The organism is Streptomyces marispadix (genome assembly GCF_022524345.1).
In the GTDB taxonomy this organism is placed as follows: domain Bacteria; phylum Actinomycetota; class Actinomycetes; order Streptomycetales; family Streptomycetaceae; genus Streptomyces; species Streptomyces marispadix.
Genome location: NZ_JAKWJU010000002.1, coordinates 5,433,015 through 5,663,700 on the forward strand (window position 1 = coordinate 5,433,015; position 230,686 = coordinate 5,663,700).

The 230,686-nt window shown below is 71.3% G+C and carries 172 protein-coding genes and 8 pseudogenes (2 of these 180 only partly in view); 99 read left to right on the forward strand and 81 right to left on the reverse strand.

What is annotated here, in order from left to right:
- A protein-coding gene (locus tag MMA15_RS22690; RefSeq protein WP_241061944.1) for an aldo/keto reductase crosses the window boundary here: on the reverse strand, window positions 1-753 show its 5' portion. 216 nt of this gene lie to the left of the window's left edge; only the first 753 of its 969 coding nucleotides appear in the window; its start codon is at window positions 751-753; its stop codon lies off the left edge, out of view.
- A 508-nt stretch (window positions 754-1,261) separates the two neighbouring features.
- Here MMA15_RS22690 and MMA15_RS28310 point away from each other — a divergent pair.
- Window positions 1,262-3,112 (forward strand): LamG domain-containing protein, encoded by a 1,851-nt coding sequence (locus MMA15_RS28310; RefSeq protein WP_241061945.1) that lies wholly within the window; start codon window positions 1,262-1,264, stop codon window positions 3,110-3,112.
- Window positions 3,113-3,177: 65 nt separating this feature from the next.
- Here MMA15_RS28310 and MMA15_RS22700 read toward each other — a convergent pair whose 3' ends face one another.
- Window positions 3,178-6,129 carry an nSTAND1 domain-containing NTPase gene (locus tag MMA15_RS22700; protein ID WP_241061946.1) on the reverse strand — a complete coding sequence of 984 codons (2,952 nt, stop codon included), beginning with the start codon at window positions 6,127-6,129 and terminating at the stop codon, window positions 3,178-3,180.
- Between the two features lie 386 nt (window positions 6,130-6,515).
- Between MMA15_RS22700 and MMA15_RS22705 the strand changes: the two genes are divergently transcribed.
- Entirely contained in the window at window positions 6,516-7,502 is a 987-nt protein-coding gene (locus MMA15_RS22705) for a helix-turn-helix domain-containing protein (protein WP_241061947.1), read from the forward strand.
- A gap of 130 nt (window positions 7,503-7,632) precedes the next feature.
- Here MMA15_RS22705 and MMA15_RS22710 read toward each other — a convergent pair whose 3' ends face one another.
- The 8 genes from MMA15_RS22710 to MMA15_RS22745 form a co-directional block, all read right to left on the reverse strand.
- Window positions 7,633-9,612 (reverse strand): ABC transporter ATP-binding protein, encoded by a 1,980-nt coding sequence (locus MMA15_RS22710; protein WP_241061948.1) that lies wholly within the window; start codon window positions 9,610-9,612, stop codon window positions 7,633-7,635.
- A 14-nt stretch (window positions 9,613-9,626) separates the two neighbouring features.
- Window positions 9,627-12,230, reverse strand: a complete 2,604-nt coding sequence (locus tag MMA15_RS22715; protein WP_241061949.1) for a S9 family peptidase — start codon at window positions 12,228-12,230, stop codon at window positions 9,627-9,629.
- Window positions 12,220-13,023, reverse strand: coding sequence for a hypothetical protein (locus MMA15_RS22720; protein ID WP_241061950.1), 804 nt, complete (start codon window positions 13,021-13,023; stop codon window positions 12,220-12,222). The genes MMA15_RS22715 and MMA15_RS22720 overlap by 11 nt, the downstream gene beginning before the upstream one ends.
- A 6-nt stretch (window positions 13,024-13,029) precedes the next feature.
- Complete coding sequence (gene adfB, locus MMA15_RS22725) at window positions 13,030-13,374, reverse strand: actinodefensin-associated protein B (protein ID WP_241061951.1); 345 nt, start codon at window positions 13,372-13,374, stop codon at window positions 13,030-13,032.
- A gap of 5 nt (window positions 13,375-13,379) precedes the next feature.
- Window positions 13,380-14,639 (reverse strand): hypothetical protein, encoded by a 1,260-nt coding sequence (locus MMA15_RS22730; RefSeq protein WP_241061952.1) that lies wholly within the window; start codon window positions 14,637-14,639, stop codon window positions 13,380-13,382.
- A gap of 214 nt (window positions 14,640-14,853) precedes the next feature.
- On the reverse strand, window positions 14,854-15,252 hold the full coding sequence (locus tag MMA15_RS22735) for a lasso peptide biosynthesis protein (RefSeq protein WP_241061953.1): 399 nt from the start codon (window positions 15,250-15,252) through the stop codon (window positions 14,854-14,856).
- A gap of 128 nt (window positions 15,253-15,380) precedes the next feature.
- Window positions 15,381-15,557 (reverse strand): hypothetical protein, encoded by a 177-nt coding sequence (locus tag MMA15_RS22740; RefSeq protein WP_241061954.1) that lies wholly within the window; start codon window positions 15,555-15,557, stop codon window positions 15,381-15,383.
- A gap of 293 nt (window positions 15,558-15,850) precedes the next feature.
- Complete coding sequence (locus tag MMA15_RS22745) at window positions 15,851-16,828, reverse strand: pirin family protein (RefSeq protein WP_241061955.1); 978 nt, start codon at window positions 16,826-16,828, stop codon at window positions 15,851-15,853.
- Between the two features lie 160 nt (window positions 16,829-16,988).
- Here MMA15_RS22745 and MMA15_RS22750 point away from each other — a divergent pair, with 160 nt between their 5' ends.
- The 5 genes from MMA15_RS22750 (at window position 16,989) to MMA15_RS22770 (ending at window position 24,251) form a co-directional block, all read left to right on the forward strand.
- Window positions 16,989-18,722 (forward strand): FAD-dependent oxidoreductase, encoded by a 1,734-nt coding sequence (locus MMA15_RS22750; RefSeq protein WP_277400498.1) that lies wholly within the window; start codon window positions 16,989-16,991, stop codon window positions 18,720-18,722.
- Window positions 18,723-19,085: 363 nt separating this feature from the next.
- Window positions 19,086-20,375, forward strand: a complete 1,290-nt coding sequence (locus tag MMA15_RS22755) for an ATP-grasp domain-containing protein (protein WP_241061957.1) — start codon at window positions 19,086-19,088, stop codon at window positions 20,373-20,375.
- A gap of 11 nt (window positions 20,376-20,386) precedes the next feature.
- On the forward strand, window positions 20,387-22,411 hold the full coding sequence (locus tag MMA15_RS22760) for a CocE/NonD family hydrolase (protein WP_241063377.1): 2,025 nt from the start codon (window positions 20,387-20,389) through the stop codon (window positions 22,409-22,411).
- Between the two features lie 307 nt (window positions 22,412-22,718).
- Window positions 22,719-23,603, forward strand: coding sequence for a SigB/SigF/SigG family RNA polymerase sigma factor (locus MMA15_RS22765; RefSeq protein ID WP_241061958.1), 885 nt, complete (start codon window positions 22,719-22,721; stop codon window positions 23,601-23,603).
- Window positions 23,604-23,723: 120 nt separating this feature from the next.
- Window positions 23,724-24,251, forward strand: a complete 528-nt coding sequence (locus MMA15_RS22770) for a DUF6328 family protein (protein WP_241063379.1) — start codon at window positions 23,724-23,726, stop codon at window positions 24,249-24,251.
- A gap of 31 nt (window positions 24,252-24,282) precedes the next feature.
- On the opposite strand, the gene MMA15_RS22775 is transcribed toward MMA15_RS22770, so the two are convergent.
- Together MMA15_RS22775 and MMA15_RS22780 are read right to left on the reverse strand one after the other, a co-directional pair.
- Entirely contained in the window at window positions 24,283-25,038 is a 756-nt protein-coding gene (locus MMA15_RS22775; protein WP_241061959.1) for a methyltransferase, read from the reverse strand.
- A gap of 130 nt (window positions 25,039-25,168) precedes the next feature.
- On the reverse strand, window positions 25,169-25,363 hold the full coding sequence (locus MMA15_RS22780) for a YjzC family protein (RefSeq protein WP_241061960.1): 195 nt from the start codon (window positions 25,361-25,363) through the stop codon (window positions 25,169-25,171).
- Between the two features lie 350 nt (window positions 25,364-25,713).
- Between MMA15_RS22780 and MMA15_RS22785 the strand changes: the two genes are divergently transcribed.
- Together MMA15_RS22785 and MMA15_RS22790 are read left to right on the forward strand one after the other, a co-directional pair.
- Window positions 25,714-26,997 carry a carboxylate-amine ligase gene (locus tag MMA15_RS22785; protein ID WP_241061961.1) on the forward strand — a complete coding sequence of 428 codons (1,284 nt, stop codon included), beginning with the start codon at window positions 25,714-25,716 and terminating at the stop codon, window positions 26,995-26,997.
- Window positions 26,994-28,103 (forward strand): iron-containing redox enzyme family protein, encoded by a 1,110-nt coding sequence (locus MMA15_RS22790; protein WP_241061962.1) that lies wholly within the window; start codon window positions 26,994-26,996, stop codon window positions 28,101-28,103. Before MMA15_RS22785 ends, MMA15_RS22790 begins: the two co-directional genes overlap by 4 nt.
- Here MMA15_RS22790 and MMA15_RS28555 read toward each other — a convergent pair.
- Both MMA15_RS28555 and MMA15_RS22800 read right to left on the reverse strand, forming a co-directional pair.
- On the reverse strand, window positions 28,077-28,523 hold the full coding sequence (locus MMA15_RS28555; RefSeq protein ID WP_372498288.1) for a CDGSH iron-sulfur domain-containing protein: 447 nt from the start codon (window positions 28,521-28,523) through the stop codon (window positions 28,077-28,079). The two genes, MMA15_RS22790 and MMA15_RS28555, sit on opposite strands and share 27 nt — an antisense overlap.
- Before the next feature lie 449 nt (window positions 28,524-28,972).
- A complete protein-coding gene (locus MMA15_RS22800; RefSeq protein WP_241061963.1) occupies window positions 28,973-29,443 on the reverse strand; it encodes a hypothetical protein in 471 nt (156 codons plus the stop codon).
- 541 nt (window positions 29,444-29,984) lie between these two features.
- On the opposite strand from MMA15_RS22800, the gene MMA15_RS22805 reads away from it, so the two are divergent.
- Complete coding sequence (locus tag MMA15_RS22805) at window positions 29,985-30,710, forward strand: HAD family acid phosphatase (RefSeq protein ID WP_241061964.1); 726 nt, start codon at window positions 29,985-29,987, stop codon at window positions 30,708-30,710.
- A gap of 309 nt (window positions 30,711-31,019) precedes the next feature.
- On the opposite strand, the gene MMA15_RS22810 is transcribed toward MMA15_RS22805, so the two are convergent.
- From MMA15_RS22810 to MMA15_RS22820, 3 genes are all read right to left on the reverse strand, one after another.
- The gene (locus MMA15_RS22810) at window positions 31,020-31,436 is read right to left on the reverse strand and encodes a trypco2 family protein (RefSeq protein WP_241061965.1); all 417 of its coding nucleotides are present in this window, start codon (window positions 31,434-31,436) and stop codon (window positions 31,020-31,022) included.
- 34 nt (window positions 31,437-31,470) lie between these two features.
- Window positions 31,471-35,043: an NACHT domain-containing protein gene (locus tag MMA15_RS22815; RefSeq protein ID WP_241061966.1), complete on the reverse strand. Its 3,573-nt coding sequence runs from the start codon at window positions 35,041-35,043 to the stop codon at window positions 31,471-31,473.
- Window positions 35,044-35,317: 274 nt separating this feature from the next.
- The gene (locus MMA15_RS22820) at window positions 35,318-36,046 is read right to left on the reverse strand and encodes a DsbA family protein (protein WP_241061967.1); all 729 of its coding nucleotides are present in this window, start codon (window positions 36,044-36,046) and stop codon (window positions 35,318-35,320) included.
- Between the two features lie 280 nt (window positions 36,047-36,326).
- On the opposite strand from MMA15_RS22820, the gene MMA15_RS22825 reads away from it, so the two are divergent.
- Window positions 36,327-36,809, forward strand: a complete 483-nt coding sequence (locus MMA15_RS22825) for a MarR family winged helix-turn-helix transcriptional regulator (RefSeq protein ID WP_241061968.1) — start codon at window positions 36,327-36,329, stop codon at window positions 36,807-36,809.
- Between the two features lie 213 nt (window positions 36,810-37,022).
- On the opposite strand, the gene MMA15_RS22830 is transcribed toward MMA15_RS22825, so the two are convergent.
- The gene (locus MMA15_RS22830; RefSeq protein WP_241061969.1) at window positions 37,023-37,235 is read right to left on the reverse strand and encodes a hypothetical protein; all 213 of its coding nucleotides are present in this window, start codon (window positions 37,233-37,235) and stop codon (window positions 37,023-37,025) included.
- 219 nt (window positions 37,236-37,454) lie between these two features.
- On the opposite strand from MMA15_RS22830, the gene MMA15_RS22835 reads away from it, so the two are divergent.
- The 11 genes and pseudogenes from MMA15_RS22835 to MMA15_RS22885 all read left to right on the forward strand — a co-directional run bounded on the left by MMA15_RS22835 (window position 37,455) and on the right by MMA15_RS22885 (window position 52,692).
- Complete coding sequence (locus MMA15_RS22835; RefSeq protein WP_241061970.1) at window positions 37,455-37,829, forward strand: hypothetical protein; 375 nt, start codon at window positions 37,455-37,457, stop codon at window positions 37,827-37,829.
- Window positions 37,830-38,210: 381 nt separating this feature from the next.
- Entirely contained in the window at window positions 38,211-39,113 is a 903-nt protein-coding gene (locus MMA15_RS22840; protein ID WP_372498289.1) for a S1 family peptidase, read from the forward strand.
- 301 nt (window positions 39,114-39,414) lie between these two features.
- Window positions 39,415-42,596, forward strand: a pseudogene (locus MMA15_RS22845) (FAD-binding and (Fe-S)-binding domain-containing protein).
- 119 nt (window positions 42,597-42,715) lie between these two features.
- Window positions 42,716-43,873, forward strand: coding sequence for an enolase C-terminal domain-like protein (locus MMA15_RS22850; protein WP_372498369.1), 1,158 nt, complete (start codon window positions 42,716-42,718; stop codon window positions 43,871-43,873).
- A gap of 251 nt (window positions 43,874-44,124) precedes the next feature.
- A complete protein-coding gene (locus MMA15_RS22855) occupies window positions 44,125-45,909 on the forward strand; it encodes a glycoside hydrolase family 15 protein (protein ID WP_241063382.1) in 1,785 nt (594 codons plus the stop codon).
- A 70-nt stretch (window positions 45,910-45,979) separates the two neighbouring features.
- Entirely contained in the window at window positions 45,980-47,026 is a 1,047-nt protein-coding gene (locus tag MMA15_RS22860) for an SDR family oxidoreductase (RefSeq protein ID WP_241061972.1), read from the forward strand.
- Window positions 47,027-47,188: 162 nt separating this feature from the next.
- Window positions 47,189-48,625 (forward strand): ATP-binding protein, encoded by a 1,437-nt coding sequence (locus MMA15_RS22865; protein ID WP_241061973.1) that lies wholly within the window; start codon window positions 47,189-47,191, stop codon window positions 48,623-48,625.
- Window positions 48,626-48,830: 205 nt separating this feature from the next.
- Window positions 48,831-50,357 carry a molybdopterin-dependent oxidoreductase gene (locus MMA15_RS22870; protein ID WP_241061974.1) on the forward strand — a complete coding sequence of 509 codons (1,527 nt, stop codon included), beginning with the start codon at window positions 48,831-48,833 and terminating at the stop codon, window positions 50,355-50,357.
- Complete coding sequence (locus MMA15_RS22875) at window positions 50,354-50,869, forward strand: hypothetical protein (protein WP_241061975.1); 516 nt, start codon at window positions 50,354-50,356, stop codon at window positions 50,867-50,869. Before MMA15_RS22870 ends, MMA15_RS22875 begins: the two co-directional genes overlap by 4 nt.
- A 207-nt stretch (window positions 50,870-51,076) precedes the next feature.
- The gene (locus MMA15_RS22880; protein WP_241061976.1) at window positions 51,077-51,598 is read left to right on the forward strand and encodes a pyridoxamine 5'-phosphate oxidase family protein; all 522 of its coding nucleotides are present in this window, start codon (window positions 51,077-51,079) and stop codon (window positions 51,596-51,598) included.
- Entirely contained in the window at window positions 51,583-52,692 is a 1,110-nt protein-coding gene (locus MMA15_RS22885) for a serine hydrolase domain-containing protein (protein ID WP_241061977.1), read from the forward strand. The genes MMA15_RS22880 and MMA15_RS22885 overlap by 16 nt, the downstream gene beginning before the upstream one ends.
- Window positions 52,693-52,762: 70 nt before the next feature.
- Here the strand turns inward: MMA15_RS22885 and MMA15_RS22890 are convergent, their stop codons facing one another.
- Entirely contained in the window at window positions 52,763-54,958 is a 2,196-nt protein-coding gene (locus MMA15_RS22890) for a hypothetical protein (RefSeq protein WP_241061978.1), read from the reverse strand.
- 58 nt (window positions 54,959-55,016) lie between these two features.
- On the reverse strand, window positions 55,017-55,700 hold the full coding sequence (locus MMA15_RS22895; protein WP_241061979.1) for a hypothetical protein: 684 nt from the start codon (window positions 55,698-55,700) through the stop codon (window positions 55,017-55,019).
- 143 nt (window positions 55,701-55,843) lie between these two features.
- Here MMA15_RS22895 and MMA15_RS22900 point away from each other — a divergent pair, with 143 nt between their 5' ends.
- The 6 genes from MMA15_RS22900 to MMA15_RS22925 all read left to right on the forward strand — a co-directional run bounded on the left by MMA15_RS22900 (window position 55,844) and on the right by MMA15_RS22925 (window position 61,540).
- Entirely contained in the window at window positions 55,844-57,214 is a 1,371-nt protein-coding gene (locus tag MMA15_RS22900; protein WP_241061980.1) for an NsdA family TPR-like regulatory protein, read from the forward strand.
- A complete protein-coding gene (locus MMA15_RS22905; RefSeq protein WP_241061981.1) occupies window positions 57,211-57,741 on the forward strand; it encodes a GNAT family N-acetyltransferase in 531 nt (176 codons plus the stop codon). The genes MMA15_RS22900 and MMA15_RS22905 overlap by 4 nt, the downstream gene beginning before the upstream one ends.
- A gap of 21 nt (window positions 57,742-57,762) precedes the next feature.
- Entirely contained in the window at window positions 57,763-58,251 is a 489-nt protein-coding gene (locus MMA15_RS22910; protein ID WP_241061982.1) for a hypothetical protein, read from the forward strand.
- Window positions 58,252-58,596: 345 nt separating this feature from the next.
- On the forward strand, window positions 58,597-58,944 hold the full coding sequence (locus MMA15_RS22915) for a circadian clock KaiB family protein (RefSeq protein WP_241061983.1): 348 nt from the start codon (window positions 58,597-58,599) through the stop codon (window positions 58,942-58,944).
- Window positions 58,937-60,442, forward strand: a complete 1,506-nt coding sequence (gene kaiC / locus MMA15_RS22920) for a circadian clock protein KaiC (RefSeq protein WP_241061984.1) — start codon at window positions 58,937-58,939, stop codon at window positions 60,440-60,442. Before MMA15_RS22915 ends, kaiC begins: the two co-directional genes overlap by 8 nt.
- Window positions 60,443-60,457: 15 nt before the next feature.
- Entirely contained in the window at window positions 60,458-61,540 is a 1,083-nt protein-coding gene (locus tag MMA15_RS22925) for a SpoIIE family protein phosphatase (RefSeq protein WP_241061985.1), read from the forward strand.
- Between the two features lie 226 nt (window positions 61,541-61,766).
- On the opposite strand, the gene MMA15_RS22930 is transcribed toward MMA15_RS22925, so the two are convergent.
- On the reverse strand, window positions 61,767-62,015 hold the full coding sequence (locus tag MMA15_RS22930; RefSeq protein ID WP_241061986.1) for a hypothetical protein: 249 nt from the start codon (window positions 62,013-62,015) through the stop codon (window positions 61,767-61,769).
- Window positions 62,016-63,831: 1,816 nt separating this feature from the next.
- Here MMA15_RS22930 and MMA15_RS22935 point away from each other — a divergent pair.
- The 7 genes and pseudogenes from MMA15_RS22935 to MMA15_RS22965 all read left to right on the forward strand — a co-directional run bounded on the left by MMA15_RS22935 (window position 63,832) and on the right by MMA15_RS22965 (window position 81,311).
- Entirely contained in the window at window positions 63,832-71,289 is a 7,458-nt protein-coding gene (locus MMA15_RS22935; protein ID WP_241061987.1) for a type I polyketide synthase, read from the forward strand.
- Window positions 71,283-76,233 (forward strand): annotated as a pseudogene (locus tag MMA15_RS22940) (type I polyketide synthase). Before MMA15_RS22935 ends, MMA15_RS22940 begins: the two are co-directional and overlap by 7 nt.
- Before the next feature lie 85 nt (window positions 76,234-76,318).
- Window positions 76,319-76,573, forward strand: a complete 255-nt coding sequence (locus tag MMA15_RS22950; protein ID WP_241063385.1) for an acyl carrier protein — start codon at window positions 76,319-76,321, stop codon at window positions 76,571-76,573.
- Window positions 76,574-76,579: 6 nt separating this feature from the next.
- On the forward strand, window positions 76,580-77,467 hold the full coding sequence (locus tag MMA15_RS22955; protein WP_241061988.1) for an alpha/beta fold hydrolase: 888 nt from the start codon (window positions 76,580-76,582) through the stop codon (window positions 77,465-77,467).
- On the forward strand, window positions 77,464-78,669 hold the full coding sequence (locus MMA15_RS22960) for a glycosyltransferase (RefSeq protein WP_241061989.1): 1,206 nt from the start codon (window positions 77,464-77,466) through the stop codon (window positions 78,667-78,669). Before MMA15_RS22955 ends, MMA15_RS22960 begins: the two co-directional genes overlap by 4 nt.
- A gap of 177 nt (window positions 78,670-78,846) precedes the next feature.
- Entirely contained in the window at window positions 78,847-79,314 is a 468-nt protein-coding gene (locus tag MMA15_RS28030; protein WP_308290581.1) for an ABC transporter transmembrane domain-containing protein, read from the forward strand.
- Complete coding sequence (locus MMA15_RS22965; protein WP_277401337.1) at window positions 79,314-81,311, forward strand: ABC transporter ATP-binding protein; 1,998 nt, start codon at window positions 79,314-79,316, stop codon at window positions 81,309-81,311. The genes MMA15_RS28030 and MMA15_RS22965 overlap by 1 nt, the downstream gene beginning before the upstream one ends.
- 152 nt (window positions 81,312-81,463) lie before the next feature.
- Here MMA15_RS22965 and MMA15_RS22970 read toward each other — a convergent pair whose 3' ends face one another.
- A complete protein-coding gene (locus tag MMA15_RS22970) occupies window positions 81,464-82,264 on the reverse strand; it encodes an SGNH/GDSL hydrolase family protein (protein ID WP_372498290.1) in 801 nt (266 codons plus the stop codon).
- A 497-nt stretch (window positions 82,265-82,761) separates the two neighbouring features.
- Between MMA15_RS22970 and MMA15_RS22975 the strand changes: the two genes are divergently transcribed.
- The 7 genes from MMA15_RS22975 to argF all read left to right on the forward strand — a co-directional run bounded on the left by MMA15_RS22975 (window position 82,762) and on the right by argF (window position 89,728).
- Entirely contained in the window at window positions 82,762-84,090 is a 1,329-nt protein-coding gene (locus MMA15_RS22975; RefSeq protein ID WP_241061991.1) for an ATP-binding protein, read from the forward strand.
- Window positions 84,091-84,184: 94 nt separating this feature from the next.
- Complete coding sequence (locus tag MMA15_RS22980) at window positions 84,185-84,514, forward strand: nucleotide pyrophosphohydrolase (RefSeq protein ID WP_241063387.1); 330 nt, start codon at window positions 84,185-84,187, stop codon at window positions 84,512-84,514.
- 117 nt (window positions 84,515-84,631) lie between these two features.
- On the forward strand, window positions 84,632-85,090 hold the full coding sequence (locus MMA15_RS22985) for a DUF6099 family protein (protein ID WP_308290625.1): 459 nt from the start codon (window positions 84,632-84,634) through the stop codon (window positions 85,088-85,090).
- Window positions 85,091-85,291: 201 nt separating this feature from the next.
- Window positions 85,292-86,215, forward strand: coding sequence for an LLM class F420-dependent oxidoreductase (locus tag MMA15_RS22990; RefSeq protein WP_241061993.1), 924 nt, complete (start codon window positions 85,292-85,294; stop codon window positions 86,213-86,215).
- Entirely contained in the window at window positions 86,212-87,195 is a 984-nt protein-coding gene (mmuM, locus tag MMA15_RS22995; protein WP_241061994.1) for a homocysteine S-methyltransferase, read from the forward strand. The genes MMA15_RS22990 and mmuM overlap by 4 nt, the downstream gene beginning before the upstream one ends.
- Before the next feature lie 123 nt (window positions 87,196-87,318).
- Window positions 87,319-88,551, forward strand: a complete 1,233-nt coding sequence (locus tag MMA15_RS23000; RefSeq protein WP_241061995.1) for an arginine deiminase — start codon at window positions 87,319-87,321, stop codon at window positions 88,549-88,551.
- A 148-nt stretch (window positions 88,552-88,699) separates the two neighbouring features.
- Window positions 88,700-89,728, forward strand: a complete 1,029-nt coding sequence (gene argF / locus MMA15_RS23005; protein ID WP_241061996.1) for an ornithine carbamoyltransferase — start codon at window positions 88,700-88,702, stop codon at window positions 89,726-89,728.
- 61 nt (window positions 89,729-89,789) lie between these two features.
- Here argF and MMA15_RS23010 read toward each other — a convergent pair whose 3' ends face one another.
- Window positions 89,790-90,635 carry a sulfite exporter TauE/SafE family protein gene (locus tag MMA15_RS23010; RefSeq protein ID WP_241061997.1) on the reverse strand — a complete coding sequence of 282 codons (846 nt, stop codon included), beginning with the start codon at window positions 90,633-90,635 and terminating at the stop codon, window positions 89,790-89,792.
- A 223-nt stretch (window positions 90,636-90,858) separates the two neighbouring features.
- Here MMA15_RS23010 and MMA15_RS23015 point away from each other — a divergent pair, with 223 nt between their 5' ends.
- Both MMA15_RS23015 and MMA15_RS23020 read left to right on the forward strand, forming a co-directional pair.
- Window positions 90,859-91,686 (forward strand): enoyl-CoA hydratase family protein, encoded by an 828-nt coding sequence (locus tag MMA15_RS23015; protein WP_241061998.1) that lies wholly within the window; start codon window positions 90,859-90,861, stop codon window positions 91,684-91,686.
- A 37-nt stretch (window positions 91,687-91,723) separates the two neighbouring features.
- Window positions 91,724-94,022 (forward strand): annotated as a pseudogene (locus MMA15_RS23020) (bifunctional salicylyl-CoA 5-hydroxylase/oxidoreductase).
- A 54-nt stretch (window positions 94,023-94,076) separates the two neighbouring features.
- Here MMA15_RS23020 and MMA15_RS23025 read toward each other — a convergent pair.
- The 3 genes from MMA15_RS23025 to MMA15_RS23035 all read right to left on the reverse strand — a co-directional run bounded on the left by MMA15_RS23025 (window position 94,077) and on the right by MMA15_RS23035 (window position 97,141).
- Complete coding sequence (locus MMA15_RS23025) at window positions 94,077-94,307, reverse strand: DUF3099 domain-containing protein (protein WP_241061999.1); 231 nt, start codon at window positions 94,305-94,307, stop codon at window positions 94,077-94,079.
- Between the two features lie 183 nt (window positions 94,308-94,490).
- Complete coding sequence (locus MMA15_RS23030; RefSeq protein WP_241063389.1) at window positions 94,491-95,276, reverse strand: PaaX family transcriptional regulator; 786 nt, start codon at window positions 95,274-95,276, stop codon at window positions 94,491-94,493.
- A gap of 53 nt (window positions 95,277-95,329) precedes the next feature.
- A complete protein-coding gene (locus MMA15_RS23035; RefSeq protein ID WP_241062000.1) occupies window positions 95,330-97,141 on the reverse strand; it encodes an AMP-binding protein in 1,812 nt (603 codons plus the stop codon).
- 147 nt (window positions 97,142-97,288) lie between these two features.
- Here MMA15_RS23035 and MMA15_RS23040 point away from each other — a divergent pair, with 147 nt between their 5' ends.
- Window positions 97,289-98,425 carry an acyl-CoA dehydrogenase family protein gene (locus MMA15_RS23040; RefSeq protein ID WP_241062001.1) on the forward strand — a complete coding sequence of 379 codons (1,137 nt, stop codon included), beginning with the start codon at window positions 97,289-97,291 and terminating at the stop codon, window positions 98,423-98,425.
- Between the two features lie 107 nt (window positions 98,426-98,532).
- The gene (locus MMA15_RS23045) at window positions 98,533-98,925 is read left to right on the forward strand and encodes a RidA family protein (protein ID WP_241063391.1); all 393 of its coding nucleotides are present in this window, start codon (window positions 98,533-98,535) and stop codon (window positions 98,923-98,925) included.
- 308 nt (window positions 98,926-99,233) lie between these two features.
- Here MMA15_RS23045 and MMA15_RS23050 read toward each other — a convergent pair whose 3' ends face one another.
- A complete protein-coding gene (locus tag MMA15_RS23050; protein ID WP_241062002.1) occupies window positions 99,234-99,599 on the reverse strand; it encodes a PALP domain-containing protein in 366 nt (121 codons plus the stop codon).
- A gap of 145 nt (window positions 99,600-99,744) precedes the next feature.
- A complete protein-coding gene (locus MMA15_RS23055) occupies window positions 99,745-102,498 on the reverse strand; it encodes an ABC transporter substrate-binding protein (protein ID WP_241062003.1) in 2,754 nt (917 codons plus the stop codon).
- A gap of 277 nt (window positions 102,499-102,775) precedes the next feature.
- Here MMA15_RS23055 and bla point away from each other — a divergent pair, with 277 nt between their 5' ends.
- A complete protein-coding gene (gene bla, locus MMA15_RS23060) occupies window positions 102,776-103,714 on the forward strand; it encodes a class A beta-lactamase (protein ID WP_308290626.1) in 939 nt (312 codons plus the stop codon).
- Between the two features lie 46 nt (window positions 103,715-103,760).
- Here bla and MMA15_RS23065 read toward each other — a convergent pair whose 3' ends face one another.
- From MMA15_RS23065 to MMA15_RS23075, 3 genes are all read right to left on the reverse strand, one after another.
- On the reverse strand, window positions 103,761-104,765 hold the full coding sequence (locus tag MMA15_RS23065) for an isocitrate lyase/PEP mutase family protein (RefSeq protein WP_241062005.1): 1,005 nt from the start codon (window positions 104,763-104,765) through the stop codon (window positions 103,761-103,763).
- On the reverse strand, window positions 104,762-105,547 hold the full coding sequence (locus tag MMA15_RS23070; protein WP_241062006.1) for an ArsR/SmtB family transcription factor: 786 nt from the start codon (window positions 105,545-105,547) through the stop codon (window positions 104,762-104,764). The genes MMA15_RS23065 and MMA15_RS23070 overlap by 4 nt, the downstream gene beginning before the upstream one ends.
- 301 nt (window positions 105,548-105,848) lie before the next feature.
- Window positions 105,849-106,634 (reverse strand): crotonase/enoyl-CoA hydratase family protein, encoded by a 786-nt coding sequence (locus tag MMA15_RS23075; RefSeq protein WP_241062007.1) that lies wholly within the window; start codon window positions 106,632-106,634, stop codon window positions 105,849-105,851.
- Between the two features lie 100 nt (window positions 106,635-106,734).
- Between MMA15_RS23075 and MMA15_RS23080 the strand changes: the two genes are divergently transcribed.
- Entirely contained in the window at window positions 106,735-107,703 is a 969-nt protein-coding gene (locus tag MMA15_RS23080; protein WP_241062008.1) for a GlxA family transcriptional regulator, read from the forward strand.
- 49 nt (window positions 107,704-107,752) lie between these two features.
- On the opposite strand, the gene MMA15_RS23085 is transcribed toward MMA15_RS23080, so the two are convergent.
- Window positions 107,753-108,508: a cache domain-containing protein gene (locus MMA15_RS23085; protein ID WP_241063393.1), complete on the reverse strand. Its 756-nt coding sequence runs from the start codon at window positions 108,506-108,508 to the stop codon at window positions 107,753-107,755.
- Window positions 108,509-108,701: 193 nt separating this feature from the next.
- Window positions 108,702-109,520, reverse strand: a complete 819-nt coding sequence (locus MMA15_RS23090; protein WP_241062009.1) for a FadR/GntR family transcriptional regulator — start codon at window positions 109,518-109,520, stop codon at window positions 108,702-108,704.
- A gap of 135 nt (window positions 109,521-109,655) precedes the next feature.
- Between MMA15_RS23090 and MMA15_RS23095 the strand changes: the two genes are divergently transcribed.
- The 4 genes from MMA15_RS23095 (at window position 109,656) to MMA15_RS23110 (ending at window position 113,846) form a co-directional block, all read left to right on the forward strand.
- A complete protein-coding gene (locus MMA15_RS23095) occupies window positions 109,656-110,702 on the forward strand; it encodes an ABC transporter ATP-binding protein (protein WP_241063395.1) in 1,047 nt (348 codons plus the stop codon).
- 112 nt (window positions 110,703-110,814) lie between these two features.
- Window positions 110,815-112,005, forward strand: coding sequence for an ABC transporter substrate-binding protein (locus MMA15_RS23100; RefSeq protein WP_241063397.1), 1,191 nt, complete (start codon window positions 110,815-110,817; stop codon window positions 112,003-112,005).
- A 16-nt stretch (window positions 112,006-112,021) separates the two neighbouring features.
- A complete protein-coding gene (locus MMA15_RS23105; protein ID WP_241062010.1) occupies window positions 112,022-112,921 on the forward strand; it encodes an ABC transporter permease in 900 nt (299 codons plus the stop codon).
- Between the two features lie 109 nt (window positions 112,922-113,030).
- Window positions 113,031-113,846 (forward strand): ABC transporter permease, encoded by an 816-nt coding sequence (locus MMA15_RS23110; protein ID WP_241062011.1) that lies wholly within the window; start codon window positions 113,031-113,033, stop codon window positions 113,844-113,846.
- Between the two features lie 64 nt (window positions 113,847-113,910).
- Here the strand turns inward: MMA15_RS23110 and MMA15_RS23115 are convergent, their stop codons facing one another.
- The 5 genes from MMA15_RS23115 to MMA15_RS23135 all read right to left on the reverse strand — a co-directional run bounded on the left by MMA15_RS23115 (window position 113,911) and on the right by MMA15_RS23135 (window position 119,040).
- A complete protein-coding gene (locus MMA15_RS23115; protein WP_241062012.1) occupies window positions 113,911-114,699 on the reverse strand; it encodes a ferritin-like domain-containing protein in 789 nt (262 codons plus the stop codon).
- A gap of 293 nt (window positions 114,700-114,992) precedes the next feature.
- On the reverse strand, window positions 114,993-116,339 hold the full coding sequence (locus MMA15_RS23120; RefSeq protein ID WP_241062013.1) for a hypothetical protein: 1,347 nt from the start codon (window positions 116,337-116,339) through the stop codon (window positions 114,993-114,995).
- Window positions 116,340-116,695: 356 nt separating this feature from the next.
- Window positions 116,696-117,319 (reverse strand): hypothetical protein, encoded by a 624-nt coding sequence (locus tag MMA15_RS23125; protein ID WP_241062014.1) that lies wholly within the window; start codon window positions 117,317-117,319, stop codon window positions 116,696-116,698.
- Window positions 117,320-117,664: 345 nt separating this feature from the next.
- Window positions 117,665-118,132: a VOC family protein gene (locus tag MMA15_RS23130; protein ID WP_241062015.1), complete on the reverse strand. Its 468-nt coding sequence runs from the start codon at window positions 118,130-118,132 to the stop codon at window positions 117,665-117,667.
- Between the two features lie 5 nt (window positions 118,133-118,137).
- Window positions 118,138-119,040 (reverse strand): helix-turn-helix transcriptional regulator, encoded by a 903-nt coding sequence (locus MMA15_RS23135; RefSeq protein ID WP_241062016.1) that lies wholly within the window; start codon window positions 119,038-119,040, stop codon window positions 118,138-118,140.
- Between the two features lie 359 nt (window positions 119,041-119,399).
- On the opposite strand from MMA15_RS23135, the gene MMA15_RS23140 reads away from it, so the two are divergent.
- Both MMA15_RS23140 and MMA15_RS23145 read left to right on the forward strand, forming a co-directional pair.
- Window positions 119,400-120,305: an AraC family transcriptional regulator gene (locus MMA15_RS23140; protein ID WP_241062017.1), complete on the forward strand. Its 906-nt coding sequence runs from the start codon at window positions 119,400-119,402 to the stop codon at window positions 120,303-120,305.
- 157 nt (window positions 120,306-120,462) lie between these two features.
- Window positions 120,463-121,212 carry an SDR family oxidoreductase gene (locus MMA15_RS23145; protein WP_241062018.1) on the forward strand — a complete coding sequence of 250 codons (750 nt, stop codon included), beginning with the start codon at window positions 120,463-120,465 and terminating at the stop codon, window positions 121,210-121,212.
- 355 nt (window positions 121,213-121,567) lie between these two features.
- Here MMA15_RS23145 and MMA15_RS23150 read toward each other — a convergent pair whose 3' ends face one another.
- Window positions 121,568-121,783, reverse strand: a complete 216-nt coding sequence (locus tag MMA15_RS23150; protein WP_241062019.1) for a hypothetical protein — start codon at window positions 121,781-121,783, stop codon at window positions 121,568-121,570.
- Between the two features lie 364 nt (window positions 121,784-122,147).
- Window positions 122,148-123,677 (reverse strand): helix-turn-helix domain-containing protein, encoded by a 1,530-nt coding sequence (locus MMA15_RS23155; RefSeq protein ID WP_241062020.1) that lies wholly within the window; start codon window positions 123,675-123,677, stop codon window positions 122,148-122,150.
- Between the two features lie 300 nt (window positions 123,678-123,977).
- Here MMA15_RS23155 and MMA15_RS23160 point away from each other — a divergent pair, with 300 nt between their 5' ends.
- The 13 genes and pseudogenes from MMA15_RS23160 to MMA15_RS23220 all read left to right on the forward strand — a co-directional run bounded on the left by MMA15_RS23160 (window position 123,978) and on the right by MMA15_RS23220 (window position 142,538).
- Window positions 123,978-124,877, forward strand: coding sequence for a bifunctional helix-turn-helix transcriptional regulator/GNAT family N-acetyltransferase (locus MMA15_RS23160; RefSeq protein WP_241062021.1), 900 nt, complete (start codon window positions 123,978-123,980; stop codon window positions 124,875-124,877).
- A 348-nt stretch (window positions 124,878-125,225) separates the two neighbouring features.
- Window positions 125,226-128,054, forward strand: a complete 2,829-nt coding sequence (locus MMA15_RS23165; protein WP_241062022.1) for an aconitate hydratase — start codon at window positions 125,226-125,228, stop codon at window positions 128,052-128,054.
- A gap of 394 nt (window positions 128,055-128,448) precedes the next feature.
- On the forward strand, window positions 128,449-129,870 hold the full coding sequence (gene ngcE / locus MMA15_RS23170; protein ID WP_241062023.1) for an N-acetylglucosamine/diacetylchitobiose ABC transporter substrate-binding protein: 1,422 nt from the start codon (window positions 128,449-128,451) through the stop codon (window positions 129,868-129,870).
- Between the two features lie 48 nt (window positions 129,871-129,918).
- Complete coding sequence (locus tag MMA15_RS23175) at window positions 129,919-130,842, forward strand: carbohydrate ABC transporter permease (RefSeq protein WP_241062024.1); 924 nt, start codon at window positions 129,919-129,921, stop codon at window positions 130,840-130,842.
- Window positions 130,842-131,786: a carbohydrate ABC transporter permease gene (locus tag MMA15_RS23180; RefSeq protein ID WP_241062025.1), complete on the forward strand. Its 945-nt coding sequence runs from the start codon at window positions 130,842-130,844 to the stop codon at window positions 131,784-131,786. The genes MMA15_RS23175 and MMA15_RS23180 overlap by 1 nt, the downstream gene beginning before the upstream one ends.
- A gap of 189 nt (window positions 131,787-131,975) precedes the next feature.
- Window positions 131,976-133,241 carry an ROK family transcriptional regulator gene (locus MMA15_RS23185; protein WP_241063399.1) on the forward strand — a complete coding sequence of 422 codons (1,266 nt, stop codon included), beginning with the start codon at window positions 131,976-131,978 and terminating at the stop codon, window positions 133,239-133,241.
- Window positions 133,242-133,638: 397 nt separating this feature from the next.
- Window positions 133,639-134,727, forward strand: a complete 1,089-nt coding sequence (locus MMA15_RS23190) for a substrate-binding domain-containing protein (RefSeq protein WP_241062026.1) — start codon at window positions 133,639-133,641, stop codon at window positions 134,725-134,727.
- A gap of 141 nt (window positions 134,728-134,868) precedes the next feature.
- Window positions 134,869-135,636, forward strand: coding sequence for an ATP-binding cassette domain-containing protein (locus MMA15_RS23195; RefSeq protein WP_241063401.1), 768 nt, complete (start codon window positions 134,869-134,871; stop codon window positions 135,634-135,636).
- Window positions 135,633-136,943, forward strand: a complete 1,311-nt coding sequence (locus MMA15_RS23200) for a sugar ABC transporter permease (RefSeq protein ID WP_372498291.1) — start codon at window positions 135,633-135,635, stop codon at window positions 136,941-136,943. The genes MMA15_RS23195 and MMA15_RS23200 overlap by 4 nt, the downstream gene beginning before the upstream one ends.
- Before the next feature lie 416 nt (window positions 136,944-137,359).
- The gene (locus tag MMA15_RS23205; RefSeq protein ID WP_241062027.1) at window positions 137,360-138,205 is read left to right on the forward strand and encodes a MerR family transcriptional regulator; all 846 of its coding nucleotides are present in this window, start codon (window positions 137,360-137,362) and stop codon (window positions 138,203-138,205) included.
- A gap of 20 nt (window positions 138,206-138,225) precedes the next feature.
- Window positions 138,226-138,322 (forward strand): annotated as a pseudogene (locus MMA15_RS23210) (IS5/IS1182 family transposase); the annotation flags it as partial.
- 352 nt (window positions 138,323-138,674) lie between these two features.
- On the forward strand, window positions 138,675-140,624 hold the full coding sequence (gene dxs, locus MMA15_RS23215) for a 1-deoxy-D-xylulose-5-phosphate synthase (protein WP_241063405.1): 1,950 nt from the start codon (window positions 138,675-138,677) through the stop codon (window positions 140,622-140,624).
- 195 nt (window positions 140,625-140,819) lie between these two features.
- Window positions 140,820-142,538 (forward strand): ArnT family glycosyltransferase, encoded by a 1,719-nt coding sequence (locus tag MMA15_RS23220; protein WP_308290582.1) that lies wholly within the window; start codon window positions 140,820-140,822, stop codon window positions 142,536-142,538.
- Between the two features lie 204 nt (window positions 142,539-142,742).
- Here MMA15_RS23220 and MMA15_RS23225 read toward each other — a convergent pair whose 3' ends face one another.
- The 5 genes from MMA15_RS23225 to MMA15_RS23245 form a co-directional block, all read right to left on the reverse strand.
- Window positions 142,743-144,875, reverse strand: coding sequence for a 3-hydroxyacyl-CoA dehydrogenase NAD-binding domain-containing protein (locus tag MMA15_RS23225; protein WP_241062028.1), 2,133 nt, complete (start codon window positions 144,873-144,875; stop codon window positions 142,743-142,745).
- Window positions 144,872-146,092, reverse strand: coding sequence for a thiolase family protein (locus tag MMA15_RS23230; protein ID WP_241062029.1), 1,221 nt, complete (start codon window positions 146,090-146,092; stop codon window positions 144,872-144,874). Before MMA15_RS23230 ends, MMA15_RS23225 begins: the two co-directional genes overlap by 4 nt.
- Before the next feature lie 238 nt (window positions 146,093-146,330).
- The gene (locus MMA15_RS23235; protein ID WP_241062030.1) at window positions 146,331-147,608 is read right to left on the reverse strand and encodes a ribonuclease D; all 1,278 of its coding nucleotides are present in this window, start codon (window positions 147,606-147,608) and stop codon (window positions 146,331-146,333) included.
- Between the two features lie 266 nt (window positions 147,609-147,874).
- Window positions 147,875-148,549 (reverse strand): response regulator transcription factor, encoded by a 675-nt coding sequence (locus tag MMA15_RS23240; protein WP_028433019.1) that lies wholly within the window; start codon window positions 148,547-148,549, stop codon window positions 147,875-147,877.
- 360 nt (window positions 148,550-148,909) lie between these two features.
- Entirely contained in the window at window positions 148,910-149,578 is a 669-nt protein-coding gene (locus MMA15_RS23245; protein ID WP_241062031.1) for a DUF3000 domain-containing protein, read from the reverse strand.
- Window positions 149,579-149,868: 290 nt separating this feature from the next.
- Here MMA15_RS23245 and hemE point away from each other — a divergent pair, with 290 nt between their 5' ends.
- Window positions 149,869-150,942, forward strand: coding sequence for a uroporphyrinogen decarboxylase (gene hemE / locus MMA15_RS23250; protein ID WP_241062032.1), 1,074 nt, complete (start codon window positions 149,869-149,871; stop codon window positions 150,940-150,942).
- A gap of 88 nt (window positions 150,943-151,030) precedes the next feature.
- On the opposite strand, the gene MMA15_RS23255 is transcribed toward hemE, so the two are convergent.
- Complete coding sequence (locus MMA15_RS23255; RefSeq protein WP_241062033.1) at window positions 151,031-152,437, reverse strand: FAD-dependent oxidoreductase; 1,407 nt, start codon at window positions 152,435-152,437, stop codon at window positions 151,031-151,033.
- A 127-nt stretch (window positions 152,438-152,564) separates the two neighbouring features.
- Between MMA15_RS23255 and hemG the strand changes: the two genes are divergently transcribed.
- From hemG to MMA15_RS23275, 4 genes and pseudogenes are all read left to right on the forward strand, one after another.
- Window positions 152,565-154,118: a protoporphyrinogen oxidase gene (gene hemG, locus MMA15_RS23260; RefSeq protein WP_241062034.1), complete on the forward strand. Its 1,554-nt coding sequence runs from the start codon at window positions 152,565-152,567 to the stop codon at window positions 154,116-154,118.
- Window positions 154,119-154,122: 4 nt separating this feature from the next.
- A complete protein-coding gene (gene hemQ, locus MMA15_RS23265) occupies window positions 154,123-154,899 on the forward strand; it encodes a hydrogen peroxide-dependent heme synthase (protein ID WP_241062035.1) in 777 nt (258 codons plus the stop codon).
- Window positions 154,900-155,208: 309 nt separating this feature from the next.
- Window positions 155,209-156,318 (forward strand): annotated as a pseudogene (locus tag MMA15_RS23270) (terpene synthase family protein); the annotation flags it as partial.
- 295 nt (window positions 156,319-156,613) lie between these two features.
- Window positions 156,614-157,483 carry a terpene synthase family protein gene (locus MMA15_RS23275; RefSeq protein WP_241062037.1) on the forward strand — a complete coding sequence of 290 codons (870 nt, stop codon included), beginning with the start codon at window positions 156,614-156,616 and terminating at the stop codon, window positions 157,481-157,483.
- Between the two features lie 87 nt (window positions 157,484-157,570).
- Here the strand turns inward: MMA15_RS23275 and MMA15_RS23280 are convergent, their stop codons facing one another.
- The 3 genes and pseudogenes from MMA15_RS23280 to MMA15_RS23290 all read right to left on the reverse strand — a co-directional run bounded on the left by MMA15_RS23280 (window position 157,571) and on the right by MMA15_RS23290 (window position 161,784).
- Entirely contained in the window at window positions 157,571-159,232 is a 1,662-nt protein-coding gene (locus tag MMA15_RS23280; protein WP_241062038.1) for an alpha/beta hydrolase, read from the reverse strand.
- A 300-nt stretch (window positions 159,233-159,532) separates the two neighbouring features.
- A pseudogene (locus MMA15_RS23285) lies at window positions 159,533-160,907 on the reverse strand (MbnB/TglH/ChrH family RiPP precursor modification enzyme).
- A 196-nt stretch (window positions 160,908-161,103) separates the two neighbouring features.
- Window positions 161,104-161,784 carry an aminoacyl-tRNA hydrolase gene (locus MMA15_RS23290; RefSeq protein ID WP_241063409.1) on the reverse strand — a complete coding sequence of 227 codons (681 nt, stop codon included), beginning with the start codon at window positions 161,782-161,784 and terminating at the stop codon, window positions 161,104-161,106.
- Between the two features lie 161 nt (window positions 161,785-161,945).
- On the opposite strand from MMA15_RS23290, the gene MMA15_RS23295 reads away from it, so the two are divergent.
- Both MMA15_RS23295 and MMA15_RS23300 read left to right on the forward strand, forming a co-directional pair.
- Window positions 161,946-162,830: an ATP-binding cassette domain-containing protein gene (locus tag MMA15_RS23295; RefSeq protein WP_241062039.1), complete on the forward strand. Its 885-nt coding sequence runs from the start codon at window positions 161,946-161,948 to the stop codon at window positions 162,828-162,830.
- A complete protein-coding gene (locus MMA15_RS23300) occupies window positions 162,827-163,495 on the forward strand; it encodes an ABC transporter (protein WP_241062040.1) in 669 nt (222 codons plus the stop codon). The genes MMA15_RS23295 and MMA15_RS23300 overlap by 4 nt, the downstream gene beginning before the upstream one ends.
- A gap of 217 nt (window positions 163,496-163,712) precedes the next feature.
- Here the strand turns inward: MMA15_RS23300 and MMA15_RS23305 are convergent, their stop codons facing one another.
- Both MMA15_RS23305 and zapE read right to left on the reverse strand, forming a co-directional pair.
- Window positions 163,713-165,098, reverse strand: coding sequence for an alkaline phosphatase PhoX (locus tag MMA15_RS23305; protein WP_241062041.1), 1,386 nt, complete (start codon window positions 165,096-165,098; stop codon window positions 163,713-163,715).
- Window positions 165,099-165,305: 207 nt separating this feature from the next.
- Window positions 165,306-166,340 (reverse strand): cell division protein ZapE, encoded by a 1,035-nt coding sequence (gene zapE, locus MMA15_RS23310; RefSeq protein WP_372498292.1) that lies wholly within the window; start codon window positions 166,338-166,340, stop codon window positions 165,306-165,308.
- Between the two features lie 301 nt (window positions 166,341-166,641).
- Between zapE and MMA15_RS23315 the strand changes: the two genes are divergently transcribed.
- The 4 genes from MMA15_RS23315 to msrB all read left to right on the forward strand — a co-directional run bounded on the left by MMA15_RS23315 (window position 166,642) and on the right by msrB (window position 170,155).
- A complete protein-coding gene (locus tag MMA15_RS23315) occupies window positions 166,642-167,475 on the forward strand; it encodes a pyrimidine reductase family protein (protein WP_241062043.1) in 834 nt (277 codons plus the stop codon).
- Window positions 167,476-167,605: 130 nt separating this feature from the next.
- Entirely contained in the window at window positions 167,606-168,073 is a 468-nt protein-coding gene (locus tag MMA15_RS23320; RefSeq protein ID WP_241062044.1) for an indole-3-glycerol phosphate synthase, read from the forward strand.
- Between the two features lie 206 nt (window positions 168,074-168,279).
- The gene (gene murC, locus MMA15_RS23325) at window positions 168,280-169,689 is read left to right on the forward strand and encodes a UDP-N-acetylmuramate--L-alanine ligase (protein WP_241062045.1); all 1,410 of its coding nucleotides are present in this window, start codon (window positions 168,280-168,282) and stop codon (window positions 169,687-169,689) included.
- 58 nt (window positions 169,690-169,747) lie between these two features.
- A complete protein-coding gene (gene msrB, locus MMA15_RS23330) occupies window positions 169,748-170,155 on the forward strand; it encodes a peptide-methionine (R)-S-oxide reductase MsrB (RefSeq protein ID WP_241062046.1) in 408 nt (135 codons plus the stop codon).
- Window positions 170,156-170,261: 106 nt separating this feature from the next.
- Here msrB and rho read toward each other — a convergent pair.
- Window positions 170,262-171,503: pseudogene (gene rho, locus MMA15_RS23335) on the reverse strand (transcription termination factor Rho); the annotation flags it as partial.
- A gap of 643 nt (window positions 171,504-172,146) precedes the next feature.
- Here rho and MMA15_RS23340 point away from each other — a divergent pair.
- The 3 genes from MMA15_RS23340 to MMA15_RS23350 all read left to right on the forward strand — a co-directional run bounded on the left by MMA15_RS23340 (window position 172,147) and on the right by MMA15_RS23350 (window position 176,200).
- Window positions 172,147-173,718, forward strand: a complete 1,572-nt coding sequence (locus MMA15_RS23340; RefSeq protein ID WP_241062047.1) for an MFS transporter — start codon at window positions 172,147-172,149, stop codon at window positions 173,716-173,718.
- A 159-nt stretch (window positions 173,719-173,877) separates the two neighbouring features.
- Window positions 173,878-174,537 (forward strand): LysE family translocator, encoded by a 660-nt coding sequence (locus tag MMA15_RS23345; RefSeq protein WP_241062048.1) that lies wholly within the window; start codon window positions 173,878-173,880, stop codon window positions 174,535-174,537.
- Window positions 174,538-174,733: 196 nt separating this feature from the next.
- Window positions 174,734-176,200 (forward strand): FG-GAP and VCBS repeat-containing protein, encoded by a 1,467-nt coding sequence (locus tag MMA15_RS23350; RefSeq protein WP_241062049.1) that lies wholly within the window; start codon window positions 174,734-174,736, stop codon window positions 176,198-176,200.
- A gap of 254 nt (window positions 176,201-176,454) precedes the next feature.
- Here the strand turns inward: MMA15_RS23350 and MMA15_RS23355 are convergent, their stop codons facing one another.
- On the reverse strand, window positions 176,455-177,450 hold the full coding sequence (locus MMA15_RS23355) for an RICIN domain-containing protein (RefSeq protein ID WP_241062050.1): 996 nt from the start codon (window positions 177,448-177,450) through the stop codon (window positions 176,455-176,457).
- 438 nt (window positions 177,451-177,888) lie between these two features.
- Between MMA15_RS23355 and MMA15_RS23360 the strand changes: the two genes are divergently transcribed.
- Together MMA15_RS23360 and katG are read left to right on the forward strand one after the other, a co-directional pair.
- On the forward strand, window positions 177,889-178,293 hold the full coding sequence (locus tag MMA15_RS23360) for a Fur family transcriptional regulator (protein ID WP_277401350.1): 405 nt from the start codon (window positions 177,889-177,891) through the stop codon (window positions 178,291-178,293).
- Window positions 178,294-178,323: 30 nt separating this feature from the next.
- Window positions 178,324-180,557 (forward strand): annotated as a pseudogene (gene katG, locus MMA15_RS23365) (catalase/peroxidase HPI).
- 208 nt (window positions 180,558-180,765) lie between these two features.
- Here the strand turns inward: katG and MMA15_RS23370 are convergent.
- On the reverse strand, window positions 180,766-181,281 hold the full coding sequence (locus MMA15_RS23370; RefSeq protein WP_241062052.1) for a hypothetical protein: 516 nt from the start codon (window positions 181,279-181,281) through the stop codon (window positions 180,766-180,768).
- A gap of 285 nt (window positions 181,282-181,566) precedes the next feature.
- The gene (locus tag MMA15_RS23375; protein WP_241062053.1) at window positions 181,567-182,709 is read right to left on the reverse strand and encodes a NucA/NucB deoxyribonuclease domain-containing protein; all 1,143 of its coding nucleotides are present in this window, start codon (window positions 182,707-182,709) and stop codon (window positions 181,567-181,569) included.
- 391 nt (window positions 182,710-183,100) lie between these two features.
- Between MMA15_RS23375 and MMA15_RS23380 the strand changes: the two genes are divergently transcribed.
- Window positions 183,101-183,679 carry an FHA domain-containing protein gene (locus MMA15_RS23380; RefSeq protein WP_241062054.1) on the forward strand — a complete coding sequence of 193 codons (579 nt, stop codon included), beginning with the start codon at window positions 183,101-183,103 and terminating at the stop codon, window positions 183,677-183,679.
- Here MMA15_RS23380 and glgX read toward each other — a convergent pair.
- Window positions 183,627-185,930, reverse strand: coding sequence for a glycogen debranching protein GlgX (gene glgX / locus MMA15_RS23385; protein WP_241062055.1), 2,304 nt, complete (start codon window positions 185,928-185,930; stop codon window positions 183,627-183,629). The two genes, MMA15_RS23380 and glgX, sit on opposite strands and share 53 nt — an antisense overlap.
- 244 nt (window positions 185,931-186,174) lie before the next feature.
- Here glgX and MMA15_RS23390 point away from each other — a divergent pair, with 244 nt between their 5' ends.
- From MMA15_RS23390 to MMA15_RS23405, 5 genes are all read left to right on the forward strand, one after another.
- Complete coding sequence (locus tag MMA15_RS23390) at window positions 186,175-187,437, forward strand: DUF5919 domain-containing protein (RefSeq protein WP_241063411.1); 1,263 nt, start codon at window positions 186,175-186,177, stop codon at window positions 187,435-187,437.
- Window positions 187,438-187,486: 49 nt separating this feature from the next.
- Window positions 187,487-188,014, forward strand: a complete 528-nt coding sequence (locus MMA15_RS23395; RefSeq protein WP_241062056.1) for a DUF1697 domain-containing protein — start codon at window positions 187,487-187,489, stop codon at window positions 188,012-188,014.
- 398 nt (window positions 188,015-188,412) lie between these two features.
- Entirely contained in the window at window positions 188,413-189,648 is a 1,236-nt protein-coding gene (locus tag MMA15_RS23400; protein WP_241062057.1) for a S8 family peptidase, read from the forward strand.
- 215 nt (window positions 189,649-189,863) lie between these two features.
- The gene (locus MMA15_RS28560) at window positions 189,864-189,959 is read left to right on the forward strand and encodes a putative leader peptide (protein WP_372498293.1); all 96 of its coding nucleotides are present in this window, start codon (window positions 189,864-189,866) and stop codon (window positions 189,957-189,959) included.
- A 436-nt stretch (window positions 189,960-190,395) separates the two neighbouring features.
- Window positions 190,396-191,073 (forward strand): winged helix-turn-helix domain-containing protein, encoded by a 678-nt coding sequence (locus MMA15_RS23405; RefSeq protein ID WP_241062058.1) that lies wholly within the window; start codon window positions 190,396-190,398, stop codon window positions 191,071-191,073.
- A gap of 256 nt (window positions 191,074-191,329) precedes the next feature.
- On the opposite strand, the gene MMA15_RS23410 is transcribed toward MMA15_RS23405, so the two are convergent.
- The 14 genes from MMA15_RS23410 to MMA15_RS23475 all read right to left on the reverse strand — a co-directional run bounded on the left by MMA15_RS23410 (window position 191,330) and on the right by MMA15_RS23475 (window position 208,694).
- Window positions 191,330-192,130, reverse strand: coding sequence for a sirohydrochlorin chelatase (locus MMA15_RS23410; RefSeq protein ID WP_241062059.1), 801 nt, complete (start codon window positions 192,128-192,130; stop codon window positions 191,330-191,332).
- 165 nt (window positions 192,131-192,295) lie between these two features.
- A complete protein-coding gene (locus MMA15_RS23415) occupies window positions 192,296-193,666 on the reverse strand; it encodes a sulfate adenylyltransferase subunit 1 (protein ID WP_241062060.1) in 1,371 nt (456 codons plus the stop codon).
- 2 nt (window positions 193,667-193,668) lie between these two features.
- Complete coding sequence (cysD, locus tag MMA15_RS23420) at window positions 193,669-194,604, reverse strand: sulfate adenylyltransferase subunit CysD (protein WP_241062061.1); 936 nt, start codon at window positions 194,602-194,604, stop codon at window positions 193,669-193,671.
- Entirely contained in the window at window positions 194,601-195,224 is a 624-nt protein-coding gene (gene cysC, locus MMA15_RS23425; RefSeq protein WP_241062062.1) for an adenylyl-sulfate kinase, read from the reverse strand. The genes cysD and cysC overlap by 4 nt, the downstream gene beginning before the upstream one ends.
- A gap of 8 nt (window positions 195,225-195,232) precedes the next feature.
- Window positions 195,233-195,373 carry a hypothetical protein gene (locus tag MMA15_RS23430; protein ID WP_241062063.1) on the reverse strand — a complete coding sequence of 47 codons (141 nt, stop codon included), beginning with the start codon at window positions 195,371-195,373 and terminating at the stop codon, window positions 195,233-195,235.
- Window positions 195,370-196,080: a phosphoadenylyl-sulfate reductase gene (locus MMA15_RS23435; protein ID WP_241062064.1), complete on the reverse strand. Its 711-nt coding sequence runs from the start codon at window positions 196,078-196,080 to the stop codon at window positions 195,370-195,372. The genes MMA15_RS23430 and MMA15_RS23435 overlap by 4 nt, the downstream gene beginning before the upstream one ends.
- Complete coding sequence (locus MMA15_RS23440) at window positions 196,077-196,283, reverse strand: hypothetical protein (protein WP_241062065.1); 207 nt, start codon at window positions 196,281-196,283, stop codon at window positions 196,077-196,079. The genes MMA15_RS23435 and MMA15_RS23440 overlap by 4 nt, the downstream gene beginning before the upstream one ends.
- A 472-nt stretch (window positions 196,284-196,755) precedes the next feature.
- A complete protein-coding gene (locus MMA15_RS23445) occupies window positions 196,756-198,453 on the reverse strand; it encodes a nitrite/sulfite reductase (protein ID WP_241062066.1) in 1,698 nt (565 codons plus the stop codon).
- Between the two features lie 504 nt (window positions 198,454-198,957).
- Window positions 198,958-199,614, reverse strand: a complete 657-nt coding sequence (locus tag MMA15_RS23450; protein ID WP_241063413.1) for a GNAT family N-acetyltransferase — start codon at window positions 199,612-199,614, stop codon at window positions 198,958-198,960.
- Window positions 199,615-199,724: 110 nt separating this feature from the next.
- Window positions 199,725-201,731, reverse strand: coding sequence for a P-loop domain-containing protein (locus MMA15_RS23455; RefSeq protein ID WP_241062067.1), 2,007 nt, complete (start codon window positions 201,729-201,731; stop codon window positions 199,725-199,727).
- A gap of 96 nt (window positions 201,732-201,827) precedes the next feature.
- Window positions 201,828-203,066, reverse strand: a complete 1,239-nt coding sequence (locus tag MMA15_RS23460) for a hypothetical protein (protein ID WP_241062068.1) — start codon at window positions 203,064-203,066, stop codon at window positions 201,828-201,830.
- A complete protein-coding gene (locus tag MMA15_RS23465) occupies window positions 203,063-206,017 on the reverse strand; it encodes a DEAD/DEAH box helicase (protein ID WP_241062069.1) in 2,955 nt (984 codons plus the stop codon). Before MMA15_RS23465 ends, MMA15_RS23460 begins: the two co-directional genes overlap by 4 nt.
- Before the next feature lie 9 nt (window positions 206,018-206,026).
- Entirely contained in the window at window positions 206,027-207,853 is a 1,827-nt protein-coding gene (locus MMA15_RS23470; protein ID WP_241062070.1) for a phosphorylase family protein, read from the reverse strand.
- A gap of 247 nt (window positions 207,854-208,100) precedes the next feature.
- A complete protein-coding gene (locus MMA15_RS23475; protein WP_241062071.1) occupies window positions 208,101-208,694 on the reverse strand; it encodes a hypothetical protein in 594 nt (197 codons plus the stop codon).
- 570 nt (window positions 208,695-209,264) lie between these two features.
- Here MMA15_RS23475 and MMA15_RS23480 point away from each other — a divergent pair.
- On the forward strand, window positions 209,265-210,248 hold the full coding sequence (locus MMA15_RS23480; protein WP_241062072.1) for a carbohydrate kinase family protein: 984 nt from the start codon (window positions 209,265-209,267) through the stop codon (window positions 210,246-210,248).
- A 103-nt stretch (window positions 210,249-210,351) separates the two neighbouring features.
- Here the strand turns inward: MMA15_RS23480 and MMA15_RS23485 are convergent, their stop codons facing one another.
- The 5 genes from MMA15_RS23485 to MMA15_RS23505 form a co-directional block, all read right to left on the reverse strand.
- Window positions 210,352-211,053, reverse strand: a complete 702-nt coding sequence (locus MMA15_RS23485; protein ID WP_241062073.1) for a hypothetical protein — start codon at window positions 211,051-211,053, stop codon at window positions 210,352-210,354.
- Window positions 211,050-211,745 carry a hypothetical protein gene (locus tag MMA15_RS23490; protein WP_241062074.1) on the reverse strand — a complete coding sequence of 232 codons (696 nt, stop codon included), beginning with the start codon at window positions 211,743-211,745 and terminating at the stop codon, window positions 211,050-211,052. Before MMA15_RS23490 ends, MMA15_RS23485 begins: the two co-directional genes overlap by 4 nt.
- Window positions 211,746-211,747: 2 nt before the next feature.
- On the reverse strand, window positions 211,748-213,094 hold the full coding sequence (locus tag MMA15_RS23495; RefSeq protein WP_241062075.1) for a putative T7SS-secreted protein: 1,347 nt from the start codon (window positions 213,092-213,094) through the stop codon (window positions 211,748-211,750).
- Window positions 213,091-213,405 carry a hypothetical protein gene (locus MMA15_RS23500; protein ID WP_241062076.1) on the reverse strand — a complete coding sequence of 105 codons (315 nt, stop codon included), beginning with the start codon at window positions 213,403-213,405 and terminating at the stop codon, window positions 213,091-213,093. The genes MMA15_RS23495 and MMA15_RS23500 overlap by 4 nt, the downstream gene beginning before the upstream one ends.
- Window positions 213,406-213,576: 171 nt before the next feature.
- Window positions 213,577-215,307, reverse strand: a complete 1,731-nt coding sequence (locus MMA15_RS23505) for an acyl-CoA dehydrogenase family protein (protein ID WP_241062077.1) — start codon at window positions 215,305-215,307, stop codon at window positions 213,577-213,579.
- Between the two features lie 18 nt (window positions 215,308-215,325).
- On the opposite strand from MMA15_RS23505, the gene MMA15_RS23510 reads away from it, so the two are divergent.
- A complete protein-coding gene (locus tag MMA15_RS23510; protein ID WP_241062078.1) occupies window positions 215,326-216,456 on the forward strand; it encodes a YihY/virulence factor BrkB family protein in 1,131 nt (376 codons plus the stop codon).
- A gap of 178 nt (window positions 216,457-216,634) precedes the next feature.
- Here the strand turns inward: MMA15_RS23510 and MMA15_RS23515 are convergent, their stop codons facing one another.
- Together MMA15_RS23515 and MMA15_RS23520 are read right to left on the reverse strand one after the other, a co-directional pair.
- The gene (locus MMA15_RS23515) at window positions 216,635-217,273 is read right to left on the reverse strand and encodes an HAAS signaling domain-containing protein (protein WP_241062079.1); all 639 of its coding nucleotides are present in this window, start codon (window positions 217,271-217,273) and stop codon (window positions 216,635-216,637) included.
- Window positions 217,270-217,626 (reverse strand): PadR family transcriptional regulator, encoded by a 357-nt coding sequence (locus MMA15_RS23520; protein WP_241062080.1) that lies wholly within the window; start codon window positions 217,624-217,626, stop codon window positions 217,270-217,272. Before MMA15_RS23520 ends, MMA15_RS23515 begins: the two co-directional genes overlap by 4 nt.
- 407 nt (window positions 217,627-218,033) lie before the next feature.
- On the opposite strand from MMA15_RS23520, the gene rsgA reads away from it, so the two are divergent.
- From rsgA to MMA15_RS23550, 6 genes are all read left to right on the forward strand, one after another.
- Window positions 218,034-219,275, forward strand: a complete 1,242-nt coding sequence (rsgA, locus tag MMA15_RS23525) for a ribosome small subunit-dependent GTPase A (protein WP_241062081.1) — start codon at window positions 218,034-218,036, stop codon at window positions 219,273-219,275.
- Between the two features lie 235 nt (window positions 219,276-219,510).
- Entirely contained in the window at window positions 219,511-220,083 is a 573-nt protein-coding gene (locus MMA15_RS23530; RefSeq protein ID WP_241063414.1) for a hypothetical protein, read from the forward strand.
- A 96-nt stretch (window positions 220,084-220,179) separates the two neighbouring features.
- On the forward strand, window positions 220,180-220,560 hold the full coding sequence (locus MMA15_RS23535) for a hypothetical protein (protein ID WP_241062082.1): 381 nt from the start codon (window positions 220,180-220,182) through the stop codon (window positions 220,558-220,560).
- Entirely contained in the window at window positions 220,557-221,027 is a 471-nt protein-coding gene (locus tag MMA15_RS23540) for a MarR family winged helix-turn-helix transcriptional regulator (protein WP_241062083.1), read from the forward strand. The genes MMA15_RS23535 and MMA15_RS23540 overlap by 4 nt, the downstream gene beginning before the upstream one ends.
- Before the next feature lie 171 nt (window positions 221,028-221,198).
- On the forward strand, window positions 221,199-222,698 hold the full coding sequence (locus tag MMA15_RS23545; RefSeq protein ID WP_241062084.1) for an MFS transporter: 1,500 nt from the start codon (window positions 221,199-221,201) through the stop codon (window positions 222,696-222,698).
- On the forward strand, window positions 222,698-224,251 hold the full coding sequence (locus MMA15_RS23550) for an AlkA N-terminal domain-containing protein (RefSeq protein WP_241062085.1): 1,554 nt from the start codon (window positions 222,698-222,700) through the stop codon (window positions 224,249-224,251). Before MMA15_RS23545 ends, MMA15_RS23550 begins: the two co-directional genes overlap by 1 nt.
- 51 nt (window positions 224,252-224,302) lie before the next feature.
- On the opposite strand, the gene MMA15_RS23555 is transcribed toward MMA15_RS23550, so the two are convergent.
- Window positions 224,303-224,692 carry a PPOX class F420-dependent oxidoreductase gene (locus MMA15_RS23555; protein ID WP_241062086.1) on the reverse strand — a complete coding sequence of 130 codons (390 nt, stop codon included), beginning with the start codon at window positions 224,690-224,692 and terminating at the stop codon, window positions 224,303-224,305.
- A gap of 247 nt (window positions 224,693-224,939) precedes the next feature.
- On the opposite strand from MMA15_RS23555, the gene MMA15_RS23560 reads away from it, so the two are divergent.
- Window positions 224,940-226,928, forward strand: a complete 1,989-nt coding sequence (locus tag MMA15_RS23560; RefSeq protein ID WP_241062087.1) for a protein phosphatase 2C domain-containing protein — start codon at window positions 224,940-224,942, stop codon at window positions 226,926-226,928.
- Window positions 226,929-226,980: 52 nt separating this feature from the next.
- Here MMA15_RS23560 and MMA15_RS23565 read toward each other — a convergent pair whose 3' ends face one another.
- Window positions 226,981-228,168: a DUF2637 domain-containing protein gene (locus MMA15_RS23565; RefSeq protein WP_241062088.1), complete on the reverse strand. Its 1,188-nt coding sequence runs from the start codon at window positions 228,166-228,168 to the stop codon at window positions 226,981-226,983.
- Between the two features lie 171 nt (window positions 228,169-228,339).
- The gene (locus MMA15_RS23570) at window positions 228,340-229,200 is read right to left on the reverse strand and encodes a (2Fe-2S)-binding protein (RefSeq protein WP_241062089.1); all 861 of its coding nucleotides are present in this window, start codon (window positions 229,198-229,200) and stop codon (window positions 228,340-228,342) included.
- Window positions 229,201-229,433: 233 nt separating this feature from the next.
- On the opposite strand from MMA15_RS23570, the gene MMA15_RS23575 reads away from it, so the two are divergent.
- Window positions 229,434-230,354 carry a GntR family transcriptional regulator gene (locus MMA15_RS23575; protein ID WP_241062090.1) on the forward strand — a complete coding sequence of 307 codons (921 nt, stop codon included), beginning with the start codon at window positions 229,434-229,436 and terminating at the stop codon, window positions 230,352-230,354.
- Window positions 230,355-230,612: 258 nt separating this feature from the next.
- On the opposite strand, the gene MMA15_RS23580 is transcribed toward MMA15_RS23575, so the two are convergent.
- A protein-coding gene (locus MMA15_RS23580) for a hypothetical protein (protein WP_241063416.1) crosses the window boundary here: on the reverse strand, window positions 230,613-230,686 show its 3' end. It continues 658 nt past the right edge of the window; the window shows 74 of its 732 coding nt (coding positions 659-732); its start codon lies off the right edge, out of view; its stop codon occupies window positions 230,613-230,615.

A 230,686-nucleotide genomic window follows, 5' to 3' on the forward strand; every position in this document is an offset into this window, starting at 1 on the left:
GTCCCGTGCGAGGCGGCCCAGCGGCGAGTCGTCCGTGGCCTCGTGCACGAGACGGCCGTTGGCCAGTGCCTCCTTGACGATGACGGTCCGTCCCGCGTCGTGCGCCTCGGCGAGCGCGGGCCCCGCCGAGGGCTCCAGCACGTTGTAGGTGGCCTGGACGGTGGAGAAGAGCGGCACTCCCGCCACCTCGACCGCCAGCGCGGCACGGATCGCGGCCGGCTGCTCGGGGCCGGAGGTGGACACTCCGACGGCGACGCCCTCGGCGGCCAGTGCGGCGAGGGCGTCCTGGAGCGCGCGGTCGGTGAGCACGGGGCTCTGAGGCGTCACGGAGTGGACCTGATACAGGTCCAGGCGGTCACCCAACAGGCGGCGCGTCTCGGGCAGTTGGCGTTCGAACGTGGAGAGGCTGTGGTCCTTGACCTCGTGCACGGCGGCGTCGGCCTGCCAGCCCGCCGTATAGGTGTAGCCCCACTTGCTGCCGACCACGACGTCGTCGCGCCCGGGGCGGTCACGCAGCCAGGCGGCGAGGAACTCCTCCGCTCTCCCGTAGGAGCGTGCGACGTCGAAGTACCGCACTCCGCGGGCGTATGCCGCGTCGAGCACCGCATGGGCGCGGCTCTCCATCGCCTCGACGGTCCGCTCGGCGGGCAGGTCCGACTCCCGGCCGAGGTTGATGTAGGCGGGCCGCCCCAGCGCGGCCAGTCCGAGGCCGATACGGGCCGCCGCGGTGGCGGGGAGTCGTCGGAACGGCACGGTCGAGACCTCCGGTGAGCCAGTACTCCACTACGCGGCGTCACCGTACAGCGTCCCGTGCGCGGACGGCGCGGTCGTCAACTCGCGTACCGCCCCGGCCTTATTACTCACCTGGATGTCAATCTCGCCGACCGCGTTCGAAACGGGTCCGAGAAAGCCGGGCGGACGAAACGCCACCACTCGCCACCAACCTCCTCGGCCGCACGATCCGGCCGGTCACAGGGCTGCTCTGGCTATGGCGTTCGAGGCGTGATTGCGCTGGACTTGTGCTCGACCGCCCATGACATCGACACACAGCCCGGTGTCGAACCCGCGCCCCGAGCGCCATGTCGCGACCCCGTCATCCTGCGACCGGCGACGGAGACGCGGTGAACCGCCGGGAGTTGATCGGGGGAAGAGGATGAATTGCAGAGATCTGAGAGACCCTGAACTTCTCCGTCTCGTACGGGAAGGAGGTGATGCTTCCTTTCACGCGCTTCACGAGCTGGAGCAGAGGCACTTCCACGCGGTGCGCGCCTTCGCAGCCACCTGCGCCGCACACCCCACGGCGGCCGAGCAGTTGGCGTACCAGGCGTGGGAGGAGGCGCTACGGGAGCGGGTGGACGGCAGCGCCACCGGGGCCGTACGCCCCTGCGTCCTCTCCTCGGTGCTGCGCGCGGCCTCCGGCTGGACGCGCGGACACCAGCGCACGGAGCTGGACCCGCAGCTGACCGCGTGGATCGACGCCAACGGCCCGGTGATGCTGGGCAACACCGCGACGGCCTACTACCGGCGCCCCTCGTTCGTGGCGCTCGCCTTCGCCGGACTTCCCCACCACAGCCAGGCAGTTCTGTGGCACCAGGCCGTCGAGCGTGACGACGCCGCGTTCACCGGACGGCTGATCGGCTCGGGCCCCGGCGACGTCTACGTGCTCTCCGGCCGTGCGCAGGAGGACCTCTACAACTCCTACGCCAGGCTGCTGCGGGACGGCATGCATCAGGAGTGCCGCCGCTTCCATGTGCTGGTGCTCGCCTACGCGGACGCCGGGTCCCTCGACATAGCGTCGCAGCTCGCTCCGCATCTGGACCGCTGCCCGCGCTGCTCACAGGCCGTCGCCGACCTCTCCCGGGTACGGCGCGACTGCGGTGCGCTGGTGGCGCAGGCGCTGCTGCCCTGGGCCGGTGCCGAGTACGCCGCCCGCGAGATCGACGAGAGCGCACGGCCCGGCCTCATGCCAGACGAGGCAGCACCGGGCTTCACGTTCGCCTACGACCCGCCCGGACTGCCCGCTCCTCCCATGCCGGTCCCCGCCCTGCCGCCTCACGAGACTGCGCCCGTCCCCCTCCCGGGCGCATTCGCAGCGGCGAGCCCCCCGGTCACCGGCACGGCAGCGGGCAAGGGCCGCCATGCGGCGGCCGGTGCCGCGGGCGGCGCGAGCATGAAGGGCAGACGGCGCACCGATCTGGCCGTACGTGGTGCGGCGGTCGCCGGCGTCTGTGCCGTGGCCGCCGCTTTCGCGTTCGGTGTGGACTTCGGTTCGGACAAGGAGCCGCAGAGCAAGGAACAGGCGTCGCCGCAGCCCGCTGAGGCGTCGCCGTCGTCCTCCAAGTCCCCGTCGCCCAAGCCCTCCAGCACGAAGGCCAGGCCGACGGCGTCGAAGAGCGCGGGCAGGACCGAGTCGCCGAAGCCCCGGCCGCCGAAACCCGAACCGACCCGTTCCGAACGGCCGGCCGTCGCCTCCGCGGCGGTGGAGTGGCTCTTCGACGATGTCGACGGGGACGGGCTGACGGCCGACAGCTCGGGCAACAACCAGGTCGGCACCCTCTTCGGTGCCTCTCGCCCGACGCCTACCAAGAGCGGCGGGCTGGAGTTCGACGGCGAGCAGTTCGTGGCGTCGGACGGCGCCCTGGTCGACACCAGCGAGAGCTTCTCCGTGTCGGCGCGGGTCAAGCTGGACCGTACGGACGTCTCGCAGACGGTCGTGAGCCAGGACGGCGACGACGCCAGCGCGTTCATGCTCCGCTACGACGCCGAAGAGACCAGGTGGGAGATGCGGCTGCCGGAGGAGGACACCGGCGTCGCGGAGGGCGACGCGGACGCCGCCGTCTCCGCCTCCGGGGTCGAGGCGGGCGAGTGGACGCATCTGACGGGCATCTACGACGACACGGACGACCAGGTCCGCCTGTACGTCGACGGCCGGCGCGTCCAGACCGTCGGCCGCGAGGACGACTTCGACACCGAGGGCGACTTCGTCGTGGGCCGGGGACTGTCGAACAACCAGTTCTTCCAGGGGCTCGACGGCACCGTCGACGACGTACAGGCATTCGGCAGGGCCCTCACCTCGCCGGAGGTGGACTCCCTGGCGCGGAAGTCGCGTTGACCCCGGCCGGGGAGCCGCCCGCTGTGCGCCCGACGACGGGCGCACGCCGGGGCGGGCGGCGTCCCTCAGCGGCACGGAGGGTCGTAGGGAACGCCCGACAGCCGCTGCTGCCACGCCGATCTGGAGATCGCCTTGCGCCGCACGCCGCAGGCTTCCGCGATGACTCGGCGCCGGTCCGACGGCAGCAGCCGTACCTTCCCGTCGAACACACCGGTGACCAGGGCGCGTCCGTCCGCGGAGTAGCGGAGGGCGGCGACGGCCGTGGTGTAGCCGCTCAACGTGGCGGTGCCGCGCGGACGATGCGCGTCCCGTACGTCCCAGGTGCGCACCGTGCGGTCGTCGCTGCCGGAGGCGAGCCGCCGCCCGTCCGGGCTGAAGGCGACGGCGCCGACGACATCGCTGTGACCGGCCGGGGAGGCGAGCAGCCGCGGCTTCCGCGGATCGCCGACGTCCCACAGCCGTAACGGGCTGCCGCCCCCTCCGCCGGTGGCGAGCACGTCGTCGCGTGGGCTGAACGCTGCGGAGAAGACGCCGAGCCGGTGCGCTCGCAGCCGCGCCACCCGCTTCGGCTTGTCCGGATCGCGGGTGTCCCACAGCCGCAGGTCGCCGTCGTCGCCCCCGGTGGCCAGCAGCCTTCCGCCACCGCCGAACGCGGCGGAACGCACTGCGCCTTCGTGACCCCGCAGCACGGCCTCGCGCCCGGGGCGCCGCGGATCGCGGGTGTCCCACAGCCGCGCCGTACCGTCGTTGCTCGCGCTGACGAGGGTCCGGCCGTCGGGGGAGAACGCCAGGGAGCGGACGGCGCCGGTGTGCCCGCCGCTCTCCGAAAGCAGCCTCGGGTGCCGGGGGTCGGTCACGTCCCACATCCGCACGGTGCGGTCCGCGGTGGCCAGCACGTCGCCTCCGGGACGCATCGCCACCGCGTACACGCCGCCGTCGTGCTCGCCGACCGTGGAGAGCAGCTCGGGGTCGCGGGGGCGGTGTACGTCCCACAGCCGTACGGCGTGATCCGCACCGGCCGTGACGGCGGTGCCCCTGCCGGGACCGGCGGCCACCGCGAGGACCGCACCGCGGTGCCCGTCCCAGGACGGCATGAGCGTGCTCAGCAGCGTGTCGCGGGTGGCGCGCCCAGGCTCCAGCCGATAGGCGGCCAGGGCGACTTGGACGGCGAGGCCCGGCTTCTCACCGACGAGACCGGCCGCCTCGCCCGCGGCGCTCAGCGCGACGGCGCTGTTGCGCTGCCTGGCGGCCTCGTCGCCGACGCGCATCGCGTACACGGTCATGGCGGTGGTGAGCGCCAGCAGAACCGCGAGCGTCGCGACGAGCAGCCGCAGCCGGCGCGAACGTCGCTGCGCCGCCGCGGCCTCGGCTGCCTCCGCGGCCGAGGCCGCATCCAGGAACTCCCGTTCCCTCGCGGTGAGTCCGAGGCCCGAACCCGTCGCGTCACGGCCGAGAGCCAGCCGTGAACCCCGGTAGAGAAGATCGGGGTCGCGGCCCAGCGACTCCCACTCCTCGGCGGCCTCGGTGAGCTGCCGGTGGATCCGCAGCGATCTGCGGCTGCCGGTCAGCCAGCCCCGAAGCCGTGGCCAGACGCGGATGAGAGCCTCGTGGGCGAGCTCGACGCGGTCGCCGTCGAGAGTGATCAGCCGTGCCTCGGCGGCCCGTTCGAGCACGGTCGCGGTGTCCTCGTCCGCGTCCAGCTCGCCGCGGCTGATGCGGCGCCCGGTGTCCTCGGTGCCGTCGCCGAGCGCGGTGAGACGCAGGAAGAGCTGCCGGGCGACTGCCTGCTGCCGTGGATCGAGCGAGGCGTGGAACGCCTCCGCCGTCTGCGTCAGCGAGCCCTCGACCCCTCCGGCCGCGCGGAAGCCCGCGAGGGTGAGCTGATTGCCGCGGCGCCGCCGCCAGGTCTCCAGCAGCACGTGCGACAGCAACGGCAGTACCGCCGCCTGGCCTTGGGCGTGCGCGACCAGATGGCTGAGCAGACGCCCCTCCACGCGGCATCCCACGCGGGCCGCCGGGCGCACGATGGCACGGTGCAGCTCGTCGGCGTTCATGGGGCCGACGGTGAGCTGCGCGTCGCGAAGGGCCTCGACGAGTTCGGGTTCCTCGGCGCAGTGCGCGTAGAAGTCGGCCCGTACGCCCAGTACCACCCGGCACCGGCTCTTCGCGGTGGACGCGGCGAAGACCAGTGCCGAGACGAACCGGCGCCGCTCCTCCGCGGTGCGGCACACCGTGAAGATCTCCTCGAACTGGTCGACGACGAGGACGACTTCGGCGTCCGGCGGGCCCTCGGCGGTGATCCGCCGCACGGTGCGGTGCACATTGCGCGGCTCAGCGCCGAACTCCGCGCAGAGCGTCCCGGGCGTGTAACGGGAGGGACCGGCCAGGAGGATCGCCAGTTCCTCCAGAGGGTGCGGCCCCGGGGTGAACAGCAGCACTGTCCGCGACTGAGACCGCAGACGCGGCAGCAGACCGGCACGCAGCAGCGACGACTTGCCGGCGCCGGAGGCGCCGAAGACGGCCACGATCCGCTGTTTGTCGACGCGCCGGACCAGGTCCTCGACGAGTTCCTCCCGGCCGAAGAACCACTCGGCGTCGTCCGGCTGGAACGCCGACAGCCCGGCGTAGGGGGCGCGTTGACCCCCCGCCGCGCCCTCGCATCCGCTGTCGCCTTCGCCCGCCGATGCACCGCCCGTTGCGTCGCCGCCCTCGGACTCGGCGTTCGCGGCTGCCTCCGCCGCCGCCTCGGCGGCGAGTTCCGCCGCGACGTCGTGCCAGCGGCGCTCCCACTCCCCGGTGTCGCCGCCGCAGCCCTTCACGTACGCCAGCGTCACCTCAAGGGAGGGAAGACGCTTTCCGGCGGCGGCTCCCGACAGCGCGGCGATGGAGAAGTGGGCGCGGTTCGAGAGCGTGCGGTACGGCGGGTTACCCGCCTCCTGGCGCAGCCTGCGCAGGTCCGCTGCGAATCTCAGCAGCGCACCGTCTCCCGGCGCGAGCGGCCGTTCTCTCCGTGGCATTTCTCCCCCTGGCCCGTGAACGGTTCGTATGGGCGCGGCCCCCGGCCGTGGCCGCGGTACGGCGCGGGCCGTCTCCCCCGGAAACCGGCCCCCTGACATGGGACGCCGCCCGCGGCCCCTCGTTTCGGAAGGCACGCGAGGACCGCGAGTTGTAGCGCCGCACGGACACGATCGTCGACGAAGCGTTGCCTGATAGGTGTCCGACTGGCCGGTCGGTTCGCCAAGTCGCCGGATTTGCACCGTCGTTGTTCGGTTCATGTTGTTACGGGCGCCGGTTGTGAAAGTGAACAACGCGGCTCTGGTACGGCTGATGACGAAGGCCCGTCTTGCCGCCCGGCGTCTTGCCGCCCGGCCGAAGGCGGGCGCTCGGGAGATACGGGGGAGAGATGAACGGATCGGTGCTGAAGCTGGGACCGCTCGACGAGCTCAGGGTGTCGGTGGGGAGCCAGCCGCTGGCGACCGTCGTGTCACTGCTGGCGGACGCCCTGGGGACGGTGGCCCAGGGCGTGCCCGAACCGTGGAGGGCGGCGGCACGGCGTGCGTGCCCTCCGGCGGCGGCGAGGGCGCTGCGTCCCGCGTGCGAGAGCGGCAGGCTGTGGCTTCCGGACAGCCTCTCGCCGCAGCCGCTCGACACGGACGAAGTCCCCGTGCAGCTCGAGCGGATCGCGGCACTCGCTCCCGCCCGGCTCGCGGCGGACCTGATGCGGCGGTTCCCGTCCCGGATGCCCGCCGTATGGCAGCGGGTGCTCGACCGGCCCGGTCCGTTCGTACGCGGGTACGTGGAGGCGGCAGGGCGCATCTGGGCGTCGTTCACGCCGATGTGGCGGCGGACCCGGCATCTGCTGGAGGTGGAGGCCGAACGCGTCGGCATCGCCTCCGTCACCGGAACCCTGGAGGCGGTCCTCACCCGTCTGGGGCCGCGGATCGGCTACACCGCCGAGGGGCTGCTCCTGCCGGGCGGCCACCGCCCCCTCGCGGGCGGAAGGCCCGAACAGCGGCTGCTGATGGTGCCGTTGCTCTCCGGGGCCGACGCCTGCGCAGTCGGCATGGAAGGGGGTGGACCTGCCTGGATCGGCTATCCCGTGCCCGGACTACGGGAGTTGACGACGCTGGGGAAGCCCGCCGACGGGCGCGGGGCGGCCCCGCTGGAGACGGTTCTGGGCGCCGTGAGGGCACGAGTGCTGCGGCACGCGCACCACCGTCCCACGATGGGTGAGATCTCGGCGCTGCTGGGCTGCGCGCCCGGCGCGGTGACCCACCACTGCAAGCAGCTTGAGGCCGCCGGTCTCGTGCGGCGCCGACGCCAGGGACAACAGGTGCGTCTGCTGCTGACGCGGCGGGGAGAGAGCCTGCTCGGAGTGCTCGCGTCCTGAGCCCGGCGCGCCGGCAACGGAATCTGCGGCGGCCGCGGCTCGGAGGCCGCGGCCGCCGCGGGCGGGTTCTGGGCGCCTTCTGGCGGGTTGAGCCGGGCTTCTGCCGGGGCCCGCCCGGCTCTGCCCGGTTCTACGGCAGCGTCGCCACGGCCGCCGCACCCCCGGAGGTCTCCCCCCGAGGGGCCTCCCCGCCGGGGGCTTCACGGGCCCTGCGGTCGCCCCGCTCCTGGTAGGCGTCGGCCTGCAAGCGGAAGAGGCGGGCATAGGTCCCGTCGCTCGCCATCAGCTCCTCATGGCTGCCGTGCTCGGTCACCCTGCCGGAGTCCATGACGTAAATGCGGTCCGCGGCACGGACGTTGGAGAAGCGGTGCGAGATCACCAGCACCGTGCGGCCCGCGAACAGGCGCCGGATGTGCCGGAAGAGGTCGGCCTCCGCCTGCGGGTCGAGGGACGCGGTCGGCTCGTCCAGGATCACGAACGGAGCGTCCCGGTAGAAGGCCCGCGCCAGGGCCAGCCGCTGCCACTGTCCCAGCGACAGATCGGCGCCACCGGTGAACTCCTTGCTGAGGACCGTCTCATAGCCCCGCGGCAGCGCCGCCACGACACCGCCCGCGCCCGCGTCGGCCGCCGCGGCGGCCACCGCCTCCGGGTCGGCCGGTGAACCGGGGCGCCCGAAGGCGATGTTGTCGCGGACGGTCATCTTGAAGCGTACGAAGTCCTGGAAGACGACGGCACTGGCCGCGCGCAGCTCCGCGGGGCGGGGCACGCTCCGCCCGTCCCACAGCAGACGGCCGCCGTCCGGCTCGTACAGGCCCGCAAGCAGCTTCGCCAGCGTGGACTTGCCGGAGCCGTTGGCTCCGACGACGGCGATCACCTCACCGGCGCCCAGCTCCACCGACACCTCGCGCAGCGCGGGCCCGGCAGACCCGGGATAGCTGAACGTCAGCTTCTCGGCGCGCAGTTGACGGAAACCGGACGGATGACAGAACGCGGAAGAGGCATCGGGGCGCGTGCCGCCGGTGTCCGTGCCGTCCGCCGTGAAGACCCTGACGTCCTTCATATAGGCCGCCGAGGCGCCGATGTTGTTCAGCACGTAGCCGAGCATCTGGACCCGGGTCGCGAGCATGAGCAGAGCGCCGGTCGCGGCGAGAGCGGTGGGCAGTTGGACTCCGCCGCTGCGGACCGTCCACCACATCGCGGCCACCACCGACACGAACACCGCGTCCCCGAGGAGCCTGGCGACCGCCTTGCGCCGCGTGTGGCGGCTCTGCATGTCCGTGGTGGAGGCGATCTCCTCGGCGTAGCGGCCTTCCCACCTGTCCTGGAGCGTGTCTCCCAGCCCGAGGGCCCGGATCTCCTTGGCCGCGTCCTGGCCCGCGAGAAGCTGCTCCAGATACTCGCGCACCCGCCTGCCCTCGGCCAGGCGCCCGTGCAGCCGGTAGTCGGCGTTGCGTTCGTCGCGGGCGGCCTTCAGCACGGGCAGTACGGACAGTGCCGTGAAGGGCAGCAACCACCAGGCCATCACGGCGAACGCGGCGGAGACGGCGGCCATGCTCAGCAGGGCCTGTACGGCGCCGATCAGCGCCGTCACCACCACCACCGGCTGTGAACGGGACGCGAACACCGCCCTCTTGAGCCGGTCGTGGAAGGCGGGGTCCTCGAAGAGCGCGAGTTCCGAACGGGCGGCGCTGCGCAGCACCCCCGCCATGATGTGCCGGTCGACCTTCACCGTCAGCACCCGCTGCCATCCGGAGGAGACGGTACGCAGCACCCCGCCGGCGGAGGCCAGCACCACCAGCCCGCACAGCGAGGCGATCAGCCCGTCCTCGGCGCTGCGGCCCTTGCCGCCGACGGAGAACGCCGTGCCGAGGGTGTCCCGCAGCACCAGCACCAGTACGCCCATGCCGACGGCTGTAAGCAACTGCACCGCGACGACGCCGCACAGGCGCCTGCGGTCCGCCTGCCAGGCCGCGCGCACGATGAACGCACACGCCTGGATCAACTCGCGTGCCGTGACCCGGCGTTCGCTCTCGTCCGTGCCGTCCTCACGGGCCGCGGCGCTCGTATGACCGGCAGCGTCCGTACGGTTCTCCCGGGCGTCTCGCCTCATCGGTAAGTCCCTCCCTATCCGCCGACGTGTCCGCCGACCTGTCCGCCGACCGGTTCTCCGGTACGGGCGGCGGAGGCGGCGGCGCAGGTCCTCAGCCACGCCTCGTGCTCCGAGGTCACCGTCGTGAGGCTCTCCCGGTGACGGAAGGTGTGTCCCTCGCGGGGGAGGAGGACGAGGCGGGCCCGTCCGCCCGTCGCGACCACCGCCCGGTACAGCCCGACTGCCTGGTCCGGCGGCGTCGAGGGATTGGTGTCGTCGCAGCCGTGCACCAGCAGCACCGGCCGCGACAGTCGCCCGGCGAAGTCCAGGGCGCTGAACGCCCGGTACAGACCGGGGACTTGCCAGTAGCTTCGGCGCTCGTACTGGAAGCCCTCCGGGGTGAGCGTCCGGTTGTAGCAGCCGCTGTGGGCGACGGCACCGGCGAGATCCGGGCAGTGTGCCAGCGCGACGAGTGCGACCGTGGCGGCGAAGCTGTGCCCGCCCACGATCACGGGACCGGTACGCCCATGGGTACCGCGCAGCGCGGTCACCGCCTGCTCGACGCCGTGGACGATCTGCTGCCTCAGCTCCTCCGCGCGTGCGCCGTCGGGCCAGTGAAGGGGGAGGTCGAGCAGCGCGGCCGGTGCTCGCAGGTCCGTCAGATGCGGCACGGCCTCGGCGGACGCGCCGGTGCCGCTGTCCCCCGGTTCCGCACGGCGTACATGGAGCCACAGCAACTGCCCTGTCGTGACAGGGTCGTCGGCGCCTTCTGGGCCGGTGCCTGCCGGGTCGCCGCATTCCGGATCGGTGCCTTCGCGGCCGGTGCCTGCCCTGTCCGTGCGGTGGGGGAGCGGTGACAGCCGTGCGCTCACGCCGCCGCGGGCGGGGGGAAGGCCGAGCGCGGGCGGCTTCGGCGCCGTCGGTGCGGGGCCCGCTGCGATCAGCTTCTCCGGAACGGGAGCGTCCACCGTTTTCAACAGTCCGTCGTGCAGTTCATGGCAGCGGAATCGGCCGCCTCGGCAGACGACGAGACGGGGCGGACCGTCGCCGTCGGCGCTCGCGCGGGCGGACTCCAGCGCCGGCCCCCCTTCGCCGGGCGGGAGTTCGGGCGGGGGTTCCAGCACGGTGCGTGCCGAGCCCCGCGCCGGATCGACGACGAGGAAACCCGCGCGCCCCTCCCGTACGCACTGGACGACGACGCCGCCTTCGTACTCGGTGGCGAAGGGGCCGAGCCGTTCGAGTCCGTCCGGTAGGCGAAGGAGCCGGTCTGCGGGGGAATCCGTCCCGGGCCTCGCGGCGCTCGCGGCGGTCAGCAGTCCTGCACGGTGCCGACTGAGCACCACCGGTCCGCCGCTTACGGTCACACACGCCCACCATCGCGGCGGATCGTCGTCTCCGTGCGGCAGCGAAAGCCGGTGTGCGGCGGGCAGTTCGCCGGTGCGGGAAGCATCTGCGGCGGATACGGGTACGGGACTGACGCCCGGCGTGGGGACGGCCCGTGCGGCGGACGTCCTCGGTGAGAGCCCCGATGTGTCGGCTGCGTCGTCCCGTATGGGGGAAGTCACCTCTGCGGCAGGGGCGTTGCGCACCTCGACGACGGTCCCCTCCGCGCGTTCGGAGGCCGCCGCGAGGGTGTGGCCGAGGCCGTGCGCCCAGCGGGTGCTCGCCGGTACGGGCGTCCATTCCGCTTCGCCGTCGTCGGCCGGCAGCACGGCCCGCGACCAGCCGAGCCCGTCGCCGGAGCGGGGAGCCGGGACCGGTTCGCCGTGTGCGGCGGTGGCGTGCTCGACGAGCAGACGGCTGCCGTCGGGCGAGGGCGCGAGCCCGCCCACCAGCAGGGGCGGGGTGAGGGTGCGCAGCACGCCGGTCGCCGGGTGGAGCAGCGAGACGGACGCCCCCGCGATGCGCCGCAGTTCGCCGAGGCCCGGGAGGAAGGCGACATGGCGTGGGCCCTCCGCCTCGTACACCACCGGCGACCACTGATTCACCGCTGCTCCGTGCGGATCGTCCGCGTCGCGCGGGTCGTGCGGGTCGTTCAGGTCGTCCGCGCCGTCCATCGGGGGGCGGCCCCGCTCGGCGAAGGGCCGGGTCAGCAGGGCGAGTTCACCGTCCGCGCACCAGGCGAACGTGGGCAGCCCCGGGCGGCGGCACGACAGCGACAAGGCCGCCCGTACCTCCTCATAGACGGTCAGCCGCTCGTCGGCGTAGTCGGCGGTCCACGGATGCAGGGCTCCGTTCCGCTGTACGAGCCCCGCGAGAATCGGCAGCCGGGGGTGCCAGGCCAGCCCCGCGGCGAGCAGCGTGCGCACCGGCAGCTCCCATGGCCGTGCCCTACGGGCGCCGCCGACGGTGACGCGGGCATGCCGGGCGCGGGCCGGGGCGACGCCGCCGAGCACGGGGTCGACGATCAGGTCCCGCCAGTGCTCACTCGCCGGGTGGTACTCGTCCACGGACGGCTGCCGGGCGTGGCGCAGCACGGCCCACATGGTCAGGCCGGGGCCGAAGTGCACGGTCTCCCGGTCGAGTTCGCGAGGCTCGTCCGCGGTCGCGGAACTTGGCCGAACCGCAAGCGCCCCCGCCGCCCCCGGTGCTCCCGGTGTCGCCGTCGCCCCCGCCGCCGTGAGCGTGTCAGGCGGCATGCGGCACATCCCGTGCGGTGATCACGATGGTGTCGATCAGCGCCTTGACCGCACCGATGCCGGACACCGGAGTGCACACGGCCTCGCCGGAGCCGTCGACCGGCACGGCGGCGGGCACCGACATCTCGGCCATGTCCGGGGGCAGTTCGCTGCCGCCCTCGACGACGTTCGTCTCGACGCGTTCCCGGCGCGCGGGCTCCATCTCGCCGATGAGCTGCCTGAGCGCACGGCACGCGGGGCAGTTGGCCGACACATAGAGCCGTACACCGGCGACCGTGCTGTCGCATCCGGCCGCGGCCTCCGCGGCGGCCTCCTGCTCCGCCTTCGCCCTGCGGCGGTCGGCGACGAGCACTCCGGCGGCCGTGGCCGCGGCGGCCACCGCCGCGACCGTGCCGCGCAGCCGTGGCCGGGCGGGCAGCCGGGGAGCGAGCAGCGCCGCGGCGACGGCGGCTCCCGCCGCGTTGGCTCCCACGTGTGCACGGCCCACGGTCGCCAGCCGCGCCGCGCCGAAGCAGGCACAGCGCTCGCCGTGCAGGGACTGTGCGACGGCGGTCAGCGTGCCGTAGGCAGCAAGCGCGGCGGCCGGAGCCGCCCGGCCGGGAAGCAGCACGAGCCCGGCGGCGGCGGCGAGTTCGGCACCGCCTGCGAGCTTCGGACCGCGCGGAGCGCGCAGCGGCCCGGAACGGAACGGCCACGCCAGGCGGTCCGCCGGCGTGAGGAGCTTCGCCGCTCCGCCCGCGATCAGCGGTCCGGCGAGGGCGGCAAGCGCGGCCTGCGGAATTCGGGATGGCATGGGACCTCACTTCGCGACGTCGGTGACCTGGAGCCACCGGGAATCCATCAGGTCGCGGACCACCCGCAGTGCCTCGGGGTCGTCCGGATCGGGGCGTTCTCCGGCCAGCAGCCGCCCCAGCAGCGCGGCGTCACGCTCGTCGCACTCGGCGAGCGCGAGCGTCCTGCCGTGCAGCAGCACCGCACCGCCGTACGGAAGCCACGTCAGCCGTACGTCCGGGGCGAGCGCCAGGCCCTTCGCGGCGGCCGGAGGCGGCGACGAGGACGGAGACGACGGTGACGCTGACGGTGCCGGGGGCGACGGTGACGCCGAGGGCGACTGTGACGACGGATGAGAAGACGCAGGAGTCATCGGAGTCAGCCCTTCAGCCATCGGTCGATCCACAGCAGTCGCAGCAGCGGCAGCGCCTGGTCCGTGCGGCCGGGGCTCTGCCGCAGCAGACCCGTCACGGTGTCCGCCTCGATGAGCCCCATGTCGGCGAGTGCGCTCTCCCGTTCCAGCTCGGCGACGACCTTCGCGCTCTCCCGGTGCAGATACGCGGCGGCTGCCAGGCGCAGGTCGTAGGAGGACGAGGCACGGCGCAGCCCGCGCAGCCGGTGGCGGGCCACCGCACCCGTCAACGGCCTGTTGTTGCGGAAGACTCCGCGTGAGATGCGGCCCAGCCGCTCGGCGGGGACGGCCTCCATCGCCGCCAGCACCGTCGGATCGGTGGCCGGGAAGACCGTCCCGTCCCAGGCGACCCGCTCGGTCACGCCCGCGTCGGCCCGGCCCAGCAGCGGACCCAGGAAGTCCAGATGGTCCTTCCACACGGACAACGACGCCTGCTGGACGGTCTGTAGCGCCACACGTCCCTCGGCCGTCATGCCCGGCAGATCCCTGCGGCCCAGTGGAACCGGCGGGGGCGCGTCCGGCGGCTGAGCGTCCGCGGGCGCGTCCGGGGCGGGCTTGTCGCTGCGCACGACGCCCTGCTCCAGCAGCGCGGCGGCCTCCTCCAACCCGGAGAGCACACCGGAGAGATGGAACGGCTCGCATGTCAGCAGCCGCCAGTCGCGACGGCCCCTCGGTACGTCCGGGAGCTTCGCCGCCGTCAGGTCCTCCAGCAGCGCCGCCGAGACGAGCGGACGCCCGGCGGCCTCGGTGAGGGCCGCCGCGATCCTGCGCGGGAAGACCACGTCCGGCAGCGGGGGCGTCAGTCCGCCGAGGGGCACGCTGTGGTGGTCCAGCAGCCCGTACACGTCGAGCGGCACCCGCTGTACGTCGAGCCCCGGCACGGCGGCGAGTGCGGGCCGCTCGCCGGGCAGGCCCAACTCCGCGTGCATCAGCGGCGGCCGGTGTCCCGCGCTCAGCGCGGCCACGGCCACGAAGGCCGACGAAAGCCCTCCGCCGTAGGCGATCGCATAGCCGCCGGGGATGCCGTCCAGCACGTCGGCGACGGCGCTCAGCAGCCCAGGAGGCTCCTGCGGGAGCGCGGGCCGCCGCCTGGTGACTCCGGCGCCGTCGGCCCGTACGCTCACCGAGGCGCCCAGGGACAGGCGCCGCACCCCGGGCAGGGACGTGGCGTCCGGCGGCGGTGCCAGGCCGTGCACCAGCGCCAGCAGGGTGCCCGCGCCCGGCACGTCCCGGCCGGTGCCGTCCGTGAAGTCCCGCGCGTTCTCGCTCCATTCGAGGCGGCCGGGCGCCAGGCGGTAGAAGACGTCGCCCGCGCCGAGTCCGCCGCGGGTGAGGGTGAAGCCGCGTGTGAGCCGGCCTCCACCGTCACCCCGGTCACCCCGGTCCGCTGCCGCGGCGGCGTGCAGTGCACCGCGCCGTCCCCTTCGGCGGTCACGACGTTCAGCACAGTGCTTCCCTTCCGCCCGTACTCAGCACCTCGGTGTACTCCTCCCGTACCGGCAGCGACGTGGTCAGCACGGCACTGCCGCACTGCGTCCACGCGTAGAAGCCGCCGGGTGCGACCGTGGGCGCCGTCTCACGTCCCAGATGGAACGAGGCGGGAAAGCCAAGCGAACGAAGCCCGTGGGTGATGAACAACGCGTCCTCGACCGGGTCGAGAAAACCCATCAGCAGTCTTTCCGCGATCCGCAGCCGGGCGACCGCGAGCGGCGCGCCCCTCGCCGATCCACGGGTACTCCCTTGCAGCGGTGGCCAATTCAGCTCGTAGGTTCCGCCGTCGCGGCGCGACGATTCCACGAATTCCCGCGCGCTGCGCGCGGCCTTCCAGAGTCCCAGCATTTCCCTGCCCCCAATGCGTCCCCGTGAGAACCGGGAAGGGAATGCCCGGTCCCTCCCCGCCGGCGGACCCCGCCGGGGCGCACGGCGTACTGCCGTCGCCCCGGCGGGACCGGTTCACCTGCGGAGCGTCAGCCCTGCAAGTAGCAGTGGAACCACTCGCAGATCAGCCCGTGGCAGCACTGCGAGTCCCAGGCGCAGGACTCGTAGCGAGGCACACAGGCCTCCTCGACGGCGGTCGCCTCGGCGTGCAGATGCTGCTGCATTCCGTTTCCGGCGAGCCGCTCGGAAAGAGACGTCGCAGACATGACTTCCCCCAACTCGGGTTTCCGGACCGCCTGTTGGCCGTCCTCTTGACCCGACGACATCACACCCCCGACAGGCTGGACAAACATTTCAAGAATGCTGGAAGAACGAGGAAACGGCGGCCTGGAGGAGCGATGAATCGTTCGCTGAATGTGCGGCGGGCACACAAATGCCGGGACGTCGATCCCGGCTCGATCGAGCCGGTCTGACAGGGCCGAATGCCGCCCGCCCGAGACCCGGCCGGACATTCGACTGCCGGCCGGGGCGGCGGCGTCTGCCGCCGCGCTCCCGGAGTTCAGCCCCGGCGGCGCGGATTGCTGCGCGGTCTGAGCGTGGTGATCGGCGCGGCCGGGGCGGGCAGCCGGTCACCGTCGTAGCCTTCCACGCTGCCGAACCTGTCGGCGGAGCGCTGCCACTCCTCCCGTGCCTGAAGGATCTCCTCGTGGCTGCGGGCGACGAAGTTCCACCACATCACGATCTCCTCCTCGAACGGAGTGCCGCCGAGCAGAACCGCGCGGGCCGTCGCGTCGGTGGTGTTCGTGAGCGTCAGCGACGCGTTTCCCGGCCCCAGGTAGCCGAGTTGACGCGGGCGCAGCACGGTTCCGGCGGCCTCGACGTCGCCGAGATCGACCAGCAGGCCGTGCTCGAAGCCGGGGTCGACCGCAAGGGTGGTGGACGCCCCCGGCTCCAGGGTGACTTCGGCTCCGAGCAGCGGGCTGAAGACCGGCACGGGTGAGACCTCGCCCGCCAGCGCCCCGAGGAAGACCCTGGCTTCGCCGCCGTCGAGCGGCACCGGCCGCGGCACGTGGTGGTGGAAGTCCCGTGCGGTGTACCGGTGTTCACCGGGCAGGGCCACCCAGAGCTGCACACCGTGCAGAACGGCGGTGCGTTCCGTGGAGACCTCGGAGTGGCTGATTCCGAGGCCGCCGGTCATGAGGTTCAGCTCGCCGGGCCGTACGAGGGCATGCGTGCCGAGACTGTCGCGGTGCTCGATCTCGCCCTCGAAGAGCCAGCTCACCGTCTGAAGACCCGTGTGCGGATGCGGGGCGACGTCCATGCCGCCCGTCACGGACACGTCGTCGGGCCCGTAGTGGTCGGCGAAGCACCATGCGCCGATCAGGGTCCGGGCCCGCTGCGGCAGGGTGCGCCGCACCGTCATCGCTCTCGGACCGCCCAGTGGCACGTCCCGCGCGGTGAGGACCTCCATATGCGTGCGTGGCCCGCCGCCCGGAGCGCAGAGGATCTCCGACGGATCGGTCTCGGTGCTGCTCACCGTGCGAACCTCCCGTAGACGTCCGGGCCTTGGCGCCGCCGTGGCGCCGGGCCTGACCAGCCCTTGACCAGCCCTGGACCGGCTCTTCGATGATGGCAGACGGTGTCGTAAGGGCGCTGGGCCGCCGGGCCGAGGCGCCCGTCCGTCCGCCCGCGCCCGCATGTGTACGTACCGGCTCGCGCGCCGGAGACCGACCCGAGAGGCAGGGAACGTGACCGAGGTTGGATGCGACGTCCTCGTCGTGGGCGGCGGACTGGGAGGCGTGGCCGCGGCTCTCGCCGTGTGCCGTGCGGGCCGTACCGCCGTGCTCAGCGAACCGACCGCCTGGCTGGGAGGCCAGTCGACCAGCCAGGCCGTGCCGCCGGACGAGCACCCGTGGATCGAGCAGTTCGGCTGCACCGCCTCCTACCGGCAGTGGCGGGAAGGCGTCCGCGACTACTACCGGCGCAACTACCCGCTGACTCCGGCCGCACGCGCCGACCGCAGCCTCAACCCGGGCGCGGGACGGGTCAGCAAGCTCTGCCATGAACCGAGGGTCGCCCTCGCGGTCATCGAGGCGATGCTCGCCCCGTACCGGGCGTCGGGCAGGCTCACCGTGCTGCTGGGGTACGCGCCCGCCGCCGCGCACACCGACGGCGACGCCGTACGGGCGGTGGAGCTGCGGGAGACCGGCACCGTCACACCCGTCGCCTCCGTCACGCCCGCCACACCCGGCACACCCGGCACCGGCACCGGCACTGAGCCCGGCGTCTCCGTGACCGTCACCGCCGACTACGTACTCGACGCCACGGAGGGCGGGGACCTGCTGCCGCTGACCGGCACCGAGTACATCACCGGAGCCGAGAGCCATGAGCAGCACGGCGAGCCCTCCGCGCCCGCTGTCGCCGACCCCGCCGACATGCAGGGGATCACCGTCTGCTTCGCCCTCGACCACAGGGCGGGCGAGAACCACGTGATCGACCGACCCGACGGCTACGGCTTCTGGCGCGACTACCGCCCGGACTTCTGGCCGGGCCCGCTGCTGGGCTGGACGGCACCCGACCCCGCGACGCTGCTTCCCTTCGAGCGCACCTTCGACCCCAATCCCGCCGAGCCCGACGGCCCGCTCTCCCCCGACCAGTGCGAGGACCGCGGCGACAAGCCCCTGTGGCTCTTCCGCCGCATCGTGAGCCGCAACAACCATGCGGCGGGCGCCTTCGACTCCGACGTCACGCTCGTCAACTGGCCCATGAACGACTACTGGCTGGGCAACGTCGTCGAGGTGGACGAGGCGGAGGCGTCCCGCCACATCGAGCAGGCCGGACAGCTCTCGCTCAGCCTGCTGTACTGGATGCAGACGGAGGCCCCGCGTGCCGACGGCGGCACCGGCTTCCCCGGGCTGCGGCTGCGCCCCGACGTCACCGGCACCCGCGACGGTCTCGCCATGGCCCCCTACATACGCGAATCGCGCCGCATCGAGGCGGTCACGACCGTCACAGAGAACGACGTGTCGCTCGCGCTGCGCGGGGAGCGAGGAGCCACCCCGCACGAGGACTCCGTCGGCGTCGGCAGCTACCGCATCGATCTGCACCCCTCCACCGGCGGCCGGAACTACATCGATGTGGGCTGCCTGCCGTTCCGGATACCGCTGGGCGCGCTGCTGCCCGTGAGGATGCGCAATCTGCTGCCCGCGGCGAAGAACATCGGCACCACCCACATCACCACCGGCTGCTACCGGCTGCATCCCGTCGAGTGGAACGCCGGGGAGGCGGCCGGAGCCCTGGCCGCGCACTGTCTGACGCGGAACGTGGAGCCGCACCAGGTGCACGGCACTCCTGGGCTGCTGGCGGACTTCCAGGCCGAACTGGTGCGGCAGGGCTTCGAGTTGGCATGGCCCGAGGTGAAGGGGTACTGACGGTGACGTCGGGGGCGGCGAAGGCGAGTACGCCGAGGGTCCCCGCCAGGACGCCGGGAGCAGCGACAGGCCCCGACAGGCCCCGGCAAGCCCCGACGGGCAATGGCACGCCCTGCTCCCGGCTGATCCGCGATCTTCCCGGCGTCGGCGTCGTATCCGTCGCCGTCGCCGGTGCCGGAGGTGGCGGCCCCCGCCCCCGACCTGGCTGATCTCTGGCGCCGGGGGACACGTCGGCGCCGCCCGCCGCCCGCCAGCCGACTCCTTCCGGACCGTCCGTCCCCACCGGTCCCGCCGCGCACCGGCCGTCCGCCCCCGGACCGTACCGTCCGGACTAACGCACGCCCTCGCGGTTACCCGGAGGCCATGTCCGCAAGGCCGGTGAACGTTTTCGTACTCGGACTGGACGAGCGCAACCGTGAGCTTCTGCACGACCTGCCTCATCAGTCCGCGTACCGCTTCCATGGGCTGCTCGGCCGTGAGGAACTACAGAGCGGCGGCACGGTGCCGATGCGCGGACTGCTGGAGGAGGCCGAGAGCAGGCTGGCGGCGTTCGACGGGCCGATCGACGCGATCGTGGGCTACTGGGACTTTCCGGTGAGTTCGATGGTGCCGCTGCTGTGCGAACGCCACGGGCTGCCCTCGGCGTCGCTGGAGTCCGTCGTCAAGTGCGAGCACAAGTACTGGAGCAGGCTCGAACAGCGGAAGGTGTGCGACGCGCACCCCGCGTTCGCCCTCGTGGATCTCGAAGACCCGTCGCCGCCGCCGGCGCTGGACTTCCCGATGTGGCTCAAGCCGGTGAAGTCCCGCTCCTCCGAACTGGCCTTCCAGGTGGACGACGCGGAGCAGTTCGCGGAGGCCGCCGCCCGCATCCGGGACGGCGTACCGGGAGTGGGGAAGGCGTTCGACCAGGTGCTCTCGCTCCTCGACCTGCCCCCGGTGATCGAGGAGGCCGGAGGCCAGGCCGCTCTCGCGGAGGAGGAGGCCCACGGCCACGAGCTGACCGTGGAGGGCTACTGCCTCGACGGCACCGCCCATGTCTACGGAGTGGTCGACTCCGTGCTGTATCCGGGCACGTCGAGCTTCCTGCGCTACCAGTACCCGTCGTCGGTGCCCCCCGAGGTCGCCGAGCGGCTGATCGAGGTCTCCCGCCGCGTCGCTCTCCAAATGGGCCTGGACCACTCGACGTTCAACATCGAGTACTTCTGGGACCCCGAGCGGGACCGCATCGACATCGTGGAGGTCAACCCCAGGCTCTCCCAGTCGCACGCCCCGCTCTTCGAGTACGTCGACGGCCTGCCCAACCATCACTGCATGGTCAGCCTCGGGCTCGGCCGTGACCCCCGGCTGCCGTACCGGGAGGGCCCGTACCGCATCGCCGGCAAGTGGTTCCTGCGGCGCTTCTCCGACGCATACGTACGGAGCACCCCCGGCCCCGACGACATCGCCAGGGTCGAGCGGGAGGTGCCCGGAACCATCATCGACATCGTCGCCAAGGAGGGCGGGCGGCTGTCCGGACTGCCGATGCAGGACAGCTACAGCTACGAGCTGGCGGCCCTGTACATCGGGGCCGACGACGAGCAGGGGCTGGAAGAGAAGTACCGACGCTGCGTGGAACTGCTGCCGTTCGAACTCGACGATCAGGAGAGTGCGTGAAGACCCCGGGAATCAAGGAGGTCAGTGCCGGGCCGCAGGCCGTCAAGGAGGAGGAGCACGTCTGGATTCCCACGCGGGACGGAACCCGTCTCGCCGGGCGGATATGGCGTCCCGTCGCCTCCGACACGGACCCGGTACCGGCCATCCTGGAGCTGATCCCGTACCGCAAACGAGATCTGACCGCCCGCCGCGACTCGATCAACCACCCGTACATCGCCGGGCACGGCTACGCCTGTGTACGGGTGGACCTGCGGGGCAGCGGCGACTCCGAGGGCGTGCTCGACGACGAGTACCTTGAACAGGAGTTCAGGGACGGCGAGGACGTACTGGCATGGATGGCCGCCCAGCCGTGGTGCAACGGCCGCACCGGCATGATGGGCATCTCGTGGGGCGGCTTCAACGCCCTTCAGCTCGCTGCCCGCCGCCCCCCGGGCCTCGGCGCGATCGCGGCGCTCTGCTGTAGCGACGACCGCTACGCCGACGACGTGCACTACATGGGCGGGTGCCTGCTGACGGACAACCTGTCGTGGGCGTCGACGATGTTCGCCTACACCTCCTGCCCGCCCGACCCCCAGATCGTCGGCCCCGGCTGGCGGGAGATGTGGTACGAGCGGCTCGACGGAATGGAGCCCTGGCTGGCCGAGTGGCTGAACCACCAGCGCCGCGACGACTATTGGCGGCACGGCTCGGTCTGCGAGGACTACTCGGACGTCGAGTGCCCGGTGCTCGCCGTCAGCGGATGGGCCGACGGCTACTCCAACGCCGTCTTCCGGCTGATGGAGCGGCTGAAGGTGCCCCGCAGGGGACTGATCGGCCCCTGGTCGCACAAGTATCCCCACCTCGGCGTCCCGGGCCCCGCCATCGGCTTCCTCCAGGAACTCGTGCGCTGGTGGGACCACTGGCTCAAGGACGAGGACAACGGCGTGATGGACGGCCCGATGCTCTGCACGTGGATGCAGGAGAGCATGCCGCCGTCCACCGCCTACGACGAACGCCCCGGGCGCTGGGTGGGCGAGCCCGGCTGGCTCTCGCCGCATGTGTGCCGCGTCGGGCACCCGCTGGGGGAGCACCGCATCGGGCGGCCCGGCGAACTGCTGAACTCGCCTCCGCTGAGCGTCGAATCCCCGCTGTCGGTGGGCCAGTTCGCCGGCAAGTGGTGCTCGTACAACGCGCCTCCGGATCTGCCCTACGACCAGCGTGAGGAGGACGGCGGTTCGCTCGTCTTCGAGAGCGAGCCGCTGGCGGAACGCTGCGAGATCCTGGGCGGGCCGGTGCTGCGGGCGACGCTGGAGGTGGACCGGCCGCTGGCGATGCTGGCGGTGCGGCTCTCCGACGTGGCGCCGGACGGCCGCGCCACCAGGGCCACCTACGGGCTGCTCAACCTCACCCATCGCGACGGCCATGCCGAGCCCCGGCCGCTTGAGGCCGGCCGCCGCCGGCGGGTGCACGTCCAGCTCAACGGCGTGGCGCAGGCGTTCCCCGCCGGCCACCGCATCCGGATCGCGCTGTCCACGTCGTACTGGCCGCTGGCCTGGCCGCCGCCCGAGCCCGTACGGCTGACCGTGCACCCGGAGGAGAGCGAGCTGGAGCTTCCGATCCGCTCGATCGGCGAGCCCGACGACCTTCCGACGCCGCTCTTCGGCGAACCGGAGGGCGCGCCGCCGCTGTCGAGCACCGTGGTCATGCCGGGCGAACAGCGCTGGACGGTCTCGCGTGACCTCGTCGGCTACCGCTCGGCGCTGGAGGTCGTGAAGGACCTGGGCATCATGCACATGGAGGACATCGACCTGAACGTGACCCGGAACGCCCGCGAGCGCTACGTCTGGACCGGCGACGACTTCGGCTCGGTGCGCGGCGAGATCGACTGGGTCATGGGCTTCGCCCGCGGCGACTGGGACGTGCACACCAACACGCACACCGTGCTGACCTCCGACGCGTCGAACTTCTATCTGCACGCCACCATGGACGCATACGAGGACAACCACCGTGTGCGGTCGCGAAATTGGGACCTGACGATTCCACGGGACCACGTGTGAACCGCCGCTGCGACAAGTGATCGGGGCGGCCGGGCGTTACGAGGGTGCGAATTCCGCAGACCGCGTCCGGGATCTCGCATACGGGGTCCCGGATGCGGCCGCTCTCGCACGCGGATCGGTACGGCCTTGACACGTTTGGCCGTTGACAACTCGGGCATTCGGTGGGTCGAGTGCTTCGGCAAGAAGGCACAGCCGCGGGAGTGGGACGTGTGTGTCCGCTCGGGCCTTGGTTTTGGGGTCTGTTTCCGCTTGTGCCTCTCCTGCGGTGTTGCTGTTCGGCAGCCGTCGTTGGGGAGGTTGAGCGTTGATGGTGTCTTCTGTGGTTTCCGGTGGTGCGCGTCATTCGCATGATGATGCGCCGGATACTGCTGCTGAATTCCGTCGGATCGCGTCGTTGCCTGAGGGGCGTGAGAAGGAGGAGTTGCGGCAGGAGGTGGTGCGGGCGTGGATGCCGATGGCGGAGCGGTTGGCGTTGCGTTTCCGTAATCGGGGGGAGTCTTTGGAGGATCTGCGTCAGGTGGCGGCGTTGGGTCTGGTGAAGGCGGTGGGTCGTTTCGATCCGGGGCGGGGGTGTGCGTTTGAGAGTTTTGCGGTGCCGACGATCGTGGGGGAGGTCAAGCGGCATTTCCGGGATCATATGTGGGGGGTGCATGTGCCGCGGCGGGTGCAGGAGTTGCGGAATCGGGTGCGGTCGGCGCGGCGTGAGTTGGCTCTGGTGTCGGGTGAGCGTGGTCCGTCGGTGGGTGAGATCGCGGAGTTCTGCGGGTTGTCGGAGGAGGATGTGCTGGTGGGGTTGGAGGCGTTGGAGAGTTTCAGCACGTTGTCCTTGGATGCTGAGTTGCCGGGGTCGGATGACGGGTATTCGCTGGTGGATACGTTGGGGTGTGGTGAGCCGGGGTTTGACCGGGTGGTGTATCGGGAGTCGGTGGCGCCGAGGTTGCGGCGGTTGCCGGAGCGTGAGCGGCGGATTCTGTATTTGCGGTTCTTCTGCGATATGACGCAGACGAAGATCGCGGATCGGCTGGGGATTTCGCAGATGCATGTGTCGCGGTTGATCAGCCGTACGTGTGAGCGGCTTCAGCGGGAAGTCGATGCGGATCTCGCGCGGGAAGACAGCCAAGACAGCCAAGACAGCCAGGCCGGCCAGACCGGCGCCGAGCGGGAACACCACAGCAGGCTCGCCGCCGCATGACCCACCGCACCGGCCCCGGGGCCGCCGCGAACTGAGGCCGTGCACACGCCAGAGGACGCAGACGGAGGTACGGAGTTGGGAGCGACGGGCGAAACCGGACCTGCCGACGGCAGCGGCGGAGTGCGGCGCGTGGGGCCCGTCGAGAAGGACGGGCCGGTCGAGAGCGCGACCGAGCGTGTGAACCGCCAGTGGCAGGAGATCCTTCAGGAGACCCGGGTCGCCCAGACCGGCGTGCAGATCCTCTTCGGATTCCTGCTGAGCGTCGCGTTCACCCCGCGCTTCGCCGGTCTCGGCACCTTCGACCGCGGCGTCTACACGCTCACGGTCGTCGTGGGTGCCGGTGCGACGGCGGCGCTCATCGCTCCCGTCTCCATCCACCGTTTCCTGTCCGGGCAGCGCATGAAGGACGAAGTGGTCGAGAGCGCCGCCCGGTTGATGATGTGCGGCATGGTGCTGCTGGCCCTGACGGTCGGCTGCACCCTGCTGCTCATCCTCCACGTCGTACTGGGCGGCCTGCTGGCCGAGATCCTCGCCGGTGCCGTCATGGTGTGGTTCGTCTGCTGCTGGTACGTGCTGCCCGCACGGCTGCGCAGGCGTCATGCCCGTCGGGGAGCGGCCCGCGCCGCGAAGGACGCCCCACGGCGGTGACGGTCGGGCCCACGAGCAGGGGCCGGGCCGCTCAGCGTCCGGGAGCGGGCGCGGAAGCGGAGCCGGAAGCCCGGCCGGACGCGGGGGCGTCCGCACGGACGACGACCAGCTCCTCCTCGCGCTCGCCCGGAGCGATCAGCCCGCGCCGCTCCAGCCATCCCGCCCGTGCCCTCAGCAGCGGCCCGAACGGCTGCCTGCCGCGGGCCGTGACCGCGGCCTTCAGGCCGGCCTCGCGCAGCAGCGCCAGCGTCCGCTCCGTTCCGCACATGTCCGAGTGCACGACCAGCAACGTGCCGCCCTCGGCGAGTAGTTGCGGTGCCCGCAGGCAGAGCCGGTCGAGATGCTCGCGTCCGTCGTCGCCGCCGTCGCAGGCGCGGCTGCCGCCGCTGCCCCCTGCGCGCTCGCCGCCGGCCGTACGGCCCGTGACGGGACCGCGACCCGGGCCACGATGCCGTCGCGGTACCGGGCTGGGGACGTACGGCGGATTGGCCGTGACGAGGTCGAAGCGGCCCGACGGGTGGTCGAGGAAGTCGCCCCGGTGCACGGTGACGCGCAGTCCCCGCATGCGGGCGTTCAGGCGTGCCGCCATCGCCGCACGGGCCGAGAGGTCCACTGCATGCACTTCCGCGGCGCCCATGCGTGCGCCCGCGAGAGCGACCACGCCGGTGCCCGTGCACACGTCGAGCATGCGGGCGTCACGGGGGACCGTCGTGCCGCGCAGAGCCTCCAGCAGGAGTCTGGTGTCGCCCTGGGGTACGTACACCCCGGGCGGTCTCAGCAGCCACACGACCGCCGTGTTCCTCGGCGGACGGCCGTGAAACCGCGCCGAGGCTCAGCCGGGACCCGGCCGCCGGGGCCGGGAACGGGCCTGGCCGAGCCAGGGCCGGGACCGAACGTCCTGCGGCCCTTCTCCGCTGCTAGACGGCCTTTCCGGAGATCGGATGAGTCTCGGTGGTCAGCGTCCAGCAGCTCCCCGTGCAGCCCGCGGGCAGCGGCGGGAAGCGGTGGCCCCGTACATCGGTGCTCCAGCGGTGCCGGCTGCCGCAGTCGCAGCCGTAGATGCCGCTCTGTGGGACGACCTCTCCAGGGCGGAACGGTTTGTACTCACTCACAACGCCTGTCTACGGCGGGGCATCGCGCGCTGCCAGTCGTGGGCCCCCGAAGGAGCCGCGGGCCGGTGACCCGGGGGTGTGCGGGCACACGTTTGGCCCAGCCGCGGGCGGCTACCTCGACAGGGCAATCGATGGGCAACCGACAGCGCACTCGACGGGGCGTGCGCAGGCAATCCCCGCGTAAGCAGTCCGTGGCGGAGGCGCCGAGCTGCGGCAGCGGTACGGGACGTACTCGCACCGGACCCGGACCCGGAGCCGTACCTGGACCCGGACCCGGCTCTTCAGGCCCGCGCCTCGTGCTTCCGCGTCGCACGCGTCCGGCGGCGCCGTAGCCGTTCAAGGAGGAACCGATGGCGGATGGCTCCCCCGCTTCCCGGGCCGCCACGCTGCGCCCGGTGGCCTCCCCGGAGTCCCCGGCCTCCCCGGCAAGCGCGACCGGCGAGGCCCCGGCGCCGTCCGCGACGGGCGCCGCGCCCGGCCCCCCGGTCACCGTGGGAGTGGAGGAGGAGTTCCTGCTCGCCGATCCCATGACCGGCTTCCCCGTACCGGCCGCGGAGCGCGTCCTCGAAGAGCTGCGACGCGGTAGGGCCTCGGACGGCACCGAGTTCAAGCACGAACTCATGGCCAGCCAGGTCGAGACGACGTCCGGGATCTGCACGCAACTGTCCGAACTCGCCGGGCAGTTGAGCACGGGCAGGCGCCGCCTGGCGGAGGAGGCCCGGCGGCTGGGGCTGGTGGTCCTGCCCACCGGCGCCCCCGCCCACACGGCGGGCCCCGCGCAGCTCACACGCGGAACGCGCTACGAGGAGATCCGCGACATCTACGCGGGCGTCGTCTCCGACTACGAGGCGTGCGGCTGCCAGGTCCATGTGCGGGTGCCGGACCGGGAGACGGCCGTGGCCGTGGTCGGCCGGCTGCGTCACTGGCTGCCGACGCTGCTCGCCCTGTCCGTCAACTCCCCCTTCCACCACGGCCTCGACACCGGCTACGGAAGCTGGCGCATGGTCATGCAGTCCCGCTTCCCCGGCTCCGGCGTCCCGCCGCACTTCGCTACCGCGGCCGACTACGACGAGGAACTGAACCGGCTGGTGGCCTGCGGGACGCTCGCCGACGCCCGGCAGACCTTCTGGCTCGTGAGGCCCTCGGAGTGCTTCCCCACCGTCGAGTTCCGCGTCGCCGACGCCGCCGCGACCGTGGACGAGGCCGTCTTGCAGGCGGCGCTCTCGCGTGCCCTCGTAACCACCGCCGTCGAGGAACTGGAGCGCGGCATCGAGGCACCGCCCGTACGGGACCAGCTCGCCGCTGCCGCCGTGTGGAACGCCGCACGCCACGGTCTGGACGGGGACGCTGTCGACCTGCGGCGTGAACGCACCGTCCCCGCGACGAGGCTCCTGTACGAACTGATCCGCCAAGTGACGCCCGCTCTGGAGGAGTCCGGCGATCTGGAGCGCGTACAGCGGCTGCTCGGGCGGCTCACGGAGGCGGGCACCGGAGCGGAGCGTCAGCGTGCCGCCGCGGCACGCGGCCACCGCGCGCTGCTGGGGCGGCTCGCCGAAGAGGCCGTACGCCCCGTGGACGAGGCACTGTCGCCGGACCGAACGCCGACCGTCTCCGTCTCCAGGAGGGAGCCATGACGAGCGTCGCCGCAACTGCCGCCGCCTCCGCCGCGGCCCCCGTGCCCAAACCGACAGGCCCCGGCGGCCCGGCCGAACTGCCGCAGCCGCGCGGCCCGTTGTCCCGGGCGGTGCTGGACGCCCTGGCGGCGCCGCATGGCCCCGCCGCAGGGAGACACCTCCCCGCACCCGGCGACTCGGGCGAAGCAGGCGACCCGGGCGAGGGGGCCGAATGGCCCGGCGGCGGAATCGACCCCTTCGGCGAGGACCTGCAACTGGCCCTGCACCTCTGCTACGAGCTGCACTACCAGGGCTGGCGCGGCGTAGACCCCGGCTGGGAGTGGGACCCCGAACTGCTGCGTCTGCGCGGCCACTTGGAGCGGACGTTCCTGAACGGGCTGCGTACCTCCGTACCCGGAGGAAGCGATGTGACACGGGAGCTGGACGCGCTGCTGGTGGAGCCCCCCGGAGGCTCCGGCGTCTCCCGCAGGCTCGCGGAGAGCGGGGAGTGGTGGCAGATGCGGGAGTTCCTGGTGCACCGCTCGGTCTACCACCTCAAGGAGGCCGACCCGCACGTCTGGGTCGTTCCGCGGCTGAGGGGAGCGGCCAAGGCCGCGCTGGTCGCGGTGGAGTACGACGAGTTCGGAGCGGGACGCGAACAGCGGGTGCACTCCCGGCTGTTCGCGGATCTGCTGGACGGGGCGGGACTCGACAGCGGCTATCTGCACTATCTGGAAGACGTTCCGGCACCAGCGCTGGCCGTCGTCAACATGATGTCGCTCTTCGGGCTGCACCGTTCGCTGCGAGGTGCGCTCGTGGGCCACTTCGCCGCGGCGGAGACGACCACCGCGCCGAGCGCCCGGCGCCTGGCCGCGGCACTGGAACGTATGGGCGCCCACGAGGACTGCGTCTTCTTCTACACCGAGCACGTCGAGGCCGATGCCGTACACGAACAGGTGATGCGCCGCGACGTGGTGGGCGGGCTGCTCGCCGGGGAACCTGAACTCGCCGCCGACGTGACCCTCGGGATCCAGGCGACCGGACTTCTGGAGGAGCGCCTGGCCGGACATCTCTCCGACTCGTGGGACAGGGGCGTCAGTTCACTGCGGCGCCCGCTCGCCGTCTGAGCCGGAGCCCGAGCCGGAGCCCGAGCCCGAGCCCGAGCCCGAGCCGGAGCTGGAGCCCGAGCTGGAGCCCGACCCGGAGTCGGAGCCGGAGCCGTCCCGGGGTGAGCCGTCCCGGGGATCGGCCGCCGCTTCCGATGTCGGCTCGGAGCGGCGGGCACGCGAGTGGCGACGGTGGCTGGTGTCGCACCAGGGATAGTCACGGCTGCGCCTGCACGCACACAGGGCGACCATGAAGCGGTCCGAGCAGACCGTGCGGCCGTCGCCGAGTTCCACCTCCACGGGTCCCTCGACGAGGACGGGACCGCCGGGGTCGATCACCACCCGGCGGCGCTCACGCCCGTCGGCGTCCCGCGGACGGCGTGGGAGCCAGGCGTCCGCGGCGGCGTCGGCATCGTCCTGTGCGCCTGGCGTCGTCGCCACCGCGCTCACCCTCTCCGGCCCGCGTCTTCTGGGCTGTGTCTCTTGGATCTTCTGGCCCGTGTCCTCTGGTCTGGGGCTCGATCTGCGTCCCTCGATCTGCGTCCCTCGATCTGCGTCCCTCGATCTGGGTCCTCGGTTTACGTCCGCTGGTACGTGCCGCTCGCACTTCGCCCGTACCCGCTCGGCCCGGGGTGCCTCGGGCACGCCGGGGCAAACGTCTACCGCGAGGGGACGGTCCCGGAATCCGAGCCGTCGGCCCACCAGGGGCGCGGCGGCGAAGCCGATGTTCCCGCCGAGGGAGAACCGACCCATCGCGCTGTGGCTGCCGTCGGCGCGGTACGGCATGGGGTGTCCGGCGGCGGCACGGAGGGAGCCCTCCGCACCGCCGCGCGGACGGTGGTTCGCTTGCTCAGGTGCTCAGGTGCTCAGGTGCTCAGGTGCTCAGGTGCTCAGAAGGTGAACGGGCCCGGCGACTGGGCCGAGGTGGCGGTGCAGTTCACCGTGATGGTCCCGAAGATGACGATCTTCACGGACTTCGCCTCCATGACGTCGCCCGCGGCGACGGTTCCGTTCAGCGGGCCGGAGTCGACGTCGTCGCCCGCGGACATCGCCGGGTTGGACTTGCCCGTGAAGGTCGCGGTGTCGCTGCCGTTCTTGGAGAGGGTGAGCGTGGTCTCGACCGACCCCGCCTCCACGTCGATCGGCGCCTTCACCGCCGAGGAGGTGAGCGTGATCGTGGCGGCGGTGCCGTCCTGAGTGGCGGTGAGCTTCGCCTCGCCGGAGCCCGCGCTGCCGCAGTCGGCCGAGACGGTCGCCGTCGTCGGGTCCACCGCGGACGCGGCCGGGGCGAACGCGATCGCGCCCGCCGCGAGTACGGCCGTTCCCAGTGCTGTTCCCAGGGCTGATCTGCTGCGTCCCATGGAAGTGCCTTCCGTTGTGGGGGAGTTGCATGACCACCGCAGTCGTCGCGTCACGTCTGACACGGGGGACGGTGTGGGGGTGCCGTTGCGTGCCGCGGTCTCCGGGAGCGCGAACGGTCCGCGGCTCAGGCCGCACTCCGGGGCGCCGCGGTGTCTGGCTTGCAGGTCAGTCACGCGATGCCTAATTGATGCCCCTGATTCGGTTGAACGCAAGACCGCCTGGGGCGATTTCGAGCCATCCCGCCGTGCGGGTTCTTGCCCTGGTCCGGCGCGGCTCCACATGACTCCCACGCAGCCGGATGTCATCGCCGGTTCGGTCGGTGACTGTTCGAGGCGCGGGGCGCGGGGCGCGGGCCGGGGCCCAAGTGGTCCGTTCCGCCTGCCGGTTCGGTGGCGCGGAACATCTCGTCACTACCGATCGGTAGCCGGAACTTCGCCCGCCGTCCATGATGAGACGCGAACATGACACGAGTCGCCCGCCGGGGTCCGGCGGCGGCCCCTGCCAGCCCATGTCGACTCTGCGACCCAGGAGTTACCCCCCATGCATGGACGCAAATGGACAACACGGATAGCGGTCTCCGCTGCCGTCGCGACCGTCGCGACGGTGACCGCGGTCGGTGTCGCGCCCGCCACCGCCACCCCCACGGTCCCTGCCAAGTCCACCGCGACGGACAGCAAGCAGTCGGCGGCGCACACCACTTCGGCCGCGACCACCACGGCGCCCGCTCTTCGCCCCCGTCACTCGGGGGACCGCCACGGCGTCCTCGCGGATGTCGACTACGAGACCTGGAAGCGCGATGTCAGCGCCGTGACGGACGAGGCCCGCCCGTATCTGGAGGACCGTATCTCCAAGGGGGCGAGCGAGAAGATGGCGATCGTCCTCGACATCGACAACACCTCGCTGGAGACGGCCTTCCACCCCGTCTGGGAGCTGCCGACCCCCGCCGTCCAGCAGACCCTGGACCTCGCCCGCTACGCCGACTCCCGTGGTGTGGCCGTCTACTTCGTCACGGCACGCCCCGGCATCATCTACTCGCTCACCAAGGACAACCTGGAGAAGGAGGGCTTCCCGATCGCCGGTCTGTACGTACGGGACCTGCCCGACATCTTCGACGAGGTCAGCAAGTACAAGACCGCCAAGCGCGCCGAGATCGAGTCCAAGGGCTACAAGATCATCGCCAACATCGGCAACACCCCGACCGACATGGTCGGCGGGCACGCGGAGAAGACCTTCAAACTGCCGGACTACGACGGCAAGTTGGACTGAGGCTGAGATTGAGCCGGAGCCGGAGATTGAGCCGGAGCCGGACGGGAGAAGGACGGCTCATGCACGTCTGCCGAACGGCGGCGCTCGCGCCGGTCCGCCGGTAGCCGCTCGTCGCTCGCCGTCCTTCCCCGGGGCACGGGAGCCGGGGAAGGACGGCAGGCCCTACGGCGGTCTCACCGCCCGGTGTGGACGGGGTCCGGGCGCTCCCTGAACGCCGCCGTGCCCGGTCTGCGAACCGGCGCCAGGCACCGCCCCGGGGGGCCGGCTGCGGTCTCCGCGCTCCCGGCTACCCCGCCGTGTGGCGACGCGTCAGCGGCCGTCCCCGGGCGACCCGTCCGTACGGGCGTCGTGCTCGGCGGACCCGTCCGTACGAAGCCCGCGCCTCGCCCCTCCCGCCGACACCGACCCGAAGTCCCTTGTGTTTCCAGGGGAGTCGGCGCCGATCTCCACTCCACGGCCCGTTGCGGCGTTCCTCGGAGTGAGGGTGAAGGCCACCCGGTGGGTGCGGGCACGGGACGTTCTCGCGTCGGTGTCCGCGCTGACGACCCACGCCTTGAAGCCTCCCTTGGCGCCCGCGTCATGGCGGAGTTCCACCGCGAACTCCATCTCGATCTCACCGACGTCGAAGCGCACGGTCTCTCCCTCGGCGTCGGCCGAGGCGCGTACGAGCTCGTCCCTCACCGCCCGTACGGCGGCGGCCAGTTCGACGCTCTCGAAGTCCGGCACGGCATCTCCCCCGTAGCTCGTCAACACCGAAGTACTACTTCCGAAGTGCAAGTCCCGACCAGTCCCTACCAGCCCGACCAGTTGCGGCCCGTTCCGAAGCGCAACCGCCGAAGTAACCGTCCCGCACTACCACTTCCGAAGTACCGCCCGACGGTACGTCACCCGCTCCTGTCGCCGCGGCGCCGCCAGCTGAACACCGGCTTGGGCGTGCCCGGGATCTGCTGCTGCCCCTCGGCAGCAGGGTGACCGAGTCATCCGGCAGGTGCTTGGTGCCTGTGACGCCCAACTCCCGGGCGGGCGTACTGATGCCGACCTGGAGGTCCGGGACACCGGCGAGCGCGGAGAGGTCCACACTCGCCGTTCTGCGCCCCGCCGCGATGTGCAGGCGCAGCTTCCGCAGGGACGGGAACATGCGCCGCAGCATCTCCGTCGTGCAGCGGGGACGGCTCTCATATGTCTCGACCGTCGCCTCGGTGACGCCCGTCAGCGGTACGGTGCGGTCGCCCTCAGCCCGGCACAGGCCCACGGTGGTCAGCATGACCGTGTGCAGTGCGGGGAGCAGCCCGAGGACGCCGAGCTCCTTCGCCGGTACGGGAGCGTCGCCCAGGTTCAGGGCGGCCAGGCGCTGCCAGCGGATGAGGCCGTGCAGGTCCTGGAGGCTGAGGTTGCCACCGAAGGAGAGCCCCTCCAGGTCGGAGGTGAACGGCACGTCCGCGATCGACAGCCGTCGTGCCGGACCCCGGCGGTGCCACATGAACGCGGCCTGCCGCAGACCGCCGATGTCCTGTAGCGGCGTGAGGTCGGGCCCGCTCGGCATGTCCTGCAACGTCAGCGAGCCGAGGCCGAGCCGGGGCAGCGCCTCGTAGTCCACCAGGCCGCCGCAGTCGGACAGGCACAGCGCGGTCAGGCCCGGCACGCACTCCGGCAGGAACTCCAGATCCGGCAGCCTGTCGTCGGCCTCCAGGGTCAACTCCCGCGGCTCTGCGCGCCGTAGCGCCGGTGACAGGTCCTCCGCCGTGAAGTCGCCCACGCAGCGCAGCGCCGGGACGCGGCCGATCGCGCTCAGCGCGGAAAGCTGTTCCGGACCGGCGACGGTGAGCTGCACGCCGTCCAGCGGCATGTGGTCGAGGATGTCCTCCGCGTAGGTGCGGGGGTCGAACTTGTCCCAGGCTTCGGCGAGTTCCTGCCGTACGGCCGGGTCCGTGCTCTCGCGGAAGCTGCGCAGCACCTGGAAGGCGTGCTCGCCGCCCAGCAGCCGCGCGGTGTGGGCCACGGGACGGGCCTGCGCCGCGGTCAGGGCCTCGGGCGGCGGCATCAGGTCGAGCGCGACCGTGCCCGTCTCGGCCAGCATCTCCGCCTCGGCCAGATTCCGCGGCGGCACCAGGGCCGCCGCCCGAGCCTCGACCTCGGCGCGTACCTCGGCGGCGAGAGACGTGGCGTGTTCGAGGCAGGCAGCCGCCAGCAGGTGGAGACGTTCGCGCTGGGGATGAACGGCGGCGTCGCCCAGCTCCAGCAGACGCCGCAGCAGCACGGCGCGTTCGCCCGCGCGAGCGTGGCCGATCGCCATGCGCACCACGTCCTCCCACTGCGGCTCGTGGGCGTGCGCGGCCACCAGATTGAGGTCCTGGCCCTCCACGGCGGCCTTGGCACCGAGATAGTCCTGGAAGGTGCGGTGTACGAACTCCAGGGTGTCCGGCGAGGGGGCGCGCAGCAGGCCGCAGCGTTGCAGCAGATGTTCCAGCACCTCGTCGGCCTTCTCGGGCGGTGCGATCTGCGGCATCGAACGCAGCGTCTGCGCAACGATGTTGAGCGCTTCCGGACGGCCCACCTCGACATGGCCGTTGCGGATCATCCAGTAGGCCAGGTCCTGGAGCAGCAGCCGCTGTGCGTCCTCGTCGTGGCGCAGCGCCTCCTGGCTGCTGCTCTCACGGGGCCCCTCGGGGTGGAGCAGCACGCGCTGCACGTCGCGCCGCACCAGCAGCATGCTCAGTGCCGCCCTGTACAGCTCCAGCCTGTTCTGCGGCAGATACGAGTCCCGGTCGCGGTTGAGCGCGCAGATCATGGCGCACATCAGGGGGTTGGTGGCCAGCCTCGCCAAGTCCGCCTTACGGGGCAGCACATCGGCCAGTTGAGTGCGGTACGTCTCCAACCGGGCTTTTTCCTCGGGGCGTTGGGCGGTCTCGGCGGCGGCGTGGTGCCAGCGGTCGAGAAACGCCGTGACGTCCTGGCGGTTCATCGGCAACAGGTTCAGCTCGGTGAAGTCCTGGTGGTACAGCCAGCCGTCGACGACCGCGGAGGGGCGTGTGGTCACCAGGTAGATGCAGTCCCGGTAGAGGGTGATGAGGCCCTTGAGCCACTGCTGGGTGCGTTCCCGGTCCCGTTCCGGCACCTCGTCCACGCCGTCGATGAGCAGCAGCCCGCGCCCGGAGTGCAGCACCTGGTCGGCCCAGCCGTCGGGCTGCTGTGCGCCGAGCGGATTGCCGACCGCCGAGAGGAACTCCTGTGGCTGCGGCAGCGATTCACGCCTCGCCAGCGATCTGAGGGGAAGCACGAACGGCACGCACCCCTGGAAGTGGCCGAGGCCCACGGGGAAGTCCTGCCGCGCGGCGGTCACCGCGAGCCACTGCACGAGCGTCGTCTTGCCGGAACCGGCGAGTCCCCGCAGCAGGATGCGCGTCTCACGGGAGAACGCCGACTCGACGCGTTTGCGCCCGCCTGCGGGCCCCTCGTACGAGGACCTGTCGGCGGGACCGCCGAAGCCGTGCTCACGGGTCTGGTGGGGCGCCAGCTCCAGGCTCAGATACGCCGTGTCCAGGGGCCACTGGGCGTGCTCCTGACGGCTGAAGTCGAGGCCGAAGATGGTCAGTTCGCTGTAGTACTCGGCTACGTAGGCGGCATAGCGGCGCTCGAACTCGGCATGCGGATTGTGCTCGGAACCGGAGAACTCGACCACCGTGGGCTGGTGCCCGGTGTGCCTCACCAGATGCTCCACGAAGTCCGGATCGTCGAAGAGCACCCTGCTGCGCACCGCTTCGAGCCGTCCGTGCTGCCAGCCGTGCGGGTCGGCCACCACCACGCCGATGATCGCCCCCTTGGTGAACAGCGCCGCACCGGACATGCCCGCCCAGGGGGACTCCCCTTCACGTACCGGAGCGGGCGGGGCATGCGGGCTGTCGAGCACATACCGCGCACGGACCATCCGCGACCCGGGCTTGAACGTGCCCACGACCTGCTCCGTGTCCAGCTCGTCCTCGTCCCCGCGCTGCACCCGTGGAAAGCCGATCGCCTGGCAGGACTCCATCGTCTCCAGAGCCAGCGGCATACCCCAGGGCACGGACGTCTGCTCCAACTGCTCGCAGATCTCCGGCGGATGCAGATCAGCCTTGGCGAGCAGCAGCGCCGCGTCGCACTCGCGGTCGTGCCGTATCCAGATCACCCGGCACTCGACCTCGCCGACGCCGCCGAGGGCGGTCACCTTCGCAAGGTAGCGGTTGACGACGACGTGGCCGGCGGTGAGGACGAGCCGGGGAGTCAGCAGATAGCCGCTGCCCTGTCTGGTGCCGTGCACGGCGGCGATACGGAAGCGCTCCGGGCCCGTGGACTCCACGGGCTCACTCCGCGTCGCCGTGGCGCGGCGAGCGCTCGCCGCCCCGGCGTTCCGGACCCGTGCACGGCCTTGTCCGGCTGCACGGCCCTGCCCCGCTGCACGGCTCCGTCCGGCCGCGTGTCGCCCCACCGAGCGCCGTCCCACTGCGCGTCATGCGTCCCCGTCCCTCGTCGCTGTCGACGGTAGGGCAACGCATGTCCTCGCGTCCGCGGTTCCCATGGGTACCGCCGCGAGCCCTGCGGCGCTCTGCGTCGCTTGTGGCGCCTCCGCCGCGTCAACTCCGCTTCCCCTCCACGGACTTGCGCAGCTCACGTGGCGTCAGGCCGCCGCCGTCCCGCGCCACGTCGAGCCTCTTGCCGTCGAGGAGGACCAGCGGGGGCGCGGCGTGGCGCGAGTCGGCGTAGGCGGCGTTCATACGGTCGGCACGCCCCGCTTGGAGGCCGTGGCGTACGCACTTCTCGAACTCACGGGTCGACAGGCCCGGCACCTTCTCGGCCAGCCGCAGCAGATGCTCACGCTCCGCGAAGGTGTCCTTCCGCTCCGGCGGCTGACCGTCGTAGAGCACTCTCCGGTACGGCGTGAACTTGTGCTCGTCGAGGGCGCAGAGCGCCGCCTCGGCCGCGCGCACGGAGCCGTGTCCGCCGCGGGTGTCGTCGATTCGGGCGACCAGATGGTGCTCGGTCCTGAGGCGCCCGGAGCGTTGCAGGTCCTCGACGGTCCTTCCGAAGCGCTCCTCGAAGTCGCGGCAGCCGCGGCAGCGGAAGTCCTCGTAGACGGTGAGGGTCGCGGGCGCGCGACGCGGCCCTGTGACGACCGGCCTCTCCTGCGTCGATTCGCTGCCGCCCTTGCCCGTGACTCCTACGGCGATCCCTGCCAGCGTGGCGATTCCCACCACGAACACGGCGACGCCCGTCAGCTTGAGGGCACGCAGACGCCGGTTGTCCTGCCGGGAGAGTTCCCGGTCCACACGGAGCTGTTCGCGGTCGGTCCCGTCGTCTTCCACACGCTTCTCCTGACTCCCGGGCGCGTGACTGATGGTGTGTGGCTGTCGGTGCCGACTGCCGGTGCGTGACTTCCGGCGCGGCGGCATGCCGGGTCCCCTCGGAGCGTGGCGTTCACACGCGGTGGCGGGCCGTACGGCCGGGCTTCCGGGTGAGGGAGAGGGGCCGTCAGCGGTACGGAGCCAGGGCGGGTACCGGTCCGTCAGGGGCGGTGGAAGGGGTGCGGCGGCGGGCCCGGGAGGTGCCGGTCGTGCCTTCGCAACGCCGTGCTTTAGTGGCCCCATGGCTGACAAAACCACACAGGCCTCCGGCATGGCCGCCCCGCCCGCGGCGCTGCTCGCCGCTCCCGGATATCAGGTCCGCCGTCTCTACCAGGCGTATCTCGCGGCATGGGTACGCAGCGTCGACCCGACGCTGACCGGCCCGCAGTTCGCGGTGCTCACCGCCGTGGACGCCGCTCCGGGCCACGACCAGAGCGCCATGGCCTCGGCGGTGGCGCTGGACACGTCGACGATGGCCGATGTCGCACGGCGCCTGGAGAAGCGCGGGCTGATAGTCCGCCGTACCGCCGCCGACGACGGCCGCCGCAAGCTTCTCTATCTCACGGACGAGGGCGAGCGCGCCCTGCGGGAGGCCGAGGACCGTGTGCGGGCCCTGGACGAGCGGCTGCTGAAGCACTACGCGCCGGGCGCGGAACGCAGCCGTCTGATGCGGGAGTTGACGGGGCTGGCGGACCACTGGGAGACGCTGTCCGGGGACACCTGATCCCGGGTCGCAGCGGCAGGGGCCTGTACGGGGGGCGTCCGGAAGCGACCGTGCGAGGGCCTTGCCACGGGCGGACAGTACGTATCCGGATCGACTGTGTGGTTCAACTCAGCCTGCGGAACAGGAACAGGAACAGGAACAGGAACAGGAATCGGAGTCGGCGCCGCGATCGAGACCGGAACGGGAACCGGAACCAGCCCGGCGGGCGGCCGGTCAGCCCTCTTCGGCGGAGGTCTCAGGGGGCTTGCGGCGGGACTGCCCCAGCATGCCGATCGCGATTCCGAGGGGCAGCCCGAACGCGATACCGATGGCGATGTCGTCGAACATGAGCGCCCCGATCACCGAACCGATCACGATGCCGATGACGATGCCCGTCGTGGAGTTGCCGCCGCTCGCCGGAGCGCTCTCCCCGTCCTTGTCAGCCATCCGGTCATTGTGCATGAACATGCCGCTGCGGAGGCCGTCTTGGACCCCGCGAACCGGGCCCCCTCCCGGCCTGGCAGTAGCCGGACCCTAGGGGCACCCCTCAGATCGCCCCGATTCCGCCCGTGGTGCGTTGATCGCCGCCCAGGCCGCTGCCAGCGTCGCCTACGACGTGTACGAGTCGGACGCGATGGGCGGCCGGCGTCAGAAGGGTGGTGGACGGTGCCCGATGAGCCCGGCGTGTGGGAGGTACGGCTGGGGCTGTACGCCACGCAGCAGCAGGCGGAGGAGATCAAGGAGCGGATCACCGGGCTTGTCTGTCCGGACCCCGGCCGCGCTCCGCCGTGCCCGGTGCCCTGGTCCGTATCGCTGCTCCCGCTCTCGGGAGCGGGCGCGGAGGAGGGCGCCTACCGGGAGCTGGTCGAGCAGGCGCGGATCGAGCAGTGCGCGGAACCGGCGCGGATCGAGCAGCGCGCGGAATGGGCGCGGACCGAGCAGCGCGCGGAACCGGCGCGGACCGAGCAGTGCGCGGAATCGGCGCAGCAGGAGCACGGCGAGGAATCGGCGCAGAAAGATCAAGGTGCGGGCGGCACTTGACGAGCGGCCCGAGGGCGACGCGTGACGAGAGAAAGAGGGCGAGCGGAAAGCAGCGGCCCCGCCCGGCCACGTCCGGCGCGGCTCGCCAGAGGCCGCCAACTGCCCCTCCCCGCCCCGGCGTTGAGCGCCCCCGGCACGAGGGCCGCCGCCTGGCAGGTGTCCGCTTCTCCCCTTATCGCATGGATCAAAGTGACATTTCGTCCCCACGTGCATCTTTCACTTTTTGAACTTTGAAACAGCGTCTTGCGTGGACCGTATGCCTGGGCAAGCATTCCATCCAGCGCTTGTCAGGGACACGGCGTTCCCCTCGTCGTGCGCTCCCGGCTGCGCCCAACGGGCCCACCACCCCAAGGGGCCCCCGTTCTCCTACTGGAGGAATCAGTGAGGATCACGCGCACCACCCCCCATCGCACCTTTGCGAGACGCGTGAGGCTGATCGCAGTGACATCCGGCTTCGCGGTCGCCGCGGCGCTCGCCCTCCCGGCGAGCGGTGCCTCCGCTGCCGAGCCGGCCCCCACCGAGTTCAGCTCCGCCGCGCTCAGCGACGCGAGCAAGGCTCTGCGCACCGCTCACATCGGCGGCGTCGCCTGGTACACCGACAAGAAGGCCGACAAGGTCGTCGTGACGGTGGACAGCACGGTCTCCAAGGCCGACCTCGCCAAGGTCAAGAAGGAAGCCGGCGTCAACGCCGGTGCCTACGAGATCAAGCGCACCCCCGGCAAGTTCACCAAGCTCATAGCCGGAGGCGAGGCCATCACCACGGGCGGCGCCCGCTGCTCTCTCGGCTTCAACGTGCAGGACGGAAACGGCACCAAGTACGCCCTGACGGCCGGTCACTGCACCAACATCGGCAGCACCTGGTCGATCGGCACTACGGCCGGCAGCAGCTTCCCCGGCAACGACTACGGCATCATCCGCCACTCCGACCCGAACGCCGCCGACGGCAGGGTCTACCTCTACAACGGCTCGTACCAGGAGATCACCGGCGCCGGAAACGCCTCCGTCGGCCAGTCCGTGCAGCGCAGCGGCAGCACGACGGGCGTGCACGGCGGCACCGTCACCGGCCTGAACGCGACCGTCGACTACGGCCCCGACGGCATCGTCTCCGGTCTCATCCAGACCAACGTCTGCGCCGAGCCCGGCGACAGCGGCGGTTCGCTCTTCGCGGGCAGCACCGCCCTCGGTATGACCTCCGGCGGCAGCGGCAACTGCTCGTCCGGCGGTACGACGTTCTTCCAGCCGGTCACCGAGGCACTGAGCGCGTACGGAGTGAGCATCATCTGACGCCTCTCACCACGGCACGACCGGGGCACGTCCCCCGATGAACGCGGCGCCGGCCCGTGCATCCCGCCAAGGGTGCGCGGGCCGGCGTCATGCGTACGGGCGGCCGTGCCACGCCTGTGGTCATGCCACGCCTGTGCGGCGGCTCATTGACCGACTTATTGCCCGGCCGCGGCGTTTCCGGCCGAGCCACGCGGTGACCTGGGGGCTGGGATCGATCCGTGTGAAAGGGGCTTCGGGGTGGGCACGCCGTACGCAGGAGCGCACCGGCCAGGACGCCGGGCGCGGCGGCGGACCGCTGGACGTGGCCGCCCTTGAGAAGGCGCTCCGCGCACGCGTCGACGCCGAGGTGCGCTTCGACGCGGGCAGCCGTGGCGCCTACGCGACGGACGGCTCGAACTACCGTCAGGTGCCGATCGGCGTGGTCGTGCCGCGCAGCGTGGACGCGGGGGCCGGAACCGTCGCCGTGTGCGCCGAGTTCGGCGCCCCCCTGCTCTCCCGCGGCGGCGGCACCAGCCTCGCCGGGCAGTGCACCAACACCGCCGTCGTGGTCGACTGGACGAAGTACTGCCACGGGCTCGTCTCCGTCGACGCCGAACGCCGTACGTGCGTAGTGGAACCCGGCATCGTGCTGGACGAGCTGAACGCCCGGCTGAGGCCCTACGGGCTGAAGTTCGGCCCGGCGCCGTCCACCCACAGCCACTGCTCGCTCGGCGGGATGATCGGCAACAACTCCTGCGGCGCCTCGGCACAGGCGTACGGCAAGACCGCCGACAACGTCCGGCGACTGGAGATCCTCACCTACGACGGCCTGCGCTGCTGGGTGGGGCCGACCTCGCCCGTGGAGTACGAGGAGGCCGTGTCCGGCGGCGGGCGCCTTGCCGAGATCCACCGGGTCTGCGAAGGATCACCGACCGCGACATGGCCGAGGTGAGGCTGGGATTCCCCCGCATTCCGCGCAGGGTCTCCGGCTACAACCTCGACTCGCTGCTCCCCGAGAACGGCTTCGACCTCGCCAAGGCCCTCGTCGGCAGCGAGGGCACCCTCGTCACCGTGCTCCACGCCGAGCTGGACCTGGTGCCGGTGCCGAAGGCCGAGGCCACCCTGGTGCTCGGCTACGACGACATCTGCGCGGCGGCCGACGACGTGCCGGGTCTGCTGCGGCACTGCGCCCCGGCCCAACTGGAGGCTCTGGACGGGCGGATGGCGCGGCTCATGCGCGAGGAGGGCACGCACCTGGACTCCCTGCGCGAGTTCCCGGAGGGCGAGAGCTGGCTGCTGGTGCTGTTCGCGGGCGACAGCCCCGAGGACGCCGACGGTCAGGCCCGCCGGTTGCTCGACGCCGTGGGACGACGGCCCGGCGACCGCTCTGTGGCCTTCTCCGACGATCCGGCGCGCGAACAGCGCATGCTCAAGGCACGCGAGGCGGGCCTCGGGGTGACGGCCCGGCCTCCCGACGGCCGTGAGACCTGGGAGGGCTGGGAGGACTCGGCGGTGCCGCCGGAACGACTCGGGGACTATCTGCGTGAACTGAAGGGCCTGTTCGCGGAGTTCGACTACGGGCACCCCTCGCTCTACGGGCACTTCGGCCAGGGCTGTGTGCACACCCGCATCCCCTTCGACCTCAAGAGCGCCCAAGGCGTCGCCGCCTTCCGGGAGTTCGTGACGAGGGCGGCCGATCTGGCGGTGTCCTACGGCGGTTCGCTCTCCGGTGAGCACGGCGACGGGCAGTCGAGGGGCGAGCTGCTGCCGCGGATGTTCGGAACGCGGCTGATGGCCGCGTTCGGCGAGGTCAAGGCGCTCTTCGACCCCGGCGACCGTATGAACCCGGGCAAGCTCGTCGCCCGCGCTCCCGCCACGGATGCCGCTCCCGCCACGGATGCCGTGCCCGCTACGAGCGCCGCCCCTGGTTCGGGTCCCGGTCCGCGCTCCGGCCCGTACGGCGTCGACGAGAACCTGCGACTCGGTCCGCAATGGCAACCGGCCGCCCACGGGACGCACTTCGGTTATCCCGGCGACGGCGGCTCGTTCACCGGCGCGGTGATGCGCTGCGTGGGTGTGGGCAACTGCCGGTCGCAGTCGGGCGGAGTGATGTGTCCTTCGTACCGGGCGACGGGGGAGGAGGAGCACTCCACGCGCGGCCGGGCCAGGCTGCTCTTCGAAATGCTGGGCGGGCACGCCGATTCGCCCGTGCGGAACGGCTGGCGCTCGACCGAGGTACGTGACGCGCTCGACCTGTGCCTCGCATGCAAGGGCTGCAAGTCCGACTGCCCCGTCGAGGTCGACATGGCCACGTACAAGGCCGAGTTCCTCTCCCACCACTACGCGCGCAGGCTGCGGCCCGCAGCGCACTACTCGCTCGGCTGGCTGCCGCTGTGGGCGCGGGCCTCCCGTCTTGCCCCGAGGGCGCTGAACGCCGCGCTGTACGCGCCGGTCCTGGCCCGAACAGGCAAGCGGGCGGCGGGAGTCGCCGCCGACCGTGAGGCGCCGGTCTTCGCGCGGGAGACCTTCACCGAATGGTGGCGAGCGCGCGACGCGGGACGCCCTGAGCCGGAGCCCGGTGATCCGCGTGCGGTGGTGCTGTGGCCCGACACCTTCAGCAACCACTTCCATCCGTCCGTGGCGAAGTCGGCGGTATGCGTGCTGGAGGACGCCGGGTTCCGGGTGGCCGTGCCGCGACGTGCCGTCTGCTGCGGTCTGACGTGGATCTCCACGGGCCAACTGGCCACGGCGAAGCGTGCGTTGCGCCGCACGCTGGAGGTGCTGGGGCCGTGGATCGAGGCGGGCACCCCCGTCGTCGTCCTCGAACCCTCCTGTGCGGCGGTACTGCGTTCCGATGCGCCGGAGTTGATGCCGCAGGACGAGCAGGTGGCCCGTCTGGCACGGCAGTCGGCGACTTTCGCGGAACTGCTCGTGAACCGGGCGGGGGAGTGGCGGCCGCCCGACGTGGCCCGTTCCGCCGTCGTACAGACCCACTGCCATCAGCACGCCGTGCTGGCCGACGGGCCGCACCGTGAACTGATGCGGCGTGCCGGCATCCACGCCGACGTCCTCGACGAGGGCTGCTGCGGGCTCGCCGGGAACTTCGGCTTCGAACGGGGCCACAGCGAACTCTCCCGGACCGTCGGCGAGTTGGGCGTCCTGCCCGCGATGCGGCAGGCCCCTGCCGGGCATCTGCTCCTCGCCGACGGCTTCAGTTGCCGTACGCAGATCGAACAGGGCGGCACCGGGCGCGGCGCGCTGCACCTCGCCGAGGTGCTGGCCCTCGCACTGGACGGCCCGCTCCCCGGGGACCGCCCCGAGAAGCTCGCCGAACGGCCCGAAGTCCCCGCGCGTGACCGCAGGCTGGCCGCAGGAGTCGCGGGAGCAGCAGCCGCGGTCGCGGGCCTCGCGGCCGCGTCCGGCGTGGCCGGTGCTCTGCGGAAGAGCGCCGTCCGCCCGGCGCGGCGCCGGCGGCGCTCGCGACCCCGGGGAGGACGGCGATGACGAGCGGCGACCACACGGGCAGGCCGACCGCGCCCAGCACGACGACCACCCCGGCCACGCCCGACGAGCGCCGGGGCGCCCGCGACGGGTCCCGGCACGACCGCCCTCGGGACCTTCGTATGAACGGGCCCTCCACGGGCGGTCGTCGGACGGAGCGCACCCCGGCGGCGGACGGGCCCCGCGTCGAGGCGGTCGAGGCGACCGTGCACACCGTCCCGACCGATGTGCCCGAAGCCGACGGCACGCTGGCCTGGGACGCGACGACCCTCGTCCTCGTGAGGGTCCGCTCCGGCGCCGTGACCGGCCTCGGCTGGACCTACGGCGCCCCCGCCGTGGCACAGGTCGTACGGGAGCAGCTCGCCGGACTGGTACGCGGCGGAAGCGCATGGGACGTCCCCGCCGCCAACGAGGCGATGAGCCGTGCGGTACGCAACTCCGGCCGCCCCGGCCTGATCGCCTGCGCCATCTCGGCCGTGGACATCGCGCTGTGGGACCTCAAGGCCCGGCTGCTGGAACTGCCCCTCGTAAGCCTCCTCGGCGCGGCACGCGAAGACGTCCCCGTGTACGGCAGCGGCGGCTTCACCAGGTACGGCCGCGAACAGCAGGACAGTCAACTGCGTTCCTGGGTCGAGGAGTCGGGCATTCCCCGCGTCAAAATCAAGATCGGTGAGTCGCGGGGCGCGGCCGAGGAGCGTGACCGTGCGCGCGTGACGCGGGCACGGGCGAGCGTCGGCGCGGGCACGGAGCTGTACGCCGACGCCAACGGCGCCTACTCCCGTAAGCAGTCGGTCCGTGTCGCCGCCCACCTTGACGCGGAGGGCGTCACCTGGTTCGAGGAGCCGGTCTCCTCGGACGATACGGACGGGCTGGCGCAGGTGCGTGCGGCTGTGGCCCCCGACGTGGCCGCGGGCGAATACGGCTGGACGACCCACTCCTTCAGGCAACTGATCGAGGCCGGTGCGGTCGACTGCCTCCAGGCCGACGCCACGCGCTGCGGAGGCATCACCGTGTGGCTGCGTGCCGCGGCGCTCGCCGAGGCGAACGGGCTGGAGATCTCCGGGCATTGCGCGCCCCACGTACACGCGCACGCCGCCGCGTCGGTCCCGAACCTGCGGCATCTGGAGTGGTTCCACGACCACGTACGGATCGAGGAACAGCTCTTCGGCGACACCCTCGATCCCGGCGGCGGGACGCTGCGACCGGGCGAGCAGGGCGGGGCACCCGGGCTCGGCCTGGAGCTGCGCGCGTACGAGGCCCGTCGATCTCGCACCGGTTGACGGCCCGCGGCGCCTTACGGGCCTTACGGGCAGTACGGCCGTCAGGGGGACCCATGCGGAGGGGGGGTCACGCGTGGGACATGGACGTGAGGAGACGAGGACACACGGAGACGAGGACACACGGAGACGAGGACACACGGAGACGAGGACGTGAGGAGACAAGAACGCAGCGGAAGAGGCGCACCAGCATGACGGGTCTGCTCCCCGAACCACCGGAGCGTACGGGTCAGCCCGAACACCCCGCACATTCCATGCCACTTGACGATCCGCCGCGAGCACTGCGCGACTACGCCTTCATCGCCGACGGCGAGCGTGGCGCCCTGATCGGCCAGAGCGGCGAGATCTGCTGGCTGTGCGCTCCGCGCTGGCACGACGGCGCCGTCTTCTCGACCCTCATCGGCGGCTCCGGTGTCTACGCGGTGACACCGAAGGGCCGGTTCGTGCCCGGCGGGCACTACGAGACGGGCTCGCTCATCTGGCGCAGCCGCTGGATCACCGAGCACGGCATCGTCGAGTGCCGCGAGGCGCTGGCGTTCCCCGGCGAGCCCGGACGGCTGGTGCTGCTGCGCCGCATCCTGGCGAGGGAGGGCCCCGCCCATGTGACGGTCCGTCTGCGTCCTCGCGCCGCATACGGCAGGGAGCCGCTGCGGGAGGTCTCGCGCGACCAGGACGGAGTGTGGCACGGACGCACCGGGCCGCTGCGTCTGCGGTGGTCGGGATGCGAGAACGCCGTGCTGCGCGAACGGCACGCGGACGGCGCCGAGTTGACCGCGGAGCTGGACCTTGGCGCCGGGACCCGCCACGACCTCGTCCTTGAGATCGGCACAGGCGCGCCGCACTCCGCACCGCCCTCTGCCTCCCGCGTGTGGGAGAGCACCGAGGCCGCCTGGGCGCATACTGTCCCGCCGCTGGACCACACCGCAGCTCCCGGCGACGCCAGGCAGGCGTACGCACTGCTGCGCGGAATGACCGGAGGCGGCGGCATGGTCGCGGCGGCCACCACGAGCCTGCCCGAACGCGCCGAGGAGGGACGCGACTACGACTACCGCTATGTGTGGGTCCGCGACCAGTCCATCGCGGGGCAGGCCGTGGCGGCGGCGGGCCCTCACGAACTCCTCGACGACGCGGCCCGGTTCGTCACCGCACGGCTGCACGCGGACGGCCCGCGCATGGCGCCCGCCTACACCGTCGACGGAGACTCTGTGCCCGCTCAGCGGCGGCTCGGCCTGCCCGGCTATCCCGGCGGCTACGACCGGATCGGCAACCGAGCCGGAGGCCAGTTCCAACTCGACGCCTTCGGCGAGGCGTTGCTGCTTCTCGCCGCTGCCGCACGCCACGGACGCCTCGACGCCGACGGCTGGCACGCGGCCGCGATCGCCGCCGGGGCCGTCGCCCGCAGAAGGCATGAACCGGACGCGGGGATATGGGAGTTGGAGCCGCGCGCCTGGACGCACAGCAGGCTCGTCTGCGCGGCGGGACTTCGCCGCATCGCCGCAGTGGCACCGCACGGGCCGTACGCCGGCCGCGCCCGCGAATGGGAGGCTCTCGCCGACGCCGTCACCGCCGACGCCGCCGCCGAGGCGCTGCACCCGGACGGCCACTGGCAGCGTGCGCCGGACGACCCCGCGCCGGACGCGGCGCTGCTGCTGCCGCCGCTGCGCGGCGCCCTGCCGGGCGACGACCCCCGTACGCGGGCGACCCTGCGCACCTATGCGCGGAAGCTGACCGACGGCCACTTCGCCTACCGTTTCCGCCACGACGAGCGGCCCCTGCGGGAAGCCGAAGGAGCCTTCCTGCTCTGCGGGTTCGTCATGGCGCTCGCCGAGCACCAGCAGGGCCACGAGGTGGAGGCGTACCGGTGGTTCGAACGCAATCGCGCGGCCTGCGGGGCGGCGGGCCTGTACTCGGAGGAGTACGACATCGTCCAGCGCCAGCTACGGGGCAACCTCCCGCAGGCGTTCGTACACGCACTGCTGCTGGAGAGCGCGGCGGTTCTGGCCTCCGGAGACGGGCACAGCGGAAGGCGGCGTACGTGAGCGCCCGCGAGGCGGGCGGTGCGGGAACAGGGCGGCGCACTCAGGCGGAGACGGAAGAGGGTGGAGCAGCATGGCTCTCACGGTCGTGATCACCGGAGCGAGCGCGGGCATCGGCCGTGCGACCGCGCGCATGTTCGGGGCACGGGGAGCGGACGTGGCGCTGATCGCCCGCGGCTGGGCAGGACTACAGGCCGCCGCGGACGAGGTCGAGGAGAGCGGCGCCCGTGCGCTGCCGCTGCGTGCGGACGTGGCCGACCACCGTCAGGTGGAGCACGCGGCCGAGGCGGCGGAGGAGGCGCTGGGGCCGATCGACGTATGGGTCAACTCGGCCTTCACCTCCGTCTTCGCGCCGTTCACCGAGATCGAGCCCGACGAGTACGCCCGCGTCACGGATGTGACGTATCTGGGCTTCGTGAACGGTACGAGAGCGGCGCTGAAGCGGATGGTGCCGAGGGACCACGGGACCGTGGTGCAGGTCGGCTCGGCGCTCGGGGACCGGTCCGTGCCGTTGCAGTCGGCCTACTGCGGGGCGAAGCACGCCGTCAACGGGTTCACGTCGAGCATCCGTACGGAGCTGCGGCACCGGCGCAGCCGTGTCCACATCACCGTCGTGCAGATGCCCGCGGTCAACACCCCGCAGTTCTCCTGGGTCCGCTCCCGGCTGCCGGATCATCCCCAGCCGGTGCCGCCGGTCTACCAGCCGGAGGTCGCCGCCCGTGCCGTGCTGCACGCCGCGGACCGGCCACGGCGCAAGCAGTACTACGTGGGGGCCTCGACGCTGGCGACGGTCCTCGCGAACAAGGCGGCACCCGCCCTGCTGGACCGCTATCTGGCACGTACCGGCTTCGACTCGCAGCAGGAGCGGGGGCTGCGGCAGGAGACACGCGAGGGAAACCTCTGGCACCCGGCCGACGCCGCCCCCGGCACCGATCACGGGGCGCACGGCGTCTTCGACGACAGGGCACATGCGCGCTCCCCGCAGGCGGCGCTCGCCCGGCGCCCGGCGCTGGTGTCGGGGGCGCTCGCGGGGGCCGCGGCCGGGGCGGCGGGCCTGGTGGCGTGGCGGAGGCGAGGGCGGCGGCCCGGGACGGCAGCGCCGTGGGAACGGGCAGGGTGAGCCGGCAACGTATGCATGCACGAAGTAAGAGCGAGCAAAGGTAGACGTGATCTAAGTAAGATTGCGTCTACCTTTATCGTTCCGGGTGGGTGTCCGGGTGGGTGTGTCCGGACTGTGTCCGCCCCGCCACCTGCCCTGTCCTCGACGTCCCGGAGGGTTCCCATGGAGTTTCACGGCCGCAGCGCGGATCTCGACCTGCTGGCACGGGAGTTCGGGATCGTCGCGGACGCCACCGGACCCACCCGGGGAAGGGCCGTGATCATGACGGGCCGCCGGAGGGTCGGGAAGTCGAGGCTGGCCCAGGAGTTCTGCGACCGTTCCGGTGCGCCCTACGTGGTCTTCCAGGCGACACGGGGGCGCAACCCCGCGGCCGAGTGGGACGACTTCACCGCCGCCCTGGCCCAGTCGGCGCTGCCCGGCGCCGAGCTGGTGTCCGGCCTGCGCGCGGGCGACTGGAACCAGGCGCTGCGCTCCCTGGCGCTGGCCGTCCCCGACGGCACCCCGAGCATCGCGGTGATCGACGAAGTGCCGTGGCTGGTCGAGCAGGACCAGGAGTTCGAGGGCGCCCTCCAGACCGTCTGGGACCGGCACCTCTCCGCGAAACCGGTGCTGCTGCTGCTGGTCGGCAGCGACATGTCGACGATGGAGGCGCTCCAGTCCTACGGCCGTCCCTTCTTCGGCAGGGCGGCGAAGATGACCGTGCAGCCGCTGAACGTGGCCGACGTACGGTCGATGACCGGACTGGACGCCGCCGACGCGGTGGACGCGTCACTGATCACGGGAGGCTTCCCGGAGATCGTCCAGTCCTGGCGGCGGGGAGCGAGCCGTACGGACTTCCTGCGGGAGTCGGTCGCCAACCCCCTCTCGCCGCTGCTCGCCGCGGGCGAACTCACGCTGCTGGGAGAGTTCCCCGAGGCGTCGCGGTCGCGGGCGGTGCTGGAGGCGATCGGCAGCGGCGAGCGGACGTTCGGCGCCATCGCCGCACAGGCCGGCGGTACCGGCGCGCTCCCGTCGGGAACGCTCTCGCCGCTGCTGAACACGCTCCAGAGCAAGCGGGTCGTGGCCGTCGACCTCCCGCTCTCCGTCAAACCGGACAGCAAGAACAAGCGCTACCGCGTGGCAGACCCGTATCTGCGGTTCTGGCTCGCCTTCCTCCAGCGCAGCATCCCCCTCATCGAACGCGGCCGAGGCGATCTGGCCCTGGAACGCATCGAGCGTTCCTGGACGACGTGGCGCGGCCGGGCGATCGAGCCCTTCATAAGGGAGTCGCTGCTGCGCCTGGCGCCGCGCGCCTGGCCCGGGACGGAGGCCGTGGGCGGCTGGTGGAACCGGCAGAACAACCCCGAGGTGGATCTGGTCGGCGCGGACCGCGAACCCGTCGCCGCACACGTGCACTTCGCGGGTTCGGTGAAGTGGCTGGAGACGCAGGCGTTCGGGCGGCGCGAGTACGAGGCGCTGGTCCGCGACGCGGCCGCCGTTCCCGGCACCACGGAGGACACCCCGCTGGTGGCCGTGTCACGGTGCGGCGTGGAGGACGGCCTGCCGCTCGCGGCGAGCTGGGGTCCGGAGGACCTCGTCCGGGCCTGGCAGCCGAGCTGACGCCTCTCGGCCGTACCCACGCCCGTCGGCAGTACCGACGCCGCACGGTCTCAACTGACGCCCCCTCGGCCCGAGATCCCCGCCCGGCGGATCGAAGTTCGAACGGTCCGGTGACGTGCCGTCCGCCTTCCCCGCCACGGCACGGCCCGCGCCCTAGCGTCGAGCCGACGGGCCGCCCGGCCCTCGTGGCACCGCGGAGGATGGGATGCAGGCCGACGACCACCCGGCGAACGGCGACGGAACCCCGGAGCGGGGCGGCAAGCCCCCGGCGCGAGGCGGCGACCCCGCGCGGGCGCGGGGCGACGAACCCCTGCCCCACGCCGACGAACCCCCGGCCCATGGCGACGAACCCCCGCCCCATGGCGACGAACCCCCGCCGCACGGTGGCGAACTGCCGCCGCGCAGCGGCGGACCCGCGGGGAACTCCCGCCCGGCGAACGCGTCCCGGCACCGGCCGCCGCCGGGACCCACCCGCCCCGCCTTCTGGCGCAGCCCGCTGCGCGGACCATGGCTGACCTCGGTGTTCGGGCTGGTGCTGCTCGTCGGAATCACCGTGCTGTTCGTGACGGGACTGCTCTCCTACGCCGCCTACAACCCGGGCCTCGGGCCGCCCAACGACAAGACCCCCGACAAGGGCTGGCTCGGCTTCTATCTCTTCCCCTGGCCGACCGACCCGCCGTGGCTCTACCGCCTCAACCAGGGCGTACACGTCACCCTCGGGGTCGTACTGGTTCCGGTGCTGCTGGCGAAGCTGTGGTCGGTCGTGCCGAAGCTGTTCACCTGGCCGCCGGTACGGTCCCTGGGCCACGCCCTGGAACGGCTGTCGCTGCTGCTGCTCGTGGGCGGCGCGCTCTTCGAGTTCGCCACCGGCCTGCTGGACGTGCAGCTCGACTACGTCTTCCCCGGCTCCTTCTACACCCTGCACTTCTACGGAGCGTGGGTCTTCATCGGCGCCTTCGTCGTCCACATCGCCTTCCGCATCCCCGTCATGGTGCGTGCGCTGCGCAGCCGGGACCTCCGTGCCGAGCTGCGCACGCCCGCACGCCGCACCGAACCGGAGTCCCAAGTGGCCGACCCGACCGGTCTGGTGGCCCCCGAACCCGCGCCCGCGACGATGTCGAGACGCGGCGCCCTGGGCATGGTGGGCGCGGGCTCGCTCGTGCTGTTCGCGGTGACCGCGGGTCAGAGCGTCGGCGGCTCGCTTCGGGAGACGGCGGTGCTGGCCCCGCGGCACACCGACCCGGCGCCCGGCCCCAACGGCTTCCAGATCAACAAGACCGCACGGGCCCGCGGCATCCGCGCCTCAGACATCGGCGACCGCTGGCGGCTGACGGTACGCGCCGGGGGACAGGAGAAGGTACTCACCCGGCAGCAGCTTCTGGACCTGCCGCAGCACACCGCCGCGCTGCCCATCGCCTGCGTGGAGGGCTGGTCCACGGAGGACCAGCAGTGGAGCGGCGTACGGCTGAGGACGCTGGCCGCCCTGGTGGGCCTGAGCGAGGACGAAGCACCGGACGTCTTCGTCGAATCGGCGCAACGCGGCGGCTCGTTCGGTTCGGCGGGCCTGCGCGACAACCAGGTGCGCGACCCGCGCTCGCTGCTCGCCCTGCGCGTCAACGGCGCGGATCTCTCACCCGACCACGGATATCCAGCGCGGGTCATCGTCCCGGCCAATCCCGGCGTCAACAACACCAAGTGGGTCACCCGTCTCACCTTCGGAGCACGGTCATGAGGCGGGACGAGCAGGAAGCCGGTCCCGGACTGCGGCTGCGGGCGCGCTACGGGGCCTCGCCGCTCCATCTGCTGCTGGTGCTCTGCTCGTTCGCGCTCGCCGCCTACGCCGGTATCCGGCTGCTGGACGGGCATCCGCTGGGCGTCGTGCTGTGGTTCGTGGGCGCGGCCGTGCTGCACGACCTCGTACTGGTGCCGCTCTACTCCCTCGCCGACCGCGCCCTGCGCGCAGCTCCCGTACGTACTTCGAGAGCCCGTACACGCGACGCGGCGGCATGGCGGGAGCAGGTCAACTACGTGCGGGTGCCCGCCTTCGTCTCGCTGGTGCTGCTGCTCGTCTGGTATCCGCTCATCCTCGACAGGGTCGGCCACTACGCCTCGTACACCGGTCTGGAACCTGGTGTCTTTCTGGGGCGCTGGCTGCTGGTCACCGCGGCGCTGTTCGCCGTCTCGGCGCTGTGTCTGGTGGCCCGTGCGGTACGGGGCGGCGCGCGGCGGCGTGAGGGCGGCTGAAGGCCGTGCCGCAACTGCTGGGCGGTTGGTGAGAGGCGGGCGGTCACGGGCCGATGCGCGCGCAGACCGATGAGTTTCCCGGCGGGTCCGGGTCGGCATCAAGACGCACCTGACACCACACCTACCGGGGCATGCTGGGCCGGTTTGCCGGCGCTGCTTCACCGGCGCCCGCCGGGCGAGTGTGCCTCGTCGACCCAAGGATGTGACATGTTCGCCGCTGAACCGGATGCCGTGCTGGGGCCGTTCTCCTCTCCGGGAGCGCAAGCGACGCCGTGGGCATCGGCGTTGGCGGTCCTCGGTGAGGCGGAGGTGTTCTGGCTCTCCACGGTGCGGCCTGACGGGCGACCGCACGTGACGCCGTTGCTGGGGGTCTGGAGTCTGGGCGGCATGTGCTTCACCACGGGTGGCCAGGAGCGAAAGGCGCGGAATCTGGAGCGCAATCCCCGCTGTGTGCTGACGACTGGCACCAACGCCTTGACGGGTGTGGACGTCGTCATCGAGGGGGTCGCATCCGAAGTGGACGGGCGCTCCGAGCGTGAACAGGCCGTCGCGGACTTCGAGCGTAAATACGGCACGCATCTGACCAGTCCCGAGGGGGCCTGGTATGGGTTGGGCGACTCGGTCATCGCCGGCGCCACGAGGCTGTACCGAGTCGCGCCGACTGTCGGATTCGCGTTCGGCAAGCTGCCGACGTCCAGCCAGACTCGCTACACGTGGCCGAGCCCATGACGACGACGCTCTCACTCCAGCGCAAGATCCAGAGCGTCCTCGACGAACTCGTCGATACCGGAGCCGAATCCGGCTTGCAGGTTGCCGTCTACCACCACGGTGCTCTTGTCGTCGACGCCGTCGCCGGTGCCGCCGACAGCCGGACCGGGCGGATGGCGACCTCGAAGACCCCGTTCTTCAGCTTCTCCTCCGGCAAGGTCATGACATCGCTGATCGCCCACCTGCTCGTCAGGACGGGCGCCGTCGGATACGACACGCAACTCGTCGACCTGTGGCCGGAGTTCGCGGCCCACGGCAAGGAGGCGACGACGCTACGGCACGTGCTGACACACTCGGCCGGCGTCCCGGCGATGCCTCGTGGAGTCGGCCCTGCCGACCTGACCGACTGGTCGCGGGTCTGCACCGCGATCGCCGGAGCCGAACCGCGGTGGCGGCCCGGGGCCGAGACCGGGTACCACTCGTTCACCTTCGGCTTCCTCGTCGGCGAAGTAGCACGCCGGGCCACGGGCAGACCGATGCGGCAGCTCCTGCACGAGTGGATCACCGCGCCCCTGGGCCTCGACGGTGAGCTGTACTTCGGCGTGCCCCGAACCGACCTTGCCCGGCTGGCACGACTCGAAGACGCCGCACCGCCCCCGGCCGCCCCGCCTGACGGCGATGCCGTTCTCGCGCCCTGGGAGATGCAACCGACCGCGGCGATGGGCAACAGCCACGACATCCTGCAAGCGGACATCCCCTCGGTCGGCACCTTCACCGCGCGGGGAATCGCCGCCATGAACGCCGCGGTCCTCGACGGCCGGCTCATCGACGCGGACCAGCTCGAGGAGTTGACGGCGGTGGCCTTCGACGGCACCGACCAGGTCTTCGGCAACCATGCGCGGCTGGCGCTGGGCTATCCACTCGGCCGCATCGGTACGCGGCCGGACGAGACACCCACCACGTTCGGCTGGGTCGGTGGCGGCGGCAGCTACGTCTATGCCGATACCGCCACCTGCACCTCCTTCGCCATGACCAAGACGCGACTCACCCCGCACTTCGACACCGCACAGCGACTCGCGGACCTGACCGCGGCCGAGATCGCCCCACACGCTTGAGTGCCGACACGGGAGGGGGCAGCCCCCGATGCACCAGGGCTCCCTCCCGGCTCTCACCTCTCGTACGCGTTCACTCCCGTGTGCGCGCCCGGCGCCGTACGACGGCGAACCCGTGGGCGGGGACGGTGACTTGGACACGGGACTCGTTCCCGGTCAGCGCACGGCGGCCGACGAGCCGCGCTCGTACGTCGTACAGCTCGACGGTGACGTCGCCCTGCCCCGGCAGCGACACGGTGGCCGAGTGCGGTGCGCCGTCACCGTTGTGCAGCAGGCCCAGAGATCCGTACGCACCGGACAGCAGCAGACGCGCCACCACGGGCCTTACGAGCACCGCATCCACCCGCAGCGGACGCTCTCCCACGTCCTTCGCCTCGGCCCGCAGCACCCCGCCGGGCCGGAAGGCGCCCGGGAGCGCCACCGGAAGCAGCGCGCCCGGCACGGCGGAGACGCCCTGTTCGCCGCCGGTGCCGTGGTCGACGGACGCCGAGCCCGAACTCGTCGCGCGGCGAGGGGAGTCGAGGGCTCCGTTCCACACGGTCCTGCCCGCGTTACGGTCGTCGACGAGATTCACCACCGGCGAGGCGAGCAGCGGCCCCTCGCCGTCCGGCAGCGTCCACGCCAGGGAGCCGCCCTCGCGCAGCGCGGCATAGGCGCCTCCGCTGTACTCGGACTCGCCCGTGGCGGGCGAGGAGGGCCGCACCACCTGCGCGGCGCCCGCCGACTCGGCCTTCTCCGCCTCCAGTACGCGCAGCCCGTCCCGCCGCATCGCACCCCCGAGATCCACGGCGGCACGTGCGTGGTCGGCAGGCGAGTCCGCCATGCCGCTCCCGGGCGGCGGGCCGTCCGCGAGCGAGTCCAGCGCGAGCATCGACAGCAGCCCGTGAATCGTGGACTCCGCACCGGAGTTGCGGTTGATCACGCCGTCCGGGGAGATCCCGTCGAAGGTGACGCCGGTGTCCGGGTCGTAGACCGCCTCGCCCGCGGCGTTCGCACCGAAATACCAGGCAGCGGTGAGCGCCGCCAGCGGATAGAGGCCGGGCGCGCCGCCGCCGTCCGCCACGGCGAGCAGCGCCCGCAGCCGTGAGTCGACGCCGTAGGCGATCTGGCTGCGGTCGACGGGCGCGGGGCCCCAGCCGTTGTCGCAGCCGCCTGCCGTCAGCAGCTCGGGAGTGAAGCCCGCCGTGTCCGCGAGGGCCGGGCGCAGCAGTGCGGGACGGCCCAGCGCGTCCGCGGCGGCGGCGAGCGCGGTGGGCATCTGCGCACCCCACGCGTGCCATTGGGAGCGCGACGCGGCGCCGGGCAGCAGCGCGCCATGGGGCCACTGCCCGGGACGACCGGACGCCATAGCCGCGACCGCCTCCGCGAAACGGGCCGCCGCGGTGCGGGCACGGTCGCCGCCTCCTGCCCGGATATAGGCGGCGAGCCCCAGCAACGCCTCCGAAGTGGCGTCCGCGCCACGGGTGATGAGCCATCCCGGCACGCGGTGCCCGTCGGCGGTCTCCCACGTCCCGTACCGGGACAGCACATCGCGTTCCAGCGCGGTGAGGCCCAGTTCGAGCCGGTTGCGCAGGAACGCGCCGAAGGCGGGCTCCTCATGACGGAACGACTCGTAGCCCTCGCCGAGCGCCCATACGAGGCGGGCCAGCCAGTACGAAGGGCCGGAGTCGGAGGGGTCGGGCTTCTCCGGCGGGTAGGCGCTGCGGGTGAGGGTGCCGTCGGCCTGCTGCCACAGCACGACGTTGCCGGCGTGCGGGCCGGTGGTGGTCTGCAAGTAGCAGACGCCGCGCAGCAGTTGGCGTGCGGAGCGCCGTGAGCGCGCTGAGCCCGTCAGCCGCCAGTGGCGCAGCTGGACGACGGCGGCGCGCGCCATGTCGTCGGCGTTGTAGGCGCCCTGGGCGTAGTGCCCTGTCTCCGGGTCCAGCTTGCCGCCGCCGATACGCCGGTACGAGCCGTCCGCACGGCGCTCGGCGTACGTCCACAGCGCGCCGAGCGCGGGCTCCTCACGCAGCCGGTAGGTGTCGTGCCCGGGAACGGGACGCGGCTCCACCGTGTCGCCGAGGAATTCGAGGTGGGCGGTGTTGGCGAGCGGGGTGCGGTTCGTAGGGCCGTACGGCGGGCCGTCCGCTGCCGCTGCCCGCGTGGCCGGTGCGCCGAGCAGGGACCAGACCGGTGGTACGGCGCCGAGGGCGAGCAGTCCTCTGCGGGAGAGGCCGGGGGCGCCGGGCCCGTACGGCGACCTGGACCCTTCGGGCGTGGGCTGATTCATGGCTGCGGCAAGTCCTCGTCTGTGGGCGCCGGTTGGGAAGGCTCGCACCCTGCCCCGTTTAAATCGGTTTAGACAAGGGCTTGGACGGACGGGTCTCCTTATGGCCGAGATCGACGAGCCGGTAGTCGGTGAGGCGGAGGAGGAGTTTGCCCGCGCGGACCCAGCCGATGGCGGGGTTGTCGAAGGTGACGGAGACGGCGTCGACGGGGACGGGGCGCGGGGAGCCCGGGCGGTACAACGCGCCGCAGACGCCTGCCTGTTCGACTGCGCGCACTCGTACGGCGGTGAACCCGGCCCGCAGCCGCGGGCATTCGCGTACGGCGATGTGCGCGCACGGCAGGCAGACGGGCGGGTGTTCGGTGACGATGCCGCCGGGTCCCGGGCCGGCGGCGGGATCGAGTGCTTCGGCGAGGAGCCAGAGGACGCCGTCGGGGTCGCGGTCGGCGGGGTCGCCGCAGACGTGGCAGAGCAGCAACTCCATGGCGTTGCGCTGCCGAAGCGGGTGGAGGCGGCCGAACTGCGGTACGCCTTTGCCGGGTTGGAAGGGGACGCGGTCCCACAGGACGCCGTGGGCGTCGCGGTCGTAGCGGCGTTCGTGCACGAAGGCGATGCGGCCTTTGCGTTCGACGACCTGGGGACGCGGTGCTTGATCCTCTGCGCTCCAACGCGCGATGAAGGGCACCACGGTCGGGCGGCGAAGTGGCTTGGCGGCTGCGGGATTCGGGGTCGGCGGGTTGGGCATGCGGGGTTCTTCCGTATCCGGCAATCCGGCATCTGTCCCGGCGGCCGGTTCACGGAGCGGGTGGAGTTGTGCGTTCACGGGGAGCCTCCGAGCGGTTCGGAACTTGTGTCCACCACTCAACGCAGTGGCGTATGCGCTCCGGAATGGCGAAGCGCGCACACCCTGTGTTCACACACCATGACGAGTTGATTACTTCTTTACTTTCCGTATTGGTTGTATCGCCTTACGGTGAGCACATGGCGCGCACCCGCAATCGAGCACTGGCCGCCTGGATGAGCGAACACGAAGTCACAGCACAGGGGCTGTCCGACCTGGTCAACGACGCATTACGAGAACTCACCGGACGGGACGGGAAGACCTCCGAGCGCACCGTGTTCCGGTGGCTCTCCGGCGAGAACCAGTGGCCGCAGGCCGCCCAACGTGCGGCGCTACAGTCCGTCACGGGATGCCCCGCGACGGACCTGGGATTCGTCCCGCGGTGCCGCGCTCCAGCATCCCCGGCACAGCAGGAGGACCCTGTGCACCGTCGCTCTTTCATCACGGCGACGACCGGCGCAACAGCCGCTGCCACGCCGCTGGTTGCTGCGCGGCCCTTCGCCGTGGGCACTACGGACGTGATGCGGCTCCGTGCCGGGCTGGACGACCTGACTGTCTTAGACGCGTCCAAGGGAGGGCACGAAGCGCTGGAACGGGCCGCGCTCAAGGGAGCGTCTAGCGCTATGGAGAAACAGCACAAGGCGGCCTCACAGCGCATCCGTAAGCGCTTGTTCAGCGTCGCGGCCGAGTACACGACGGCGGCAGCCTGGTCGGCGGTAGACGCAAGGCAGTTGGAACGCGCGAGGGAACATCTGAACAGGGCCTTGTACATGGCGAGGTTGGCTCGTGACTCGATCGCTGAACTGGACGTGTGGAATGTCTTCGCGATGCTCGCTCGCCAACAACAGCGTCACACCGAGGCAGTTGACTCCGGCCGGGCGGCGCAGGCAACAGCGGTCGCACGCCGGGACCCGCTGTTCGCCTCGCTTGCGCACGCTCGGACGGCCATCGGACACGCCAACTGCGAGGAGCGGCAAGCCGCCTTGCTTTCTCTCGGGCATGCCAAGGAAGCGTTGAACAAGGCCGTGAAAGGCGCCCCACGACCAAGTTGGATTGCCTTTTACGGACGGGCTGAACTGCTGGCGATCAGCGCGATCGTGCACGACCGTCTCGGCGATCCAGTACACGCGGAGGCGGCCTCGCACCAGGCACTGGCCGCCATTCCACGGCAGTTCCGCCGCAACCGTGCCCTCGCGACAGTGCAACTTGCGCTGACACAGGTTCATCAGCGAGATGTGGAGCAAGCGTGCGAAACCGCAGGTGACGTCTTCGCCCTCATGGAAGGCGACTCAATTCCCGGTCGGATGCGATCGCTGCTTGGCGACTTTCAGCGTGACTTGATCGCAACTGCGCCGAAGGCCTCGGCCACACGAGACTGGATCGACCGCTATCGATCCGAATGGAGCCGCAAGCAATGACTGCCAGCGTGTTGGAGCTGCGCCACTTCGCCCGCGAGGATCTGCCGCAGATCCGGCAGACGCTGATCGGCGTACACAACGAGGTCTACGCGGCGGAAATGGACGACGAATTCAACCAGAAGTTCCCCTGGTTCGTTGATCACTGGGGCGGTCGCCCCGGGTTCTCATGTGTCATCGCCTACGACAGCGACGACCGGCCCGCAGGCTTCGCGTACGGCGCACCGGCCGAGTCGGGGCGGGAGTGGTGGCGAGAGCACCTGACGTCGGAGCCGAAGAAGACGCGGACATTCGCCTTCTCCGAGTTGATGGTGCGCGAGAAGTGGCGGAAGACAGGTGCAGCCGAACGACTGCACCGGGAGTTGATGGACGCCCAGGACGCCGATCTCGCTGTTCTGCTGGTCGATGTCACGCATCCGAAAGTGCAGGCCCTGTACGAATCGTGGGGCTACCGCAAGGTGGGCGAACGCCAACCGTTCCCCGATTCCCCGTTGTTCGCCGTGATGCTGGCGAACCTCCCGCTGACATGACCGGCCAAGGGAGAACAGCGAGTGACCACCATCGCCGTGACCGGGCACATGGACCTCTCCCATGCGGCCGGGCCCGCCGTGCGGGCCGAGCTTGAGAAGCGCCTGGCGGGCTACGACCCCGCGCAGTTGACCGGGGTTTCGTGCATCGCCAGGGGTTCGGACTCGCTGTTCGCCGAGGCGGTGCTCGCGGTGGGCGGCCGACTCGTCGTAGTGGTACCGAGTGCGGACTACCGGCAGGCGAAGGTGAAGCCGGATCACGCGCCGACGTTCGACCGGCTTCACGCCGCCGCGCGTGAGGTGCTGGTGATGCCGCACGAGACCGCGAACAGGCAGGCTTACGAGGCCGCCGACGCCGTGCTGTTGGAGCGCGCCGACCGGCTCATGGCGGTCTGGGACGGGCAGCCGCCGTCGGGCAAGGGAGGCGGTACGGCCGACGTGGTGGCCATGGCACGCGCCGCGGGCCTTCCCGTCGACGTGGTGTGGCCGGATGGGGCTGAACGGGGGCGCTGAGTCTTGGCGACGGCCCGCACACCGACGAGTGCCGCGGCGTCAGGGACCTGCTGAACCCGTTCGGCCCCCCGGCTCGCGCCCGGCGGCACGCGGTGTGACGTTGTGAGGCAGTGCTGCCCGCCTGCGGTCGGTTCTCGTGGCGCCTCCGTCATGTCGAAGGACGGGAGGGGAACTGGGAGGCTCGGCAGGCGCTGGCGCGCCTGCGTCGGGTTGCGCGATGTGTCTTTCTGGTGAGCTCCCGAGGGCTACCCGGACTGGAAGGGCAGGTGCCTGGATGGACGTCACTGGAGCCCGGTCGGGGCGGGGCCGTGTTGTGGGTGGTGGTGACCGGGCGGGGACGCCTGCGTGTTCCGGGCGATCGGGGAGGTCGGACAGGTGACAGCGGGTTACGCGTTCTGCCTGTACGTGGCTGGGCAGTCGGAGCGGTCCAGCGCCGCCGAGTCGAATCTGCGTGCCTTGGCCGGGGCGCGGCTGCCGGACGGCTACGAGGTGGAAGTGGTGGATGTGGTGGCGCGGCCCGGGCTGGCAGAGGAGCAGCGGATTCTGGCCACGCCGACTGTGGTCAGGCTGCTGCCGCTGCCGCAGGTGCGGGTGATCGGGGACCTGTCCGATCCGCCGAGGGTCGCGTCCGCGCTGGGCCTGCCGGATGAGCCGAAGGACGCCCGGATGGGGAAGGAGGCCGGCGATGACTGACGGCGACGCGATCGAACGGGTTCCCACTGGGATCAACGGGTTCGACCAGGTGGCGATCGGCGGGCTGCCGGCAGGCAGGCCGACCCTGGTCACCGGCACGACCGGCAGCGGTAAGACGATCTTCGCGGGGGAGTTCCTCGCCCGCGGGATCGCGAGGAACGGTCAGACAGGGGTGTTCGTCACTTTCGAGGAGCCACCGGAGGCGATCCGGCGCAACTTCACCTCGCTGGGCTTTCCGATCGAGCAGTGGGAAGCCGAGGGGAAGTGGGTGTTCGTCGACGCCGCCGAAAGCAAGGACGAGGAAGCCGCCGTCGTCGGAGCCTACGATTTCGGCGCGCTGACGTCCCGCATCGAGCACGCTGTCCGGCGGATCGACGCCTCCCGTGTGGTACTGGACTCGCTGGGGGCTGTGTTCGCCCGGTTCACCGACACCGGGATCGTCCGCCGGGAGAGCTACAGGGTCGCTTCCTCGCTGAACTCGCTAGGGGTCACCTCGATCATCACAGCCGAGCGGAACAGTGAGTACGACGGCGTATCCCGGTACAGAGTCGAGGAGTTCGTCGTCGACAACGTGATCGTCCTGCGCAACGTGCTGTTTCAGGAGCGTCGGCGCCGGACGGTCGAGATCGTCAAGCTCCGGGGTGCCCCGCACCGCACGGGGGAATGGCTGTTCACCATCGACCCGCGCGAAGGGTTCGTCGTCATCCCCCTCGCTTTCCTCGGTATGCCGTCCGCGCCGGCCTCCAGTACCCGCGTGTCCTCCGGCAATTCCGGACTGGATCGGATGTGCGGCGGCGGGTTCTACCGGGACGCTGTCGTGCTGCTGTCGGGGCCCTCCGGGTCCGGCAAGACGCTGACCAGTCTGAAGTTCCTGGAGGCCGGTGTCACAGCAGGGGAGCGCTGCTTGGGATTCACCTTCGACGAGACCCGCGAGCAGATGAGGCGCAACGCCTCCGGCTGGGGAATCGACCTGGAGGCCATGGAGAAACGCGGCCAGCTGGAGGTGGTGTGCGACTACCCGGAAGTGGCCTCCTTGGAGGACTACTTCATCCGGATCAGGCGGGCCGTGATGGATTTCCAGCCCGAGCGCCTGGTCATCGACACCCTGTCCGCACTGGAACGCATCGCTACACCGAGGGCGCTGCTGGACCTGGTGATCGCACTGGGCGCGGTCGTCCGCGAGCACCGCATCACCACGCTGTTCACCTCCGCGCCCGTCAGCCGCTTCACACCAGTGCAGACACCTTCGATCGCGCGCGAACTGGCCAGCCTCACCGACGTCACCATCGCACTGCGGTACTTCCAGGCGGCCGGGATGATCAAGCGCACCGTAGCCGTCGTGCAAAACCGCGGCTCTGCCCACGACGAGGCCGTGCGCCAGGTCACCATCGACTCCGGCGGCATGCATGTCGGCGCCCCGGTAACCACCCTCGATGAAATGGAAGCCGTCGGCTTGGACGCGCCACCGGGGCCGGGCGTCATCGGTGATGACATCTGAGCGGCGCACCTCCTCATGACGAGAGACGACCCCGGAGCCGGGGCCAGGGGGCTGGGAGGCGACCTCATCGACCTGGTCATCTCCGCGTCCGCTGACGGCGTCATCGCCGTGGACGGTCAGGGGATCGTCCGACTGTGCAACCCAGCCGCCATGGAGCTCTTCGGCCGCCCCGCCCATGATCTGCTGGACGCCCCGTTCGGCTTCCCGATCGTGGCCGGCCAGTCGACAGACGTGGAGCTGACGCAGCCCGGAGGCGGCGTAAGAGTTGTCGAGATGCGCGTCAGCGCGACCACCGCGAACGGTGCTGCGCTGCGTGTCGTATCCCTGCGGGACGTCACGTCCCGATGGCTCGCCTTCCAGCGGCTGCTGCTGCCGACGCTGCCGGACTTGGCGCCCCTCCAGGCGGCCGTCGTATACCGGCCCGCCGCCGAGCAGTTGGGCGGTGACTGGTACGACGCCCTGCCGCTGCCCGGCGGCGCCGTCGGTGCCGTCATCGGCGACGTCGCCGGGCACAGCCTGCAAGCCGCCGCCGCGATGGCCCAGATCCGCAACATGCTGCGCGCCTTGCTCTACGAACAGCCCGCCGCACCCGGCTCGGTGCTGGCCACACTCGACCGAACGCTGCACGCGATCAACGAGAGCCCCGTCACCACCGCATGCGTGGCCTGCATCGAGCCGGGCAGCGACGGCTGGCGCCTGCGGTGGAGCAGCGCAGGCCATCTCCCGCCTCTGCTGCTCACCCCCGTCGGCGCGGCCGAGTTCCTGCATACCGAGCCCGGCCTGCCGCTTGGCGTCGAGCCAGGCCGGCCCCGCTTCGCCAGCACCCGTTCCCTGCCCGAAGGCGCCACCGTGGTCTTCTTCACCGACGGGCTCATCGAACGGCCCGGCGAGTCCCTCGACGTGGGCCTGGCCTCCCTCGCCGCGATCGCCGAACGCAGCACCCACCTGCCGCTGGACGAACTGTGCCGGACCCTCGCCGACCAGCACCCCGGCAACGGCCACGACGACATCGCCCTCCTCGCCCTGCGCATGCCCGATGCGCCCCACCACGATCGCGCCACGGACCGAACTCGTCACCCCGATGGGTCGAGCTTCTGAGAGCCGCGTAGTTCTGGGCACCCAACCGCCCGACGACGCGCCGTCGTTCGCAGCGAGGCTGCCGTTCCGTCCTCGGGGAGACGGCGCCCGGTCCCCGGCCGGAACTTGTCGGGCCGGGGCCCGGGGGTCGGGCTCGATGGCTCTTCCGCGACCGTACGACGGTGTTCGGCGGGGGATCTGGCGCTCGGGAGGGGGCTGTTGGGGCCCAGATGTGAGGAGGGCAGGGCTACTTCATGAGCCAGTCGGTCTTCGCGCTCTTGTCGCCGATCTGCCAGGTGATGGACGGCATGTCACCGGGCTTGAGGGACTTGTCCGTGCCGACCTCGGTGCGCAGTTCGGTGCTCTGGCCAGGGTCGAGGTCGAGGGGGACGTCCGGGCACACCGAGGTTCCGGAGTCGCCGTCGACGACATGGCAGGGCGTCTTGACGAGGTTGCCGTCGCGGTCCTGGTAGACGACGTTGTAGCCCCATTTCACGCCCTCGGGGCCCAACTTGAGGGTGATGTCCTGCTTGTCGATGCGCTTGTCGCCGGTGTTCGTGACGTTGATCCGCGGCGTGGCGTTCCCGCCCGCCGTCGTCGAGATGTTGGGGACCGGCTTGGGGTCGACCTTCGCATCGCCACTCGGCGGAGGCGTCGTCGGGCCCGGGGCGGGATTCCCGTTCGCTCAAGTCCTTGACGCGCCACAGCATCTTCTTGTCCAGGTCGGTGACGTAGATGCTGCCGCGCCCGTCGCGCGCCACTCCGATCGGGTAACCCATTCCTGTGGCTACCGGATGCTTGTCCCCGGAGTCGAGGTCGACCTCCCACAGGTTGTGGCTGGTGTTGCCCGCGACGAATGCCTTCGAGGACCCTGCAAGAGCGATCTCATCCATCTGGCCGAGGTCCTTCGCCGCCGTCAGCGACGAGTGCGTGACCGCGTCCGTCGAGTGCCACGGAGTACGGACGACCGAGCACGTTTTCCCCTTGACGGCTCGATGGCACCCTGCCGAGGGGCAGTTGAGCGGAGCCTTTGCCGACGCGTCAGCCTTGGCGGCGGCGGTCGGCGCTTCCGCTGCGGCAGCGGGGACTGCGGCGGCGATGCCGCCGGAGGCGATGGCGGCCACCGTCATCGCTGCCGTCAGCCACCGGGAACGCCTGTCGCGTACGGGGGAGTTGCGGTCGATCGTGTGCATGTGGTGCTCCTTCAACGTGCGCGGACGAGGCAGGACCTTGTTTCTGCCGGGGCTCGTTCGCGCGCTCACTGAAGGAGTGCACGCCTCCCGCATCACACATCCCCGTCCCGCTTCGGCCACCCTGGCCATCACGGACCTCCCGGGCGCCCCGCGCCGCCCCCGCCTAGCGCCGTACCGCCCCGCTGTCGAGCCCCGCGTACGAAGAGGCGGAAAACAGTGGGTGGTTGAGGATCGAACCAGCCGGGAAGCGTGGCCGGATGCCGCATCGACGGCCGAAAACGTATGCTTCGACCCCGTCAAGCGGTTGAATTCGCATCTGGTGCTCGCCTGTACACACGAATCCGTGGCAGGTACTTGCCATTGTGTGTCCGTCTCTTGTGACTCACGAGTATCAAGGCGTACTTTCTCCGCGCGTAGACGTTTCCGACCCCCACCGGGGACCGTCGCCGAGGAGGCACCGTGACCGCCAACTGCCCTTGTCCGAGGGTGAGATCGAGCAGACGCACAGAGCCGGGCCCGTCCGCCGCCGCGCTCGCGCCGGCCGCCGGGCGCACGTTCACGGAGTCGTGCGCGAGCGTCGCGGCCGTCCCATTCGTCGCCTCCCTCGCCGGGCCCGTCGGCGCCGCTGTCCACAGCGGGTGACGGGGCGCGGGTCCCGGATGTGCGCACCGGAGCGCGTGTTTGCTCAACGACGGCCGACGAGGCCGGAATCTGGTGCACAATCGCGGGACAACCGGAAGCCGCCGCGGCGTCACCGGTGCCGGGCCACGGGCAGGGCCGACCTCCTGCCGCCGGCGTGGTCCGTACAGGCCGCCGAACGGTTCCGGAAATGCCCGCTTCAATGCTGTGATCTGCCGCACAGTCCCTGTGAGGCACATAAGCGGACGGTTACATGGCCATGACAAACGTAATAGACCATTGCGTTTCGTCTTTGTGACGTGTGTGTCAAGGCCCGGCTCGCTGTACCGCGGAGGGCGAAATGCCCGTTCGCATACGCCTCTTCGGTAGTTGACGGAGAGTGACGAGCAGGCGGACAGCCGCTGGTTGACCGCATAAAAACCGTCCCGTCTACTACGCATGGTCAGCTCACGGAAGTCGATCGTGCAGTCGGGAGAACCCATGAGGATGCTGGATACGGACGCGTCCGACGTGTCCTCGCGATCGAATCCGGTCATCGCGATCAACCCCGTGCACCGCCCGTCACCACGGCTGACCGCCGCCGCGTGCGCCGCGGGCGCACTCGGGGTGCTGGAACTGCCCGTCGGCGACGGCGCGTCGCGCGAGGCCGCCGGGCATCTCGAGTGCACGGAACGCTGGACGGCGCGCCCGTTCGGCGTCCGCATCCGCCCCGGCTGCCCCGTCACCGACGCCGATCTTCCCGCGTCCGTGGGGACCGTGCTGCTGGCCGATCCCTCAAGGACGCCGGAGGAGTTCGGCGGCCGGCGCGTCCTCGTCGAGGCCACGGGGCTGGACGAGGCGCGCCGTGCCGCCGCCGCGGGGGCGCAGGGGCTGATCGTCAGGGGAACCGAAAGCGGCGGACGCACCGGTGAGTTGAGCACGTTCGTCCTGCTTCAGCGGGTGCTCGCGGACCGCGGCAGCGAACTGCCCGGCGGGCTGCCGCACGACATCCCCGTATGGGCCTGCGGAGGCATCGGCCCGCACACCGCCGCCGCGGCCGTCGTCGGCGGAGCCGAGGGCGTCGTGCTCGACACCCAGCTCGCGCTGCTGGACGAGGCCGGGCTGCCGTTGGAGACCGCCGACGCCCTCGCCGGGCTCGACGGCTCCGAGACCGTCGTCCACCACGGCATGCGCGTGCTGCGCAGGCGCGGGCCGGGCGTACCCGAACTGCCCGAGGACGCCGCGGAGTTCGCATCCCGCATCGGCGGCGACGATCTGCGCACCCAGTTCCTCCCCGTCGGACAGGACGCCTTCCTCGCCGCCTCGTTCGCGCGCCGCTGGAGCACCGTCTCCGAGGTGATCAGGGGCATGAGGGACGCCGTGGCCGCCGCCGTCGAGGACGACGACGCCGCCACCGCGCTGGGCCCCGGCGCCCCCGGGGCCGTCGCGCTCGGCACCCGGCTGCCCGTGGCCCAGGGCCCCATGACACGCGTAAGCGACCAGGCGGAGTTCGCCGCCGCCGTCGCCGCGGGCGGTGCGCTGCCCTTCCTCGCTCTGGCCCTCGCAGGGCCCGCCCAGACCAGGACGATGCTGGAGGAGACCAAGTCCGCGCTGGGAGACGCCCCTTGGGGCGTGGGAGTCCTCGGCTTCGCCGACGAGGAGATACGGGCGGCACAACTGGAGGTCGTACGGCAGATCCGGCCCACGCACGCGATCATCGCGGGCGGCCGTCCCGCGCAGGCCGCGGCGCTGGAGGCGGAAGGGATCTCCACCTTCCTGCACGTGCCGTCGCCGGGGCTGCTGCGGCAGTTCCTCGCCGCCGGCGCCCGCAAGTTCATCTTCGAGGGCGCCGAGTGCGGCGGCCACGTCGGGCCGCGCAACAGCTTCCCGCTGTGGGAGGCGCAGGCCGAGATCCTGCTGGAGTTCGTGGGACATCCGGGGGCGGGCAGGGAGAGACCCGGCGCCGCCGGTGAGATCACCGTCCTCTTCGCCGGCGGCGTGCACGACGAACGCTCCGCCTCCATGGTCGCCGCCCTGGCCGCACCGCTCACCCGTGCCGGGGTCGCCACCGGCGTACTGATGGGCACCGCCTACCTCTTCACCCAAGAGGCCGTAGCCGCAGGGGCCATCCTTCCCCGCTTCCAGCAGCAGGTCGTGGCCGCAGAACGCACCGATCTGCTGGAGACCGCACCAGGACACGCCACCCGATGCGCGCACAGCGCCTTCACCTCCGACTTCGCCTCCCTCAAGCAGCAGTTGCGAGAGGCCGGGGTGCCCGAGCGTGAGGTGTGGGAGCAGCTTGAGAAGTTCAACGTCGGCAGGCTGCGCGTCGCCAGCAAGGGCATCGAACGCGTGGGCCCGGAGCTGCGCGGCGTGGACGAGCAACGCCAGGGCGCCGAGGGCATGTTCATGGCCGGAGAGGTCTGTGTGCTGCGCCGCGACGTCACGACCGTCGAAGCCCTCCACGACTCCGTCGGCGAGCGTGCCGCCGCACGGCTGCGGGAGCGCGCCCGGCGGCTGCGCGGCGAACTCGGCCTCGCCCACGGCGGATCGGACGAGGAGGAGGGCGCGGCCGAGCCACTGCGCATCGCGATCGTCGGCATGGCGGGCATGTTCCCCGGCGCCGAGGACCTCGCCGCGTTCTGGGCCAACGTCCTCGCCGGCAAGGACTGCGTCACCGAGGTGCCGGAGGAGCGCTGGGACACGGAGCTGTACTACGCGCCCGACGGCGAGGGCGAGCGCACCCCGTCCCGCTGGGGCGGCTTCCTGCCCGAAATCCCCTTCGACCCGCTGGCCTTCGGCATCCCGCCGGCATCGCTGGCCAGCATCGAGCCCGTACAGCTCCTCGCGCTGGAGGCCGCAAGACGCGCACTGGCCGACGCGGGCTACGAGGGGCGCACCGGCGGCCACGCCCGTACGTCAGTGGTCTTCGGCGCCGAGGCGGGCAGTGATCTGTCCAACGCCAGCGTGCTGCGAACCGTACTGCCGTCGTATCTCGGCGGAGAGCTGCCCGACGCCCTCGACGAGCAGCTTCCGCGTCTCACGGAGGACTCCTTCCCCGGCGTGCTCGCCAACGTCATCGCCGGGCGCATCGCCAACCGCCTCAACCTCGGCGGCGCCAACTACACCGTGGACGCGGCCTGCGCCTCCTCGCTGACCGCCGTCGACGTCGCCTGCAAGGAACTCGTCACCGGCACCAGCGATCTGGTGCTGTGCGGCGGCGCCGACCTGCACAACGGCATCAACGACTATCTGCTGTTCTCCTCCGTGCACGCCCTGTCGCCGACCGGCCGCTCCTCGACGTTCGACGGCGACGCCGACGGAATCGCCCTCGGCGAGGGCGTCGGCTGCGTGGTGCTCAAGCGCCTCGCCGACGCCGAACGTGACGGCGACAGGGTCTACGCGGTGATCGACGGCGTCGGCAGCGCCAGCGACGGGCGGGCCCTCGGCCTGACCGCGCCCCGCCCCGAGGGCCAGCGCGCCGCGCTCACCCGCGCCTACCGCAACGCGGGCGTCTCACCGGCCCAGATCGGGCTGATCGAGGCGCACGGCACGGGCACCGTCGTCGGCGACCGTACTGAACTGGCCACGCTCACCGAGGTGTTCACCGAGGCGGGAGCGGCCCCCGGAAGCTGCGCCATCGGATCGGTGAAGTCGCAGATAGGGCACACCAAGTGCGCCGCGGGCCTCGCCGGGCTCATCAAGACGACGCTCGCGCTCTACCACGGCGTCAAGCCGCCGACGCTGCACATCGAGCAGCCCAACGCCGCCTGGGACAAGGACAGCAGCCCGTTCTTCTTCCACTCGGCGGCCAGGCCGTGGGCCGCCGAGCCGGCCGAACGTGTCGCGGGTGTAAGCGCATTCGGCTTCGGCGGCACCAACTTCCACGCCGTGCTGCGCGCCTACGACCAGGCGCCCTGCGTGCACTCCAGCGACGAGTGGCCCGTCGAGCTGTTCACCTTCCGCGGCCGGGACGACGCTTCCGCGCAGCGCGCCGTACGGCGACTGCTGGAGAAGACCGAGCAGGACGGACAGCGCAAGTCCCAAGGCCGCGGCGGTGGCTGGCGGCTGCGGGACTACGCACGGGGCGCCGCCCGCGTCAGCGACTCCGCCGCCGTACGCGGCGAGCCCGTGCGCATCGCGCTCCTCGCACAGAGCGTCGAGGAACTCCCGGGCCTGCTGCGCCGCGCAGCCGACGGCGTACACGACCCGGCTGCGGGCATCTACGCGGCGGGAGGCGCCGGCGGCGGTGAACGCGCTGCCACGGACGGCGCCATCGCCTTCCTCTTCCCCGGGCAGGGCAGCCAGCGGCCCGGCATGCTCGCCGACCTCTTCGTCGCCTTCCCCGAACTCCAGCGCCATCTCCAGCTCGGCAGGCGCTGGGCGGACGCGCTGTATCCGCCGACCGCGTACGACAAGGCCACCGCCGACGCACAGCTCGCCCGCATCACCGACACCGCCGTCGCCCAGCCCGCCCTCGGCATCGTCGAACTCGCCGCGGCGGACCTGCTCGCCTCCCTCGGCATCCGTCCCGCCATGGCGGCCGGGCACAGCTACGGCGAACTCGTCGCCCTCGGCGTGGCCGGAGCCCTCTCACCCGCGGACGTGCTCACCGCGAGCGCCGCCCGCGCGGAGGCGATACTCGCGCAGATACCCGACGACGGCGACGCCGGTGCCATGGCCGCCGTCACCGCGCTGCCCGAGAAGGTCGACGAGGTGCTGGCGCTCGCCGGCCTGGACGGCGAAGTCGTCACCGCCAACCGCAACTCCCCTAAGCAGACCGTGATCTCGGGGCCGACGGAGGCCGTCACCAAGGCAGTCGGCCGTCTCCGGGACGCGGGTCTGTCGGCGAAGCCGCTCCAGGTGGCGTGCGCCTTCCACAGCCCCCTGGTGGCAGGCGCCGCGGACGACTTCGCACGGACGCTCCAGTCCATGGACGTACACGCCCCCCGGCTTCCCGTCTGGGCCAACAGCACGGCCGAGCCCTACGACACCGACCCCCATGCGGTGCGCGCAGGTCTCGCCGGGCAGATCGGGTCGCCGGTCCGCTTCGCGGAGCAGATCGAGTCCATGTACGCCGCCGGAGCACGCGTCTTCACTGAAGTGGGCCCCGGGAAGGTCCTCACGAGGCTCGTCTCCGCGATCCTCGGAGATCGCCCACACAGTACGGTCACACTTGAGGACGCCAGGCGCGGGGGACTGTACGGTTTTCTCGCCGGTGTCGCACAACTCGCCGTCGCCGGCGCAGACGTGCGTACCGGAAAGCTCTACCAGGGGCGGGACGCCGTCGATCCGGAGAGCGCCACCCCCGGCAAGCCCGCCGGCTGGACCGTGGACGGTCAGCTCATCCGTCTCGCCGACGGTTCCATCCCGCCCAACGCCCTTCGTCCCCCACGCCCAGTCACGGAGCTGATCGTGCCGGAACCCCCCACCCAGGACGGCCCCGCGCTGTCCGGTCCGGACGCTCTCATCGCCGAATTCCTGCGCACCAGCAGGGAGATGGTCACCGCACAGCGAGACGTGCTGCTGCGCTATCTGGGAGCCGCCGAACTTCCCCCCGCTTCCGCCGCCGGTTCGCCGGCGCTGCCGTCCGCCCTCCCCACCGACATCGGCCTGCCTTCCGCGCGCTCCGCCGCGGCGGGGACGGGCGCCGCCGCTCAGGCGTCCGCCGCTGCCGCGCCTGCTGCTGCTTCCGCTTCCGTTCCGGCCTTCGCCGATCCCTCCGCGGCTTCCGCTTCTGTTGCGGCTTCTGCCGACTCTGCTTCTGCTGGTGCTGGTTCGGCTGTGTTGTCGGTCGAGTCGGTGTTGGAGTCGGTGTTGTCGGTGGTGGCGGAGCGTACGGGTTATCCGGTGGAGATGATCGAGCCGGGCTTGGATCTGGAGGCGGATCTGAGTGTGGATTCGATCAAGAGGGCTGAGATCGCCGGTGAGTTGGCGGTGCGGCTGGGTCTGCCCGTCGGCGCCGACGCCGATGTGGAGGAGCTGAGTTCCGCCCGCACCGCCGCCGGTATCGCCGAACTCCTCGTCTCGGCGCTCGGCTCCTCGGCGTCCGCCGATCCCTCCGCGGCTTCCGCTTCTGTTGCGGCTTCTGCCGACTCTGCTTCTGCTGGTGCTGGTTCGGCTGTGTTGTCGGTCGAGTCGGTGTTGGAGTCGGTGTTGTCGGTGGTGGCGGAGCGTACGGGTTATCCGGTGGAGATGATCGAGCCGGGCTTGGATCTGGAGGCGGATCTGAGTGTGGATTCGATCAAGAGGGCTGAGATCGCCGGTGAGTTGGCGGTGCGGCTGGGTCTGCCCGTCGGCGCCGACGCCGATGTGGAGGAGCTGAGTTCCGCCCGCACGGCTTCCGGCATAGCCGAACTCCTCGTCGACCGCCTCGGCGGAGCCGCACCCGGCAAGGAGCCCGGCGCCCCGCCCGCCCCGGCGCCCGCGGCCCCCGACACGGCACCCGCAGCCCCGTCCGCCGCCCCCGAAGGCACCGCCCTCGTGACCCCCGACGGCGAACCCCTCGTAGTGGCCCCGCAGCGGCTGGAGTTCACCGAGACCGAACTGCCCGCACTGCCCGCGCCCTCCCTGCCGGAAGGCACCGCCGTCACCGTACTCGGCGGCGGCGCCCTGGGCACCCTCGTCGCCGAACGGCTGCGGGAGGCGGGCGCCCTGCCGCAGACCGTGCCCGACGGGCAGCGCCTCCCCGAGCAGTTGGGCGAGATCGTCATCGATCTGCACGCCCTGGAGTCGCCCGACACCACGCTCCCCGACAACTTCCCCCTCTACCAGGGCGTTCTCGCCGCGGCGCCGAAGCGCCTGCTCGCCGCCGACCGCCGCGCCCAAGGCGCCGCGTCCGGCCTGCGGGGCTTCTTCCGCAGCGTCTCCCGCGAGTACGAGGAGACCGTCGCGACCCTCGTCGAGGTGGGCGCCGACGACGACCCCGAGACCGTCGCCGGTCTGCTCGTCGCCGAACTCGGCGCCACGGAAGGCGAGTCCGTCGTACTCGCCGACGGCGGACGCCGCCGCGCGCTGAAGCTCACGCCCACCGACCTGGGCGCGGTCGCCGCCACCGGCGCCGGACCCGCGGGCGACGGCGTCGCCGAGGCCGCCGCCGCCGGGCTCGACCGTGACGCGGTCCTGCTGCTGGTCGGCGGCGCCCGCGGCATCACCGCACGCTTCGCCCGTACGGTCGCCGCCGCGAGCCGCTGCCGTATCGAACTGCTGGGCCGCACCCCCGTGCCCCCGCAGTCCGAGGACCCGGCGACGGCCTCCGCTGCCGGACGTGACGAGCTGCGTGCCGCCTTCATCGGCTCGGGCATGACCTCGCCCGCCGAGATCGAGCGGGCGGTCGCCGCCGTGCTCGCCGAACGGGAGGTACGCGAAACCCTCGCCGCCCTCCGGGAGTCGGGCAGCCACGCCCACTACCGCTCCGTCGACGCCCTCGACGAGGAGGCCGTACGGGCCGCGGTGAAGGAGATCCACGCCGAGCACGGCAGGCTCGACGGAGTCGTCTACGCGGCAGGCGTCATCGAGGACAAGCTGATCGCGGAGAAGTCGCCGGAGTCCTTCCGCCGGGTCTTCTCCACCAAGGCCGACGGCGCACGCGTACTGCTCGACGCGCTGGGCGCGCTGCCCGAATCGCCGCGCTTCGCCGTGCTGTTCGGCAGCATCGCGGGCGCGCTGGGCAACAGGGGGCAGGCCGACTACGCGGCCGCCAACGACGCCCTGGAGGAGCTGGGCAGGCGCTGGTCCACGGAGGACCGCCGCGGCCTGACCGTCCACTGGGGCCCCTGGGCCCCCGCCGCACAGGGCGGCACCGGCGGCGGCATGGTCACCCCGGAGCTGATGCGCTCCTACGCGGCCCGCGGCATCAAGCTCATCGACCCCGAGGAGGGTCCGCTGAGCCTGCTGCGCGAACTCGCCTGGGGAGCGCCGACGGTGCACGCGGTCGTAGCCGCTGCATCGGGATGGTGACGGCGGTGAACAGCCCCCGCACACCGGTCGCGATCGTCGGCATGGCCGCTCTCTTCCCGGGCGCCGGCGATCTGGACCGCTACTGGAAGAACATCGTCGGCGGCGTCGACGCGATCACCGAGGTGCCCGAGGGCCGCTGGGACGGGGAGTTCTACGCGGCCTGGGGGTCCCCCGGACGGAGTCCGGGGAGGACCACGGCGCGCAGACCGCGTGTACTGCCGGCGCGGCGGATTCATCGACGACACCGCCGAGTTCGACCTGATGCGGTTCGGCATCATGCCCAACTCGGTTCCCGGGACCGAGCCCGACCAGCTCATCGCCCTCGATGTGGCACACCGCTCCATCGAGGACGCGGGCGGGGAGGGAGTGCTGCCGGGCGACCGGCAGCGGGCAGGGGTCGTACTGGGCAGGGGCGGCTATCTCACCCCTGGCCTGGTACGGCTCGACCAGCGGGTGCGCACCAGCAACCAGGTCGTGCGCACGCTCCGCGAACTCGTACCCGAGCTCGGCGAGGACAGGCTGGAGGAGGTGCGTTCGGCGTTCGCGGAGCAACTCGGGCCCGAGGCACCGGAGTCGGCGATCGGACTCGTGCCGAACCTCGCGGCCTCGCGGATCGCCAACCGGCTCGACCTGCGCGGCCCCGCCTACACCGTCGACGCCGCGTGCGCCTCGTCGCTCGTGGCCGTCGACCACGCCGTACGCGAACTCGACGCGGGACGCTGCGACATCATGCTCGCCGGGGGCGTCCACCACTGCCACGACATCACCCTGTGGTCGGTCTTCAGCCAGCTCGGGGCGCTCTCGCGCAGCGAGCGGATACGCCCGCTGCACCGCGGCGCGGACGGCGTCCTCATCGGTGAGGGCACCGGGGTCGTGGTGCTCAAGCGGCTGGAGGACGCCGAACGCGACGGCGACCGCGTCTACGCCGTCGTGCGCGGCACCGGCGTGGCCAGCGACGGCCGCTCCGCCAGCCTGTTCAACCCGGACCCCGGGGGTCAGGTGCGTGCGGTGCGGCAGGCGTGGGAGGCCGCCGGTCTCGACCCGCTCGCTCCCGGCGCCATCGGCCTGCTGGAGGCGCACGGCACCGCCACGCCCGCGGGCGACGAGGCCGAACTGACCACGCTGGCAGAGGTGTTCGGCGCCGGGGACGGCCAGCGGAACCGCCCGGGGCAGCACCCCGGGAAGGGCTCCGCGAACGGCGACGGGGCGGGCCGTGCCGTCATCGGCTCCGTCAAGTCGATGATCGGTCACACGATGCCGGCCGCCGGTGTCGCCGGGCTCATCAAGGCGGCGCTCGCCGTCCACCACGGAGTGCTGCCACCGACGCTGCACTGCGACGACCCGCATCCGGCGCTCGCCCGTACGCGTTTCGCGCCGCTCGCCGAGGCACGCCCCTGGGAGGACCCGGAGGACGGAGAGCCCCGCAGGGCCGGTGTGAACGCCTTCGGCTTCGGCGGCATCAACGCCCATGTCGTACTGGAGCAGCCGGCGATGCGCCCGGCGGCCCCCGCGACGGCGAAGGGCCTGGGCGCCGGCACGGCCGCCGCCCGGCAGGGCTCGAAGGAGCCCGCGTCCGGGACCGAGCCCGCGGCGGAGAACGCTGTCGCGGCGACCGCGCCCGTGGCCGCCGTCGCCGAACCGGAGCGTGTGCTGCGCCTCGCCGCCGACGGTCCTCAGACGCTCGCCGACCTGCTCGACCAGGACGACGCCTCGGTGCTCGCCGCCGGGCTCGACGAGCGCGACTCCGTCAGCGCACCCTGCCGCCTCGGCATCGTCGACCCCACGGCCCGCAGGCTGAAGCTGGCACGCAAGGCAGTGGCCAAGGGGCTTCCCTGGCCGGGACGCAGCGACGTGTGGTTCAGCCCGCGCCCGATACTCGGCGCCGCGGGCGGCCGTACGGCGTTCGTCTTCCCGGGTCTGGAGGCCGAGTTCGAGCCGCGGGTCGAAGGACTGGCCGAGCGGTTCGGGCTGGACTTCTCCCTCGGCGAGGACGCCGAGGTCGGCGACGTGGGGCGGCACGGCGCGGCCGTCTTCCAGCTCGGCAGGATCCTCGACGCGGCGCTGCGCGGCCTGGCCGTCGTACCCGACGCGGTCGCGGGCCACAGCGTGGGGGAGTGGACGGCGATGGCGGCCGGCGGAATCCACGCCGCCGACGAAGTCGACGCGTTCCTCGCGCAGTTCGACCCGGACGCGCTGCGAGTGCCCGGCGCCGTCTTCGGCGTTCTGGGCATGCCCGCCGAGCAGGTGCTGGAGGAGCTTCACGGACGCAGTGACGTGGTGCTCTCCCACGACAACGCCCCCAACCAGTCGATGATCTGCGGCCCCGAGGAGGCAGTCGAGGCGATCGTGCTGCGCATGCGGTCCCGGGGTGTGATCGGGCAGGTGCTGCCGTTCCGCTCCGGCTTCCACACGCCGATGCTCGCCCCGTACCTCGGCCCGATCCGCGGTGCCGCGGAGACCTACCGGCTGCATCCGCAGACCACCCCCGTCTGGTCGGCCACCACGGCCTCGCCCTATCCCGAGGACCCGGACGAGATACGGGAGTTGTTCGTACGGCATCTGCTGGAGCCCGTGCGCTTCCGGCAGATGATCCTGGCCATGTACGACGCGGGCCACCGTGCGTTCATCCAGCTCGGCGCCGGGCAGCTCGGCTCCCTCATCGACGACACCCTCGCCGGGTGCGACCGTCTCGTCGTCTCCGCGCACGCGGGCACCCGGGACGGCATCGCCCAGCTACGCCGCGTCGTCACCGCGCTGTGGGTGGAGGGCGCCGAACCCGATGTACGGCCGCTGCTGGACACCGGAGCACCGGCCGCCGGCGGGGCACGTACCCCGGCGTCCCGGCGTACGTCCACGGCACGGCCCGGAATGCGCCTCGACCTCAACGGCGCCCTGGTGTCGCTGCCCGAGCGGATACGCGGCAGCCTCTCCGGTGCCGCCCCGTCGGGAACCTCGGGGCAGGGCATGTCCGATCCGGCCCAGCCGGCGAACCCGTCGGCCCCGGCCACGCCCGCCGAGTCGGCACCCGCCGCCTCCGTCGCCCGGCTCGACCAGGTGAGCGCCCGCGACCAGTTGGCCGCCGAACTCGCCGCGCTCCTCGGCGACACGGCCTCCGCCGCGGCCGACGTGCTCGACGCCGGTGCCCGCCGATGTGCGCGTCCCGTACGGCCCATACGCCATGTGCCCAGGCCGCGGCGCCCCGCCGACGACGCCCATCCGCCCGTCGGCCCGCAGCCGATCGGCGCGCCTCCGGTGGTGCCGCGCAACGAGTGGCCGCCGCCCGCCGCGCCTTCGGTGCCGTCGGTGCTGCGCGTCGGCGTCGAGGAGATGCCGTACCTGCTCGACCACTGCTTCTTCCGGCAGCGTCCGGGCTGGCCCGAGGTCGCCGACCGCTGGCCGATCGTGCCCGCCACCACGGTGGTCAAGCACATCATGGAGATCGCCGAGCGGGCCGTGCCCGGGATGCGCGCGGTCGGGCTGCGCGAGGTGCGGCTGCTGAAGTGGATCGAGGCCGTGCCCGCCCGCGATGTGCCGGTCGCGGTACGCCGCCTCGCGCCCGGCGAGGTGGAGGTGGAGCTGACGGGCTCCTCCCGCGCGGTCGTCGTACTCGCCCCGGGGTACGAAGCTTCCCCGGACTCCGTCCGGGGGGACGCCCGGCCCGCGCCATGGCCGGTGGACCCCTCCGCCGAACGTCGCCCGAGGATGCGCGCCGAGCAGCTCTACACGGAGCGCTGGATGTTCCACGGCCCGCGCTTCCAGGGCGTGAGCGAACTGACGGCCATCGGCGAGCGGCACGTCCGCGGGGTGCTCACCGCCCCGGAGGCGCCCGGCTCGCTGCTGGACAACGTCGGCCAGCTACTGGGCTACTGGATCATGGCGACGCTCACCGAACGCACCACGGTCTTCCCGGTGAGCATCGACCGCATACGCTTCCACGGCCCGGAGCCCGGCGTAGGCGAGCGTCTGACGTGTTCGATCCGCATCACCGGCGTCACCGACAGCACGCTCACCGCCGACATGCAGCTCCTCCACGAGGGCCGCGTATGGGCCGAGTTGAACGGCTGGACCGACCGGCGCTTCGACACCGATCCCGGCATCCGCGCCGTCGACCGCTTCCCCGGCGCCAACACGCTCTCCGCCCAGCGGCCCGAGGGCTGGTCGCAGGTGCACGAGCGCTGGCCCGACCTGGCGACGCGTGAGCTGATCATGCGCAACATGCTCGGCGCCGCGGAGCGCGAGGGGTACGCGGCCCTGCCGCCCGTACGCAGAAGGCAGTTCCTGCTCGGGCGCATCGCCGCCAAGGACGCCGTGCGCGGGCTGCTGTGGTCCGAGGGCGAGGGAGACGTCTATCCGGCGGAGATCTCCGTGCACAACGACGACGAGGGCAGGCCCTTCGTACGGGGCGTGCACGGGCGCACCGTGGGGGACTTGACGGTCTCCATAGCGCACCGGGGCGAGTGCGGCGTCGCCATCGCACGGCGCGGCCCCTGCGGCATCGACGTGGAGGAGATCACCGCCCGTCCGCCCGCGACCCTCGAAGCGGCCTGCGGGCCGGACGAACTCGCCCTGCTGCGGGGCCTGTCGGGGAGCGGGCCCATGGGAGAGGACGCCGAGAAGCCTGCGGAGCCCGGCAGTTCGGGGGAGCCCGGCAGTTCGGGGGAGCCCGGCAGTTCGGGGGACTCCGGGAGCGAGGAGGTCTGGTTCACACGTTTCTGGGCGGCGAAGGAGGCCGTCGCGAAGCTGCGCGGCACCGGTCTGCGGGGGCGCCCGTCCGACTACGAGGTGGTCGAGGCGGAAAGCGGCCGGCTCCGAGTACGCCACGGGGGCGACTCGTACGAGGTGCGGGTCCGGGAAACATCGAATCCGCCGGGCCTGCCCGAGCGGCGCTATGTGGTCGCCTGGGCGGCCGGCTACGACGAATCAGGAGTGCGAGATGACCACTGACGCGACCGGGTTCGCACCTGCGCAGCCGCACGACGCGGCGCAGGTCGGAACCGATCCGGCGGCCGTGCTGGCGGACATCGCCGGCATGCTGCGCGAACTGCTCGAGGAGTACGGCTTCGACGAGGCCGAGATCGGAATGGAGACCACCTTCCACGACGATCTGGAGCTGGAGAGCATCGACCTCGTGTCGCTGTCCGGCTCGCTGCGCGAGCACTACGGCGACCGCGTCAACTTCGCCGAGTTCGTCGCCGACCTGGAACTCGACGAGATCATCGCGCTCACCGTCGGGCAGCTCGTGGACTACGTCGTCGCGTCGCTGCGCGCCACGGAAGCAGGCTGATACCGGATGAAGATCCGTACCGGGGACATCACCACGCATGTGCAGCGCCTGCCCGCGGCGAAGCTGGAGGGGCAGCAAGGGGAGCCGCCCGTCGTGGTGTTCGTGCACGGGCTGCTGACCGACAGCCTGGCCAGCTACTACTTCACGCTCGGTCCCGCCTTCGCGGCAGCGGGCATCGACGTGATCATGTACGACCTGCGCGGGCACGGCCGCAGCGAACGGCCCTCGACGGGCTATCAGGTGGAGTGCTTCGTCGACGACATGGTGGCGCTGCTCGACGCGCTCGGCGAGCGGCGGCGGGTCCACGTGGTGGGCAACTCCTTCGGAGGGACGGTCGCCGCGGGCGCGGCCGCCTGGTATCCGGAACGCATCGCGACGCTCACCCTGATCGAGGCCGAGCCCCCGGTGCAGCGGTGGACCCGGCACATGGCCGAGGGACTGGCCCTCGCCAAGGAGCAGTTGGTCCACGAGGAGGTCATCGACTGGATCAAGGAGAACCGCGGCGCGCAGACCGCCCGCCTCTCGCGGATCGCGTGCAAGATCCTCAACTCCACCACGCTGGGCGACGAGGTGTGGAGCGGACGGATCATCGACGACGATCTGTCGGCGATCACCTGCCCCGTGCTGGCGGTCTTCGGTGAGGAGTCGGGGCTGGTCGCCCAAGTCCCCCTGTTCGAGAAGGTGTGGGAGCGATGCCGCACCGTCGTGCTCCCCGACCAGGGCCACTCCGTACTGGTGGAGCGCACCAAGGAGACTCGCGACCTGCTGCTGGAGTGGATACGCGACCACCATGTGCCGGGGCACGTACCGGCACAGCGCACGGCCCCGGCACGGTCCGCATCGGCAGGGCAGCAGCACCTGTCCGGGCACGAACTGGCAGAGGCCCTGCGATGACTCGCTTCCTCTTCGTCGTCCCCCCGCTGGTCGGGCACACCAACCCGCTGCTGGGGGTCGCCGCCGAACTCGACCGCCGGGGCCACCGCGTGGCCTGGGCCGGGTACGGCGACCAGATCCGGCGCCTGGCCGGAGACGGCGCCGAGGTCCACGAGACGCAGATGCCCGACGCCGGGCTGCGCAGGCCGCCGGAACTGATCGGGCCCGCCGCGTTCCGCTTCCTGTGGGAGGAGTTCTTCGCACCTCTGGCGGCACTGATGGCGCCCGGGGTCGACACCGCGATCCGCGACTTCGGGCCCGATGTGGTTGTCGCCGACCAGCACGCGGTCGCCGGTGCGCTCGTCGCCGAGCGGCACGGCATCCCCTACGTCACATCGGTGACGACCTCCGCCGAACTCACCGATCCGCTCTCGTCGATGCCGAAGGTCGACGCCTGGCTGAAGGGCATCTTCGCCTCGCTGCGGGAGCGCTTCGGCGACGTACGACGCAGCGACGACCCACGCTTCTCACCGCACGGCATCATCGCCTTCACCGGACGCGCCCTGCTCGGGCCCGACCCGCTGCCCTGGGACGGCGTGCATCTCGTGGGGCCCGCGATCGCCCCCCGTACCTCCCAATGCGCCTTCCCCTACGAGGAGTTGGACCCGAACCGCCGCAAGGTGCTGGTGACGCTGGGCACGGCCAACGTGGACGCGGGCGGGCGCTTCCTCGGGGAGGCGGTCGCCGCGCTGGAGACGATGCGCGAGAGCGTGCAGGGCGTGGTCGTCGACCCCGGCGGACTGCTCGACGAGCAGCGCACCGCCCAACTACGCGAGGAGTGCGGGCTGTTGGTGCGCGAATACGTGCCGCAGCTCGAACTGCTCGGCCACATCGACGCCGTCGTCTGCCACGGCGGCCACAACACCGTGTGCGAATCGCTGTGGCACGGCCTTCCGCTCGTCCTGGCGCCGATCCGCGACGACCAGCCGATCGTCTCCGGCCAGGTCGTCGACGCGGGCGCGGGAGTGCGGGTCCGCTTCAACCGGGTCGACGCGGCCCGGCTGGGCGCCGCGGTCGAAGCGGTGCTCGATCCGGCGCGTGGCCACCGGGCCGCGGCCGAGGAGATCGGCCGCTCCCTCCGCGACGCAGGAGGCGCCCCGGCCGCCGCCGACCACCTCGGCCGTATCGCCGCGCAGCCGGCGAACTACCAGGCAGCAGGCTGACCTCCGTCCGACGGCGACCGACCAGCGACCAGCGTGTAGGAACTCACATGACGACGGCTCCCGGAACCCACGAGCCCTTCGGGTTCTTCCAGGGCTCGCAGCCCCAGGCCCCGCAGTACCCGGCCCGCCCAGCAGTACCCGGCCGCGCCCGAACGGCCCGGGGACCCGAGGGCGAGCGTGCTGCGCATCGACCACCGCAAGCGTGCGCCGCTGCGTGTGCTGATGGGGTACGCCCGTCCTCACCGCCTCGTCCTGTTCGCGACGCTGCTGCTCGTGCTCACCTCCAGCGGCGCCGGCCTGATGCAGCCGCTCGTGGCGCAGGACGTCCTCTCCTCCCTCGCGGACGGAGGGGACGTCAAGGGGCCGGTCATCCTGCTCGGTGCGCTGGTGGTCGCGGGCGCCGGGCTGACCGGGCTCCAGTCGTGGTGGCAGCAGCGCACGTCGGAGCGCGTCGTGCGGCGCGTACGGCAGGACCTGGTGTTCCGTCTGATCAGGCTGCGCGTACCGGAGTTGGACCGGCGTCCGCCGGGCGACCTCATCGCCCGCGTCACCTCCGACAGCACGCTGTTGCAGAACGCCGCCACCGAGGGCCTCATCATGATCGCCAACGGCGTTCTCAGCATCGCAGGTGCCCCGGGGTGCTGATGGGCGTGGTCCATCTGCCGCTGCTCGGTGTGACGGTCGGGGTGCTGATGGCCGTCGGCCTGATCATGGGCGGCATCCTGCCGCGCATCCGCAAGGCCGTCGCCCGCGCGCAGGAGTCGATAGGCGCGGTGGGCTCGGCGCTCGACCGTACGCTCGGCGCTGCCCGCACGGTGAAGGCCAACGGCGCGGAGGACCGGGAGACCGAGGTCGCCGACCGGGCCATCGACGGTGCCTACAGGGCGGGGCTGGTCGGTGCCCGCTATGTGGCGCTCGTCAAGATCCTCTCCGGGGTCTCCATCCAGGCGGCGTTCCTCGCGGTGCTCGGTGTCGGCGGTGCGCTGGTCGCCTCCGGCGATCTGGAGACGCCGCAGCTCATCGCGTTCCTGCTGTACGTCTTCTATCTGGCCAGCCCCATCGGCTCCCTCGTCGCCGGGCTGGGCATGCTCCAGCAGGGACTGGGCGCCGTAGGGCGCATCGAGCAGATCAAGCGGATGGCGGTCGAGGCGGACGTCGACGAGGAGCCGCCGGAGCCGACGGCGCTGCCGAAGCACCCGCGCCCCGGCAGGCCCGCGAACGGGCAGACGAACGGCCATGGGGAAGGCCCGGTCGACGGCGCCCGCAACGGCCATGCGAACGGTTACGCCGGTGACGAGGGACCGCAGGGCAACCCCGCCTCGACGATGAAGCTGCAAGTCGTCGGCGCACGCGCCGCAGGCATCCGCAGGCCGCCGACCATCGAGTTCCGCGACGTGCGCTTCTCCTACCCGGGCCGCGGCACCGCGTTGAAGGGCATCTCGTACACCATTCCCGGCGGCACGCAGACCGCCCTCGTCGGGCTCTCCGGCGCCGGGAAGACCACCATGTTCGCGCTGCTCCAGCGCTTCTACGACCCTTCCGCGGGCCAGATCATCATCGACGGCGTCGACATCGAGACCATGCGCCGTGCGGAGGTGCGCCGCCGCATCGCATACGTCGAGCAGGACTCCCCGGTGATGGCGGGAACGCTGGAGGACAACCTCAAGTACTCGGCCACGAACGCCTCCGAGGCCGACATCGCCGAGGCGCTTCGCGTGACACGTCTGGACGCGCTGATCGAGCGCCTGCCCGACGGCCTTCGTACGGAGGTCGGCAACCGCGGTGTCTCCCTCTCGGGCGGTGAACGTCAACGCCTCGCCATCGCAAGGGCGTTGCTGCGCAAGCCGGAGGTGCTGCTGCTGGACGAGGCCACGGCTCAGCTCGACGCGCGCAACGAGCAGGCGCTGCGTGAGGCCGTCGACCAGGCGGCACAGCGCTGCACCGTCATCCTCATCGCGCACCGGCTGTCCACGGTGACCCACGTCGACCAGATCGTGGTGATGGAGCACGGCGAGATACGTGCGCTCGGCAGCCACGAGGAGCTGGTGAAGCGCGACGGTCTCTACCGCGAACTCGCCTCGTCCCAGATGCTCGTGGGCGAGGGAGACGCCGACTCCGGTGCGCAGAGCGCGAGTTCGGGCGGTGCCGCGGGGGGCGGTACCGCGACCGGCGCTGCCGGCGGTGGGCACAGCGGGAGACAGGGCGGTGGGCCCCGTCGTGCGCCGAGCGGTGCACCGGGTGGTGCCGCCCCGGGCGAGGCACGGCAGGGCGCAGGCCACGCGCCGTCCCAGGGGCAGGGAGGACAAGGGCACGCACGGACACCCGCACAGCCGGCCCCGGCGGCGCCGCCCACGCAGGCAGCACCGCCACAGCCGACGCCGCCGGCACCTCCCCGACCGTCCGCGTCGGCCCCGGCCGCGCCCCGCGACGGCGGCGGCTGGGACGCCTTCAACCGCCCGAACGGTGCCGCCGCCGGCCGACGGCCGGGCCCGCCACCGCCGCCGCCCGCGCCGGGGACCGTTCCGGCGACCGCACCCGGCGGCCCGGGTGAGGCCTCCGGCGGTGTACGGGGCGTACCCGAGGACCACGCGGCGCGTGCGCCGGAGCGCGGCCCCGCTCCCGGCGTCCCACCGCGTCGCTGATCTTCGCTCGCAGCAGCAACTTCCTTACCGCGCAGGGGACTCGGGGCCTTCACATTCGTGCCACCGGCATCCGTGCCACGACGGGTGAAGGGCGTCCGCCGAGCACGACGGACGCCCTTCTCCTCCCCGCCAGGGGTGTATGTGCCGGACGGTCAGCCCATGAGCGGGTTGAGCGCGGCGAGGTAGCCGTCCCGGTGGCCTTCGACATTCGGGTGGTAGGACTCGTTCAGTTTGTCCCACTCGAGGCTGGTGACCCATTCGTCGTTGCCCGAGCAGATGGTGTGCGGGTCGAAAACCGGTCGTGCGTCCAGGAACTGGAATCCGGCTTCCTTCGAGCGCGTGGCCATGATCTCGGCGAGCGTGTCGGCCGCGGAGTTCAGCGCGGACCGCTCCTTGTCGCTGAGGCCGAGAATGCCGCAGTCACCTCCAATTGTGTAAAGCCGCGGATATCCGACGACGATGACTTTCGCGGACGGTGCAGCCGCGCGCACTGCGGAGTACGTCTTGGAAAGCGCGGGTGACAGGGTGCTGGCCGCTGCCGCCTTGGCCGCGTCGACGCCTGCTATGCAGTCGGCGTCGTCCGCGGTGAGGATGCAGTTCTTCAGCACGTCGACGAATCCGACGTCGTTGCCGCCGATCTGCAACGTGACGAGTGACGTATCCGGTGTGAGCTGGCCGATCTGCGTGTTCATCACGTCGGCCGTGGTCGCGCCGGAGCATGCCGCCTCGACGAATGCGACCTCCTGGTGGGCGGCGGCCCACAGCCTCGGGTACGAGGTGGGGCCACGGCGGCAGGCGTCGTCCGGATTGTCGTAGGTCTTCGTTCCTACAGCGACGGTATAGGAATCGCCGAGAGCCACGTATTTGCCCGCGGCAGCCTGCGAACCCGGAGCGACGAAGGCTATGGCCACCATCGCGAGCAATGCGGCGAACAGCAGCTTCAACGAGCGCATGAAGTTGTCTTCTCCGAAGGTGGGGGATGAGAACGGAACAACTCAGGAATAGCAGCAGCCTCACGCGCGTGGATACGTCCGGGCACGTAATTTTTGGATCACGGTTCGATAAACGCGATGCTTTCCGATCATGTTTCGGTGATCCATTCCAGGTCGCAATACCGGCAATGCGGGCGGATTTTCTTTCCGTTTTCACCGGGCTGCCTGATCGAAATTGCTTACGCGATTCCGGTGTGCGGGCGGCGGCTTCGGGCGGTGCCACGCGAGCGCGGGCGTCCTGCCTCTGGTCCGGTCCCGCTGCCTGCCGTGAAGAGCCTTCACCGTCCCCTCACGCAGTCCGCCGCCCGCCGTCACTCCCCAACTGACGCCGCTTTGCTTCACGTTCGCAACCAACGAGCGCTCCCGGCGTCGACGCTGCCCCTCATGCGTCGCTCTTTCGGGGGAGGACCGGCTCAGTGGAACGGTTCCGCTGCCCCCGCACCGCTTACCTTCCCGGCATGCACGTCACGAGGAACCGCACCGGGGACAGCACGGACGCGACCCCGGCCGCCCAGCCGCCGTCCCAACGGGCCGCCGCCGAGGGCCGGTTGCCCGCCCCCGTCGTGACCGCACTGCATCTGGCCGCGTTCCGCACACTGCGCGACCGCACCGTCCCGCTCGCCCCGGTCACCCTGCTTCGCGGGCCCGGCGGCAGCGGCAAGTCGGCCGCGCTGGAGGCGTATGAGGCGCTCGCCCGGCTCGGCGGCGGCGAGGCGCTGGGCGAGGTCTTCGGCCCGGCGTGCGGAGGCGCGAGCGCATGCGTGCCGCAGGATTCGCACCCCGACAGCGAGGGACGGCGCGGCTTCCGCCTCGGCTGCACCGTCGAAGGCCCCGCCGGCGCCGTGCGGTTCGACCTCGCGGTGCAGGCAGAGCCCCGGCTGCTCGTCGCCGGTGAGCGCCTGTCGCTGAGCGGCGGCCGTACGCTGCTGAGGACCGCTCTGCGCGACGACGCACGCCCCGCCGTCCGCGCCGAGTGGCACAGCGCCGGGGCCGGACGCACCACGCGGGCGCGCCTGCCCGCCGACCGGCTCGCAACGGCCCTGCTGCCGCTGCGAGTTGCGGGCGGCACCGAGGAGGAGCGGCGGGTGCTGGCCGCCGCCGAGCAGGTGGTGGTGGCGCTGCGCTCCGTCTTCGCCTGCGACCCGCGCCCGGAGACCATGCGCGACCCGGTACCCGCCGCCGACACCCTGCTGCGCGGCGGCTGCGACAACCTGGCGGCCGTGCGGCGCCGTACGCGTACGGAGTGCTCCGTGCGGCACGGCCATCTCGTGGACGCCCTGCGTGCCGGGTGCGCGGGCCCGGTCGCCGATCTGATCGCCGACGTCTCGCACGAGGCGGGCGACAGGGGACGCGTGCGCGCGGTGGTGGTCCGCCACGGCGGTACGGGCCGAAGTGCCGTCGGCACCGCCCCCGTCGGCGTCCCTGCCCGCCCGTCGGACCCTGCCCCCGCCCGCATGCAGCGCGAGGTCCGTACGCCCCTGGAGTGGCTGGGCGACGGGGAGTTGCGCTACGCGGCCCTCTCTCTGGTGCTGCTCACGGGCCCCGGTGTGCTGTCGATGGACCCCGCGCAGGAGGTGCTTCCCGCGCGCCAGGCGCTGACGGTGCTGGCCGATGGTCTCGACCGCGGTCTGGACGCTCGACAGACGGCCGAACTGATCGCGCTTGCGGTGCGGATGGGGAAGCGGGGGCATGTGCGGCTGCTGGCCGCGGTGGGCGATGCGGGGTGTGCTGGGAAGGAGGCGGCGCGGCACCCGGGAGTGTCCCTGGTAGACCTGGGGGGTGAGTGAATTCCCCGCGCCTTCTTCGCCGTCCTCCCCGTCCTCCGCCTCCTCGCCGTCCGCTCCCTCTGGCCGTTCCGGCGAACCGGACCCGCCCGAGTCCGTGGCCCGCCTCCAGGCCAGGCTCGCGGAGTTCGCCGCCGCACGCGACTGGGGGCAGTACCACACGCCGAAGAATCTGGCCGCCGCGCTGAGCGTCGAGGCGTCCGAACTCGTCGAGATCTTCCAGTGGCTGACGCCTGAGGAGTCGGCCGGGGTGATGGAGTGCCCCGAGTCCGCGCGCCGCGTCGAGGACGAAGTCGCCGATGTCCTCTCGTATCTGCTCCAGTTCTGCGAAGTGCTGGGGATCGATGTGCTGAAAGCGCTTGCCGCGAAGATCGAACGGAATGAGAAGCGTTTCCCGGTACCCGGAACCGGTCACTCTATGAAGTGACGAAGTTATTCGCGCCAGGCAGTATGTCCGGATTGACCTCAATTACCCCGGCTTACATGCCTATTGGAAGTCACTCTCCGTAGTGACTTGTGGAGGGAGGTGGCGTAGTTGGATGCGGTGCATCTCATCAAGGCCACCCGGCACGCGCTCGCCGAGTGCGAGTCCGTGGAAGAGATCGTCGCCGAATCATGGCAGGTGCAAGCGCTCGCGGGCGCGATCGGGAGTCATCTCGCGGCGTACGGCCCGCAGTCGGTGCGCAGCGAGGCGCTCGGCCTGAGCGAGGCGGGCACCCAGGCGCGCCGCTCGGGCACCGGTTCCGGGATGCGTATCAGCGAGTCGCGCGAGGCGCGTGCGGACCGGCTCTCCCAGATCCAGGACCCGAAGTGCGCGCTGTCCGACCTGAGCGGACTGCTGGCGGAGACGGGCGTGGCCCTGGTGCTGGTGGCCGTCACCGCACGCGAGGAAGGGCTGTACTGGCAGTGCATCGAGGCCATCGACGCCGCCGACGAGTCGGAGGACCGGGTGTCGGGCATTCTGCGCAGGCTGGAGGCGCATGAGCACGGCCCGGCCGCTTGAGGGGACAGCGCCGATGCGCCCGCCGGGCGCGGAATCGGACCAGCGCGACGCGGTGCCGCGCGAGGCAGGCCACGGGGAAGCGGACACGGGGAGACGAACACGGGGACATCGCACGGGATACGACGGGTGAGCGGCCTGCTCGCTTCTGAGGGCCCGCCCGCTCCTGAAGGGAAGTGCATCCGTTGAGGCAGGATGGTCGTCATGAGGCTGCGCGTATTCACCGAACCACAGCAGGGAGCGAGCTACGAGACGCTGCTGAGCGTCGCGAAGGCCGCGGAGGAGCTGGACTTCGACGCCTTCTACCGGTCCGACCACTATCTGGCCATGGGAGACGGGGACGGCCTGCCGGGCCCCACCGACGCCTGGATCACCCTCGCAGGGCTGGCCCGTGAGACGAGCCGCATCAGGCTCGGCACGCTGATGAGCGCCGCCACGTTCCGGCTGCCGGGCCCGCTGGCCATCCAGGTCGCCCAGGTCGACGCGATGTCGGGCGGACGGGTCGAACTCGGCCTGGGCACGGGGTGGTTCGAGCAGGAGCACACCGCATACGGAATCCCGTTCCCGAAGGAGAAGTTCGGGCGGCTCGAAGAGCAGTTGGAGATCGTCACCGGGCTCTGGTCGACCCCCGCCGGCGAGAAGTTCGGCTACGACGGCAGGTATTACACGCTCACGGACTCGCCCGCGCTGCCCAAGCCCGTGCAGTCCAGGGTGCCGGTGCTCGTAGGCGGTCACGGCAAGGTCCGTACGCCCGCTCTCGCGGCACGCTTCGCCGACGAGTTCAACATCCCCTTCGCATCCGTCGAGGACAGCGAGCAGCAGTTCGCGAGGGTGCGCGCGGCGGCCGAGAAGGCGGGCCGCACGGCGGACGACATCGTCCTGTCCAACGCGCTGGTGGCGTGCGTGGGCAAGGACGACGCCGAGACCGCACGCCGGGCCGCGGCCATCGGACGGGATGTGGAGGAGCTGAAGGAGCACGGCCTGGCCGGTTCGCCCGCCGAGGTCGTGGACAAGATCGGCCGCTACGAGCAGGCCGGTTCCTCCCGTATCTACCTCCAGATCCTCGACCTGCACGACCTGGACCACCTGCGGCTGATCTCCGAACAGGTACGGACACAGCTCTCGTGACCCGGCCCGCCGTGCCGCTGAGCACCGCGCTGGCGCGCGGGCCGCTCGTACTGGACGGCGGGCTCTCCAACGAGCTGGAGGCCCAAGGGGGCGATCTCTCCGGCGAGTTGTGGACCGCGCGGCTGCTGCGTGACGAGCCCCGGCGGGTCGAGGCGGCGCACGCCGCCTATGTGCGCGCGGGCGCCAGGGTGCTCATCACCGCCAGCTATCAGGCGTCCTTCGAGGGCTTCGCACGGGCGGGTACGGGACGGCGCGAGGCGGCGGCGCTCTTCCGCCGCAGCGTCGCTCTGGCCCGCGCGGCGGCGGGCGAGCACCCGGTGTGGGTGGCGGCCTCGGTCGGCCCTTACGGCGCGGTCCGCGCGGACGGCGGCGAGTACCGCGGCCGTTACGGACTGACCGTGCGGGAGCTGGCCGCCTTCCACCGCCCGAGGATCGAGGCGCTGGCGGAGGCCGAACCGGACGTGCTGGCGCTGGAGACCGTCCCCGACGCCGAGGAGGCCGAGGCACTGCTGCGGGCGGCGGCAGGCTGCGGCGTGCCGGTGTGGCTGAGCTACACGGTGGAAGGCGACCGCACCCGGGCCGGTCAACCACTCGCGGAAGCCTTCGAGGCGGCGGCCGGGGAGGAGCAGGTGGCGGCCGTCGGCGTCAACTGCTGTGCGCCGGCCGACGCGGGCCGTGCGGTCCGTACGGCGGCGGAGGTCACGGGGAAGCCCGTGGTCGTCTATCCGGACAGCGGCGAACGCTGGGCCGGCGACCGCGGCCCCCGCGACCGTCCGGACGACCGCGACCGGGGAACCGGCGGCGACCGCGATGCGGGCGCCGGGCTTCCCGGCGGCGCCTGGCAGGGTCCCGTCTCCTGGTCGGCGGATCTGGCCGGGGGCTGGGCGGCGGACGGCGCCCGGCTGATCGGCGGCTGCTGCCGAGTGGGCCCGGACCTCATCGCAGGGCTGGCGAACGAGCCGTCCCTGCGGCAGCGCTGAGGCTTACGCCCCGGCCGGCGACGTAGCGCCCATGGCAGGGGCGAGGCCCCCTGAGCCTGGCCCGTGCGCTGGAGCTTCCGCAAACACTACGCGCGTCACGTCGACCTCGGAGAGGATGGAGGCATGGGATTCCATGTCGACTCAGAGGCCGGACGGCTGCGCCGCGTCATCCTGCACCGCCCCGACCTGGAGCTGAAGCGCCTCACGCCGACGAACAAGGACGACCTCCTCTTCGACGACGTGCTGTGGGTCCGCCGTGCCCGCCAGGAGCACGACGCCCTCGCGGACGCCTTGCGCGACCGCGGCATCGCGGTGCACCTCTTCGGCGACCTGCTGGCCGAGACCCTCGACATCCCCTCGGCCCGCGCGCTCGTACTGGACCGCGTCTTCCACGAGAACGAGTACGGGCCGCTCGCCACGGCCCATCTCCGCGCCGCCTTCGACCGGTTGCCGACGAAGGATCTGACCGAGGCGCTGGTCGGGGGCATGACCAAGCGCGAGTTCCTGGAGGGCTACGAGGAGCCCGCCTCCGTCCGCTTCCATGTGATGGACCTCGACGACTTCCTGCTCGCCCCGCTGCCCAACCACCTCTTCACCCGCGACACCTCGGCCTGGGTCTACGACGGCGTCTCGATCAACGCGATGCGCTGGCCCGCCCGCCAGCGCGAGACCGTCCACTTCGAGGCGATCTACCACCATCACCCGCTGTTCGCCGGTCCTGACAGCCCCGCGTTCAACGTGTGGTCGGAGGGCCAGGGCGCATATCCGTCCACGATCGAGGGCGGAGACGTGCTGGTCATCGGCTCGGGCGCGGTGCTGATCGGGATGAGCGAGCGCACCACCCCGCAGGCCGTGGAGATGCTGGCGCGCGGCCTGTTCGCGGCGGGCTCGGCCCGTACGATCGTCGCGCTGGACATGCCGAAGCGTCGGGCGTTCATGCATCTGGACACCGTGATGACGATGGTCGACGGCGACACCTTCACCCAGTACGAGGGGCTGGGCATGCTCCGCTCGTACACCATCGAGCCCGGCGGCAGCGTCAACGAGCTGAAGGTCACGGACCATCCGCCGGAGCACATGCACCGGGCGATCGCGGCCGCCCTGGGCCTGGACCACGTCCGTGTCCTCACGGCCACCCAGGACGTGCACTCCGCCGAGCGCGAGCAGTGGGACGACGGGTGCAACGTGCTGGCCGTCGAGCCGGGCGTCGTGCTCGCCTACGAGCGCAACGTCACCACGAACACGCATCTGCGCAAGCAGGGCGTCGAGGTGCTGGAGATCCCCGGCAGCGAGCTGGGCCGCGGCCGGGGCGGACCCCGGTGCATGAGCTGCCCCGTGGAGAGGGACCCGGTCTGAGCACGGCCGGGCGACCGTGCACGGCGGTCATGGCGAGCGCCGAGGGCGCAAGGGACCGTCCTGTATAGAGATTCGGGCGTCGGTATAGAATTCCATGGTCGGACGTCAGTCAGCTCAGCACCTGCCAGCGACCTAGGAGCCCTCCCTCATGGCGACAGACCTCACGGGCCGCCACTTCCTCAAGGAACTGGACTTCTCCCCCGAGGAGTTCCGTCACCTGATCGACCTGGCCGCCGAACTGAAGGTGGCCAAGAAGGCGGGCGCCGAGCCGCAGCGGCTGCGGGGCCGCACCATCGCGCTGGTCTTCGAGAAGACCTCCACCCGCACCCGCTGCGCCTTCGAGGTCGCCGCCGCCGACCAGGGCGCGGGCACCACCTATCTCGACCCGGGCGGCTCGCAGCTAGGGCACAAGGAGTCCGTACGGGACACCGCGCGGGTGCTGGGGCGGATGTACGACGGCATCGAGTACCGGGGCAGCGGCCAGGCCGTCGTGGAGGAACTGGCCGCCTACGCCGGGGTCCCCGTCTACAACGGACTGACCGACGACTGGCACCCCACGCAGATGCTCGCCGACGTGCTGACCATGACCGAGCACTGCGCCAAGCCCCTCGACGCCACCGCCTTCGCCTACCTCGGCGACGCCCGCAACAACATGGGCAACTCCTATCTCGTCACCGGCGCGCTGCTCGGCATGGACGTGCGCATCGTCGCCCCGCGCGCACTGTGGCCCGAGGAGCCCGTCGTCACACGTGCGCGCGGCCTCGCCGCACGTACGGGGGCGCGCATATCCCTCACTGAGCAGGTCGAAGAGGGCGTGCGGGGCGCGGACTTCGTGGCCACCGACGTCTGGGTGTCGATGGGGGAGCCCAAGGAGGTGTGGGACGAGCGCATCGCGCTGCTGCGTCCCTACGCCGTGACCATGGACGTACTGCGGGCCACGGGCAACCCGGAGGTGAAGTTCATGCACTGCCTGCCCGCCTTCCACGACCTGGGCACGGCGGTGGGACGGGAGATCCACGAGCGGCACGGCCTGGACTCCCTGGAGGTCACGGACGAGGTCTTCGAATCGGCCCAACATTCCGTCGTCTTCGACGAGGCGGAGAACCGGATGCACACGATCAAGGCGCTGCTCGTCGCGACGCTCGCCGGTGAGAATCACGGACGGCCCGGCTACTGAGAACCCGCCGGGTGTACGAAGGCCCGCCGGGCGTGGGCCCGTTGAGGCTCCGCGCACACGGTCATCCGTGCAGCGCCAGATAGGGCGCGAGTGCCAACAGGGTTCCCGCCAGCGCGTACTTGAGCTTACGGGTGGGCACCGCGTGGGCGATCTTCCAGCCGATCATCACGCCCGCCAGCTCGGGGACGCCGACGAGGACGGCGAGCGCCCAGTCGACCGAGCCGTGCACCAGATAGGCCACGGTCCCCACGCTCGCGATGACGACGGACTGTGCCTGCGCGGCGGCCAGCGCGGGCAGCAGCGGCAGTCCGGCGATCACCAGCAGGGGAACGCTCAGCATCGGGCCGCCGAGGCCGAAGAGCCCCGCGGCGACGGCGACCAGCAGCCCGAGGGCGGCGGTTGTGACGGGAGACAGGCTCGCGGGCCCGGTGCCGCTCCCCGCGCCGCTGCCCGTCCCGGGGTCCGAACTCGTCGGCCCACCACCGGAGTCGGCTGCTCGGGCCGCGTCCGCCGTCCCCGCCGTACGGCGTTCCCGCAGCCACACCAGTATCCCCGTCGTGGCGACCGCGATCGCGAGCAGGATCGCGAACACCCGCCCGTCGGCAAGGGTGTTGAAGAAGACGCCCAGCGGGGAGCCGACGAGCGCGGCCGTCGACAGCACCAGCGCGATACGGCGCGTACGGGGATCACGTAGCTGACCGGAGCGGGTGTAGGCGGCCGTGCCGAGGGCGCCGGTGGCGATGTGCGTTGCGATGGCCGTCCCGGCGACCCCGGAGGGGGAGAGCCCCGTCAGCAGGAACATCCCGATGGTGGGCAGCACTCCGCCGGGGCCCACCGCGGTGATGCCGATGCCGCCCGCCAGCCCGAAGAGAGCCAGCAGCGCGAGTATCAGCGGATCGAACTCCATCAGCCAGTCCCTTTCGCAGCCGGGCCCCTCGCGTGACCGGCCACAACGCTAGCCGGTCGGCCTTGCGGCAGTTCACGGCCGTCGCAGCCGGACGGTCCGGCCGGTCGCCCGGCCCGTCTCGGCGGTCCGTCCCCGCCCGGTGTCTATCGCGCACCCGTGACGGCAGTCACGAACCGGTGATACGTTCACGGTGCCGGCAACGCCGTGGAGGAGGCCCCCACCCATGAGCCCGTACACCGGATCGGCCCGCGCCACCGAGGAGTGGCAGCACATCAAGGTCACGGAGGACGACGGCGTCGTCACCGTCACCCTCGCCCGGCCCGAGCGGCTGAACGCCCTCACCTTCGGCGCGTACGCCGATCTGCGCGATCTGCTGGCCGAGTTGGCGCGGGAGCGACGGGCGCGTGCGCTGGTGCTCGCGGGGGAGGGGCGCGGCTTCTGCTCCGGCGGCGACGTCGAGGAGATCATCGGCGCGACCCTCGACACGGACACCGCCCAGCTTCTGGACTTCAACCGCATGACGGGCCAGGTCGTGAGGGCGCTGCGGGAGGCGCCGTTCCCCGTCGTCGCCGCGGTGCACGGGGTCGCGGCGGGCGCGGGCGCCGTGCTCGCGCTGGCCTCCGACTTCCGCGTCGCCGACCCCACGGCGCGCTTCTCGTTCCTGTTCACGAAGGTCGGTCTCTCCGGTGGCGACATGGGCGCCGCGTATCTGCTGCCCCGCGTGGTCGGCCTGGGCCACGCCACCCGCATCCTGATGCTGGGGGAGCCCGTAAGGGCCCCGGAGGCCGAACGCATCGGTCTCATCAGCAAGTTGACCGAGGAAGGGCAGGCGCACTCCGCCGCCGCCGAACTGGCCCGCACCCTCGCCGACGGCCCCGCGCTCGCACACGCCCAGACCAAGGCGCTGCTCACGGCCGAGCTGGATCTGCCGCTGTCGGCCGCCGTGGAGATGGACGCCTCGACGCAGGCGCTGCTGATGCACAGCGAGGACTACGCCGAGTTCCACGCGTCGTTCACGGAGAAGCGCTCGCCGAAGTGGCGGGGGAAGTGAGATGAGCGGGCCGCACGCCGCATCCGGCACCGGCGGGATGCGCGTCGCCGTGATCGGGGGCGGACCCGGCGGTCTCTACGCTGCCGCGCTGCTCAAGCGTCTCGACCCCTCCCGAAGCGTCACCGTGTACGAACGCAACGCCCCCGACGACACGTTCGGCTTCGGCGTCGTGCTGTCCGACGAGACGCTCGGCGGCATCGAACACGCCGACCCGGCCGTATACGCCGCGCTCCAGCGGGAGTTCGTGCGCTGGGACGACATCGACATCGTCCACCGCGGCAGCACCCTCACCTCCGGCGGCCACGGCTTCGCCGCGCTGGGCCGCCAGCCGGCTGCTGGCCGTGCTCCACGAGCGCTGCCGCGAACTGGGCGTGGACCTGCGCTTCCGCTGCGAGGCGCCGCCCGCGGCCGAACTGGCCGCCGTACACGACCTGGTGGTGGCCGCCGACGGCGTGCACTCCACCACCCGCGACGCCTTCGCCGACGCCTTCCGGCCCAAGGTGACCGAGCACCGCTGCCGCTACATCTGGCTCGCCGCCGACTTCGCACTCGACGCCTTCCGCTTCGAGATCGCCGAGACCGAGCACGGCGTGCTCCAACTGCACGCCTATCCCTACGAGTCGGCAGGCGAAGCCGGGCCGGGCGCCTCGACCGTCATCGTCGAGACACGCGAAGAGGTCTGGCGCGCCGCCGGGTTCGACGGCATGGACGAGCGCGCTTCGGCCGAGCAGTGCGCGAAGCTCTTCCCCGAGACCCTCGGCGGCAGGCCGCTGCGCGGCAACAACTCGCAGTGGATCGCCTTCCGTACGGTCGTCAACGAGCGCTGGTCGCACGGGAACGTGGTGCTGCTGGGCGACGCCGCGCACACCGCGCACTTCTCCATCGGCTCCGGCACCAAGCTCGCCGTGGAGGACGCCCTGGCGCTGGCCGCATGCGTCGAGGAGCAGCCGGACCTGCCCTCGGCGCTCGCGGCGTACGAGGAGGAGCGCCGGCCGGTCGTCCTCTCGACGCAGCGTGCGGCACGCGGAAGTCTGGAGTGGTTCGAGGACCTGGCCACCTATGTCGGCCAGCCGCCACGGCAGTTCGCGTTCAATCTGCTCACCCGCAGCCGCCGGGTCACCCACGACAATCTGCGGCTGCGCGACCCCGGTTTCGTGGCGGGAGTGGAGGCGGAGGCGGAGATCGAGGACGGTACGCCGCCGATGTTCACACCCTTCCGGCTGCGTGGACTGACGCTGCGCAACAGGGTCGTCGTCTCCGCGATGGACATGTACTCCGCCGAGGAGGGCCCCGACTGCGCGGGAATCCCCGGCGACTTCCACCTCGTACACCTCGGCGCGCGTGCGCTGGGCGGCGCCGGACTCGTGATGACGGAGATGGTCTGCGTCTCGCCCGAGGGCCGGATCACGCCCGGCTGTACGGGACTTTGGACCGGAGCGCAGGAGTCGGCGTGGAGCCGCGTCACGGACTTCGTGCACGCGCAGTCGCCCGGGACCGCGATCGGCGTGCAGCTCGGCCACTCCGGCCGCAAGGGCTCGACACGGCTGATGTGGGAAGGCATCGACGAGCCGCTGCCGGAGGGCAACTGGCCGGTCGTGGCGCCCTCGCCGCTGCCGTACCGCGAAGGCGTCAACCAGGTGCCGCACGCCCTGACCGCCGCCGAAATGGCCGCCATACGCGAGGAGTTCGCCGAATCGGCCCGCCGGGCCGCACGCGCCGGGTTCGACCTGCTCGAACTGCACTGCGCCCACGGCTACTTGCTCTCCAGCTTCCTCTCACCGCTGACGAACCGCCGCACCGACGAATACGGCGGCGGCATCGAGGGACGCCTCCGCTTCCCGCTGGAGGTCTTCGACGCGGTACGCGAAGTGTGGCCGCGGCAGCGGCCGATGACGGTACGGGTGTCCGCCACCGACTGGGCGGAGGGAGGCATCACCCCGCAGGAGGCGCTGGGCGTCGCCGCCGCCTTCCGCGACCACGGTGCGGACGCCATCGACGTCTCCACCGGGCAGGTCGTCGCCGACGAGCGGCCGGACTTCGGACGCTCCTACCAGACCCCGTACGCGGACCGCATCCGCAACACCCTCGGCGTCCCCGTCATCGCCGTGGGCGCCATCTCCTCGTGGGACGACGTGAATTCGCTGCTGCTCGCGGGCCGCGCCGACCTGTGCGCGCTGGGACGTCCGCACCTCTACGACCCGCACTGGACGCTGCACGCCGCGGCCGACCAGGGCTACGAGGGGCCCGGGGCGCCCTGGCCGCTGCCCTACCGTGCGGGCAGCCGCAAACCGCCGACGGGACGTACGGACGCGCCGAAGCCGAGGCTCACGCTGTAGCGCGGGCGGATGGCAGCGGTAGACGGCCGGGCAGCGCCGGGACCGCCGCGGGCGTCATCGGCGGTAGGTGTCGCGGTCGGGGTTCCAGTCCTCGTCGAACCAGCGGTCGTCGGGGCCGCGGCGGTTGCCCACGATGGCGGCGATCGGCGGGATCACGAGCGCCGCGACGCACAGCCCGACGGCGGCGGGGACCGAGATCAGGCGCACGAAGCTCCAGGCGCTGACGAAGAGCACCAGGCATGTCGTCATCAGCACGAAATAGCGCCTGCGCCGTTGTGCGTACACACCTCAAGGGTATTGCGGCGACGAGCCCGGCGGGAGTCCGCGCCCGGCGGGGCTCACAGGGCTCAGCGGGGTGCACGGGGCTCACAGGACTCACCGCGGTTCACGGGGCTCAGCGGTGTTCACGGGCCGCCATGCGTCTGCCGGGACGCCCACCCGGCGCCCTGCGCGGCGGCCCCAACCCGCTCATCCCTGCGCGAACTTCACCGCGTACTCGCGTCCCGGCTCGCGCAGCCTCTCGTGCAGCGCGAAGAAGACCTCCGCCGAGCGCTCGCCCGGCCAGTCCGCCGGTAGCAGCGAAGGCGGCAGCCCCGGGTCCGCGTACGGCAGGCGCCGCCATGCGTCGAGCGCGGGGAGATAGTCCCGGTACGCCTCCTCGGGCGACGCGTCGCGCCGCCGTGACCAGGCGCGCAGCACCGGCTCGTGCACGTCCAGGAACGCCCGGTGCAGCGCCGCCAGCGACGGCAGGTCCCACCAGCGCGCCACCGCGTCCGCCGTCGGCTCGAAGCCCTCGTGCGTCCCCGCGAAGAGGTCCACGTACGGGGTGAGACCGAGCCGCCCCAGGCTGTGACGGGTCTCCTCCTCCAGATGGGACGGCGCGATCCAGATTCCGGGCGCGGCGTTGCCGAAGCCGAGGCGGGCCAGCCGGGAGCGGAGTATGTGGCGGCGGCCCCGCTCGCTCTCCGGCACGGAGAAGACGGCCAGCAGCCAGCGGCCGTCCGGCACGGTGCGGGCGTAGACGCGCCGGTCGCCGTCGTCGAGCAGTTCACGCCCGGCCGCCGAGGGCGCGTACCCGGCGGCCTTGCTGCCCGGACGGTCCGCGGTGAGCAGTCCGCGCCGCTTGAGCCGGGACACGGCGGACCGCACGGACGGTGCGTCGACGCCCACTGCGCCCAGGAGCTGGATCAGCGCGGCGATCGGCACCGTACTGCCGGGGAAGGCACGCCCGTAAGCGCCGTAGAAGGTGAGGATGAGCGACCCCGGCGACGGCCGGGAAGCGGGGGCTGCTGATTCACGCGGTCACTCTAGGCGGGCTGCCCGTCAGGGGTCTGCGCGCCCGGTTCCGGCCGCCCGGCGGACCCTGCCTCGGCGGCGGCCCCGGTTCCGGTCCCCGCCTCGGGCCCTGTTCCCGACCGTGTCCCCGTCGCCTCTCTCGCCGTCGCCGCGCCCGCCTCGCGCAGTACGTACCGCTGGAGCTTTCCCGTGGGCGTGCGCGGCAGCGAATCGGCGAAGACGAACTCGCGCGGGCACTTGTACGGGCTGAGCTGTCCGGTGACGAACTCCCGCAGCACGTCCGCCGTCACGGCGCCCGGCCCGGCCGCATCCCCCTCGTCCTCGCGCAGCACCACGTGTGCCACGACGATCTGGCCGCGCCGCTCGTCGGGGCGTCCCACCACGGCGGCCTCCGCCACGGCGGGATGGCGCAGCAGGGCCTCCTCGACCTCGGGGCCGGCGATGTTGTAGCCCGCCGAGACGATCATGTCGTCGGCGCGTGCCACGTAACGGAAGTAGCCGTCGGCGTCGCGTATGTAGGTGTCGCCGGTCAGGTTCCAGCCGTCGCATACGTACTCGCGCTGCCGGGGGTCCGCGAGATAGCGGCAGCCGACGGGACCGCGTACGGCCAGCAGGCCCGGCTCGCCGTCCGGCACCGGCGTGAGGAGTCCGTCGCCGTCCCTGTGCACCACCCGGGCCTCGAAGCCCGGCACGGCCACACCGGTCGTCCCCGGGCGGGCGTCGTCGTCGGCGGCGGAGACGAAGATGTGCAGCATCTCCGTCGCGCCGATGCCGTTGATCATCCGCAGGCCGGTTCTCTCCAGCCACGCCTCGTAGGTGGCGGCGGGCAGGTTCTCCCCGGCGGAGACACAGCGGCGCAGCGAGGAGATGTCATACGGGCGGGCCCGTCCCGCAGGTGCCGGTGCGGAGGCGTCGCCGAGCTTGGAGAGCATCCCGCGATAGGCGGTCGGTGCGGTGAACAGCACGCTCACACGGTGCCGTTCGACTGCCGCGAGCATCTGCTCGGGCCCGTTCCACTGCCCCAGCAGGGCGGCGGCGCCGGCCCGCAGCGGGAAGATCACCAGTCCGCCCAGCCCGAAGGTGAAGCCCAGCGGAGGGCTGCCCGCGAAGAGGTCGTCGGGCGTGGGGCGCAGCACGTGCGCGGAGAAGGTGTCGGCCACGGCCAGCACATCGCGGTGGAAGTGGACGCAGCCCTTGGGCCGCCCCGTCGTACCGGAGGTGAAGGCGATCATGGCGACGTCGTCGGCAGCGGTCCGGACCGCCTCGTAGCGGTCGGGCTGCGACTCGCACAGCGCCAGCAGGTCCCCGGGGCCGTCGCCGCCGAAGGGCGTGAGCCGCAGCCCGGGTATCTCCGCCTTCTCCAGCTCATCCAACGCGCCCGCGTCGCACAGCGCGTGGCTGATCCGTCCCATGTCGCACACCTTGCGCAGCTCGTGGGCCCGCTGTGCCGCCAGTACGGTCACGGCCACCGCCCCCGCCTTCATCACCGCGAGCCAGCAGGCCGCCAGATGGGGGGAGTTGGGGCCGCGCAGCAGCACACGGTTGCCGGGGACCACGCCCAGCACGCCGGTGAGTACGTGGGCGATCCGGTCGACGCGGGCGCGCAGTTCGCCATAGCTCCAGCACTCGCCGTCGTCGGCGCGGAAGGCGGGACGGTCCGCGCCGTAACGTTCGGCCGAGACGTCCAGCAGCTCGACCCCGCAGTTGAGGCGGGCCGGGTAGTGCAACTCGGGCCGGTCGAAGCGGAGCTGCGGCCATTCCTCGCTCGGGGGCAGGCTGTCGCGGGTGAAGGTGTCGACGTGCGCGGACGGGCTCAGTTGCATCGCGGGCCCCCTCGGGGGTGTGCCGTGGCCGGTGTCGCCGGTGTGCCGTTGAGCGTAACGTGTTGGTGACGACAGTCAACGGTCCGCGATAGAGGATCAGGGGCGGCCGCGTGACCGCCGCCGTCATGAGCAGGAGGAGGCCCGCAGATGCCCGCGTTCGCGCTCGACCCCGAGCAGCACGCATGGTGCGAGGAGCTACGGGAGCTGGGGGCCCGTGAGCTGCGTCCGCTCGCCGAGGCGGGCGAGGAAGGCAGCATCAACCGCCCGTTGCTCGCCGCCCTCGGCGAACTCGGCCTGCTCGGGCGGCTGTTCGCGCCCGACGGGCGCCCCGCGAGCGCCCTCGACCTGTGTCTGCTGCGGGAGTCGCTGGCGTACTCGTGCACCGAGGCCGAGACGGCTCTCGCCCTTCAGGGGCTGGGCGCGGGGCCGCTCGCCCTCGCCGGTACGGACGCCCAGCGCGCACGCTGGCTGGGCGAGGTCACCTCGGGCCGCGCCGTGGCCGCATTCGCGCTCAGCGAGCCGGGCGCGGGGAGCGACGCCGCGGCCCTCGCCCTGCGCGCCGAGCCGGACGACGAAGGGGAAGGGCACGGCTGGCGTCTCACCGGCACCAAGACCTGGATCTCCAACGCACCGCACGCCGACGTGTTCACCGTCTTCGCCCGTACGTCACAGGGCGCGGGCTCGCGCGGCGTCACCGCGTTCCTCGTACCGGCCGGGCGGCCCGGACTCGGCGGCGAACCACTGGAGATGCTCTCCCCGCATCCGATCGGCACGGTCACCTTCGACGGGGTGCCCGTCTCGCGTGACGATCTGCTCGGCGAGGTCGACGGAGGCTTCCGCGTGGCGATGCGCACGCTGAACCTCTTCCGTCCGAGCGTCGGCGCCTTCGCCACGGGCATGGCGCAGGCCGCGCTGGACGCGGCCGTGCGACACGCGGGCGCACGCGAGGCGTTCGGTGGCACCCTGCGCGAACTCCAGGCCGTCTCACACCAGTTGGCGGAGACGGCGACGCGAGTCGAGGCCGCACGGCTGCTCGTCTACGCCGCTGCGGCGGCCTACGACCGGGGCGAGGAGGACATCGCACGCCGCGCGGCCATGGCGAAACTGCTCGCCACGGAGACCGCCCAGCAGGCCGTCGACACCGCCGTGCAGATCCATGGCGCAGCCGCCCTCCAGCGGGGCCATCTACTCGAACACCTCTACCGCGAGGTCCGCGCGCCCCGTATCTACGAAGGAGCGAGTGAAGTGCAGCGCTCGGTCATCGCGAAGGAGCTGTACAAGTGACCGAGCCCGACGAGAACCCTGACGGCACCGCCGCCCACGACCGGGACGGCGAACGTGCCGGGAACCGTGCGGACGCCGAGCCCGGCCCGCACGGGCACGAACCTCGCCTGCGGCGCACCAATCCGCCCGAACTCTCCCCGCCGACGGGCTTCTCCCACGCCGTGACGGCCACCGGCTCGCGCATCGTCTTCCTCGCCGGACAGACCGCGCTGGACGCGGAGGGCAAGGTCGTCGGCGCCACGCTCACCGCCCAGTTCGAGCAGGCGCTGACCAACCTGCTCACGGCGCTTGCCGCTTCGGGAGGCACCCCTGCCGATCTGACGCGCGTCACCGTCTACGCGACCGACGTGGCCGCCTACCGTGCCGAGGCCCGCCAACTGGGTGCCGTCTGGCGCCGCCACGCGCACCGCGACTATCCGGCGATGGCGGTCGTCGGCGTGACCCGGCTGTGGGACGAGGAGGCGATGGTGGAACTGGACGGCATCGCGGTGCTGCCGTAGCGGGTGCCGGTGGCGTGACGGGGCGCCGACCTCCGCTGTCGTCAGCCGAACCAGCTCACGCGGACCACGTAGATCCTCTTGCGGTACTCGAACTTCTGGTACCAGACGATCAGTCGGTCAGTGCTGACCGACCGGAGCCGCCTGGGGTTCTGTTCGTCGTAGTCGTTCCCGGCCTCCAGGCGCAGCTGAGCCAGGGTCGAGCAATCCTCGGACGACGCCCTCCCGTTCGCTTTTGCCTTCTGGAGGGAGCCCGTCGGCGACGAACGCCTCGTCAGGAACGAACTCGTACTGCCAGGTGTCTTCGCCGGTCACCGTTCGATTTCTCGCTCGGCGTCGGCCAGGATGCGGCTGATTCGAGTCTGGGCCTCGCGGATCTGCTCTTCCGATGCCGACGGATCAGCGGTGACCTGCTCGGCCGCACGCAAGTCCGCGGCACGCTCCGGCCAGCGCTCGACGGCGATGAACGTCGCCCACTTGATCAGGAACCCCTGCGTCCAGCCGATGGATTCCGTACGGACGGCTTGGTCGAAAGCTTCGCCCAGCTCGCGGTCGTACTGGCTCAGGTTGAGCGGCTTGATGTAGCGCACAGCCTCGCGCAGCGCTTCGCGCGTCAACGCGGGCTGGGGGATCAGCGGAGCCCTGCTCGCCCCTGACTCTGCGGCCTGTGTCGTCATGCTGGAGCGTAGCGGCAACGTGTGACAGTGCCGCGGGTCCCGTCCATCACGCCTGCGTGGGCTGCGGCGACATCCGGGCGCGACCCGGACCGACCGGGTGCATCGCGATCGGCGCTGCGCGCCCCCGTCAGGCTGCCGCGCCCCGTCACGGCGCCCCGTCCCGCGGACACCTGAACTCCTCCTTCGTCCCCCACTTCTTGCGCTCCTTGTCGGCGTCCCACAGCCCGCAGTCCAGCGAGACCTCCGCGCCGTGAGGCGTGTCGTGCAGGATCAGCAGCCGCTTGTCGCGCGGGACCGGATCGCCCTCGCCGAAAGTCAGCCAGCCCGTAGCACCCCGCAGCTTCATGGGCTCGATGATGTTGTCCCGCACCGCGGCCCGGGTCAGCTCCGTTCGGTCGGAGTTCTGAAGAGCCGTGTTGACCGCCTCGGAGAGGACGTACATGGCGTCCCAGGACAGCGCCGTACGGCCGTCGTTGCTCCAGTGGTCCTTGCCGAACTCCTCCAGATAGATGTTGTGGAAGACCTTGGCACCGTTGTTGCGGGGGCGACTCGCGGGCAGGGCGTGCGCGGCGTAGTAGAGGCGAGCTCCGGGGTGCTTCTTGCTCGGCTCCTGCTGGTCCACGACGGAGTTGGTGAGGTCGTTCCCTCCCAGGACGTGCACCTTGTCGCAGTCGGTCAGCTTGTCGAAGTCGTTGAGGAACGCGCCGAACTCGTTTGCCCGCGCCGCCCAGAACACGACGGTGCGCGGCTTCTTCCTGTGCAGCCGCGAGCACACCTGTTCCGCCAAGTCGCGTGACGAGTCGGCCCAGTTGACGTCGTCACTGCCGCCCGTGTCGCGGTTCGCGCTGTCGGTGTCGGGCGTGTACCAGAGGGTGCGGGTGTCGCGCTTGCCGAACTCACGGCGGAACCGGTCGCTGAGATTGCTGCTGTACTCGTCGGACGGGTCCGCGATCACGATGGCCTTCTCGGCGGGTGCGCAGGTCTCGGGCCCCGTCTTCACGATGTTGCCGTGCCGGGCGAAGTCCGCCGAGATGCGCGCCTCGCGCCTGTTGTCGGGGGCGACCTGCCGGTAGTACTTGTGCCCCTGCATCCTCTCGGCGGTAGCCACCGTCCCGAGCATCGGCAGACCCGCGTCGCCGAGGATGTCGCGGGCCTCCATGGTGTCCTGGCGGCTCTGCCCGAGGCCCACCACGCCGAGGATCTCCTCCCGCTTCTCCGGCTTCTGCGACCTCATCTCGTCCACCAACTCACGGGCGACGGCGGGGGCTTTGGAGAAACGGTCGCCGGCGTCGAGCCGTTCCACCTTCAGCCTGACCTTGTTGTCGGCGTCGCGGGCCGCCTCGCCGTTGAGCTCCCGCTGGGCGAGGGCGACGCCCCGCAGTTCGGGAATCGCGCCGCTGTACATGGCCTCGTCTCCGGAGTCGGGCTCGACCGGCACGCCCAGATAGACCACGGTCCGCACGATCGCGCCTTGCTTCTCCGCGCGCTCCGCTGCCCGGTTGTTCTCCTTCAGCAGGTCCAGCGACTCCTTGTACACCTCGTACGGTTCCCAGTCGTTGCGGACGCGGCCGGCCTGCGGCGTCCCGGCCTTGGCCACCGCCGGGCCGATGCACCGGGTGCTGGTGTCGTCGAGCACCTTGTTGACGCCCCAGACGCCTGCGCCGCCCAGCAAGGCCAGGACGAGCACGGTGCTGAGCGCGGCCTCCGCGAGCGGAGCACCGTCCGAGTAGATCCGCTCCGGATAGATCTCCGGATTGCGGCCGAGCCAGCGGGTGGCGGCGGCGTCGTTCGGCTCGCCCTCCACACGGACCCGCACGACCCGGGCACCGCCGCGCCCCGACATCTCCTTCCAGGACCTCAGCGTGATGGCGGCCTCGGTGAAGCTCTCGGCGCGCTCGCCGCCGAAGTCGCCGGAGCGTTCCGTGCAGACGAGCACCACGCTCGTGCTGCCCGTCTCCTCGACGGCGCCGGGGAACTCCGCCAGCAGCCGCTCCCTCCACTCCGGGTACTCGCCGGCCTGCGGGAGCACGATCACGAACCGGCTCTTACGGCGCCGCCCCCAGGGGGAGAGCCTGGGCCGCCGGAACGCCGCCTCCAGATCCTCCAGAAGCGCCCTCAGCAGCAGACCCGTGGTGCGGTCCAGCCGCTCCTCGCGCTCCTGAGCCGTCTCCTGCTCCTCCGCCATGGCGTCCGCCAGGCCCGCGAGCACACCCGCCTCGGGGCCGAGCACCGGTGCGGTGCCCGCGAACCGCGACGCGTCCTGGAAGAAGCCCGTGCCCTTCGGCAGGTCCGTCCACTGCCGGTACCAGCTTCCCTTGTGCGTCATACGGCGTTCCTGTAGCCGTCCGTACAGCCAGCGCGGCAGCACGTTGAACAGCGGCTGGCGCGTCCAGTACCAGAGGAACGCCGGGATGCCCGTGGGTGCCTGGTCGCCGCCGCTGACCTTCTCCAGCGCCTTCAGGAAGTTGGAGTCCTTGCGCCGCTCGGCGAAGCAGCGATCGCGTAACTCCCTTGCCTGCACGGCGTTCTGGCGTTCCGCGAGGTCTGTCTCCACGACGCTGCACATCAGTGTGAAGCGGGGCAGCCGCAGCTTGCCGAAGCCTCCGGGCCGGTTGCGCTCCAGCTCCTGCTCCAGCTTCTGGAAGAGATCGCCGATCCGCTCGCTGCGGGGGCCCGACGGCGCACCCGCGACCTGTGCGTAAGGGACACGGGCACGGCCGCCGACGCGGAGTCGGGCGCACAGCCCGTCGGCGATCAGCTCGGCCTCCCGCGCGTCGTCGGGCTGGCTGAGCATCACCAGCGGAGACGGACCGCGCCTGCCCGGGGGCAGCTTGATGAGCTGCTCGAGCGCGTCGATCAGCGTTTCGATCTTGGGCAGCGGCGGAATCAACGACGCCACGGCACTTCACCCCCCGTGGGCAGGCCGCCGCGAGATGCCGTGGCCCCCGCCCCTCGGCCCTACGAACCGGACTCGGCGGCCGGGGCGGGCGTTCGTTCAGCGCCCCGACGGCCCGGCCTCCGCGCATCTTTCCCTCTCTTGTGGTGGCCACGCAAGAACTTACGGGCGAGAGCGGGGGAGTCGGCCCGTTGTGACCGAAACCGTCCGTGTACGGGCGGAGTTCGTGATCCACTGAGAGGTCCGTAGCGAACCGTCGTGGAAGGGCTGCGAGTTGAGCGTGCCGCTGAAGGGTCCCTCGCGTCGCTCGATGCTCGCCGCGGGGGCGGCGGGCGTACTGACTGCCGCCTGCACCGCCGCCACGGGAGAGGACGGTCAGCCGTCCGGCGGGGGAGCGCACGTCGAGGACATCACCGGTCCGCTGCGGCGGCTGGAGAATGAACACTCCGCCCGCGTAGGGGTGTTCGCGCACGACACGCACAGCGGCAGGACGGTGCGGCACCGCTCGGACGAACGTTTCCCCCTGTGCTCCACCTGGAAGCCGCTCGCCGCGGCGGCGCTGCTGAGAGGCGGAGAACGCGAGGGGGACGCCGACGGCGGTGGCGACGTACTCGCCGAGCGGGTGCGCTACTCGAAGTCCGACCTCGTGGAGCACTCGCCGGTCACCGGTAACCGGAAACACCTCGACCAGGGCATGACTCTCGGACAACTCTGCGACGCCGCCGTCAGGTTCAGCGACAACACCGCCGCGAATCTGCTGCTGCGCGAACTCGGCGGCCCCGCCGCGATCACCCGCTTCTGCCGCTCCCTCGGCGACGAGGTCACACGCCTCGACCGGACGGAGACCGAGCTGAACTCGGCGGAGCCATGGCGGAAGACGGACACCACCTCGCCGCGGGCCGTCGCACGGACATATATGCGTCTGACGCTCGGCGACGCCCTCGACCGGTCCGGGCGGCGGCAGTTGACTGCCTGGCTGCGCGGCAACACCACCGGCGACCGCAGCTTGCGAGCGGGGCTTCCCGAGGAGTGGACCGTCGCGGAGAAGACCGGCTCCGGCGCATACGGCACCAACAACGACGTAGGCATCGCCTGGACCGCACGCGAACGCAAGCCGGTGGTACTGGCGGTCCTCACCACCAAGAAGTCCGCGGACGCCGAGCCTGACTATCCGCTGCTGGCGAAGACGGCACGGCTCGTCGCCCGGGCACTCGCCTGACGCACACACCCATGGGCGGGCAGGCCGGTGGAGAGGGCGGACCCGTTCAGCGCCGAGGCCTGAACTCCTCGTGCAGGCCCTGCACTTCGGCGTAGCCCGGCACGGGCACGGGCACCGGCGAGGACGACGGCAAGGACGGCGACCAGGACGGCGACCAGGACGACGGCAAGGACGGCGACCAGGACGGCGGCAAGGGCGAGGCCGCCGCTGGCAGCTCGTCCGGCTCCGCGATCGAGCAGGCCAGATCGACCGCGTTACGCAGCGCGGTACGGAAGAGCAGCGACCCGAGGCTGACGCGGGCGACGCCGGCACCGGCGAGTTCCCCGTACGAACAATGCGCCGGTGAGAACAGGACGTTCAGTGGTGCAGGTGCCAACTCGCCTGCCAGCGCGGCGATTTCGCCGTGCTCCACCATCCCCGGCACGAAGAGGCAGTCGGCGCCCGCCGCGGCATACGCGCTGCATCGGTGCAGCGCCCCGGTGAGCGTCGCGTCCACGCCCAGCCAGTGCGTGTCGGTACGGGCGTTGACGAAGAGGCCCGGCGCTGCCTCCTTCAGCGCGGTGATCTTCGCCGTCTGGCGGGCGGGATCGGCGAGAGTGCCGTCTGGCCTTCCGTCCTCGATGTTCACACCCGCGACACCCGCCCGCTCCAACTCCACGCCCAGCGCGGCGACTTCGCCCGGGTCGTCACTGAAGCCGCCCCCGATGTCGACGCTCACCGGCACCGGCAGGCGTGCCAGGCCCCGAGCCAAGGCGAGCGTCTCGTCGCGTGCGGCGCCCGCACCGTCGGGCAGCCCCGCCGCTGCCGCGACACCAAGGCTCGTCGTACCGATCGCGGGAAAGCCGCGCCGGTGCAGGGCGGCGGCCGAGGCGTGGTCCCAGGCGTTGGGCAGCAGCAGCGGACGCTCGCCGTGATGCAGCGCCCTGAACGCCTCGGCCCTGCTGTCCTGCGTGCCGCCCTGCCTGTTGTCGGGCCTGCCGCCTGCTCTGCCGCCGTGGCTGTCGTCCCCGACGGGTCCGCGGTGCGCCCGGCCGTCCTCGTCCGCGCTCATCGCGGTGCCTCCGTCCGCATGCCCAGCAGCTCCGCCAGCGCGTCGCGGCCCCGGTCCGTGACCCTCAACGCCCTTGCGCTGCCGATGCGTTCGCACCACCGCTCCCGTAGCGCATACGTACACAGAGCGGCACCCGCACGGCCCGCCAGGTGCGGGCGGCGTTCCGTCCAGTCCACGCAGGAGCGTGCCATCGGGCGGCGGCTGCCGGGCCGCGGCGCCAGGTCGATGCCCAGGGCCCCGAACCACTCCAGCCCCTCGTCGGTCACGGAGAAGCCCGTCGACTGCTGGAGCAGCCCCCGTTCCAGCAGTGCGTCAGTGACGCCGACGCCCAGGGAGCCCGCCAGATGGTCGTAGCAGGTACGGGCCCTGGCCATCGCTGCGCTCGCCGAGGCGGCACGCAGGCCACGCGGCGCGGGCGGCGGCCCGGCGTGCGCGGCCAGATCCTCGATGAGCTGGGAGACCTGGGGCCCGGAGATGTGCACATAGCGGTGCCGCCCCTGCCGTACCTCCGTCAGCAGCCCGCCCGCGACGAGCTTGTCCAGATGGCCGCTCACCGTCGCCGCCGTCACCCGCGCCGTCCGCGCCAGCTCGCCCGCCGTCCAGGCCCTTCCGTCCTGGAGCGCCAGACAGATCGAGGCACGCGTGGGGTCCGCGAGCAGCCCGGCCAGCTCCGCCAGCCGCTGCCCGCTGCGCTCGGGCCCCGCGCCCCGCTCGCGCCCATGCGCTCGTCTTGAGGCCGCTCGTCCGGAGGGTGCTCGTGCTGTGCGTCCTGCTCGCTCCATACGGCCATGGTGCGCCCCCGACACTTCGGTGGGCGCCTAACTGATCGTTCCGGAACGAGGTCCGAGCCGCTCCGGAGAGTCCCGCCACGGGTCCGGAACAAGATCCGTCGATCACCGTCCGGTGATCGCTCCACCGCCCGCCCTGCGGCGGGACCCCGGATGCGGCGCCGGGCCGCGCCTACTCGTCGTCCGTCAGTTCCCGAGCACCGCCGCGGCACCGAGCCCGGGGAGACAGAGCCCGTTGTCGGTCATGGTGAGACACCTCGATGCCGTCGTCACGGCATGCATGGGCCTGCTCCTGTCAGGTGCCGGTGAACACGGGTGGGCGGCGTTCGATCATCGCGTCGATGCCTTCGCGGGCATCGGCGGTGGCGAACAGGCCGGGACCCACGTCGCCGCGCAGGCTTGCGGCCGACTCGGCGACCGGCCGTGCGAGGGCGGGGCGGGCGTCGGCCAGCGTGGCCTGGACGGCGAGTGGCGCCTGCTCGGCGATCCGGCGGGCGATGGCCATCGCACACTCGAACTGCTCGCCGCGCGGGACGACTTCCTGCACGATGCCGAAGCGCAGCGCGTCCGCGGCATCGAACAGATCGCCGGTCAGGAGATAACGCATCGCGTTGCCCCAGCCCGCTCTGCGCGGCAGCCGTATGGTCGCCCCGCCGAGGGCGACGATTCCGCGCGTGACCTCCTGCTGCCCGAAGACGGTGTCGTCGGCGGCTACGCAGATGTCCGCGCTGAGGACGAGTTCGAGGCCTGCCGTGAAGCAGCGACCGTGGACGGCGGCGACCACGGGCTTCGTCGCGGGCTCGCCGTACATGCCCCAGGGGTCGCGGCCGTCCTCCGGGAGGATGCCGTCTCCGCCCGTGGCCAGTCGCGGGGCGAGCGAGGCGAGGTCGAGGCCGCCGGTGAAGTCGTCGCCCAGGCTGTGCAGCACCGCGACTCTCGACGAGGGGTCGTCCGACAACTGCGCGTAGGCATGGGAGAGTCCGGCGATGACGTCGGCGTCGATCGCGTTCGCCTTCTCCGGCCGGTTGACGGCGATCGTCAGCACGGGGCCGTCCTGCTCGACGACGATCTTGGAGCTCATGCGGTCGCCGCCGGGGTGAGGATCGTTTCTGTGGAAGACATGCCGTCAACGTAGGGAGGGCGCAGGCAGCAAATGCGACACCGCCCGTAGTGTCTGCGACATGAATGTCGGAGTGATAGCGCTGCCCGGCTGCTGGGACTCCGGTCTGACGAGCGTCCTGGACGTACTGCGGGCCGCGAACTCCGCCCGTGAGCAGGTGGATCGGGACATCCCCGCGATCCGGGCCCAGACCGTCGCGGCTGACCGTGCCCCTGTCCCGACGGCGGGCCGCCTCCTCGTGCCCGTCGACCTCGAAATGGACGACGACGCGACTGCGGGCCTGGACACGCTGGTGATCCCGGCCCTGGCCGCCAAGAGCCCCGCCGGCATCGTGGACGCCCTTATGCGCGACGAGGTCCGGGCACTGCGCGCGATGCTGCGCGAATGGTCGCTCGCCGGGCGGGAGTTGGCCGCAGCGTGCACAGGCACGTTCGTACTGGCCGAGTCAGGTCTTCTCGACAACCGCCGTGCCACGACGAGCTGGTGGCTCAGCGCGACTTTCCGGAATCGCTATCCGAAGACGGAACTCGACACGTCCCGCATGGTGGTCCACGACGGGAAGATCGTCACCGCCGGTGCGGCCTTCGCCCACATCGACCTGGCCATGAGCCTCGTATCCAGGGTCAGCCCACAGCTCGCGGACGCCACCGCGGCCGCGCTGCTCGTCGACGAACGGCCCGCGCGCAGCATCGAGTCCGCACTGGGCTACCTCGCAGACGCCGATCGGCTCGTGACCGACTTCGAGACCTGGGTCCGGTCGAATCTGGAACGCGACGTCGCCGTCACCGACGCCGCCCTCGCCATCGGGACCACACGTCGTACGCTCGAACGCCGCGTCCGGCAGCGGCTGAACACCACTCCCTATGCGCTCATCCAGAGGCTCCGCGTCGAGCGGGCCGACCACCTGCGGCGCACGACCGGACTGAGCCTGGAGCGGATCGCCGCCATGGTCGGCTACCGCAACGCGTCGACGCTGCGCGCACTACTGAAGACGGCTTCCCGTGGAGCGGGAGCGCACGAAGGCGACTGAGACCACGCAGGGCACGCCGGCCGGCACCCGCGGCCATTCGGCTTCGGCTTCAGCCCTCGGGCTCGTCGCTCCCTGCGGCGCCCGTCACCAGGATCAGCGGGATGCCGCCGCACGGCCACAGGCTCATGCCGTCGTGCTCCGAGGGCTCACGGGCCGTCTCCGTACAGCCGTCGCGCTCGTCCCCGTTCTCACCCGGCGTGATCGCCGACGCGAAGTCCGGTCCCTTCAGCAGGGAACCCGCCAGACGGCGCGCATACGTCGAAACCGCCACGCGACCACGGGAGTTGACGAGGCAGGCGGGCCCCGGGAGGCGTTGCAGCACCGGCATGACGGCGGCCTCGAAGTCCGGCAGATACACATCGGCCGCCGCGACACCCGTGAAGCGCCCGCCGACGATCACCGGCACCGACAGCGTCAGGCTGTACTCGTCGGAGCAGAGATAGTCCACATACGGTCCCGCGACCGCGCGCCGCCCGGTGTCCCGGGCCAGCGAGTACCACTCCCAGTGGGTGTAGTCCGAGTACGCGGAGTGCTCCGGGTCCAGGTCCAGCAGCAGCGGCCGTATGTCGCCGCCCGGTCCCCGCTGCCACCACTCCAGCCATGCGTCCGCGTCGGCGAGCAGCCCCGGCGCCGCCACGAAACCCGCGCCCGACATCAAGTCGAGCCGCGCCAGCCGCTCTTGGAGTCCGGGCCGCAGGGCGGCCAGGTCGTCGGTGGCGGGCCGTCCGCCCTCGTCGGCGACGTCGGCGAGGAGCCGTGCGACCTCGGTACGTGTCTCGGCCACGGCGTCGAAGACGCACTCCAGGGCGTCACGGACACCTGCCGCGGCCTCCGCCTCCGGTGGGCACGTGCCGCGCGAACCGTCCGCCGGGCCGGGGACCTGCGACGACTCGTCGCCGGACGGCTCCCTGTCCGGCCCGCCCCCGGACGCCGAGTGCCCGGACGCCGTGTCCGTGGGCGTCGACTCCGGGTGCGCCGCATCCGTGGACGCCGCGTTGTCAAGGACGTGTGCTCCGCCTCCTGCGGGACGAGGACTGCTGCCCACGGGTGCCCTCCTTGGTGTGCGGACCGCCGGCGTCGCCGGGGGTGCCGAGGCGGAGTTCGACCAGGCGTCCCATGGAGACCTGAACGCACTGCTCGGCAAGGGCTCTTGCTTGCTCCGCCGCACCATCGTGCACCGCACAGATCACGGCGCGGTGACGATCGCAGACGTCTTTGAGGTGCCTTTCGTCGCCGAGTACGAGACATATGAGCGCGCCCACTTCGGCGTGTATGCCCACCAGTTCACGTGTCAGCCGTGCCGACTGCGCCGCCGCGGCAAGCTCGACATGGAAGCGGCCGTGCAGCCGACTGCGCGCCGGAGCGTCGGCGGCGTCCGTCAACTCCTCCACCGAGCGGTGCAGTTGATGCAGGTCGTCGGGTTCGGTCCGCTGCGCGGCGAGCCGGGCCGCCGCGCCGGAGACCGCCGTCCAGTGGTCGCCCAGGTCCCGTAGCGCCTCGGTGCTCCAGCCGCCCAGATGGCTCAACAGCCTGTCTTCGACGGGCCCTTCGGGCACCGTGACGAAGCTGCCCCCGCCGCGCCCCCTGCGGGTGGTGACGAGACCGCGCTGCCGCAGTGCCATCAGCGCCTCCCGCAACGTGACGGTCGAGACACCGAGTTGGGCCGCGAGTTCGGGCTCGCCCGGCAACTGCTCGCCGTCGGCGAGCAGTCCGAGTTCGATGGCGTCGCCGAGCCGCCGCACCACGGCCTCGACGCGGGCCTGTGCGCCGATCGGCGTGAAGACGGTTCTTCGGGCGCCGTCCTGATCTCTCCTCACGGCCACCACCTTGTCAGTTGGCTGAGGCTTTACCCGAAGAGGGCGTCGGGCGCTCTTGAAGCTTGAACTATGACTTCATATATTTACTGCCGCCCAACGTCCACAGCGGCAGGAAGGTTCCCGTACATGGAGGAACTGGAGGGGAACGCCGTCCGACTGCGGAACCTGCGCAAGGTGTTCGGCAGGACCGAGGCCGTCGCGGACGTCGAACTGGGCATATCCGACGGCGAGTTCTTCTCCATGCTGGGCCCGTCGGGCTCGGGCAAGACCACGGTCCTGCGTATGATCGCGGGCTTCGAGACACCCACGAGCGGCACCGTCGAACTCGGCGGCAAGGACGTCACGAACCTCGCGCCCTTCGAGCGCGACGTGCACACCGTCTTCCAGGACTACGCCCTCTTCCCGCATATGACGGTCGAGCAGAACGTCGCCTACGGCCTGAAGATACGCAAGGTGCCCAAGGCCGAACGGCTGCGCAGGGCAGCGGAGGCGCTGGAGAACGTCCGCCTCGAAGGCTTCGGCAAGCGCCGCCCCTCCCAGCTCTCCGGAGGCCAGCGCCAGCGGGTCGCCCTGGCGCGAGCGCTCGTCAGCCACCCCCGTGTGCTGCTGCTGGACGAGCCGCTGGGCGCCCTCGATCTCAAGTTGCGCGAGCAGATGCAGATCGAACTCAAGGAACTCCAGCGGGAGGTGGGCATCACCTTCGTCTTCGTCACCCACGACCAGGACGAGGCCCTCACCCTCAGCGACCGCATGGCGGTCTTCAGGGACGGCCGCATCCAGCAGACCGGCACGCCCGCCGAGATCTACGAGCGGCCCGCGAGCCCGTTCGTCGCGGGCTTCGTCGGCACCTCCAACCTGCTCACCGGGGAGACCGCCGAGCAAGTCGTCGGCAAGCGGGGCACGTTCAGCGTCCGCCCGGAGAAGATCCGGGTGCTCAAGGAGACGGCGGACGGGTCCGGCGACCCCGAACCGGATCACACCGCCGCCACAGGCACCGTCGCCGAGGTCGTCTATCTGGGAGACGCCACACGCTTCCTCGTTGACCTCGACGCCGGGGGACGGCTCACCGCCGTCCAGCAGAACCTGGAGACCTCCTCCGAGGAAGTCGCCGCGTTCCGCGGCACGCGGGTCAGGCTCCAGTGGCACAACCGGCACAACTTCCCCGTAGCCGAGGCGCGTTGAGCGCTCACGACCCCTGACCCCCGAACTGGAACCGACCGACCCCAGTCCGCCTCGACTCACGCAGCCGCACTCACGACTCGCCGCCCCTCCGACAGTGGAGATCTCCGTGCGCATGTCCCGAACCCTCAAGGTCCTCGCCGCGTCGGGCGCCGTGCTGCTGGCCGCAGCCTGCGGCTCCTCCGGCTCCTCGTCCTCGTCGCCCGGCGCCGTCGACCCGCCCGACCTCAAGCCGCAGCAGAAGCTCGGCAAGACCGAGAACGCCGTCAACCTCATCGCCTGGGCCGGATACGCCGAGGACGGCAGCAACGACCCGAAGGTCGACTGGGTCACGCCGTTCGAGAAGAAGACCGGCTGCAAGGTCAACACCAAGACCGCCGCCTCCTCCGACGAGATGGTCAGCCTCATGAAGACGGGGCAGTACGACGCGGTCTCGGCCTCCGGCGACGCCTCGCTGCGCCTGATCGCCTCCGGCGACGCCGAACCCGTCAACACCAAGCTCGTCCCCAACTACAAGGACGTCTTCAAGGGGTTGAAGAACCAGGACTGGAACTCGGTCGACGGCAAGCCCTACGGCATACCGCACGGCCGTGGCGCCAACCTCCTCATGTACAACACCGAGAAGGTCAAGCCCGCCCCCGACTCCTGGTCCGCGGTCTTCGACGACGCGGAGAAGCACAAGGGCAAGGTCACCGCGTACGACTCGCCCATCTACATCGCGGACGCCGCGCTCTATCTGATGAAGCACAAGCCGTCGCTGGGCATCAAGAACCCCTACGCCCTCGACCAGAAGCAGTTCGACGCCTCCGTGGACCTGCTGAAGAAGCAGAACGCCAGCATCGGCGAGTACTGGAGCGACTACCTCAAGGAGATCTCCGCCTTCAAGAGCGGCGACTCCGTCGTCGGCACCTCCTGGCAGGTCATCCTCAACACCGCGCAGGACGAGGGCGCCAAGGTCAAGGCCGTACTGCCCAAGGAGGGTTCGACGGGCTGGTCGGACACCTGGATGGTCTCCTCGAAGGCCAAGCACCCCGACTGCGCCTACAAATGGCTGAACCACATCGTCTCGCCCGAAGCCAACGCCCAGGTCGCCGAGTACTTCGGCGAGGCACCGGCCAATGCGAAGGCGTGCGAGCTGACGGCCGACAAGAACCACTGCCGCACCTACCACGCGAACGACGAGCCCTACTGGAAGAAGGTCCACTACTGGACCACGCCGACCCAGCAGTGCCTCGACGGCCGCAAGGACGCCGAGTGCGTCCCGTACGCCAAGTGGGTCCAGGCATGGACCGAGATCAAGAGCTAGAACGGACGGGACACCGATGAGCGACACCGAGCGGGCCGCCGGGCACAGCGCCCGGCGGCCGGCCGGGACCCTGGCGGGTCGTCTCCACCGCCGCCCCCGGCTGCAACTGTCCCTGCTGCTCTCCGCGCCGCTGACCTGGCTGATCCTGGCCTATCTCGGCTCGCTCACCGCACTGTTCATGTCCGCGTTCTGGACCACGGACACCTTCACCTCGAACGTCGTGAAGGTCTGGTCGCTGGACAACTTCACCACCATCCTCACCGGCGGCGTCTATCAGCAGGTCGCGCTGCGCAGCGTCGGCGTAGCACTCGCCGTCACCGCGCTCTGCGTGGTGATCGCCTTTCCCGTCGCCTTCTACACCGCGCGCATCGCACCGCGGCGCTGGCGGCCCCTGCTCGTGGTCGCCATCCTCACGCCGTTGTGGGCGAGTTACCTGGTCAAGGCCTACGCGTGGCGGCTCATCCTCGCCGAGGGCGGCCTGCTGGAGTGGCTGCTGTCGCCGTTCGGCCTCGACGGCCCCGGCTACGGGCTGACCGCCACCGTGCTCGTACTGACGTATCTGTGGCTGCCGTACATGATCCTGCCGATCCACACCGGGCTGGAGCAGATACCCGACAGCCTCCTCGACGCCTCCTCCGACCTGGGCGCACGCACGGGGCGCACCTTCCGCTCGGTGGTGCTGCCGATGCTGCTGCCGTCCGTCGCGGCGGGCTCCGTCTTCACCTTCTCCCTCAGCCTCGGCGACTACATCGCCGTGCAGATCGTGGGCGGCAAGACGCAGCTCATCGGCAACCTCATCTACTCCAACATCACCCTGGACCTGCCGCTTGCGGCGGCGCTCGGCACCGTTCCCGTGGCGGTCATCGTGCTCTACCTGTTCGCGGTACGCCGCACCGGCGCCCTCAGCAGCCTCTGACGGGGCGGACGGACGAGACGGCCGACGGCTCGGACAAGGCACCGAGAAGCGAGCAATGAGAAGCGAGCCATGAGAAGCCAGCCATGAGAAACGGAGAAGGCATACGACGATGAGACTCTCCCGGCCCGCACGCATCGCGCTGCGCATCGCCGCCCTGCTCGGCTTCGCGGCGATCTACGTCCCCCTCCTGCTGGTCCTCGTCAACTCCCTCAACCCGGACCGCAGTTCGAGCTGGCCGCCGCCGGGCATCACCTTTCACTGGTGGGCGGACGCCTGGGGCAGCGCGGGCGCCCGGCACGCACTGGTGACCTCCCTCAAGGCAGGCGTGGGCGCGACGGCTGCCGCGCTGGTGCTGGGCACGCTGATCGCCTTCGCCATCCAGCGCTTCCGGTTCTTCGGCCGTGAGGCGCTGTCGTTCGTCGTCGTACTGCCGATCGCGCTGCCCGGCATCGTCACCGGCGTCGCCCTCAACACCGCCTTCCGTACTGTGCTCGAACCCCTCGGCGTCGGGCTCGGCCTCTTCACGGTCGTCGTCGGCCACGCCACGTTCTGCGTCGTCGTCGTGTACAACAACGTGATCGCGCGGCTGCGGCGGATGCCCGGCAGCTATGAGGAGGCCGCCGCAGACCTGGGCGCGGACACCTTCCGCGCCTTCGCCGACATCACCTTCCCGCTGGTGCGCTCCGCGCTGGTGGCGGGCGGCCTGCTGGCGTTCGCGCTCTCCTTCGACGAGATCATCGTGACGACGTTCACCGCCGGTCCCAGCACCCAGACCCTGCCCATCTGGATCTTCTCCAACATGGCCCGCCCTCAGCAGGCCCCGGTGGTCAACGTCGTAGCGGCCGTGCTCGTGCTGCTCTCCGTGATCCCGATCTACATCGCGCAGCGGATGTCGTCCGACACGGCGTCGGGGAGCAGGATCTGAGCGATTCACCACGACCGGCAGACTCGCGGCGAAGGGCAGTCGAGCAGTCGACGCCCGTCGGCTCTCACACCACGGGTGCCGTGCTGCGCGCGGGCTGTCCCAGCGGGTCGAGCTGCTCCGGCATCGTCAGATTCACCATCCGCCGCCAGCCGCCGAAGCGTTCGTAGGCGAACATCGTGTGGATGCCCGCGGCGATGGGCACGGTCTTGACCGCGGGCCAGTCCAGCAGCCGCCCCATGTGGGACATCACCGAGAGGGAGACCTCGCGGTGGATGACGTTCTCGGCCATCGCGGTACGGCGCAGTGCCCGCCGGATCGCCGCCTCGTGACCGCGTGCGACGAGCCGCAGCAACTCCTCGTGGCAGTAGGCGAGATGGGCGTCCTCGTCGTTGCTGATCATCCTCACGGCGCGGGCGGTCTCGCTGTCGTCGTCGCAACTGGCGAGGAGCATCGCCATCTGGTCCGAGGCACGCTGCTCGGTGACACGGCTGTGCGTCAGATAGACGATGACGTCGTGCTCGGTGAGCGGCTCGTCACGGCGCAGCTTCTCGTGGGCCAGACCGATGCCGCGCCGCTCCAGCAGCATCGTGTAGTCGGTCTCCAGCGGCACGGGCACGGGCTCCAGCCCCCGCTTCTTCAGCAGCGCGTTGAAGATCCGGCCGTGCTTGTCCTCGTCCGCGCCGTGTCTGGTGATCTTCGGCGCCAGGTCCTTCATGCTCTCCGGCAACAGGGCGGCGATCCGTGCGTTCTCCCAGCCGCCCTGGGCCTCTCCGCTGGCCGCGATCGAGCAGAAGAGCTGGAAGGAGCGGTCGTTCTCCAGAATCTCCCGGAACAGATTTCGGGACGAGAGCATCAGTGCCACCTCCGTACGGCGTCCGCACAACCGAGTCAAAGGGGGCGCCGGAAGACCGGCAACAGCAGGGCGGTTTCCCTGTGCCAAACGAAGGACGGGGGACGGCGGGTGGGCCCGGCCTCTCCGGATGCCGTACGCGGCCTCGGGACTACGTGACCTCGGGGGCCACGCGGCCTCGGCGCCATGCGGCTGCGCGGCTTCCGGGCTGCGCGGTTTCCAGGCTGCGCGGGACCGGCGGGCCGTCGCTGCCCGCTCGGCGCCCCGGTGGCACCGGCCGCCCTTCGGCCCGCCCGTCAGAAGCCGCCGCCGCCGAAGTCGCCCCCGCCCCCGAAGCCTCCGCCGTCGAAGCCGCCGCCCCCGTCGAAGCCTCCGCCGTCGCCGAACCCGTCTCCCCCGTAGTCGCCGTCGAAGCCCCCGTCTCCGTATCCGTAACCCCATGGCCCGATCGCGCTGCCCAGCAGCGTCCCGGCCAGCAGACCGGGCAGGATGCCGCCGCCGAAGTAGCCGCCCGCCCACGGCCCGTAGACCGGCCCGGCCTCCCAGTACGGCCGCCGGCCCTCCGGGGTGTCCACGTTGCGTGTCATCGGTTCGGCGCCGTCCCGCAGCCGTGCCGCGTCCGCGGCGCACACCGGTACGGTCCGCTCCGTACCGCCCGGCGGCGCCCACCGCATGTCCTCCACGGACGGACCGTGGCGCGGGTCGAAGAAGCACGGCATCCGGCGTTCCGGAAGCGGCTCGCCGCTGCGTCTCGCATCCAGGGTCGCCAGGGCGAAGCGCCCGTCCTCCAGCGACTCCGTGACCGGTCGTACGTCGCCGGGCCCGCGGGCGGCGTCCATCTTCCGCTTGGCCTCGTCGTAGGAGTCCATGGCGTGGGTGTAGTCCCTGCGCATGGCGTCGTCGGAGTCGCGGGCCTGCGGGTCGAAGCCGATGCGGTCCAGTTCCTCTCCGAAGGCCGTGATGTCCTCGTCCACCACGGGCCGCAGCTTCTCCAACTGCTCACGCTGCCGCTCGGCTTCGCGCTTGCGTGCCCGGTTGCGTACGAGAAGGCCGCCGCCCAGGCCGAGGACCAGCAGCGCCAGCACCGCCAGCAATGCGAAACCGCCGCCGGTGCCGCGGCCCGGGCCGCCGTCCCAGGAGGCGGGTGCGTCACCTCGGGCGTTCGCCGTCGCACCGTCCACGAACCGGTCGAGCTTTGCCTTCGTATCCCCTCCGGGAGCCTCCGAGGAGCGGCGCAGACCGTCGACGGCGCTTCGTGACATGACAGACCGGTCGGCGCCCGCGGCGAAGCCGCCGCCGAGCATCACGCCGTAGACGCCACGGTCGCCCACCTGGGAACGCAGATCCCGCAGCAGCGTCGAGGGCGGAAACTCCTTCGCCTTCGGCAGCACGGCCACGAAGACCGGCTTGTCCGCCTTCTTGATCTTCTCCGTGAGGTCCTTCGCGTCGGCGCCCGAGAGCCGCCCAGAGGCCCGGGGGTCGACGTATACGGGGCCCTCGCGCAGCGCTGCCGCCACCTCGCCGACGCTGTCGGCCCTGCTCGACGCCGCGGCGCCGGGCGCCATGACCGATACCGGCAGCAGCAGGGCGGCCACCAGAACGAGGATCAGCCTGAGAGTTCCGCTATGCCGTATTCGACTCATCTGGCGCGTGTACCCAGGATCGTCCGTGATGCACGGTTCCGTCGACGGGGCCCGGATGCCTGGCGCCCTCGCCGGGCTGAGGCACCAGGCCGGATGACCCCCGTTGATATCCAGGGCATATCACCGATGCAGAAACCGATACCGGACGCGTCCCTAAGCTCTCGCTACGGGTGAGGCCGACCAACGCCACGGCGAAGGCCCTTATGGCAACGACCGTCGACGAGCCGCCACCTTCTCCCTCGCGGGCGGCGGCACGTTCCTCATGGGCTGAGGACCGGCGCGGCCGCCGGGGGGCCGGGCGGGCGACCGCCCAGCTCCCCGCGACCGTCGACTACCGGGATTCGCAGGGACGTTGCTCACCAGTCCCCGTCGTCGCCGCTGCCGTCGTCATACGAGTCGCCGTCGTCGTAGGAGTCTCCGTCGTCGTATGAGTCGCCGTCATCGCCGTCGTCGTAGGAGTCCCCGTCGTCATAGGACTCCTCGCCGTCGTCGTAGCCCTCCTCGCCGTACCAGTCCTCGCCGTACCAGCCCTCGCCCTCGTCGCCTTCGTGCCAGCCCCCGTCCCCGCCGTCGTCGTACCAGCCGCCCTCGTCGCCGTCTCCGTGCCAGCCCCGGCCGTGGTCGCCGCCGTACCAGTACTGATACCGGCCGTTGTGGAACCACCAGTAGTAGCCGCGCCCGTACCCGTCGGAGCCGTCGTCACCGGAGTCGCCCCCCTCGTCACCGCTCTCGGAGGGCGCCGCCGAGGTGGGCGGAGGAGCCGAGGAGGGAGGAGTACGGGGAATCGTCGGCGGCTTCGTGTGCGACGGAGTGTCAGAGGGCGTGGGCGAAGACGTGGGGCTCACCGATGTGGCCGGAGGGGGAGTGCGGTGCGGAGCCTCCGCACGCCCCTCACGCTCGTCGCGGTCCAGCAGCGACCCCGCGAGGGCCGCGCCGCCTACCAGGGGGATCACGACGGCCAGCGCCACCCATGGACGCATGTCACGGACGCCGAGTGAGGAAGGGGACCGGGGTTCTCTCGACGGGGCGGGGGCCCTGAGCCTGTAGAGGTCGCGACCACAGATGGTGCAGCGGTCCGCCGAATCGGATGATCTCGTGCCGCAACGCGGGCATGTGGTCGCCATCAGCAAGCTCCGTGCGTTCGAACGATCTTGAAGTGCACCGATTGATCTTGAGAGTGCACCGACGCCGCAGAGCGTACTGCCGCTGACCGACTTGTAACCCCTATGTGCACGACTGTCGACGGTAGACGTTCCCACAGCGGGCCCCGCTCAACTCCCGTGCGGCGCCGCCGAGTTGATGGCAGGCCCGGCGGCGGTCCGGGTTCAGGGGCGGGCCTCGCCGCGGTAGTGGCCGAAGCACCAGAGGTTGCCCTCCGGGTCGCTGATCGTGAAGTCGCGGTTGCCGTAGTCCTGGTCGGCGAGTTCCCGTACGACGGTCACGCCCGCCGCCCTCAGCCGCTCGTACAGGCCGTCGACGTCGTCCGTCACGACGTAGCACCCGAATGTGCCCGGCGGCGTGCACCATTTCGCCTCCGGATCGTGCGAGCCCAGCATCACCCCGCCGCCCTCGGGCCAGTCGAGCTGGCAGTGGGCGACCCGGTCGCCGTCGGTGTGCAGGGCCGTACGCAGGAAACCGACCGTCTCCACGAGGAAGTCGATCAGCGCGTGGGCGTCGCGTGCCTGGAGGGTCGGCCAGACGGTGGGAGCGGGAGCCGCGCCCTGGGCATCTCCGTTCCCGGCGGCCGTCCCTGTCGTCGTCGTGTTCGCTGTCGTATTCGTCGCGCTGTCCATGGCGCCTACTCTTCGCCGTTGCGGTGGCCCCCGGCTTGGATATTCCGGCGCTCTTCGCCGATCCATCCGCTCGGGCTCAGCCCCGTGTACTGCCGGAAGTCCCGGACCAGATGCGAGTGGTCGTAGAACCCGCACTGCGCGGCGATCGCCGACAGGTCCGGCGGCGCCCCACCCGCGACCGCCGATGTCACCTGCTGCTTCGCCGTCTCGAAGCGCATCAGACGGCTGATCTGCTTCGGCCCCGCGCCCACCTCGCGCTGGAAGAGAGTGGTCAACTGCCGTCGGCTCAGGGCCACATGGCGTGCCATCGCATCGAGCGAACCGGCGCCCCGACGCCGGGCCATCCACCGCCACGCCTCGGCCACCTCGGGCCGCACCTCCGCACGCCGTCCACGGTCCTCGGCCCGCCCGCGCAGATAGGCCGTCAGCAGACCGAAGCGCTCCTGCCAGCCGCCCAGTTCACACATCCGCTCGTGGATCTCCACGGCCGCACGCCCCAGTACGGCCGCTCCCGGACCGGCCGTCTGCGTCAACTCTCGGGCAGGCATGCCGAACAGCGCCCGCGCCGCAAGCGGATGCACGGCGAGCTGCACCCCGGCCTCGCGGTCCGGCTGAAGGATGTACGCGGGCCGCTGCCGCAGACCCCCGACGACGATCTCCTCGCGATAGGCGTCCGCGCCCCGCGCATGCTCCGGGCTCTCGCCGCCCACGACAGGGCCGTCGAGAGAGAAGATCAACGTGAGGTACGGGGCGGGCAGCCCCCGGTGGAGCTGCGGCACGGCGCCCTCGGAGCGGTAGCCGACGGTCGAGGCCACCATCGCGCCCAGCGTCCGCGGGGCCCGGACGAACTCGTACGAGGCCGCGCTCTGCGATGCGGAGGGGAGACCGCCGCCCCCTGTGGAGGCCATGGGGCCACTCTACGAGGGAGTGGGGGAGAGGACGCGGGGTCGTCGGAGGACCGCGACCCGGTGCATGCGCGCGGTGACCGCCCGCCGTGGTCGGGCCGCGACACGCAGCCGGGCTCGGCTGATCGCACGGCGCGGCCCGTTGCGGTTCTCTCGGGTCCGAGGCGGAACGCAAGGGGAGGCGGAACGTGAGACGAGGCCGAACGTTGGACGAGGCGGAACGTGAGACGAGGTAGGCGAGGCAGCCGGGGCGATCCCGCCCAACTGCGCTGACCTGCCGAAACATTGAGACCATGCTCGCGCGAACTTGCATGATCGTCCCGGATGTGGGAACAGATGCCGGACGGTGCTGCAATGGACGTATGCACCTCGAAGAGCTCCGCGCACTGCTGGCCCGGCATGCACGCCCCGACTGGACCACCGCCATCGACGGCGTGCTGATCTCGAAGGTCGACCGGGCGGATCCGCCGGAGCCCTCCATGTCCGGCACCGTGCTCGCGGTCATCGCCCAGGGCGCCAAGCACCTCGCCCTGGGCGACCGGGTCTATGAATACGGCGCCGGGCAGTATCTGGTGGCGTCCGTCGACCTTCCCGTCACCGGGCAGTTCACCCAGGCCGACTCCGACGAGCCGGCACTGGGATTCGGCCTCACCCTGGAACCCTCCGCCGTCGCCGAGTTGCTGCTGCAAGCCGGTCCCGGGGACATCCCCCGAGCGGGCACCGGCGCGCCGCCGGGGATCGCAGTGAGCGACGCTCCGCCCGCGATGCTCGACGCGGTCGTCAGGCTGCTGCGCCTGCTCGACGAGCCCCGCGACCGTGCCGTACTGGCCCCCCTGGTCAAACGCGAGATCCTGTGGCGCCTCATCACCGGCGAGCAGGGCGCGACCGTACGCCAACTCGGCCTCGCCGACAGCGGTCTCAGCCATGTCTCACGGGCGGTGCGCTGGATTCGCGAGCACTATGCCGAGCCCTTCCGTGTCGAGGACTTGGCACGCCTGTCCGGCATGAGCGTCTCCGCCTTCTACCGCAACTTCCAGGCGGTGACCGCGATGAGTCCCATCCAGTTCCAGAAGCAGATCCGGCTCCAGGAGGCCCGGCTGCTGCTCGCCACCCACCCCGGGGACGTCACGGGAGTCGGCCACCGCGTCGGCTACGACAACCCGTCGCAGTTCAGCCGCGAGTACCGGCGCCAGTTCGGCGAGCCGCCGAGCCGGGACGCGGCCCGCCTGCGGAAGACCGCACGCGCCCCCGCGGGCGTACTGGCCTGAGTTGCTGCGCCCCCGAGAGGATCGTGCAAGGGAGAGCGAGGATAGTTCTACTGTTTACGCAGGTCAGAGTGGTTCAATGGGATCAAGAGTTCTTCCGCGGAGCAGGAAAGTGCCTGTCTCTCCGTGGATATCCCACCTCAATCGCAGGGGCCACATCATGAAGACCGTTCTGATCACCGGAACCTCGTCCGGCTACGGCCGGGAGACCGCCCGCTACTTCCACGAGCAGGGGTGGAACGTCATCGCGACCATGCGCACCCCGTGTCCCGGCCTCCTGCCCGAGTCGGACCGGCTCCGCGTCCTACGGCTCGACGTGACCGAACCGGAGTCCATCACCGCCGCGTTCGAGGCCGCCGGGCCCGTCGACGCCCTGGTCAACAACGCCGGCGTCCCCTCGATCGGCGTCTTCGAAGGGACCCCCATGAGCCGGGTGCGGGAGGTCTTCGAGACCAACACGTTCGGCGTGATGGCCACGACGCAGGCGGTGCTGCACCGGTTCCGCGAGCGCGGCTCCGGCGTCGTCGTCAACGTGACGTCCAGCGTGGTGCTCGGCCACATGCCGCTCACGGCCGTCTACAAGGCGAGCAAGGCGGCCGTCGAAGGCTTCACCGCTTCCCTCGCGCTGGAACTCGCGCCCTTCGGCGTACATGCGAAGACCGTTGAGCCGGGCGCCTGCCTGACGACGAACTTCGGGAACAGGGCGGCCGAAGGCGGGCCTGTGGACGAGTCGGTGCCCGCGCCCTACGCCCCGTGGGCGAAGCAGGTCCTGGACGGCTTCATGGGCCAGGACCTGTTCACCAAGGAGAGCGACGTAGCCGAGACGGTGTGGAACGCCGTGCACGACACGACCGGCCGGTTGCGGTTCCCGGCGGGCCCCGACGCGGTCCGGCTCGCCGAGGCGAAGTGACCGGCGGGGCGGCCGAGATGACGCCGCGCCGCCGCAACTAGCCGCCTGGCGCCGGCACTTCGGCCACCGCCGCCGACTCCCCGCCTGCGCCTCGTCAACGTACGGAGTTACGCCGGTAGTTGGGCAGTCGATAGTCGGACAGGCCCCACGGCCGGTGCCCTCGTCCGGAGCGAAAGGCCGCCATCCGGCCCGTGAAGACCAAGGCCGGGCCAGTCGAACAAGGACTGGCCCGGCCGAGGTTCTTCGTGCCGCGCCGTCCTCTCCACGTACAGGTACGCGGCGCACAGCGTCCGGCGTCGGATGCTCCCGTGGGAAGCGACTTCCGACGTGACGGTTCCGGAGTCGGCAGCTCAGCTCAGAACAGCCAGTCGCTTGTGATGTCGTCCTCGCTGATCGGCGGGCCGAACTCGTAGTCGTGGCGCCCGACATGCGCTTCCGGCAGGCCGCACGCCTCCTCCTCCAGAGTCCCGGAGAGGAACCGCTCGGGGCACGCCGGCAGCGGCAGGATCTCCCGCAACGGGCCGAATTCGGCCGCGTCTTCCCAGCGCAGCCACAACGTGGCAGGCGGCACTCCGTTGCCCCCCTGCAATCCTTGCGCGAGCGTGTAGTGTAGTGCAAGCCGGCATGGCCGACCTCCAGCATGCACCACAGAGCCGGTTCGGGCTCCAGCCCGCCTTCTTCCAGCAGACGAGTCTCCTCGTCGAGGATCAGCGTCCTCGCCGGGCATGACACCTGATACACAGACACACTGCCACTATGCCCGCTGTGGCCGTCCCGGACAGGGGCCGGGCTACGATTCGGCGCCCGCGTCGGGATATTGACGAAGAACCGCCACATCTCCTCCCGGCTCGTGCGCTCGCGAGCCGGAACGGACGCGGCGGTGTCCTCCGCCGTCGGGATGCCCCTGACGTGCGTCGTTCTCAGACGTCCGTCGCTCAGATGTCCCTGAACGTCTCGATCTGCGCGCCGACTTCGTTGAGCCGCTCCGCGAGGTCCTCATAACCGCGGTTGATCACATAGACGTTGCGCAGCACCGAGGTGCCCTCCGCGGCGAGCATTCCCAGCAGCACCACCACCGCGGGCCGCAGCGCGGGCGGGCACATCATCTCCGCCGCACGCCAGCGCGTCGGGCCCTCCACCAACACCCGGTGAGGGTCGAGGAGTTGGAGGCGGCCGCCCAGGCGGTTGAGGTCGGTGAGGTAGATGGCGCGGTTGTCGTAGACCCAGTCGTGAATGAGCGTCTGGCCCTCGGCGACTGCGGCGATGGCAGCGAAGAACGGCACGTTGTCGATGTTGATGCCGGGGAACGGCATCGGGTGGATCTTGTCCGCGGGCGCCTCCAGCTTCGATGGGCGCACGGTCAGATCGACCAGGCGGGTACGGCCGTTGTCCGCCGCGTACTCCGGGCCCCGGTCGGTGTCGAGGCCCATCTCCTCCAGCACCGCGAGTTCGATCTCCAGGAACTCCACCGGCACGCGGCATACGGTCAGTTCGGAACCGGTGACGACCGCCGCCGCCAGCAGGCTCATCGCCTCGACCGGGTCCTCGGAGGGGGAGTAGTCCACGTCGACGTCGATCTCGGGAACGCCGTGCACGGTCAGCGTGGTGGTGCCGATGCCCTCGACCTTCACGCCGAGCTGTTCGAGGAAGAAGCACAGGTCCTGGACCATGTAGTTCGGCGAGGCGTTGCGGATGACCGTGACGCCGTCGTGCCGTGCGGCGGCCAGCAGCGCGTTCTCGGTGACGGTGTCCCCGCGCTCGGTCAGCACGATCGGCCCGCCGGGCGTGACCGAGCGCTCCACCACGGCGTGGTAGAGCCCTTCCGTCGCGGTGATCTCCAGGCCGAAGCGGCGCAGCGCGATCATGTGGGGCTGCACAGTGCGCGTACCGAGGTCGCAGCCGCCCGCGTAGGGGATGCGGAACTGCTCCATCCTGTGCAGCAGCGGCCCGAGGAACATGATGATGCTGCGGGTGCGGCGCGCGGCGTCCGCGTCGATGGCCTCCAGGTCCAGCTCCGCCGGGGGCACGATCTCCAGATCGGCGCCGTCGTTGATCCAGCGGGCACGGACGCCGATGGAGGAGAGCACCTCCAGAATCCGGAAGACCTCTTCGATGCGGGCGACCCGACGCAGCACCGTACGCCCGGAGTTGAGCAGTGAGGCGCACAGCAGCGCCACGCAAGCGTTCTTGCTCGTCTTGACGTCGATGCTGCCCGACAGGCGACGGCCGCCGACGACGCGCAGATGCATCGGGCCCGAGTAGCCGAGCGAGACGATCTCGCTGTCTAGGGCCTCGGAGATGCGCGCGATCATCTCAAGACTGATGTTCTGGTTGCCGCGCTCGATGCGGTTCACAGCGCTCTGGCTCGTCCCCAGGGCCTCGGCGAGTTTCACTTGTGTCCAGCCTCTGTGCTGACGGGCGTCGCGGATGAGTTGGCCGATGCGGGCCAGGTAGTCATCAGTCATGCGATGAGAATATCTCACATGTGAGATGAGTTCGCACCGAGCCTGTGTCCATGTGGTGGACAGGCCGTACGGGCAAGGGAGTTCGGCCCGGTGGCGCGTGGCGCGGGCCGGGCGTGGCGCGGGTGCGGGCGGAGCCGAGGCCGGTCGGTGCGGCCCGCGTGCGGGCCCCGGCCTCCGTCCGCCAGGCGCGCGGGCCCCAGTCTCGCGGCTCGCGGCGAGTGCCCGCTGTGCGAGCCCTTACGCCCCTGGTCGCGCACCCGCCCCTGGCTCGGACCCTGATTCTCTGACTAGAGTCAGAGAATGGATCGAGCGCAGATAGAGCAGGTACGCAGCTTCAACCGGACCGTCACCGAGCGCGTGGGCGTGCTGCACGACGGCTATCTGGGCCGCGGGCGTCCCATCGGCGAGGCCCGGCTGCTCTGGGAGATCGGCGAGCAGGAGCAGGACGTGCGGCGCCTGCGCGAGCGGCTCGGGCTGGACTCGGGGTACGTCAGCAGGCTGCTGCGGTCCCTGGCGGACGACGGGCTGGTGACGGTGGAGCCGCTGCCCAGCGACCGGCGGGTGCGCACCGTGCGGCTCACCGACGCGGGGCGCGAGGAGCGGGCCATGCTCGACGAGCGCAGCGACGAGCTGGCCGGGTCCCTGCTGGGGCCGCTCAACGAAGGCCAGCGTGCCCGGCTGGTGGCCGCGATGGCCGAGGTCGACCGGCTGCTGACGGCCTCCACGGTCACCCTGGACGCCGTCGACCCGGACCACCCCGACGCCCAGAAGTGTCTGCGTTCCTACTTCACGGAGTTGCAGGAGCGCTTCGAGACCGGCTTCGACCCCGCGCGCAGCCTGCTGCCCGACGCCGGTGAACTCCGGCCTCCGCACGGCCTGTTCCTCGTGGCACGGCTACAGGGCGAGCCCGTGGGATGCGCCGGTCTGAAGCTGCCGCCCGGCGCACCGGCCGAGATCAAGCGCATGTGGGTCGCGCCCCGCGCCCGCCGTCTCGGGCTCGGCCGCCGCTTCCTCGGCGAACTGGAGGCGCGCGCCGCCGGGGAGGGCCGTGACGTGCTGCGCCTGGACACCAACAGGACGCTCGGCGCCGCGATCGGCCTGTACCGGACGTACGGCTTCCAGGAGGTCCCCGCCTTCAACGACGAGCCGTACGCACACCACTGGTTCGAGAAGCGGGTCTCGGGGCCGGCCCGAGGCTGAACTCCTCGCGCCCGGCTCGCTCTTCGCCCGCTCGCCCCTCCGCCCCGGTGGTCCCCGTCCCGGGTTGGTCCTCCGCCCCGCTGTTCTCCGCCCCGCTGGTTCTCCGCTGGGCGCTTCCTCGTCAGAACCGTGAGCACCCCGCATGACCGGGCGGCGCTCGTGTATTAGGGTTATCTCGACATCGAGATAACTTGCAGGCGCGCGCACAACAGGGCGTGCGCACCCCATACGACCGCAGCGGAGCAGAGCTCGCAGGCATGCCGTCGCTTGCCGTGGAGCCCCGCCCCCTGGGGGTCTCCGGCCGCGTGGCCAGGGGACGGACGCCAAGAACGCACTAAGGAGACTGTCGTGTCGGCGAACAGCTTCGACGCCCGCAGCACGCTTCAGGTGGGCGACGAGTCGTACGAGATCTTCAGGCTGGACAAGGTGGAGGGCTCCGCCCGGCTCCCGTACAGCCTGAAGGTGCTGCTGGAGAACCTCCTCCGCACCGAGGACGGCGCGAACATCACCGCCGACCACATCCGTGCCGTGGGCGGCTGGGACCCCGACGCCCGGCCCAGCCAGGAGATCCAGTTCACGCCCGCCCGCGTGATCATGCAGGACTTCACGGGCGTGCCGTGCGTCGTCGACCTGGCGACCATGCGCGAGGCCGTCAAGGAGCTGGGCGGCGACGCGGACCGCATCAACCCCCTCGCCCCGGCCGAGCTGGTCATCGACCACTCCGTGATCGCCGACAAGTTCGGCACCGCCAACTCCTTCGCGCAGAACGTGGAGTTGGAGTACGGGCGCAACCGCGAGCGCTACCAGTTCCTGCGCTGGGGCCAGACCGCGTTCGACGAGTTCAAGGTCGTACCGCCCGGCACCGGCATCGTCCACCAGGTCAACATCGAGCACCTCGCCCGTACGGTGATGGTGCGCGGCGGCCAGGCCTACCCCGACACCCTCGTCGGCACCGACTCGCACACCACCATGGTCAACGGGCTCGGCGTCCTCGGCTGGGGCGTCGGCGGCATCGAGGCGGAGGCCGCCATGCTCGGCCAGCCGGTCTCGATGCTCATCCCGCGCGTCGTCGGCTTCAAGCTCACCGGCTCGCTGCCGACCGGCACCACCGCCACCGACCTCGTGCTCACCATCACCGAGATGCTGCGCGAGCACGGCGTCGTGGGGAAGTTCGTGGAGTTCTACGGCGAGGGCGTCGGCGCGGTGCCGCTCGCCAACCGCGCCACCATCGGCAACATGTCGCCGGAGTTCGGCTCCACCGCCGCGATCTTCCCGATCGACCAGGAGACCATCAACTACCTGAAGCTGACCGGCCGTTCGGAGAGCCAGCTCAAGCTCGTCGAGGCGTACGCCAAGGAGCAGGGCATGTGGCACGAAGCCGCCCACGAGCCCGTATACAGCGAGTACCTGGAGCTGGACCTGGCCACGGTCGTGCCGTCGATCGCAGGCCCGAAGCGCCCCCAGGACCGCATCGCGCTCGCCGACGCCAAGCGCCAGTTCCTCGCCGACCTGCCCGACTACGTGCCGGACGCGGGCAAGACGGCGGGCGGCGCACCGCTGGCCTCCTCCCCGGTGGACGAGGCCAGTTCGGAGTCGTTCCCCGCCAGCGACGCCCCGGCCTACGGCCACCAGGACAACGGCAGCGGGCAGCCGCAGCACGCCGCCGTCGGCTCGCAGCCCGACGCCGGGCTCACCAAGCTCGTCAAGGTCACCGGCCCCGACGGAAACCCGTACGAGATCGACCACGGCGCCGTCGCCGTCGCCGCGATCACCTCCTGCACCAACACCTCCAACCCGTACGTCATGGTCGGTGCCGCGCTGTTGGCGAAGAAGGCCGTGGAGAAGGGCCTCACCCGCAAGCCGTGGGTGAAGACCACCCTCGCTCCCGGCTCCCAGGTCGTCATGGACTACTACGACCGCGCGGGCCTCACCCCGTATCTCGACAAGCTCGGCTTCAACCTCGTCGGCTACGGCTGCACGACCTGCATCGGCAACTCCGGCCCGCTGCCGGAGGAGATCTCGCAGGCCGTCAACGAGCACGACCTGGCCGTGGTCTCCGTGCTGTCCGGGAACCGGAACTTCGAGGGCCGGATCAACCCCGACGTGAAGATGAACTACCTCGCGTCCCCGCCGCTCGTCGTCGCCTACGCCATCGCCGGCTCGATGAAGGTCGACATCACCACCGAGCCGCTCGGCACCGACCAGGACGGCAACCCGGTGCATCTCGCCGACCTGTGGCCCTCCGAGCAGGAGGTCGAGGAGGTCGTCGCCTCCTGCATCGGGCAGGAGATGTTCACCAAGGACTACGCGGACGTCTTCGCAGGCGACTCACAGTGGCAGGCGCTGCCGGTGCCCACCGGCAACACCTTCGAGTGGGACCCGGAGTCGACGTACGTGCGCAAGCCCCCGTACTTCGAGGGCATGGGCACCGAGCCGTCCCCGGTCGAGGACATCTCCGGCGCACGCGTGCTCGCCAAGCTGGGCGACTCCGTCACCACCGACCACATCTCGCCCGCCGGTGCGATCAAGGCCGACACCCCCGCGGGGCAGTACCTCACCGAACACGGCGTCGCCCGCCGCGACTTCAACAGCTACGGCTCGCGCCGCGGCAACCACGAGGTCATGATCCGCGGGACCTTCGCCAACATCCGGCTGCGCAACCAGATCGCCGAAGGCGCTGGCTTTTCTTCTCTGCCGGAAGGTGGTTACACCCGCGACTTCACCCAGCCCGACGCTCCGGTCTCCTTCATCTACGACGCCTCGCAGAACTACCAGGCGCAGGGCGTACCGCTGGTCATCCTGGCGGGCAAGGAGTACGGCTCCGGCTCGTCCCGCGACTGGGCGGCGAAGGGCACCGCGCTGCTCGGCGTCAAGGCCGTCGTCGCCGAGTCCTACGAGCGCATCCACCGCTCGAACCTGATCGGCATGGGTGTGCTGCCCCTTCAGTTCCCCGACGGGGAGAGCGCCGATTCGCTGGGCCTGAGCGGTGAGGAGACCTTCACCATCACCGGGATCACCGCGCTCAACGACGGCGGCATCCCCGCCACCGTCAGGGTCTCCACGGACACCGGCGTCGCCTTCGACGCGACCGTACGGATCGACACCCCCGGTGAGGCCGACTACTACCGCAACGGCGGGATCATGCAGTACGTGCTGCGCTCCCTGCTGCGCAAGTAGCACCGGCCCGGGGCCCCGGTCCGCGCGAGCGAGCCCGGCAGGGCCTCGCGCGGCGGAGCGCCTCGGCGACAGGCGGCGGGTGCCGGGAAACACCTCCCGGCACCCGCCGCTTCGTGTTCCCATGGCCGGGGTCTCTCGCCGTACGGGCGCAAGTCCGCCAGGTCTCAACTCGGGAAAGACTGCCCGAAAGGGTTGCTTCGATCTTGCCCTGCTGACGCCAAGTGGACTATACCTGTCGGCACCTCACGAGGGCCCGTGGAAGCGGCGCTCCTGGCGGTAGCGAGAAACGTACAACTCAGCTTCAACTGACCCGCGGTGTCGGGCCCTTCGCCGGTGGCGAGTCCTCGGGAGACCGGAACACCGCCTGAGTCCTGGAGAAGGCGAGGACTTGAGCATGGGATCCAACCACGTCAACCGCCGTGACCTGATCAAGCAGGCAGCCGCAGCCGGCCTGATAGCCGTCCCTGCAATGGGCGCGCTCACCTCCTGCGCCAGCGGAAGCGGCGAGGACAACAAGGTCGACAAGGGCAAGAAGACCAAGGACAACCCCCTCGGCGTGAACAAGAGCGCTCCGCTCGAGGTGTACATCTTCGACGGCGGCTTCGGCACGAAGTACGCCAAGGACGCCCAGGCCGTCTACGAGAAGAACTTCCCCAAGGCCAAGACGAAGCTGAAGTCGACCCAGAAGATCCAGTCCGTGCTTCAGCCCCGCTTCAACGGCGGCACCCCGCCGGACCTGATCGACAACTCGGGCGCCGAGCAGATGGACATGGGCGTGCTGGTGGGCAAGAAGCAGCTCACCGACCTCACGGAGCTGCTGGACGCGCCCTCCATCGACGACCCGAACAAGAAGGTGCGCGACACCCTGCGCCCCGGCGTCGTGGAGATGGGCCAGTTCGACGGCAAGCCGGTGTGGATTCTGTACTACGCCTACACCGTCTACGGCGTCTGGTACTCCCAGAAGGCGCTCGACAAGCTCGACGTGGAATACCCCGAGAACTGGGACGACATGCTCTCGGTCTGCGCGAAGGCCAAGAAGAAGGGCATGGCGGGCTGGACCTACGCGGGCAAGTTCCCCTACTACCTGCCCTTCAGCCTCTACCCCTTCATGGCCAAGATCGGCGGCCCCGAGGTACTGAACAAGATCGACAACCTGGAGCCCGACGCCTGGAAGCAGCCGGCGGTCAAGGCCGCCCTGGAGGCGTACTACGAGCTGTACAAGAAGGGCTACGTCCTCGACGGCACGCCCGGCCTGGACCACATCGAGTCGCAGACCGCCTGGAACGAGGGCAAGGCGCTGTTCATCCCGAACGGCTCCTGGGTGGAGAACGAGGCGAAGAAGACCACCCCGAAGGACTTCGAGATGCGGGTCGCCGCGCCCTCCGGCCTGGACAGCGGCGACAAGCTGCCCTTCGGCACGCTGTGGGCCTCCGGCGGCGAGCCGTTCATCGTGCCGGCGAAGGCGAAGAACCCCACCGGCGGCATGGAGCAGCTCCGGATCATGCTCGGTGAGGCGTCCTCGAAGAACTTCACCAAGCAGGTGTCCTCGCTGACTTCCTTCAACGGCGGCACCGAGGGTCTGTCCCTGCCTCCGGGCCTGAAGTCGGCGGTGGACGCGCTGGAGAAGGCGGGCAAGAACATCGTCAACCCCCGCATCCAGGACTGGTACGTGGCCCTCCAGAAGGAGAAGATCGGCGTGGCCTGCCTGGGCGAGATGATGGCCGGGCGCATGACGCCGGCCGAAGCGATGAAGAAGGCCCAGAAGTTCACCGACGAAGCGCGTGAAGACGACTCCATCACGCACTACAAGCACTGAAGAAGCGTCATCAGCGGCAGCAGTACAGGGGATCGGAGTCGGTGAGTAATGGAGCACGGCAAGTACCGGTTCATCGTGGGGTTCTTGATCGTTCCCCTCACGATCTACACGGTCTTTGTCATCTGGCCGTTCGTCCAGTCGATCTACTATTCGTTCACTGACTGGACCGGACTCAGTCCGGACTTCGAAATGGTCGGCTTCGACAACTACATCAAGCTCTTCAGCGACGACGTCTTCTGGAAGTCGCTGCAACACAGCTTGCTGTTCCTTCTGCTGCTGCCGCTGGTGACGATCAGCCTCGCGCTGTTCTTCGCCTTCATGATCAACGTCGGGGGACGGCGGCGTAAGAACTCCGCCGTCTCCGGCGTTCGCGGCTCCAGCTTTTACAAGATCGTCTACTTCTTCCCGCAGGTGCTCTCGATCGCCATCGTCGCCCTGCTCTTCCGCTTCGCCTACAACCCGCGCAGCGGCTCGCTCAACGCGGCACTGGACGCGGTGGGTCTCTCCGCGCTGAAGACGGCGTGGCTGGGGAATCCGGAGACGGCGCTGTGGGCCGTGATGGCCGTCATGGTGTGGTGCACCGTCGGCTTCTTCGTCGTGCTGTTCTCGGCCGCGATGACCTCGATCCCGCGTGACTACTACGAGGCGGCGCTGCTGGACGGCGCCGACCGGATCACCACGTTCTTCCGGATCACGCTGCCCCTGCTGTGGGACACCGTGCAGTCCGGCTGGATCTACATGGGCATCCTGGCGCTGGGCGCCGAGGCGTTCGCGGTGGTGCAGATCATGACGACCGGTCCGGGCGGTCCCGCCTACGCCACGACCGTGCTGCCGCTGTACGTGTACCTGAAGGCGTTCCGCGACGGTCAGGCCGCCTACGCCACCACGATCGGCGTCGCGCTGCTCGTGGTCACCCTGGCCTTCGCGGCCGTCGTACTGAAACTCGGTCGCCGCGAGAGGCTGGAGTACTGATGAAGACCGCCGGAACCCTGCCGGAGGAACCGGAGACGACGGAGTCCGAGACGGTGGGCAAAGCCCTCACCCGGGACCCGCTGCGCGGCACCGCCGACAAGGAGAGCGCGAAGGGCGGCGAGGGGGGAACCCTCAACGTCTTCTCACACGGGATGCTCGTCCTGTGGGCGGTGATGGTGGTGATGCCGCTGCTCTGGGCGGTGATGACCTCCTTCAAGGACGACAGGAGCATCTTCACCTCGCCGTGGTCGCCTCCGACGTCGCTCAACTTCGACAACTGGTCGCGCGCCTGGAGCCAGGCGCACATGAGCGAGTACTTCTTCAACACCCTGCTGGTGGTGGGCGGTTCACTGGTCGGCACCATGCTCCTGGGCAGCATGGTGGCGTACGTGCTGGCCCGGTTCGACTTCCCCGGGAACCGCTTCTTCTACTTCCTGTTCATCGGCGGGATGAGCTTCCCGATCATCCTCGCCCTCGTGCCGCTCTTCTACGTGATGAGCAACACCGGGCTGCTGAACACCCGGCACGGTCTGATCCTGGCGTACATCGCCTACTCGCTGCCGTTCACCACCTTCTTCCTGACCTCGTTCTTCCGCTCGCTGCCGACCTCGGTGGCGGAGGCTGCGCTGATCGACGGCGCCTCGCACACCCGGACGTTCTTCCAGGTGATGCTGCCGATGGCCAAGCCCGGTCTGATCAGCGTGGGGATCTTCAACTTCCTCGGGCAGTGGAACCAGTACATGCTGCCGACGGTGCTCAACACCGACCCGGATCAGCGGGTGCTCACCCAGGGGCTGGTCGAACTGGCCGCCAGCCAGGGCTACAAGGGGGACTGGTCGGGGCTGTTCGCGGGTCTGGTGATGGCCATGCTGCCGGTGCTCGCGGCGTACATCATCTTCCAGCGGCAGGTCGTGGCAGGGCTGACCGCGGGTGCGCTGAAGTAGATCCCCTCCCGTTCACGCTCCGTCGAAACTCTCTCCGGCGAGCGCCCACTTCGTTCAAGGTCTTGACGGGAGAGAACCGCTCGGGCTCTGCTTGGAGTTCAGGTGTTGGAGACATGCCGTTTCCCGAAGACGCGGTACGGCGGACGGTCCGATGGTCGCGCCGGCCGTCGAGGCGGGAGTGGATCAGTGGTGGAGACTCCGGGGTCGCAGTCCTCGCTGCACCGGGCGAACCTCGAACGGGTCGTACGGGCGGTACGCATGGCGGGCTCGCTCACCCAGGCGGAGATCGCCCGGACCACCGGGCTGTCCGCGGCGACCGTCTCCAACATCGTCCGTGAGCTGAAGGAGAGCGGGACCGTGCAGGTCACGCCCACCTCGGCGGGCGGGCGCCGGGCGCGTGCGGTCTCGCTGAGCGGCGACGCGGGCGCCGTCGTGGGCGTCGACTTCGGGCACTCGCATCTGCGCGTGGCCGTGGGAAACCTCGCGCATCAGGTGCTCGCCGAGGAGGCCGAGCCGATCGACGTCGACGCGTCGGCAGCGGAGGGCTTCGACCGCGCCGAGCAGCTCGTACACCGGCTCATCGCCACCACCGGCATCGCCCGCGAGAAGCTGATCGGCGTGGGCCTCGGCGTTCCCGGGCCGATAGACGTGGAGACCGGCGAGCTGGGATCGACGTCCATACTGCCCGGCTGGAGCGGCACACATCCGCGTGAGGAGCTGGCCGCCCGCCTCGGCGTCCCGGTGTACGTCGACAACGACGCCAACCTCGGCGCCCTCGGCGAGCAGGTGTGGGGCAACGGCCGCGGCGCCGCCGACCTGGCGTACATCAAGGTCGCGAGCGGCGTGGGCGCCGGACTCGTCATCAACGGCCAGATCTACCGTGGCCCCGGCGGAACCGCGGGCGAGATAGGGCACATCACCCTCGACGAGTCGGGTCCGGTCTGCCGCTGCGGCAACCGCGGCTGCCTTGAAACCTTCACCGCGGCCCGCTACGTACTGCCACTGCTGTACTCAAGCCACGGCACGGATCTGACGATGGCGCGCGTCGTACAGCTCGCCCGCGAGGGCGATCCGGGCTGCCGCAGAGTCGTCGCCGACCTCGGCCGCCACATCGGCAGCGGCGTCGCCAACCTCTGCAATCTGCTCAACCCCAGCCGGGTGGTGCTCGGCGGCGACCTCGCGGAGGCCGGCGACGTGGTGCTGGGGCCCGTCAGGGACTCGGTGGCGCGCTATGCGATCCCCAGCGCCGCACGGCAGTTGACGGTGGTGCCCGGCACCCTCGGCGGGCGTGCCGAGGTGCTGGGCGCACTGGCGCTGGTGCTCAGCGAGATGGGCGACGCGACGCTCCTGGACACCTCGGCGACGGCGCCGGCGGCCCGGTCCGGCCGGGCTGCGCCGAGGGGCGAGGGCGGCGGACACGGGGCGCCCGTGGGCGCCGTGGCGGCGTCCGTCTGACGAACCGGCCCCGGCCGCCGGGCGGTTGCGGACCCCGGCGTACGGGACCCGCGTACGGGACGTACGAAATCGGAGTAACGGCCCGGCACACGGGAACACGCGGCAACACCCGGGAAACGGGAACGCCCGCGAGAACGCGAAACAGAAAAACGGCAACGGCTATCGACGACGGCCGTCGGCGACGGGCGACGGGAAACCGCTATGGAAACCCAGCGGTTTCGCTCCGCTCCGAATCCGTCCGGGCACTCAACGTGGCCCTTTGGGTTCATGCAGATAACGGATGGCATCGTTGCCGTCTCGTTAATGATTTACTTCTTGACGCTTGCGTTGCCTCGGAGTTGACTTCCGACCACCTCGGCCGCAAACGACGCGGCCTCGTCAGGGAGGTTGGAACCCCATGAACGCAAAGGTGCGTCGCGTCGTCATCGGTACGGCAGCCATATCGATGGCCGTTTCCCTCGCAGCCTGCGGAAAGGCGGGCGGCGGCGACGGGGGCGGCGGCGACGACAAGACCATCGGTCTGCTGCTTCCGGAGAACAAGACCACGCGCTACGAGACGTTCGACCGTCCGTACATGACCGACAAGATCAAGTCCCTCTGCAAGGACTGCAAGGTCAAGTACAACAACGCGAACCAGGATTCCGAGCTTCAGAAGAAGCAGTTCGACGCGCTCATCGCGCAGGGCGTCAAGACGATCATCCTGGACGCCGTGGACGCGCAGGCCACCAAGTCCTGGGTCGACCGCGCCGCGAAGAAGGACGTCAAGGTCGTCGCGTACGACCGCCTCGCCGAGGGCGACATCTCGGCCTACATCTCCTACGACAACTACAAGATCGGCGAACTCCAGGGCCAGGGCCTGGTGGAGGCGCTCGGCGACAAGGCCAAGGACAGCCGCGTCGTCATGATCAACGGCTCGCCCACCGACCCGAACGCCCCGCTGTTCAAGAAGGGCGCGCACAGCGTCCTGGACAAGAAGGTCAAGGACGTCGTCTACGAGCAGGACATCCCGGACTGGTCGCCGGACGAGGCCAACAAGAAGATGGGCGCCGCGATCACCAAGCTCGGCAAGGACGGCTTCGACGGCGTCTACGCGGCCAACGACGGCATGGCCGGCGGCGTCTCCACCGCCATGAAGAAGCAGGGCGTCAAGGACGTCCCGCTCGGCGGCCAGGACGCCGAACTCGCCGGTCTCCAGCGGATCATCAAGGGCGACCAGACGCTGACGATCTACAAGGCGATCAAGCCGCAGGCGGAGACCACCGCGGAGATCGCGGTCAATCTGCTGAAGGGCAAGGACATCGGCTCCCTCACCCCGAAGAAGGTCGACAGCAAGAGCAAGAAGGGCGTTCCGGCCCAGCTCTACAGCGCCAAGATCGTGACCAAGGACAACATCAAGGACACGATCCTCAAGGACAAGGTCTACGAGGTCGGCCAGATCTGCACCCCGCAGTTCGCCAAGGCCTGCAAGGCCGCCGGTCTGAAGTGACCGCCGGGAGGCCGCAGTTGAGGCGGCCTCCCGCGCACCTCTCTTCGAACCCCCCTGAACGAACGCAGGGCGCCGCCTCCGCCACGAGCGGGGGCGGCTCCTGATCCCGAGATCGGAGTTTTCCCAGTGGAGAAGGAAACCGTGCTGGCGCTGCGCGGGATCTCCAAGCGGTTCGGTGCCGTACAGGCACTCACCGACGTTGATCTGGAAGTACGGCGCGGCGAGGTGATCGCCCTCGTCGGCGACAACGGCGCCGGCAAGTCGACGCTCGTGAAGACCATCGCGGGCGTCCACCCCATCGACGAGGGCGGCATCGACTGGGAGGGACGGCCGGTCACCATCAACCGGCCGCACGACGCCCAGGACCTGGGAATCGCCACCGTCTACCAGGACTTGGCGCTCTGCGACAACCTCGACGTGGTCGCCAACCTCTTCCTCGGCAACGAGGCGCGCCACGCGTCCGTGCTCGACGAGATCGCGATGGAGAAGCGTGCGATGGAGCTGCTGGAGACGCTCTCCATCCGCATCCCCAGCGTCCGTATCCCCGTCGCCTCGCTCTCCGGCGGACAGCGGCAGGTCGTGGCGATCGCCCGCGCACTCATCGGCGACCCGAAGGTGGTCATCCTCGACGAGCCGACCGCCGCGCTCGGCGTGGAACAGACCGCCCAGGTACTCGACTTGGTCGAGCGGCTGCGTGAACGCGGCCTCGCCGTCATCCTCATCAGTCACAACATGGCCGACGTGCAGGCCGTCGCCGACCGTGTCGCGGTGCTGCGCCTCGGCCGCAACAACGGCGTCTTCGACGTGGCCACCACCTCCCACGAGGAGGTCATCGCCGCGATCACCGGCGCCTCCGACAACGCGGTCACCCGCCGCCAGGCCCGTACGGAGAAGGAGGCGGCGAAGTGAGCGACACCGTCGACAAGGAGCGCGGCACCGAGACCGCGAAGACCGGGGGCGCGGCGCCCGCGAACGGCGACGCCGACGGCGGCGCGGACCGCGTGGTCGACCCCCGGCTGCTGGTGCGCGAACAGGGCTTCGCGGGCTATCTGACGGAGTTCAAGCGCAAGGTGCGCGGCGGTGAACTCGGTTCGCTGCCCGTCGTCCTGGGCCTGATCATCATCGCCGTCATCTTCCAGTCGCTGAACGAGAACTTCCTCTCCGCGGGCAGCGTCAGCGACATCGGCGTCTACATCGCCGGCACGGGCATCATGGCCACCGGCATCGTCTTCGTACTGCTGCTGGGCGAGATCGACCTGTCGGTCGGCTCGGTCGCCGGTGTCGGAGCCGCGGTGTGGGCGGTGCTCAGCGTCACCCACCACGTCAACGACTGGCTGGCGGTCCTCGTCGCCATCCTCTCCGGCCTGTTCATCGGCGCGCTGCACGGCTTCTTCTTCGCGAAGGTCGGCGTGCCCGCGTTCGTCGTGACGCTGGCCGGATTCCTCGGCTGGAGCGGCCTCCAGATCTGGCTCATGGGCCAGGAAGGCAGCATCAACACCCCCGAGAGCAGCGTCGTCGAGGACCTGACCGGCTACTACTTCGAGGACATCGCGGCCGCCTACGGACTCGCGCTGGTCGCCGTACTCGCCTACGCGGCGGCCCTGCTGGTCGACGCCAAGCGTCGCCGTGCTGCCCGCCTGCCCTCGCGGCCGCTGAGCGAGATCGTGGTGCGCACCGCGGTGATGGCGGTCGTCGCGTTCGTGGCTGCCTACGTGCTCAACCAGTCGCGGGGGCTTCCGCTGGCGCTGGTGCTGTTCCTCGCGGTGCTGGTCATCGCGGACTTCGCCGTTCGCCGTACGACGTACGGGCGGCAGATCTTCGCGGTCGGCGGCAACGCGGAGGCCGCCCGGCGTGCCGGTATCAACGTGGAGCGGGTACGCATCACCGTCTTCGGCATCGCCGGAATGCTGGCGGCCTTCGGCGGCCTGTTCATCGCCAGCCTCTCCGGCGGCGCCACCAAGAGCCTCGGTGCGGGCAACACCCTGATGAACGTCATCGCCGCGGCGGTCATCGGCGGCACCAGCCTCTTCGGCGGACGCGGCAAGATCTGGTCGGCGCTGCTGGGCATCCTCGTGATCCAGTCCATCCAGCAGGGCCTGAACCTGCTCGGCATGGCGAGCGAGATCCAGTACATGATCACGGGCGCGGTCCTGCTGGCCGCGGTGGTCATCGACTCGGTGTCGCGCCGTACGCAGAAGACGGCGGGACGTACGTAAGCACCGGGACGCGGGCGGGGCGCCGGGAGCGGCGGCAGGGAACAAGAGCCCGCGCCCGCCGTCCCGCCGCTCGCCGGAGCCACCGCCGCCGGCCACCCAGGGCCACGCCCTGGAACCGCCCCTCTGGGCCCGGGGCGGCCGGGCCTCCACGGGTTACGTCCCGTGGGGGCCCGCGGCATGTGCGCATGCGTCGCCGCGGGGTGCGCCCCGCCCTCTGCTCAGCCCGTCGTCCCTCAACTCTCCCTCGGCGAGGGGAAGTTGGACGAGGATGGACCAAACCGCGGTGTTGCGGCGTCGACGGCGACGCCCCGGTGGCGTGGTGTCCGCCGGATGGTCACAGGCGAAGCCGCCGATGTGGGCCATGCCACATCGGCGATTGTTGACCCTCCGGTTACTGCAAGGCCGAATCTCGTCCCATGCTCTCCATCAGCGACTTCAGCTCCATCTGCCAACTGCCCCCGCAAACCCTGCGGTACTACCACTCCGAGGGCCTGCTCGTTCCCGCCGAGGTCGACGAGGCGACCGGCTACCGCACGTACAACTTCGACCAGGTCGAACAGGCCATGCTCGTCACCGTCCTTCGCGGTTCGGGACTCAGCGTCAAGGACGTCAGGCGCGTGCTCGACGAGCCGGACACCGCCACCGCCCTTCTTCAGCAGCACAGCGTGGAAGTGCGGCGCCGGAGGGAGATCCAGGACAACGCGCTCGGTGACGCACGTGTGCTGCTCGCCGCCTGGCCGGAACCGCGGATACGCCAGGTGCCCGGGATGACCGTGGTGTCGAAGGTGGTGCCCGGCCCGGAGACCGGGGCACGTGACTATTACGACTGGGACTACGCCGATACCGCCCTCGCCGCCACCCTGGAGGAAGTCATCGAGACGGTGGAGTCGTGCGGGGCCGTGGTCTCGGGGTCGCCGTGGCGCTCCCCGGCCGCCGAGACCGAAGAGCAAATGAAGCAGCAGGTGACCGCGGAGGGACCGCACTGGCTGGTGAAGGTCCCCGTCACGGCGGACGAGAAGGCCCTCGCGGCTCTTCACGGCGATGTCGAGGTGCAGAGCTTTCAGGCACGGGAGGAGTTGTCGATCGTCCTCCCGGGCCGAAGCTCGAACGCCAAGTACGCCACTGCGATCTCGCGCCTGGTCCAGTACCCCGCCCAGCACGACCTCGGCGGCCGCATGGTCGAGATCACCGCCGTCCGTCAGGTGCTGCACGAGGACAGCGTCGAGACCGCCATGGCACTCGTCGCTTTCGACGAGTCCTGAGCCGGGACGTCGGGCTCAACATGGGGCACGGTACTCGGAGTTGGAATCGTCCCGGACGGGTCGTGGGAGATCGCCGTGCCGCTGATCGCACCGTCGAGGGTGCGGCCGTCAGGCGGTGCGTGGACCGGGCGAGCCGGGCTCCAGGACGCACGTCCTGCCGACGCGTACGGACCTCGCGAGCGCCGCCCGGCACGCACCCACCTTGGCCCGTATGCAGGCGGCACGCGTCCTTGTTCCCCGGAACGGACGCCTCCCGCGCGGTGTGCCGCACTTGCCTTCCGCCCCGGAAGGGAGCCCTCCGCCGAGGCGCGGCGCGGCCAGACGGGTGATCGATCTCGCACAGCCGGGAGACCCCGGGGGCCCTCGGAACATTAGACTCGACGGATCGGCACAGCTCGCTCACGCTCGAAGGCAAGGAGGCACCGTGGATAAGGGGCCGCGCTCGGCGCGTCATCCCGGTTCGGGGGCGGTGGAGTTCCCCAAGGCGCAGCGCCGGGGAAGGTGGGATCTGCTGACCCGTGTCGAGGGGCCGCGCGACCTCGACGAGCTCTCACCGGAGCAGTTGGAGCAGCTTGCCGGGGAGGTACGGTCCTTCCTCGTCGATTCCGTCTCCAAGACCGGCGGTCACCTCGGTCCCAATCTGGGCGTGGTGGAGCTGACCATCGCCCTCCACCGGGTGTTCGACTCCCCGAAGGACCGCATCCTGTTCGACACCGGCCACCAGTGCTACGTGCACAAACTCCTCACCGGACGCCAGGACTTCGCCAAGCTCAAGAGCAAGGGCGGCCTGTCGGGCTACCCCTCGCGTGCAGAGTCCGAGCACGACGTCATCGAGAACAGCCACGCCTCCACGGTCCTCGGCTGGGCGGACGGCCTGGCGAAGGCCAACGAGCTGCGCCACAGCGACGACCACGTGGTGGCCGTCATCGGCGACGGCGCCCTCACCGGCGGCATGGCGTGGGAAGCCCTCAACAACATCGCCGCCGCCAAGGACCGTCCGCTCGTCATCGTCGTCAACGACAACGAGCGAAGCTACGCGCCGACCATCGGCGGCCTCGCCAACCACCTGGCCACGCTGCGCACCACGGACGGCTACGAGCGCTTCCTCGCCCGCGGCAAGGAGGTGCTCAACCGCACGCCGGTCGTGGGCAAGCCGCTGTACGAGACGCTGCACGGCGCGAAGAAGGGCCTGAAGGACTTCATCGCCCCGCAGGGCATGTTCGAGGACCTCGGCCTGAAGTACGTCGGCCCCATCGACGGCCACGACCTCGCCGCCGTCGAGTCCGCACTCCAGCGCGCCAAGCGCTTCGGCGGACCCGTACTCGTGCACTGCCTCACGGAGAAGGGCCGCGGATACCAGCCGGCGCTGGAGGACGAGGCGGACCAGTTCCACCAGGTCGGGATCATCCACCCCGACACCGGCCTGCCGGTGAAGTCCTCTGGCGCGGACTGGACTTCGGTCTTCGGCGAGGAGATGGTCAAGCTCGGGCGTGAGCGTGAGGACATCGTCGCCATCACCGCCGCGATGATGCGCCCCGTCGGACTGCACGGTTTCGCCGAGGAGTTCCCCGAGCGCGTCTACGACGTGGGCATCGCCGAGCAGCACGCCGCCGTGTCGGCCGCGGGGCTCGCCACCGGCGGCATGCACCCCGTCTTCGCCGTCTACGCGACGTTCCTCAACCGGGCCTTCGACCAGCTTCTGATGGATGTGGCGCTGCACAAGTGCGGCGTGACCTTCGTGCTCGACCGCGCGGGCGTCACCGGCTCCGACGGGCCCTCGCACAACGGCATGTGGGACATGTCCGTGCTCCAGTGCGTTCCGGGGCTGCGTCTCGCCGCGCCACGCGACGCCGAGCAGGTGCGCCTCCAGCTCCGTGAGGCCGTCGAGGTGGACGACGCACCCACTGTGGTCCGCTACTCCAAGGGCAAGGTCGGACCGGCCGTTCCGGCCGTCGGCCGCGTGGGCAGGATGGACGTGCTGCGCAAACCGGCCGACGTTCAGCGCCCGGACGTGCTGCTGGTGTCGGTCGGCGCGCTCGCCCCGATGTGCCTGGAGATCGCCGACCTCCTCGACAAGCAGGGCATCTCCACGACCGTCGTCGACCCCCGCTGGGTCAAGCCCGTCGACGAGGAGCTGGCGCCGCTGGCCGAGCAGCACCGCGTCGTGGTCACCGTCGAGGACAACGGCCGCGCGGGCGGCGTGGGTTCGGCCGTGGCGCAGTCGCTGCGCGACGCGAACGTCGACGTGCCGCTGCGTGACTTCGGCATCCCCGAGCGCTTCCTCGACCACGGTTCGCGTGCGGACGTGATGGCCGAGATCGGGCTGACCGCGCCGGACATCGCCCGTCAGGTGACGGGTCTCGTGGCGAAGCTGGACGGCCGGTACGAGACGGAGGCCGCGGAGGCGGCGCGTGACTGAGCGCCTGGCTGTGCGCGTCACCGAACACGTCGCTGCGCGCGGTCGGTTGAGCGCGGGCGACTGAGCCAGGGCGGTTGCCGGTTCGCCGACGCGGCCGCCGCTTGGAGCCGGACCGAAGGGCCGGGTCCGTGCCCGTGAGGGCTCGGACCCGGCCCTCGCCGCGTCGGCTCCACGTACCCGGCTAGCTTTGGTGCCATGCCGCCGCCACCGCGTACGAAGCGCACGACCCGTACGACGTCCACGCCTGCCACGGCGTCCACGGCCAGTGCGAAGTCCACGGGCCCCGCGGCGTCCGGGAGTCGGGCGGCGACGGGGGCGGGGGCGGGGGCGGGGGCGGGGAACGACTGTCACGGTCCCGGCGACGGCGCCGCCACCGAGAACCCCGCCGCCGGGGGCGCCTCCGTGGAGACCGGCACGGCACGGGACCGCCAGTACTGGCTCCGGCTGCTGCCCGTACTGATGCTGCTGACCGCGGTGACGCGGCTGCCGTCCTTCGCGCGCCCCCTCTGGAACCCCGACGAGGGATATCTCGCCACGCAGGCACGGCAGTTGGCGGCCGGAGGCACGCTCTACGAGACGGTCGTGGACCGCAAGCCGCCGCTGCTGCCGTGGCTCTACCGCGCCGCGTTCGCCCTCTTCGGCGACGAGTCGCTGTGGCCGCTGCGGGTGGCCGCGTCGCTGGCGGTGCTGGCGTCCGCGCTGCTGCTCGCCTCGCTCGCGCGCCGCCGCTGGGGCGAGGGCGCGGGCCGGTTCGCGGGAGTGTGCCTCGTACTGGCCTCCGTCGCGCTGGTTCCCGAGGACACGCAGGCGGCGACGTTCGAGGTCTTCATGGTGCCCTGGACGGTGCTGGCCATGTGGTGTGCGGACAGGGGCCGTTGGGCGTGGGCGGGCGTGGCCGTCGCGGGAGCGGTGCTCACCAAGCAGACGGGCGGCGCCGTGCTCGTGCCCGTGCTGTGGCTGCTGTGGTCCCGGCGAATGCGGCCCCGGTACGCGCTCGGCCGGCCGCTGTCGGGCCTGTCGGCCGGTGCCGTGCTGCCCGTGCTTGCGGCGGCGCTGCTCCACGGCCCCGCACGCTTCGTCTTCTGGACGGCCACGGGGTCCGGGAGTTACATGTCGGCCGACGGCGCGATGGGCCATGCGCTGCTGCGTGCGCTCGCCAACGGCGGTCTGCTGCTTGCCGGTTGCCTGCCCATGACGGCGGCACTGCTCTACGTGATGCGCACCCGCGTCCGTGCCCGCAGCCGTACCCGCAAGGGATCTCGTCCCCCTGCCGCGCCCGGCACGGGAAGCGACCGAACCACGGACGTCTGGATCTGGCTGGCGGCCTCAGCGGCGGCCGTGTGCGTCGGCTTCCAGTTCTTCGGTCACTACTTCCTTCAACTCACCCCCGCCGTCGCCCTGTTGGCCGCAGAGGCACTGCGCCACCTCACAAGTCGCGCGGCGAAGGCGGCCATCGCCCTCAACTCGCTGGTGACCGCGGGTCTCCTCGGCTGGGCGCTGTGGCTCTTCCCCTCCGCCGAACTCGCCCATCAGCAGCGGCTCGCGGACGAGGTCCGCTCCCGTACCTCCCGCGCCGAGCCTGTGCTGCTGTGGGGCATGCATCCCGAGGGCTACTGGTTCGCCGAACGCGCCCCCGCCTCCCGCTACCTCACCGCCGGTTTCCTCACCAACTTCAGCGGTGGCCGGGGCGGGGCCCGCGTGGGGGAGCGCTACGCCATGACCGGCGCCTGGCCGTATTTCCGCCGCGAACTGGCGCGCAGGCCACCCGAGTTGATCGTCGACGACTCGCGGGGGAAGCCGTACGGCGCCGTGCACACGCCCACGCTGCGTGCGTATCTCGCCCGCCATTACGAACGCGTGGACACCGTCGACGGTGCGGTCCTCTACGCCCGTTCGCCGCGCCCGGCGCCCTGATCCGTGCCCGGCGCCCTGATCCGCGCCCGGCTGCCCCCAGCCGGTCCCCCGGCCATCATCCAGTGCACCCGGCCTTCGCCGCCCGGCCTGACGCCCCCGGCCTGTAGCGGCCTCCCGCCCTGTTCGCACGCACAACGGCGCCCGTCCGCCGGCCACTTGCCGGCGGACGGGCGCCTTCGCGAGCGCGCCGGTCGGCGTGGGGGATTATGCCGGTACGCTCGCGACCCCCGGCTCCAGGAAGCGGCGCCCTGTGGCCCGCTCGCTGACGCCCTCACGGTCCAGGTACGGGGTGATGCCGCCCAGGTGGAAGGGCCAGCCCGCGCCGGTGATCAGGCACAGGTCGATGTCCTGCGCCTCGGCGACGACACCCTCGTCGAGCATCAGGCGCACCTCCTGGGCGATGGCGTCCAGCGCCCGCTCGCGCACCTGCTCCTCCGTGAGCTGCACATCGCCCGTCTGGAAGAGCGCCTCGACCTCCGGGTCCAACTCGGGCTTGCCGGAGCCCGGTACGTAGAGGTTGCGCTTGCCCGCCTCGACGACGCGGCCGAGGTTCTCCGAGACGCCGAAGCGGTCGGGGAACGCGTCGTGCAGCGTGCCCGACACGTGGTGGGCGACGGCCGGACCGACCAGCTCCAGCAGCACGATCGGCGACATGGGCAGGCCCAGCGGCGCCAGAGCGCGGTCGGCGACGTCGACCGGAGTGCCCTCGTCGATCGAGCGCAGCACCTCGCCGAGGAAGCGCGTCAGCACTCGGTTGACGACGAACGCCGGTGCGTCCTTGACCAGAACGGCCGTCTTCTTCAGGGACTTGGCGACGGAGAACGCCGTGGCCAGCGACGCGTCGTCGGTGCGCTCCGCTCGTACGATCTCCAGCAGCGGCAGCACGGCCACCGGGTTGAAGAAGTGGAAGCCGACGACCCGCTCGGGGTGCTTGAGCTTCGACGCCATCTCCGTGACCGACAGCGACGAGGTGTTGGTGGCGAGGATGGCGTGCTCCGGCACGACCGCCTCGACCTCCGCGAAGATCTTCTGCTTGAGGCCCATCTCCTCGAAGACGGCCTCGATGACGAAGTCCGCGTCACCGAAGGCGGCGGCCTTGTCCAGCGATCCGGTCACCAGCGCCTTCAGCCGGTTCGCCTTGTCCTGGTTGACACGGCCCTTCAGCAGCAGCTTGTCGATCTCCTCGTGGACGTAGCCCACGCCCTTGTCGACCCGCTCCTGGTCGAGGTCGGTCAGTACGACCGGCACCTCCAGGCGGCGCGCGAAGAGCAGCGCGAGCTGCGAGGCCATCAGACCCGCGCCCACGACGCCCACCTTGGTGACGGGACGAGCCAGCGACTTGTCCGGAGCACCGACGGGCCGCTTGGCGCGCTTCTGCACCAGGTTGAACGCGTAGATGCCGCTGCGCAGTTCACCGCCCATGATCAGGTCGGCGAGCGCCTTGTCCTCGGCCTCGAATCCCGCACGCAGGTCGCCGCTCTTGGCCGCCGCGACGATGTCGAGCGCACGGTAGGCGGCGGGCGCAGCGCCGTGCACCTTGTCGTCGGCGATCTGCCGCCCGCGTGCGACGGCCTGGTCCCACGCCTCGTCCCGGTCGACCTCGGCCCGTACGACCTCGGTCTCGCCCTTGAGCACGGAAGCGGTCCAGCGCAGCGACTGCTCCAGGAAGTCCGCGCCCTCGAACAGGGCGTCGGCGATGCCCAGTTCGTAGACCTGCGGGCCCTTGAGCTGCTTGTTCTGGTTGAGGGAGTTCTCGACGATGACCGTGACGGCACGGTCGGCGCCGATGAGGTTCGGCAGCAGCGCGCACCCGCCCCAGCCGGGCACCAGCCCGAGGAAGACCTCCGGCAGACCGAACGCTGGCACGGCCTGCGAGACGGTGCGGTAGGTGCAGTGCAGCCCCACCTCGACGCCGCCGCCCATCGCCGCGCCGTTGTAGTACGCGAAGCTCGGCACGCCCAGGTCGGCCAGCCGACGGAACACCGCGTGACCGCCCTGCCCGATGGCGAGCGCGTCCTCGCGCTCCTTCAGCAGCTCGACGCCCTTGAGGTCGGCGCCCACGGCGAAGATGAACGGCTTGCCGGTGATGCCGACGCCGACGATCTCGCCGTCCTTCGCCTCCTTCTCGACCTGGTCGATCGCGGCGTTCAGATTGGCCAGCGAGGCCGGGCCGAACGTCGTCGGCTTGGTGTGGTCGAAGCCGTTGTCCAGGGTGATCAGCGCGAACCGGCCCGCGCCGCCCGGGAGTTCGAGGTGGCGCACATGCGCCTGAGTGACGACCTCGTCCGGGAACAGCTCGGCCGCGCCCTTCAGCAACTCGGCGGTGTTGGTGCTCACTTGCCTGCCCCTTCGAAGTTCGGGTTCTCCCAGATGACGGTTCCGCCCATGCCGAAGCCGACGCACATCGTCGTCAGCCCGTAGCGCACATGCGGCTGCTCCTCGAACTGCCGCGCAAGCTGCGTCATCAGCCGCACGCCGGAGGAGGCCAGCGGGTGCCCGTAGGCGATGGCGCCGCCGTACTGGTTGACGCGAGGGTCGTCGTCGGCGATGCCGTAGTGGTCGAGCAGCGCCAGCACCTGCACCGCGAACGCCTCGTTGACCTCGAACAGGCCGATGTCGTCGATCGACAGCCCGGCCTTGGCGAGCGCCTTCTGCGTGGACGGCACCGGCCCTACGCCCATGACCTCCGGCTCGACACCGGCGAAGGCGTAGCTGACCAGCCGCATCCTGACCGGCAGACCCAGCTCCTCGGCGAAGTCCTCGGCGGCGATCAGCGAGGCGGTGGCACCGTCGTTGAGCCCCGCGGCGTTGCCCGGTGTGACGCGGCCGTGCGCGCGGAAGGGCGTCTTCAGCCCGGCGAGGCTCTCCAGGGTGGTGCCCGGACGCATCGGCTCGTCCTGCGTGGCCAGACCCCAGCCGGTCTCCCCGCCCTCCTCGTTGGTGCGGCGGACCGAGATCGGTACGAGGTCCTGCTGGATCTTGCCGTTGGCGTACGCCTTGGCGGCCTTCTCCTGGCTGCGCACCGCGTACTCGTCGGCGCGCTGCTTGGTCAGATGCGGGAAGCGGTCGTGCAGGTTCTCCGCCGTCATGCCCATGAACAGGGCGGACTGGTCGACCAGCTTCTCCGATACGAAGCGGGGGTTGGGGTCGACGCCCTCACCCATCGGGTGACGGCCCATGTGCTCGACGCCGCCCGCGACCACGACGTCGTACGCGCCGAAGGAGATGGAACCGGCGGTGGACGTCACCGCCGTCATCGCGCCGGCACACATGCGGTCGATCGAGTATCCGGGAACGGTGTTGGGCAGCCCGGCCAGGATGCCCGCGGTGCGGCCGAGGGTCAGGCCCTGGTCGCCGATCTGCGTGGTGGCGGCGATCGCCACCTCGTCGATGCGCTCCGGGGGCAAGTCCGGGTTACGGCGCAGCAGTTCGCGGATGCACTTCACGACCAGGTCGTCTGCCCTGGTCTCGTGATAGATGCCCTTGGGGCCCGCCTTGCCGAACGGTGTGCGGACGCCGTCGACGAAGACGACGTCCCTAGCGGTACGAGGCACTTTGGCTCTCCTCCAGGTGCGGTGCAGTTACGCCGTACGGCGCGCTTCCCAAGAGCCATGCTACCCGTGGGTAACTGAGGGGCAAGGCCGGTTTCCGGGGAGGGGCACACGTCACATCGAGGGCCGGGGGAGGCGAGCCCGCCGGCGGTGCGGTCCGGCGTGCGAGGCCCGGCAGCAGACCGCCCGCCCCGTCGTCACTCCGACGAGGCGGGCGCGACCGCCGAGGCCCGGCAGGCGCCTACTTGGACGGCGCCGGCGTCGCCAGAGCCTCGGTCAGCAGCGACGCGGTCTGCTCGATCTGCCACTCGCGCGCCCCGAGCGCCCGCAGCGCCGAGACGACCTCCGGCTCCGTGCGGGCGCGGGGCGGCTGCCAGCACAGACGCCGCACCGTGTCCGGCGTCAGCAGATTCTCCTGCGGCATGGACAGCTCCTCGGCCCGTGCCGTCACCGCCGCCCGCGCGGCCGCGAGCCGCGCGGCAGCCGCCGGGTCCTTGTCGGCCCAGGAACGCGGCGGGGGCGGCCCGTTCGTCGCCTGGCTCTGCTGCGGAAGGGCCGACTCCGGCAGCTCCTTCGCCCGGTCGACGGCGGCCTGCCACTGGTCGAGCTGCTTGCGCCCTATCCGGTGCCCGAAGCCCGGCAGCCCGGCGAGTACACGCGCGTCGGACGGCAGCGCCAGCGCCGCCTCGACGATCGCCGAGTCCGAGAGCACCTTGCCCGGGGAGACGTCCCGCTTCCGCGCGATCCTGTCGCGTGCCGTCCACAACTCCCGTACGACGGCCATCTGACGGCGGCGCCGCACCTTGTGCATCCCGGAGGTGCGCCGCCAGGGGTCCTTGCGGGGCGGGGCGGGAGGCGCCGTGGCGATGGCCTCGAACTCCTGCCGCGCCCATGCGAGTTTGCCCTGACGCTCCAGCTCCTCCTCCAGCGCGTCACGCAGATCGATCAGCAGCTCGACGTCGAGGGCCGCATAGTGCAGCCACGGCTCCGGGAGCGGACGCGTGGACCAGTCGACGGCGGAGTGGCCCTTCTCCAGTGCGTAGCCGAGCAGATTCTCCACCATCGCGCCGAGCCCGACGCGTGCGTACCCGGCCAGCCGCCCTGCCAGCTCGGTGTCGAACAACCGCCGGGGCACCATGCCTATCTCACGCAGACACGGCAGATCCTGGGTGGCGGCGTGCAGCACCCACTCCGAGTCGGCGAGTACGGAGCACAGCCCCGACAGGTCCGGGCACCCCACGGGGTCGATCAGCGCGCTGCCCGCGCCCTCCCGCCGTAGCTGTACGAGATAGGCCCGCTGGCCGTAGCGGTATCCGGAGGCCCGCTCGGCGTCCACGGCGACCGGGCCGCTGCCCGAGTCGAAGGCGGCGATGATCTCGGCGAGCGCGGCCGCGTCGCTCGTCACGGGTGGAACGCCCTCACGGGGTTCGAGCAGGGGGACCGGCGCCTGACCAGGGTCTTGGCCCTCGGTTTCGGCCTTAGCGGGGTTTGCTGATGCGGTCTCTCGGGCGTCGGTCACCGCTCAAGGGTAGCTGCGCGAGGCCGGTGATTGTCCTGATGTCCGGGCAGACCGTTGCCCATGGCACCGGAATTCTCGCCGCGCCGCGTACGGGCCCTCCGGGGGCGGCGGACCGCCCGGCGTACCGGCCGCGCCGAAGGCCCGGCGCGGTGCGCCCCTAGGTCGCCCATGCGCCGCGCATATACGCGAGGCGCCCGCCGGCGGATCATGCCGCCTGCGGACGCCTCGAAGCGTGGGGGGAGGGGGAGGGCCGGGAAACTTCGTGATCAGTGGATGATGCCCGTGCGGAGTGCCACGGCGACCATGCCCGCACGGTCGCCGGTGCCCAACTTGCGGGCGATACGTGCCAGATGGGACTTCACCGTCAGCGCCGAGAGCCCCATCGAGACGCCGATCGCCTTGTTGGACTGGCCCTCCGCAACCAGCCGCAGCACCTCGACCTCACGTCCGGACAGCTCCCGCTGGCCACCGGGGTGCCCGGGGCCTCCGGGACCGCCGCCCGGGCGGCGGTGCATGCGCGCGGCGGCGGCACCGATGGGGGCCGCGCCGTGCCGGGTGGGCATGGCGCCGAGGTTGTTGCGGGTGCCGGTGACGACATAGCCCTTGACGCCGCCCGCGAGGGCGTTGCGCACCGCGCCGATGTCGTCGGCGGCTGACAGGGCCAGGCCGTTCGGCCAGCCCGCTGCTCGGGTCTCGGACAGCAGGCTGAGGCCCGAACCGTCCGGGAGGTGGACGTCGGCCACGCAGATGTCGCGTGGGTTGCCGACTCGGGGACGCGCCTCCGCGATCGACGACGCCTCGATCACGTCCCGTACGCCGAGAGCCCACAGATGTCGGGTCACGGTGGAACGGACGCGGGGGTCGGCCACGACGACCATGGCCGTCGGCTTGTTCGGGCGGTAGGCGACCAGGCTTGTGGGGTGCTCAAGAAGAACAGACACCGGGCCTCCGAGGGCTGGCTGCGGACGGAACCATTCCGGTAATCGCGCGGGATGATCCGAGGTTCCGTGTGGAAGGGTCATAGACTCCTTCGGCAGCTCAGGGGGCCCGCTTTAGGGGAAGATCACCAATTGATGACTGATATTTCCCGATTCGGACAGTCACTCGACGCCTGCTTCCGGCGCCGGGTCGGGCCTGATTTACGCGGTACGCGCGAGCGGCACAGGACGGTCGCCGCAGCGGTGCGACGGGGAGACCCATGAGGGGGCGCCGGCGCCGTGATCAAGAGCCGCAAGGAAGAGGGGCACTGGGCGCGGTCGGAGGGGCCGCGATCCGAGACGCAGGCGTCAGGGAGTCCGCCGTCAGAGAGGCTGCGGTCCGCGGCGCTTCGGGAGGGAGACGACGGAGCTTCCGTCTCCCGGCTCCGGCGGCAGTCCCGCGCACTGGCACAGCAGCTCCGACCACGCGGTCAGATGGAGCGCCATGTCCGGCAGGGCGTCCGGTGCGGCCTGCTCGTCGGGGCGGGGCGTCCAGCTCGCCCGGATCTCCAGCTCCGTCTGCGGCGGACGCTCGTCGAGGCCGCCGAAATAGGAGGACCCGGAGCGCGTGACCGTGCCGCTGGAGTCCGAGTACGCCGCGGAGTGCGCCTCCAGGGCGCCCGTCAGCCAGGACCAGGTGACCTCGGGCAGCAGGGGGTCGCCCGCCATCTCCGGCTCCAGCTCGGTGCGGGCGAGCGTGACGACGCGGAACGTGCCCTGCCAGGACTCCTGTCCCGCCGGGTCGTGGAGCAGTACGAAGCGGCCGTCGGCCAGTTCGGAGGAGTCGTCGGCGGGGTCCGTCACCGAGGCCGACAGCGCGCAGGAGAACGGGGCGAGGCGCTTGGGCGCGGGCAGCGCGGAGAGCTGCACCTCCGGTCTGGTGTGCGCGGCGTTCAGTGCCGCCACCGCATGCTGGAAAGGCAGCGGGACGCCCTCGCTTTCGCCGCCCGAGCTGCCGGGGCCCTCCGTCATCCTTGGTCGCGCCGCTGCCATGGGGCGCAAGAGTAGGGCGAGCGGGAGGCACAGACCGGTAGGGACACTCGCAAGTGGCCGAAGAGCGGTGGGTGTTGAAGCATCGCGAGGGGCTGCCGCTGCGGCCGGTGCGGGTGGCCGGGGAGGGGAAGCTTTCGGGGCGTGCCCTTGAGATTGGCTGACAACCGACGGCTCGTGGGCGGCGTACGGACAGCCGACGCGCAACAGGGGCCGCGATGGCGGGGGAGCGGCGCCTCCCGGCCTCGCCTCGCCGGTCAACAGGCCCTCCGAGGCGTGGGAGACTGCGGTGCGTGAGTGTCAACGACCCCCAGCCGCCGCAGCCGGTCCGGCCGGCCGCACCGCAAGACTCCGCGTTCCTCAAAGCGTGCCGCCGGGAGCCCGTGCCGCACACCCCGGTGTGGTTCATGCGGCAGGCCGGACGCTCGCTGCCGGAGTACCGCAAGGTCCGTGAGGGCATCGCCATGCTCGACTCGTGCATGCGCCCCGAGCTGGTCACGGAGATCACGCTTCAGCCCGTGCGCCGCCACCACGTCGACGCCGCGATCTACTTCAGCGACATCGTCGTACCGCTCAAGGCGATCGGCGTGGACCTCGACATCAAGCCCGGCGTGGGCCCGGTCGTCGCGCAGCCCGTACGTACGCGGGCCGATCTGGAGCGGCTTCGCCCGCTGGAGCCGGACGACGTCGGATACGTGACGGAGGCCGTGCGGCTCCTCGTGAGGGAACTCGGCGGCACGCCGCTCATCGGCTTCGCCGGCGCCCCCTTCACGCTCGCCAGCTACCTCGTCGAGGGTGGCCCCTCGCGCAACCACGAGCGCACCAAGGCGATGATGTACGGCGACCCTGAGCTGTGGGCCGCGCTGCTGGACCGGCTCGCGGTGATCACCGGCACGTTCCTGAAGGTGCAGATCGAGGCGGGCGCCTCGGCCGTGCAGCTCTTCGACTCCTGGGCGGGGGCCCTCTCCGAGGCCGACTACCGAAGCTCCGTGATGCCCGCGTCGGCGAAGGTCTTCGAGTCCGTCGCGCACTACGGCGTGCCCCGCATCCACTTCGGCGTCGGTACGGGCGAACTGCTCGGCGCCATGGGCGAGGCCGGTGCCGACGTCGTCGGCGCGGACTGGCGCGTACCCCTGGACGAGGCCGCACGGCGCATCGGGCCGGGCAAGCCGGTGCAGGGAAACCTGGACCCGGCGGTGCTCTTCGCGCCCCGTGACGCCGTCGAGGCGCAGGCCCGGCGGGTGCTGGACGCGGCGCGCGGCCTGGAGGGGCACATCTTCAACCTGGGGCATGGCGTGCTGCCGGAGACCGATCCGGACGCGCTGACGCGGCTCGTCGCGTACGTGCACGAGCAGACGGAGAGGTGAGGCGGGCGGGGAATCCCGCCCCGCACACGCGGCCGGGCCGCTCGCAACGGCCAGGCCGGGCAGCCGCCGGTCGAGCCGCGCCCGATCGTCAACTCGCGTTCCGCACCGCCGCCGTGGCCTTGCGGGCCGCCACCAGCACCGGGTCCCACACGGGGGAGAAGGGCGGCGCGTAGCCGAGGTCGAGATAGGTCATCTGCTCGACGGTCATGCCCGCGGTGAGCGCGACCGCCGCGATGTCGACGCGCTTGCCCGCGCCCTCGCGTCCCACGATCTGAGTGCCGAGCAGCCGTCCCGTGCCGAGTTCGGCGAGCATCTTCACGCGCATCGGCCTGCTGCCGGGGAAGTAGCCCGCGCGGCTGGTGGCCTCGGCCGTGGCCGTCACGAACCGCAGCCCCACCCCGCGCGCCTGCGCCTCCAGCAGTCCCGTACGGGCGATCTCCAGGTCGCAGACCTTGCTGACGGCGGTGCCGACGACGCCGGGGAAGGTGGCGTAGCCGCCGCCGATGTTGGCGCCGATGACCTGGCCGTGCTTGTTGGCGTGCGTGCCGAGGGCGATGTGGCGGGTACGGCCCGAGATCAGGTCGAGGACCTCGACGCAGTCGCCGCCGGCCCAGATGTTCTCCCGTCCGCGTACGCGCATCGCCAGATCGGTCAGCAGCCCGCCGGATTCGCCGAGCGGAAGACCGGCCTCCCGCGCGAGGGACGTCTCCGGGGTGACGCCGAGGCCGAGCACCACGATGTCCGCCGGATACGTGGTCTCCTCGGTGACGACGGCGCGGGCACGGCCGTCCTCTCCGGTCTCGACCTCTGTGACGGCCGCGCCCGTGACGACCTCCATGCCCATGTCGCACATCGCGTCCCGCACCAGCTCGCCCATGTCCGGGTCGAGGGTCGTCATGGGCTGCGGCGCCTGGTCCAGGACCGTCACCTCGAAGTCCCGGCGTACCAGGGCCTCGGCCATCTCCACGCCGATGTAGCCCGCGCCGACGACCACGGCCCGGCGTGGTCCGCCGCGGCGCGCTTCCGCCCGGTCGAGGGCGTCCAGCAGGGCCTGGCCGTCCTCCAGGGACTGCACGCCGTGCACGCCCTCCGCGTCGATGCCGGGCAGCGGCGGGCGCATCGGCCGGGCGCCCGTCGCCAGTACGAGGTGGTCGAAGTCGCTCCAGCGTTCCTCGGAGGGGCCGCCGCCGGGCGGGAGTTCGCGGGTGAGGACCCGGCAGCGGTCCGGGTCGACGCGTGTCACCTCCGTGTGCATCCGCAGGTCGATGCCGCGCTCCCGGTGCTTCTCGGGTGTACGGGCGATCAGGTCGTCGCGTTCGCCGACGTCGCCGCCGATCCAGTACGGGATGCCGCACGCGGAGTAGGAGGAGAAGGCGCCGCGTTCGAAGGCGACGATCTCCAGCTCGTCCGGGCCCATGTGGCGGCGGGCCTGCGAGGCGGCGGTCATGCCTGCCGCGTCACCTCCGACGACGACCATGCGGCGTGCGGCAGCCATGATCCCTGTTCCCTCCGTCGTCGCCGGGCCGGGCGCCCCGGCTCCCGGGCCTGCGGTCCGTTGCCCGTCGCCCGCTGTCCGTTGCCCTGGTTACGCCGTGCGGTACCCGCGCTGGGACGATGGACACATGCATGTGATCGTGATCGGCGGCGGCGTCTCGGGGCTCGCCGCGGCCCTGCGGCTCTCCACGGGCGGTGCCTCGGTGACCGTACTGGAGGCGTCGGCGCGGCTGGGCGGAAAGCTGCTGGCCGGCGACATCGCCGGTACCACGGCCGTCGACCTGGGCGCCGAGTCGATGCTCGCGCGCCGCACCGAGGGCGTCGACCTCGCTACGGAGGCGGGACTCGGGCAGGACCTTCGGGCACCGGCCGCGGCGGGCGCCGCGATCTGGTCGCGCGGCGAGCTGTGCCCGATGCCCAAGGGCCATGTGATGGGCGTGCCCGGGGACCCCGAGGCGCTGCGCGGCCTGCTCTCCGAGGAGGGCGTGGCACGCGCCGGGCAGGACGCCGTGCTGCCGCGTACCGAGATCGGGGAGGACGCCGCGATCGGCGAGTACGTGGCGGAACGGCTGGGACGCGAGGTCGTGGACCGCCTGGTCGAGCCGCTGCTCGGCGGCGTGTACGCGGGCGACGCCTACCGGATCTCGATGCGTGCCGCGGTGCCGCAGCTCTACGAGGCCGCACGCGGCGGGAGTTCGCTGCTGGAGGGAGTGCGGGCCTTGCAGGAGCAGGCGCTCGCGCAGCCGTGCGGGTCGCCCGTGTTCATGGGAGTACGGGGCGGTGTCGGACGGCTGCCGGGCGCGGTGGCGGACGCATGCCGCGCTGCGGGCGCGCGTATCCGTACGAGCGCTCCCGTACGGAGCGTGCGCTCGGCGCGTGGTGACGGGGACGAGGCCGGTTCCGCTGCGGCCGTCCTGCGTAGCTCCGGCTCCCACACCGGCACCGGCTCCCACACCGGCTCCGGTTCCCACACCGGCTCCGGCTCCGGCTCGGAAGGGGGTTCCGGTCCCCGACGGGGCGGCGGCGCCCGGTGGTTCGTCGTCACCGAGGGCGGCGAGACGCTGCACGCCGACGGGGTCGTTCTCGCCGTACCCGCCCCGCAGGCCGCACGGCTGCTCGCGGAGGAGGTGCCCGCGGCGGCGGCGGAGCTGCGCGGGGTGGAATACGCGTCGATGGCGCTGATCACAATGGCGTTCCGGCGCGCGGACCTGGAAGAGGTGCCTGCCGGAACGGGCTTTCTGGTGCCGCCCGTCGAGGGCCGCGGCATCAAGGCCGCGACCTTCTCCAGCAACAAGTGGGGGTGGGTGGCCGCGCAGGACCCGGAGCTGTTCGTGCTGCGCACCTCGGTCGGCCGCTACGGCGAGGAGGCCGTACTGGAACGCGAGGACGGCGAACTGGCCGAGTTGTCGCTGCGCGATCTCCAGGCCGCGTTCGGGCTGCGCGCCCGTCCGGTCGACCGGAGGGTCAGCCGCTGGGACGGCGGACTGCCGCAGTACGCGGTCGGTCACGCCGCCCGCGTGGCCCGTATCCGTGAGGCGCTGGGCGAGACCCGCGGCCTGGCGGTCTGCGGAGCTGCGTACGAGGGCGTCGGCATCCCGGCGTGCGTGGCGAGCGGCCACCGGGCGGCGGGGGAGATCCAGCAGACCCTGGCGCGGGCCGCCGCGGGCAGCGCGCCAGAATAGGGGCATGACTGCTGCACCGGAGCCGGAGCCGGCGGGGACGCCGGACTCGCCTGCCAAGCCCGACTCGACGAACAGGCCGGAGAAGACCCCCAACGCGGGCAAGAAGGCCAAGGACCTCAACGAGGTCGTCCGCTACGCCCTGTGGTCGGTCTTCCGGCTGCGTGCCGAACTCCCCGACGACCGCACCGCGTTCGCGGACGAGGTCGAGGAGCTGTTCGCGCAGCTCGCCGCGAAGGACGTGGTGGTGCGCGGCACCTACGACGTCTCCGGGCTGCGCGCCGACGCCGACCTCATGATCTGGTGGCACGCCGAGTCCTCCGACGCGTTGCAGGACGCGTACAACCGCTTCCGCCGCACACGGCTCGGGCGCGCACTGGACCCGGTCTGGTCGAACATGGCGCTGCACCGCCCCGCCGAGTTCAACAAGTCGCATCTGCCCGCGTTCGTGGCGGGCGAGGAGCCGAGGGCGTATGTGAGCGTCTATCCGTTCGTGCGCTCCTACGAGTGGTATCTGCTGCCTGACGAGGACCGCCGCCGCATGCTGGCCGACCACGGGAAGATGGCCCGCGGCTTCCCCGACGTACGGGCCAACACGGTGCCCGCCTTCTCCCTCGGCGACTACGAGTGGATCCTCGCCTTCGAGGCCGACGAACTGCACCGCATCGTCGACCTGATGCGTCATCTGAGGGGCTCCGAGGCGCGGTTGCACGTGAGGGAAGAGGTGCCGTTCTTCACCGGGCGGCGCAAGCCGGTCGCGGAGCTGCTGGCTGGCCTGGTGTAGGGCGGACCGCCGCTCCGTGGGGGCGGTGGGTCCTGCCCAGGCCAGGTGGCGATCGCCAACCCCCGGCCCACGAAGGTGTGTTGACGCCCCAGGGCCTTGACCAGGCCCGGCTGGGCCGGGAGTTCGGCGGCTCCCGGCCCCGCTTCGCCCCGCTCGTCGACGGACGTGATCACCCTTTCGCGTGAATGCGGGTCCGGCGTTCCATGACCGGGCCCGCCGTGGGTAGGCCCCGCGCCGACGAGGACGCGAGGGCCGGGCCCATGCCGGGCCGCTGGGAGCGTCCGGCATCACGGAGAAGGGGGCGCTGCCTTGCCGCAGCCGTTCGAACTGCCGGTCTTCTACACGCCGTATCCCGCCCGGCTGAATCCCGGTCTGGAGACAGCACGGGCGCACACCAAGCGCTGGGCCTACGAGACGGGCATCCTCGGCACGCCCCGCGACCCGGAGACGCCCGAGGTGTGGAGCGAGTCCGCATTCGACGCCATGGACTACGCGCTGCTGTGCGCCTACACCCATCCCGACGCACCGGCCCGGGAGTTGAACCTGGTCACCGACTGGTACGTGTGGGTCTTCTACTTCGACGACCACTTCCTGGAGGTCTTCAAACGGACCCGGGACATGGCGGGCGCGCGGCGCTACCTCGCCAGGCTGTCGGCGTTCATGCCGCCGGACCCCGCCGCCGGCGGCATACCCGAACCGGTCAACCCCGTCGAACGCGGCCTGGCCGACCTGTGGGCGCGCACCGCTGTGGACATGGACGCCGACTGGCGCGAGCGGTTCACCGCCGACACGCTCGACCTGCTGGAGGAGTCGATCTGGGAGCTGTCCAACATCGACGAGGGGCGCGTGCCCAATCCCGTCGAGTACATCCAGACCCGGCGCAGGGTCGGCGGTGCACCGTGGTCGGCGGGCCTGGTCGAGTACGCGATGCACGCGCCGATCCCCCGGCAGGTCTCAAGGACCCGGCCGCTGGCCGTACTCAAGGACGCCTTCTCCGACGGCGTGCACCTGCGGAACGACATCTTCTCCTACCAGCGGGAGTCCGAGGAGGAGGGAGAGATCAACAACGCCGTGCTGGTCCTCCACCACTTCCTGGGCTGCGGCTTGCAGGAGGCGGCCGAGCGTGTGAACGACCTGATCACCTCACGGCTCCACCAGTTCGAGCACACCGCGCTGGCCGAACTCCCGCCGCTCTTCGAGGAGTACGCCCTGGACCCGGCCGAGCGTGCCCGCGTACTGGCGTATGTCAAAGGGCTTCAGGACTGGCAGGCCGGAGGCCACGAATGGCACCTGCGCTCCAGCCGCTATATGAACGGGGAGACGCGAGGGCAGGCACCCTCCGGCCGGTTCTCCGCAGGGCCGCGCGGCCTCGGCACCTCGGCCGCACGTATCCCCGTCTCGCTGCGCAACGAGGCCGCGGCGGAGGGCGAGCCGGCGGGGCCGTGCCATGAGGCTGACCGCGGAGCCCGTGCCCGCCTACCTGGTCCCGGAGTTCGCGCCCGCGTTCCCCGTACGCGTCAACCCCCACCTCGACGAGGCACGCGAACACGCGAAGACGTGGGCGCACGCCATGGGGCTGGTCGGTCCCGAAGGTCCCTGGGACGCGGCGTACTTCGACGCCTGCGAGTTCGGCGTGCTCACCGCGCTGTGCAATCCCGCAGCGTCCCGCCGGCAGCTCAAGTCGGCCGTGGAGTGGGACATTTGGGCCTGGGCGATGGACGACCATCTTGTGGACGCCTTCAAGAAGCGCCATGACTACGCGGGCCTGCGCATGTACGTCGAGTACCAACGCGATCTGATGCCGCTGGACGGCGGCCCCGGCCCCGCTCCGGCCGGGCCCGTGGACCGCGCCCTCGCCGATGTGTGGGCCCGCACCGCCCCGGACCTCGCCCCCGCCGACCGGCGCCGTCTGCGGGACGCCTGCTGTGCGTTCGTCGGCTCGGCCCTTTGGGAACTGGCCAACACCCTGCACGGTCGGATTCCCGATCCGGTCGACTACGTCGAGATGCGGCGCCGGTCGGCAGCGGGTGAACTCGGCTCCGAGTACTGCCGGTCGGCCATGGGCCGCGACCTGCCCGCGGCCCTCCGTGAGCACCGCTCGGTATGCCGGTTGCGTGAGGCCGCCGCCGACATCCAGGGACTGCGCAACGACGTCTACTCGTACCGCAAGGAGATCGAGCACGAGGAGGAGCTCAACAACGGCGTCGCGGTCGTACAGGACTTCCTGGACTGCTCCCTCCAGGACGCCGTCGACGTCGTCGGCGACCTCGTCGAACTGCGCACCCGTGAGTTCCGGCGCATCGTCGGCACGGAAGTCCCGGCCGTGATCGAGGAGTTCGCCATGCCGGACGGTGAGCGTCGCCGGGTCCACGCGTATATCGCGAGTCTGGAGGAACGGCTCGCGGGCGGGCTCGCCTGGTACCTCGGCGCCCCGCCCCGATATCCGGCGACTCAGCGCTACACGGTCTCCCGGCGCCGGTGCTTGAAGACACGGCCTGCCGGTGGCCTGGCGGGCCCCACCGGCCTGGGCACGGCGGCTGCCAGCCCGTCGCGGACCCTCGCCGGGCGGGGCCAGCCGATCTGACAGGAGCGCAGGAGCGCAGGAGACAGGAACGCAGGAACAGGAACCAGGGCTGGCACGCGGGGAGTCGGCGGTTCGGGGCCCGGCGGCTCAGGGGCGGGTGCTCGCGGGTCCCGGCAGGGGCCTCGGCGCGGGCCGCGCGGGGCACTCCGCCCGGCGGCCCGGGGTCCCGCCCGTCAGCAGATAGGCAGCGAGGTGGGCGTCGGCGCAGCGGTTTCCTCCGGCGACGCCGTGCGTGCCCGAGCCGTTCTCGGTGACGAGGGAGGAGCCAGGCAGCCGCTTCCAGGTCTCGACCGCGCCCTCGTACGGTGTGACGGCGTCGCGGGCCGCCGCGAGCAGGAGTACGGGCGGCAGCCTTCCCGGGGAGGCATGCACGTCGACGGGGCGCGAGGGCCTGGACTTCCAGTACGCGCACGGCAGATCGGCCCGCACGCCCTCCCACGCCAGGTAGGGCGCGACGCGGGCGATCGCGGTGTGGTCGCGGTCCCAGCGCGACCACGTCCGGGGCCAGTGCCCTTCGGAGCACTGCACGGCGCTGTAGACGGAGTCGCTGTTGTCCTGCTCGGTGGAGGGGCGCGGACCGGAGGCGGCCAGTCGCTTCAGCGCCCGCCGGTCGCCCCTGTGGAACTCCGCGAGCGCCAGGGCGAGTCGGGGCCAGCTCTCCTCGCCGCGGCCGGCGGCGAGATAGGCGCGCAGCACTTGCCGCGAGGCCCGGCCGCCCGGCTGTCCGCCGTCGAATGCGGCGAGCGCCTGGCCGAAACGGCGCTGCACGGCCTGCGGCCCGCGCCCGAGGCCGTAGACGGAGTGGTGGCGGGCGGTCCACGAGGTGAAGTCCTCCCAGCGGTGCTGCAATGCCCTGCTCTGCGCGAGGGAGTCGCCGTACCAGATCCGCCCGGGGCGTGGGTCGACGACGCTGTCCAGTACGAGGCGGCGCACATGGCCGGGGAAGAGCGTGGCGTACACCGCGCCGAGATAGCCTCCGTACGACGTGCCGAGGTAGTCGAGCTTCTCGCGGTGCAGTGCGGAGCGCAGCACGTCGAGGTCGCGGGCGTTGTCGGCCGTGGTGAAGTGCCCGAGTGCGCCGCCGTTGCGAAGGGCGCACGCCTTCGCGAACGCGGCTGCCTGTCTGCGCAGTTCCCGCTTGTACGCATCGGACGGGACCTGCGGAGGCCGCCCCACGTCCTCCTTCTCGCCCGGCCGCCCCTTCGTGCCCCCGGGCTGTGTGGCTTCTGCCGCCGTCGTCTCTGTGTGCTCGCGATGACGGCAGTGGAGCGGGGCGGAGCGTCCGACGCCGCGGGGTGCGTAACCGACGAAGTCGTAGGCGCGGTTGAGCTTCTTCCACACTCCGGCACGGACGACGGGGTGGAGGGGGAAGTCCATGCTGTCGGCGCCGGGGCCGCCGGGGTTGTGGAGCAGGGGGCCTTGCCGCTCGGCGGCGGGGCCCGTCGCGCGTTTGCGGCTGACGGTGAGGGTGAGCTTCCGGCCGTGGGGGGCGGAGTAGTCGACGGGGACGGAGACCTCTCCGCACTCGGCGTATCCGGGAAGCTCCTCCGTCTCGGGGCAACTCGCCCAGTCGATGCCCGTAACCGCCGCCGCCCGGGCGGCGACCGCCGTACCTACGGCCTCGCGTGCCTCACGCAGCGGCAGCGGCAGACCGCCGGGTGCGGTGGGGGTGCCGGTGCCGGACGGTACGGCGGCACCGGCGCTGAGGACGAGCGCACCGAGCGTGCCGTAGAAGGCGACTGAGCGCACGGGGTGCCTCGTTCCTGTCGTGATGTCGGACGGGCACCCGGGGATGGGCGGGTGGTGGCCGAATGGCCTGCGGCCTGCGGTCGGCGGCCGGTTGAGGATGGGAACCTTGAGTGAGCACCCGTGTGCGGTGTGTGACTGAGACCGCGATTCGCATGCTGCGCAAGGGAGTTGGCGAAGTAAAGGACCCACCGGGGATGTCGGGGGTGATGCGCCCGAAGCGGGGAGCGTGGGCGCGGTCGTGCGAAAACCGGCGCCCTCGCGCGTACGGGCCCCTGGTGCCGGGCGGTGCCGGGCGTGCGGTCAGCGGCTGAGGATGCGTTCCCGCGTCAGGTGCAGCATGCGGCGCACCCGGCCGTCCGGCAGCGGCTCCGGCCCGGACCGCTCACGCCACCACATGAGCAGCCTGCGGCTCGCCCTGCGGCCGCCCGCGGAGCCCTCGTCCAGGACGTGTGCGGCGAAGTCCAGCGCGTCACGCCGGTAGCCGCCGGTCATGGGCCGGGTGCGTGCGTATGCGACGAAGAGCGAGCGGAATGCCGACTCGCCCAGGATCACGGGGAGTTCGGGCGCGACCTTCGCCACCACGTCCGCTCGCTTGCCCGCCAGGGCGCGGCGCTGCACCTCCAGCCGGTCACGGTCGAAGCCGTCCGGATCGGGCGCTCCCGCTACGAGGGAGGCGAGCAGCCCGCTCTGTGCACGGGCGAGGCGTTCCCTCGCGGCGTCAGTGCCGCCACGGGCGGAGGCGGCGGCAGCCGTGCCGTCAGCCGTGGGCATGGGCGCTCAGCTCCTCCGTGCGGGGCCCGACGGAGCGCGACCCCGGGCCGGGGTCGCCGGGGCCGTCCAACACCTCGCGTATGGCGGCCAGTTCGGCGGCGAGTTCGTTCAACGGCGGGAAGTTCTCGTCCCGTTCCAGCAGCACGCCCGGCGGCTCCGTACGGGCACGTAGCTGTGCGAGCACGTCCAGGACGGGACGGGTGACGGGGTGGCCGTGGCTGTCGTGCCAGACCCCGTCACGTTCGAAGCCGCCCGCCACATGTACGTACGCCAGCGCGTCCAGCGGCAGCCGGTCCAGCGCGGCGCGGGGCTCCTCGCCGCGGTTGACGTGGTTGGTGTGGAGGTTGGCGACGTCGATGAGCAGCCGCACGCCGGTACGTTCCACCAGCTCGGCCAGGAAGTCGCCCTCGCTCAACTCCTCGCCGGGCCAGGCCACCAGGGCCGCGATGTTCTCCAGAGCGAGTGGTACGGGCAGTGACTCCTGTGCGATGCGTACGTTCTCGCACAGCACGTCCAGGGCGTCCCGGGTACGCGGCACCGGCAGCAGATGGCCCGCCTCCATGCGCGGAGAGTCCGTGCCCGGCCCGCCTGCCCGCACAAAGGCGATGTGCTCCGTGACGAGCGGCGCGGACAGCGCCTCGGCGCGCTCGGCGAGGGCCGACAGCCGTGCGGGGTCGGGGAGTTCGGCGCCGCCGAGCCCGAGGGAGACGCCGTGCGGTACGACGGTCGTGCCGCGTTCGCGCAGCCTCCGCAGCCCGTCGGGGAGATGGTCCGGATGCGGGCAGACGTTCTCCGCGACCACCTCGACCCAGTCGATGCCCGGCAGTGCCTCGATTCCGTCCGCGATCTCGGGCCGCCAGCCGATGCCGGTGCCCAGCCGCACCCGGGTGTCTGCCGTGCCCATGCGCGCCCTCCCCGTCTTTCGTCTCCCCGTCGGCCCGCCCGGCCGCCCACAGCGGTTCCTGCTTCCTCGCTCCTGCCACGTAAGGGGCGGACGAACCCACACTGCCGCGTGTTCAGAGCCGGAATTGAGGTTCCGGCGAGGCAGGTGGCGTTTCCGGGCCCGGCCTTGACCGACCTCGACCTTGCGCCGCCGCTCCTCAGGTCGGCAGCGCCCTGTGGTCGGCCACCACCGTCGCCGAGCCCGCCGCGATCTCGGTGAACCCCGCGTCCCGTACGACCGGAAGCCCGCCGCGAAGCAGCCGGGACCAGGACGCCTCGCCGTCCGCCGTGCGTACGGCGAGCGGGAAGCCCGCGTCACGCCACCGCGACCGCGCCGCGTCCGGCAGTTCCCACCATGCCAGTTGGGCGCCGTGCGCCGCCTGCGCCATCGCCTTGCCCGCCGACATCTCCAGACCCGGGGCCAGCCACAACACGGGCACTCCGCCCGGCGGGGCCGACGGCGGCCGCGCATCGGTGAGTTCGGTGCCGGAGACCTGCAACCGCGCCAGGTCTCCGGGCCAGTCGCCCACGGGCACGGGCGGGAAGACCCGGACCTCGGCAGTGCCTCCCGTCACCGTGATCCCGGGCAGTGCCTCCGCCCTGCGCCACTCGGCGCCGCGTGCACGGCGTACCACCTTGCGGATCGCGCTGTCCTCCCACATCCGCACCCGCCCGGCCCACTCGCCCCCGTCCGAGGAGCGTTCGTCGGCGAGCAGGGTGAGGACCGCGCGGGCCGCCGTCTCCAGAGCGTCGGTGCGTTCCGGGGGCGCGGTCCGCTCCAGCCGTACGACCAGCGGCAGCGCGAACTCCTGTGTCCGGTCGGGGAGTCGGTGCTCCACGGATTCCGCGGGCTCCGAGCCGTACGCCCGGCCCCCTGGCGAGCCCTGCGCCGAGGCCTCTCCCGAGCCTCCGCCCAAGTCCCGCCCCGCGCCCGCACTTACGTCCCCTCGTTCCTCGGTCACCCGGCCAGTCTGCCAGCCCTCGGCTACTGTCGACTGTCATGAGACTTGACGGAGTCGGCCGCCGCTACGGCCGGCGCGGGGGCGTCTCCGGGACCGGCAAGGGACCGGGGGGAGGCTGGGTCCTGCGCGGCGTCGACCTCTCGCTGTCCGAGCGGCAACTGGTGCGCGTGCAGGGCGACAACGGCAGCGGCAAGTCCACGCTGCTGCGGCTGCTCGCCGGGATCGACGCACCCAGCGCGGGCCGCATCACCGGCCGCCCGCCGACGGCCTATGTGCCAGAACGCTTCCCCGCGGCGATGCCGTTGACGGTTCTCGGCTACCTCACCCGCATGGGCCGCGTACACGGGCTGCGCCGTGACGCGGCGGCCGACGAGGCACGCGGATGGCTGGAGTGCTTCGGCGCGGACGCCTACGCGCGCACGCCCCTCGCCGAACTGTCCAAGGGCAGCAGCCAGAAGGTCGCCGTCGCCCAGGCGCTGATGGCCCGCCCCGGCCTGCTGGTGCTCGACGAGGCATGGACGGGGCTCGACCTGAACGCCCGTGCAGTGCTTGACCGTTCGGTCGCCGAGCGCGTCGCGGAAGGCGGCACCGTCGTCTTCGTCGACCACGACCCGGCCCGGCTGGCCGGCGCGCCCGACGTGACGTACCGGATCGAGGGCGGCGGCCTGCACGAGGTCGACGGCCGGGTGCCGCCAGGGCACGGCGGTGTGCCCGCGGCCGGGCCGCAGGTACGGATCGAGGCCGAGGGCCCGCCCGGCGTCGCCCTCCCTTCCGGGCTTCCGGGTTCCCCGCGTACCGAGCAGACACCCGACGGCACGACGGTGCTGACCGCCCCCGCCCCGTACTCCGACGCGCTGCTGCGCGGGCTGCTCGCCGGGCACTGGCACATCCGTTCCGTCGCGGTCGAGGAGGCGTCCCGGTGAAGGCCCTGATCGCGTACCAGACCGAACTGCTCGTACGTTCCCAGCGGTGGCTGCCGCCGCTGCTGCTCTACGTGGCGTTCCTGGGCGTCGGCGTGCAGTGGGGCAGGCCGCTGCTGGACTCGCTCGGCTACTCGGCCGCGGCGCTGCTGCCCGTCACGGCATGGTTCGTACGTGTCTGCGTGGACGGCGAACCGGCAGCCGCCCGGCACTGCACGGCAGCCGCCGCGGGCCCTGGCCGCGTCCATCTGGCCGCGGTGCTCACCGCGCTGCTCGCCGCCTGTGTGCTGGGCGCGGTGGCCACGGCGTACGCGGTCGCCGTCAGCGACCCCAGCAGCTCGGAGGGGCATGTGCCGATACCGGTGCCCCGGGCGGCCGTTGCCGGACTGCTGGCGATCGCCGCCTGCGCGCTGTTCGGCACGGCGGTCGGCGCGCTGTGCAACCGGCCCGTGCTGCGCAGCACGGGCCTGGCCGTGCCGTCCGCCATGCTGGCGGCGCTGCTGGTGCTGGTCGCAGGCGGTTCTCCCGCGAACGCCGCGGTCTCGGGCCTGGTGACCGGCTCCCACACCGGCACGGTGACGCTGCCGCTGGTTCCGGCGGTGCTGTCGCTGGGCGTCGCGGCGATCGCGGTGGGATTCGCGTGCCGCCAGGCGTCCAGGCGGAGTTGAGCGCGCGCCGGAGAGAGCCTGAGAGCCCGCGGCGCCGGGTGTGCGCGAACGTCCGGCGCCGGACGCGGAACTGCGGAACTCCCCTGTGCGCTCGGGGAGTTCCGCAGTTCTGTGCAGTGCTCGGAGGAGGAGCCTGCTCGGCGCAACGTGCCGGGCACCGTGCGCAGTTCGGCACCGTGCCCGGCCCGCCGCCGTACTCAGTGCTGCGAGGGACCGGTCAGTGCTGCCAGGGGCCGGTCACCGCGAACGTGGTGCCCGGGTCGTAGCAGTTGACGTACATCGTCTGGTTGTCCGGCGAGAAGGTCACGCCCGCGAACTCGCCCCACGCGGGCTCCTCGGGCGTCCCGATGTTCTGCCGACCGCGCGCCATCGGATAGACGGCGCCCTCCTTGGTCAGGCCGAAGACGTGCTGCGCGCCCTCGCCGTCCTCGCAGACCATCAGCCCGCCGCTGGGCGCCAGGCAGATGTTGTCCGGCTCCTCGCCCGGCAGGTTCAGATCCGTGTCGGGGCCGAAGACGATGACGAGCGTGAGCTTCTTGTGCTTCGGGTCGTAGCGCCAGATCTGGCCGTAGTGGTCGGCCTTCGAGCCTTCCTCGCTCTTGGCGTAACTGGACACGAAGTAGACGGACTTGCCGCCCCAGTAGCAGCCCTCCAGCTTCTGGGCGTGCGTGATGCCGCCCTTGCCGAAGTCCTGGAAGCGGATCGCGGTCTCCTTCGCGAGCGGATCGGGCACGTCGATCCACTCGATGCCCTCGAAGCTCGTGCCCGGCTCCTGCACCACCGACAGGTCCGGTACGCCCGGCACCCGCATCGCCTGGAGCTTGCCGCCGGCGTGCAGGGAGCCGTAGCCGCCGAGCGGCTTCTCGGGCAGGAAGCGGTAGAAGAGCCCGAACGGCTTCTCGAAGGCGTCCTCCGTCTCGTACACCACGCCGTTGCGCGGGTCGAAGGCGATGGCCTCGTGCTGGAAGCGGCCCATCGCCTTCAGCGGCTCGGTGGAGGTGGGCCGGTCGTTGCGGAAGCCGACCTCGAAGATGAAGCCGTGGTCCTTGGTGTAGCCCTCCTCGCCGGCCTTGAACTCCGTCTCCTCGCAGGTCAGCCAGGTGTCCCAAAGGCTGTGCCCGCCCGCGCAGTTGGTGGAGGTGCCGGCGATGCCGACGCGCTCCTGGCGGACCTCGTTGTGCCGGTCGAGTTCGAGGACGGTGCAGCCGCCGAGCGCCGCGGGGTCGTAGGTGAGGCCGTCGACCGCGGGGACGCGGTGCTCGGCGTCCATGCGGTTCTCGTGATTGCGTACGAGCCAGGTCGAGCCGGTCCGGTGGCCGTGGCCGGTCGGGCCGGCGAAGGCGGCCATACCGTCGCAGTGGCTGGGCACCTTGCCCTCTCCGGAACGCAGGTCGTCGCCCTCGCGGGAGAGGATCTTGTAGCTGAATCCCTTGGGCAGATCGAGTACGCCGTCGGGGTCCTCCACCAGCGGCCCGTAGCCGGAACGACCTCCGGTGCCCTGGGCGGCGGCGGTACCCGTGAACAATTCCGAAAGGGCACCTGAGAAGGCGATGCCTGCTCCCAACGCGCCCGATCTTGCCAGCACTTGACGTCGTGTGGTCATACGGAACTCCCTGTCGGCCGGGCAGATACCAGGTGTGTTTACCATGCGGACGGGCGTACGAGCACTAGCCACGACAGCGGTGTCTACGCGCGTACGGAGTCGGCCGGGTACCGCCTGCCCTGACTGCCTGCCCGCTCGCCCGCACGGGTTCGGCATCGGTCCGGCGGTGCTCCGGTCGCGGAGCCCGCCCGGGGCCGCGGGACGCGCTCAGCCCCGTGCGAGCCGCGCCCCGTCCCTCGCCAGCGACGTGAGCCGCGAGATCGCCCGGAAGTACTTCTTCCGGTAGCCGCCCTCCAGCATTTCCGGGCTGAAGAGCCCGTCCAGGGGCGCACCCGAGGCCACCACCGGCAGCTCACGGTCGTAGAGCCGGTCCGCGAACACCACCAGCCGCAGCGCCGTCGCCTGGTCCGGCACCGGCCCGACATCGGTCAGACAGACGGCACCGAGACCGTCGACGAGCGCCCCGTAGCGGCTGGGATGCACGGCGGCCAGATGGGAAAGCAGCGCCGGGAAGGAGTCGAGGGAGGCACCGGGCGTGCGCCGCGCGGCGCTCGTCACGGAGTCCTCCGCGAGCGGTTGGGGTGCGGCGGGCAGTCCCCGGTGGCGGTAGTCCTCGCCGTCGATGCGCAGCGTACGGAAGTGCGCGGAGAGGCCCTGGATCTCGCGGAGGAAGTCGGCGGCGGCGAAGCGGCCCTCGCCGAGCCTGCCCGGCAGCGTGTTGGACGTGGCCGCCAGGGCGACTCCCCGGTCGACGAGGCGGGCCAGCAGGCTGGAGACGAGGACGGTGTCACCGGGGTCGTCCAGCTCGAACTCGTCGATGCACAGCAGGTCGTGGCCGCCCAGCGTGCGCACCGTCTCCTGGAAGCCGAGCGCCCCCACGAGGTCGGTCAGCTCGACGAACGTGCCGAACGCCTTGCGTTCCGGCGGTACGTCGGCTGCGTGCCAGAGGGAGGCCAGCAGATGGGTCTTGCCGACTCCGTATCCGCCGTCCAGATAGACCCCCTTGGGGCCGGGGGAGCCCGCCGTGGTCCCGCCGCGCCGGAACCAGCGCTTCAGGACGCCGCCCCTGGCGCCTCCGCCGCCGTCACGGCCGTCGGGGGCGATGCCTCCGGCGAACGAGCGCAGCTCTCGCACGGCCTCGGCCTGACTCGGCCGTTCCGGGTCCGGCACGTACGTCTCGAAGCGCACGGAGTCGAAGCGCGGCGGCGGGACCATCTCGGCGACGAGCCGCTCGGCGGGCACGCGAGGCTCGCGTGCGGTCAGGGAGAGCGGCGCGCTCCCCGCGTCCGGCGAAGGGACGGAAGCTGCGCCTGTCGGTCCGGCGGTACCTGCCGGTCCGGCGGCGGCCGGTCCCGTACGGGCCGGGCCTGCGGATTCTGCTGAGTGGGGCGAGCGGGACACGCCCTTCATGCTACGGGCCGGCGAAGCGCGCACCTCCGCCGGAGGCGACGGCTTCGACCGCCCTCCACGTGCGCCCGCCGGGGTTCGCAGCGGCCCGGCAGCCGGGGACGGGCGTCCGGGCGCTCGTGCCACACTGCCGTCCATGCGACGCCTGTTCCCACCGCCCGCCGACGACCGCCCCGAATCGTCCCGCACGCCAGGCGGCGGCCGTTGGAGCATCGAAGCCCTCGCCGACGCCTACGCCTACCCGGAGACGGCCACCGACCCGGACGGCGACGGAGTCTGGCTGCGCGCCAACATGGTCTCCTCACTCGACGGCGCCGCCTACCACGACGGCCGCTCGCAGCCGCTGTCCTCCAAGGCCGACATGCGCGTCTTCGGAGTGCTGCGCGGGCTCGCCGACGCGGTCGTGGTGGGAGCGCAGACCGTACGTCAGGAGGGATACGGGCCGCCGCACGAACGTGAGGTCTTCGCCAGGCGCCGCGCGGAGGCCGGACAGGGCCCGGTCCCGGTGATGGCCGTCGTCAGCGCCGGGCTGGATCTGGACTTCTCCCAGCCGCTCTTCACCCGCCCCCTCGTGCCGACGCTGCTGGTGACCGGTGCGGGCGCTCCCTCCGACCGGGTCGCGGCGGCACGAGAGGCGGGCGCCGAGGTCGTCTTCGCCGGTGAGGGCGCCACGGTGGACCCGCACCGGCTGCCCCGTGCCCTGGCCGGGCGGGGACTGCGGAGGCTGCTGACCGAGGGCGGGCCACGGCTGCTGGGGCAGCTCGTCGCGGGCGGAGCGCTGGACGAGCTCTGCCTCACGGTCGCGCCGCGCATCACCTCCGGTGAGGCCTCACGGATCGTGAACGGGCCGGGGACCGAGGTGCCCGTGGAGTACGCGCTGGCCGGGGTACTGGAGGAGGACGGGTTCCTGTTCACGCGCTACCGGCGGAGCGGCCCGGCGCCGGACGACGGCGCATTGACACCGGAATGAGAGGAGAAGCAGATCCGTTCCGGACTGATCCGCGGACGCCCTGAGGAGCGTGAGTTGCACGTTTCGCGGGCAACCGTTGGCAGGATGATCGCTCCGGAGCCCCGGCTCCATGTTGAAGAAGGGCACCGTCGTGTTCACGACCGTACTGATGATCGAGAAGCCGCTGGTGTCCGACGATGTGGAACTCGTCACGACGCTCCACGGTGACGAGCCTGTCTCCTTCGTCGTACTGATTCAGCCCCGCGGCGACCAGGACCGGCTGCTGCGCGCCCTGGACGACGTCGCGCTGGGCGAGTTCGACCAGGCCGTACGCGAGGGCAGCGAACCGGAGGACCGCGATACGCGGCAGCCCGCGGTCCGGGCCCTCGAACACTCGCTGACGATGCTGCGCGAGGCCGGAGCCCGCGCCGAGGGCAGCATCATCGAGGACCATCCGCTGGATGTGCTCACGAAGGCGGTCGAGCGGCACAAGGCGGACGAGGTGATCGTGCTGACGGCACCGCACCTCGTCGAGGAGTTCTTCCACCGCGACTGGGCCACGAGGGCGCGGCACAAGGTGGGGGTGCCCGTGCTGAAGCTCTTCGCCCACACCCCTTAGGGCGCCCACACCTCAGGGGCGGCCGGGCGCGGGGCGGCTGCCGGCCGTCATGCGCCCGGGGGCCGGGCAGCCGTCCCGCAGCGCATAGGCTGAGCAGCGCGCGTGGTGCACGTCGCGGTACGGGACGCCGAGCGGCGTCCGTGCCGCCCCATGAGGCGCACGGCGCGCGCCGTTCGCGAGAGTACGAGTCCTGTGGAGGCGCCCGCATGGCAGCCGACCTGTCCAGCCCTACGGTCCCCGCGGACCTGGCACGCCCGCACTTCATCGGCGTCGGCGGTGCGGGCATGTCCGGCATCGCGAAGATCCTCGCCCAGCGCGGTGCGCGGGTGCAGGGCAGCGACGCGAGGGAGTCGGTGACGGCGGCCGCGCTGCGCGGCCTGGGCGTGACCGTGCACATCGGCCATGACGCGGAGCATCTGGCGGCCGACGCCACCAGCGTCGTCGTCTCCAGCGCCATCCGGCCGGACAACCCGGAGCTGGTCGCGGCGGGGGAGCGCGGAGTGCCCGTCGTGCACCGCTCGGACGCGCTGGCCGCGCTGATGGACGCCTGCCGTCCGCTGGCCGTCGCCGGCACCCACGGCAAGACCACCACGACGTCGATGCTCGCCGTCGCCCTGGGCGCCCTCGGCCTCGACCCGTCGTATGCGATCGGCGGCGACCTGGACGAGCCCGGCTCCAACGCGCACAACGGCCGCGGCGAGATCTTCGTCGCCGAGGCCGACGAGTCCGACCGCAGCTTCCACAAGTACGCGCCCGAGGTGGCCGTCGTACTCAACGTGGAACTCGACCACCACGCCAACTACGCCTCCATCGAGGAGATCTACGACTCGTTCGTGACCTTCTCCGACCGCATCCGCCCCGGCGGGGTGCTGGTCGTCAGCGCCGACCACGACGGCGCCCGCGAGCTGACCCGCAGGGTGCGCGAGCGGGGCCGGGTGCGGGTGCGCACCTACGGAGAGGCCGAGGACGCGGACGTGCGCATCCTCGACGTCACGCCGCACGGGCTGACCAGCCAGACGACCGTGCGCCTCGCCGGTGAGGAGCTGAGCTTCGCGGTCTTCGTGCCCGGACGGCACTACGCGCACAATGCCGTCGCCGCCCTCGTCGCCGGCTCCGAGCTGGGCGTACCGGCCGACGAGCTGGCGAAGGCCCTGGGCACCTACACCGGGGTCCGCCGCCGCCTCCAGCTCAAGGGCGAGGCGAACAGCGTCCAGGTCATCGACTCCTACGCGCACCACCCGACCGAGATGACCGCCGATCTGGAGGCGATCCGCGGCGGCGCCGGCGACGGGCGCATCATCGTCCTCTTCCAGCCGCATCTCTTCAGCCGTACACAGGAGCTGGCCACCGAGATGGGGGAGTCCCTGGCGCTGGCCGACGCGTCCGTCGTCCTCGACGTCTATCCGGCGCGGGAGGACCCGATCCCGGGCGTCACCAGCGAGTTGATCATCGACGCGGCACGTGCGGCGGGCGCCGACGTACGGCATGCCGCGAGCGGCACGGAGGGCGTGGACCTGGTCGCGGGAATGGCGGCCCCGGGCGATCTCGTTCTCACCATGGGGGCGGGTGACGTGACGGAGCTGGGCCCCGAGATCCTCGCCCGGCTGCCGAAGTGAGTGCCGTCGGGGAATCCCGAGACCGAGCCCCGAGACCGACGAAGGAGGCCGACCGGCCGTGACGTACGAGATCGAGAAGCCGGAAGAGCAGTGGCGGGCGGAGCTCAGCCCGGAGGAGTACCGGGTGCTGCGTGAGTCGGGCACCGAGCCCGCCTTCACCGGCGAGTACACCGACACGAAGACGACCGGCGTCTACAACTGCCGGGCCTGCGGTGCGGAACTCTTCCGCTCCGACACGAAGTTCGAGTCGCACTGCGGTTGGCCCAGCTTCTACGACCCGGCCGGCTCCGACGCCGTCGAGCTGCTGGAGGACCACTCGATGGGCATGCTCCGCACTGAGGTGCGGTGCGCCCGCTGCGGCTCGCATCTGGGCCACGTCTTCGAGGGCGAGGGCTATCAGACGCCGACGGACCAGCGGTACTGCATCAACAGCATCGCGGTGCGGCTGGAGCCCTCCGAGTCCTGAACCCGGCCCGGGTTCCGCTGTCGCCGTCTGCCGGGCGCCCGCCTCTCATGGGCGGGCGCCCGTCGTATGCGGCCCTGTGCCGTCGGGCGCCCCCTCAGCCCGTTCCTCAGTCCGATCCGTTCGCGCCGTCGGAAGAGCCGGGCGTGGTCTTCTGGATCTGGAGGAGGAATTCGGTGTTGGACTTGGTCTGCTTCATCTTGTCCAGCAGCAACTCGATGGCCTGCTGCTGATCCAGGGCGTGCAGCACCCGGCGGAGCTTCCAGATGATCTGCAACTCGTCACCCGCCATGAGGATCTCCTCCTTACGGGTACCAGAGGCATCCACATCCACCGCCGGGAAGATCCGCTTCTCCGACAGCTTCCGGTCCAGCTTCAACTCCATGTTGCCGGTGCCCTTGAACTCCTCGAAGATCACCTCATCCATCCGCGACCCGGTCTCCACCAGCGCCGCGGCCAGAATCGTCAGCGACCCCCCGTCCTCGATGTTGCGCGCCGCACCGAAGAACTTCTTCGGCGGATACAACGCCGTGGAATCCACACCACCGGAGAGAATCCGCCCCGACGCCGGAGCCGCCAGGTTGTACGCCCGGCCCAGCCGCGTGATGTTGTCCAGCAGCACCACCACATCGTGACCCAGCTCCACCAGCCGCTTCGCCCGCTCGATCGCCAACTCCGCGATCGTGGTGTGATCCTCCGCAGGACGATCGAAGGTCGAGGAGATCACCTCACCCTTCACCGACCGCTGCATATCGGTGACTTCCTCCGGCCGCTCATCGACCAGCACCACCATCAGATGGCACTCCGGGTTGTTCACCGTGATCGCATTCGCGATCGACTGCAAAACCGTCGTCTTCCCCGCCTTCGGCGGCGCCACGATCAGACCCCGCTGCCCCTTCCCGATCGGCGACACCAGATCGATGATCCGCGCCGTCAACCGGTTCGGCTCCGTCTCCAACCGCAGCCGCTCCTGCGGATACAACGGCGTCAGCTTGTTGAACTCCGCCCGCGCACGACCACCCTCCGGCGACGCACCGTTCACCGAATCCAGCCGCACCAGCGCATTGAACTTCTCCCGCCGCTCCCCCTCACGCGGCTGACGCACCGCACCCGTGACGTGATCACCCTTACGCAGACCGTTCTTCCGCACCTGCGCCAACGACACATACACATCATTGGGACCCGGCAGATAACCCGACGTCCGCACGAACGCATAGTTATCGAGAATGTCCAAGATCCCCGCCACCGGGATCAGCACATCATCCTCAGCGATCTGCGGCTCCGCATCCTCACGACCACCACGACGCCCACGACGATCCCGATAACGACCCCGCCGACCACGACGGCCTTCGCGCTTGGACGGGCGGCCCTGTTCGGTGCCGGGATGTGCGGGCTTTTCGATGGTGTCGCTCACGAAGGGCCTTCCGGATGGGAGTTCGTACGTACGTCCTCGTCTGCGCACGCGGTGAGAACGGAAGCCTCCGCCGTGCTCCGCGGGGCGGACCGGAATCCGGGCGGGCGCGGGGACGGCCGCAGGTTCAAGACGGTGGACGGACCACACCGTCATGCGTGCACTTCCCACGCTGGCCGCCGGGAAACCCGGTCGGCCGCCCGTACGCCCCCGCACCTTCGGTGCTCATCCCGCCAGGCGGAATAGGCAGGCGGTGCGCGGCGGTTCGCTTGTACGTTGCAACAGATCGCGGCGGCGCGCGGGCCTGTGTCCGGTGCCGTGGCGTTCCGGTGCCGATGCCGCCCGCGGCCACGGCGTCCGGGCGGCCGGAGCGAACTGCGCAGCCGCCACACAAGTCCCGCCCGCCGCACGTCCGTTACCGGCCGCAACCGTCGATTCCGCCCATACGACCCGCCTGTACCGCCGCGATTCCGCAAGTCCCTTACGCCGTAGGTCTCGTCCCCGTCCAGCATCCGCCGCATCCCGTCGACGCCGCGCGTCTCAAGTACCGCGTACCGCCTCCCGTACCGAATCCGGAGTCCGCATGACCCAGGCCAGCAGTGCCGCCTCGTCCGCGACCGCCCGCCCCGCCGGCGCAGGCGGCACCGGCGTCTCAGACGGGAACGGCACCTCCGGTGGCGCTTCAGGCGGGCGAACCGCGGGCGCGCGCAAGGGAGTCGTGCCCGTGCTGGCCTTCGCCGGGATCTCAGTCGCGGTGATGCAGACGCTGCTCGTACCCGTGGTGGCCCGGCTGCCCGTACTGCTGAACACCGCCACGTCCGACGCCGCCTGGGTCGTCACCGTGACGCTGCTCTCCGGTGCCGTCGCCACGCCCATCATGGGGCGCCTCGGGGATCTCTACGGCAAGCGGCGCATGATCCTCGTCAGCCTCGCGGCGATGGTGGCCGGTTCGCTGCTGTGCGGCGTCACTTCGTCGCTCATACCGATGATCACCGGCCGTGCCGTGCAGGGCTTCGCTATGGGAGCCATCCCGCTGGGCATCAGCATCATGCGGGACGAACTGCCCCCGGACAGGCTCGGATCGGCCATGGCGTTCATGAGTTCGTCGCTCGGCGTCGGCGGGGCGCTGGCCATGCCCGCCGCCGCGTACGCCGCTCAGCGAACCGACTGGCACATGCTCTTCTTCGGCGCCGCCGGGCTGGGCCTCCTCGCGATGCTGGCGGTGCTCGCCGTCGTACCGGAGTCCGCGCAGCGCACCGGTGGCCGCTTCGACATACCCGGCGCTCTCGGCCTGACGGCAGGGCTCGTGGCGCTGCTGCTCGCGATATCCAAGGGCGCCGACTGGGGCTGGAGCAGCGGGCTGACGCTGGGGCTCTTCGCCGCCGCGCCGCTGGTGTTCGTGCTGTGGGGAGCGATGGAGCTGCGGGTACGCAGGCCGCTGGTCGATCTGCGCAGCACGGCACGCCGCCAGGTGCTGCTGACCAATCTGGCCTCGATCGCCGTCGGACTCGCCTTCTACGCCGCCACGTTGGTGCTGCCGCAGCTTCTCCAGCTTCCCCGTTCCACCGGCTACGGGCTGGGGCAGACGATGACCGTCGCGGGGATGTGCGTCGCGCCGATGGGGCTTTCGATGATGCTCGTCTCCTCGCTCTCCGCACGCATCTCGGCGGCCCGGGGTCCCAAGGTCTCGCTGATGGCGGGGCTGGTGGTCCTCGCCGTCGCCTATCTCGCGGGCACGGTACTGATGAACGCCGTATGGCAGGTCGTGGTGACCGCCGTACTGATCGGCGTAGGCATCGGCATCGCCTACGCGGCGATGCCCGCGCTGATCATCGGCGCCGTGCCGCCGTCGGAGTCCGGCGCCGCCAACGGGCTGAACACGCTGATGCGTTCGATCGGCACCTCCACTTCGAGCGCGATCGTCGGCGTCGTACTGGCGCACATGAGCATCCCGCTCGGCGGCACCGACGTGCCCACGCGCAGCGGCTTCCAGGTCTCGTTCCTCATCGCGGCGGGGGCGGCGCTCACGGGGCTGCTGATCGCCTCGTTCCTGCCGGGCCGGGACGCGGGGAGCGCCGGGAGCGGGGGGCACTCCGGGAACGCTGCGGAGGCGGGGGCCGGACGGCAGGTACGACCGTCACGTGCGGGCGTCTGACCGTCCTCAACCCGTCGCCCCCACCTGATCGTTCGCCCCGTAAGTCCCTCATCCTGGGATTCCGGGTGCCCGCGAGACCCCGGGAATCCGGCCGTAAGCAGGCGATCCCGGCCGGAAAACGGTTCGCCACCCGCCCGGCGCCCGGCCAGGATGGCCCGCATGTTCACGACTCTCCTGTCCTTTCTCGGCGCCTGCGTCCTGGTCGCGATGGCGCCGGGCCCCAGCACCGTGCTGATAGTGCGCAGTTCGCTGCGCAGCCGCCGCTCGGGCTTCATGACCGTGCTGGGGAACGAGACGGGAGTCTTCACCTGGGGCGTCGTCGCCGCGTTCGGTCTGACCGCGCTGCTCGCCGCGTCCCAACTGGCCTACGAGATCATGCGGTTCGGCGGGGCCGCCGTGCTGATCGTCTTCGGCGTGCAGGCGATACGCTCGGCCCGCAGGGGCGCAGGCTTCGACGCCACGGCCGAACCGGGCGCCACGGCCGAACCGGGCGCCACGGCCGAACCGGGCCCGGCGGCGATCAGCGGCTGGCGCTCCTATCGCGCGGGCCTGCTGCTGAACCTCGCCAACCCGAAGGCCGCCGTCTTCGCCATGTCGTTCCTGCCGCAGTTCGTCCCGCACGGTGCGCCCCAACTCCCGCTGATGGTGGCCCTGGCGGCGCTCTGGGCCGTCTTCGAGATCGGCTACTACGGGATGTACGTATGGTTCGTCGGCCGGATGCGCCGCGTGCTGTCCCGCGCGGGCGTACGGCGGCGCCTGGAGCAGATCTCCGGCGGGGTGCTGCTGGCGCTCGGCATACGGATGGCACTGGAGGGCTAGGTCCGGGGCCGGTGCATTCCCTCACCGGAGGGCGCCGCCCGCCCACCGGGACCCGCCCGTGCCCCCACCGGGACCCGGCGCCCACCGTGAGCTCCGCGCCCGCCGACCGGAACCGGCGAAATCCGTACAACCAGCTCCGCCCTTCGACGGTCACACCAGATACCCCCCCCACGCCGTCGACCGAGTGGGGGTCCCCGTGCCACACAACCGCCGCATGCTGATGTGCGCCGTCGCGGCCGCTGTGGCCGCCGCCGGGTTCGTGGTCCCGTCCGGGGCCACCGCTGCCGCACCCCGTACCGTCGCGAGCGACTTCAACGGCGACGGCTACGCGGACGTCGCCGTCGGCGTCCCGGACGGGACCGTCGGCGGTCAGGCCAAGGCCGGGTACGTGAACGTCGTCTGGGGCGGCCCGAAGGGCGCCGGAGCCCACGGGAGCATCCGCATCACCCAGGCCACTCCCGAGCTGCCCGGCACCCCGGAGGCGGGCGACCGCTTCGGCGCGTCCGTGGCCCTGGTGGACCTCAACGGCGACGGCATCGCGGAACTCCTCGCCGGTGTCCCGGGCGAGGACGTCACCGACCGCGGTACGGACGCGGGCATGGTCACCGCCGTAGGCGGCTCGAAGGGCGGGCCGGGACCGGGGTCGACGGTGCTCACCGGGCCGTCGCCGTCGGCCGCGTACGGCAGATCGGTCGCGGCGGCCGACCTGACCGGCGGCGGCAACAAGGCGATCGTGATCGGCGGCAAGGACAAGGTCGTCGCCCGCGTCATCCAGGGCGAGGACAGCATGGTCACCACCGTCGTCGCCGCCCCCATGGGCGGCCGCGCCCCCGTCCTGGCCACCGGCGACTTCGACAGCGACGGCACGGCGGACCTGGCCGTGGCGTACTGGACCGAGAGCGACCCCAACACGCAGTCCCACGTGCGCCTGTGGAAGTGGGACGCCGACCGGTCCGCGATGGCCAACTTCTGGAACACGGACAACGCCGGTGTCACGGCCTTGGCCGCCGGCGACTTCGACGGCGACGGCCACGACGACCTGGCGCTCGGCGAATGCCGTGAGATCGCCGACGAGAACATCGACGACCCGTGCGGCCCCGAAGAACTCGCCAAGGGCGGCGGCGTCCACATCCACTACGGAAGCCCCGCGGGCGGCCCGTTCGGCAGCCGCGCCCAGACCCTCAACCAGGACACGGCGGGCGTCCCGGGCGTTGCCGAGGACGGCGACCGCTTCGGCGCCGCCCTCGCCGCCGCCGACGTCGACCGCGACGGCCGCGACGACCTGATCGCGGGCGCTCTAGGTGAGGCCATCGGAAGCAGGACGGGGGCGGGCGCCGCCTGGCTGCTCCACGGCGGCGCCAAGGGGCTGCTCGACGCCGCGGGCGCTGCCACGTCCGTCGCCTGGAACCAGGACACGTCGGGCGTCCCCGGCGTCGCCGAGGCGGGCGACACCTTCGGCGCGGCGGTCGCCTCGGGTGACTTCAACGCCGACGGCATACCGGACGTGACGGCCGGGTCCCCCGGCGAGAACGCGTCCCTGGGCGCCGTGTGGTACCTCCCCGGCGGCTCGGCCAGGGGCTCGGCGGCCTTCTCCCCTCGCACGCTCGGCCTCCCGTACCCGTCCACGGCCCAGAAGTACGGAAAGCCGCTGAGCACCCGCTGAGAGCGCCGCGCGCGGCGGTCCTGCCTCTCCGGTCTGTATCGGTTTGTACCAGTCCGGTCTCCGCCGGTGCACCCCGGCCTGTGCCGGTGGTCTGAATCCTGGCCGGTCCTGGCCGGTCCTGGCCGTCGCCGGGCGTCGTCCGGCGGTCGCCCGCGGCGCGTACGGCCGCCGCCCCGCTCGTCGGCCCCGGGCAGGCGGACCGCCCGCCCGGGGCCGGGGCCGTCGCACCCGACGACCCGTCCGCGTAAGGCGGTTCAGCCCACGACCCTCATCTCGGACTTCGCCCGCCCGAGCCGGTCCACGTCGTAGCCGAGGCTGGGGATCTCGCCCTGCTTCAGACCGGAGATGCGTACGTCGGTGTCCAGACGCGTGGTCTGTCCCGGACCGATGCCGAGCGGGACGTCGTTGCAGACGGCCTTCGTGCCCGTATCGGTGCACCGCACGGTCTGCGAGGTGCCGTCGGGCCGCTTGACGCGCAGCTCTACGACCCCGGGGAAGCTGACACCCGCCGGGCCGGGAGTGAGCGTCACGGTTCGCTTGGCGATGCGGGACCTGCCGGTGTTCGTCACGGTGACAGCGGGCTTCGCGAAGGAGTCGTTGCGTGCCGTCTGATTCGGCTCACCCTTGATCTCCGCCTGGCCAGGGGCGCTCTCGTCGCTCACGCCGGGCACCTTCCACAGCCGGTCGGAGCTCTCGTTGGCGCGGTTCAGGGAGAGCTTGTCGTAGGCGCCCCAGTGCTCCTCGCGTTTGAAGGTTCCGATGGCCATGTCTTGTCCGTTGCGCGGACGGATGCTTAGCCAGTCGCCCTCTCCCGACTCCGGTGCCTTGAGGGACCACTGCTGCGAGGCCCGGCCGTCCTGGCAGGGGCTGAGGATGATCGCGCTGTTCATCACCGCGCCGCTCTTGGCGGTCAGGCACAGCGGCTTGGCGTCCTTGGTCTTGGTGAGCCGGAGGGTGTGGTAGTCGCCGACGCGGGTCACCACCCAGTCGTGGGCGGCCCTGCCCGGGTGCTCCTCGGCGGACCAGTAACGTCCGCCCACGAGGGAACGGACCTCGTGGTTCTCATTCGGGTTGTCGTCGTAGACGCCCAAGTACCCGCCCGAGCCCTTGTTGTAGATCTTCACCGGCCCGCTGCTTTCGCCGTCGTCGGCCTGCGCCGCAGGCGCCGCAAGCGCGCCGAGCATCAGCCCGGCGGTGGCGGTGCACAGCACAGCCGGGACTCCGACGCGTCGGAACCCCGTCCGCTGCATCGGACGCCTTCTACCGTCACGCATCGCGCAAATCCTCTCTGCGGAATCGGGGCGGCCCGGAGACGACGCAGAACTCCGCGCTGAGTGAATACCGGAGATACGACCGATTCGCCCCGATATGGCGATTCTCTGTCGTACGGGATTTCGCCCTGACCGGGCGCCTGTAGTCGTGGGGCCGCCCGGTGTTGGACACCGTGTCCATGCGTAGGTTCCGGGAGGGGCGGTCATGGAAGTGGACGTGTGCGCGAGCGCGGCGAGCCCGCTACCGGCCACATTTCAGCGAGAGTCGGCCCGTTCGCACGTGCCCTCCTGCCGCGCGTCGCCCGACGGCAGGCTCGGGGCCACGGTGCCCCGAGCCGATCCCGGCGCACTTTCTTGATTGATTCAAGAAAATGAGGCACGCTTCCGAACGTGCCAACGACCTCGGACTTCGAGCGCATGCTGCGCGGGGCCGCTCTGCGTGTGACGCGGCCCCGCGTGGCGGTGCTCCACGCGGTGCACGACCATCCGCACGCCGAGACCGAGTCGATCATCGGTGCCGTGCGGGAGGAGTTGGGCGGGGTTTCCCACCAGGCCGTCTACGACGTGCTGCGCGCGCTGACCAGTGCCGGTCTGGTGCGTCGCATCCAGCCGCCGGGATCGCTGGCACGCTACGAGGCGCGGGTCGGGGACAACCACCATCACGTCGTATGCCGGTCGTGCGGGGCCGTCGCCGACGTGGACTGCGCTGTCGGTGAGGCCCCCTGCCTGACCGCGTCCGACGACCACGGATTCGACATCTACGAAGCCGAGGTCACATATTCGGGCTTGTGCCCAGGCTGTTCCGCCGCAGCCGATTCCTGATCATCCCTGATCCACGTGGAAGGAATTTCCGTGTCTGAGAACAACGATGCAGTCGTCGAAACGGCGAGCACGGAGACCGGAGGAGGCTGCCCGGTCGTGCACGGCCGCGCCCCTCACCCGACACAGGGCGGTGGGAACCGCGGCTGGTGGCCGAACCGCCTCAACCTGAAGATCCTCGCCAAGAACACCCCCGTATCCGACCCCATGGACGAGGAGTTCGACTACGCCGAGGCGTTCAAGAGCCTCGACCTCCCCGCCGTGAAGCGGGACATCGCGGACGTGCTCACCGACTCCAAGGACTGGTGGCCCGCCGACTTCGGCCACTACGGCCCGTTCATGATCCGTATGGCGTGGCACAGCGCGGGCACGTACCGCATCAGCGACGGCCGGGCGGCGGCGGCGGTGCCGGCCAGCAGCGCTTCGCGCCCCTCAACAGCTGGCCGGACAACGGCAACCTCGACAAGGCCCGCCGCCTGCTGTGGCCCGTGAAGAAGAAGTACGGCCAGAAGCTGTCGTGGGCGGACCTGATGATCCTCGCGGGCAACGTCGCCCTGGAGTCGATGGGCTTCGAGACCTTCGGCTTCGCCGGCGGCCGTCCGGACGTGTGGGAGCCCGACGAGGACGTCTACTGGGGCCCGGAGACCACGTGGCTCGGCGACGAGCGCTACAGCGGCGACCGCGAACTCGAAAACCCGCTCGCCGCCGTCCAGATGGGCCTCATCTACGTCAACCCCGAGGGCCCCAACGGCAATCCGGACCCGATAGCAGCCGCCCGCGACATCCGTGAGACGTTCCGCCGCATGGCGATGAACGACGAGGAGACCGTCGCACTGGTCGCCGGCGGGCACACCTTCGGCAAGACCCACGGCGCCGCGCCCGACAGCCACCTCGGCCCCGAGCCGGAGGCCGCGCCGCTGGAGGCGCAGGGCCTCGGCTGGAAGGGCGGCCACGGCACCGGCGTCGCAGGCGACGCCATCACCAGCGGCCTAGAGGGCATCTGGACCAACACCCCCACCACGTGGGACAACAGCTTCTTCGAGATCCTCTTCGGCTACGAGTGGGAGCTGACCACGAGCCCCGCCGGTGCGCACCAGTGGCGGCCGAAGGACGGCGCCGGCGAGGGCACCGTCCCCGACGCCCACGACCCGTCGAAGAGCCACGCCCCGACGATGCTGACCACCGACCTCGCGCTGCGCATGGACCCGGTCTACGAGCCGATCTCGCGGCGCTTCCTGGAGAACCCGGATGAGTTCGCGGACGCCTTCGCCCGCGCCTGGTTCAAGCTGACGCACCGCGACATGGGCCCGGTCGCGCGCTACCTCGGCCCCGAGGTGCCCAGCGAGACCCTGATCTGGCAGGACCCGGTGCCCGCGGTCGACCACGAGCTGATCGACGCCGAGGACGTCGACGAACTCAAGCGCCTGATCGGGGAGTCGGGGCTGTCGGTGGCCGAACTGGTCTCCACCGCCTGGGCCGCCGCCTCGTCGTTCCGGGGCAGCGACAAGCGCGGCGGCGCCAACGGCGCCCGCATCCGCCTGGAGCCGCAGAACCGCTGGGAGGTCAACAACCCCGACCAGCTCGCCTCGGTCCTCGGCAAGCTGGAGGCGGTCCAGGAGTCCTTCAACTCCGCCCAGGGCGGCGGCAAGAAGGTCTCCCTCGCCGACCTGATCGTCCTCGGTGGCTGCGCGGGCGTCGAGCGTGCGGCCAAGGACGCCGGCTACGACATCGAGGTGCCGTTCACTCCGGGACGTACGGACGCGACGGCCGAACAGACCGACGTGGAGTCCTTCGAGGCGATGGAGCCGACCGCGGACGGCTTCCGCAACTACCTCGGCAAGGGCAACCGGCTTCCCGCCGAGTACCTTCTCATCGACCGGGCGAACCTGCTCACGCTGAGCGCTCCCGAGATGACGGTACTCGTCGGCGGCCTGCGCGTCCTCGGCGCCAACCACGACAAGTCGTCGCTCGGCATGCTCACCGAGAACCCCGGCGCGCTGACGAACGACTTCTTCGTGAACCTGCTCGACATGGGCACGCAGTGGGAGCCGACGTCCGAGACCGCCGAGATCTACGAAGGCCGCGACACCGCCACCGGCGAGGTCAAGTGGACCGGCAGCCGCGTCGATCTGGTCTTCGGGTCCAACTCGGAGCTGCGTGCGCTCGCCGAGGTGTACGCATGCGACGACGCCGGCGAGAAGTTCGCCCGTGACTTCGTCGCCGCGTGGGACAAGGTCATGAACCTCGACCGGTTCGACCTGGCCTGATCGACGCCGTTTGATCGAGGCTCTGTCCAGGGCGTCCCGGGCGTCCCGGGCGGCCATCGCGTCCCGGGCCGGTCCGCCGGTCCGGTCCGGGACAGGCGCTGACGGGCGGGCGTCCGTGCTCCGACTGCGGGAGCGCGGGCGCCCGTCGCGCTTTTCCTCCGGGGCCCGCGCGCTCGCGGGACCCCGCGTGCGGGGGCCAGCGTCCGGCTCACGCCCCCTCGCGGCGCCTTCTGCCGATGCGGCTGGTCTGCTTGTGCGTCACTCCGGAGTCCCGGGCGCCCTCCGAGGGCCACACCTGGATGAGGTACTCCTCGGCGGGGTCGGTCTCGGCACGCGGGTCGTCGTAGTCGCGGTTCTTCCCCGAGACGCGGATGCGGTAGTCGCCCGGTCCGGGGATCGGCAGCAGCGGCTCCTCGTCGAGCGACGTGCCCTCTCCGCCGATCTCCATGACGTCGGTGAGCCAGCGGACCGGCACCTCCGCGACGTCCTCCCAGCCGTCGGTCTCCAACGGCGGCGCGCCGTCCCACAGTTCGGCCGTCACGGTCAGGTCGCCGATCTCGGTGGCGCAGATCACCGCGGCCGCCGACCCCTCGGCCCGTGCGTCCAGGATGCCGTTCCTGGCGTAGTCGGGTTCGAAGACGGCCATCTCCTCGTCGAGGATGTCGATGGTGGTGGCGTCGATGAACATGCGCGGATCGGTGATGCGGGCGATCAGGTTCGCCACGGGAGTGTGTTCCTTCCGGTGCGGTGCGGGTCGGGTGCGTACGGGCCGGGTGTCCGCGGGTCCGTGCGTGCGGCCGATGAGGTGCGCGTCCGGGAGCGTAACGGCCGCTGTACGGGCCGCTGTACGGACCGATCCGTACAGGCTCTTGCGTACCGGGCCCTTGCGTACAGGCCACTTCGCGCAGGTCCCTGCGTACAGCGGCCCGCGGGGAACGCAGGAGGGGCAGACCCCGGCTGGAGCCTGCCCCCTGCTGTACGCGGCCCCGCAGGCGGGGGCGCGACGAGCCTAGTCCTGGCCGCAGCCGACCGGGCCCAGCAGGCTCGGCGGCGGTGCGACCCCGGTCGGCTTGACGACCTTGACCCAGAACGCGTCCCTCTCCAGTACACGCTGGCTGTTGAGGTACGCCTTGCGGAAGCTGCCTTCCTTGCTGTTGTTGTCGCCGTTCAGGAAGTGGCAGGAGTAGTCCGGGTTCTTCGAGGCGCCCTCGTGAGTCGCGGCGAACGGATACTCGTCGCAGGTCTGGCCCTCGCTGTTGGGCGGCCGGGGCACACGGCAGGCGACCCGGCGGTTGGCGTTCTGGAGCGCCTGGTTCGTGGTGCGGTGCAGCGGATGTCCCTTGCCGCGCACGCCCCACGGCGTCTTCAGATTGCGCTGCGCCCAGTCGACGTGCCAGCCGACGGCGGCGACCTTCGGATCGCCGACGGAGATCTCCCACGTCGGTGTGAACTGCGGGTAGACGCAGCCCCCGTAGCGCTTGTCGGTGATGCGGGGCGTGCTGTCGCAGCGAGGCCTGAACGCGGGCCCCAGGGCCAGGGTCCCCGTGTCGTGCCGGGGAGCGGTCAGCACGGCCTGCGGACGCAGGGTGTCGACCACGAGGTCCTTGCCGGGGCTTGAGACCTCCATCTTGAACGTCTGCTTCTGCCCCGGGAAGAGGATCTTGCTGCCGCCCGTGGTGGCCGTGCAGGACGAGCAGTTGAGGCTGACGGTCGCGTCGACGAGATACGCCTCGGGGATCGTCGGCCTGGTGAGCGTGATGTCGACCTGCTGGTTCCACTTCCGCCGGTCACGCGGGTTCAGTTCGGCGGTCGTGTCGATGTCGAGCTGGGCCGTGCCGCGCACCTTGCCGTTGAGCAGGAACTGGATCTGGGCCTTGGTGTTGGAGCACGACTCGGTGCGGTTGAAGGCGTAGGTGTTGGCCGGGCAGTCGATCGCCATGACGCCCGGTGCCTGTGTGGTGGCGTCGGTGGCCTCGATCTTGTCCGCGGGCAGCTTCTCCGGCTCGGTCGCCTTGGTGACGATCGCGTCGCTGCCGCCCTTGTGCGGCTGGTCGTCGGCACTGGCCGGTGCCGAGAGGGCCAGCGGTAACAGCATCGCCGCGGCCGCGGCCAAGGCCGCCGCGCGTGCCCTGATGGGTCTCTTCCCCGTCAAGTCGGTTCCCCCCTCTGAGGGTTCGCGACCGGCCAGTTCCCCCCGGCCGGTCTTGGCAGGTGCATACTCACGAGACTTGTGATGCTTGGTCAAATGAAATGGGGATTATGGCGGATTTTCTCCGTGCGACCGCTGCCGCCTCCGCTGTGCTCAGGGTTGTTGAAGCCGCTGATCGGAGCTGATCAGAGTGGGCCGGGTGAGAGGGCCCCTGCCGCGTTGCCGCCGAAGTGCCCCGCCGGGCCGGATTGGCGCTTTTCCGCCCCCGATTTCCGCCCCGCTCCGCGTTCCGGGCGTCCGGCCCTGTCGTCGGCCCAGAAGCGGATGTACTGGTTCGGCTACTGGCCAAGGCCGGGCCTGGACAGCGGGTTTGGCCGTGCTGAGAATGCTGTGCATGACATCTCTGGAGTTCGGTGCGTACCCACCGCGGCTGTCCGACGCGGAACGGGAGCGCGCTCTGGAGGTGCTGCGCGAGGGAGCCGCCGAGGGGCGCATCTCGCACAACACGTTCGAGCGGCGCATGAACGTGATCCTCAACGCGCAGTGGCACGGCGAACTGCACCCGGTGCTCCACGACTTGCCGACGCGGCGCCCCCGCAGCCGCTGGTTCGCCGAGGGCATCGCGCGGCTGCTCTCCTTCCCGCGCACGCTGCGCAACGCCTGGCAGTCCGAGCGGCTGCCCGAACTGCTGCTTCCGGGGCCCGGATCGCATGCGTACTCCATAGGCCGCGCGCCGGGTTCGATGCTGCGCCTCAACCACTTCACCGTCTCCCGTACGCATGCGCAGCTACGCGCCACCGACGACGGCTGGAAGCTTCGCGACCTGGGGTCCAGCAACGGGACCTGGGTCAACGGCAGCAGGGTGACGGGCTCGGTGCGGGTGAGGCCGGGCGACGTGGTGAGGTTCGGGCAGATCGGCTTCAAGCTCGCGCTGACCCGGCCGCCTTCGCTGGAGCCGCCCCAACGTCCCTGAAGGACCGCAGCACCACCAGGCTGCGGCCCGAGAGCGTGATCCGCTCGCCCGCCGCTGCCTTCCGCTTACGGCCCTGCTGTGCGGAAGGGGGGACTTCGTCGGCGGTGTCGACGACAAGCTGCCACGACCGGCCGTCCCATCCGCCGTCCCAGCCCCCTTCCGGTGGTCCGCTACGTACGGGAGCGAGCGGGACGGTGAACTCCACCGGTGCGGCAGCCGCGTTGAACAGCAGCAGGAACGAGTCGTCCGTCACCGGCTCCCCGCGCGGACCCGGCTCGGAGATGGCGTCGCCGTCGAGGAGCACCGCCAGGGAGCGTGCGTGCTCGTCGTGCCAGTCGGCGGTGGTCATCGGCCGGCCCTCCGGGGTGAACCAGCCGATACCCGGGGGGAGTCGATCCTCTGCTTGGTCCTTCCCGCCGATGGTCGCCGCCTCTCCGGGGCCACGGAAGAAGCGCCGCCGCCTGAAGACGGGGTGCTCTCGCCGCAGGGCGGCCAGTTCGCACACGAAGGTGAACAGCTCGCCCTCCGGGCGGAGTTGAGAGCCGCTGAGTGCGGCGGCTCCCTCCCTCCCGCCGTCTCCGTCCTCCGCGGCATCGCCCCCCTCCGCCGACGGCCAGTGCACCCACGTCAGTTCGCCGTCGTGGCAGTAGGCGTTGTTGTTGCCGTACTGCGTGCGGCCGAACTCGTCGCCGTGGGAGAGCATCGGCACGCCCTGCGACAGCATCAGCGTCGCGATGAGGTTGCGCATCTGCCTCCGGCGCAGCCGCAGCACGTCGGGGTCGCCGGTGGGGCCCTCGATGCCGCAGTTCCAGGACCTGTTGTGGCTCTCCCCGTCCCTGCCGTCCTCGCCGTTGGCCTCGTTGTGCTTGCCGTCGTAGCTGACGAGGTCGTGCAGGGTGAGACCGTCGTGGCACGTGACGAAGTTGACCGACGCCAGCGGGCGTCTGCCGTGCCGGAAGAGATCGCTGGAGCCCGTCAGCCGGGACGCGAACTCCGGGAGGGTGCCCGGCTGTCCGCGCCACAGATCCCGTACTGCGTCGCGGTAGCGGCCGTTCCACTCGCTCCACGGCGGAGGGAAGTTGCCTGCCTGATAGCCGTCCTCGCCCACGTCCCACGGCTCGGCGATCAGCTTGACGCGGCTGACGACCGGGTCCTGCCGCACGAGGTCGAAGAACGACGACCGGCGGTCCACCCCGTCGAACTGCCGCGCCAGCGTCGCCGCCAGATCGAAGCGGAAGCCGTCGACGTGCATTTCGGTCACCCAGTAGCGAAGCGAGTCCATGATCAGGCGAAGGACGTGGGGGCTGCGCATCAACAGTGAATTACCCGTGCCCGTCGTATCGGTGTAGTAGCGCGGATCGTCGCTCAGCCGGTAGTACGAGGGATTGTCGAGGCCTCGGAAGGAGAGGGTAGGACCGAGATGACTGCCTTCCGCGGTGTGGTTGTAGACGACGTCGAGCAGGACTTCGATGCCCGCTTCGTGCAGCGCGCGCACCGCGCGCTTGAACTCCGTGACCTGGCCGCCGAGTTCGCCGGACGAGGAGTAGCCGTTGTGCGGGGCGAGGAAGCCGATGGTGTTGTAGCCCCAGTAGTTGGCCAGGCCCGCGTCGGCCAGCCGGTGGTCGGTGACCGACTGGTGCACGGGCATCAGCTCCAGCGCCGTGACACCGAGCCGCCTCAGGTGGCTGGTCACCGCCGGGTGCCCCAACGCCGCGTAGGTGCCGCGCAGTTCGGGCGGCACCTCCGGGTGAAGCATCGTCAGGCCCTTCACATGGGCCTCGTAGACGAGGGTGTCCTCGTAGCCGGTGCCCGGCGGACGGTCGTCGCCCCAGTCGAAGTACGGGTCGACCACGACCGAAGTCATCGTGTACGGCGCCGAGTCCAGGTCGTTGCGCGCCTCCGGCTCGCCGAACCGGTGGCCGTAGACCGCCTCGTGCCACTCGACGCTTCCGCTCATCGCCTTCGCGTACGGATCGAGCAGCAGCTTCGCGGGATTGCAGCGCAGCCCACGGGCCGGGTCCCACGGGCCGTGCACCCGGAATCCGTAGCGCTGCCCCGGCGCCACCCCGGGCAGATAGGCATGCCGTACATGGCCGTCGTGCTCGCGCAGCTCCACCCGCGTCTCCCGGCCGCCGTCGTCCAGCAGGCACAGCTCGACGCGGTCCGCCGCCTCGGAGAGGACGGCGAAGTTGGTGCCGGTTCCGTCGTAGGCCGCCCCGAGGGGGTACGCCTGCCCCGGCCACACCTGCATGCGATGCTCTCCTCCTGCCGTTCCGGGCGTTCGCTCGGGCACCGTCCGCCGGCCGCCGCGCCCGCACCCGGGCATCCTCGCCCAGGTGGCGCGAAAGGGACGGGCCTCCGGGGGACACGGTGGGCGGCAATCGCTCGTACGGGCGTACGGGCAGGGCAAGTTGATGGGGGTTCAAGGTGCGGCCCTTCCGGCGCCGCAGTAGTCTTCCTTGATCGCTCAACAGGGTCAGGAAGGCGGTGCGCGGGTGGGTGCGGGAGGGCTTGAGCTCCCCCCAGGTGAAAGCGGCGACGACGGTGACGGGGAAGCCGCCGGCGCGCCGGCAGGTGCGGTGTCACTGGCACGCCCCATGGAGATCGGCGCGGACCTCGACTGGGACGCGGACGCGTGGTCCGAGGTGCGCACCCGCGCCAGGCGGGCAGGGCGCGCGTACATCTGGCTGAATCTCGTCGAACAGCGCCTGCGTGCGGTCGTCTCCGCCGTGCTGCGGCCCATCTACGAGCCGGTGCACGGCGACGAGTGGGTCATCGCCGCCGCAGGCCCCGCCGGGCAGGAGTGGGTGCAGCGCGCCGTGGCGGTACGGGAGGTGAGCCGCCGCAAGGGCTATCTGCTCGATCCCGCCGACGACAACGTTCTCTGCTTCCTCACGCTGCCGCAGCTCAGGGAGCTGATGGTGCAGCACTGGCCCTGCTTCGAGCCGTACTTCGACGACCGCCGCGAGGTCGAACTCGCCCTGGACGAGCTGGAGGTGGCCCGCAGCGCCGTCGCCCGCAACCGCGCGCTGTCCGAGACGGTCCTCGCACAGGCGGAGCGGACATGCGCACGGCTGCTGGAGATGCTCGGGGCCTCCGGGGACGAGACGCCCTCCGCGCACCGGCTGCCGGTCGACGCCGTGGAGGACCTGGTGGGCGACCGCTTCGCGGACGTCGTCGGGGTCCACTCCGACCGGGTGCGTCTCCAGCGGAGCCTGCCGGCCGAGGATCTGTTCGCCGGGGCGCGCCGGCTGGACGCCATGGGCATAGGTCTCAATCTGCTCGTGCAGAACTACTCGGGGCGCAGGCTGGTGCGCCTCGCCGCGTCCGGGTGTCGGCTGCGGCTGCTCTTCCTCAACCCGGCCAGCAGCGCCGTACGCCGCCGGGAACGCGAACTCGGCATAAAAAAGGGCGAGTTGAGCCGCACCGTGGAGATGAACATCCTCCATATGCGGCGGGTGCGCGCACGGCTGCGCGACACCGGCGCCTTCGAGATCCATGTGTTCGACGAGACGCCGCGCTTCTCGGCGTACATGGTCGACGGCGACGGCGCCGACGGCCTCGCGGTGGTGCAGTCGTATCTGCGGCGGGTGCGCGGCATGGAGGCTCCGGTGCTGGTGCTGCGCGGCGGCGGGCGGGATCTCGTACAGCGGCGCGCGGAGCATCAGAAGCCTCAGGACGAGGGCGTGCAGGGCCTGTTCCAGACCTATCGCGAGGAGTTCGAGGCCGCCTGGACGGACTCGCGTCCGGTGTCGTGAAGCGGCGGCTCGCCGACGGGTGTCGGACGCCTCTTCTAAGCTGCCGCCCATGACGACTTATGCGGCGCTACTGCGGGGGATCAACGTGGGCGGCCACAAGAAGGTGCCCATGGCCGAGTTGAGGGACGTCATGACGGGCCTGGGGTGGACGGACGTCCGCACCTATCTCCAGAGCGGCAACGCGGTGTTCACCACCGGCGACAGCGACCCGGGCGCCCGGCTGGAGAGCGCGGTCGCCGACCGCTTCGGCTTCGAGGTCCGCTGTCTGATCCGTACGGCGGAGGAGCTGCGCGCGGTGGCCGCCGCCTGCCCCTATCCGGCGTCGGAGCTGGACCCGGCGAAGCTGCTGGTGCTCTTCCTCGAAGACCCGCCGGAGAAGGGCCACTTCGACTCCTTGGACGCCGCCGCGTTCGCCCCGGACTCCTTCGAGCACGTCGGCGGCGCCGTGTACTGCTACTTCCCGGACGGAATGGGTCACAGTAAGCTTCCGGCCGCTCTGGAGGGCGTACGCCCCAAGGTGCTGATGACCGGGCGGAACTGGCGCACCGTGCAGCGGCTGATCGAACTCGCGAGCTGAACCGCGGGGCGCCGGGCGGTACTTGGGCTCCCGGGGCGGGCCACGGCAGGGAATCGGCCCGGTCCCGCGAGTCGAACTCCGGTGCCACGGCGCCCCGTACGGATCTGCGGCCCGGACGGCGGACCCGGGGCGGACCCACGCCAAGAGTTGTTGCCAAGTGAGTCAGTCCGGTCAGATATCTGACCGGACTGATGCCTCGTCAGGTCGACTTGGGTGGATACAGGGCGCTTTGCCGTACGGCCTTGAAAGTTGTCTATGTCACACCCGCTCATACCGCTTGAGGTGAGCGGATCAATCAGACAGTGTTTCGAGTCCCGGTAGCGGATCATCAATTGTGTGTGCGCCGGGGCGAAAACGTGACAAACAACCCCCCACACCTCACGAGGAGGACCCTCGTCATGGCAACCAAGACGCCCAGAAGCACGGAGAAGTCCGCAAGGCGGCGCCGCATCACTCTGGCGACCGGTGTCGCCGCGGCGGTGGTCGGCGCGGCGACCCTGCTGACGCTGCCGGCCGGTGCCTCCCCCGCGGAGGGCCACGTGTACGGCACGAAGGCCAAGGGCGCGGTCGACGGCAGCTACATCGTCATGCTGAAGGACACAAAGGGCGCCAACTCCGTGAAGTCCGCGGGGGCCGACCTGGCCGACCAGTACGGCGGCAAGGTCAAGAACACCTACAGCTCGGCCATCAACGGCTTCTCCGCCAAGGGCCTCAGCGCCAAGGAGGCCCGTCAGCTCGCGGGCAACTCCCAGGTCGAGAAGGTCGTCCAGAACCACACCTTCACGGTCAACGAGACGCAGTCCAACCCGCCGTCGTGGGGCCTGGACCGCATCGACCAGAAGGAGACCAAGGGCGACAAGAAGTACACCTTCCCGGACAGCGCCGGTGAGGGCGTGACCGCGTTCGTCATCGACACCGGCGTCCGCATGACGCACAAGGACTTCGGCAAGCGTGCGAAGTCCGGCTTCGACGCCATCGACGGCGGCGAGGCGGACGACGGTCAGGGCCACGGCACGCACGTCGCGGGCACCATCGCCGGCACCGACCACGGCGTCGCCAAGAAGGCCAACATCGTGGCCGTCCGCGTCCTGGACGACCAGGGCAGCGGCACCACCGAGCAGGTCGTCAAGGGCATCGACTGGGTCACCAAGAACGCCAAGGGCCCCTCCGTCGCCAACATGTCGCTCGGCGGCCCGAAGGACGAGGCGCTGGACGCCGCTGTGCAGAAGGCCGTCGACAAGGGCATCACCTTCGCCGTCGCCGCGGGCAACGAGAGCCAGGACGCGGACAACGCCTCCCCGGCTCGCGTGAAGGACGCCCTGACCGTCGCGGCCAGCGACGACGCCGACAAGCAGGCCGACTTCTCCAACTTCGGCAAGCTCGTCGACATCTACGCCCCGGGTGTGGACATCGTCTCCGCGACCAACACCAGCGACGACGCCACCGAGACCCTCTCGGGCACCTCGATGGCCTCGCCGCACGTCGCGGGTGCCGCCGCCCTGTTCCTCGGCGAGAACAAGGACGCCAAGCCGGCGGACGTCGCCAAGGGTCTGAGCGACGCGGCCACCAAGGACGCGATCTCCAACCCGAGCGAGGGCACCAAGAACGAGCTGCTGAACGTCAACAGCAAGTGACCTTCGGGCTCACTCGCTGAGTTCGGCTCGGCGCACGCACAACACCGCCCGTCGCGCTCCCCGTTGAGCGCGGCGGGCGGTCGTGTCCTTCTCCGGCTCCGGGGTACCCGGTGCTTTCCAGCCCGGTGTTCACTCGCCCGGTGTTCTCTCGCTTGGTGCCATCCGCCATTCGAGACGTTCCGTCTGTTCATTGACGACGTACCGCGACTGCTGGCATGCTCATTTCCGTGAATCAGTCCGCGAACCTTGTAGCGCGCCTGCACGTCGATCTGCGACGGCATGCCAGCGCCATCTGTGCCGCTGGTTTCTGAGCCGCGCTCCGGCTGCTTCCTTTTCCTGCTCCGCTTTCCGCTCCGCTCTCTGTCACACCCTCGCGGAGCCGATCCGAGCTGCGGTTCTTTCCTCAACCGGCCGGGCGGGTGCCCGCATCGGCCGCTGCCCTGAATGACGGCTGAATTCCGGCCACCGGTTTTTCCGATTCACGGTCCGCTGCCCCCGGTCTTCGATCTCCCGATTCCTTTCCGATTCGCTTCGGTCCGTCTCGGTTCGGTTCGGAACGGGACGAGCGTGATTCAACGTGCGCCGTCGACCGCGCTGTTCGGACCTGCGCGTCATGCAATTCCGCGCCGGGCTCAAGTCGGCGCTGTGCGCGGTTCCGTTCATTCGTGTGCGGTGCCGTGGTCGTGCCGGTCGTGTGCCCGCGCATGAGAACGCCCCTGGAACCCTCTCCGTGAAGGAGTAGCCCCGATGACCTCCGCCCTCTCCGCCGCCGCACGCCATCTGCGCATCGTCGACGAGTCCGCTTCCGAGGAGCCCGCAGCAATACGGGAAGCCGCCGCACGCGAAGCCGACGACGGTGACGCTCCGCCGCCCGGCGAGCAGACACCCGTGGTCGGCTACGTCGTGCTCGTGCCCGAAGGCACCGATGTGACGGACCTGTTCACCGCGGACGGCACCAGAGCGCGGTTCCGCCCGCTGCTGCCCTCGGAGCAGCCTCCGGCGCCGCCCGCGGAGCATCCGCCCGCGCAGCACCGGTCCGCAGCCCCTCCGCACGTACAGCATGCGCACGTACAGCATGCGCACGTGGAGCGTCCCGCGGCGGGCGGTCCGGCCGTCCAGGCCGAGCCCTACGGCTCCGAGGGCGTCCACGTGAATCCCGAGCGGCACACCGCGCATGTCGACGGGCGCCAACTCGACCTGACATACCTGGAGTTCGAGCTACTGGCGCACTTCGTGGCCAATCCGCACCGCGTGCACAGCCGCGCCCATCTGGTGGGGGCCCTGTGGGGCTACAGCCATGTCGGGGACGGCCGCACGGTCGACGTGCACATCGCCCGGCTGAGGCGCAAGCTCGGCCGGTTCCGGGACACGATCGTCACCGTCCGACGCGTCGGCTACAAGTACGAGCCGGGGAGGGCGCGTTGAGGCGAGCGGGAGCGCAAGACCGCTGACCGCGAGGGCCCTTGGCCCGCGTCACCCCCTCTTTTTGCCCCTGGTCCGCCCCTGATCCGCTCCTGTCCGCGCCTGACCGCCGCTGAGTGCGCCACGCGCTCAGCGGCCAGGTGGACGGTGCCCCGTCGCCTCGCCTCGCCCCGCCTTGGCTTGGCGCGGTCGCGGTCAGCGCGGCGGGCGGGGGTCGCGGTCCGAGTGCCTGCCGAACTCCCCGCCCTTCAGGGCCGGTTCAGGCGCTGAGCGCCAACGGCCCCCGTGCCGCGGCCTCGTCGTACCGCAGCGCCGTCAGCGACGCCAGCTCGGGGGCCGGGCCCAGCACCGGCGCGAGCACGTCCGCGCCCGCATGCAGCGCCCCGTCGCGGATGCGGTCGGGCAGATAGCCGGGCGCCACGACATAAGGCGCCACCGCCACATGCTCGACGCCGTCGGCGCGCAGCCCCCGTACCGCGTCCTCGGTACGGGGGAGGCTGGCGGAGGCGAACGCAGGACGCACGGCACACCAGCCACCGGTGCGCCGCCACTCCCGCGCGGTCTGTGCGATCACTGCGATCGCCTCCGGGTCCGAGGAACCCGCCGAGGCCAGCACCACGCCCGTCGAGGCGCGCCGGTCCGCCGCGAGTCCGGCCTCCCGCAGCCGCCGCTCCAGCGCGCCGACGAGCAGCGCGTGGGGGCCGAGCACGTCCGCCTGCCGTACGCGCAGCCGCGGCAGCCTGGAGGTGGCCTCGTGCAGCACGGCGGGCAGATCGGACTTGGCGTGGAAGGCGCGGCTGAGCAGCAGCGGCAGGGCGACGACGTCGTGTACGCCCTCCGCGTGCAGCCTCTCCAACAGCCGTGGCACGGAAGGGGCGTTGAAGTCCAGATAGGCCGCCTCCACGCGCAGCCCGGGGCGCAGCGCGCGCACCCGCGCGCACAGCGCGGCCACCGTCGCGGCGTGCCGGGGGTCGCGGCTGCCGTGTGCGACGACCACGAGGGCAGGCCCGCCCGGGAGCCCTGCCCCCGGGCCGGCCGGCGGCCGTGTCACATCGTGCATGGCGGTGGCGTCCGTTTCGTCTCAGTGTCTGTGTCTGTGTCTGGGTCTGCGTCGGGGTCTGCGTCTGCTCGTTCGTCTTGCGCTGTGTGTTCGTGTGTTCGTCTGCGACCGGCGACCGGCGACCGGCGACCGGCGACCGGCGACCGGCGTCTGGGGCCTTGCGCCTCAGAAGTCCCAGCCGTCGTCGTCCGCTTCCCGCCCGCTCTCGGCCCCGGCGGCGTCCCGTACGGCGTCCGCGAAGGCGTGGCCCGCCATGCCCGCGGTGAGCGTCGAACCGTCCGCGGGGTCGATGAGCACGAACGAGCCCGTACGGCGCGAGTCCGCGTAGGCGTCGACGGGCAGCGGCTCGGAGGTGCGCAGCACGACGCGGCCGATGTCGTTGGCGACGAGCCGTCCGGGCTCGGGGTGCTGGGAGAGGTCGTCCAGGGTCAGCCGGGACGGGATCTCCTTCACGATGGCCTTCACGGTGCGGGTGGTGTGCTTCAGCAGCACCCGTGCGCCGGGCGTCAGGGGAGTGTCGTGGAGGTGGCAGACGGTCGCGGTGAGGTCCTGGCTGGCGGTGACGGCCGCGTCGGACGGCACGATCATGTCGCCGCGTGAGATGTCGAGTTCGTCGGCGAGCAGCACCGTCACGGACTGCGGCGCCCAGGCGACGTCCACGGACTGGCCCAGCACGTCCAGGCCCTCGATGGTGGAGGTACGGCCCGAGGGCAGCACCGTCACCCGCTGCCCCACGCGCAGCAGCCCGGAGGCGATCTGGCCCGCGTAGCCCCGGTAGTCGGGGTGTTCCGGTGTCTGCGGGCGGATGACGTACTGCACGGGGAAGCGGGCCGGGTCGTCGCTGGGGTCGTCGGTGACGGCGACGGTCTCCAGATGCTCCAGCACGGTCGGGCCGCCGTACCAGTCCATATGGGCGGAGGGCGCCACGACGTTGTCGCCCACGAGCGCGGAGATCGGGATGGCGGTGATCTCCGGTACGCCCAGGGAGGCGGCGTAGCGGGTGAACTCCTCGGCGATGCCCGCGAAGACGTCCTCGTCGTAGTCGACCAGGTCCATCTTGTTCACCGCCAGCACGACGTGCGGGACGCGCAGCAGCGCGGCCACGGCGGCGTGCCTGCGGGTCTGTTCGACGACGCCGTTGCGCGCGTCGACGAGGACGACGGCGAGTTCGGCGGTCGAGGCGCCGGTGACCATGTTGCGCGTGTACTGAACATGACCGGGGGTGTCGGCCAGGATGAACCGCCGCCGCGGCGTCGCGAAGTAGCGGTAGGCGACGTCGATGGTGATGCCCTGCTCACGCTCGGCACGCAGCCCGTCCGTCAGCAGAGCGAGGTCGGGGGTGTCCTGGCCGCGGCTGCGGGAGGCGGACTCCACGGCCTCCAACTGGTCGGCCAGCACCGACTTCGAGTCGTGCAGCAGCCGCCCCACCAGCGTGGACTTGCCGTCGTCGACGGAGCCGGCGGTCGCGAAGCGCAGCAGCGAGGTCGCCGCGAGCGCCGGGCCGCAGTCCGCGGCAGGGAACGCAGAAGTGTCCATGGTCAGAAGTACCCCTCGCGCTTGCGGTCCTCCATGGCGGCCTCGGAGAGCTTGTCGTCGGCCCGGGTCGCGCCGCGCTCCGTGAGCCGGGACGCGGCGATCTCGGCGATGACCTTCTCGATGCTGTCGGCGTCGGAGTCGACGGCGCCGGTGCAGGACATGTCGCCGACGGTGCGGTAGCGGACCTTGCGCTGCTCCACCCGCTCGCCCTCGCCGGGGCCGCCCCACTCGCCCGGCGCCAGCCACATGCCGGAGCGGGAGAAGACGGTGCGCTCATGTGCGTAGTAGATGGCGGGCAGTTCGATCTTCTCGCGGGCGATGTACTGCCACACGTCCAGCTCGGTCCAGTTCGACAGCGGGAAGACGCGCACATGTTCGCCGGGCGCGTGGCGGCCGTTGTAGAGCTGCCACAGCTCGGGGCGCTGACGGCGCGGGTTCCAGCCGCCGAACTCGTCACGCAGGGAGAAGACGCGCTCCTTGGCGCGTGCCTTCTCCTCGTCGCGGCGCCCGCCGCCGAAGACGGCGTCGAAGCGGTTGGAGTCGATGGCGTGCAGCAGCGGCACCGTCTGAAGCGGGTTGCGGGTGCCGTCGGGGCGCTCCTTCAGCTCCCCGCGGTCGATGAACTCCTGTACGGAGGCCACGTGCAGCCGCAGTCCGTGCTGGGCCACCACGCGGTCGCGGTAGTCGAGCACCTCGGGGAAGTTGTGCCCGGTGTCCACGTGCAGCAGCGCGAACGGCACGGGCGCGGGCTGAAAGGCCTTCAGCGCCAGATGCAGCATGACGATGGAGTCCTTGCCGCCGGAGAAGAGGATCACAGGCCGCTCGAACTCGCCTGCCACCTCGCGGAAGATGTGCACACCCTCCGACTCCAGCGCGTCCAGGTGCGAGAGCGCATACGGGTTCTCCCGCTCCTCAAGCGCCGTGACAGCCGTCCTCACAGCAGTCCCCTCTCACTCAGCAGCGCGTTCAGCGCCGCGGTGGATTCCTCGACGTCCTGCCGGTGCGTCTCGATCCGCAGATCCGGCTCCGCGGGCGCCTCGTACGGGTCGTCCACGCCCGTCAGCCCGGAGATCTCACCGGCTGCCTGACGTGCGTACAGTCCCTTCACGTCGCGCTGTGAGCACACCTCCACGGGCGTGGCCACATGAACCTCCAAGTAGCCGGTGCCCGCGGCCTGATGGCGCTCGCGCACCGCGGCACGGCTGTCGGCGTACGGGGCGATCACCGGTACGAGGACGATCACCCCGTGCGAGGCGAGCAGTTCGGCGACGAAGCCGATGCGCTGCACGTTCCGGTCGCGGTCCGCGCGGGAGAAGCCCAGCCCGGCGGAGAGGAACGTGCGGATCTCGTCGCCGTCCAGCACCTCCACGCGGCGGCCCCGCGCGGCGAGTCGCTCGGCCAGCGCCCTCGCGATGGTGGTCTTGCCGGCGCTGGGCAGGCCCGTGAGCCAGACCGTGGCGCCCGGAGTCCCGGCCGGCGCCGGCGTTGTGGCCGGTGCCGTGGCCGCATCCGGGGCCGGGGCAGGGCCCGTGGCCGTCGCCGGGGTCGTTGCAGTCATCTTCCGAGTCATCTCCCGCTCTCTGCCGCGGAGTTCACCGTGCCGACGTTCGCGTACGGGGCCGTGTGCGAGTCCGCGTGGAGATCCGCGCACAGGGCCGCCCCGACGTCCGCGCCGACGTCCGCCTTCACGTTCACGTCCACGTTCACAGATGGATCCCGCACTCGCTCTTGCCCCTGCCCGACCAGCGCCCGGCCCGTGCGTCCTCCCCTTCGAGCACGCGCCGCGTGCACGGGGCGCACCCCACCGAGGCGTAGCCGTCAGAGAGCAGAGGATTGGTCAGCACGCCGTGCTCCGCGATGTAGGCGTCGACATCTGCCTGATTCCAGCGGGCGATCGGCGAGATCTTGACCTTCTGCCTGCGCTCGTCCCAGCCGACCACGGGAGTACCCGCGCGAGTCGGCGACTCGTCGCGGCGCAGCCCCGTCGCCCACGCGTCGTAGGCACGCAGCCCCTCTTCCAGCGGCGCCACCTTCCGCATGGCACAGCACAGATCGGGGTCCCGGTCGTGCAGCTTCGGCCCGTACTCGGCGTCCTGTTCGGCGACGCTCTGCCGGGGCGTCAGCGTGATCACCTCCACGTCCATGACGGCGGCCACGGCGTCGCGCGTACCGATGGTCTCGGGGAAGTGGTAGCCGGTGTCGAGGAATACGACGTGGACGCCGGGGGCGACCCTGGAGGCCAGGTGCGCCACCACGGCGTCCTCCATGGACGAGGTGACGCAGAAGCGGTCGCCGAAGGTGTCGGCCGCCCACCGGAGCACCTCCAGCGCCGGGGCGTCCTCCAGCTCACGGCCCGCGTCCTCCGCGAGCCGCCGCAGCCGCGCCGCCGAGTCCTGTTGCCGGACGGTGGTCATGAAGTGCCGTCTCCTTCCCGGGCGTTCGCCCCGCCGTCCGCACTGCCTCCCGGCCTCAGCCCGGCGGCCAGCAGGCCGCGGAAGGAGAGCGCGAACGCCCTGTTGCACGAGGCGCACTCCCAGGTGCCGTGACCCGCATCCGAGGGGCGCAGATCCTCGTCGCCGCAGTACGGGCAGTAGAACGGCGCGGCACGCTCGCTCACTGTGTCCCCCGCTCAGCCTCGCCACGCTTTGACGCGTCGGCTTCCCTCGTCACTGCTCGCTCCTTCGTCGCTGCGCGGCTTCTCGGTCCAGCCGACGCCGCGTGCCGAGGCTCGCTCGTTGTGTCCCCCGCTCAGCCTCGCCACGCTTTGACGCGTCGGCTTCCCTCGTCACTGCTCGCTCCTTCGTCGCTGCGCGGCTTCTCGGTCCAGCCGACGCCGCGTGCCGAGGCTCGCTCGTTGTGTCCCCCGCTCAGCTTCGGCTCGCTTTGACGCGTCGGCTTCCCTCGTCACTGCTCGCTCCTTCGTCGCTGCGCGGCTTCTCGGTCCAGCCGACGCCGCGTGCCGAGGCTCGCTCGTTGTGTCCCCCGCTCAGCTTCGGCTCGCTTTGACGCGTCGGCTTCCCTCGTCACTGCTCGCTCCTTCGTCGCTGCGCGGCTTCTCGGTCCAGCCGACGCCGCGTGCCGAGGCTCGCTCATTTCAGGGCACCCTCTTCCGCGCGGGCCGCCCACTGGGCGAAGCGCTCGCCGTCCTCGCGCTGTTCCTGGAAGTTGCGCAGCACGCGCTCGATGTAGTCGGGCAGTTCGTCGGCGGTGACCTTCAGCCCGCGCACCTTGCGGCCGAAGCCGGGCTCCATGCCCAGCGAGCCGCCGAGGTGCACCTGATAGCCCTCGACCTGCTCGCCGTCCGCGTTGGTGACGAGCTGGCCCTTGAGGCCGATGTCGGCGACCTGGATGCGGGCGCAGGAGTTGGGGCAGCCGTTGAGGTTGATGGTGACCGGCTCGTCGAACTGCGGCATCCTGCGCTCCAGTTCGTCGATCAGAGACGAGCCTCGTGCCTTCGTCTCGACGATGGCCAGCTTGCAGAACTCGATGCCGGTGCAGGCCATCGTGCCGCGCCGGAAGACCGACGGGCGCGCCGTGAGGTCGAGGGCCTCAAGCGACTCCGTCAGCGACTCCACCCTGTCCCCGGGCACGTCGAGGACGATCATCTTCTGCTCGGCGGTGGTACGGACACGGCCCGAGCCGTGCGACTCCGCGAGGTCCGCGATCTTGGCGAGCGTGCCTCCGTCGATCCGCCCGACGCGCGGCGCGAAGCCCACGTAGTAGTTGCCGTCCCGCTGTTCGTGCACGCCGATGTGGTCGCGCCACTGCGCCACGGGCGCCTTCGGCGCCGGGCCGTCGGCCATCTTCCGCAGCAGGTACTCGTCCTCCAGCACCTGGCGGAACTTCTCCGCGCCCCAGTCGGCCACGAGGAACTTGATGCGCGCTCGGGTACGCAGCCGCCGGTAGCCGTAGTCGCGGAAGACGGAGACGACGCCCTCGTGGACGTCGGCGACCTCCTCCAGCGGCACCCAGGCGCCGAGCCGCACACCCAGCTTGGGGTTGGTGGACAGCCCGCCGCCGACCCATACGTCGAACCCCGGGCCCAGTTCGGGGTGTTCGACGCCGACGAACGCCACGTCGTTGATCTCGTGCGCTACGTCGAGCAGCGGCGACCCGGAGACCGCGGTCTTGAACTTCCGCGGAAGGTTCGAATAGGCGGGGTTGCCGATGACGCGCCGGTGGATCTCGTCGATGGCGGGGGTGCCGTCGATGATCTCGTCGGCGGCGATACCGGCGACCGGTGAGCCCATGATGACGCGCGGGGTGTCGCCGCACGCCTCGGTCGTGGAGAGCCCGACGCTCTCCAGCCGCCGCCAGATCTCCGGCATGTCCTCGATACGGATCCAGTGGAACTGGATGTTCTGCCGGTCGGTGATGTCCGCGGTGCCGCGGGCGAAGTCCTGCGAGATCTCGCCGACGGTGCGCAACTGCCGCGTCGAGAGCTGCCCGCCGTCGATGCGGACGCGCAGCATGAAGAACTCGTCGTCCAGCTCCTCCGGTTCCAGCACGGCGGTCTTGCCGCCGCTGATCCCGGGGCGGCGCTGGGTGTACAGACCCCACCAGCGCATGCGTCCGCGCAGATCGGCGCCGTCGATCGAGTCGAATCCACGGTGCGCGTAGATCGTCTCAATGCGTGTCCGCACATTGAGACCGTCGTCGTCCTTCTTCGTCTGCTCGTTGCCGTTGAGCGGAGTGAAGTGCCCCGCGGCCCACTGCCCTTCGCCACGATGGCGTCCGGCCTTGCGGCGGCTCGGCGGGGAAGCGGGACGCTTGGAGGTGTCGGCCATGGCGGAAGTCCTTCAAGTCCTTCGTGTGTCCTCGGGCGCCGTCTCCGGCCGGGCAGGCGGGCGGCACGACACGGCCGTTCGCCGAAGACGTACGGGTACGGACGTACAGGTCAGCGGGGGTGCGGGGGTGCACGAGGCGGCCCCCGTCGGACCGCACGGCGGTACGTGCCGCACGCGCCGCGAGGCGGAGGGCAGGCGTGACCGCGGTGGTCCTTACGAGGGGTACGCGCGCCCGCGACGGTGAGGGCGGCTCGTGATCGGTGGTGCTGGGACTGTCAGCCCGCGCGACAGATGGCGCTGGACATACGGCCGAAGTCGACGTGGCGTCGACTCACCAAGGCGATTCCAGCACGAGACATGACGGAAGCGTCGCACGGTGATGAACGGGCAGTCCACCGATATCCAGGATGTGGACAATGGCGTCCCGGAGTTCGGACAGGCCGAGGTGTGGGCCGTTTCGAAGTGCGGACCGGTCCCGAAGTGCGGGCCGGTGGAGCGCGGCGGTCACTCGGAGGCGGAGCGCGGCGCGGGCGGTTCCGATGGTCCGGCAGTTCCCCGTGGTTCCTGCGGTCCCGGCGGCCGGGCCTCCGCCTCGGCGCCGTCCCTGGCCGACGGCGGAACCGGAACCGGCTCCTTCGTCACTTCCTTGGCGAAGACACGGAAGCCCCGGCGCTGGTAGTTGCGCAGCGCGTAAGGGCCGTCCTTGCTGCATGTGTGCAACCACACCCGCGCCGTCGGCTTCCGCCCCTCCCAGCGTTCGGCCATGTCCCAGGCCCGGGCGACGCCGTAGGTCAGGAGGTGCTTGCCGATGCCCTTGCCGCGGAAGCCCGGCAGAAGGCCGAAATAGGAGACCTCCACGGTGCTGCCGGGCCGGGTGCCGCGCCCCGAGGTGTCCCTCGTGGCGCCGTCCAGTTCGATGTATCCGGCGGGAGTGCCCCTCTCGTAGGCCACCCACGTCTCGACGCCCGGACGCTCCAGCCACTCCATCCATCGCTCCCTCGGCCACGGCAGCCGGTCGGTCCACTCCACGTCCCGGCCGACCTCGCCGTAGAGGAAGCGGCTGAAGGCGGGTTCGGGCAGCTCGGCCCGCATGATCCGGAGACCGGACGCCTCCTCCGGAATCCGGGCGCCGGCCAGGTCCTCGGGAGCCGTCTGCTCCAGGAACCAGGTGGTGACGGCCCTCGTCGCGTTCGTGCCCGGCCCGTAGCCGCTCGGCCCCCGCCCGCTCGACGTGGGCGTGCCCGATTCGTACCCGCTCGACCTGTGCTCGCTCAACCCGCGCTCGCTCTCGTGCTCGTGGCGCTTCCCGCTCTGCTGACGCGCAGCCCCCGTACCCGGTTGAGAGCCGCCGCCGTCTCGAAGCGGCGCGGCACCGCGAAGTCCTCGTCGCGCACTGCCAGCAGCGCGTCCGCGCCCCGCTCCGCCAGCTCGGCGTCGAGCAGGTCCAGGGCCTTCGCGAGGGTGTTCACCCCGTCCAAGTAGCCGCGGCGCAGCAGCAGTCGGAGCGCGAGACCGATGCCCGTCACCTGCCGAGGGTCGGCGATCTGCTCCACGGAGCGCAGGTCCACCTCGTAGTCCCCGAACGTCAGCGCGTCCGTGCCGCGCGCCCGCACCTTCCCCGGACCTGCGGAACCCGCGCCTGCGGGACCTCCGCCTCCCGAAGGGGGCGCGTCCCCGCGCCTTCGCGGCTCCTGCTGAAGCGACGCCGGTTCGGGGACGCGGTGCACCACGGGCGGGAACGTCTCCGCCTCCGCGTGCCGCCCCGTCGGCACGGACGCGACCTCTCGTGCCCGCTCGGTGACGTCGGAGGGCCGGTAGGCGTCCATCATCAGCACCCGGTCGGCGACCTCCAGATAGTCGCCGGAGCCGCCCATCACCAGCACCATCGATACACCGTGGTCGCGGTGGAGCGAACGTACGGAGTCCACGAGCGGAGTCAGCGGCTCCCGCTCCTTGGCGACGAGGGACTGCATACGCGCGTCGCGGATCATCAGGTTCGTCGCGGCGGTGTCCTCGTCGATGAGCAGCACCCGCGCGCCCGCCTCCACGGCCTCGCACAGGGACGCCGCCTGGGAGGTCGATCCGGAGGCGTTGTCGGTGGAGAAGTCGGTGGTGTCCGAGCCGTCGGGAAGCCGGCCGACGAAGGCGTGCACGTCGACCCGCTCGACCCGCCGTCCGTCCTCGGCACGCAGCTTCACCGTCTCAGGGAGCGAGACGACCAGTTCACGCCCGTCGCCCGGCACGTGGTCCCAGATGCCCGTCTCCAACGCGCGCAGCAGCGTGGACTTGCCGTGGAAGCCGCCGCCGACGACCAGGCTCACCCCTTCCCGCAGGCCCATGCCCCTGACGGCGCCGGCGTTGGGCACCTCGACCGTCACCCGCAGGCCCTCGGGGGAGGAGAAGGGCACCACCTTCTCGCCCTTCGCCGGGCGGTCGTCGACGCCGCTGCCGCGTGGCAGCACCGCGCCGTCGGCGACGAACGCCACCAGGCCGAGACCGGGCAGCGCCTTGCGCAGCGCGTCGGAGTCCTCCACGGCTTCCACGAACTCGTCCACGGCCGGGGCGTCCAGCGCCTCGTAGCGCAGCGCACGCTCGGCGATCCGCGGCACCAGCCCGCACATCAGCCGCTGAGCGCTACGGGAGTCGATGCGGCGGCCCTTGCCGGGCAGCGCGAGTCCGAACCGCAGTGTGACGCTTCCGTCGTCCGCCGAGACCTGGCACGAGCTCCGCTCCAGCACCTCCTGGCCGCCCGCATCGATCCTCAACGCCCGTTCCCCGCCTACGACTTCGGCCGCCCGGCGGACGATGAAACCGGCGAGGGCCCGCCGTCGCACCGCGGTGTTCCACAGCCGTGAGGGGAACCCGGCCTGCTCGCCGGGCACCCGCACCGCGAGGCGCGCCGGCGGTGCGAAGGGGTCGGCCTGGGCGCGTACCAGCCGAAGAGTCTCGCCGCCCGCCTCCGAACCGGGGAGCCGCCATGTGCCGACGAGGCTCTTGTAACGACCGTACGAGGCGCCTTCGAGGCGGCCGAGCTGCTGCTCCAGCCCACCGCGCGGGGCCCGGTCGTCGTGCCGGTCGCCGTGTCCGCGGTCGTCGTGTCCGGCCCCACGGCCGTGGGGCTTACCGCCGTGGGGCTCACCGCCGTACGGTTCGCCGTCGCCGTGCGGGCCGCCCTTGCGTCCGCCGTCCCTGTGGAATCCGCGCGGCCCGCCGCGGCTCCCGCGAGATCCGCGGTGCGCCCGGTGTCCGCCGCCGTCGCGGCTATGCTCCCGTGGCACTGCGATGTCCCTTTCCGCCGGGGGTGGTCTGCGACGGGACGATACATACCGGACGGTGTGCGCGCCGGGGGCGGGGCGGGCGGCGCCGCGTCCGCCTCAGAGAAGCCGGGAGAGCTGGGCGGCGAGCTCCCGCCTGCCCGCGTCGGCCGCGGCGCGGCGCACGGTGTCCAAGTCGACCGTGCCGAGTTCGAGTTGGCGGGAGATCGCGTCGATCCTGCCGCGGATCACATCCGGGTCGAGGCGGGCGCGTGAGCCCGCATACGAGTTGATGCGCTCGACGAGGGCCAGCATGCGCATGCGCTTCTCCCTGCACCAGACTTGAAAGAATCCCGTGCCGAGTACGACGTATGAGCCGAGCTTGGCGAACGGCACGGAGCCGTCACCGCCGAAGCTACTGCCGGGCAGCGACACCCGCCAGGCTCCGTCTGCCGTTCTGGTAAGCCGGTGGTCCGCGAGGTTCCTCTTGCTGAGCCAGCGCCCGGCCTGGGCCGCGAAGTCCTCGCGGGCGGCGGCCACTTCCTCCGCCTCCAGCGCGCTGACCACGTCGGGCGCCGCTTCGCACGCCGCCGTGATCTCGGGGTCGGCCTCGTCGCCGGCGGGTGTGTAGGCGAAGTGCCGTACCCGGCCGCCACGCTCGACGGCACGCACCAGATAGGCGGGCAGAAAGACCAGTTCCGCGCTTTCCAGCGCTCGCGGGTTGTCGATCCTCCCCGGCAGATTGAAGCGGTCCCGTTCAGGGCTGTCGGCGAGTTCCACGAGTGCTTCACGGCGGAAGTCGCGGGTGGGACTCAGCATGTTCAGCCGCGGGCCGTCGCGCCGTTCCAGCGCTTCCTGAAGCGTCTCGCCGGACAGGAAGGCGACCTTGCGGGCGTCGTAGTAAGGGCGGGTCAGCGGACGCGAGCCGAAAGCGTCGAAGTACAGCCTCCGGCGGTCCTTACGGGTGACGACGTAGCGCACGTCGTCGCGAACGGAACGGTAGCCGAGTTCGGTCAGAAGCAGCCGCCCGCCCCCGTCCGTCACATGTCCGATCGCGGTGAGAAAACGCACGGCCTGACCGACCAGCGGCGGGTCGAGCGCGAAGAACGCGGCGAGTTCGTCGACGGTGCCGAGCCCGGCTTCGGCGATACCGCGCTCCAGGAACCGGTCGATCAGCTCGTACGGCTCTCCTTCGGTGACGTCGGCCTCGACCTCGACGCACCACACGGGCAGCAGCACCGAGTGGATCCGCGTGGGCACCGCTTCCATGGCGTGGACGGTGTGTTCCAGGGCGCGCTCCTCCGGGTACGGCATCAGCCGCTTCGCCGCCCGCGTCCTCGTCTGTGTTTTCGTGCTCACGCGTCGGCGCTCCCGTCGGTCAGGACGTCGAATATCTCCCGGTACTGACGAATGTCGCCGTGCTTCGCCAAGTGGTCCCGCAGGGCTTCCGCCAGCTCTCGGAAACCCCGGTCGCGTGCCGAGGTCAGGGTGTCCATGTCGCCCACCAGGACGAGTTGGTGCCTGGCCCGGGTGAATGCGACGTTCGCGCGGCGCAGTTCCTTGAGGAATCCGACATTGCCGTGCGGATTGCTGCGGGTGAACCCGTAGAGGATCACGTCCCGTTCGCCGCCCTGGAAGGAGTCGACGGTGCCGACGTTCAGCCCTACGGTTTTCGGTTCGCCCGTCAGCCGGACGAGTTCCGCGCTGATCTCCGCGGCCTGCGCACGGTAGGGAACGATCACCGCCCACTCCGCGCCGCTCCGGTGGTAGCGGAACGCGAGCCTGGTGAGAAGCGCGGCCTCCGCGGGATTGGTGTAGCCGCGCTGGCCCCATTTCTCGTCCGCGCGGCCGGACCTCTCCCACCCGGCACGCTCCGGCAGCCGGGCGGTGTCGACGAACGCCAACGGACTGCGGAACAGGGGGTCTTGATGCTCCCGTTCCACGTCCGTATGGAGATTCCCCTCGTAGAACATCGTGGACGCGAAGTCGGCGATCACCTTCGGCATGCGCCGCTGCACGGTCAGCGGCACGATGTGCGTGCCCGGCAGCGCGTTCACGAGCATCTCCAGCAGGCTCCTGGTCAGCAGCCCGATGACGGAAGGGTCGGCGACGCTCTTCCCCCAGGACTCCACCTCGGAGTCCAGGAACGGAGGCAGTTGCTGATGGTCGCCGACGAGGACGGCGCGGCGCGCCCGCACCAGCGGGACGAGAGCGTCGGCGACGCCGATCTGCCCGGCCTCGTCCACGATCGCCAAGTCGAAGTCCACGCCGGCCAGTTCGGGCCGTGATGCCGTTCCGATCGCGGTGGCCGCGATCACGTGCGCATAGCGGATCAGTTCCGGATAGAGCTGTTCGGCCTCCCCGGATACGTCCCTGTGCCAGTCGGTGAGCAGCCGCCCCCGCGCGGCGAGCAGAGGGAGCCGCTCCGCCATCCACGTACGCAGCCTGGCCAGTTCACCGTCGGCAGCGTCCGGGCCCGCCGAGTCTCCGACCGGTGGAGGCGCTTCATGCGCGGGTATCGCCGCCCGGCAGGCATGCGCGGCCGTAAGGGCGTCGGCGCGGCACTCGCCGCTGAGGCGCTCGGCCTGTTCCACAGCCCCGCGTGCTGCCCGTACGGCCGGAACGTCACGAGTGACGGTGTCCAACTCCTCCTCGGCCATGAGGAGTTCGCCCCTCACGCGGGACTCGGTCTCGCGCAGCGTCTCGACTTCGGCACGTGCGGCGGCCATGCGCCGGGCACACCACCGCACGACCAGGCCGAGCAGCACGCCGATTCCCCGCACGGCGGTGCGCTGCTCCGCTCCGTCGTGGATGCGGGTGAGACGTGCGATCCGCTTCCCGCGGCTGTCGAGGGCGCGATCGACGCGCTCACGCTCGGCGAGGAGTCCGTCCACGCGGACCTGCGCCGAACCGCCCGCGGACCGCCGGGCCTCGGCGTGCGCGGCACGCGCCCGCGACTCGTCGCCGAGCAGCGCGCCGAGCCTCTCCAGCCGGTCGTCCAGCTCCTGCGCCCAGCGGGCGGCGACATCGACGTGGGCGTAGGCGTTCCTCCTCGGTCCGGTGCTTCTGAGGATCTCCTCGCGCAGATCGGCGGCCTGCCGCTCCAGCAGGAACGGGCGTCCCTCCTCGGTGACCTTGCCGTCGTTGCCGACCCTCAGCACGCACAGCTCGCGCGGAAGGCGGGGCAGGACGTTGTCGACTGCGCGGTTGGTGTGCGAGGTGACCAGCACCGGGCCCTGCGCGCCGCGGGTGGCGACCACGCCCGCGATCTGGCTGATCGTGCGGGTCTTGCCGGTGCCCGGCGGGCCGAGCACCAGCAGCATGTCCTCCACCGCCAACGCCTTGCGGAACGCGTCGAGTTGGTCGTCGTCCAGCTCTACGGTCGGCTTTTCGGACGCCGGGCGGAGGGCGCGGACCCTGTGGTCGACGAGCGCGGGCAGCAGGGCGGGACTGTGGGACTGCTGCGACCGCAGCAGCGCTACCGCCTCGCGCTGCTTGGCGTACACGACGTCGCTGAAGGTGACCTCCAGCTCGCCCTGCTGGGAGATGTTCCGCCAGTCGACCGGCTCGTCGAAGCGGACCGTGGCAGAGGGGCCCGAGACCCGGGTGACCTGCCCCCGCTGCCCGGGCTCGCCCTTGATCTGCACGAACGAGCCCTCCTCGGGCCTGCGCCGCCCGGCCAGCTCGAACTCGTAGACGGCGCGCGTCCCGTACCGCTGCCCGCTGGTTGAGGCCACGGAGCGGTAAGGGAACGGCCGGGTCGACTTCGCCGCCTCGGACGTGATCCGCTGCGTCGCGTCGACGACCCCGTCCACGGTGTCGAGGAAGGCGGCCTGCGGGCCGGTGACCGGCGGCGTGCCGCGCTCCCGCGCCGATTCCGCGCCGAGCTGCTCCCACTCGTGCACCAGGAGCGGCCAGTACGACTGTGAGCCCGGCGGAATCTGCCGGTGCTCGTGGACCGGATGCCAGCCGGCGGGCCGCAGCAGCAGGCTTCCCTGGGCGATCCGGTGATGGTCGCGGATTCTCAGCGGATTGACGGACGCGATGGTGTAGGCGTCCTGACGGCGGGTGAGGAAGAGCCGCACCACATAGGTCCTGCCATGGAGGAGCAGGCTCCAGTCCCCGCCGTCGCGGGGCTCGTCGAACGTCGTCGGCACCCCGTCGGCTCGGCTGTTCAGATCGGCCGCCAGTTGCGGAACGCCCTGCGGCATCCCGGGATGGTCGCGTATCAGGCTCTGCATCCGGCTGTGCAGGGGCTTGCCGGGGACCAGAGTGACCGGACCGGGGAGACGGACGGTGCGTAACGGCATTCTCGCTCCTCAGAAGAGTTCCCCGCGTGCGTCGCGCAGCGCGGCACCGAGCGCACGGACATCCGGGCGCGCGGTGGGGTCCGGGGCCAGGGCGTCGCGGACCACGCGATCGACCGGCTCGGGTACGCCGGGCACAAGGGCGCGCATGGGCAACGGAACCCCTCGGCCAGGCGCGCTCCCAGCGCCATGCGGGGTCCCGGTCGTCAAGTGGTAGGTGACGGCGCCGAGTCGGTACACGTCGGTCCATGCGCCGGGACGGCGCGCATCGCGCCGCCGCTGTTCGGGAGCCTGATACGACCCGTGTCCCTCGCCGGGCTCCGGCTCACGGGCGGCCAGCCCGAGATCGCGCAGCGTCAGGCGGCCGTCGTCGAGAGCGACGATCGCGGCGGGGGAGAGTTCACGATGGGCGACACCTTCGTCGTGCAGGGCGGCAAGAGTGCGGCATAAGCCGATGAGGCCGGTGAGCAGCCGGTGCAGACGCCACTCGTCGAACTGCTCGCCCTCGCGGCCGAGTTGGGCGTGCAGGGTCTCGCAGGGCACCCGGGTCGCCCTGGACACCGGCCAGTCGAGCACGAGCGAGGCCTTGCGGCCGCCGGAGCGCCAGGCGCCGCTGTCGTTGCCGCTGCGGCCGTCGCCTTCGAGGCGTGGCAGACCGCCGGTCCGGGGCCGCAGCGCACTCAGCAGGTCGCGCTCCGCGGCCAGCGCCTTCGCCGCCTCCCGTGCACGAGGGGTGTCACGGCGCGCCTCGATCTGACGTATCCATACGTAACGTGAGGAGGACCCGGTGTCCGGTTCGATCTGAACGGCCCGCGCCTGCCGGTGGATCAGGGAGTGGTCGTCGGAGGGCCACTCCGCCAGGAGGCCGTCGTGCAGCAGATAGAGCCGGTCGCCGATCGTCACCTCGTCACCGCCGCGCCATGACCCGCCGGGCGCCCGCGAGTTCGTCGTGGACGCCGTGGACGCCGTGGACGCCGTGGACGTCGTGGACGCCGCGACGACGTGTACGGCGGGGGCGGCGCCGCGCGGCTCTCGGGGACGCTCACGCTCGTCGCCGTACGGAAGCCTCCGTATGAGCGCGAAGGCGAACGCGGCGGCATTACGGGCAGCTCGCTCCTGGGAGCCCGAGGCGTCGGCGTCGTGCTTGCGGCCGTCGGCCCTGTCGCTGATCCCACGGACGGTCAGGGCGGGCAACGAGTCGTTGAGATGGGCGGCTTGGGCCATCCCCGCGCTCTCCATCTCGATGGCGACGGCGTCCTGGTAGTGCTGCCGCAGCATCTCCCTCATCGGCGAGACCTGCCGACTCAGCGGCGAGTCGGGCGAGTTGAGGACCACCTCGCCCGCCGCGACGGGTTTGAGATGGACGCGGGGAGGCGCAACTTCGGGCGGCTGCGGCAGGCACGCGGTCCAGCCGGGGGACCGGCGGACATGCCGGGCGAGCTGTTGAAGGCCGTGAGGCGCGGGCCAACTCCTCGGCCGGGCAAGGAACTTGCCGTTCTCCTCCTTGCCTCCGTGAAGGGCGTGGACGCGCGTCGCCACGACCACGTCACCGAGCCGCGGCTCGTCGGACCTGAGCGCGCCCGCCACCCCGACGAAGAACACCGCTCGCGGTCGGAACATCGCGATGGCCCGCTCGGTGAGCACCGCCGCGCCCTGGTTGCCGTCCCCGATCTCCGCCAGGGCGACCTGCCACGGGGTGCCGTTGAGCCATCCTGTCTCGAAGAGCGTCCCCGCGTCGTGCGGCTGCTCCCTGAGCCCCGCCAAGTGGCCGCGCACCGCCTGGTATTCGACGTCGAGCGCGGTCAGTACGACGACCGTGCCGCCTTGTTCGGCCTCCACGAACGTCCCCGTCCCCGTCCGTTCCTCTGTGTCCGCTGCCTACGAGCGGAGCCCTGCCGCGCGGCACTGCGACCGCGAGTGCTCGCGAGGGCTCTTCGGAGCGTCCACCCGATGCGGACCCAGCTCAGGTGAGGGCCCAGGTGATGATGGCCCGTCAACTCCGCCCGAGCCACGGGACGTTACCACCCACCCGCCCAATCCGGCAGAACGCCGGGGAAGAAGGGACGAACGTCCACTACGGGGAGGATCACGGCGACGAGACCGGCGGCGATTCCCGGGGCGCCTTCCGTAAGTCGGCGTACACCGTGATCTGCACGGCCAGCACGGCGACGGCCGCCAACTCGGCCAAGGAGACCGCGATCAGGGCCATGCTCCTCGGCTCGGCCGCCCAGAACACGACGACGGCGGCGACCGGTGCGACGCAGAAGGTGAGCAGATCGACGCCGAGTTGCAGATACTTGCGCGGCGCCCGGCGGGCGTCGCCGCGATGAGCCACCTCCCAGCCGAAGGGCTGGAGCCGCTCGTCGCCTTCTCCTCGTTCGTCTGTCAACACAAGGAGCCTCGGGGCGAGTTCCTCGCGTATGTAGCGGCCGATGGCCGAGATCTTCTCGTCGTTGACCAGATAGGTCCACCCGAGCAGCACCGAGACCGGCGGCAGCAACAGCAGCAGCTCGGTCTGACCGTCCCGGCGCACTACGGCGGCGATGACCGCGCCCATCGAGGCGAGCGTCGCGTAGAGGAGATTGTCGCGGAAGCCGATCCGGGACCGCTGCTCGCTCTTGATCTGCTCGTACTCCGCCACGAGCAGCCCACCGATCGTGACGTCCTCACCTCTGGACACGCTCCCCCTTCGCGATGCCGACGCCCGCCTGACCGGGCTCCACGGATCAACAACGCGCTCTCACAGGCTGCGTCGCCGATACGTCGCCGATAATTGGGACACGCAGGTGTGTTCGGACGCAAGACCAACCTGAGGACGGCCCAGCGCAGGGGCCAGGGCGTGGGGGCCGGGAGCTCGGAGCCGGGGGCCTCGAAACCGGAGGCCTCGGCGCACGCCACGAGCGTCGGGCCCTCGCGCCCAGGACGCTCGATGTGCGGTCGCCGTACGGGTCTTGTCCTCAGCCGACCCTGATCGCCCTCGTGAGCATCGTCGCCGTCGGGGCGGTTTCCGCTTCACGCCGTGCGCTGCCCGCTTCTGCTCGTCGTGCACGCCCTTGCCCGTCAGATGCGTCGGGGGGCGCCGCCCGGAGAATGCCCGGCGCGGGTACGACCGTGCGGTCCGTCGCTCCGCCGGTCCGCCGAGCGGCGCCCGCTTCCGGCCCGTTCACCCGGTACCCGCGTTGACACGGCCCCGGGCTCCTGCTGGACTCCAGCGCGAGCCGTGCCCGACCCGACCCCGTGAGGCCCCCGCATGCCCGCGCCACCCCCCACCGCCGACACCGGCGGCGCCGATGCCGCTCCCGTCGCCGTGCTCGGCGAGTGCGTCGCCGACGCCTTCGTACGTCCACCGGCCACGGACGCGGGCACCCCGGCGATCGGCCTCGACGTACTGCCCGGCGGCGGCCCCGCCAACACCGCCGTCGCCCTCGCCCGGCTCGCCACCCCCACCCGGTTCCTCGGACGCATCTCCGGCGACGTCTTCGGCCGCCTCTTCCGCGACCACCTGGCCACCTCCGGCGTCGACTTGAGCCATACGGTCGCCGCGCACGAGCCCAGCACCCTCGCCGTCGCCGACCTCGACGACGACGGCCGTGCCGACTACTCCTTCCACGCGGAGAACACCGCCGACTTCCAGTGGACCGCGCAGGAACTCGCCACCGCCGCCGACGGCCCCCTGACGTGCCTTCACACCGGCTCACTCGCCCTCGTACGGCCGCCCGGCGGAGAGGAGATCGAGGCGCTGCTCTCCGACGTACGCAACCGTGCCACCGTCTCCATCGACCCCAACGTCCGCCCGCTGCTCGTCGATCCGGCCGCCTACCGCAGCGCCCTCCCACGCTGGTGCGCAGCCGCCGACATCCTCCGCCTCTCCGACGACGACCTCACCCACCTCGCCCCCGAGGGCACCACCCTCGAACAGGCCGCCGATACCTTCCACGCCGACGGCGCCCGCCTCGTCGTGATCACCCTCGGCGCGGACGGCGTCTTCGCCTCCCTCGACGGCGAACGCCTGCACGCCCCGGCAACCCCGGTGACGGTCGTCGACTCCGTCGGCGCGGGCGACTCCTTCATGGCGGGCTTCCTCCACTCCCTCCACGCCGCGGGAACCCTGGGCACCCGCCTCGACACCCTCCGCCCCGAACAGGTCGCCACCGCCCTCCACTTCGGCGCCCGCGTGGCTGCGGCGGTGTGCGGGGTGCGGGGGGCGAACCCGCCTTGGGCCGGGGAGTTGTGAGAGCCAGGGCAGCGGGCGGCTAGCGGAGCAGGCTCCGGCACGATCGCCCGGACAGGGCAAATCTCCGTCAGCAAAGCTGACGGAGCCTCATACAGGATCGACGCTAACTCAGGCTCTCGTTGGGGGTTGGTCGCCAGCCCGCGCGCAGTTCCTCCTCTGCCACGCGCACAACTCGCCTGATAGCTTCGGCATTTGCAAGATGTTTCTCCTTGAATTCTCTCTTGTTGCGCGCCCGTGAGATATTGGACCGAATCATTCCCGCTAGGGAGGCGGCTGCGAGTACAAGTAGCGGTATGGACACGGCGAACGTACTGAAGAACAGGGCCCCGAAGCCTCCGAAGACCATGGTCAGCGAGCCGAGGCATGACACGCCCCAGGCACCACCGACAGCAGAAGCCAACTGCTTGCTCGCCTCTTCTTCGATCCGGTAGCACTCCTCGGGATCCAGGACGTTCACGCCCGTTTCCTGCAGAACGCGCTTGGCTTCTGCTTGCGCTGCCGGATTCGCTCGCACGAGTTCGCGCTTGGGGCCGCCGATGATGTCCGCGGACGGAGCATCCATGCGGCGGACTTTCCAGTAGTAGCGGCCCGAGGTCTTGATCTTGTCGACGAGCTCGAACCCCCAGGAGTGAGCGACCTGTCGAGCTCGTTCATCGTCGAACGGGGCCTTGGAAGACTCGCGCATCCGAATCTCGTTCACGCCGATATGTGTGTCCCGGCTGGCGCTCTGCCGCCAGTTGTCATTCTGAGAACTGAGAAAATACAGGAAGCGCGATGTCGCGCCGTCCAGACTCCGATCATTCATCCGAACTCCTTTCGGGCCCAACGGTCAGTCGCGGCGGGCGTACTTCTGGATGTGTGAGATGCGGCAACATGCGGAGTAAACGAGATCCCGGCGAGGAACCCACCGAACATGGGGAGCAGGTCAGGCCAGTAGTCCAGATCGCTCGTGCCAATGGCTATCTGGAGGTAGGCCGATCCGTCGGGGAAAGGTAGGTACGCCTCAAGCTGGCGCTGCACCTCTGGTTCGACAGGGGCATCCGGTGACAACAGAGTTACCGGAGACGGGCCGATCACATCTCTCGTGATGAGGGCGGCCTTGCCCGCAGGAAGACTCACAACCCCGGCGTCCACACGGTCGCCCGGAAACCGCTCAGGGACTTGCTGCACAACTCGCTCCGCGAAACTGGCCCCTCCTGGCGGTGGACCGTCGACCATTAATGCGGTCACCATCCCGCTGCAAGCCGCCCCGTCCTCAAGCGAGTACATGAACGATGCGAGATAGACTGCGCCTTCCTCGATCAAGCTGTGCACGAGAAGCTCGGTACTGGCTACTAACTGCAGCTTCTCTTCTGGTGAAACCTGCGGATACAGAGCGTTGATCAGATCGGCAAATCGCTCCGCTCGCGCAGCAGGATCCTCATCCAGAGCCACAGGCGTAAACCCTTCGGGCGAGAAGAACCAGACCGGGACCAAAGTCCCTGATTTCTGCGCCATACTCACTGAGCGACCCCCAGTGCTACCGCTCCGAGCCCGAGGGCACTGGCGATACCGGCGGAGGTGCCATGCACCCCGTCGCCGATCCCACCGATCACGTTCGCGTACGCACCACCGCTGGTGTTGAGATCCCCTGCCTGTTTGGAGTCGGATAACAGAGAGGGAACCTGTGACGCAGTCAGTGCTCCGGTGGCCCCAGCAGTGGCGCCACGCTTGGCGGCCGTCTCAACCGACTCACTCCAAAGGTTCTTCTGCGCTACGTGCTTCACGGTGCGGTCGATGAGGTAAGGGGCTTCCCGGGCTCCATCTTCGATGGCCTGCTTTCCGACGAGCACCCCGTCCCTGAAGCCTTGCCAACCGCCCCGTACCCCCTGCTGGATACTGGACATCCTGCCCGCGCCTTCCGCCCCTGACAGCATGGCGCGGATTCCACCACTCTCGCGGGCAGCCGTTGCCAGTCCCGTGCCCACCAACTTGGCACCGGGAATGGCACCCAACAGATCACCGCCCAGGGTGATGTAGTTCCCCACGTTCTTCTGCGGGGGCCACAGCGCACCTTCTTTGGCGTACTGATACGAGTGCAGTCCCAGGGCGAGCAGACTCATCCCCACAGCAAAGGGCGCCAGCACCGGGCAGAAAATCGCTGCCACGCCAAGCACACCCGCCGCAACCCCGACCACGTCGCCCCCATGCTCCCCCCACCAGTCCTTGAAGTCGTTCCAGTCAGGGTCCGCCGTGCTGTCGGCCGCCTCGCGGATGGCGCGTTCCTTCGCGTGGGCCACGGACTTGTGGTCGTCTTCGAGGGCGTGAGCGCGCCTGATCAGATCGTCTAACTCGGACCGGGCCGAATTCAGCTTGGAGACGGCCTCGTCGAGCTTGTCGCCTGCCGCCTTGTAGCGCCGCTTGGCGCTCTCCAGCGCGTCGTGGTCCGAGAAGGTACGGCCGGCGAGGTCGAGGTCGGGATTGGAACGGGCGCCGCGGTGTTCGGACTCGGCTTTGTTCAAATGCGCCCGGGCGGCCTTGGCTTGGGCTTCGAGGCTGCGGGCTTTCGGCTGGTTCTCCAGCAGGGTCTGGTGCCATCCGTCCAGGGCCTTGCGGGCCTGGGCCGCGCCGTCTCGCGCGTCACGGAGATAGGTGGGGAGCTTGCCGACGTGCTTCTTGAAGGCCTCGGCCGCCTCGCCGGTCCAGGTGTCGTCCTTGCCGGACTTGATGCGGTCCAGGACCGCATACACCTCGTTCAGGTGCCGTACCAGCTTGGCCATGCTCGTGACGAGGTTGTCGACCACGTGGGCGGCACCGGGGGCCGGATTGAAGCCGAGGCCCGACCAGTCCTGAGAGTTCGCGGTCACTCCTTCCCACCGCCCACGTCGTTGAGAGCCTCGATGATCCCGGACTCGTTCTTGGCGTACTCCGAGCCGATCTTTCCCACCTTGCCCTTGACGTCGTCGACGATGTCGCGGATTCGGTTCAGGCCGTTGTCCCATTTGTCGCCGAAATGTTCGCAGGCGTCGTCGAGGAAGTCGTAGCCGAGGCCCTTGGGGCCGATCTCCTTGAGTGCGTTCAGACCGTGCTCGAGTTCCGTTGTGCAGTCGTCGAGATCCTTGGCTAACTTCCTCAGTGCCGCGAGTTCGACTGCGTAGCCCCCCGCCACGCGGTCCACCCCTCCCTGTGCTCGTCTGTCGCAGAGTTTCGCCAGCGTAGCAAGGAGTGAAGCCAAATATGACGGGGCGTCAACTACGTCAACTGCCTTCCGTACAGGCGGTTTTCGTGTCGGTCATACCGACGTCACCGAGTCCCGGAACTGCCCCGGAACGACCCCCGGGCAAGGATCTCACCCCACCCCCGGCCGTGCCCTGTCCGCGATCGCGCGGAGGTCCAGTGTGTGGGGGAGCGTGCCGAAGGCCGTGCCCCAGTCGCCGCCCAGGCGCGAGGCGCAGTACGCGTCGGCCACCGCCGCGGGCGCGTACCGCACCAGTAGCGATCCCTGGAGGACCTGTGCCATGCGTTCGACGAGGCGGCGGGCGCGGGCCTCGATGCCGTCGAGGTCGGAGAGTTCGTTCAGCAGATCCTTGACCGCGGCGTCCAGGCGGTGGTCGGTGCCGCGTGCCTGGCCGATCTCCTCCAGGAAGGCGTTGAGTGCCTCGGGTGAGCGCTGGAGTGCGCGCAGCAGGTCCAGGGCCTGTACGTTGCCCGAGCCCTCCCAGATGGAGTTGAGCGGTGACTCACGCAGCAGCCTGGGCATCCCGGACTCCTCGACGTAGCCGTTGCCGCCCAGGCACTCCAGTGCCTCGCCGACGACGGGCGTGCAGCGTTTGGTCACCCAGTACTTGGCGGCGGGCACGGCCAGCCGCAGCAGCGCGCGCTCCCGCTGTGCGTTCTCGCTGTCCCCCTGCGCCGCGTCGAACGCCGAGGCGAGCCGCATGGTGAGGGCCGTCGCCGCCTCCGACTCCAGCGCCAGGTCCGCCAGTACGTTCTGCATCAGCGGCTTGTCCGCGAGCAGCCCGCCGAACGCGCTGCGGTACGCGGTGTGATGGGCGGCCTGCGCGACGGCCTGCCGCATCAGCGCGGCCGAACCCGTGACGCAGTCCAGGCGCGTCGCGGCGACCATTTCGATGATCGTGGCGACGCCTCGGCCGACTTCGCCGACGCGGCGGGCCCACGTCGTACCGTCGAACTCGACCTCGCTGGATGCGTTCGAGCGGTTGCCGAGCTTGTCCTTGAGGCGCTGGATGCGGAAGGTGTTGCGGGAGCCGTCGGGCAGGACGCGAGGCACCAGGAAGCAGGTCAGTCCGCCGCCTTCGGGAGCCCCCTGGCCCTCCGGGCCTTCCGGACCCTCCTGGCCTTCGGGGCCGCCCACCTTCGCCAGCACCAGGAACACATCCGACATCGGCGCCGAGCAGAACCACTTGTGCCCGGTCAGGACGTATTCGCCGCTGCCCGCGCCCTCGCCGGTGAGCGGCACCGCGACCGTCGAGTTGGCCCGTACGTCGCTGCCGCCCTGCTTCTCGGTCATGCCCATACCGGCGATGGCGCCCGCCTTGGACCGTGCCGGACGGTCGAGGCCCGGCTCGTAGACGTGCGAGGAGAGCAGCGGCTCCCATTCGGCGGCGACTTCGGGCTCCCTGCGCAGCGCGGGCACCGCCGCGTGCGTCATGGACACCGGGCAGCCGTGGCCCGCCTCGACCTGCGACCAGACGTAGAAGCCGGCGGTGCGCCGGAGTTGCCCGTCGGGCCGTGACCAGGCGTCGGTCAGCCCGGCGCCGACGGCCCTGTCCATCAGGCGGTGCCAGGCGGGGTGGAACTCGACCTCGTCGACGCGGTTGCCGTAGCGGTCGTGCGTACGGAGCACGGGCGGCACCTCGTTGGCCTGCCTGCCCCACTCCTGGGCCTCCGCGGAACCGGCGCCCAGGCCCAGTTCGCTCAGCTCGGCGCGTACGGCTTCGGCGTGCTCGGGGGCGGCATGGCGGGCGACCGTCTCGGTGAGGGCCGGGTCCGCTTCGAAGATGTCGTAGTCGACAAGGGGCGGCGGCTGATTGGTCACGGTGTGAGTGGAGGCTGGCATGGCAGATACGTTAAGGAGGTGCAACCAGCCGACGAAACCCCACCGCGCCAGGGCGGACGCTTCCGCAGGGCGCGCGTCATCTACCAGAACGTCCCGAAGCGCAAGATGGCGTGGCTGTTGCTCAAGGACACCGTCGACTCGTGCATGGAGTACCGGGTGCTGGGGCTGGCCGCCGAGGCGGCCTTCTTCACCCTGATCTCGATTCCGCCGCTGCTGCTCGGGCTGATCGGGCTGCTGGGTTATCTGGACGCCTGGATCGGCACCGACACGATCGCCTCCATCAGGCAGAACTTCCTCAACGCCGCGACGGCGGTGCTCTCCGACCGCGGGGTGCGGCAGCTCGCTCGTCCCCTCATCGACGACGTCATCCGGGGCGGTCGGCCCGATGTGATCTCGCTGGGCTTCGCGCTGGCGCTGTGGTCGGGGTCGCGTGCAGTGAACGTCTTCATCGACACCATCACCGTGATGTACGGGCTGGACGGGCACCGCGGCATCGTCAAGACGCGGCTGCTGGCGTTCCTGCTGTACCTCGTGGCGCTGGTCGTCGGTGCCGTGGCGCTGCCGCTGATGGTGGCCGGTCCCGACGCGGTGCTGCGGCTGGTGCCGCAGGCGCAGTGGCTGGTGACCGTCTTCTACTGGCCTACGGTGCTGCTGCTGTCGGTGGCCTTCCTCACCACGCTCTACCACGTGTCGGTGCCGGTGCGTTCGCCGTGGCGTGAGGACATTCCGGGTGCGCTCGTGGCGCTGGTGATGTGGGTCGTGGGGAGCGTGCTGCTGCGGCTCTACATCACCAACACCGTTGAGGGGCCCACGATCTACGGTTCGCTGGCCGCTCCCGTCGCCGTGCTGCTGTGGATCGGCGTCTCCGCCTTCGCCGTCCTGGTCGGCGCGGCCGTCAACGCCGCCATCGACCATGTGTGGCCGTCCGTCGCGACTGCCGCCGCCCGCCGCATGAACGAACGCATGCGTGAGGAGGCGGCCGCCGAGGTCGTGGCGGCGGCAGCGGCGCGGCGTGCGATGCGCAGCGCGGAGAGCACGGGCGGGGAGGACCTGGAGGAGGACGCCCCGGCGGAGTTCCCCGAACGCTGGACGAAGTTCCTTCCGCACGCCGACATCCGCTCCCGGCTGCGGTCGCGGCGTAAGCGCTGACGCGCTGACGGGCGGGGCGCGCTGACGGGCGCGCGACGGGCAACCGTCGACTCACGCTGAGGGCGGGCCCTTGCCCTACGCGCGACCCGCGGCCTGGCCCCTCTGGCCCTGCTCGCTCTCCCATCCCGTGCGGCGGCCCGTACGCAGGCGGGACCGGCCGACCCCGCCCGCGGCGGGCCTACGTCGACGAGGACGAAGACGACGGGGTGGGAGTCTCCGAGGTCGGGGTGGTCTCCGGCGAAGGCGTCTGGGAGGAGCCGGGAGAGGGCTCCTCGGAGAAGGGGTCCGTACTCTCGCTCTCCGACGGCCGGTCCTCCGGCGTATCGCTCCGCGACGGAGTCGTCGACCGCTCGACGGACGCGGGGCCCGAATCGGCGTCCCCGGCGGAGGCCCCGACCGCGAGCGCTCCGAGAACGACCACCGTCGCCGCCCCGGCGACGAGCAGCGCCGACCTCCGGCGCCGGGACGGGACGACGGGCGCGAGGCCGCTGCCCCCTGGCACGTGCCCGCCCTCGTCATGGTGCTTCGAGAGGGCTTTCGGATGCCCCGGGGAGGGCGACGCCGTGCCTACGGCGGGAGTCGAGCCGGAGGATTCGGACCCGGTCTCCGAGGCCACGATGTCCGCCGGGGGGCCCAGCCGGTCCAGCACGGCGCGCACCGCGTCGGCGTGTGCGGCCTCGGCTTCCTCGACGCCGGCGGCTATGTGCTCGACGATCTCCTGTCTCAGCTCCGCGCGGCGTTCGTCCGTGAGGAACACGGAAGCGTTGTCGAAACGATGCAGATACTCCTCGACGAGCTGGTCTCCCGTGGATGTCACTGTTGCTTCCCCTCACTGCCGAGAAGAGTGTCGACGGTCGATTTGAAAGACCCCCATTCCTTGGCGAAGTCCTCCAGCGCCGTGCGGCCCGTGGCCGTCAGCGTGTAGTAGCGGCGTGGCGGCCCGGTCTCGGACTCCTGCCAGACGGTGCTCACCCACCCCTCCTTACGGAGCCGGGAGAGCAGCGGGTAGATCGTGCCCTCACTGGTCACGAGGCCGTGGGCGTCGCACAGTTCCCGTACCAGCTCGAAGGCGTACTTCTCGCCGTCGCGGAGCAGCGCCAGAACGCAGAACTGGAGGATTCCACGCCGGAGTTGGCTGACCCCGGAGTGCATTCCGCCGGCAAGTACCATGCGGCACAAGGTACCTGTCGAGAGACGGTACCCGCCACCCGCCCCTCGGTATTCGGCGCCGCCCGCCGCCTGCCACCGGAAAATCCGGTGGTGCGCGACTGCTCGCGCCTCTAGGGTGGGCGCGCCTGTCGCGGTGGCCCAACGGCCGCCACGTCGGGCGAGCAGGCACGAGGTACTCGGTTGTGCGAGTACGCAGTCGCGCAAGCACGCGTACAAGCAGGCACGAAGGCCGCGTGAACGAAGGCCGAGCGAAGAGCGGAGGTGTGACCGATGGCTGTCTCTGTGACCGGCGCTGCCCGAATCCGGAAGTACGTCCACTCCACCTCCGCGGTCCCCGGCTGACCTGATCCGCCGCCGCACGCTGCGAACTCGCAGCCAGGGGCCCGCCCTTGTGAAGGGTTCCCCTCATGAATCTCGTCTCTTCCCCTGCCTCGTCGCATCCGCTCGCCCGCTACGGCTGGGACACCCGCGTCGCCGACGCTTTCGCCCCCTACGAGGACGAGGGCCTGGTGCCGGCACGAGTCGTACGCGTCGACCGCGGCCGGTGCGACGCCGTGACCGCCGACGGCATCGTGCGCGCGAGCACCGCGCCGGTGGCCACCGACGATCCGACCCGCGCCGTGTGCACCGGCGACTGGGCGGCGCTCAGCGTCGGTTCGGAGCCGGACAGTACTGAGCCGGACAGTACTGAGCCGGACGGTGCCGGGCCGGGCATCTTCCGGCCCGGCGGGCCCGACGGGTCCGTAACCGGGAGCCCTGGTGGCCCTCGGCCCGCCGGAGCCGAACGGGCGCCGGAGGTACGGGCGTTGCTGCCGCGCCGTACGGCCTTCGTACGGTCCACGGCCTCCAACCGCTCGGAGGGCCAGGTCCTCGCCGCCAACGTCGACGTCGCCCTCATCGCCGTCTCGCTCGCCGCCGAGCTGGAACTGCCGCGCGTGGAGCGGTTCGTGGCCCTCGCCTGGACGAGCGGTGCGCGCCCGCTGATCGTTCTCACCAAGTCCGATCTCGTGGCCGATCCCGCGACCGTGGCCCAACTCGCCGCCGACGCCGCGGAGTCGGCGCCGGGCGTGGACGTACTGACCGTCAGCGCGGCCCGGGGCGAAGGGCTCGAAGCGCTGGGCGCCGTCCTCGCGGGCGGCACCTGCGTACTGCTGGGCCAGTCCGGCGCAGGCAAGTCCACGCTGGCCAACGCCCTGCTGGGCGAGGACGTGCAGGACGTACGCACCGTCCGCGACAGCGACGGCAAGGGGCGCCACACCACGACCACCCGGGATCTGCTCCCGCTGCCGGAGGCCGCGGGCGGCGGTGTGCTCATCGACACCCCGGGACTTCGCGGGGTCGGCCTCTGGGACGCGGAGGCAGGCGTCGGCAGTACGTTCTCCGAGATCGAGGCGCTGGCCGAGGAGTGCCGCTTCCACGACTGCCGCCATGAGAGCGAGCCCGACTGCGCGGTGCTGGCCGCGGTCGACGACGGCTCGCTTCCGCAGCGGCGGCTGGAGAGCTACCGCAAGCTGCTGCGGGAGAACGCGCGCATCGCCGCCCGTACGGACGCCCGGCTACGGGCCGAGCAGAAGCGCCGTTTCAAGGAGATGTCCGCCGTGGGACGCCACAACGCGGAACGCAAGCGTGGTCCGCGGCGCAAGCCGTGAACGCCGAGTGAGCCGTGAGCGTTCCCTGTTCGGGCGGTGACTCGGCAGCGCACGGCCGGGGGAGGGGCGGTTGCTACCGTCCCTCCCGTGGCCGGGGGCCGTTCGCTGCCGGTCTGTTCGCTGCCGGTCCGTTCGCTGTCTCCATGAGCGCTCCGCCCCTGGCAGCCGTCGTCGAAGGGCATCGCAGTTGACCCCGTTCGGACCCCGCGAGTTCCAGCTCGTACTGCTGCGCAGAATGGCCGACTTCCAGCAGGACCTCGTACACGAGGCGCTCGCCCGGCTGGACTCGGGGCGCGCGGAGATGAGGGAGGCCAACCGTCGCTGGCAGGCCATGCTGCACGCACAGCGGGGGCGGCGCAGCGCCGTCGGCCGCTACAGGTCCGTGCTGGGCCCGCCGGAGAAGACCGCGCGGCGCCCCATCGGGGACCTCGACTGCGAGGTGCTGACGTGGCCGGTGCCGCTCTGGCCCGATCTGCGTTTCGAGGTGCTGAACGTCCCGGGCGGCGGCGTCGTCACCGAATGGCTGGTGCGTGCGCCGGGGGCGACGGGTCCGGTGCTGCGTACGGTCGAGGATCTGCGCCCATGGTCCTGCACGGTCGACGAAGTCGCCCGTGCCTTCAACCCCGCGCAGCCGCTTGAGGGTTCGGCGCCGACGCGCTGGCGGCTGGGCTTCACGGCGCGGGACGCGGCAGGGGATTCGTACGACGTGATCGCGGAGTTCTCATGGGGGCTGCTTCAGCGGCTGCCGAGGCTGGAACGCCGCGACCGGCGGGCGGCGGCCGATGATCCGGCGGAGGCGGGCGACTGAGGCCGCGAAGCAGGACCCTCCCGGCAGCCCGGCAGCCCGGCAGCCCTGCTGGACCTGGACTCCATGAGATGTATGCGTTTCGCATAGACTCGCTCCATGGAGTCGACTCTCGAAACAGCCATAGACGAGTGGCACGCGAGCGTGAACGACGGCGACCCGCAAAGGTCGGCCAGGGCGGTCGGTGATCCGGTCGTCGTCCTGGGGCCGAAGGGCGCGGGCCCGATCACCCCCGAACAGTTCGCTGACTGGGTGGAGCGCTCGGGCATCAAGCTCGTTCCCCGCTCGTGGCATCCGGTCAGCGATCGCCTCATGGCCGTGGAGGAGGACGCCACGTGGCCCGACAGCGAAGGGCCGACCCGTGTGGCGACGGTCTTCCGGGTGACGGGCGGCAAGATCACCGCCGCTCTCCGGCTGCCCGATCTGAAGTCGGCGCTCGAACTGGCCTGTCTCTGCCGCGAGATGGCGGCCACCGAATGAGCAGCAAGAGCACTCATGGGCCGGGTCGGGTTCTGTTCGCCTTCGTACGGCACTGGTCGCGCAGATCTCCGGCGGGCGACGACGCGGTGGCCGAGCAAGGCAGGCACGTACTGGTCGCAGAGGCCGTCGGCGCCTTGACGGGGCGGGGGATCGCGGCCTCGGTCAACGCCGTCGCCCACGAGATCGGCATCGACCAGAGCGGAGCCTCGCGACTGATCAAGAGCGCGACCGAGGCGGGCTACCTGTCCATGGAGCCCTCGCAGGCGGACGGCCGCCGCCGCGAGGCTTCGCTCACCTCCGCGGGCCGGTCCATGCTGAAGCAGGCCCGCCACTGGCAGGAGCAGGTCTTCGACCAGTTGGCAGCCGGGTGGAGCGAACAGCGGCGCCGTGACTTCCAGCACGCCATGGAGGACCTGATCGACCGGTCCTACGAGTTGGACACCTCGACCACGCCTGCGCGCCGCTGAGTTGCGGGAGCGACGGTTCGTGGAGCGGCGCGGGACATGCCGTGCGGGACACGCCCCGGAGCCGGGCGGGAGCGGTCGTAAAAAGCCGGTGCCGTGCCGAGCGCGCTCCCGTACGCTGAACGCATGACCTGGCGACATTGAGTCTCACCGACAGCCCCCGACAGCGCCGCGGTGGAGGAAGCGCCCGCCACCGCGGTGGCCCGGCTTGCCCGCCGGCTCTACGCCTATGCGTTCCTCGAAGACCTGATCCTGCTCTACCCGGTCTACGCCCTGCTCTTCGCCGAGCACGGCCTGTCCGCGGCCGAGATCTCCTCGCTCTTCATCATCTGGTCGTGCGTGACGTTCGTCGTGGAGATTCCGTCCGGACTGTGGGCGGATCTCTTCTCCCGGCGCCGTCTGCTGACCCTCGCCCCGCTGGTCACGGGCGCCGGTTACGCGATGTGGACGTGGCTGCCGTCGTATCCGGCGTTCGCGGCGGGCTTCGTGCTGTGGGGCGCGGGCAGTTCACTGCGTTCCGGCACCCTCCAGGCCCTTGTCTACGAGGAGCTGGAACGACAGGAGGCGGCAGGCTCCTACGCCCGCTTCATGGGCCGTTCGCAGGCGATGGGCACGACGGCGATGATGGCGGCGACCGCGCTCGCCGGACCCGTGATGCACCTGGGCGGCTATGCGGCGGTCGGGGCGGCGAGCGTCGCGGTGTGTCTGCTCGGGGCGCTCGTGGGGCGGGGGTTCCCCGAGTCGCGTGCGAAGTCCGGGAGTTCGGAGCGCGGGAGTTCGGAGGCCGTGAGTTCGGAGCGGGGGAGTGCCGAACCCGGGCGTACGGAGCCGGGGAGTGCGGTGCCCAAGGGCTCGGAAGCCGGGACGCCTCAGCGGGGTCTCGTGCCCGGCCCGGCCCTTGCTCCGGCTCCGGCTCCGGGCACCGATCCGGCCCCGACTCCGGGCACCGATCCGGTCGCTGAGCCACGCGCCGAGCCGTCCCCGTCCGACCATGAACCCGACGCGGACGACCCCGGCTTTCTCCAGGTGCTGCGCACCGGGCTCGGCGAGCTGCGTGCCTCACGCCCCGCACGTGACGCCGTTCTGCTGACCTCCGCGGTGACGGGCGCGCTGATGATCGACGAGTATGTGCCGCTGCTGATCCGTTCCATGGACGTAAGCGCCTCGGCCGTACCGCTGCTGATGCTGCTCGTCACGGTCGGTGTGGCCGCGCGGCGGCTGGTGCGCGGGGCGCGGCGCCCGGTGGCTCGCGCCCGCGCTGGGCGTGGCGGCGCTCGCGCTCGCGGCAGGCGCGCTGAGCGGCCCCATGGGTGTGGCGCTGCTGGCGCTCGCGTTCGGCATCTTCCAGTGGGCGATGGTCACTTGCGACGCGATGCTTCAGGACCGGGTCACCGACCGTGCCCGCGCCACGGTCAGTTCGGTCGCCGGATTCGGGGCAGAGGTGATCTCGGTGCTGGTGTGTGCGGCATACGGCCTGGGCTCCGAGCTGTGGACGCACAGCACGCTCTTCGTCCTCGCGGCCGTCCCTTACGCGCTGATCGCGCTCGTGCTGCTGTGGGCCGGGCGCGGACGGCGGGGGAAGGACGCCGGGTGAGGACCGCGGCCCGGAGCCGGAGCATCGTGTCCGATTTCCGCGAGTGGAGGGCCCGGCGCAGGCGCACACTTGGAGCGTGATGACTGATGAGAGCAGGTACGAGGCGGTACGCAGCCGGGACGCGCGCTTCGACGGCGTGTTCTTCCTCGGGGTCCGTACGACGGGCATCTACTGCCGTCCGAGCTGCCCCGCGGTCACGCCGAAGCGTGAGAACACGCGCTTCTACCCGACGGCGGCGGCCGCACAGCGCGCGGGTTTCCGCGCGTGCCGCCGCTGCCGCCCGGACGCGGTGCCGGGATCGCCGGAGTGGAGCGTACGGGCCGATCTCGTAGGGCGTGCGATGCGCATGATCGGCGACGGCGTGGTGGACCGCGAGGGCGTCGCGGGCCTGGCGGACCGCCTCGGCTACAGCGCGCGGCAGGTGCAGCGCCAGCTCGTCGCAGAACTCGGCGCGGGCCCAGTGGCCCTCGCCCGTGCGCAGCGCGCGCACACGGCACGGGTGCTGCTCCAGACGACGCCGCTGCCCGTCACGGAGATCGCCTTCGCAGCGGGGTTCGCGAGCGTACGGCAGTTCAACGACACGATCCGAGAGATCTACGCACGCACACCCAGCGCACTGCGGGGCGCAGCGGCGCGTGGCGGTCACGACCCGCGGGCCGCCGCTGCCGCACGCGTACGGCACGGCTCGGGCACGGGACCAGGGCCGGGCGCGGGTGCGGGTGCGGGGCACGAGCCGGGTCTGGACGGCCGGGGCCTCACGCTGCGCCTCGCCCACCGAACCCCCTACGCCCACGGGCAGATCTTCGGCTTCCTCGGGCAGCGCGCGGTGCCCGGCATCGAGGAGACGACGGGCGAACCCGGCGACCGCACCTACCGGCGCACGCTGCGACTGCCGTATGGATCGGGGATCGCGGAGGTCGACGAGGCCTCTCGCGGGCCCTGGCTCGACTGCCGTCTGCACCTCACCGATCTGCGCGATCTGACGACGGCCGTGCAGCGTGTCCGGCGGCTGTTCGACCTGGACGCCGATCCGCAGGCCGTCGCGGAACGCCTCGGCGGCGACGGTGCGTTGGGCCCTCTCGTGGAGGCCACGCCGGGCCTGCGTTCGCCGGGCGCGGCCGATCCGCACGAACTCGCCGTACGGGCCGTTCTGGGCCAGCAGATCACCGTCGCCGCCGCACGCACCCTCGCGGGGCGGCTCGTCGCCGCGTACGGAAAGCCACTCGCCTCGCCGGACGGCGGCCTCACCCACCTCTTCCCGGACGCGGACACGCTGGCATCCGCGCCGCTCGGCGAACTCGGCATGCCGGAACGGCGGCGGGCCACGCTCCGCGGCATCGCGGAGGCGGCCGCGGACGGCACCGTCGCCCTGGACCCGGGCGCCGACCGCGACGAGGCGGAGCGTTCGCTGCTGGCGCTGCGCGGCGTCGGTCCGTGGACGGCGGGCTATGTGCGGATGCGGGCGCTCGGCGATCCGGACGTCTTCCTCGACGGGGACGTGGGCGTACGGCATGGACTGGCCCGCGTCGGAGCCGGTACGGGAGACGCGGGGCCCGGGGGCGCTGCCGGAGCCGCCTGGCGGCCGTGGCGTTCCTACGCGCTGCACCACCTGTGGCACCTCGCGTCGGCGTGAACGTGGCCGGGCGGGTCCTCGACCGGTCCCGGCCCTTCCGCTCGGCTGCTGTCAGAGGTCGTCGAGGCCCCAGCTGTGCACCCGGCGCGGGTGCACGCGGATCAGCTCGTCGCTCATGCCCGGCGCCAAGTCGTGAGGCCCGGTGAGGAGTTCGGCCTCGCCGCGGATCTCCACGCCTCGTACCGTCCATGGGTCCGTGCTCACGAGATCGTCGACGACGAGCGCGAGCCGCGGGTTCGTCCGCAGATTGCGCCAGCGCTTGGTCGCGGCGAGGTCGAGGCCGCCGGAGAGGATCGTGCCGTCCTCCTGGAGGAAGAAGCCCACGGGGTTGACCTGTGGCTGGCCGGACGGGTCCACGGTGGCCATGCGGCACAGGCGCTGGGTGGCCAGATAGGCGCGTTCGGCTTCGTTGAGTCCGCGTTCGCGGGTCGTGGCGCTCATGCCGGAAGGCTCACACGCGGCGCCCCGGCGCGCATCGGACGCCGGTCCGAACAGGGCCCCGCCCCAGGACCTCGTCCCCCGGCCTCGTTCCCTGGCCCGTTCCCCCGGCCTCGTTCCCTGGCCCTCGTGCCCGATCTTCTACTCGGTCTCCCTGCCCGGTCTCCTGCCCAGGGCCCGTCCTCCCGCCCGGGACAGTGGGCGCGGGAAGCGGTCATGACCGCCCCGGAGGCGGGGCAACAATATGGTCATGAGTCAGCAGGGGTGGCCTCGGAACCCTCGGAACCCGCGCTCCGGTCAACAGGACGACTGGTGGAGCCAGTTGTACGACCCCGGGTCGCCGGACACGGGAAGCAGCCGCTCGGGGGACACGCTGGACGACCGTTACGCGTCGGTGCGCCGGACGATGGGGCAGGGGACCGGCTCGGGCAGGGCCACCGAGAAGCGGTCCACGCAGCCGGAACCGGAGCCCGGTGGCCGACCGGAGTCCGGCGGCCGACCGGAGTACGGTGGCCAACCGCAGGCACCCGAGGGCGAGTTGCAGCCGGACGACGGCGCGGAGACGCGTGCGGAGCCCGAGCGTGATGGGGGCTCCGCCGGCGCCGCGCCCGAGCGGGACCCGGGCACCTTCCCGGGGCCGGACTCGGGCTCCGGCCCGGGCCCTCTTCCTGTCGAGGAGCCGCCCCCCGATCCCCGTACCGACGGAACCTTCTCCCGTCAGCCGCCGCATGTGCCGCAGTCTCCGCATGTGCCGCAGCCCCCGCAGGAGCCGTCGGCCAGTCCCCTCCCCAACGCGGAACCTGCCGCCGCCGAACCACCGATATCCGAACTGGCAGGCCCCGCCGCCTACTTGACCGACGGCCCCGGGGCCACCCCTTACGACGGCGGCGACGGGCCGACAGCGGACAGCCGCGGCCCGGCGGCACCCGGCAGCGCATCTCCCGAGGCCTCCGGCGAAGCACTCGACGAGACCTCCGGCGAAGCTTCCGGCCCCGGCGGCGTTCCGCTCCGCCCGGACCATGTGGGGGACCGGCCGCCGACCTATGAGGCCGAGCCCGCCACCTTCCCGGCCGCCGACGCCGCATCCCTTTCCGAACTCGTGCCGGACACCGTCCTCGACGGTGCCCACTACGGCGGACTGACCCTGCGCGCCGCCTCGTTGCGCGGCGACTCCGCGCGCCACCGCGGTGCGCTGCGCCGCGATGCGCTGCTGACCGCTCGCTTCGGCTCGGGGGAGTCCGCACTGCTGCTGGTCGCCGTCGCCGCCGGGGGACGGGCCGCCACGGGCGGGCACCGTGCGGCACGCGAGATCTGCCAGTCCATCGGCAGCGTCGTCGGCCGCAGCCACGCACGTCTCGCCGAGGACATACGTGCCGACCGGCGCGGTGCGCTCAAGTCCGGCCTTCAGCGGCTCACCGAGCGCTGCTACGGCAAACTCCGGGCGCAGGCGGCCGCGTTGGACATGCGGCCGGAGGAGTACACGGCGGATCTGCGCTGCCTGCTGCTGTCGGCCGACCCGCGCTGCCGTACCCGTGTCTTCTTCGGCGCCGGCGCCGGCGGTCTCTTCAGGCTCCGCTCGGGCCAGTGGCAGGACATCGAGAACGACCCGGGCGCGGAGGGCCTGCCGGGTGTTCAGGGCGGGGGACTGCCGGGGCAGGGCGCCGGTGACTCCGGTACGGACTCCGCGCTGGAAGTCGACACCCTCGACCCCTCGGAACTGGGCGACCCGGCGGCGCTGAGCGTCCCCGTGGGACGTGCCGAGCCGCGACAGCAGCGCGCGGACCGGCAGCCACGGGGGTCAACTCCCCCCGGCGGGCCCGGATTTACCGGCGGCCCGGGGCCGGGGTCCGGCTCGTCCGCGTCGCCCGCCTCGCCCGGCGCCCGTAGCGCTTCCGTCCCGGCCTCCGCACCCGGCTCAGCGGGAACGGCGGGACCGTCAGCCGCGCCCGCACCCGGCGGGTCGCCGCTTCCGCCGGTGCCGCCGCCCGTACGGCCGGAGCCCGAGCGGTTCCGTTTCCGCGCGGCCGTCGCCCAGCGCGGCGACACGCTGCTGCTGTGCAGCCCGGGTCTCGCCGAACCGCTGCGTGCCGAGCCCGCGTTCGCCTGGCGGCTGGCGCAGTCCTGGTCGTGGTCGGAGCGGACCGAACCTCCGGGTCTCGCCGCGTTCCTGGCAGACGTGCAGCTACGGGTACGGGGCTTCGCGGACGACCGTACGGCTGTCGCCGTCTGGGAAGCGTGACCCCTGCCCGAGCCGGGTCCCGGGTCCGCCCCTCGCTCCGCTGCCTGCGCGCTCAGCCGAACTGCCGCTCGATCTCGGCGAGTTTCTCCTCCAGCGAGTCCAGCCGCGGCCCCGCTGTACTGGCACCTGCACCTCCGGTACCAGCAGCGGCACCGGCGCCTGCCCCGCTGTCCTCGCCGCGACCGCCTGCGACCGCGCTGCCCGGCGCCGGTCCCGCCACGGCCCCGGCGGCGGAAACGTCCGCCCCCGGCCCCGGCCGGGCCCCGCCGACGCCGCCTGCCGCTCCTGCCCCGCCCGCGCCACCGGGCTCACCGACCTCGCCGAGCGTGGCCGCCGTCCCACCGTCGACTCCCGCGCCCCTGCGCCCACTTCCGCGTAGCTGCCTCCGCGACTGCTTGCCCCGTAGCTGCTTCCCCATGGCCTTCGCCCTTGCCAGGTCCAGCTTCTGCTGCTCCTTGCGGCGGAGACGTTCCTGCTCGTGTTCCCGCCGTTCCTCCCGTACCTCGTCGACGGCCTGGTCGAGGGTCCGTACGCCCTCCAGCAGCATCAACGACCAGGCGCGGAAGGTCTCCCGGGGTGCGCGCAGCCACCGTACGACGCGGATCTGCGGCAACGGCCGCGGAACCAGGCCCTGTTCGCGAAGTGCGGCACGCCGGGTCTGCTTCAGCGCACGGTCGAAGAGGATCGCAGCCGACAGCGACATCCCGGCGAAGAACTCGGGCGCCCCCGCATGGGCGTCACCGCGGGGGGCGTGCACCCAGTTGAACCAGGCCGCGGCGCTCGCGAACGCCCATACCAGCAGCCGCGATCCGAGCGAAGCGTCACCGTGGCTCGCCTCCCGTACGGCGATCACGGCGGAGAACATCGCCGCCCCGTCCAGCCCGAACGGCACCAGATACTCCCAGCCGCCCGACAGCCGCAGGTTCTGTCTGCCGAAGCCGACGAGACCGTGGAAGGAGAGCGCCGCGGCGACCGCCGCACAGCAGAACAGCAGCAAGTAGGCGGCCGTCGCGTAGAAGGTCTCCTTGCGGCGGCGCCGCTGCTCCAACTGCTCCCAGGAGTCGCCGCCCGAGCCGCCGAAGCCGCCGCTGCCGCGCCCGGAGCCGCCCGCGCCGTCCGCCTCGCGTGCCCGCCGCCGTGCGCGTCTTCCCCGTACCACCAATACGACCGCCGCGACCGCGACCGCGAGCAGTGCCACGCCCGCCGCCGCGCCGCCCAGCGGCAGATCCGTCAACGTCATCCGATGCCCCTTCCCCCTCGCCGCCTGCCTGAGGCCGCCCGTCACGCGGGCACGCCCGGCCCTGACGCGAGGCATCCTGGCTCAACGGCCGTCGCAGAAAGGGGAACTCACATCGAATACATGCCAACGAGGGCCTAGCGCGGTCGAGTTGGGCGTTTCGGGTCGAACTCCTCAGCGGGCCCCGGACAGCCGCGCGACGCGTTCCGAGTCGCAGGTGCGGGGGCAGGTGACGCAGGTGTCCTCGGGGCGCAGCGTGTAGTAGAGGCAGCAGCTCGCCCTGTCGCGGGTGGGCAGCAACTCGCCGTCCGGACCGGTCAGTTCACGGAATCCGGCGGCCTGTGCGTAAGGCAGCGTCGCGCCCGGCAGCAGCAGTCCGGCCTCGCGCCTGGCGCGCTCCTCCTCACCCAGCAGATGACCGAGATACCACAGCCCCTCGGTGATCTCGTCGGTCGCCATGCCCCACAGCGCCCTCGGCCCGCGCCGCATACGGGGACGGAAGGCGTCGAGCACGGGGGTCAGATGCTCGGCGATCGCGGCCCGCACCTCGGCGCGCAGCGCCTCCTCCCCGTCGACCACGCGCGCACCGGGGGCACCGGCCGCCGGGTCCCCCGGCAGACAGGCGAACTCCTCTACGCGTACGGCCAGTTCACCGGACGTGCGGCGGCAGGCGACCGACCCCACGGGGACGCGCGGCACCCGCCGGTGCAGGAACCAGGGGATGGTCACCAGCAGGCACAGCGGCCACGCATAGCGGTGCAGGCCGAACGTCGCCACGACGTCGGGGCGCGGGCGGCGGCCGTAGTCACGCAGCGCCTGCTGTGCGTCCCGCGCGAGGAACGCGTCGAGAGTCCGGCCGCCCTCGGCCAGCCGGGTGGCCGGAACCCACTTCGGACCGGCGGGCAGGGCCGCACCGGGCTCGATCTCCCGTACGCGCAGCCCGGGAAACACCGAGGTCAGCCGGGTGTACGCGGCGGTGAAAGGCGAAGCCGCGGCAGGCTCGGCGGGGGCCGGGGCGAGGGCGGGCAAGGCCATCTGCGCACCACCTTGCGGGATCAACAACAGGTTAGCCTTACCTTAGCCGATGACGCGAAGGTTTGATCTCGCGCCCGGCCGCCCTATGGTGCTCAGCGAGACCAGGAGGGCACATGGAGCAGACCGCAGCGGATGCGCCCGCACCGACGGGACGTCCCGCACTCCGAACCCCAAGCCCCCCTCGTCCGGCCCCGGCCGGACGGCAGCATTCCGCGGGGGGCGGCGAAGACCCGGTGGCACGGGGCGAACATGTGCACAGCGAACCGCCGCCGCCTCAGGCCACGGGGGCAACCGGCCGAGGCACGCGCGGCGGCACCGGCCAGGGGGAGGAGGCGGGGACCGGCGAGTTCGCCGAAGGCGCGCCCTGCTGCCCGGCGCCCGTGCCCCGGCAGTCGCCTCCTTCCGGACGGGCGCCCTCGCCCCGGCAGGACGATCCCGCCGTGCGGCCGGACGACCCCGTACGGCCGGACAGCACAGGGCAGTCGGACCACTCCGCACAGACGGACCGGCCCGCCCGGCGCCACCGGGCAGCGAAGCAGCCCGAGCGGCACTCCGTGCGCGCACAGGTCCTCGCGGCCCTGCGGGAGGCACTGCTCTCCGGCGAACTCGCCCCGGGCCAGGTCTACTCCGCGCCCGCGCTCGCCGAACGCCTCGGTGTCTCAGCGACGCCCGTACGGGAGGCGATGCAGCGCCTGGTGTGCGAGGGCGCCGTCAGGACCGTGCCCAACCGCGGTTTCCGCGTAGCGGAGTACAACGAGCGCGACCTCGCCGAACTGGCGGAGATACGTGTCCTGTTGGAGGTCCCGCCCGTGGTGGAGACCGCCCGTACTCTGCCGCCGGAGTGCTGGGAGCGCCTGCGTCCGTACGCCGACGAGGCCCTGGCCGTGGCCGGCGGCGGCGACCGTGCCGCCTACGCCGACGCCGACTCCGCCTTCCACCGGGCGCTGCTGGAACTGACGGGCAACCGGCAACTCGTCGCCGTCTCCGCCGACATACAGCGCCGCACCCAGCGCCGTCCCGCACCGGCCGTCCCTTCACTGTGCACGGAGGAACTGCTCAGGGACGCCACCGACCACATGGTCCTGCTGGACGCACTGCGTACGCGGGATCTGGCGGCCGTGGAACGCCTGATGCGGGCACATGTGACGGCCTGAGGGGCCTTGGGGCTTGGGGCTTGGGGCCTTTTGAGGTCTTGGGCCTTGGGGCCTTGGGCGGGCAGCTCGTTCTGCCGAGTCGTGCCGTCAGGGCCCCAAGTCCGTTACGAGGCGGGGGCGTTCGAAGTCATTACCCGTACGTGCGAGAGGCACCACGGCCACCTGTGACGGGCCACGGCGCACGCCGTCGCCGTCCGCTCACGCCGCCACGTAGCACCCCGTACAACAGGCCCGAAACGCGCGACCGCACAACCGCCGTCAGGCAGAGGGCAGTTGGTCCGCCAGCCACGTGGGCACGCCGCCCAGCAGGCGGAACAGCCGCCCGGCTTCCT

Coding starts and splice junctions, on each gene's coding strand:
- argF (WP_241061996.1), top strand. CDS start 88,700: ATGGCGACAGACCTCACGGGCCGCCACTTCCTCAAGGAACTGGACTTC.
- hemG (WP_241062034.1), top strand. CDS start 152,565: ATGCATGTGATCGTGATCGGCGGCGGCGTCTCGGGGCTCGCCGCGGCC.
- MMA15_RS22950 (WP_241063385.1), top strand. CDS start 76,319: ATGCTGCGCGAACTGCTCGAGGAGTACGGCTTCGACGAGGCCGAGATC.
- MMA15_RS23520 (WP_241062080.1), bottom strand. CDS start 217,626: ATGGTACTTGCCGGCGGAATGCACTCCGGGGTCAGCCAACTCCGGCGT.
- MMA15_RS23035 (WP_241062000.1), bottom strand. CDS start 97,141: ATGCAACTGAGCCCGTCCGCGCACGTCGACACCTTCACCCGCGACAGC.
- MMA15_RS23205 (WP_241062027.1), top strand. CDS start 137,360: ATGCTCTCCATCAGCGACTTCAGCTCCATCTGCCAACTGCCCCCGCAA.
- MMA15_RS23075 (WP_241062007.1), bottom strand. CDS start 106,634: ATGAGCTCCAAGATCGTCGTCGAGCAGGACGGCCCCGTGCTGACGATC.
- MMA15_RS23360 (WP_277401350.1), top strand. CDS start 177,889: ATGCTGCGCGGGGCCGCTCTGCGTGTGACGCGGCCCCGCGTGGCGGTG.
- MMA15_RS23410 (WP_241062059.1), bottom strand. CDS start 192,130: ATGCACGATGTGACACGGCCGCCGGCCGGCCCGGGGGCAGGGCTCCCG.
- MMA15_RS23465 (WP_241062069.1), bottom strand. CDS start 206,017: ATGCCGTTACGCACCGTCCGTCTCCCCGGTCCGGTCACTCTGGTCCCC.
- MMA15_RS23530 (WP_241063414.1), top strand. CDS start 219,511: ATGGCCGACTTCCAGCAGGACCTCGTACACGAGGCGCTCGCCCGGCTG.
- cysC (WP_241062062.1), bottom strand. CDS start 195,224: ATGACTGCAACGACCCCGGCGACGGCCACGGGCCCTGCCCCGGCCCCG.
- MMA15_RS23125 (WP_241062014.1), bottom strand. CDS start 117,319: ATGCGTCCATGGGTGGCGCTGGCCGTCGTGATCCCCCTGGTAGGCGGC.
- MMA15_RS22710 (WP_241061948.1), bottom strand. CDS start 9,612: ATGAGGCGAGACGCCCGGGAGAACCGTACGGACGCTGCCGGTCATACG.
- MMA15_RS23355 (WP_241062050.1), bottom strand. CDS start 177,450: ATGCAGCGGACGGGGTTCCGACGCGTCGGAGTCCCGGCTGTGCTGTGC.
- MMA15_RS23570 (WP_241062089.1), bottom strand. CDS start 229,200: ATGGCCTTGCCCGCCCTCGCCCCGGCCCCCGCCGAGCCTGCCGCGGCT.
- MMA15_RS23015 (WP_241061998.1), top strand. CDS start 90,859: ATGAGCCCGTACACCGGATCGGCCCGCGCCACCGAGGAGTGGCAGCAC.
- MMA15_RS23395 (WP_241062056.1), top strand. CDS start 187,487: ATGACGACTTATGCGGCGCTACTGCGGGGGATCAACGTGGGCGGCCAC.
- MMA15_RS23555 (WP_241062086.1), bottom strand. CDS start 224,692: ATGAGCGCCACGACCCGCGAACGCGGACTCAACGAAGCCGAACGCGCC.
- MMA15_RS22755 (WP_241061957.1), top strand. CDS start 19,086: ATGTCCGCAAGGCCGGTGAACGTTTTCGTACTCGGACTGGACGAGCGC.
- MMA15_RS22720 (WP_241061950.1), bottom strand. CDS start 13,023: ATGCCATCCCGAATTCCGCAGGCCGCGCTTGCCGCCCTCGCCGGACCG.
- MMA15_RS22890 (WP_241061978.1), bottom strand. CDS start 54,958: ATGAATCAGCCCACGCCCGAAGGGTCCAGGTCGCCGTACGGGCCCGGC.
- MMA15_RS23315 (WP_241062043.1), top strand. CDS start 166,642: ATGCGACGCCTGTTCCCACCGCCCGCCGACGACCGCCCCGAATCGTCC.
- MMA15_RS23245 (WP_241062031.1), bottom strand. CDS start 149,578: ATGGCAGCGGCGCGACCAAGGATGACGGAGGGCCCCGGCAGCTCGGGC.
- MMA15_RS22895 (WP_241061979.1), bottom strand. CDS start 55,700: ATGCCCAACCCGCCGACCCCGAATCCCGCAGCCGCCAAGCCACTTCGC.
- MMA15_RS22875 (WP_241061975.1), top strand. CDS start 50,354: ATGAGGCGGGACGAGCAGGAAGCCGGTCCCGGACTGCGGCTGCGGGCG.
- MMA15_RS23160 (WP_241062021.1), top strand. CDS start 123,978: ATGGATCGAGCGCAGATAGAGCAGGTACGCAGCTTCAACCGGACCGTC.
- MMA15_RS23445 (WP_241062066.1), bottom strand. CDS start 198,453: ATGGCCGACACCTCCAAGCGTCCCGCTTCCCCGCCGAGCCGCCGCAAG.
- glgX (WP_241062055.1), bottom strand. CDS start 185,930: ATGCAGGTGTGGCCGGGGCAGGCGTACCCCCTCGGGGCGGCCTACGAC.
- MMA15_RS23175 (WP_241062024.1), top strand. CDS start 129,919: ATGGAGCACGGCAAGTACCGGTTCATCGTGGGGTTCTTGATCGTTCCC.
- MMA15_RS22790 (WP_241061962.1), top strand. CDS start 26,994: ATGACGAGCGTCGCCGCAACTGCCGCCGCCTCCGCCGCGGCCCCCGTG.
- MMA15_RS23130 (WP_241062015.1), bottom strand. CDS start 118,132: ATGGACAGCGCGACGAATACGACAGCGAACACGACGACGACAGGGACG.
- MMA15_RS23140 (WP_241062017.1), top strand. CDS start 119,400: ATGCACCTCGAAGAGCTCCGCGCACTGCTGGCCCGGCATGCACGCCCC.
- MMA15_RS23070 (WP_241062006.1), bottom strand. CDS start 105,547: ATGGAGCGAGCAGGACGCACAGCACGAGCACCCTCCGGACGAGCGGCC.
- MMA15_RS22850 (WP_372498369.1), top strand. CDS start 42,716: ATGAACGGGCCCTCCACGGGCGGTCGTCGGACGGAGCGCACCCCGGCG.
- MMA15_RS22805 (WP_241061964.1), top strand. CDS start 29,985: ATGCATGGACGCAAATGGACAACACGGATAGCGGTCTCCGCTGCCGTC.
- murC (WP_241062045.1), top strand. CDS start 168,280: ATGGCAGCCGACCTGTCCAGCCCTACGGTCCCCGCGGACCTGGCACGC.
- MMA15_RS23275 (WP_241062037.1), top strand. CDS start 156,614: ATGGACGACCATCTTGTGGACGCCTTCAAGAAGCGCCATGACTACGCG.
- MMA15_RS23145 (WP_241062018.1), top strand. CDS start 120,463: ATGAAGACCGTTCTGATCACCGGAACCTCGTCCGGCTACGGCCGGGAG.
- MMA15_RS22880 (WP_241061976.1), top strand. CDS start 51,077: ATGTTCGCCGCTGAACCGGATGCCGTGCTGGGGCCGTTCTCCTCTCCG.
- MMA15_RS22830 (WP_241061969.1), bottom strand. CDS start 37,235: ATGGCTGACAAGGACGGGGAGAGCGCTCCGGCGAGCGGCGGCAACTCC.
- MMA15_RS22955 (WP_241061988.1), top strand. CDS start 76,580: ATGAAGATCCGTACCGGGGACATCACCACGCATGTGCAGCGCCTGCCC.
- MMA15_RS23340 (WP_241062047.1), top strand. CDS start 172,147: ATGACCCAGGCCAGCAGTGCCGCCTCGTCCGCGACCGCCCGCCCCGCC.
- kaiC (WP_241061984.1), top strand. CDS start 58,937: ATGACTGACGGCGACGCGATCGAACGGGTTCCCACTGGGATCAACGGG.
- MMA15_RS22715 (WP_241061949.1), bottom strand. CDS start 12,230: ATGCCGCCTGACACGCTCACGGCGGCGGGGGCGACGGCGACACCGGGA.
- MMA15_RS23345 (WP_241062048.1), top strand. CDS start 173,878: ATGTTCACGACTCTCCTGTCCTTTCTCGGCGCCTGCGTCCTGGTCGCG.
- MMA15_RS23155 (WP_241062020.1), bottom strand. CDS start 123,677: ATGACTGATGACTACCTGGCCCGCATCGGCCAACTCATCCGCGACGCC.
- MMA15_RS23040 (WP_241062001.1), top strand. CDS start 97,289: ATGCCCGCGTTCGCGCTCGACCCCGAGCAGCACGCATGGTGCGAGGAG.
- MMA15_RS22825 (WP_241061968.1), top strand. CDS start 36,327: ATGGCTGACAAAACCACACAGGCCTCCGGCATGGCCGCCCCGCCCGCG.
- MMA15_RS23540 (WP_241062083.1), top strand. CDS start 220,557: ATGAGCAGCAAGAGCACTCATGGGCCGGGTCGGGTTCTGTTCGCCTTC.
- MMA15_RS23435 (WP_241062064.1), bottom strand. CDS start 196,080: ATGACCACCGTCCGGCAACAGGACTCGGCGGCGCGGCTGCGGCGGCTC.
- MMA15_RS22735 (WP_241061953.1), bottom strand. CDS start 15,252: ATGCTGGGACTCTGGAAGGCCGCGCGCAGCGCGCGGGAATTCGTGGAA.
- MMA15_RS23400 (WP_241062057.1), top strand. CDS start 188,413: ATGGCAACCAAGACGCCCAGAAGCACGGAGAAGTCCGCAAGGCGGCGC.
- MMA15_RS22925 (WP_241061985.1), top strand. CDS start 60,458: ATGACGAGAGACGACCCCGGAGCCGGGGCCAGGGGGCTGGGAGGCGAC.
- MMA15_RS22970 (WP_372498290.1), bottom strand. CDS start 82,264: ATGCGCTCGTTGAAGCTGCTGTTCGCCGCATTGCTCGCGATGGTGGCC.
- MMA15_RS23535 (WP_241062082.1), top strand. CDS start 220,180: ATGGAGTCGACTCTCGAAACAGCCATAGACGAGTGGCACGCGAGCGTG.
- adfB (WP_241061951.1), bottom strand. CDS start 13,374: ATGACTCCTGCGTCTTCTCATCCGTCGTCACAGTCGCCCTCGGCGTCA.
- MMA15_RS23380 (WP_241062054.1), top strand. CDS start 183,101: ATGACATCTCTGGAGTTCGGTGCGTACCCACCGCGGCTGTCCGACGCG.
- MMA15_RS23415 (WP_241062060.1), bottom strand. CDS start 193,666: ATGGACACTTCTGCGTTCCCTGCCGCGGACTGCGGCCCGGCGCTCGCG.
- MMA15_RS22740 (WP_241061954.1), bottom strand. CDS start 15,557: ATGTCTGCGACGTCTCTTTCCGAGCGGCTCGCCGGAAACGGAATGCAG.
- MMA15_RS23305 (WP_241062041.1), bottom strand. CDS start 165,098: ATGACCACACGACGTCAAGTGCTGGCAAGATCGGGCGCGTTGGGAGCA.
- MMA15_RS23080 (WP_241062008.1), top strand. CDS start 106,735: ATGAATGTCGGAGTGATAGCGCTGCCCGGCTGCTGGGACTCCGGTCTG.
- MMA15_RS22865 (WP_241061973.1), top strand. CDS start 47,189: ATGGAGTTTCACGGCCGCAGCGCGGATCTCGACCTGCTGGCACGGGAG.
- rsgA (WP_241062081.1), top strand. CDS start 218,034: ATGAATCTCGTCTCTTCCCCTGCCTCGTCGCATCCGCTCGCCCGCTAC.
- MMA15_RS23180 (WP_241062025.1), top strand. CDS start 130,842: ATGAAGACCGCCGGAACCCTGCCGGAGGAACCGGAGACGACGGAGTCC.
- MMA15_RS23490 (WP_241062074.1), bottom strand. CDS start 211,745: ATGGCGCAGAAATCAGGGACTTTGGTCCCGGTCTGGTTCTTCTCGCCC.
- MMA15_RS23560 (WP_241062087.1), top strand. CDS start 224,940: ATGAGTCAGCAGGGGTGGCCTCGGAACCCTCGGAACCCGCGCTCCGGT.
- hemQ (WP_241062035.1), top strand. CDS start 154,123: ATGACTGCTGCACCGGAGCCGGAGCCGGCGGGGACGCCGGACTCGCCT.
- MMA15_RS23505 (WP_241062077.1), bottom strand. CDS start 215,307: ATGCCAGCCTCCACTCACACCGTGACCAATCAGCCGCCGCCCCTTGTC.
- MMA15_RS22960 (WP_241061989.1), top strand. CDS start 77,464: ATGACTCGCTTCCTCTTCGTCGTCCCCCCGCTGGTCGGGCACACCAAC.
- MMA15_RS22900 (WP_241061980.1), top strand. CDS start 55,844: ATGGCGAAGCGCGCACACCCTGTGTTCACACACCATGACGAGTTGATT.
- MMA15_RS22800 (WP_241061963.1), bottom strand. CDS start 29,443: ATGGGACGCAGCAGATCAGCCCTGGGAACAGCACTGGGAACGGCCGTA.
- MMA15_RS22965 (WP_277401337.1), top strand. CDS start 79,314: ATGGGCGTGGTCCATCTGCCGCTGCTCGGTGTGACGGTCGGGGTGCTG.
- MMA15_RS22870 (WP_241061974.1), top strand. CDS start 48,831: ATGCAGGCCGACGACCACCCGGCGAACGGCGACGGAACCCCGGAGCGG.
- MMA15_RS23115 (WP_241062012.1), bottom strand. CDS start 114,699: ATGCTCTCGTCCCGAAATCTGTTCCGGGAGATTCTGGAGAACGACCGC.
- MMA15_RS22750 (WP_277400498.1), top strand. CDS start 16,989: ATGTGTACGTACCGGCTCGCGCGCCGGAGACCGACCCGAGAGGCAGGG.
- MMA15_RS22905 (WP_241061981.1), top strand. CDS start 57,211: ATGACTGCCAGCGTGTTGGAGCTGCGCCACTTCGCCCGCGAGGATCTG.
- MMA15_RS22975 (WP_241061991.1), top strand. CDS start 82,762: ATGCACGTCACGAGGAACCGCACCGGGGACAGCACGGACGCGACCCCG.
- MMA15_RS23405 (WP_241062058.1), top strand. CDS start 190,396: ATGACCTCCGCCCTCTCCGCCGCCGCACGCCATCTGCGCATCGTCGAC.
- MMA15_RS23485 (WP_241062073.1), bottom strand. CDS start 211,053: ATGAATGATCGGAGTCTGGACGGCGCGACATCGCGCTTCCTGTATTTT.
- MMA15_RS22860 (WP_241061972.1), top strand. CDS start 45,980: ATGGCTCTCACGGTCGTGATCACCGGAGCGAGCGCGGGCATCGGCCGT.
- MMA15_RS22705 (WP_241061947.1), top strand. CDS start 6,516: ATGAACGGATCGGTGCTGAAGCTGGGACCGCTCGACGAGCTCAGGGTG.
- MMA15_RS23480 (WP_241062072.1), top strand. CDS start 209,265: ATGCCCGCGCCACCCCCCACCGCCGACACCGGCGGCGCCGATGCCGCT.
- MMA15_RS23000 (WP_241061995.1), top strand. CDS start 87,319: ATGGGATTCCATGTCGACTCAGAGGCCGGACGGCTGCGCCGCGTCATC.
- MMA15_RS23065 (WP_241062005.1), bottom strand. CDS start 104,765: ATGAGCGCGGACGAGGACGGCCGGGCGCACCGCGGACCCGTCGGGGAC.
- MMA15_RS23110 (WP_241062011.1), top strand. CDS start 113,031: ATGAGACTCTCCCGGCCCGCACGCATCGCGCTGCGCATCGCCGCCCTG.
- MMA15_RS23220 (WP_308290582.1), top strand. CDS start 140,820: ATGCCGCCGCCACCGCGTACGAAGCGCACGACCCGTACGACGTCCACG.
- MMA15_RS23135 (WP_241062016.1), bottom strand. CDS start 119,040: ATGGCCTCCACAGGGGGCGGCGGTCTCCCCTCCGCATCGCAGAGCGCG.
- MMA15_RS23565 (WP_241062088.1), bottom strand. CDS start 228,168: ATGACGTTGACGGATCTGCCGCTGGGCGGCGCGGCGGCGGGCGTGGCA.
- MMA15_RS23295 (WP_241062039.1), top strand. CDS start 161,946: ATGAGACTTGACGGAGTCGGCCGCCGCTACGGCCGGCGCGGGGGCGTC.
- MMA15_RS23255 (WP_241062033.1), bottom strand. CDS start 152,437: ATGGCTGCCGCACGCCGCATGGTCGTCGTCGGAGGTGACGCGGCAGGC.
- ngcE (WP_241062023.1), top strand. CDS start 128,449: ATGGGATCCAACCACGTCAACCGCCGTGACCTGATCAAGCAGGCAGCC.
- MMA15_RS22990 (WP_241061993.1), top strand. CDS start 85,292: ATGAGGCTGCGCGTATTCACCGAACCACAGCAGGGAGCGAGCTACGAG.
- MMA15_RS23010 (WP_241061997.1), bottom strand. CDS start 90,635: ATGGAGTTCGATCCGCTGATACTCGCGCTGCTGGCTCTCTTCGGGCTG.
- MMA15_RS23550 (WP_241062085.1), top strand. CDS start 222,698: ATGACTGATGAGAGCAGGTACGAGGCGGTACGCAGCCGGGACGCGCGC.
- MMA15_RS23100 (WP_241063397.1), top strand. CDS start 110,815: ATGTCCCGAACCCTCAAGGTCCTCGCCGCGTCGGGCGCCGTGCTGCTG.
- MMA15_RS22785 (WP_241061961.1), top strand. CDS start 25,714: ATGGCGGATGGCTCCCCCGCTTCCCGGGCCGCCACGCTGCGCCCGGTG.
- MMA15_RS23120 (WP_241062013.1), bottom strand. CDS start 116,339: ATGAGTCGAATACGGCATAGCGGAACTCTCAGGCTGATCCTCGTTCTG.
- MMA15_RS28560 (WP_372498293.1), top strand. CDS start 189,864: ATGCTCATTTCCGTGAATCAGTCCGCGAACCTTGTAGCGCGCCTGCAC.
- MMA15_RS23105 (WP_241062010.1), top strand. CDS start 112,022: ATGAGCGACACCGAGCGGGCCGCCGGGCACAGCGCCCGGCGGCCGGCC.
- MMA15_RS22765 (WP_241061958.1), top strand. CDS start 22,719: ATGGTGTCTTCTGTGGTTTCCGGTGGTGCGCGTCATTCGCATGATGAT.
- MMA15_RS22855 (WP_241063382.1), top strand. CDS start 44,125: ATGCCACTTGACGATCCGCCGCGAGCACTGCGCGACTACGCCTTCATC.
- MMA15_RS23190 (WP_241062026.1), top strand. CDS start 133,639: ATGAACGCAAAGGTGCGTCGCGTCGTCATCGGTACGGCAGCCATATCG.
- MMA15_RS22700 (WP_241061946.1), bottom strand. CDS start 6,129: ATGCCACGGAGAGAACGGCCGCTCGCGCCGGGAGACGGTGCGCTGCTG.
- MMA15_RS23050 (WP_241062002.1), bottom strand. CDS start 99,599: ATGACGACACAGGCCGCAGAGTCAGGGGCGAGCAGGGCTCCGCTGATC.
- MMA15_RS22935 (WP_241061987.1), top strand. CDS start 63,832: ATGAGGATGCTGGATACGGACGCGTCCGACGTGTCCTCGCGATCGAAT.